A 224,707-nucleotide genomic window follows, 5' to 3' on the forward strand; every position below is an offset into this window, starting at 1 on the left:
TCAGGGCGCTGGTAGCGACCCTACCATTACCAAATCTTGGGGCGCTCGATCATGGAACTCGTACTTTGCGCCGAACAATAAAAAACCGCTGCTGGATTTCTCCGGAAGCGGCCTTGAAGTTTCGACCGGGTGACCAGGTCGGATATGTAGCGTCAGGTCAGGTGCGGGCAGCCCGCAGCTTCATCGAGAATTCGCGCAAGGCGGCGATACCGCTTTCCTCAGCACGGTGGCACCAGGCCTGCAGGTCCGCAGCCAGCTGCTCACGGGAAGCGGAAGTGGTCAGCCACATCTGGCGCAGTTCTTCCCGCATGGTGACCATCTTGTCCAGCACGGGGTGTTCGGCGCGGGCCTGCGCCAGCTGGGGTTTGGCGGCGGCCGGCACCTTGTCGTCATCGCGGTGCAGCCAGCGATTGGCTGCGCGCAACACGGACACGTCGGCTTTCTTGGCCTTCAGCACTTCGAGTTCGGCCCTGCCGGCGCGGCGCAGTTCGCGCGCGAAACCCGCCATGACTTCGTAGCGATGGGCGATCAGGGCTTCCAGGGTTTTTTCATCTGCCACAGGCTGGATGGAACCCAGCTGGAGCTTGGGGGGGACCTTCTTGACGGAGGCCAGGCCTACTTTTTCCATGGCACGGATATACACCCAGCCGATGTCGAATTCGTAGGGCTTGACCGAGAACTTGGCCGACGTCGGGTAGGTGTGATGGTTGTTGTGCAGCTCTTCGCCGCCAATCATGATGCCCCAGGGCGAAATGTTGGTGCTGGCATCAGGCGCCTCAAAATTGCGATAGCCCCAATAGTGACCAATGCCGTTGATGATACCGGCCGCCGTCACGGGGATCCAGGCCATTTGCACGGCCCAGACAGCCAGGCCTGCAGCACCGAAGAGCGCCAGGTCGATGATCATCATCAGGCCCACGCCCTGCCAGCTATAGCGGGTGTAGACGTTGCGCTCAATCCAGTCATTGGGCGTGCCGTGGCCGAACTTGGCCATAGTTTCCTTGTTTTTGCTTTCGGCACGGTACAGCTCGGCGCCTTCCCAGAAAACCTTCTTGATGCCGTAAGCCTGCGGGCTGTGCGGATCTTCAGAGGTTTCGCACTTGGCGTGGTGCTTGCGGTGAATGGACACCCATTCCTTGGTGACCTGGCCCGTACCCAGCCAGAGCCAGAGACGGAAAAAATGCGAAGGAATCGCGTGCAGGTCCATGGCGCGGTGCGCCTGGTGACGGTGCAGATAGATGGTGACGCTGGCAATGGTGATATGGGTGGTCACCAGCGTGTACAACACGATTTGCCACCAGCTGGCGGCAAGCAACCCATTGGCAAGCCAGTCGAGGGCCGCATCAAACAAGATCATAAAAATCCTTTAAACAATCTGAAGCAGTCGCCCATCCAGATGTGTCTCCAGGCGCTGCAAAAAATAACCGTTTATTGTAAGGCGATCCCCCACAAATACCAAGTCACTTTCAGTACAGGATCCAAGGTCAAAACAGTGCGAAAAATCACGAATGAATATGTAACTTCGGCCTATCTGTCGTCTTTTGTCGCCAAAAATATCACGACTTTTGCCATACTGCTGCGAAAAACCCGTCCGTCTGATGCAGGTAAGGCCAGAGCCGAAGGTAGGGTCCGCGGCAGAGTTTTTCCGCGTGTTCCACCCCCAGATGAGTCAACAAGGGCCCTGTTTCAAGGACGTTGAACTCTTTATTCGCCTCACTAAAGGCTTCAGCGATGGCTTCGTTTTCTTCACGCAAAACGCTGCAAGTCGCGTAAACCAGGCGTCCGCCGGGCTTTAAAAGCCGCGCAGCGCTCTGCAAAATGGCAGTTTGCTTGGCCCTGAGCTCTTCAATCGCCTTGGGCGTCTGCCGCCATTTGAGGTCAGGATTGCGCCGCAAGGTGCCCAAGCCCGAGCACGGGGCGTCCACCAGGACCCGGTCTATCTTGCCGGCCAGGCGCTTGATCCGGTCGTCACGCTCATGGGCAATAGCCACCGGATGAACATTGGAAAGGCCGCTGCGCGCCAGCCGCGGCTTGAGCGCATCCAGCCGGTGTCCCGACGTATCAAACGCGTAAAGGCGCCCGGTATTGCGCATGGAAGCCCCGAGGGCCAGGGTCTTGCCGCCCGCCCCTGCACAAAAGTCGACCACCATCTCACCTCGCTTGGCATCGACCAGCAGGGCCAACAGCTGCGAGCCTTCGTCCTGCACTTCAATGGCGCCACGCGTGAAAGCATCCAGTTTGCCCAGCTGGGGCTTGCCGTCGGCAATGCGCAGGCCCCAGGGCGAATACGGTGTTGCTACGGTTTTGATAGCCGCTTTCGCAAGCTCCTTCTGGACTTCAGCCCGTTTATCCTTGAGCGTGTTGACGCGCAAATCAAGCCCGGCCGGTGCGTTCAGGCTCTCGACCAGCGGCCAGAAATCATCACCAAGCTGCTCTTTCAACGGATCAACCAGCCACTGCGGGAGGTTGTGGCGATGCAGCTCCATCAGGTCCGATGGTTTGACCTGGTCGCAACGCGCCAGCCAGTCTTTTTCCTGGTCGGTCAGCGCACCCAAAAGAAAGTCGCGGTCCGCCGCAAAACCGAGAATCGCAAGACGCCGCTCCGGCGCGCCGCTGCCATGCTGGGCCAGATAGGTATAAAGATTTTTCTTGCGAAGAACACCGTAAATCGTTTCCGCCACGGTGGCACGTTCACGGGGGCCGAGGCGATAGTCGCGGAAATAGCGCGACACCACCATGTCGGCGGGATGATCAAATTTGAGGACCTGCTTGAGAAGCTCGGAACAACTGTCGAGTAAGGCTTTAGGATGCATAGCCTCCATTGTCCCACCGAGCCACCGCGCAATATTTTTAAATCCCTGATTCCTATGCCAGAAGCCACCGCCCACGCATTGCCTCCCCTGATCGAAACCCCACCCGGTCTGTACCGCCACTACAAAGGCATGCTGTATGAGGTGGTCGGCACCGTGCGCCACAGCGAAAGCCTGGAGCCGATGACGCTGTACCGCGCGCTGTATGGCGAAAAAGGCCTGTGGGTACGGCCCGCCGCCATGTTCAATGAAGAGGTCGTGATCGACGGGGTGAAACAACCGCGATTTGCCCGGCAACCTGGTTAAGCACCGCATCCCCAATAAGAGAAACGCCGGCGGCCGCGCCGGGCCGCCCCAAGCAAGGCCAGCCCCTGTCTCATAGGAAAGGGGCAGCGAACGCCGAAGGCACGTAGCGGCGGAGCGTGGGGGCCATCTCACCGATAATCGTGGGTTATGTCCGAATCCACTGAAATCGAAAAACAGGTCAAGCGCCGCCGCACGTTTGCCATCATCTCCCACCCCGACGCGGGTAAAACCACGCTGACCGAAAAGCTGTTGCTGTTCTCGGGCGCGATCCAGATCGCCGGCAGCGTCAAGGCCCGCAAGGCCGCACGCCATGCCACGTCCGACTGGATGGAAATTGAAAAGCAGCGCGGTATCTCTGTGGCCAGCTCGGTCATGCAGATGGAATACCGCGACTGCGTGATCAACCTGCTCGACACACCGGGCCACCAGGACTTCTCGGAAGACACCTACCGCGTGCTGACCGCCGTGGACGCCGCACTGATGGTGATCGACGCGGCCAACGGCGTTGAGCCGCAGACTCGCCGCCTGCTGCAGGTCTGCCGCGCACGCAACACGCCCATCCTGACTTTCGTCAACAAGATGGACCGCGAGGTGCAGGACCCGATGAGCGTGATGGACGAGATCGAGCGCGAGCTCGGCATGACGGTCATTCCCTTCACGTGGCCGGTCGGCATGGGCAAGCTTTTCCATGGTGTCTACGACAGGCGCGAAGACCGCATGCGCGTCTTCAGCCCCGGCGAAGAAAAAGCCGGTGGCGACGATGAAATCCTGGCCGGCCTGGACAACGCCGAAGCCGCCAAGCGTTTTGGCGCCGAATACGCGCAGGCCCAGGGCGAAATCGAACTCGTGGCCGGCGCCACGCCTGAATTCAACCGCGCCGAATTCCTGGCCGGCAAACAGACGCCCATGTTCTTCGGCTCGGCCATCAACAACTTCGGCGTGCAGGAAGTGCTGGACGCGCTGGTCGACCTGGCGCCCGCGCCTGCCGAGCGCGAAGCCATCCAGCGCGTGGTGCACCCCGAAGAGAAAAAATTCTCCGGCGTGGTGTTCAAGATCCAGGCCAACATGGACCCGGCCCACCGGGACCGCATTGCATTTTTACGTGTGGCCAGCGGCGAGTTCACCCGCGGCATGCGCCTGAAGGTGGTGCGCAGCGGCAAAGAGCTGCGGCCCAACACCGTGGTGAGCTTCATGAGCCAGCGCCGCGAACTGCTCGACACCGCCTTTGCCGGCGACATCATCGGCATTCCCAATCACGGCGTGCTGCAGCTCGGCGACACGCTGACCGAAGGCGAAGCGCTGCAGTTCACCGGCCTGCCCTTCTTTGCGCCTGAAATGTTTCGCGCCGTCGAGGTGGCCGATCCGCTGCGCAGCAAGCAGCTGCGCGCCGGCCTCACGCAGCTCGGTGAAGAAGGCGCGATCCAGGTGTTCCGCCCGATTGCCGGCTCATTGCTGCTGCTGGGCGCTGTCGGCCAGCTGCAGTTTGAAGTGGTGGCTCACCGCCTGGAACATGAGTACGGCGTCAAGGCCCGCATCATGGGCAGCAACTTCAACCTGGCCCGCTGGGTGACGTCCGAGGACCCGAACGAACTGAAGAAATTCATGGACGCCAACGCCCACCGCGTGGCGCTGGATGCGGTCGATGCACCCACCTTGCTGGTGGATCACAGCGCCACCCTGCGTGCCGTGGAGCAGCAGTGGCCCAAGATCAAGTTTCATGCGCTGCGCGAGCACGCCGGGCTGGTTTTTCAGTCAAAAATGTAAGTTATTTTTGGCCTGCAGGCCAATCAGGACGTGCGCTAGCAGCTATAAAAGTAATAGCAACTTCGCTCACGCCTGATGCGCGGGCTTACTGCGCCTTGAGGAAATCACCCACTTCCAGCAGGATCAGCTCGTTGTCGTCCGCCTTGTTGGGCTCGCGGCTGCTGGAAAACGGCAGGTTGTTGTCGTTGCCCACCACGATGTGTGTGGCGTCCACCACGTCCACGTTTTCAATCGTGAAGAACGGGAAGGTCAGCACGCCGTTGTTCAGGGGTTTGCGCGCCAGCTTCGCCGGGTCGGCAATGGCCATCAAATCGATGTAGCCGATCTTGCGCAACGCACCACCGGCATTGGCGTCGCTCAACTCCACCTTGTAGACACGCTTGAACTTTGCGATGTCGTGGAAGCAGTCCGTGCGCTTCTGGCCTTCCGGGCAAGCCTTGTCGGCCGTGCCTTCGCCGTTGTCGCGCTCGATGATCAGGCCGGTCGTGCCGTCGATCATGTTGAAGTCGCCGATCGCGTGGCTGTTGCTCTCCAGCATGTATTTCCAGTGGCGGCCGGTCCAGGATTCGCTCTTCACGTCAAACTCCAGCACGCGCAGGTAGTCCTTGCCGCCCACGTTTTCATTGCCTTTGGTGGCGGCGTCATACAGCGCGCCCTCCAGCAGCGCATACAGCTTGCTGCCGTCTTTCGAAGCAGCCATGCCTTCAAACCCCTTGGAGCGACGAACCTGGAAATCCACCGCACCGCCTGGCACGCCGGGAGTCGTCACAGCCGGATGGTCGGGCGAACGCACGGCCTTGCCGTCGACCAGCGTGTCAAACACCGCCAGCACTTTGCCCTTCATGTCGGCCTTGATCAGGAAAGGGCCGAACTCGTCGCCGATCCACAAGGCGCCACCGGCGAACTGGAAGCTTTCGGTGTCAAAGTCGCTGCCCGTGAGGTAGCGCTGCTTCGTGCCTTCATGAACGATGCGGAACGGCACTTTTTTATCGGGATCGTGCAGAAAAATCGTTTCCAGCCGCTTCATGGCGCCAGCCTTGAAATCGACCTTGTAGCGGTTCAGGTACAGCATGGCATCCGGTGAATTGGCTTTGGAGCCAAAGCCGTTGTCGGTCAGGATCCAGAAACTGCCGTCGGGCATTTTCTTGATGCCTGAATGGCCCTGCAAAGGCTGGCCCTTGAAAGGCAGGCTCACACCCGTGGGCCTGCCGGCAGACAGGCCCTCCACCGTGCCCAGCGCTTCCGTGCGCTTGCCATTGGTGAACTTGCCGCTGACCTGCAGGTCCTGCGGCGCATCTTTGGGCGCTGCAATAAACGACCGGGCGGGCGCCACCACATGGCCGGCCAGCGTGGCCGGAAAGGCGGTCTGGGCTTGCAGCGGCGCAGCCAGCGCAACGGTTGCCAGCGCAGGAAGGATGGCTTTGAAGAGAGATTTGAATGCAGGGCGCCGATTGGCGGCAAAACGGGAAGAAGGCATGGGCAATCCACTGTTGAAGAAAGCCGGATGGTGGCCAACGCATGTGACGCCCTGATTACACACAGCGCCCCCGGGTCCGCATCGGGTGTTTGCACGGCAGGGCTAAGGCCTTCCGGGCAGGCCGTTTTTTTGCAATAAGCTATACAGATGTATCGAACGGCAAGCCTGCGTGCTTTTTTCCTGATGTTGCTCTGCGCATTCTTCGGCGCAGCCCATGCACAGGTCTTTGACCGCCTGTACGAAGACAGTCCCACAATCACACTGGCCCAGCCGCTGCAATGGGTCGCGGTGCCCAAGGATTCCATCGAGTCACCTGATGCCTTGACAGCCGGCGATCCCGCAACCGGGTCGTGGACCTTCCAGCCCTATACAGACGACTCCATCCTGCCCACCTCGAACACTCAGGATGTCTGGGCCACTTTTTCACTGCCGGCCACCGAAGCCCTGCAGACCTGGTACATACGGATGCCGGGCCAGGCGATCTTCAAGGCGAGCCTTTTTTCGCGCAACCCGCAAGGCGGCTGGCTGGTCCAGTCAGCAGGCGAAGCGATTGCCCCGGCCGCGTGGGCGCTACGCACCCGTGTGCCGAGTTTTGAACTGCAAACGCGCGGCGACGGCATGCAGACCTACTACCTGCGCTTTGAGCACCGCAGGGCCATCACGGCGCGGCCCATGCTGCTGTCGCCCATTGAGTACATCGACGGCGCGTCCCGGGTTGGCGTGGTGATCGGACTGATGTGGGGCATGTTCAGCCTGCTGGCCTTTCTGTGCCTGGCCGCGTTCGTCATGGCGCGCAACAAGGTATTTTTGTGGTTCGGCGCCGTCGTGGTCACGCTCATGTTCACGCAACTGGTGCTGATCGGCTATGGCGGCTGGCGCATCTGGCCGCACAGCGCACACCTGAACCAGGTCATGGGCTGGGTGTCGGCCTCGGTGAGCATGGCCGCCGGTGCATGGTTTTGCACCCAGGCCAGCTATGCCAAGAGCGGCTACCCGCGCATACACCGGCTGCTGCTCACCGTGACGGCGGGCAGCCTGTTCATGGCCTGCCTGATGGCTGCGAGCCAGAACCTCGTGCCGCGAGATCTTCGCAACCTGTGGCTGGCGTTTTCCACCCTGGCCATCATGGGAAGCCTCTTGTGGATGTCTTTGCGGGGACAGACCTGGAACCTCCTCATCCTGCTGGGCGCCGCGCCCATCGGGCTGGCCGCGCTGGCCCGGCTTTCCTACAACGCGGGCTGGGTCTGGAATGTTGAAGCGGCACAGGCAGCCGGTGTCCTGTCGGCGATGATCGGCCTGCTCTGGGTTTTCCTCGTGCTGGCATGGCGCAGCCGGGCAGCACTGTTTGCCAACCACCGCAGCGCCGCACTGGCGACTTACGACCCGGCCAGCGGGCTGATGTTGCCGCGGGTCATCGACGACAGGCTGCCGCCCATGCTGCTGCGCGCGCGGAGGCAGAAGTCGGCATTCGGCGTATTGATGTTGCGCTGGCTCGACCAGGCTCCGAGCCATGACGAGGCCAGCGACCAGAAGCGCGCCGCCGCACTTTCCCGCATCGGCGAAATCCTGCGCGGGGCAGCACGCGACGTGGACACAGTGGTTCGCTATGGCGAAAACGACTTCATGATGCTGGTGGAAGGCCCGGTCAATCGCACCACCCTGTCCGAAGTTTCAACCAAAATCCTGGCCGACTGCATACGCGCATCTGAAAAGCTGGGCGATGCGAATGCCTTCAACCTGCACGTCGCCCTGTGGCATGACACGCCCAGCGCCCAGACAACCGCGCAGGAGGTGGTTGAAAGGCTCAAGTCCCGACTGCACCAGATGGCCGCCGGAACAAAGCGCTATGTACAATTTGTCGATTCACCGAGCGATACCGTGAGTGCCGCAGGGGAAGACATGAGCCGTCGGGAAGACCTGCTGGCCAAGATCAACGAAATTGAAATTTCGCACCCGGCATTGACCAGCGAACAGGCTTCAGCCCCGGGCCGCTGAGACCCTGGCGGCAGATTCAGGGCGCCCTTGTCACAGGCAAGGGCAAGGCCGTCTTGTACCTGACCTGCTTGAGCGCAAAGCTCGAGCGTATCTTCTCGATGCCCGGAATCGGCGACAGCTGCTCAAGGATGAATTTTTCCAGCGCACCGATGTCGGCCACCGCCACACGAATCAGGTAGTCGCTGTCGCCCGACATCAAATAACACTCCATCACGTCGTCGTGCTCGGCGATGCGCCGCTCGAAGTCGGCCAGCGACTCCTTGCTTTGCGTGCGCAGGCTGATGGAAATGAACACATTCAAGCCCAGACCCAGCGCCGCCGCGTTGGCAATGGCCACATAGCGATCAATAACGCCGGCGGCCTCCAGCGCCTTGACGCGCGCCAGGCACGGTGAAGGGCTCAGATGCACGCGGCGCGCCAGTTCCACGTTGGTCAGCGAGCCATCCCGCTGCAACTCATCCAGAATCTTAAAATCAAGGTTATCGAGCTGCATCATCTTCAAAATTCGTTATTTACAGCATTTTATGCTTTTAAATGGTGTCATACCCCGATATTGAAGCAACACCTTCCGGATGAATCTGCGTACAGTGATCAGTGCCATGAACGACTCCACACCCCACCATTTACTGATGCAGGCCGCTTCTTACACCGATCCTTCCGCTGACCCTGACCCGCAGGAAACCGCCGAATGGCGTGAGGCGTTTGAAGCCCTGGCCCTTACGCAGGGCCCGGCCCGTGCACGCGAAATGCTGCATGAGCTGAGCCGCGTCGCGCGCAAGCAGCGCATCGGCTGGCGGCCCGAACTGGCCACGCCTTACGTCAACACCATTGGCGTAGACGAGCAGCCCGTGTTTCCCGGCGACCTGGCGATGGAAGAGCGCCTGGCCTCGCTGATGCGCTGGAATGCGCTGGCGATGGTCGTGCGCGCCAACCAGGCCGAGACCGGCGGCTCGGCCGAGCTCGGCGGCCACATCGCGAGTTACGCCAGCGCGGCCGATCTGTTTGAAACCGGCTTCAACCATTTCTTTCGCGCACGCGAAGGCACAGGCCCCGGCCAACACCGCGGCGACCTGGTGTTCTTCCAGCCGCACAGCGCACCGGGCGTGTATGCGCGCGCCTACCTGGAAGGCCGGCTGGACGAAAAAGACCTGGGCTTTTACCGCCAGGAGCTGACCGCGCCCAGCCAGGGCGCGCAAGGCCTGTGCAGCTACCCGCACCCGTACCTGATGCCGGACTTCTGGCAGTTCCCGACCGGCTCCATGGGCATAGGCCCGATCAGCTCGATCTACCACGCACGCTTTATGCGCTACCTCACGCACCGGCGTCTGCTCGACTGCACGGGCCGCAAAGTCTGGGGCGTGTTCGGCGATGGCGAGATGGACGAGCCCGAATCGATGAGCGCGCTGACGCTGGCCGCCCGCGAGGGGCTGGACAACATGGTCTGGGTCGTCAACTGCAACCTGCAACGGCTCGACGGCCCGGTGCGCGGCAACGGCCGCATCATCGACGAGCTGGAAAAGCTTTTTGCCGGCGCCGGGTGGAATGTCATCAAGCTGGTCTGGGGCAGCGACTGGGACGGCCTGTTCGCACGTGACCTGACGGACGCGTTGGCCAAAACTTTTGCGCAGACGGTGGACGGCCAGATGCAAACCTTTGCCGCCAAAGACGGGCGCTTTAACCGCGACAACTTCTTCGGCCAGAACGCTGAACTCGCACGCCTGGCCCAGGGCATGACCGATGAGCAGATCGACCGCCTCAAACGCGGCGGCCACGACCTGGTGAAGATCCATGCCGCCTACGCCGCGGCGGCCAGCCACCAGGGCCAGCCCACGGTGATCCTGGCGCACACCAAAAAGGGCTACGGCATGGGAAGCGCCGGCCAGGGCAAAATGACCACGCATTCGCAGAAAAAATTCGACGGCGAAGAGCTGATCGAATTTCGCAACCGCTTCAATTTGCCGCTGTCTGACGAGCAAGCCAAAAACCTGGCCTTCTACAAGCCCGCCGCCGACAGCGCCGAGATGCAATACATGCACGCCAAACGCGCAGCACTGGGCGGCTATTTGCCGCGGCGTGAAACGGCGGCCGACATCGTGAACATCCCAGCCCTGCCCTCTTACGCGCAATTCGCGCTCGCTGCCGACGGCAAAGAGATGAGCACCACCATGGCCTTTGTGCGCATGCTGGGCGGCCTGCTGAAAGACGCGGCGCTGGGCCCGAAGATCGTGCCCATCGTGGCCGACGAGGCGCGCACCTTCGGCATGGCCAACCTGTTCAAGCAGGTGGGCATTTACTCCAGCGTGGGCCAGCGTTATGCGCCGGAAGACATCGGCTCGGTGCTGAGTTACCGCGAGGCGCTCGACGGCCAGATCCTGGAAGAAGGCATCAGCGAAGCCGGCGCCATGGCCAGCTGGACGGCCGCTGCCACCAGCTACAGCGTGCACGGCCTGGCGATGCTGCCCTTCTATATTTATTACTCGATGTTCGGCTTTCAGCGCGTGGGCGACCAGATCTGGGCTGCCGCCGACCAGCGCGCCCGCGGCTTCCTGCTGGGTGCCACCTCGGGCCGTACCACGCTGGGCGGTGAAGGCCTGCAGCACCAGGACGGCACCAGCCACCTGATCGCCGCGACCATCCCAAACTGCAAGGCCTACGACCCGGCCTTCGCGGGCGAGCTCGCCGTGATCCTGGACCGCGGCATGCAGGAGATGATGGTCGAGCAAAAGGACGTCTTCTACTACGTCACGCTGATGAACGAGAACTATGCCCAGCCTGATTTGCAAGCCGGCTCCGAAGCGGACATCATTCGCGGGTGCTATCAATTCAATAGCTGGTCGCGCTCGTCCTTATTGCCCCATAGCCCTAAAACATCTTCAAAAAAGGCTCAAAAAGTCGTTTTAATGGGCTCCGGAGCGATCCTGACCGAGGTAATCAAGGCTGCGCAGCAGCTGGCCACGCAGGGCATTGAGGCCACGGTCTTCAGCGTGACCAGCTGGAGTGAGCTGGCGCGTGATGGTGCAGCTTGCCAGCAAGAGGCGATCAATGACGGCGCTGTGACTGCGCCCTTCATCGCTCAGCAGTTGCAAGGCAGCACCGGCCCCATCGTTGCCGCCACCGACTATGTGCGCGCTGTGCCGGAAAGCATCCGCGCCTTTGTGCCCGAAGGCAGGCACTACCTGACCCTGGGCACCGACGGCTTTGGCCGCAGCGACACGCGCGCCGCGCTGCGTGAATTCTTCAGCGTCGATGCTCAAAGCATCGTGAAGGCGGCGCTGTATATGCTGAACCAGAAGTAGGCCAACGCACGAAAGCCCGCGCGCGGCAGGCCGCGCACGGGCTCGGGAAAGAAGTGCCGGCTTACTTGGGCAGCAGCACCTTATCGACCACGTGGATCACGCCGTTGGACTGGTACACGTCGGCGATGGTCACGGTGGCCCAGCCGCCTTTTTCATCGGTCACCGTGACCTTGCCGCCGGCCGATTTGGCCACCAGCGTGCCACCGGCCACCGTCTTGATGGTGGCCATGCCCTTGCCGTCGGCAATCATCTTGCTGATGGCTGCGGCGTCCCACTTGCCGGGTACGACGTGGTAGGTCAGGATGCCGGTGAGCATGCCCTTGTTTTCGGGCTTGAGCAGGGTGTCGACCGTGCCGGCGGGCAATGCGGCAAAGGCCGCATTGGTGGGCGCAAACACGGTGAACGGGCCCGGGCCCTTGAGCGTATCGACCAGACCCGCTGCCTTGACGGCGGCGACCAGCGTGGTGTGGTCTTTGGAATTGACTGCGTTGTCGATGATGTCCTTGCTGGCGAGCATGGGCGCACCGCCCACCATGACCTGGGCGAAGGAAGATGCGGCAGCCAATGACAGGGCGATGGCCACGCCGACGGATGCCAGTTTGTGTTTTGTCTGCATGTGAATACCTTTGAACTGATGTTGATGAAGTAGATACGCAAGCCGCAACCGGAAGGGTTTTCAAAGCGGCTGACATGAATACGGGGCCGAAGACCGGCTGGATTCAAATCAAACGTATCAATCAGGACGCATCAATGCTTTTCACCGCGCACGCGGGCAAAGCTCAGGCAGCAGGTTCAAAAAACGCGCGCACAGCCTGCGGGAAAATCAGGTGTTCCTGCGTCAGGATGCGGGCAGACAGCGTCCTGGCAGTGTCGCCCGGCAGCACAGGCACCACCGCCTGCGCCAGGATGGCCCCGTGGTCCAGTACTTCCGTGACCTGGTGCACCGTCGCGCCCGCCACCTTGCAGCCCGCATCAATGGCGCGCTGGTAGGTGTCCAGCCCCGTGAAGGCCGGCAGCAGCGAAGGATGAATGTTGATCAAGCGGCCGGCGTAGTGCTGCACAAAGCCCGGCGTCAAAATGCGCATGAAACCGGCCAGCACCACCAGCGCGGGCGAATGCCGGTCAATGCGGGCCATGAGTTCCGCATCAAAAGCCTCCCGGGAATCAAACGACTTGTGCGGCACAACTTCGGTAGCAATTCCCAGGCTTTGGGCCAGGGCCAGCCCCGGGGCATCCGCCTTGTTGCTGATGACAGCGGCTACCTGTACCCCCCATTTGTTGCGCCAGCCCTCTTTTTGAGCGGCGCGGGCGATGGCGGCCATGTTGGAGCCACCGCCCGAAATCAGGATGACGATGTTTTTCTGCGCAGTTGCCATAGCCCTCTAGTTTAGAACGCGGCAGATAACAGCTCACCGCCGCCCCGCCGCACGCATCAAACTCAATGGCACGAATGTCCCAACTGAGACATAAAATTGCGAACGACCGTGCTAAAAATAGAAAATCGACCGTAGACATACCCGCCAACCGGCCTGGAGACATTCGCCATGGATTTAGCTTTCACCCCTGAAGAACAGGCCTTTCGCGAAGAGATACGCGCCTGGGTTCACGCCAACCTGCCCAAGGACATCTCGCACAAGGTGCACAACGCCCTGCGCCTGTCGCGTGACGACATGCAGCGCTGGGCCAAGATCCTCGGCAAAAAAGGCTGGCTGGGCCACGGCTGGCCCAAGGAATTTGGCGGCCCGGGCTGGAATGCCGTGCAAAAGCACTTGTTTGAAGAAGAGTGCGCACTGGCTGGCGCGCCGCGCGTGGTGCCCTTCGGACCGGTGATGGTGGCGCCCGTCATCATGGCCTTTGGCAGCCCCGAGCAGCAAAAGCGCTTCCTGCCAGGCATTGCCAGCGGCGAAGTATGGTGGAGCCAGGGTTACAGCGAACCGGGTTCGGGTTCGGACCTCGCGTCCGTCAAATGCCGGGCCGAACGCCAGGGCGACAAATACATCGTCAACGGCCAGAAGACCTGGACCACGCTGGGCCAGTACGGCGAATGGATTTTCTGCCTGGTCCGCACCAGCAATGAAGGCAAGCCGCAAACCGGCATTTCGTTTTTGCTGATCGACATGAAGTCGCCCGGCGTGACGGTGCGCCCCATCGTGCTGCTGGACGGCGAGGCCGAGGTCAATGAAGTCTGGTTCGACAACGTCGAGGTGCCGGCCAACAACCTGATCGGTGAAGAAAACAAGGGCTGGACCTATGCCAAGCACCTGCTGAGCCACGAACGCACCAACATCGCCGACGTGAACCGCGCCAAACGCGAGCTCGAGCGCTTGAAGCGCATCGCCAAGGCCGAAGGCGTGTATGAAGACCAGCGCTTTCGCGACGAGATCGCCAAGCTCGAGGTCGACGTGGTGGCGCTTGAAATGCTGGTGCTGCGCGTGCTCTCGGCCGAAAAATCAGGCAAGAACTCGCTGGACATCGCCGGCCTGCTCAAGATTCGCGGCAGCGAGATCCAGCAGCGCTACAGCGAGCTCATGATGCTGGCCGCCGGCCCCTTCAGCCTGCCCTTTATTGAAGAAGCCATGGAAGCCGGCTGGCAAGGCGACTTCCCCGGCGGCCTGCCGGGCGACGCGCCGCTGGCATCCACTTACTTCAATATGCGCAAGACCACGATTTACGGCGGCTCCAACGAAGTGCAGCGCAACATCGTCTCGCAAGTCGTTCTCGGCTAAACCCTATCAGTTCATTCCGGTTTAAAGGAAAGCATCATGGATTTCGATTTCACCGACGACCAGGAACAGCTGCGCGACGCCGTGCGCAAATGGGTCGACAAGGGCTACGACTTTGAGCGCCGCCGTGGCATCGCAAAGGCTGGCGGCTTCTCGCGCGAGGCTTATGGGCAGATCGCCGAGCTGGGGCTTACCGGCCTCTACATCCCCGAGGCCGACGGCGGTCTTGGCATGGGCCCGGTCGAAGGCATGGTGGTGATGGAAGAGCTTGGGCGCGGCATTGTGCTGGAGCCTCTGGCGCAGACATTGATTGCCGGCGGCGTGCTGTCCAGCTATGCCCCCGAAGCCGTGAAGGCCAACTGGCTGCCGAAAATCGCCACGGGTGAAAGCCTCATGGTACTGGCCTACCAGGAACGGGCCGCGCGCTACGACTTCAAAAAATGCGAGGCAAATGCGGCTGCAGCCGGCGATGGATGGGCGCTAACAGCTACCAAAAGCATAGTGCCGGCCGGTGACAAAGCCGATGCCTTCATCGTCCCTGCCATGGCCAATGGCAAGCTGGCGCTGTTTCTGGTGGAGCGCAGCGCTGCCGGCGTGACAACCAAGGGCTACAGCACGCAGGACGGCGGCCGGGCTGCTGAACTCACACTTAAAAACGCGCCCGCCACGCTGGTCACGCTGGACGGCCTCACGGCCCTGGCCCACGCTATCGACATCGGCATTGCCGCCACCTGCGCCGAAGCCGTAGGCGTGATGGACAAAACGCTGGCCATCACCGTCGAATACATGAACACCCGCAAGCAGTTCGGCGTAGCCATCAGCAGCTTCCAGGCCCTGCGCCACCGCGTGGCCGACATGAAGATGCAGCTGGAGCTGGCGCGGTCAATGAGTTACTACGCTTCTCTCAAACTTAATGCCCCGGCCGACGAGCGCGCCCGGGCGCTGGCGCGCGCCAAGTACCAATTGGGTGTGTCGATGCGCTTTGTGGGCCAGCAGGCGGTACAACTGCATGGCGGCATCGGCGTGACCGACGAATACATCGTGAGCCATTACTTCAAGAAGCTGACCCAGCTCGAAATGACGTTTGGCGACACGCTGCATCAACTCGGCGAAGTATCGAGCCGGATGCAGGAGACGGCTGGCGTATTTGCCTAGAGCAACACTCACCCCCGATGCGGCCTGCGGCCGCCTCCCCCTCAAGGGGGCGCCACTGGCGGCCCGGCGAAGCCGGTTCCGCGGTGACACTGGACCTCGCACGTGACCGCGTCAGGACGCGTCAGGCGTGCAAGCGTGAGGTCTTGGGAATATGCGCCATCAAGAATTCCATCTGGTCCGCCAGGATGCGGCGGTTGCGCAGGATGAAGTCTTCCCAGAGGCTGGGCACATAAGGCGTGTAAAGAAGCGGCATGTGGGCCTGCTCAGGCGTGCGGCTGCTTTTGCGGTGGTTGCAGGCGCGGCAGGCGGTCACCACGTTCATCCAGGTGTCTATGCCTTTTTGCGCAAACGGAATGATGTGCTCGCGCGTCAGGTCTTCTTCATGGAAATGACCGCCGCAGTAGGCGCACACATTGCGGTCGCGGGCAAACAGCTTGCCGTTGGTCAGGCCCGGTTTCAGGTCAAACGGGTTGATGTTGGGAACGCCCTTGGTGCCGATGATGCTGTTGACGGTGATGATGGACTGCTCGCCCGTGATGGCGTTGTGGCCGCCATGGAAGGTAACGACCCGCGCGCCCATCTCCCAGCGCACCTCATCAGCCGCGTAATGCAACACGGCTTGTTCAAGGCTGATCCAGGATTGCGGCAATCCCTGGGCTGAGAGCTTCAAGACCTTCAAAACGAACCTCCATCATGGTGGATGACGCATGGAAACACGGCGTTCGGCCGACTGTGTATCAATATACAGTGAAATCATGGCAAACAGGTTCAAATCCCCCATAAACCACTTTGAAGCCCCGTTGAGACGGCCTCCAGCGCTATAAAAACGATAATTGCCCCATGAAAATTTTCCGCGGCTACCACCATCCCCAGCTGGCGGCGCAATGCGCCCTGACCATCGGCAATTTCGATGGTGTGCACCGCGGCCACCAGGCCATGCTGGCGCTGCTGAAAAATGAGGCACAGCACCGCGGGGTCCCCAGCTGCGTCATGAGCTTCGAGCCCCATCCGCGCGACTACTTTGCCGGCGTGGCTCGCAAGCCCGAACTGGCACCCGCGCGCATTGCTACCCTGCGCGACAAACTCACCGAGCTGGCGCGCTGCGGCATCGACCAGTGCGTGGTGCTGCCCTTCAACGCCGCGCTGGCTTCACAACCCGCCGAATCGTTTATTGAAGATGTGCTGATCAAAGGCCTGGGCGTGCAATACGTGCTGGTGGGCGACGACTTCCGCTTTGGCGCCAAACGGGTGGGCGACTACGCCATGCTGGACGCCGCTGGCGACCGCCTGGGCTTTGACGTAGCCCGCATGAACAGCTACGAGGTGCGCGGCCTTCGGGTGTCCAGCTCCGCAGTGCGGGAGGCGCTGGCCGAAGGCCGGATGGACCGCGTCGCCAGCCTGCTCGGGCGGCCTTACAGCATCTCCGGCCACGTGGTGCATGGCCGCAAACTGGGTCGCGACCTGGGTTTTCGCACGCTCAATTTACGGTTTTCGCACTGGAAACCAGCGGCCAGCGGGATTTTTGCGGTGCAGGTCTACGGCCTGGCCGATCAGCCCATTCCCGGCGTAGCCAACCTGGGGATCCGGCCCTCACTGGACCCGGCCGATATCAACGGCGGGCGCGTGCTGCTGGAGACGCATTGCCTCGAATGGCCGGCCAGCCTGGGCCCCGAGGGGGCATACGGTAAAATCATCCGAGTGGAACTGCTGCACAAACTGCACGACGAACTGAAGTACGACAGCCTGGACAGCCTGAAAACAGGCATTGCCAAAGACTGCGATGAGGCGCGGGCGTTTTTTGCCTCCATGCACACGGAAACCAGCCGCCAGACCACGCGCGACCGAATTTAGACGATCTCGTCGCCTCTGGCCTCGCCTTTCATTTTTTGGCGACCGGCTTCTTCCCCACCGTATTTCCGGCGGCCCGCCTTTTCAGGCCGCCCTAACAACAGCATTCCAAAAGCATCCCATGTCCGAGACCAAAACCGATTACCGCAGCACCCTGAACCTGCCCGACACACCCTTCCCGATGCGCGGCGACCTGCCCAAGCGCGAAGCCGGCTGGGTCAAGGAATGGGACGAAAAAGGCATCTACAAGAAGCTGCGTGACGTGCGCGCCGGCAAGCCCAGGTTCGTGCTGCACGACGGCCCGCCCTACGCCAACGGCAAGATCCATATCGGCCACGCCGTCAACAAAGTCCTGAAAGACATGATCGTCAAGGCGCGTCAGCTCAATGGGCTGGACGCCATCTACGTGCCAGGCTGGGATTGCCACGGCCTGCCGATCGAAAACGCGATTGAAAAGCTTCATGGGCGCAATCTTCCAAGGGACGAAGTGCAGGCCAAGAGCCGCGCTTTTGCCACCGAACAGATCGCCGGCCAGATGGCCGACTTCAAGCGCCTGGGTGTGCTCGGGGAGTGGGACAACCCCTACCGCACGATGGATTTTGCCAACGAGGCCAATGAAATCCGCGCGCTCAAACGCATCATGGAACGCGGCTTTGTCTACCGGGGCCTCAAGCCCGTGTACTGGTGTTTTGACTGCGGCTCCTCGCTGGCCGAGTTTGAAATCGAGTACGCCGACAAGAAATCGCAGACGCTGGACGTTGGCTTCAAATGCGCTGAGCCGCAAAAGCTTTTGAAAGCCTTTTTCGACACAACAGAACCAGCAGGGCAAGCCAAATATGCTGCTGAAGTGCTTAGGGGTGCGGATATCTTCGCCGTGATCTGGACGACCACCGCCTGGACCATCCCGGCCAATCAGGCCCTGACCGTCAATCCCGAACTCAGCTACGCCTTGGTTGACACTGAACGAGGTTTGTTAATCCTTGCCGAAGAGCTGGTACCGCGATGCCTTGAACGCTATGGCTTAACTGGAACCATCATCGCGACCAAAACGGGCCGAGCACTTACGGGAGGAGATGTCGCATCTTTCCATCATCCTCTCGCTCACGTTGACGAGTACTACAACCGAACGGCGCTGGTATTTGAAGGTGACTATGTCACTGCAGACGATGGAACCRGCATCGTGCACTCTTCACCAGCCTACGGGGTAGACGACTTCAATACCTGCGTAGCCCACGGCATGAAGACCGATCAGATTCTGAATCCTGTGCAAGGAAACGGCCGATATGTCGAAGACATGGCCCTTTTTGGTGGATTAAACATCTGGAAAGCCGCGCCCCTGGTCATAGAGACTTTGCGCGGTGCGGAACGCCTATTCGCAACCAAAGAGATTTCTCATAGCTACCCGCATTGCTGGCGCCACAAGACGCCGGTGATCTATCGCGCTGCCGCTCAGTGGTTTATACGCATGGACGAGGGCGTTGGAGTTTTTGATTCACGGCGTGAGACGGTCGGACGAGTTCCCATGCATGCCGATTCCAAGTGGTGGAAGGATAGGTATGCCGATCTAGGGTTCAAGACCCTGCGCGAACTCGCCTTGGCGGCAATCGAAGAAACCAGCTTCTACCCGGAAAACGGCAAAGTCCGCCTGCGCGACATGATTGCCGGGCGGCCCGACTGGTGCATCAGCCGCCAGCGCAACTGGGGCGTGCCCCTGCCCTTCTTCATCCACACCGCCACCGGCGAGCTGCATCCGCGCACCATGGAAATCATGGACCAGGCGGCAGCCATGGTGGAAGCCGGCGGCATCGAGGCCTGGAGCAAGGCCACGGCCGAATCCATCATCGGCGCCGATGCGCCGGATTACATCAAGAGCACAGACATCCTCGACGTCTGGTTTGACTCCGGCACCACGCACGACCACGTGCTGCGCCACAGCCATGCCGCGCAATCGACCTGGCCGGCTGACCTGTACCTGGAAGGCCACGACCAGCACCGCGGCTGGTTCCATTCGTCACTGCTCACTGCCTGCGCGATGTACGACCATGCGCCTTACAAGGGCCTGCTCACGCACGGCTTCACCGTCGACGGCAAAGGCCGCAAGATGAGCAAGAGCGAAGGCAATGTCGTGGTGCCGCAGGAAGTGAGCGACAAGCTGGGCGCCGAGATCATCCGCCTCTGGTGCGCCTCGACCGATTATTCGGGGGACCTGGGCATCGACGACAAGATCCTGGCCCGCGTGGTGGACGCTTACCGCCGTATCCGCAACACGCTGCGCTTCTTGATGGCCAACGTGAGCGACTTCGACCCGGCCAAAGACGCCGTGCCGTTTGAGCAGATGCTGGAAATCGACCGCTACGCGCTCAGCCGCGCATCGCAACTGCAGGCCGACATCCTGGCGCATTACGAGGTGTATGAATTCCACCCGGTGGTCTCCAAGCTGCAGATCTATTGCAGCGAAGACCTGGGCTCCTTCTACCTGGACATCCTGAAAGACCGGCTGTATACGACCGGCCCCAAATCGCTGGCCCGCCGCAGTGCGCAAACTGCGCTCTGGCAGATCACGCACGCCATGCTGCGCTGGATGGCGCCCTTCCTGAGCTTCACAGCCGAAGAAGCGTGGAAGGTGTTCGGGCAGTCCGAGTCCATCTTCATGGAAACCTATGCCGAGTTCCCCGCGCCCGACGCAGCGCTGCTGGCCAAGTGGTCACGCATCCGCGAAATCCGCGACACGGTCAACAAGGACATCGAAGCCCTGCGCACCGACGGCAAGGTAGGCTCTTCGCTGCAGGCCAATGTCGCGCTGGAAGTGGCCGCGGAAGACCATGCACTGTTGGCATCGCTCGGTGAAGACCTCAAATTTGTCTTCATCACATCCGCTATTGATTTAATAGCTGCTAGCGCAGTATCAACGCGGGTTTCAGCCAGTTCTGACATCAAATGCGAGCGCTGCTGGCACTACCGGAGTGACGTGGGACACGACCCGGCCCACCCGACGATTTGCGGCCGTTGCACCAGCAACCTGTACGGTGCCGGTGAAGACAGGAAGTTCGCCTGATGGCCAAGACGACCTTCATCAAATCAGAGGGCAGCATGCTCCCCTGGCTGGGCCTGGCACTGTTGATCCTGATCGCTGACCAGTTCACCAAGGTATTGATCCTCGGCTATTACCGCCTAGGCGACTCCACCTATGTCACCAGCTTCTTCAACGTCGTGCGCGTGCACAACACCGGTGCGGCGTTTTCCTTCCTGGCCGAAGCCTCTGGCTGGCAGCGCTGGTTCTTCACCGCCATCGGGGTTGCCGCGGCGCTCTTTATTGTGTGGATGCTGCGCTCGCATGCCGGGCAAAAGCTGTTTTCCTTCGCGCTGGCCTGCGTCCTGGGCGGCGCTGTCGGCAATGTCGTTGACCGCACCCTGCATGGCTATGTGGTGGATTTCCTGCAGTTCCACTGGCACGGCTGGTATTTTCCTTCGTTCAATATCGCCGACGCCGCCATCACCGTTGGCGCGGTTTGCCTCATCCTGGATGAGCTGCTTCGGGTTCGGCGTACCCGATAAACCGGGGCCAAACCGCTTGCAGCCACCCGGTTCAAGGGTATAGTGGTTCCGACCTTATGAAGCATTTGTTGAATCTTTTGGCAGCCATTGCGCTGCTCGTGTGGGGCACCCATCTCGTTCGTACCGGCATCCTGCGGGTGTTCGGTGCCAATCTGCGCCACGTGCTGGCGGTCAGCATCAGCAACCGGCTGGCTGCGGCCGTCTCGGGCATTGGGGTGACGGCCCTGGTGCAGTCCAGCACCGCCACCTCCCTCATCGTTTCGTCATTTGTCGGGCAAGGCCTGGTCACCCTGCCGCTGGCGCTGGCCGTCATGCTGGGCGCCGACATCGGCACCAGCCTGATGGCCGTGGTGTTCTCTTTTGACCTGTCCTGGCTGTCGCCGCTCTTTATCTTTGTCGGCGTCGTGCTGTTCATCTCGCGGCAGGACACCAACGTCGGCCGCTTTGGCCGCGTGCTGATCGGCCTGGGCCTGATGCTGCTGGCCCTGCGGCTGGTCACGGCCTCCACCGAAGTTTTGACCCAGGCACCGGCCGTGAAAGCCCTGCTCGGCTCCCTCAGCAGCGACCTGCTGCTCGAAATCACCGCGGGCGCCTTCCTGGCCGTGGTGTCGTATTCCAGCCTGGCGATCGTGCTGCTCACGGCCACGCTGGCCGCCTCGGCCGTCATCCCCATCGATGTGGCGCTAGGCCTGGTCTTGGGCGCCAACCTCGGCAGCGGGCTGCTGGCGGTGCTGACCACACTGCGCTCGGCGGTCGAGGTGCGGCAGGTGCCGCTGGGCAACCTGTTCTTCAAGCTGCTGGGTATCGTCGTCGCAGCGCCCTTCATCGGCCTGTGGCTGCGCCACGTGCGACCCTACCTCGGCGAAGCGGCCACCGTGGTGGTGCTGTTCCATCTCACTTTCAACATGGTGGTAGGCGCCATGTTCATCGGCTGGACACAGGTGATTGCGCGCTGGGTAGAAAAACTTCTGCCCAAACCCGACAAAAACCAGGCCGGCGGCCGTCCCCACCATCTCGACCCTTCGGCATTGGCCACGCCGTCCCTGGCCATCTCATGCGCAGCCCGCGAAGCGCTGCACCAGGCCGACGTGGTGGAAACCATGCTGCTGGGCGTGCTGGCGGTCATCCAGAAGAACGACCTCAAGCTGGCCGAAGACCTGCGCAAGATGGACGATGCCGTCGACGAGCTGTATTCGTCGATCAAGTACTACCTCACCAAGATTTCACGCGAAGCGCTGGCCGAAGAAGAAAGCCGCCGCTGGACCGACATCATCAGCTTCACCATCAACATGGAGCAGATCGGCGACATCATCGAGCGCGTGCTGATTGACATCGAAGACAAAAAGATCAAGCCGGGCCGCAACTTCTCGGACGCCGGCATGGCTGAAATCGTCGAACTGCACGAGCGCCTGGTGGCCAACCTGCGCCTGGGCATGAGCGTGTTCCTCAATGGCACGGTGCGCGACGCGCAAAAGCTGCTGGAAGAAAAAGCCCGCTTTCGCGACCTGGAGCGGGCTTATGCCACCACCCACCTGGGCCGCCTGTCGGCCAATACGGTGCAAAGCCTGGAAACCAGCTCACTGCACATTGACCTGATCAGCGAACTCAAGCGCATCAACTCGCACATCTGCTCGATCGCCTACCCGATCCTGGATTCGGCCGGCGCACTGGCCCCCAACCGCTTGCGCCAGCCAGCCCTGACCGACCAGGCCTGAGTACAAAGGCAAGGCCGGCGAAGCGTCGCCCTAAGGCAAGCCCAGCACGTCGGAAAGAATCAGCGCGGCTTCCGTCGTGAACTCGCCGCGTTGCATGCCATCCACCAGTTGGGCGGCGTCCATCAGCCGGAACTGGGCCACTTCGCCGTCCTGGTTGTCAGGCGTCATGCCTTCGGGCACGGTGCAGCAATACCAGTCAATGTCCTCGACCACATAACCCGCACCGTTACCGTCGGTGGCTGGTCGACGGGTCGTGAGCCGGCCGCCGTAGCGCATCGCCTGCAGCTCGGCCACATGCAGGCCGGCCTCCTCCCAGGTCTCACGCACCAGGGCGGTTTCCACCGTGTCGACGGCAGACACCATGCCGCCCATCAGGGTGTCCCACAGGCCGGGGTCGTTGGACTTGTCAAGGGCACGCTGCTGCACCCAGAAGCGGCCATCAGGCGACTGCCCCACCAGGTGTACCGCCAGTGTGGTGATGCCCAGCGGCCGCACGGCCGCGCGCTCGACCGTGCCTTTGCGGTGGCCAAACTGGTCGGGCACCGCGAGCTGCTCGTCGCGCCAGGCACCGGCGAGGCCCGCTTCATGCAGCGCCACCGCGATCTTGTTCAGGCTGGTCGTGACGTCACCCATCACGCGCCAGCCCAAGGTTGAGGGCCGCTCTTCCTTGAGCAGCGGATGGCCGCCATCGGTCATGGCGTGCAGGGCCAGCTTGTGGAAGAAGCCCGGCTCCACCGATCCGATCACCGATTCACCGGCCCACAGCGGCACGCGTGGGCGCAGCGGCGGCTGGATCGCTCCGGCGCGCAGGGCTTGCAGCCATTGGGCATCAAAAGCAGGCGGCATCATCATGCGTCCTTGGGGCCCGTGCTGGCAGGCCATTGATATGCGAAAAGACCGGGGCAGCGGGCCATCCCGGATTCTGCTGCGCAGTTTACTTCGCCCGTACCAACCGGACATTACAAACCTGCCGGCCAGGCGGGAAGCATCAGCTCCGGAAATTTATTTGCTATTAATTTAATAGCTTCTCGCGCTTACCCCTATTGGATAAAACGGCTAAAACCCTTGAATTCGGGCGCAAACCTGCGAAGCTAGGCTTTGACGAACAAACCGTCCAGTCGCTTGTCCCACCTGGCCCCTGGCAACACATCAGCCAGCTGCGTATCGCCAAACGCAAAAGTCCCCCGCAGCACCTGAGCCAGCACCGCGCGGTAATCGTGATGCGCCGGCAAGTCGCGTCCTTCGTTGAGTTGGGCCAGGCCCGTCCACTGGCCATGCCAGCGTCCGCCGGCGACACGGTTGCCCATGAGCCACATGGCGTTGCCAAAGCCGTGGTCGGTGCCGCGTGTGCCGTTTTCGGCGCTGGTGCGCCCGAATTCGCTCATCACCACGACGACATCGCCGGGTTCGGAAAAATCCTGGCGCAGCTGCGCGATGCCGCGCGCCAGGTTGCCGAGGTTGTTGGCCAGCTGGCCGGTGGCGGCGCCCTGGTTGGCATGCGTGTCCCAACCGCCTGCCGACAAAAAACCGAGGCGCAGTTTGCGGTCATTGCGCATCAGCGTGCCCAGGTGTTGGGCATCGAGTTGCAGGCCCACGGGGTCGGCCGCGCCATTGCTGGCTGCCTGCATTTGCGCGTTCAGCGCCTGCGGATTACCGGGCGTGCCGTCGCGGTCCAGGCGCTTGTCTGCCATGCGCCTGCTGTCTTCCGCCATTTTCTCGGTCCTGGCATTTTTCTGTTCCGTGAGCTCCTGCGCACTCTGCATGCGGCTACCCGCACCCTGGCGGAAGGCTTCGCTGATCTTGTCATCACCGGCATACAGATCCATGAGCGCCTGGCGGGTTCTGTCGTTGGCCAGCACCCCGGTGCGTTCAGCAGACTGGCCACGCGGAATCAACCTGACGGCCGCCTGCCCGCCCAGAATGGCGGGGTTGGCCTCACCCACGCCGAGAGCGGCGGCGCCCGGTGCAGCGGCTTTGCCCAGGCCCGCTGTGGTGTTGAGCCACCCGGGCGCGCTGCTGGTCTTGCCGCCCTGCGCAATCTCCATCTGGTACTGCGCGTCGAAATGCGAACGGTTGGGTGCGGGCAGGCCGGCCGCGGGCACAAAACCCAAAACACCTTGCTGCCACAGCGGCAGCAGCGGGGCCAGCGCGGGATGCAGGGCAAAAGTCCTGTCGAGCTTCAAGGCGGTTTGCGCCGTTCCGTCGGGCGTCGCAATCGCGATGTTCGGGCGCAAAGCGTAGTAGTCCTTGTCTGCGTAGGGCACAAAGGCCGACAGGCCGTCATACGCGCCGCGCAGGAAGACGACGATGAGGCGCCCGCCGTCCAGGCCTGATCGGCTTGCGGGCAAGGCTTGCGCCCACACGCCGGGCGCTGCCAGCGACAAGGCGGACAACGCGCCCAAGCCCACCAGCCGGCGGCGTTGCAGCAGATTCGCCGATGAAGAAAAATTGGAGTTCATAGGAGTCCTCGTTGCGGCATATTCCATGTCCAGATCAAGCGTGAACGCGAAGTCCCGCCGCAGACAGTGCTACAGCACGGCAAGGCGGGCCGACAAAATGCACGTTTGATTTGGACATGGAATTATTTGCGCATGAAGTCAGGGCTGGCGAGCATCAGGCCGGTGCGCATCTGCGCGGGTTCCTGTGCGATGCGCTCGCGCGTCGCGATGCTGAAAAAGGCGTTGAGGTAAGACGGCTCAGCTGTGCGCTGCGCCAGGCCCATGGCGTAATCGGCGCGTCGCGTCAAAGCCTCAGGCGCAAGCCAGGTACCGGCATCGGTTTTGTAGCCGTCGGGCGTTTGCCAGCCGTGCATGGGCTGGCCGGCCTGCGCCAGGAAGCCCAGGGTTTGCACGATATCGCGGCGCTCCTTGACACCCCCGGCCGCAGTGAGCGCCGAACAGGCAAAGTCCAGCGGGGTTTTAAACAACTGGTTGTCTTGCGCCCAGAATTCCGGTGATTCGATCAGGGCGCGCATCACCGCACGGATGTCGCCCTGGGTAGCCGTGAAGGCAGTCGCCAACCGGTTCACCAGCGCGGGCGAGGGTTTGTCGGCCACAAAAAAACTGGCCAGCCGGATGGACACACGCCGCGCCGTCTCGGGCCGGCGTGCCAGGTAGCGAATGGCTTCCTCGCCTTCCGCAACGCCCTCGCTGCCAAACGTACGGCCCAGCAGCACCTTGCCTTCCTTGTCGTGAAGGCGCTCGGCAAAACGAAAACCCTCGCCGTCCTTGAGGTTCACCGTCCAGCCGGTGAGGATGCGGGCCAGTTCGTGCACGTCTTTTTGCGTGTAGCCGCTGTTCACGCCCAGGGTGTGCAACTCCATCAACTCGCGCGCGTAGTTTTCGTTAAGGCCGCGGCTGTTGCTCTGCGCCTGGTCCAGGTAGAACAGCATGGCCGGGTGCCTGGCGCTGGCCAGCAGCAGGTCTTCAAAACGGCCCAGGGCGTTGGCGCGAATCACATTGATCTCGTAGTGGCCGACAAAGGGGCGCACCGGTCCCTTGCCGACGAACACATTGAGGTGGTTGAACCAGAACTCGGTCATGCGGGCCAGCAGCGGATTTTCCAGCGCCGGATCGCTGCAGGACATCAGCCGCCAGGCGGCCGCGCCCTGGGCCATCTCGCGGCTGAATTTTTCGCCACCTGTATCGGCCGCGGCGGCCATACCAGGCTTGGGCGTTTCGCGCGCGGCCTTTCGCGCCTCCCGCTCGGCCTGGAAGCTGCGCGCAATGTCACCGAGCGGTGCGTTGATGCCGGCAAGTTCGGCAGGAAGGTTGGGAGGACGCAGGCTTGCGGCATAGGCCACATCCAGCTGCTGCAACGCCCAGGCGCGGGGTGAGGCCGCAGCGGCCTGCGTCGAGGCCGGCGTGGGTGCATACCCCAGGCGCGAAGCGGCGCGCCATGTGGCGGCAAACTTGGCCGGCGGCGGCGCGGCATCGGCCTGCGCCTGCGCCGCCGGAGCGGCGAGGCAAGCCAGGAAGGCCGCGAGCATGCTGGCCTGGATAGTCACTGTGGGCATGGTGTTCTCCTGCAGCCCTTTGTAACGCATGCGGCACGCCTTGCGTTGAATACCCTCTCCAGCTTTACACAGGTTTACCGCACAAAGGCCTATGCCCTGGGGCAAATTCGCTCTTCTTTTACAGCGTCAGGATGGTGCAGCCCGTGGTCTTGCGGGCTTCAAGCGCACGGTGCGCCTCGGCAACGTCGGCCAGGGCAAAACGCTGGTCTATAGGAATATGGACTTTGCCGCTGATGACCATGGCAAACAATTCATCCGCCATTTCCTGTGTGGTCTCACGCGTCGCAATGTGGGTAAAGAGCGTCGGCCGTGAAACGTAGAGCGAGCCTTTGGCAGCCAGCAGGCCGATGTCCAGCGGCGGCGTCTTGCCCGAGGCATTGCCAAAGTTGGCCAGCAGGCCAAAGGGGCGCAGGCAATCCAGTGACTTGAGGAAGGTGTCCTTGCCGACCGAGTCGTACACCGCCTTCACGCCCTTGCCACCGGTGATCTCCTTGACGCGGGCCACGAAGTCTTCTTTCGCGTAGTTGACGGCAAAGGCCGCGCCCTGCGACAACGCCAACGCGCATTTCTCGTCAGAGCCGGCGGTGCCTATCAATTGCAGGCCCATGGCCCTGGCCCACTGGCAGGCGATCAGGCCCACGCCACCGGCGGCCGCGTGAAACAACACATGGTCGCCGGGCTGCAGGCCGCCTTGCGGCTGCGTGCGGCGCAGCAGGTACTGCGTGGTCAGCCCCTTGAGCATCATGGCCGCGCCGGTTTCAAACGAGATCGCATCGGGCAGCTTGCACACACACTTGGCCGGCATCACGCGCACTTCACAGTAGCTGCCGGGCGGCTGGCTGGCATAGGCCGCGCGGTCACCCGCTTTCAGGTGGGTCACGCCCTCACCAACAGCCTCGACGATGCCGGAAGCTTCCATCCCCAGTTGAAGCGGCATGGCAAGCGGGTAGACACCGCTGCGTTGGTACACGTCGATGTAGTTCAAGCCAACGGCCTTGTGACGGATGCGTATTTCGCCCGGGCCGGGGTCGCCTACCGTCACGTCTACCAGTGTGAGTTCTTCAGGTCCGCCGTGCTGGTTGATGCGTACGGCTTTGGAGGTGATGGAGGCCATGGATTTCCTTGCAAAGGTTGCAGATGGAGAAAGAAAAAGGGGTGGCCGCCATGGTGCCATGAATCGAAATGGGCCGCAGGCGCCGAGGGTTGAACCCCGTATGGCGAGAGGAAAACAGTCATGCTTGATAAAGTCCCCGTCATGACCCAACGCCTCACGCCCGCCACTGCCACGCTGCTGGTGGTCCCTCCCTTGCTCTGGGCCGGCAACGCCGTCGTCGGCCGCCTCGTCACTGGCCTGGTGCCGCCCATGACGCTCAACTTCCTGCGCTGGGCCCTGGCCTTCGTGATCCTGTTGCCGCTGGCCTGGCGCCTGCTCAAACCGCGCAGCAGCCTGTGGCCTCACTGGAAACGTTTCGCGGTGCTGGGCCTGCTGGGTGTGGGTTGCTACAACGCCTTGCAGTATCTGGCCCTGAAAACCTCCACACCGCTCAACGTGACGTTGGTGGCGTCCAGCGTGCCGATCTGGATGCTGATTGTGGGGGCGCTGTTTTTTGGCCAGGCTGTGTCGAAGCGACAGATCGCCGGTGCCGTGCTGTCGATTGCCGGCGTGCTGGTGGTGCTGTCGCGTGGCCAGTGGGAATTGCTCATGCAGGTGCAACCGGTGCCCGGTGACCTGTACGTGCTGCTTGCCACGCTGGCCTGGGCGTTTTACAGCTGGCTGCTGTCGCAACCCAAAGAGCCGGCGGAAATCCGCCGCGACTGGGCCGCCTTCCTGCTCGCGCAAATCGTGTTCGGACTGGCCTGGTCGGGCGCGTTTGCCGCCGGCGAATGGGCGTTGACCGACGCGCACATCCAATGGGGCTGGCCGCTGGCCGCAGCCCTGCTGTACGTGGCCGTGGGACCCGCGGTGATTGCCTATCGTTGCTGGGGCATGGGCGTGCAGCGTGTCGGGCCGGCGATTGCGGGCTTCTTTTCCAACCTCACGCCGCTGTTCGCTGCGCTGCTGTCGGCGGCCTTTCTCGGTGAGTTGCCGCACCTCTACCACGCGCTGGCTTTTGTGCTGATCGTGGGTGGCATCGTGGTGTCGTCGCGGCGCTGAAGCGCGCAGCAATCAGCGCAGCAGCGGTTTGATTTTCACAACACATTGTGAGAAATCGCTGCATAAAACTTGCCAAGCCCGCGCGGGCTCTTCAGAATCCGTTCCTTGCTTTGAGCCACTGCGCAACGAATAACCTTGTGTAGTAAACACCTTGAAGCCCTCAAGACCATGACTTTGTTCACTCACACCTGACGCACCCTCCACTGCCCCCGGCTGGATGTGGTGTCAACCATACCCAGCCCTGCGGGCAGTCGGTGCCGCGCCTTCACGTGTGAAGCGCGCTCCGCGAACCCCAGGCTGATTTTTCGCCGGGGTTTTGCTTTTTCGGAGCGTGCACATGAGTGCCAAAACTTTTTCCCGTGACTTTGCCGCAGGCAAGGTCAAGCATTTGCGGCGCATGAAGCAGCCGCTGGCTTTGACTTTGCCGCCACCCACACCGCGCAATCCCGTGGTGCGGGCCCTCGTCCAGCGTGCCATCACGTCGGGCGCGGGCAAACATATTCGCAGCGCCGGCGCTCACCGCCGGGCTGAAACCGTGGCTTTGCAAAAAGCCCTCAAAAATTTGACTGACTGACATGAAGAACGATATGACAACCGAGACGGCGGCCGCAGCCCGCGTGCCGCCCGAACTCATGCGCGAACGCAGTGCCCACCTGGCCCTCGTCGCCACCGAGCTGAAGACCGAGCTGTTCGGTATTGACGACATCATCGACCGGGTGATCGAGTCGATCCGCGCCTGGTACGTGCTGCCGCACATCATCCGCCGCCCGGTGATCGTGTGCCTGTGGGGCCTGACCGGCACCGGCAAGACCCAGCTCACGCGCCGCCTGGCGCAAAAGCTGGGTTTCTACGACCGCTTTGTCGAAGTACAGATGGACGGCTTCAGCAACGGCAGCAGCTGGCGCAGCGCCGACTCCATCAGCGGCATGCTGGCGGAGTCCGCCGTTGCCGAGAGCGAGCCTGGCATTCTGGTGCTGGATGAATTCCAGCGCTTTCGCACCATCAACGAAAAGGGCGATGAGGTCGCCGTCAAACGCTACCAGGACGTGTGGCAGCTGCTGTCCGACGGGCGCCTGCCGCCGTCGCTGTCTTTTCTGCAGGAGCTGGAATCGTCTCTGGCTTTCTCGCTGTATGACCACGAACGCGAGGAACAGGCTGATGAAAAGCCTGCCAAGGACGGCGTCCAGGCCAAAAAGCTGAAGTTCGCCCTTTCGCCCTACCAGGCTCAGGAATTCAAGCAAAGCCTCAAGCTCAAGGAACCACTACAGGAGGTGATGACCTGGACACCCCAGCAACTGCAGGAGCGCATGCTGGCGTTCAGGGCATCGACCGACTCGTGGGAAACGGATTACAGCCGCTTGCTCATCATCGTTTCGGGCAACCTCGACGAGATGTATGAGGGAACCGCCAAACGCGTGGAAGACTGCGACACCGATGCCGACATCTTTCATGCACTGACGAAAAAACTGTCGGTCATTGACGTCAAGAAGGCCCTGGGAGAGCGCTTCAAGCCCGAGCAGATCGCCCGGCTGGGGAACAACCATGTGATCTACCCCTCGCTGAGCCAGGCCACGTATGAGCGGCTGATCCGCAGCACCTGTGCCAGATACGTTGGTGAAATGCAGGCGAGTGCAGGACTGTCTTTTGATCTGCATGAATCGGTGTACCAGGGAATTTATGCCAATGCGGTCTTCCCGGCCCAGGGCACGCGCCCGCTGTTCTCGTCGATTCACGCCATCCTGAGTGCGCCGCTGGTGAATGCCGTGCTGTGGGCGTTTGAGCATGATGTGCCGGCGGACACCACGCTGCACGTGAGGCTGGACACCGCCACGCAATCCCTGCACGTCAGTCATGGCGATTGCGGGGGCGGGAACATTGCCTACCCCGTGCCGCTGGACCTCAACCAGCTCAAGCAGCGCGCCAGCCCCGACTTTCGGGCCTTGCTGGCCGTGCACGAAGCAGGCCACGGCCTGGCCTACGGCCGCCTGTTCGGCCATGCGCCGCAGGAAGTCAAGATCAACGTGGCATCCTTCGAGGGCGGCTACAACAGCTATGTACGCATGAAGGCCGAATCACGTCAAAGCTGCCTGGACCGCCTCTGCGTGGGCCTGGCCGGCCGCGCCGCCGAGGCGCTGGTGTTCGGCGACGATGCCTGCACCACGGGCAGCGAGAGCGACTTCAAGAACGCCACCGCCCTGGCCGCACGCTTTGTGCGCCACTTCGGTTTCGGCAACCGGCTGAGCCACACCGACGTGACCCACGACATGGACGACAACCTCAACACCGATGTTGAGCCGACCAACGCCGAGATCGAGGCCCTGCTCGCGCAGGCGTACGCGCGCGCACAGGAGATTCTCAAAACCGATTCGGCCTTGCTACTGAGCATCGTGGACGAACTGCTGGAAAACGGCCAGGTGAGCAAAGAGAAAATGGCCAGCCTCCTGGGGGTCGCCATCGCGAAGGAAGAACAGATGCTTGCGCCGTATGCGGAGCAGCTTCAGGTGTTCGGCCTGCAGCACGCGTTGATGCAGCGTGTCGGCGGCATGGCGCCATCGCTGGAGCCCTCACTGGAATGATCCGCGTGGGCAAAAAAAAGCACGGAGAGCAGCCCAGCTGCTTTCCGTGCCCAATTTCCACCAACGGAAATCTTTGCAGGCCCCGGTTCAGTTCATCAAGCCTTGCCCGGATGCTCCTTGACACGGCTGACCAGCTGCGTGGGGTTCACGAAACGCAGCGCAATCAGCAACCACAGCACCGTGATCGCCATGTAGATCATCGCCATCGCGTCGACCGATTGCCCTGCGCGCACGCCGGCGGCAAAGACCGCGTAGTACAGCGCCACCACCAGCGTCTGGGTGTCGGGGCCGGCCACCAGAAAGGTCAACTCGAACATCGCCACCGTCCGCACCAGCACCAGCAGGCCCGCCGCCAGCACACCGGGCGCCAGCAGCGGCACCAGGGTGTAGAGGAACATCTGCCGCGTGTTGGCGCCAAAGACGCGCGCCGCAGATTCGATGTTGGTGTCTATCTGCTCGACAAAAGGCGTCATCACGAGGATCACAAAAGGCAGAGCCGGAATCATGTTGGCGATGATCACGCCCGGCAAGGTTCCGGCCAGGTGCAGTTGGTACATCACGGTGGCCAGCGGAATGCCATAGGTAATCGGCGGCACCATCAGCGGAAGCAGAAACAGCAGCGTGAGCAACTTTTTGCCGCGAAAGTCCTTGCGTGCCAGTGTGTAGGCGGCGGGCACACCGATCAGCAGCGACAAAAAGACCACCGAGAACACCACCACCACCGTGACCACCAGCACATGGCCCAGCTGGAATTCCTTCCACGCCGATACATACCAGCTGAGGGTGTAGGCCTCGGGCAGCCAGGTTCCCAGCCAGCGTGTGGCCACCGAATTGGTGGCCACCGCGACGATCAGCAGGCCGACGTTGACCAGAAAGAAGGAGATGACACCCCAGATCAACGCACGCCAGGCACGATCGCGTAGCGGGCTGGAGTTGCGCGCCGCGGCACTCATCCCTTGCCTCCGGTAACAGGACCGCGGTAGAACAGACGGCGCAGGCCCAGCGCCGCAGCGACGATCGCCAGTTGAGCCAGGCCCATGATCATGGCGACAGCCGAGGCCAGCGAATAGTCGTACTGCTCAAAGGCAGCTTCGTAGGCCGCAATCGCAATCACCCGCGTGGTACCGGCCGGCGAGCCCAGAAGCACTGCAGATGGGAAGACCGAGAAAGCCTGAACAAAACTCAGGCAGAAGGCCATGACCAGCCCGGGCGTCAGCAGCGGCAGATAAATGTAGCGAAAGCGATTCCAGCCGTCTGCGCCCAGCGTCGCTGCCGCACGCGGCAGCGCCGGATCAATACCGGTGATGTAAGAGAGGATCAGCAGATAGGCAAACGGGAAACCGGTGATGACCAGCGAAATCAGCACGCCCCAATAGTTGTGCGTGAGCCGGATCGAACCTTCGTAAAGATGGAGCCAGCGCAGTGTCTGCGCCAGCCAGCCCTGCGGGCCGAAGTAGGTCAGCATGCCTTCGGCGATCAATACTGTGCCCAGCGTCAGCGGCACCACCAGCAAGGTAGACAACAGGCGCTGGTAAGGGCTTTTGGTCCGCGTGGCATAGGCGATCGCCAGTGCGAACCCGATATTGATCAACGTGGCCGGCAGGGCCAGCTGCAGGGTGTTGCCTATGGTCTGCCACAGGTCGCGCGTCTGGAAGAAATGAATGTAGTTCTGCAGCACCCCGCCCTGCGCCGGCTGAAAGGACAGCAGCAGGCCGTAGGCGAAGGGGTAGACAAAAAACATGATCATCACCGCGGCCGCCGGCGCGACCAGCATCACGGCCGGGTCCAGCGGCGGGCGCGAACGGTTACCCGGCGAGGGCGTGGCAAATGTGGCCATCAGGACTCCTCCGCATAAACCAGAACCCGTTCCGGCGCCGCAACCAGCATCACGGTGTCGCCAGGCGAGACCACGCGCGCGGAACGCACGTAGAGCAAATCGTCGAATGCCGTCCTGACCTGGAGAAGCCATTCACGGCCGCCGTACTCCGCGGTTTCCACTGTCCCTGGGAATGCATGCGCGCCCTCGCCGATCACGATCTCATCGGGCCGCACGGCCACCATCACACCGGCGCCGTCAGTCAATGCCTGCATGGCCGTCCCCGCCAGACGCACGCCGCCTACACCTTCGACCGTGACATGGTCACCGTCTGAACGCAGCACGCGGGCCGGCAGAACATTGCGGTAGCCCATGAAGCGCGCCACATCCAGCGTGGCCGGCCGCGCGAACACCTCTTGCGGCGTGCCGACCTGCTGCACCACACCCAGCTTCATCACCACCACACGGTCAGCCATGGCGAGCGCCTCGTCCTGGTCGTGCGTCACATACACCGTGGAGCAGCCCTGAGCGCGATGGATGCGGCGTATTTCAGAGCGCATTTCAATGCGCAGCTTGGCGTCCAGGTTGGACAGCGGCTCATCCATCAGGATCAGCGGCGGTTCGATGACGATGGCACGCGCGATAGCCACGCGCTGCTGCTGCCCGCCCGAGAGCTGCCCGGGCAGCTTGTCCGCGTGTCCCAGCAGTTGCACGGTGTCCAGCGCCGCCGCCACGCGCCTGTCGATTTCTGCCGCCGGCATGCCGCGCATCTTCAGGCCGAAGCCCACATTGCGGCTGACCGAAAGATGTGGGAACAGCGCGTAGTTCTGGAACACCATGCCAAAGCCGCGCCTCTCCGGTGGCAGCGTATCGATGCGTTGCTGGTCCAGCCAGATACTTCCGTCCGACAGCGGCAGCAGCCCCGCCATGCAATTGAGCGCGGTGGACTTGCCGCAGCCCGAAGGGCCCAGCAGCGCGATGAACTCGCCACGCTCTATGGTAAGCGAGAGTTTCTCGAGCGCGTGGGCGCCGCCGAAGCTGCGGCTCACGCCGTCCAGGCGCAGCTGCCTGAACTCGTTTTTTCCCGCGGGCCGTCCCGCGGTGTTGGGCATCACCATGTCAAAAACCTTCTTCACACCCGCAGCGGGCTTGCTTGTTATTCAAGGGCCGCGTTCAGAGCCGTGCACAAAACCCGGCGAAGCGATCCTGGCTAGGCGGCGCAACAACGCCAGGAGGGTTTTGTGTGCGGCTCTTACTTGCCTTTGCCGGAACCGATTTCCTGATCCCACTTCTTGAAGGCGGCGACCATGGCCTTGTCATCCAGCGGCTGGGTGTGCGGCTGCTTGGCGATCCAGTCGGCGTACTCGGGGCGGCCGTATTCCTTGATGATGTCCTGGCTCTTTTGCGGCGCAGCGGTCAGCGGAACGTTTTTCACGGCCGGGCCGGGGTAAAAGTAGCCGGAGTCATAGGTCAGCGCCTGCTGCTCGGGTTTGAGCAGGTAGGCCATCAGTTCCATCACCGCCGCCTGACGGGCGGCGGGCAAGCCCTTGGGCATCGCCATGTAGTGCGCGTCATTAACCCAGGTGAAGCCGTTGAGTGCCGCCACCTTGAACTGCTTGGGCACCACGCCCAGCGCGCGCGGATTGATATCCCAGCCGGTCACCGTGACGGTCATGTCGCGCGAGCCTTCTCCGAGCTCCTTCATCACGGCGCCAGTGCCTGTGGGGTAGTACTCGATGCAGCTGTTGAGCTCCTTCAGGTAAGCCCAGGTCTTGTCCCAGCCGGCCAGGGGTTCCTTGGGATCCTTGTCGCCGAGCAGGTAGGGCAAGCCCATCAGAAAGGTGCGGCCCGGGCCCGAGTTGGCGGGGCGAGCGTAAATCAGCTTGTTGGGGTTGGCCTTGCACCAGGCCAGCAACTCAGCCGGTGTTTTAGGCGGTGCCTTGACCTTGTCGGGGTTGTACTCGAGCAGCGGACCCGCAGGCATATAGGTCACCATGACGGCCTGGCCGTTGGCCAGGTCCTGCATCTTGCGCGCGCTGGGCAGGTAGTTGTCCATCAAATTGGGGAACTTCGCGGCATGCGCAGGCAGCATGGGCTCCCAGAGATTGAGCGCCATGCCGGCAGCCAGCGCATCGGTGCCGGTCAGTACCAGGTCAATGTCGGTGCGGCCAGCGGCCTGCATGGCCCTGATTTTCCCCGGAAGCTCGGGTGCCGGCGCCTTGGTGAAGGTAATGCGCGACACCAGGTTCGGATTTTTCGCGGCAAAACTTTCCAGCGCCTCCTGCGTCAGCGCCAGGTTGCCCGCCACGTCGACGACGTTGAGCGTCACGGGCTCCGCATGGGCCGCGCCGGCCATGAATGCAGACATGCCCGCGAGCGATGTCAGAAAGCCTGCGGCCCACAGGCCCCGGGCCAGGCGGGACTTCAAATACTTGAACTTGCTCATGATCTTGTCTCCTTCGTTGTTGGTGTGAACTGCAAACAGGAAATGGAAAAATGCGAGGCTCCTGCCGGCCTCTTAAAAACGCGGGCTGATGCCGGAAAACCCCGGCTGGTACTTGCGCATCTGCGCGAGGTCGTTGCGGTTGCGGATGCCGCAGTCCAGGTATTGCCGGTGCAGTTCGGCCAATCTGGCCGGATCGAGTTCCACGCCCAGGCCGGGCGCCGTCGGCACCTTGACGGCGCCTTGGTCGAATTGGATCCGCCCGCCCTTGATGACCTCTTCCTCTTGCCACGGGTAATGCGTGTCGCAGGCATAGGTGAGGTTGGGAATCGCGGCGGCAGCGTGCGTCATGGCCATCAGGCTTATGCCGAGGTGCGAGTTCGAATGCATGGACATGCCCATGCCGAAAACGCTGCACATGCGCGCCAGTGAGGCTGTGGCGCGCAGGCCACCCCAGTAATGATGGTCTGACAGCAGGATACTGACTGCATGCGTGGAGGCATTGCGCTTGAACTCCTCCATCGTGGTGACGCACATGTTGGTCGCCAGCGGCATGCGGCAGTGCCGGGCCAGCTCGGCCATGGCCTCCTGGCCGGGTGCCGGGTCTTCGTAGTATTCCAGCAAATTGTCGAGCTCTTTTGCGGCGGCGATGCTGGTCTCCAGCGTCCAGTTGGCGTTCGGGTCCAGCCGCAAGGGCACACCGGGGAAGGCCTTGGACAACGCCTTCATGGCGGCGATTTCTTCAGCCGGTGGGAACACGCCGCCCTTGAGCTTGATGCTCTTGAAGCCATAAAGGCTCACCATCCGCTGCGCCTGCTTCACAACCTGCTCAGGCGTAACGGCTTCGCCCCAGGCGTCGGGTGCATAAGGTTTGTCAGCGTGCTCTGCGTATTTGTAGAACAGATAGGCGCTGTAAGGCACCTCTGCGCGTACGGCACCGCCCAGCAAGTCGCACACGGGCATGCCCAGGATCTGCCCTTGCAGGTCGAGCATGGCGACTTCCATCGCACTGATGACCTTGTCGGCATTTTTGGCAGTGTGCGAGCCCGGTGCAAGCTCGAACTGCACGCTGCCGTCAGTGGCGTGTCCGGGCTTGATGGCTGCGCGTACGCGCTCTTCCATGACGTTCAGCCCAAACGGAGACAAGCCGAGGACCAGGGCACGGGCCTGCTCCAGCACTTTCACCATGGGCTCGTCACCATAGGTTTCAGAGATGCCAACGCGCCCGTCCGAAGTTTCCATCTCGACAATGCTGCGCAGCGCCCAAGGCTCGTGGATACCGCTGGCGTTGAGCAGCGGCGCATCACGAAACGCGATGGGCGTGATTCGGACTGCGCTGATTTTGATACTTTTCATCCGCCCAACCATCATTCAGCCTTGATGCCGGCGACCTTGATGACCCGCGTCCAGCGGTCCAGCTCCCGTGCCACGAACTGTGTGTATTCCGTACTGCCCTGGGCCGGCACCACAAAACCGTTGGCCTCCATCCGCGCGCGGATGGCGGGGGACTGCATCGCGTTGACAGCGGCAGCTTCTATTTTGTCCACAATGGGCTTGGGCGTGCCTTTGGGGAGCGACAGGCCGGACCACGACAGAGCGGAGAAACCGGGGTAACCCGATTCGTGAATGGTGGGCACGTCCGGGTACAGCGGATTGCGCGCCAGGCTGGTCACAGCCAGGGCCCGGAGCTTGCCCGCCTTGATATGCGGCAACGCCACATCCTGGTTGATGAACATCAAGGGTATCTGTCCGCCGAGAATATCCGTCAGCATGGGGCCGCCGCCCCGGTAGGGAATGCCGACCATGAACAGGGGCTTGCAGTTTTCTTTTTTGACGCCCGAGCAGGTGCCGACGGTTTGCTTGAGCAGCTCCATCGCCATGTGCCCCGAGGCCGCAGGCACATAGCCATAGCTCAGTTTGCCGGGATTGGCTTTCCCGTAAGCAATCAGCTCCTGGAAGGTGTTAAAGGGCGCAGAAGGATGGACCACCAGCACGTTCGGTCCTGAATGGACCTGCGTGACGTGGATGAAATCCTTGACAGAGTCGTAGCCGAGCTTGGGGTTGAGACCGTGCGCAACCGCATTCTGGCCAACACCTGTTTGTATCAGCGTATAGCCATCGGGCGCGGCTTTGGCGCCCTTCTCTGTGCCGATGACCCCGCCCGCGCCGCCGAGGTTCTCCACAATCACGGGCTGCTTCAGGGCTTTTGTCAACTCTTCCGCAATCATGCGTCCCATCACATCGCTGGTGCCGCCTGCCGGGAACGGAACAATCAGCTTGATCGCCCTCGACGGGTAGTCGGTCTGGGCCTGAACTGGAAGGGCCAGCAGGCCCACGGCCGCAGCCGCGCACACGAAAGCGGCCCTCGCAGCCTTGGCGCCAATAGCGGTTTTGAGAAACCCGCGCCGCGCACGCATAGTGTTCTGACTCATGTTTGTCTCCTTTTTATTTGCCGGCGGCAAGGTCGGTGGCCTGCATCGCATTAGCAAAACAAGGGGCTGGGGCCGCCTGACAACAGAAAATTAATTGACTATTGCCTCAACCAATTTGTTAGCGCTAACAAATGAATATTAGGATAAAGGCCCGCCGTGCGTCAAGTCAGGCGCTGGCTCTTTTTACTATGAGAAACCCTAGGTCTCGCACCCGCGCGCCGACGTCGCGGTTTTCAGCGACGTCGAGGATGAATCGGGCCGCCTGACGACCTATGGATGTGCCGTCGATACGCACCGTGCTCAGGGAGGGATGGGTAAAAGCAGCAAACGGGAGATCACCAAAACCCATGACCGCCACATCACCCGGAATAGACAGACCCAATGCCTGGGCCTCGGTGATGACGCCGTGGGCAATGACGTCGGAACCACAAAAAACCACATCAATATCAGGATGACGCGCGCGCAGGTCGGCGAAACCGGCCCTGCCGTTGGCCAGCGATGAAGGCGCAGGCACGGTACAGACCGGGATGCCGTGCACGCCCAGCTCGGCCAGCCGCGCCTCGAATCCGGTGCGGCGGCGCATGGCGCGCTGGTCTTCCGCGATGACCACACCGGGCCGGCGAAAGCCCTGGTCGTACAGGTAGTCTGCTACCGCCGCGCCGACTTTCTCGTGGGAGAAACCCACAATCATGTCTATGGGCGTGGGCGTGATGTCCCAGGTCTCGACGATGGGAATACCCGAGGCCAGCAGGCGGCGCCGCCCTTCCGGCGAATGCATGATGCCGGTCAGCACGATGCCGTCGGGCCGTCGGCCCACGATGGCATCGATCAACGCGTCTTCGCGCGCGCCGCCGTAGCCGCTTTGCCCAAGGATCAGCTGGCAGCCGGCCTCGGCCAGTGCGTCGGTCAGCGCCTGTATGGTTTCCAGGAACACCGGGCCGGCGATGGTGGGCACCAGGGCCGCCACCAGGCGGCTGCGATTGGACGCCAGGCCGCCGGCGATGAGGTTAGGCACATAGCCGCTGCGCGAAATCGCACTGCGCACGCGCTCCAGGGTTTCGGGGGACACGGCCGCCGGTGTGTTGAGCGCGCGCGACACCGTGATGGCCGAAACACCGGCCAGGCTGGCCACGTCGCTGAGGGTGATGCCGCCGGTTCCGGGGCGCGGGGCGCGCTTGGCTTTTCGCAGCGTCTCTGTGGGTGACTTCATGCCCGAATGTTAACGCTAACTTGAGTGCCTTCGGCACTCAATCCTGGTCCAGGCCGAAGTGCCGCCTGAACGCATCGCAAAACTCCGCCGTCCCGCTGAACGACAGGGTCAGCGTGTGCCGCGGCTTGCCGGGCGTGCCGGCTTCCACCTTCAGGCGATGCGCTGCCTCGTCATAGCGCAAGGCCTCGGGTGCCGTCATCTCCTGCATGCCATGGAAGTCGTAGTCCCAATCGAAACCATCCTCGAGCGGGCCGCGCCGCCCGGGGAATTCCGCATGCGCCCACGCCAGCACCTGGACGACCTCGGCGTGCGCGGCCTGCACCTGCTCGGGCCAGGTTGACGCTACAGCCTCCAGCGTGCCCGTGCCGTCACCGTCTTCCGCGTAATCGAAGTGGAGGTAGTCCAGGCTCAAGGGCGGGCGCTTAATGCTCAATAGGTGCCCGGATAGGCCCCGCCGTCGGCCAGCACGTTCTGCCCTGTCATGTAGGCGGCATGCATGCTGCACAGGAAAGCGCAGATGGCGCCGAACTCTTCGGGCGTGCCGAAGCGCTGGGCCGGGATGTTCTTGCGGCGCGCGTCCATGATGGCCTCAAGAGGTTGACCGGTTTTTTGCGCCGCGCCGCTCATGGTGCCGCGCAGGCGGTCGGTGTCGAAGGCGCCCGGCAACAGGTTGTTGATGGTGACGCCCTGCGCCGCGAGTTTGGTGCGTGCCACGCCGGCCACGAAGCCGGTCAGCCCGCTGCGCGCGCCGTTGGACAGGCCCAGGATGTCGATGGGCGACTTGACCGAACTGGAAGTGATGTTGACGATGCGCCCGAAGCCGCGTGCCGCCATGCCGTCGACCGTGGCCTTGATCAGTTCAATGGGGGTCAGCATGTTGGCATCCACCGCCTTGAGCCAGGCATCACGGTCCCAGTCGCGGAAGTCGCCGGGCGGGGGACCGCCGGCATTGGTCACCACGATGTCGAAGTCCTTGCGCAGCGCAAAAACCGAGGCGCGGCCTTCGGGCGTGGTGATGTCGGCGGCAACATACTGAACGCTGGTGCCCGCGGGTTTGGCCTTGTCCGCCTTCAGTTTTTCAGCCGCGGCCTTCAGCGTTTCTTCGCCGCGGGCCACGATCTGCACATGCACGCCTTCGCGCACCAGCGCCTCGGCGCAACCCAGACCCAAACCCTTGCTAGCGCCGCAGACCAGCGCCCATTTGCCTGCAATACCCAAATCCATAATAATTCCTCATTACAACCACGGGGGAGAGCGGCTCATGATACTGAGTAAATACAAAATGCAGGCGGGAATGGTTATCGCTCCCCTGCTCACATCCATGCTGGTTTTCAGTGCGGCGGCACAGGCCCAGCCGCAAGGCGAGGCCGTACTGATCAAGCGCGCAGCCCAACTGCGCGAAGGTCCGGGCGAATCGGCCCGCAGCCTGGCCCCGCTGCCGGTTCAAACCTCGGTGACCCGGCTGGGCGAGCGCAACGGCGCGTGGATCAAGGTCCGCACTGCCGACGGCACCAGCGGCTGGGTGCACATGTTTGACATCACGGCCCCCAGCTCGCAGGCCGGTGCCGGCACCGGTGCACTGCGCAGCCTCTCGAGCTTTTTCAACAAGGGCAGCGCACAGGCGCCGGGCGGCGCAGTTGCCACATCCACCGTCGGCATTCGCGGCCTGGGTGCGGAAGACCTGGCCAATGCCGTTCCCAACCTGGCGGCCGTGGCGCAAGCCGACGCCAACCGTGCGAACGCTGCGCAAGCCAGGCAGTTCGCGGGCGGTGCCTCGCTGAACGTCCGGCAGGTCGATCCCCTGCCCACACCCACACCGCCGGCTGCCACACCCAGCACCAGAACCGAACAATACGGCGGCTAAAAACAAGACAAGAGGCAGCGCAATGAATCTTCACACCCTCCAAACACTGGCAACGCCCGCACGCCATGCGGTTTTTGCATTGGCCCTGCTGGCCGGCCTGCTCCCTCTGGGCGCTCATGCCCAGGATGCGGGCAAGGCGCTGGGCGGCCTGTTCCAGTCACTGATACGCCCGAACCAGCCGGCGCAGCCCGCCCCCGCGCAACCCAACTCAGCGGCCGGTCTGGCCGGCGCGTTGCTGGGCGCCAGCCTTACACCGGGCGGACAGCAGGCGGCCCAAGGTGGTGACCTGTTCCAGCTGTTGTCACAGTCGCTGGATCAGATTGACGAACCACGTGAAATCCAGATCGGCCAGCAACTGGCCGCCGTGCTACTGGGCAGCAAACCGCTCTACCCTGACGTGGCCGCGCAGCGCTATATCAACCAGCTGGGCCGCTGGATCAGCCTGCAGTCATCGCGGCCCGACCTGCCCTGGACCTTCGCCATCCTCGACGACCCCGGCTTCAACGCATTTGCCACGCCAGGCGGTTATGTCTTCGTCACCAAGGGCCTGATGGACCGCGTGGCGGACGAAAGCGAACTGGCCGGCATCCTGGCCCATGAAATCACCCATGTCACAGCCAAGCACCACCTGATCGCCATGAACAAGGCGGCACGCGCCGGCCTTCTGACGCAGGTGATCAGCTCTCAGCTGAAGAACGACCTGGGCGGCCTGGTGTCGTCGCAGTTGCTGGCGCTGGGCAAGAACATGTACACCAAGGGGCTGGACCAGCAGGACGAGTTTGACGCCGACCGTACCGGCGTGGCTCTCGCCGCGCGCGCAGGGTTCGATCCCTACGGTCTGGTGGCGGTGCTGCAGCAACTGCGCAGCGCAGCGCCTGACGATGCGCTATTCGCCCTGTCGCTCAGCACCCATCCACCGGCACAGGTTCGCCTGAACCAGCTTGAGCAGGCCATGGGTAACCGGCTCGATGCTTACGCGGGCCAGCCGTCCGTCACGGTAGCGCAGCGAATGAGCGCTTCGAACCGCCGGCCTACCGCGCAGGCACCCGCACCCACGCGCACTACCGGCAAGAAAACGAACTAGGACGTAACGGGCCTACGACGGCGGCACTTCTTCACCAACCGGGGCCGCGGGACTGGCTTTGCCAGACCGCAGGCGCAGCGGCCCCTGGGTAATGAAAAGGGGCAGGGAGAAGCCGCAGGCTACACGAAGTGAGCGACCGTGGGGGCTATCTGGTTCTGGTAAAGACGAATATTCCGGCGATGACTAAAACCGTCCCCGCCGCCACCCAGGCCGTGAACGGCTCACCCAGAATCAGCACACCCATCAGGATGGTGGACATCGGGCCCACCATGCCGGTTTGCGCGGCCATGCTGGCGCCGATGCGCTCGATCGCCATCATCACCATCAGCACGGGTGCAGCCGTGCACAGCGTGGCATTGAGCAGTGACAGCCAGATTACCTCCGGCGCCACGGCTGCCGCGCTCATGGGACGCAGCAACACAAACTGCAGCAGGCAACACAGGCAGGCCACGGTGGTAGCCAGCCCCACCAGGCGCAATGAGCCGAGCCGCCGGACCATCTCACCGCTGTAAACCAGATAAAGCGCGTAGCTCACCGCGCTCAGGAACACCAGCAGCGCACCCCAGGCAGCGTCCGCACCCTGCAGCGTGATCTCGTGACCGAACACCAGCACCACACCGCAATAGCTGATGGCCATGCCGACAATTTGCAGCGCGCCAACTCGGCGCTTGTACAACACCAGACCCAGCAGCAACACCAGCGTGGGATTGAGATAGAGGATCAGCCGCTCCAGCGAGGCACTGATAAATGCCAGGCCAGCGAAGTCCAGGAAGCTGGCGAGGTAGTAGCCGGTAAAACCGAGCCAGAGCACGCCCAGCCAGTCGTTGCGCGTCAGCGGCGCCTTGCCCCGGCTGGCCCACCACGCCATCACCGCAAAGATGGGCAGCGCAAACAGCATGCGGTACATGATCAGCGTGACGGCGTCGACGCCGTAGCGATAGGCCAGCTTGACGATGATGGCTTTACCGCTGAAGGCAATCGCTCCGAAAGTGGCGAGCAGCAAGCCGGGCGCTATGCTTTTGGTAGCTGCTTGCGCATGACCTGCTTGGTCTGCAGGCATTTTTATATCGGATGTGTCGGGCGTATCGGTCAAGGTGGTTGCTTAGAAACCCACGGCCTGGCCGTCACGGCGTGGATCGCTTGCCGCGACATAACCCTCGACCTTGGGATTGCCGGCACGCCAGATGAACTGACCAGCGCCGAAGTCCTGGTAGGAGTCGTTGATGACTTCCATACGGTGGCCACGGTCGGCAAGGCCCTGCACGGTACTCGGGTCCATCGTGGCCTCCACATTGATCTCCAGGCCGGCGTTGTAGCGCCAGCGCGGCGCATCGCAAGCCACCTGTGGGCTCTGGCCGTAGTCCAGCATGCGCACCAGTGTCTGCATGTGGCCCTGCGGCTGCATGTTCGCGCCCATCACGCCATAGCTCATCACGGGTTTGCCGTCCTTGCTGAGGAAGGCCGGAATGATGGTGTGGAAAGGCCGCTTGCCAGGCGCGACCTGGTTGGCGCCCGTCTGCAGGCTGAAGGCGTGTCCGCGGTTCTGCAGGCTGATGCCGAACTCCGGCTCGACGCAGCCCGAACCAAAACCCATGTAGTTGCTCTGGATGAAGCTCACCATCATGCCGTTCTCGTCGGCCGCCGTCAGGTAGATCGTTCCACCCTTGACGGGGTTGCCCGCGCCAAAGTCCTGTGCCTTTTTCATGTCGATGAGTTTGGCACGGGATGCAAGGTACGCGTCATCGAGCATTTGCTCGGCCGTCACCTCCATTGACGAGGGCTCGGCCACGTACCGGTAAATATCGGCAAATGCCAGCTTCATGGCTTCGATCTGCAGGTGCTGCGAATCCACGCCGTCAACCGGCAGCCCGGCCACATCGAACTTATCAAGGATGCCCAGCGCAATCAGCGCCGCAATGCCCTGCCCGTTCGGCGGAATTTCGTGCAGGGTATAGCCCCGGTACTCCTTGCCGATGGGTTTGACCCATTCCGGCTTGTAGCTTTCAAAATCTTTGGCGGTGATGCTGCCGCCGTTTTGTGCGGAGAATTTTTCGATGGCCTGGGCAATGGCGCCACCGTAATACGCCGTGCCCCTGGTTTGCGCAATCGAACGCAGCGCTTTGGCCGCGGCCTTGAACTGGAACAGCTCACCAACATTCGGCGCCCGGCCCCAGGGAAGGAAAGATTGGGAAAAACCTGGCTGCGACTTCAACTCCTCCGTAGCAGCCGCCCACTTCTGCTGCACCACGGGCGGCAACAAATAGCCGCGCTCGGCGATTTCAATCGCAGGCTCCATCAGGTCGGCGAAGGGCAGCTTGCCGAAACGCTCGCTCAAGGCTACCCAGCCGGCCACCGCGCCCGGTACGCTCACGGAATCCATGCCGCGCTTGGGAGGCGTCTGCGCATCGCTGCCGTATTTGCGCTTGAAGTAATCCGGCGTCCAGCTTTGCGGCGCGCGGCCCGATGCATTCAGTCCATGCAGTTCCTTGCCGTCCCAGAGGATGCAGAAAGCATCGCTGCCCAGGCCGTTGCTGACAGGCTCGACGATGGTCATGGCGGCTGCAGCAGCGATCGCGGCATCTACTGCATTGCCGCCCTTGAGCATCATGCGCAAACCGGCCTGTGCGCCCAATGGGTGCGAAGTCGAAACAACGTTGCGGGCAAACAGCGGCAGGCGGGTGGAGGTGTAGGGGTTGCTGTAGTTGAAATTCATGGGTCACCTGTTGAAGGCAAGGCAAAGAAAAAATGGGTGCCGGCGGTCACGGTGTGCAACCGCAGGCGGGAAGTCAAACTGACCGGCATCGTCACGACCAGGCGGCGGGATGCGGTGAGAGGCATCAATCGGCGCTGATTTTCCGCTCGACAATGATTTTCTTCCACCTGGCCGTGTCCGTCTTCACCATGGCCGCAAAGGCCTGCGGCGTGCCACCCGTGGGTTCCGCGCCCAGCCTGGCAAAGCGGTCTTTCACATCGGCATCGGCCAGGGCTGCGTTCACGGCCTGGTTGACCTTGCCTGCCAGGTCTGGCGCCATGCCTTTGGGGCCGTAAACCCCGAACCAGGTGACCGACTCAAAGCCCGGCAGGGTTTCCGCCACCGCTGGCAGATCGGGAGCGAGCGCCGTGCGTTTGAGGCTGGTGACCGCAAGAACCCGCAGCTTTCCATCTTTCACATGCGGCATGCCGGTGACGAAGGAGTCGAACAGCACGTCGATCTTGCCGCTGATCAGGTCCGGCATGGCCAGCGCAGTACCGCGGTAAGGGATGTGCAGGATGAAGGTCCCCGATTGCGCCTTGAAGTACTCGCTCATCAAGTGGATGATGGTGCCGTTGCCACTGGACGCGTAGTTCAAACGCCCGGGGTTCTTGCGCGCATGATCGATGAATTCACCCATGGTCTTTGCCGGCGACGTGTTGGGCACCAGCACCACGTTGGGTGAACTTGCCACATAGGCAATCGGCGTGAAGTCGGTTTCCGCGTTGTAGGGAATCCGGGGGTTGACGGCCGGCCCGATGCTGTGGGTGCTTGAAGTCGCCAGCAGCAGCGTGTAGCCGTCAGCAGGCGATTTGGACGCCGCATCGGCGCCTATCGTGCCGCCGGCGCCCGGCCGGTTTTCGACCACGACCGTCTGGCCGATTTTCTCGCCCAGCTTTTGCGACAGGGCCCGTGCCAGGATGTCCGTCGCACCGCCTGCCGGAAACGGCACAATCATGCGAATGGGTTTGGACGGGTAGTTCTGGGCCATGGCGGGGCCCGCGAGAGTCACGGCGGAAGCCGCAGCCAGGGAAATAATATGTCTACGTTTCATCTGGCCATTGTGCAACGATTTTGAGCGCCGACTATGTGGCAAACAGGCAAAACAAAAGGCACCCGAAGGTGCCTTTTTTCGCATGCGCTTTCGCGCCGGCTCCTGTCGATTATTCCTCGACGAAAGCTTCTTCCCGTTTGTTTTTGATGCTCGGCAGCAACACGATGACCAGCAGCAGCAAGGCAGCTCCCAGCAGCCCGGCCGACAGCGGACGCGTCACAAACACGCTCCAGTCGCCGCGCGAAAGCAGCAGGGCCCGGCGCAGGTTCTCTTCCATCATGGGGCCCAGGATGAAGCCCAGCAGCAAGGGAGCTGGTTCGCAGCCGAGCTTGACGAACATGTAGCCGATCACACCAAAGATGCCCACCATCCAGATGTCGAAGGTGTTGTTGTTGGTGGAATACACGCCAATCGCGCAGAAAAGCACGATGGCCGGGAACAGGTAGCGGTAAGGCACGGTCAGCAGCTTGATCCACATGCCGATCAGCGGCAGGTTCAGGATCACGAGCATCGCGTTGCCGATCCACATTGAGGCGATCAGGCCCCAGAACAGTTCGGGGTTGCTGGTCATGACCTGGGGGCCGGGCTGGATGTTGTGGATCGTCATGGCGCCCACCATCAAGGCCATCACGGCATTGGGTGGAATACCCAAAGTGAGCAACGGAATGAAGGACGTCTGCGCGCCGGCGTTGTTCGCCGACTCGGGTGCGGCCACGCCGCGGATGTTGCCCTGGCCGAAAGGCACCTCGCCCGGCTTCGACTTGATCTTCTTTTCCAGTGCATAGGCAGCGAAGGCCGCGAGCAGCGCGCCACCTCCCGGCAAAATGCCCAGTGCAGAACCCAGGAAGGTACCGCGCAGCACGGCCGGCAACATGTTCTTGAAGTCCTCCTTGGTCGGGAACAGGCCCGACACCTTGGCGGTGAACACCTCGCGCTCATGCTCAGGCTGCGCCAGGTTGCTGATGATTTCGCCGTAACCGAACACACCCATGGCGATGGTCACGAAGCCGATGCCGTCGGTCAGTTCGGGAATGTCAAAACTGAAGCGGGCCACGCCGGAATTCACGTCAGTGCCGACAAGGCCCAGCAGCAGGCCCAGCACGATCATGGCAATCGCCTTGAGCAGCGAGCCGGAAGCCAGCACCACGGCGCCGATCAGGCCCAGAACCATCAGGGCAAAATATTCAGCAGGGCCGAATTTGAAGGCCAATTCGGTCAGCGGCGGCGCAAATGCGGCCAGTATCAAGGTGCCTACGCAACCGGCAAAGAAAGATCCCAGGCCTGCCGCGGCAAGCGCGGGCCCGGCCCGGCCTTTTCTTGCCATCTGGTACCCGTCAATACAGGTCACCACTGAAGAGGATTCCCCCGGCAGGTTCACCAGAATGGCGGTGGTGGAGCCACCGTACTGGGCGCCGTAATAAATACCGGCCAGCATGATCAGCGCCGACACGGGTGGCAGCGCATAGGTGGCCGGCAACAGCATGGCGATCGTAGCCACGGGGCCAATGCCCGGCAGAACCCCAATCAGGGTGCCCAAAATACAGCCGATCAGGCAGTACAACAAATTGATGGGCGTGAATGCCACGCCAAAGCCTATCGACAGGTGAGACAGCAATTCCATTTTTTATTCTCCTTAGCCGATAAAGAATGGCCAGACCGGGAACTGCAACTTGAGCAGAACGACAAAAGCGAGGTAGCTGCCGATGGCCAGCACCGTCGCAAGAATGAAAGTGTTTTTGACCTTCCAGCCTTCTTCAGCCATGCTGGAAATGAAGGTCAACGCATAAATCGCCACGATCATGCCCATGGCTGGAATCTTGATGCTCGGCAAACCGGCCAGCAAAATGCCGAATAGCAGATTGGCCAGGATGATGAAGGAGAGGGGCTTCCAGGCCCATTTGCCGATCTTGTCGCCGCCCACGGTTTCCACGACCAGTGCCTTGAAAGTGATCGCGGCCCCCAGAACAGTCATCAAAATACCCAGCATGAGGGGGAAGTAACCCGGTCCCATACGGGCACCCTCACCCACGTTGTAGGTGGTTGCCCCCCATGCGAACGCCACACCGACGCCCATGAACATGAGGCCGGAGAAAAAGTCTTTCTGACTCTTGATATTCACGGCTGTCTCCTCAATACATATATAAAAGAAAGAATCGGTGGATTGTGCATTCAATCACCCGGCCCCCGCCATGTGGCTTTCACTTACCTTTCGTAATCTTTTGGCTTACCTCTTGCTTACAACGGGCCGGCCGTTGTAAAAGGCCCAAGGACTCAGGCCAAAGGCGGGGTGGAGGCCAAAATTTCCTCGATGGTTGTCAGGCCCTCTGCCACTTTCAACGCGCCGGCCAACCGAAGCGGGCGCATACCTTCACTGACCGCCTGGCGGCGCAGCGCATCGATATTGGGCTCTTTCGAGACTTTTTCCTTGAAGCCTTCCGTGACGGTCAGCAGCTCATAAAGACCCATACGCCCACGGAAACCGGTCATCCGGCAATCCACACAGCCCACCGGCTTGTACGGCCGGTAGCCGCCGCTGATTTGCCAGGGTTTGACCAGGTCGGCGAGCGTTTCGCGTGAGGCGGCCTCATCAGGCTGGCGGCAATTGCTGCACAAGGTGCGTACCAGCCGCTGGGCCAGCACACCCAGCAAGGTGGCGTTGATCAGGTAAGAAGGAACCCCGAGTTCCATCAGGCGGGACACCGCCGACGGGGCGTCATTGGTATGCAGCGTGCTGAAAACCAGGTGGCCGGTCAGCGCGGCTTGCACCGCCATCTCGGCCGTCTGCAGGTCGCGGATTTCGCCCACCATGATGATGTCCGGATCCTGCCGCATCAGCGCGCGCAGCCCCTCGGGGAAATCGAAATCCAGGTGCGGCTGCACCTGCGTCTGGTTAAAAGAGGCCTCGATCATTTCGATCGGGTCTTCAATCGTGCTGACGTTGACTTCTTCAGTCGCAAGCCGCTTGAGCGTGGAATAAAGCGTGGTGGTCTTGCCGGAACCGGTAGGCCCGGTGACCAGCACAATGCCATAGGGCCGCTTGACCAGTTGTTCCCAGCGTTCGGCGTCGTGCTGCGAAAAACCCAGGGCATCCAGGTCCTTGACCGTGGTGTCCGGATCAAAAATACGCATGACCATCTTCTCGCCGAAGGCTGTGGGCAAGGTGGACAGGCGCATCTCAACTTCGTCGCCGCGCGGGTTGCGGGTCTTGATGCGGCCATCCTGCGGTCGGCGCTTTTCCACCACATCCATGCGGCCCAGCAGCTTGATGCGGGCGGTCATGGCGTTGTGCACGCCCATGGGCAGTTGATAAACGGGATGCAGCACGCCGTCGATGCGAAAGCGGATCACGCCCTGCTCGCGCCGCGGCTCGAGGTGGATGTCGCTGGCGCGCTGGTCAAAGGCGTACTGCCAGAGCCAATCCACCACCTGCACCACGCCCTGGTCATTGGCGTCCAGCTGCTTGTTGCTTTTGTTCAGCTCAACCAGTTGTTCAAAGCTCGCCGATGTCGACCCGCCGCCGGCCTTGATCGCTGCCTTGACGGATTTGGCCAGGGCAAAAAATTCGGCGGTGAACTTGGTGATTTCGAGGGGGCTGGCAACCACAAGGCGCACGCTGCGCTTGGCCTGACGTTCGACCTCCTGCACCCAGTCAGTCACGAAAGGCTCCGAAGTGGCAATCACCACCTCGCTGGGGGTCACCTGCACCGGCAGCACCTTGTGCCGCTCGGCATACATGGCCGACATGGTGTCCGCCACCTTGCCCACGTCCACCTTGAGCGGGTCAATCCGCAGGTAAGCAAGGCCGGCCCGTCCGGCCAGCCATTGCGTGATCGTTTCCATGTCCAGGGGTTTGCCGTCGGCCAGGCGTGTCATGCCGACACTGGCAAGCCGCGTCAACGGCGGCTGCGCGCTTTGCACCTGGGAGCAGCGTGCAATCGTGCGCTGGGCTTCAGCGGCACTGATGACGCCGTCTTCGCTGAGCCACTCAACCAGCATGCGCCAGCCCAGCGGCCCGGCAGGGGGCTTTTTCACATGCAGGTCTTTGGGGTGTTTGGGGTGCGTCACGGCGCTCATGGGTCGCACTGTACCCCATCCACCTGGGTCTTTACCATCCGTGCGGCCGCATCATCACGCCGCCGGTGCAAAGAGCCGCAGCCATTTTTTGGCGGGTAGCTTCCAGCACGACTCAATGACACCGGCTTGCTGCAACAGGTCGGACCGCTCGGGACGCGTCGGATCGCGTTGGGCCAGCACCACAGTGTTGCCTTCGCGCGTCGGCCGGAACGCCCAGACCGCTTCGGGCCCGAACGCTTCCGCGATTTTTGTCAGCGACTGCACGTAACTGGAATCGCGGCCAAAAAGATTCACCGTCATCACGCCGTCTTCCGCCAGAAGCCCGCGGCAGTCCTCGTAAAAATCCGCGCTGTCCAGCACCGGTGCCGCCGCCTCGTGGTCATACAGGTCGACATGCAGAAAGTCCACCGTTCCCCGGTGCACAGGTTTTTTGATTTCCAGCGCCGCATCAGCTTCAATGACATGCAGCCTCAGGTCGTCCCGCGGCAGCTTGAACCAGAGCCGGCAGGCCGTGATCACCTGCGGATTGATTTCAATCGCCGTGGTTTTCATGCGCAGCTTTTTGTAGCAAAACTTGGTCAGCGCGGCAGAGCCCAAGCCCAGCTGCATTGCGTGCTTTTTGGACACAGCCGCCGCGTCGGTGAACAGCAGCCCCGCCATCATGCGCTGCACGTATTCCAGCTCGATGTCATACGGTGCATCGCGCAGCATGGAGCCTTGCACCCATTCGGTGCCCAGGTGCAAAAAGCGCACCTCGCCGTAGTCGGAGAAATTGACTTCGGGCAACTCAGCCACCGTTTTTTCTGTTTCTTTTTTCGACATCAAACCAATCCATGCTTTTCAAAAACTTCACGCCAGGCTGCGAGTTTGCGCTCAAAGCTCCATGATGCGTTCGCCGGGCTGGTAGAAGGCAGTTTGTAGACCGGCAGGCCCAGCTGCAAGGTGTGCTTCGAATGCTTGAAACTTTCGCCGCCATTGTGGGCAATCGCTTCCAGCGCCGGACACAGTCGCCGCAGGCTGGCGAGGTCATTGACCTGCGCATTGCGGATCGCGCTGTCCAGGCTGCCCTCGCGTTCACAGGCAGCGTACACGTCCCACAGGCCAAGCCCTTTTGACAAAAGCCATTCGCTACGAATTTGATAGCTGCTACCGCCCGTCCCCATTGGCCCATCGGGCCAAATGGTTTGCAAAATCTTCCAGAAATGGTTTTGCGGGTGGCCGTAATACTGCTGCGCAGCCAGCGAGGCGGCGCCCGGAAAGCTCCCCAGTACCAGCAGGCGGGTGCCGGGAGAAACCAGCGGCGCCAGGCCCGCCAACACAGGTTTCGCGGTGCCCTTTTTCACGCCAGAAGGGCTCCCAGTTTCGGCAGCGCCCGCAATGCGTTGGCAGTCGTTGCGGCCGCCAGCGACGCGAGCGGAATTCCCCGCAAATCCGCCACCTGCTGCGCAATGCGCGGCAACTCGCCCGGCTCATTGCGGCCCTGGGCCTGGCCCGTTTCGCGCTCTGCCGCTGTTTTGTAGATCCAGTGCGGCGGAATGTCGGGCGAATCCGTTTCCATCACCAGCGCCTCCAGGGGCAGTTCCGCCGCCAGGCGCCTGAGTTGCAAGGCAGGCTCAAACGTGACGGCGCCGCCAAAGCCCAGCTTCAGGCCCAGCTTGATAAATTCTCCCGCCTRCTGTTCGCTGCCATTGAATGCGTGGCCGATGCCGTGCCAGCCGCCCTCGGGCGCCAGGTCGCGCAGGTGCTTGAGCAACTTGTCAGCCGATCGCCGCACGTGCAGGATGACCGGCAGGCCGTGCTTGCGCGCCAGCTTGAGTTGTTCACGGTAGAAGTGCTCCTGGCGTTCACGCATAGGGCTTTGCGTCAGGGCAGGCACAAAATAATCAAGGCCGATTTCGCCCACCGCCACCAATCGCGGATCAGACCGCCTCAACGCAAGTTCGTTATCCAGTGTCTGCAGGTCGGCGTCTTGCGCCTGGGGCACACACAGCGGATGGATGCCCAGCGCATAGCTGTCGGAAAACCGGTGCGCCAGCACACGGACTGCCTCGAAATTGAACACGCCCACGGCCGGCAGCACGCAGTGTGCAACGCCTGCAGCGGCCGCCCGCGCACGAACTTCAGCGACATCGGCGGCCAGTTCACCGGCGTCAAGATGGCAGTGTGTGTCTATCCAGAAAGTCATTCAGTCAATGCGGTAGGGTACCCGGGATGCAAAAAGAAAAGGTGCAGGAAAAGGAACAACCTGGCGCAGGCCTTGCTTGCAGAAGATGTTGACACAGAAATGAAATCGGGACACGCTATGCTTTTTTTGAGGAAATGCACGCGCAATTCGTTACCGTTTTTTTGCCGCTGATCTCTTTTCGTCAACCACTGTCTACCACCGTCGACTGATAACACAAGGAAAAGCCAACATGAAATTATCCCGTCTGATGAGCCACATTCTCGGAGCCGGCCTCGTTGTTTCAAGTATGGCCAGCCCCGCCTGGGCACAAGACCAGAAGTTGCGGCTGATTACCTGGGCCGACTATGTGCCGGCTGATGTCGTGGCGCAGTTCAAGAAAGAGACCGGAATCGACGTTGAACTCACGCTGTCCAATAACGAAGAAATGATTTCCAAGCTGCGCGCCACCGGCGGCGCCGGCTTTGACCTGGCCCAGCCCTCGCAGGACCGCATCACCGGCCCGCAGCAGGAGTTCGGCATCTACAAGCCCATGGACCTCAGCAAGATCAAATCCGATCTGTTCATCCCGTCCATGCTGGAAGCCACCAAGAAAAACACCACACTCGATGGCAAGGTTTATGGCCTGCCGCACATCTGGGGCACCGACGGCCTGGTCGTCAACACCAAGCTGGCCAAGATGACCGACTACCCCGACTTGTGCAAAGCCGACGTCAAGGGCAAGACCGCCGTGCGCCTGAAGCGCCCCACCCTGCTGGCCTTCGCCTTTGCGTCCGGCAAAGACCCGTTTGCGCTCTACAAGGACCCGAAAGCCTACGGCGCGCTGATGGATGAAGTCGGCAAGACCATGATTGCCTGCAAGAGCAACATCAAGTTCTACTGGGACAACAAGGACCAGCTGCTCAACGGCATGCGTGCCGGCGAAGTGGTGGGAGCCATGATGTGGGATACCGGCGGCTGGAAGCTCAATGCCGAAAAACCTGAAATCCAATACATCGCACCGAAGTCGGGCGCACTCGGCTGGATCGACACCTTCGCCATCCCGGCCAAAGGCCGCAACGATGCCGCCGCCTACGCCTGGATCAACTTCAATATGCGCCCCGAGATTGCCGCAAAAGTGGCAGGCTCTGCCGGCAACTTCACCGCCTCCAAGGGAGCCGACCAGCTGGCCGATCCCAAGCTGAAAGCCCAGTTCGCCGCCAGCTTCCCTGAAGCCGCGTTGAAAAACGTGAAGTGGTATCCCGCAGTGCCTGCCGGCATCGAGGACATCGAAGGCCGCGTATTAGACCGCGTGAAAGCAGCCCAATAACCGGCCTATCACCGGTGCACGCAGACCTTCAAGCCGAACACGTCGGTAAAACCTACGCCGGCCAGCCCGCAGTCAAGGACTTGTCCTTTTCCGTGGAGCGCGGCAGCTTCTTTTCCATCCTCGGCCCATCGGGCTGCGGAAAGACGACGCTGCTGCGCATGATCGCCGGCTTTCTGTCGCCCGATGCGGGCCAGATCCACATCGGCGGTAAACCCATGAACGGCGTGCCGCCCAACCAGCGGCCCGTCAACATGGTGTTCCAGCACCTGGCACTGTTCCCCATGATGTCGGTCGGTGAAAACGTTGGCTACGGCCTGGCACGGCGCGGCCTCTCGCGCGCCGACATCAGCGCCAAGGTCGGCGCCATGCTCGAACGCGTGAGCCTGCCTGGCATGCAGGACAAGCGCGTCGATCAGCTGTCAGGCGGGCAGCGGCAGCGCGTGGCGATTGCGCGCAGCCTGGTGCTTGAACCCACACTGCTGTTGCTCGACGAACCCCTGGGAGCGCTGGATTTGAAGCTGCGCGAGCATATGAAAGTCGAGCTCAAGCAGCTGCAAGCGGCCTTCGGCACCACCTTTGTCTACATCACGCACGACCAGTCCGAGGCATTGGTACTGTCCGACCATGTCGCGGTCATGAATGCCGGCAGCTTTGAGCAGGTGGGTACACCGCAAGAGCTGTACTACCAGCCGCAAACACCTTTCGTCGCGGGCTTTGTGGGCGCCAACAACAAGCTGCAAGGCAATGCTGCTGCGGGCGCAGAGCCCGGCAACGTGGTGGCGCTGACAACCGGCCAGGGCCTGGCCATGCGGGCCCGCGCAGTCGGGAAAATCCTGACCGGCCAGGCCGTGCAGGCGTTTGTGCGGCCCGAAGCGATTAGCCTGGCCCGCGACGCCGCTGAGCTGCCCGCTGACCACACAGCCTACGCGGGCCAGGTTGAGAGCCTGCTCTTTGATGGCGCCAATTCGGCCGTATTGCTGCGCGAAACCACCAGCCGTACGGAATTTCGTATCGCGCTACCGCAGACCGGCCGCTTTGCCGACTTGCGTGTCGGTGAAACGGTAGCCTTCAGCTTCGACCCCGCGCAAGCCACCTGTTTCGGGACAGCCGGCGCCTAGCGCCTGCAGATCATGCAAGCCGCAGCCGCCATGCCCGCAGCAAATGCCGGACCCGCATCGGCGCAGGCCAAACTTATCCTGCTGCTGTTGCTGGCGCCGGCGCTGATCTGGCTGGTGGGCCTCATCGTGTTGCCGCACATCGACCTGGCCATCCTGTCGCTGCGCGAACGCATCGCACCGCGGCAATATGCACCCAGCATCGCGCAGTACCGCACCTTCATCGACGAACCGCTGTACTGGCACACCTTTGTGCGCACCGCCGTCATGTCCATCCTGGCCACGCTGATCACACTGCTGCTGGCGTTTCCCATCGCCTGGACGATTGCCAAGCTGGTGCGCGGCCGTGCCAAGTCGCTGCTGCTGGTGATGTGCCTGATCCCCTTCTGGGTCAGCGAAACCGTGCGCACCCTGGGCTGGATGATTCTGCTGCGCGAATCGGGCGTGCTGCCCGCCGTGCTGGTGCAGCTGGGCCTCACTGATGCACCTGTAGAGCTGCTCTACCGCGACGCCACCATCCTGGTCGGCCTGGTCTATACCTCCATGCTCTTCATGGTGGTGCCGCTAATCAGCGCCCTTGAAAGCCTGGACGACACGCTGATCGAAGCGGCGTATGACCTGGGCGGCAACGGCCCTTCCATCCTGCGGCAAATCGTCATTCCGCATGCCGCGCCCGGCATCCTCGCCGGCTGCATCGTGGTCTTCATGCTGACCTTGGGCAACTACCTCACGCCCACCTTGCTGGGCGGTAAAAATTCGCTGTGGTTTACCGAGCAGATTTACACCCAGTTCATCACGCGCTTTAACTGGGAGCAAGGCGCGGCGTTTGGATTTTTGCTGCTGGGTTTGTCAACAGCGATCGTCTGGCTTGGCCTTAAATTAACCGGCCAGAAATTCGGCGAAGTCATGCGCCGGTCATGATGAAGGGCACTGCATGATCGCCTCCCTGCCCCGCCCCGCCTGGCTGCGCGCCGGCACCGTGGCTTATGCCCTGGCGTTTTTTGCTTTCCTGTTCCTGCCGCTGGTGGTGGTCGCGGTGTTTGCCTTCAACGACGCACCCTATCCGGCGCCGCCCTGGCGCGGCTTCACGCTCGACTGGTTTTTTGGCAGCAAGTCCGGACGCACAGGCCTTTTTGCCGATCGCCCCATGCTCGCCAGCCTCTGGACCAGCGTGGTGGTGGCCGGCTGGGTCACGCTGCTGGCGGTGCTGGTGGGCACGACCAACGCTTTTTTGATTGAGCGCAGCCGCTTTCCGGGCAAACAAGCGCTGTCGATGCTGATGCTGGCGCCGCTGGTGATTCCCGGCGTCATCCTGGGTATTTCGATCCTGGCCTTTGCCAGCCGCCTGGCGCAGTTTGCCGACGACTGGTGGGGGCTGGAGCTGGATTTCCTGCGACCAGGGCTTCCGCTGGTGGTGCTGGGCCAGTTTTCCTACATCGTGTCCATCGCCACGCTCATCATTTCGGCCCGCCTGAAACGTTTTGACATCACCCTGGAAGAAGCCGCCTACAACCTGGGCGCCTCCCGCGCCGCGGTCTTCGCCACCATCACCCTGCCTTACCTGAAACCCGCGCTGATCGGCGCTGCAGCGATCTCGTTTTTGATGTCCTTCGAGAACTTCAACACCACGCTGATGCTGGTCGGCTCGGACGCGCCGTTGACCGTCATGATGTACGGCCGCATGCGTGAGGGCGCCACGCCGGTGCTCAATGCCGTCAGCCTGTTCCTGATGCTGGCCTCGGCGGCCCTGGCGCTGACCCTGCTGCGCAAGCCCGCCGACAGCCCTGGCGCCTGAAGCGCCTGAAACAGTCCAGGCCGCCCCAAAATCGGGCTCGAATCGAGCCCAGACTGCGCAGTAACAGGCGCTTTACAAAGCCCCCTACGCCTATACCCAAATCACGTGCACGGATGCACAAATCGTGATACGGTGCAACTGTAAATACGGGGCCTGAAGCAGGTTTTCACGCCCGGTGGTATCAGCCCGGTTTTGACATTGACCTCACAGGTGAACGGATGCGCAGGCCAGCCCTTTACAGCAGTTCAAACCGTCCGGCGCAGGGCGCGGGTGATGCCCAGACGCAACCGCCCGAGCAGGCTGCCGGCCCAGACGACGCCATTCCAGCCCCCGCACCTTCCCGCTTCCCCCGCGCCTCCCGCCTGGCCAAACGGCTTGCCCAAAACCAGCTTTACCTGCTCTGGTCGGTCGTCGGCCTGCTGGCCCTGCTGCTGGCCATCAGCTTTGCCTCCCCGCTGCGGCCTGCGGCCCGCAAGCTGACGCAGGAAGACATCAACGCGGCCGTCCTCAAAACGCTGGAGACCACAGTCCTGCCCTCCCCCGGCACCCGGGCTTATGACACCATCATCCCCTCCGTCGTGCGCATCGTGGGGCTGGGTAAAGACAAGGACGGCAAGGAAGATGGCGAGCGCAGCGTGGGCACCGGCGTGGTCATCGTCGACAAGGGCATCATCCTGACCAACCTGCACGTGGTGCAGGGCGCAACAACCATCAAGGTCACATTCGCAGACGGCCTCGAATCCACCGCCAGCATCACCGGCGTGCAGCCCGAGAACGACCTGGCCGTGCTGCAGGCCCACAAGATCCCCGACGACCTGATTGCCGCCACCATGCGCTCCACCGCCGACCTGGCCCCCGGCGACCAGGTCATGGCCGTGGGCTACCCCTTCGGCATAGGCCCCTCGGCCTCGCAGGGCGTGATCTCCGGCCTCAAGCGCAACTTCCGCTCGCCCGAAGGCAAACAGATGATGAGCAACCTGATCCAGTTCGACGCCGCCGCCAACCCCGGCAACTCCGGCGGGCCGCTGGTCACCATGGACGGCGAAGTGGTCGGCATCGTGACCGCCATCTTCAACCCCAACCAGCAACGCACGTTTGTCGGCATCGGTTTTGCGGTGCCGATTGAAAACGCGGCCTCGGCCGCCGGCATGCCCCCCTTCTGAAGACTTTAAGGACATCGACGCATGGAACAGCACACGCCCGAACATTCCGCCACCGGCCATGACGCCACCGCGCTGCTGATGGAGCAGATCCTGTATGAAGTCAAACGCGTGGTGGTGGGGCAAGACCGCTTTCTTGAACGCGTCATGGTCGCCATCCTGGCGCAGGGCCATTTGCTGGTGGAAGGCGTTCCCGGCCTGGCCAAGACGCTGACCATCAAGACGCTGGCCAACACTGTGCAGGGCAACTTCAAGCGCATCCAGTTCACACCCGACCTGGTACCGGCCGATCTGGTGGGCACACGCATCTACAACCAGAAAACCGGCGAGTTCACCACCTCGCTCGGGCCGGTGTTTACCAACCTGTTGCTGGCCGACGAAATCAACCGCGCGCCTGCCAAGGTGCAGAGCGCGCTGCTGGAAGTGATGCAGGAGCGCCAGGTCACGATTGCCGGCATCACCCACAAGGTGCCCGAACCCTTCCTCGTCATGGCCACGCAAAACCCGATTGAAACCGAAGGCACCTACCCGCTACCCGAAGCGCAGGTCGACCGCTTCATGATGAAGGTGCTGGTGGACTACCCGACCGACGAAGAAGAATTCGTCATCGTCCAGCGCGTCACCGGCCCGGCCGTCGCCGTAAGCGCTGTCGCCACCACCGAACAGCTGGCCGCGCTGCAGGCCGAATGCCGCCGCATCTACGTCGACCCCTCGCTGGTGCAGTACGCCGTGCGCCTGGTCTCGGCCACACGTAACCCGACCAAGCATGGCCTCAAGGATTTGCAGCGCTTCATCACCTTCGGTGCCAGCCCGCGCGCCACCATCAACCTGACTGAAGGCGCCCGCGCGCTGGCCATGTTGCGCGGACGCAGCTACGCCCTGCCCGAAGACATGACCGACCTGGTGCCCGACGTGCTGCGCCACCGGCTGGTGCTGTCCTACGAGGCGCTGTCTGAAGGGTTGTCGGCCGACGGCCTCGTCGCGAAGATCATGGCCAAAATCCCGCCTCCAGCAAAACCACTAGAGCATGAAAAACTCGCCGCCTAGAAATGTGAGCCCCCACGCTCCGCCGCTTCGCGGGTCGCTGCCCCCCGAGGGGGCCGCCCGCCTGCGGCCCGGCAAAGCCGGTTCCGCGGCTCATGCTGGTTTCGGAGGATCGCCATGAGCGCACCTTCATCCAACGCAGAGCAGTTGCTGCGCCGGCTGGAGTGGACCGTGCTGCGCCGGCTCGACGGCCTGCTGCAGGGCGACTACCGCACCTTGCTGCGCGGCACCGGCATGGACCTGGCCGACCTGCGTGAATACCAGCACCACGACGACGTGCGTCACATCGACTGGAACGTCACTGCCCGGCTCGAGCAACCCCATGTGCGCGTGTTTACCGAAGACCGCGAAATGAGCGCCTGGTTCCTGCTGGACCTGAGCCCCTCGATGGACTTTGGCTCCAGCGAACTGCGCAAGCGCAATGTGTCCGCTGAATTTGTCGCCGTGCTGGCCCGCATGCTGACGCGCCACGGCAATCGCGTGGGCGCCATGCTCTATGGCTCCGGTGTTGATGCCGTGATTCCCGCGCGCGGCGGCCGCCACCACGTGCTGCATTTGCTGCACACCCTGCAGGCCCGCCCTGAAACCACAGACCTCGGCCCCACACGCCTGCACGAGTTGCTCGAGTCCGCGGCCAGCTTCATACGCAGGCGCTCCACCGTGTTTGTGGTGTCCGACTTCATCAGCGAACCTGGCTGGGAAAAGCCGCTGGGCCAACTCGCCCGCCGGCATGAAGTGGTCGCCGTGCGCCTGCTCGACCCGCTGGAGCTGGACTTGCCCGACCTGGGCCTGATTCCCATCCGTGATGTCGAAACCGGCGAGCAACTGCTGGTCGATACCCACGACGCGGGCTTTCGAAAACGCTTTGCACGCATCGCCGCCCAGCGCGAGGCCGAGCTGCGGCAATCGCTGGCGCGTGCCGGCGTGGACACGCTGGAGCTTTCCACCGACGACAACCTGGTTGACGCCATCCTGCGGTTTACCGAGCTCCGCAAACGGCGCAGCCGTACATCAGGCGCCAACGCAGCAGGCGGCAAGCTGCCCGCCCACCTGAAACACGCCGCCTGAAGAAGCCGCCAAGGAACATCCATGAACTTCAGCTGGTTAACCTCATTCATGTCAAAGCTTCCCCTGCCGACTTTCCTCTGGCCGGAGTTTTTATGGCTGCTGCTGGCCATCCCGTTGCTGGTGGCCGTGTATGTGTGGCTGCTGCGCCGCAAGAAAAAAATGGCGCTGCGCTACGCCAGCCTCTCCATCGTGCGCGAAGCCATGGGCCGCGGCCAAAGCTTTCGCCGGCATGTTCCGCCCCTGCTATTTTTGCTGTCCATCGCCGCCATGCTGGTGGCGGCGTCACGCCCCTTTGCCGTGATCAGCCTGCCGTCGCAGCGCGAGACCATCATCCTCGCGATGGACGTGTCGGGCAGCATGCGCGCCACCGACGTGCAGCCCAACCGCCTGGTCGCCGCCCAGAACGCTGCCAAGGCTTTTCTGGCCGACTTGCCGCGCAATGTGCGCGTCGGCATCGTCGCGTTTGCCGGCACCGCAGCCGTCGTGCAGCAGCCCACCCTCAGCCGTGAAGACCTGACGGCAGCCATTGACAAATTCCAGCTACAGCGCGGCACCGCCATCGGCAACGGCATTGTCGTGTCGCTGGCCGAACTGTTCCCCGACGCAGGCATCGACATCGCCTCCATGCAGTACGGAAGGGAAAAGCCCCGCGGCACATCGCTGGACCAGGCCCTGAACCCCGACAAGAACGCGAAGAAAGAATTCACCCCCGTCGCTCCCGGCTCCTATACCTCGGCCGCCATCATCTTGCTAACCGACGGCCAGCGCACCACGGGGGTGGATTCGATCGATGCCGCCAAGCTCGCAGCAGACCGCGGTGTCCGCATCTACACCGTCGGGGTGGGCACGGTGGATGGCGAAACGATTGGTTTTGAAGGCTGGTCCATGCGCGTCAAGCTCGACGAGGAAACCCTCAAAGGCATTGCCCGCGCAACACAGGCCGAGTACTTCTACGCAGGTACGGCGGCCGACCTGAAGAAGGTATATGAAACCCTCAGTTCACGTCTGGCGATTGAGAAAAAAGAAACCGAGGTCTCGGGGTTGCTGGCGCTTCTTGCCGCCGTGCTGGCGCTGGTGTCGGCGAGTTTGTCGCTGCTTTGGTTTAACCGGATTCTTTAAAGGCTTCGAGCGTTCCCTCAGAGAGGAGAACAGGGAAGCGGCGCCACTTGCATTTGACGTGCAAGCAAGCCACCGCATCCAGGACTTAACTTACCTCTTCGGTTTGGTGACCTCATGCCCGATCACACCGCCGACCGCGGCGCCGCCTACAGTCCCCAAGGCACTGCCACCCGTAAGAGCCGCGCCGGCCACACCGCCTACACCGGCGCCGATGGCGGTATTTTTCTCCTGAGTCGTCATGCCGCTACAGCCCGCCAGACCGGCAAGCACCACCGCACAAAGCGCAGTTTGTTTGATTCCAATCATTTCAGTCTCCTTGAGAACGTTAATGAAAGTGAAGAGAAAATGCCGCTTGATCACGCCGCCAGACCCTCTTCACGTGAATGAATCGCACACGGTTACCGGCTGCACGCCGGGGTGGCTTTTCATTGCTGGTGTCTTCATGCTAGGAGGCTGCGGGTTCGGTGGTGTAGGACGAACTCCCGATATCGGTACGTACTACGCCCGGTACCTCCGGAGGAAATTTCGCATGCAAATCACGTCCGGACCACTTCTCAAGCCTGAACGGGAGCGCACCGCGCAGCGGGACACAAACGCGTCATTCCATCAAGCGTCTCAACCCCGGCGCGCCGCCTCTATCGCGGCGACGTCAATCTTTTTCATGGTCATCATCGCGTCGAACACGCGCTTGGCCACCTTGGGATCGGGGTCGGCTATACCGTCAGTGAGCGCGCGCGGAGTGATCTGCCATGACAGGCCCCACTTGTCCTTGCACCAGCCGCATTCGCTTTCCTGCCCCCCATTGCTGACGATCGCATTCCACAAGCGGTCGGTTTCGGCCTGGTCATCGGTGGCAATCTGAAAAGAGAATGACTCGTTATGCTTGAAGAGCGGGCCACCGTTCAGCCCGATGCAGGGAATGCCGGCGACGGTGAACTCGACCGTTAGCACGTCACCCTGCTTGCCGTCGGGGTAGTCACCCGGCGCATAAAAGAGTTTGCCCACAGTGCTGTCGGGGAAGGTTTTTGCATAAAAGTTTGCGGCCTCAACGGCACCGCCGTCGTACCACAGGCAGATCGTGTTCTTGCTGGTCTTTTTGCTGGCCATGTCGTGTCTCCTGAAGGGTTGGGTATTCGGCACCCGGCGCCCGCCACGGTGCAAACAACCCCCATGGTATCCATCCTGCATACCTGATTTGTCGGATGGGACTGATGCCCTTGTAGGGATACGCCGACGCCCCAATGACAGCTGCGTGTTTGCCTATGCTCGTTCATATTGAGGAGGCGGTTGGCAGACTGGCCGCCTAGAATCAGTTTGCAGGCTCAGGCCCTTCCTTTCTTATCAAACTGAAACCCAAAGAATTCTTCATGCGTTACGCAGTCATCCTGTCAACATTGCTTCTTTGCTCCGCTTGCAGCGAGACATCGTCTCCACCTGCCGCTGTCATCCCGCCCAGGGTGCCCGCCACCACACCCGCCGCTACCACTGCTAATGCCACTGCGCTCGTATTACCCGACGCAAAAGAGGCGACGCAAGCATTCCTTCTGATGATGGAGATGCAAGAGTACAAAACCGCTGAACTCAAGCTCGGCACCTGCATCCCGGCTGTTGATGCCAAGTACTCAGGTCAAATCGCCTGCACGGTGTCACTAAAAATTGGGGCTGGAAGTTCTGAAACCCAGGCAGATTTTTACCGTCGTGGTAATAAATGGGTGGCCCAACCGAGCAGCTCGCAAGATAGGTTGCCGTTTCCGGATCCCAAGCTTTGAACGTGATGACTAACAGTGTCGCTCTGCGGCCGAGTCTGGCCGCCGGCCATCTTCAACGCCACGCCTCAAGATGAAAATTTGCGCCGAATGTCAGTCGCCTGCCCCAGATGCACTTCTGGCGTGTTCCGCCTGTGGCTGCGGCATCTTCGTTGAACCAGATGCCCCGAACACCGAGAAGCGTGCTGATTCAGATTTCGTCGTGTTGCTTAAATGGTCGCTCGGCTACTTCCTATCTGCGGTACTGCTGGGCGTGGTCACATCCATTTTGGCGAACATGCTGTTACGCAGCGGTTTCAGAACGGCCGCGGAGGGAATGGTCACATCGCCCATCATGTTGATTCCTGTTCTCACGATACTGTTCTTTGCGTTCTATTCAAGTCGCTATCACAACCCCATCGCCCGGGCTGGCGCGTTGTACCTGGCAATTTCGGCTCTTGGACTCGCTGTGCACTTGCTAAGCTCCGGGCGCCCGGCCGAGTACATTGCCGCCGCGGCAAGCACCCTTTTCTTTGGACTGATTGGCACTGCCATCGCCTTCTTCTTCAGGCGGAAGGAGCCATAAGGCAAAACCCGCGCTCCCACCACCCCAGGCACAAACCGCCTATTGCACGTGGCATTCCCGCCGCAGTAAGGCCAGCGCGTCGTGTAGCGCATGAGCGGCATCGCTTTGCAGCGTGGCCTGCGCCTCTTCTACAAAGTCATCCCACAAGCTGGCGTAGGCGTCCTGGTGCTGCACCGGCGCGTGGTCCACGATGTACTCGTGGGCCAGCGCGGGCTTGAACCCGGATTTGCGGATCTTGCGCAGCAGGGTCGCGGCGCTTTTCTCGGTCAGCAGGGTCTTGGGCGCGGAGCCGGCGGCCACGCACAGGAACAGGGTCAACAGCGAACCATCGTCCGCATTGCCGCCGGTCACCTTGCTCCACACAGCGGATGCCTGACGGTCATGGTGATCGACCTCGTTCAGGCCGTCTTCAACCCAGAAATACCGGCCCATGAAGGCCGGGCTGCGGTCAAACAGCTGGCGCGGCGGCAAGGTCGCGTCGAGTATTTTTGGCGCGTCGGCCATCACGGACTGACGCACTGCCTCCACCACATCCCGCAGGTGGGCAGGCAGCTTTTTCGGAACGGCGAGCGGTAGCGCCGCCGGATCAGCCTCGTGTTTTTTGCGCAAGGCGGCAATCATCTTCTCGAACGCGACCCAGTCGGGCATCTCGGTGCGGCCCGTCGCCAGCACCAGCAAGGCGGTGCGAATCACCGCTTCGGCATCCTTGCCCGCGTCTTCGAGTTCGGCGGCGTCCATGCCCAGCTCTCCGGCAAGCCAGATGGCCGAATCCACAACCTGCGCCACATGGCTGCGCCTGGCAAGTTCGGCCTGGTAGTCGGCCAGGTTGCGCAGCGACCATTTGGCCAGCAGCGGAATGTGCCCGTCGGTGAAGCCGCCGCGTTCATTCATGCCGAAGTGGCTGTTTTGCGGCATGGCGATCAGGGCTTTGAGCATGTCCGAGCCACCCTTGGAGCGCGACAGCAGCGAGAAATCGCGCAGCGATTCAGCCGCTTGGTGGAGGTCCCCCTGGCAGGAATGTTCGAGGTACAGGCTGATCAGGTTCACCATGCGGTCACGGGCTTTTTCAAGGTCCGGGCGCAGGAACTCATTGCCGAAATAACGCGCAATCTGCACCATGCCCTTGGGGCCTTCGACCCGCATGGCTTCGATTTTTTCGGCACCGATGATGCCGTGCTGCACGCCGTATTGCAGTGCCTTTTCAAAAAAGGCGCGCGTATCGTAGAGCGAGATGACGGAAGGCGACGACATGGGCGTTTGCAAATTCAGATCGCCGATTCCTCGTCGGACTCACGCGCCGTCGGCGTGGCCTTGCCGCGATCGGTGTCGCCGGTCTCAACCTTGCCGTCGTCGTCCTGCACATCGTCCTCATTCTCTTCATTCTCCTCATCGGAAGCCGCCTTGTGCGCACTGCCCTTGGCGCGCAGCACCATCAGCGTTTCAATGAACAGGTCAGGTAGTTCGTAACGCAGCAGCCAGGCGAGCTGCATCCAGTCCTGGTCGGCGATCTCATCCAGCTGGACACGTGGCCTTTCGTAGGCCGAGGCCAGCAGCGCGGACTGGGACAGCATCTTGCCGTACTCGTCGGCCAGCTCAAAGCTGCCGCTGCGCGCAAAGGCCTCGACACGGCTCCACTGGTCCGAAAAATAATCGGCGAGGGCTTCGCTGCCACCGTCTAGGTCACCAATCGCGTTAAGAAATTCCAGCGGGTCCGCGTCCTCCCGGAAGATCACCGCATTGACCATGCCGCGCAGGTGCGTGCGGGTCAGGTCCTTGTAGAGCTTTTCAATCACCACCGCGCGGGCAAACTGCGCGGGCGTGACCAGCAGGCTGACCACCGACTCCCGGGAGTTGTCGTACTCGCGAATGACGGCCAGGACGTCCTTGGGCGGCAACTGCTCCAGCACCACCATCAACGCTGCGTCACCCTCGTCGTCGGCCAGCGCGACCAGCGCAGCCTCGGCGCCGACGATGTCGCCGGCCGCAATCAGGCTTTGGGTTTTTTCAATCAGTGCGAGACGCTTCGTCATCAGGGTTTTACCTTCCAGGGCATGCTTGCTTGCGTCAGTCTTTGGCGTCAAAGCCCTGCTGGACCAGCCAGTCAGAACCTGCCTCGTGGCGTGCCCGGGCATCGGCGCTTTGTTCACGATCGTCATCGCCCTCAAACATCACCAGGGCGCCGTCACCGTTCTCATCACTGTCTTCGTCGTCGTCGCCTTCTTCGGTGCTCACGATGGACGCGGCCACCGGCAGGCCCGCCATGTATTCCAGCCCCGCCGTCAGCGTCAGGAATTTCTCCCCGCCGGGCGCCCGCAGAACGATGTGCGCCAGGTCCTGGGCCCAGGGCGCCAGCACAAAACCACCTGCCAGGCTGCTCCAGGCCGGAAAACCATCGACATCGTGGCTGAGCAGGTGTTCCATCACGGTTTTTCCCGTGAAATCAAACCCCTGGTGAAACACCACCGCCACCATCTCGGGGCTGGTGTCCATCATCTGGACCAGAAAGGCCATCTCCTGGCGTTTGCCAGCCAGGCGCTGGTGAAGCACGTCGCGCCCCTCGGAGTCGAATCGCAGGTCGTCCATCTCGGACTGGTAGGCCGAACGCAGGTCGAGGAAATAGGGGGAGACACTCATGCTGCCGGGTTTTTCATGGGGTGTTCTTCTTTCGGTCAGCGAGGGTCACAGCAGTGGGTTGAAATAATCGGCCCAGATCACACGCGCCGTGTCTATCGGGCTGTCGAGCAGGTTGCGACGGCGGTTGTCGTCATAGGCCTGGCGCTTGTCCGCATCCGACAGCACCTCATAGGCCTGCTGCACCGCCCTGAAACGCTCAGGCGCCTCGGGGTTGGCATTTTTGTCCGGGTGCCAGAAGGAGGCTTTCTGGCGAAAGGCTTTTTTGACATCGGCCAGCGTTGCTGCGCTGTCCAGGCCGAGGGCGGTGTAGTGATCAGTCATGCAAAGGTGGCTGTGTCCTGGACCGCAGACAGGGAGCTGCACGGCATGTTGAAGACTCACGAAGTGAGAGGGAGTCGCCGGCGCGCGCGGCGGAGGGATCAAGGATTATGCCTGTCTGGCGGCGTGCAGGCTGGCGGCGGGAAAATGGCCTTGGTTCGCACTTGCCGCCAGCCCGATCAACATCTATTGCTTATCAATGCAGCCAGCCTCACCTTGGACGCGGCGATGCGGGCCCCGAGCTGCGTCGGATCGGGTATTCTCTGACGGCGTCGAGTCCAGCAACTAGTGTTCTTGTCGAGCGCTGGAATAACGACCACGCAATCCCCACCCGCAAGATGCCCCATACGCAGAAAAATTTTGTGAGGGAAGCTCTTTGAGCGACTATAGACCTGACATTGACGGGCTTCGCGCCATTGCAGTCCTGTCAGTCATCAGCTTTCACGCCTTCCCGACGTGGCTTGAAGGAGGCTTTGTAGGCGTTGACGTTTTTTTCGTCATCTCGGGATACCTGATCTCCCGCATCATCCTCACCTCCCTCCATACGGGGCAATTCAGCATCCTTGGTTTTTATCAACGGCGAGTGCTGCGAATTGTGCCGGCGCTGACGGTCGTCCTGATCGCCGTATTTGCCGTTGGCATAGCCCTGCTGTTGCCCTCCGACCTTCGAGACCTAGGCGCGCACACCCTTGGAGGAGCGGGATTCTTCTCAAACCTCCTGCTCTGGCGGGAGACAGGTTACTTTGACACCTCGTCATCGGCTAAGCCGCTCCTTCACCTTTGGTCGCTCGGCGTGGAAGAACAGTTCTATTTGCTGTGGCCCGTGTTACTTTGGACCGCTTACAAGCGCCGGGGCGGTGTTGTGGCACTCCTGGCCGCAGTCGGACTTGGGTCGTTTGTGCTCAGCGTCATGACGCTTGAATCTAATCCTGCGGCCGCGTTTTATTCGCCTGCAGCCCGGTTCTGGGAGTTGCTTGCCGGAGCAGCTCTCGCGCAATCCAGCTCAAAATCGAATGCTGGTCGCATTCAACGGTGGCAACGCATCGTCAGCGCAGATATGCTATCAACTCTTGGAGGGTTGACCCTTGCGCTGAGCATATTCTTTACTTCGGAGCTCCATGGATTTCCAGGTTGGTGGGCTATTCCTCCGGTTGTCGCGGCCTTTTTACTCATCGCGGCCGGGCCCGTAGCCTGGCTCAACCGACTGGTGCTTTCACAGCCACTATTAGTATGGATCGGCCGGATCAGCTTTCCGCTTTACCTCTGGCACTGGCCGCTCCTCGCATTTCCGCATATTCTTGGTGGCGCCAGCGCATCTATGACAACGCGCGTTGCGGCGGTTGCAGCTAGCTTTGTTCTTGCCTGGCTAACTTTTGCCTTTATTGAGCGCCCAGTCCGCTCGGCCAGAAGGCTTTCTCAACCACGTCTCGCCGGTTTTCTCCTTGCTCCGCTGATCCTGGCCGGCATGGGCGGCTTCCTTGCATTGCAAACGGAAGGCTTGGGCCAGCGTCCCTGGATTCAGTACTGGGCTCGTTTCGATAAGAGCATCGCGATGAGTCCGCAGGCTAAGGACTGCTTCGACCTTCCTTCAGCGCACACGGCAGAAACGTGGATGTGTACCTGGGGCAAATCCGGGCCAGTCTCGACATTCGTCATAGGCGACAGCCACGCGCTCAGCGTGCTGCCCGCGCTTGAGGCGCTATCGACAGAAAATCGTGAGCGGATCGCCTTTGCTGGCGCATCCGGTTGCCCACATTTGCTTGGCATCCAGTCGGTACGCGACAAGGAAGGTGCGGTAGATTGCTTGCTCTTGAACGAGCGCGCTTTCGACTATGTAGTGAAGAATGGCATCCCGGCCGTTTTTCTCTTTGCCAGATGGACTTACTACACCGGGGGCAAGACCCGGCCTTGGGACCTCAACTTTCTATCGACGAACATGCGCTTGCCGAACTCGAAAGCCATGTCACGCGAATCATTTGTCGTCGGGCTTAGTCAAACCGTGGAGCGCTACAAGCGTGCGGGTGTCAAGATTTTCATCTTCAAGGACGTACCACAACAGCTGGTCGATCCAAAGAAAGTGCTACGGCGATTACGCTACAACACTGATTCCATCAATGACGCGGCAGTTCCAACCGATACACATCTTGCAGATCAGCAGTGGGTAAACGCACAGATTGATCGAGAGGCGATGAATGGTGCTGAAGTTTTGTCATTCAACGACCTGCTATGCAATGCTGCTGTCTGCCCTCTGGTCGACCGCGAGATGTTCCGGTATTTTGACGACGACCACCTCAGCGTTCACGGTGCAATGCTTGTGCTGCCGCGTATCCGGCAAGCCTTGCAAGCTGACAGCTTAACGGCTCACCACGCGAAACTGAAGCCCGTCAAAGACTCGCTCGCCATACGAAGCCTACCAGCACCATCGCAGATTGATGCTGCAAATTCCCCCGTCAGATCGGGCAGACCCCGAAGCATCATGGAGTCCGTGGACCAACTACCCAACTAGCCTCGCAATCGACGCGGTCACTTGGCATCGATGCTGTCGCTCAACCCCACTCCGACAAACGCCCCGAGACCAACCTGAAACGCCGCCCGCAACGCGAAGCCAGCGTTTCATCATGCGTGACCAGCACAAAGGCTGTGCCGAAGTCGCGCGCGAGTTGCAGCATCAGTTCAAACACGCCGTCAGCGGTAGAACGATCCAAATTACCGGTGGGCTCATCGGCCAGCACGCAAGCCGGTTGTGTGACGAGGGCACGGGCAATCGCGACGCGCTGGCGCTCACCACCTGAGAGCTCCGCGGGCCGGTGGTGAATGCGGTCTTTCAGTCCCACGGCCGCAAGCATCTTGGTCGCGACCCGCACGCACTCCGCAGGAGACTCGCGGCGAATCCACAGCGGCATGGCGACGTTGTCTAGTGCGCTGAATTCGGGCAACAGGTGGTGGAACTGGTAGACAAAGCCCAGGTGCTTGTTGCGCAGGTCGCCTTGTTGTTGGGGTGACAACGACGACAGCGTTTTGCCTTTGAGTTCGACCTGTCCGCTGGTGGGGGCGTCGAGGCCGCCCATCAAATGCAGCAGTGTGCTTTTGCCGGAGCCTGAGGCGCCGACGATGGCCAGCGTCTCGCCGGCGTGGACCTGCAGGTCTACGCCGTGGAGTACGGTCAGGTCGATCAGGCCTTCGTGGAAGCGTTTGGTGAGGCCGTTGGCTTTGAGCACTACTTCGCCGTTCGCGTTGGTGCTTTGCAGCGTATTCGTCATGTCGTTCTTGAGTTCACTCATAACGGAGGGCCTCCGCGGGGTTCACGCGGCTGGCGCGCCAGCTAGGGTAGATGGTGGCCAGGAAAGACAGCACCAGGGAGATGACGACGATCGGCATGATGTCGGCGTATTGCGGTTCACTCGGCATGCGGCTGATGAGATAAATGTCTTTGGGCAAAAAGCTGGCGTTGAGCGCGCGTTCAATGGCCGGCACGATGACGTCGATGTTGAAGGCAATGCCCAGGCCCAGAACGAGGCCCGAGAGCGTGCCGATGACGCCGACCAGTGCGCCCTGCACCATAAAAATTTTCATGATGCTTTTGGGGCTGGCGCCCAGCGTGCGCAGGATGGCGATGTCGGCGCGCTTGTCGGTCACCGTCATCACCAGCGTGCTGACGAGGTTGAAGGCCGCGACTGCCACGATGAGCGTGAGGATGATGAACATCATGCGTTTTTCAAGCTGCACGGCGGCAAACCAGGTTTTGTTCTGGCGGGTCCAGTCGCGAATCAGCAAATCACCGCTCAGGCTTCTTGACAGCTCAAACGCGACTTCGCGCGCCTGGTGCAGGTCTTTGAGCTTGATGCGGATGCCGGTGGGGCCTTCGAGGCGGAATATCCGCGCGGCGTCGTCCTGGTGCATCATGACCAGCGCCGAGTCGTATTCGAAATGGCCGGAGTCAAAGGTGCCGACCACTGTCATCTGCTTCAGGCGCGGCACCACGCCCGCCGGGGTGACCTGGCCGCTGGGCGCGATCAACGTGACGCTATCGCCCTCACGCACGCCCATGGCGCGGGCCAGCTCGCCGCCCAGCACCACGCCGAAATTGCCGGGCACCAGCTTGGCTAGCGTGGGGCCGGACGTCACGGCGAGGTCGGTGACCTGGCCTTCGAGTGCCGGGTCTATGCCGCGTACGACGGTGCCCTTCATGTCTTCGCCGCGCGCCAGCAGGGCTTGCGCGGCGATGAAGGTGGCGGCGCCGGTGACCTGCGGGTTGGCCTTGATTTCAGCCAGGGTTTTTTCCGGATTGGGCAAGGCAGCGCCGTTGGGGGCGAATACCTCGATGTGCGAGATCACACCCAGCATGCGGTCTCGCACTTCCTTCTGGAAGCCGTTCATCACGCTGAGCACGATGATGAGCGCGGCCACACCGAGCGCAATGCCCAGCATGGACACGCCTGAAATAAAAGAAATAAAGCCGTTGCGCCGGGTGGCGCGGCCGGCGCGGGTGTAGCGCCAGCCCACTATCAGCTCATAAGGAATTTGCATACTCAACCTGGTAGTCGTTGCGGGCCACGGGTGGCCAGCTCGAACGGATTCTTATAGGGTGCGATTTGAGCGCCCAAATTTGAACGCCAATTGTGGCATCCCGGACAATAGCCCCATGTCAGCCAATTCCCCCACTCATTTCACAGGTCCGCACCTGCTGCTTCCCTTTGCGGCCTGCGGTGCGGAAGCCTGGCTGCCGACGATGAAGGCGCTGCCGGCCGACAGCACGCGCAACCTCAAGCAATTGCTCAAGGGCATGAAGTCAGTGCGCACTGATGTGGCGGACGCCCACACGCTGTCGCCGCCGCACGAGCGGGCCTTGAGCCAGGCACTGGGCCTTGCCACTGCGGATACGCCTGACGGGCTGATTCCGTGGGCGGCGCAGGATGCGGCGCAGCACCTGCAGGCCGGCACTGGCAAGGCTTGGGCCTGGGTAACGCCCTGCCACTGGGCCATGGGCCGCGAGCACGCCACGTTGACGGACCCGGCTGCATTGGGACTGACTGAAGCCGAATCCCGCACCTTGCTGGCGGCCATGCAGCCTTACTTTGATGACGACGGCATCACGATTCACTATGTGCCGGCGCTGGGGCCGGCGCGCTGGCTGGCTGAGGGCGAGGTGGTTCGGAACCTGCCCACGGCCTCACTGGATCGCGTGCTGGGCCGCAATGTGGACCCTTGGCTGCCCGGCGGAAAAACGGAGGCCAAGGGCAGCATCGCCCGCAAGATGAAGCTCTTGCAAAACGAAATGCAGATGCTGCTGTACACCCATGCGCTGAACGACGAGCGCGCGGCGCGGCGGCAGTTGCCGGTCAACTCCTTCTGGCTGAGCGGCAGCGGCGCCCTGCCCGCTGGGTATGAACCTGCCAGCCAGGCGCCGACCGCACCACGCAGCCTGGCGCAAGCGGTTTTTGCTGACGACTGGCAAGCCTATGCCCAGGCCTGGGCTGCGCTGGATGCCGGCGAGATTGCACAGCTGCTGGCCCGCCAGCGCGCAGGCGAGGCCGTGCGGCTGACGCTGTGCGGCGAGCGCGGCTGGCAGACGTTTGAGACACAAAAAACCGGTTTTTTGGCCAAAATTTCAAGCCTTTTGATGCCGCAGCCCTTATGGCACTTGCGCGACCAGCTATAAAAAAGATAGTAGACACACATGAAAATACAGGTACGCGATGTGCCCCCGCGCAGCGTCTGGGCGCTGCAGCAGGCCGGCATTCACCCGCTGCTGGCGCAGCTGTATGCCGCGCGCGGCGTGAACGCGGCAGACGAGCTGGACGACGGGCTGGCCCGGCTGCTGCCGCCCGCGTCATTGCACGGCGCCGCTGAGGCGGCACGCCTGCTGGCCGATGCGATGGCCGCCGGCAAAAAGATTTGCGTGGTGGCCGACTACGACTGTGACGGCGCCACCGCCTGCGCCGTGGCGTTGCGGGGCCTCAGGCTGCTGGGCGCGCAGCAAGTCAGCTACCTGGTGCCCGACCGCGTCACCGACGGCTACGGCCTGACGCCGCCCATTGCCGAGCGCGTGAAGGCCGCTGGCGCTGACGTGCTGGTGACGGTGGACAACGGCATCGCCAGCATCGACGGTGTGGCGCGTGCGCGCGCCCTGGGCATGCAGGTGCTGGTGACAGACCACCACCTGCCTGCGCTGAAAGACGGCGAAGTGGTGCTGCCCGAGGCCGACGTGATCGTCAACCCGAACCAGCCCGGCTGCACGTTTGAAAGCAAATCGATTGCCGGCGTGGGCGTGATGTTTTATGTGCTGCTGGCGCTGCGGGCCGAGCTGCGCGAACGTGGTGCCTTTAATGCAGCCACACAACCGAAGCTTGATACGCTGCTGCCGCTCGTCGCGCTGGGCACCGTCGCCGACGTGGTGAAGCTGGACGCCAACAACCGCCGGCTGGTGGCGCAGGGCCTCAAGCGCATACGCACGGGTCATTTGCCCGCAGGCCTGGCGAGTTTGTTCAAGGCCGCGGGCCGGCAGGCGCCGGTCGCCACCACGTTTGACTTTGCCTTTGCGCTGGGCCCGCGCATCAATGCGGCAGGCCGGCTCAGCGACATGACGCTGGGCATTGAATGCCTGCTGACCGACGACCCGGCGCGCGGCGATGAGCTGGCGCAAATGCTGGACGGCATCAACCGCGAACGCCGCGACATTGAAGCCGGCATGCGCGAGCAGGCGCAGCTGGCGGCCGACGCGATGATTGATGAAGACGAGGAGCCGCCGCCAGCGATTGCCATCTTCGACCCTGAGTTCCACGAAGGCGTGGTCGGCATCGTGGCTTCACGCGTCAAAGACAAGCTGCACCGCCCGACGTTCGTGTTTGCCGCCAGCCAGGCCGACGGCAAGGAGCACGAGCTCAAAGGCTCGGGCCGCTCGATTCCCGGCTTTCATCTGCGCGACGCGCTCGATTTGGTGGCCAAGCGCCACCCCGGCGTACTGCTGCGCTTTGGCGGCCACGCCATGGCGGCCGGCTGCACCATTGCCGAAGAGCACTTTGAAGTGTTTGAAAGCGCGCTGCAGCAGGTGGCGCACGAATGGCTGGACGCCGCCACGCTGACGCGCCGCATGGATACCGACGGCCCGCTGCCGGCCGAATACCGCCGCACCGACGTGGTCGACACGCTGCACAAGGAGGTCTGGGGCCAGGGGTTTGCAGCGCCGACTTTCAGCGAAGTGGTGGAAGTCGTGTCGCAGCGGCTGGTGGGTGAAAAACACCTGGCGCTCAAGCTCAAGCATCAGGGCCAGCCGGTCGACGGCATCTGGTTTGGCCACACCGAATCGCTGCCCGCGCGGGTCAAGCTGGCTTTTCGACTGGATGCGGACGAGTGGCAGGGCGTGAAGCGGGTGCGGTTTCTGGTGGAAGCGGCTGAACTCTGACGGCCCACGACCCAAAAGCCCTGCGTTTTTTAAGCGAAAATCGGGGCTTTAACCAATAGGGACGGGCGCAAGCAGCTCCTGAATTAATAGCAAAAAGGATTGCTTCGGGGTTTCATCTGTTTACCCAAAGCGGCATAAATCTTTGCTCCAATTGAGATCAATTCTCATTTAAGATGGGTTTTGCCCTCTCTTTCAGTTACGTATCGGCTGGCTGACGGGGGCGCCTTCATCTTATGGAGCCCCGACATGCAAGGACCCTGTAACGCCCTGCCCGGCCTTGACCGCGAACACCGCGCCCTGCTCGCCCAATACGGCGAAATCCAGAAGCGCTGCAGCACCGTGATTGCCGCACAGGCCGCAGAAATCGCGCGCCTGCAATCCCTGGCGGTGCGCCTGCGTGCGGCGGCGATGGTGCGGGAGACAGCGCTGGCCTGGGAGCGCGAAGACCGCCAGGCCGTGGAAGATGCCATCCCAGGCCTGCCCAAACGGCTGACGCTGGCGCGCCGGGTGGAATGGCTGATGGGCCGCGTGCATGATTTGCAGGGCTTGGTGCGGGAACGCCTGGGCCGGCAAAAGGGCGCGGTGGCCCCGCAGGCCACCGCAGCGCTGGCGGCGGCTTTGACGAATTCGGACGCCACAGCCGCCCTGCATGAAAAGTCGGTGCTGTGCGTGGGCGAGCAAGGCGCCGGCACCACCGCGGCCCGGCGCGTCATTGAAATGGCCGGCGGGCACTTTTTGCACCATGCGGGCGACGACCTGCAGGGCGCGGCCGCACTGGAGGCCAGCCTGGTCGCCGCCGACCTGGTGATCTGCCAGACCGGCTGCGTCAGCCATGACGCCTACTGGCGTGTGCAGGACCACTGCCGGCGCACCGGCAAGCAGTGCGTGCTGGTCGGCCAGCCGCAGGCCCTGCAGTTTGTGCGCAGCAAACAGGCGCCGGGCCTGCCAATCACGCCAGAAACTGGAAACAGCAGGCCAAATAGCAAGCCAAAAACGGCTCCAGCCCTTTAGGAACAGGCGCAAGCAGCTATTGATTTAATAGCGTGCTCGGCAAGTACGGCCAACAATCACTGCAGCTCAAACTCCCCGCCACGCACAATCGCACGCTGGTAAGCGGGCCGGGCATGGATGCGCGCCAGGAAATCCATCAGCTTTGGCCGGCTCTCATTGAGCCCGCCGCGCGCGGCGGCCGCCTCCAGCGGAAAGCTCATCTGGATGTCTGCGCCGCTGAACTCGGCGCCGGCAAACCACTCACTCTGGCCCAGCGACATTTCGAGGAAGTCCAGGTGCTGCCGCAGCTGCGGCTCGATAAACGTCTTCTTGACCTTGCCGGCGATGGCGCGGGCAATCGGCTTGGCAAAAAAAGGCATGGGCGAGTTTTCCACCTTGTCGAACACCAGCTTGAGCAAGAGCGGCGGCATGGCCGAGCCCTCCGCGTAATGCAGCCAGTAGGTGTAGCGCAGATGCTCTGGCGTGCCGGCCTCGGGCGCCAGCCGGCCGGCGCCGTAGCGGGCCACCAGGTATTCAATGATGGCGCCCGACTCAGCCAGCGTGAACTCGCCGTCGGTGATCACCGGCGACTTGCCCAGCGGATGCACCGCGCGCAGTGAAGGCGGCGCCAGCATGGTTTTAGGGTCGCGCTGGTAGCGCTGGATTTCATAAGGCAGGCCCATCTCTTCCATCAGCCAGAGGATGCGTTGCGAGCGGGAATTGTTGAGGTGGTGCAGGGTGATCAAGGACGGCTCCATAAGACGGAAGCGCTGATGGTAGGCCATGGACTGCTGGCTTCAAGCCCCGGCGGCGACAGGAAGAAAACCTGAAAAGAGGACACGGGGCACACCCAAACCTGACAGCCGGAAGTTGCAGGAACTTCTGGTTACAGCATGCACCAGCATGGCAGGCAGGCACGGCTTGCTCGGCACCAGAACCATGCATTTTGTACACAATCTGATCATAAATCGCATACAAAGCTGGCACAGGCCTTGCACAGAGGTTGGCATGAACGCCCTTGCCAGCCCGCCTCCCACCGCCATTGAAGCCATTGCGCTGACCAAACGGTACGCGCAGCAAGACAAGCCGGCCGTCGACGGCATTAACCTGCGCATTGCCAGCGGCAGCTACTGCTGCCTGCTCGGGCCTTCGGGCTGCGGCAAAAGCACCACGCTGCGCATGATGGCGGGTCACGAATCCGTCACCAGCGGCGACATCCTGCTGGAAAACCGCAACATCACCGACCTGCCGGCCGCCGGCCGCGGCACGGCGATGATGTTCCAGAGCTTTGCGCTGTTTCCGCATCTCTCGGCACTCGACAACGTGGCCTTCAGCCTGAAGATGAAAGGCGTGGACAAGGCGGCGCGCCGCCAGCAGGCCAAAGACTTGCTGGAGCGGGTGGCGATGGGCCACCTGGCCGAGCGCAAGCCGGCCGAGCTTTCGGGCGGGCAGCAGCAGCGCGTGGCGCTGGCACGCGCACTGATCACGCAGCCGCGGGTGTTGCTGCTCGATGAGCCGCTGTCGGCGCTGGATCCTTTCCTGCGCATCCAGATGCGCGCCGAGCTGCGGCGCTGGCAAAAAGAGCTGGGGCTCACCTTCATCCACGTCACACACTCGCAGGAAGAGGCCATGGCCCTGGCCGACACCATGGTGGTGATGAACCACGGGCTGATCGAGCAGGTGGGCTCGCCGCACGAAATCTACAACCGTCCCGCGAGTGAGTTTGTGGCGCGCTTCATGGGTGGGCACAACGTGCTCGACACGCCCACCGGCAAGATAGGCGTGCGCACCGACCACATGCAGATCACCCCGGCCGGCGATGCCGCGCCTGACGCGCCGCACAACCGGCGCGCCGTGGTGACCGACGTCGAATACCAGGGCCCGTATGTGCTGTTGGGCCTGCAGAACCCGGGCGTTTCACCGACGGCCCACAGCACCGCCGAGTTGTCGGTGATGGTGCCGGAGGCGGCGTTTGCGGCCCGGCCTTATGCGCCGGGCGACAGCGTGCAACTGTCATGGGCGCCCGAAGCGGCGCACACGCTGCAGGCCGCCCCTCCTGCCGTCATTAGTGCCTGATCCGTAAGGCTCACAGAAATACAGATTTTTCAACCGTCCCTTCGCAAGAAGATTTCCACCCAAGCCACCAGGAGTTTTTCACCATGTCCGACGCTCTTCCTGATCAAAAAGACACCGCCACCGACACCACCGTGGGCGGCGTGCCGCGCCGCGCTTTGCTCAAGGGCACGGCCGGCATTCTGGCCACGGGCCTGTTCCCTGCCGTGCACGCGCAGGAAAAAATCGTGCTGCGCTACCTGGGCACCGCCGTCAACCAGGACAAGGCCATCGCCGAGAAGTTCAAGGCCGACACCGGCATCACGATTCAGTACGTGGCCGTGACCACCGACGACGTGACCAAGCGCGCCGTGACCGCGCCCAACAGCTTTGACCTGATCGACACCGAGTACTTCTCGCTCAAGAAAATCGTGCCCACGGGCAACCTGAAGGGCATTGACACCAAGCGCATCAAGAACGCCGACAAGATCACCACGCTCTTCACCACCGGCACCGTGGCCGGCAAGGCCGTGGGCGACCAGGGCACAGCGCCCAAGAAAGTGATTTACCTGGAAGGCGAAAAGAGCAAGGTCTTCGCCAAGAGCCCGACGCAGTTCATGTCGCTCATTCCCACGGTCTACAACGCCGACACGCTGGGCATTCGCCCCGATTTGATCAAGCGCCCCATCAGCTCCTGGGCCGAGCTGCTGAACCCCGAGTTCAAGGGCAAGGCCGCCATCCTGAACATTCCGTCGATCGGCATCATGGACGCCGCCATGGTGGTAGAGGCCAAGGGCATCTACAAGTACCCGGACAAGGGCAACATGACGAAGAAAGAGATCGACCTGACGATCGCCACGTTGATTGAAGCCAAGAAGGCCGGGCAGTTCCGCGCGCTGTGGAAAGACTTCAATGAGTCGGTCAACCTGATGGCCTCGGGCGAAGTGGTGATCCAGTCGATGTGGAGCCCCGCCGTGACGGCCGTGCGCACCAAGGGCATCGCCTGCAACTTCCAGCCGCTGAAAGAAGGCTACCGCGCCTGGGCCGCCGGCTTTGGCCTGCCCGCTACGCTGTCGGGCAAGAAGCTGGACGGTGCCTATGAGTTCATCAACTGGTTCCTCGACGGCTGGGCCGGCGCGTATCTGAACCGCCAGGGCTATTACAGCGCCGTGCTGGAAACCGCCAAGGCCAAGATGGAAGCGTATGAGTGGGCCTACTGGATGGAAGGCAAGCCGGCTTCGCAGGACATCAAGAGCCCGAATGGCGATGTGCTGGCCAAGACCGGCGCGGTGCGCGACGGCGGCAGCTATGAAGCCCGCATGGGCGGCATCGCCTGCTGGAATGCGGTCATGGACGAGAACAATTACATGGTGCAGAAATGGAATGAGTTCGTCGCTGCATAGGCACACCCCCGTTGACGCTCACTTCGTGTAGCGTCCTCCCCCCTTGCAGGGGGCGCCCGCTGCGGCCCGGCGAAGCCGGTTCCGCGCGGACACTGGGTTGATTCGGCTCCCTTCGCTTGCCCTTGGTAGCTCATTTTTTACTTTTGGATATTTATGAGTGCTCCTGCTGTTGCTGCGCATTCCGCTCCGGCCAAGGCGCCGGGGCGCAGCCTTGCGGCCTGGTGGCAGGCTACGCCGTTGACGGCGGTGTTTGTGGTGTTCTTTCTGGTGCCACTGGCGCTGGTGTTGATGGTGAGCTTTTGGGACTTCAATGAGTATGAGTTGCTGCCCGGCTTTACGCTGAAGAATTACTTCGCCGTCTTTGAAGGTTGCGGCAACACGTCGGAGATGTGTGTCACCTTCAAGACCTATTTGTCGACCTTCAAGTTCAGTTTCCTGGTCTGGCTGATCACGCTGGTGACGGGGTTTTCGGTGTCGTACTTTCTGGCTTTTTATGTGCGCTCGCAAAGCGTGCAAACGCTGCTGTTCGTGCTGTGCACGATTCCGTTCTGGACGTCCAACGTGATCCGCATGATCTCGTGGGTGCCGCTGCTAGGCCGCAATGGCCTGGTGAACCAGAGCCTGACGGGCCTGGGCATCGTGAACCAGCCCGTGGAGTGGCTGCTGTTTTCTGATTTTTCGGTGGTGCTGGCGTTTGTGCACCTCTACACCATGTTCATGATCGTGCCGATCTTCAATTCGATGATGCGCATAGACCGCAGCCTGATCGAAGCGGCGAATGACAGCGGCGCCTCGGCCTGGCAAACGCTGTGGAACGTCATCGTGCCGCTGTCGCGCACGGGCATCATCATCGGCTCGATTTTTGTCATCACCATCGTGATGGGCGACTTCGTGACCATCGGCGTCATGGGCGGCCAGCAGATTGCCTCCATCGGCAAGATCATCCAGGTGCAGACCTCTTACCTGCAATTTCCGCTGGCGGCGGCCAATGCGGTGATCCTGCTGGCCATCGTGCTGATGATCATCTGGGCTTTAACGCGGCTGGTCGACATTCGAAAAGAGCTATGACCCCCACGCTTGTCACTTCGTGTACTGCGCTGCCCCCCGAGGGGGCTGGCCTTGCTTGGGGCGGCCCGGCGCTGCGGCCCCTTCTGCGAAGGTTCTAACTATGTCCGAAAAACGCTCCGCCGGCTTCTGGTTCCTGGCCGCATTCTTTGCGCTGTTTGTGCTGTTCCTGTATGGCCCGATGTTTGTCATCGTGGTGCTGAGTTTTCAGGGGCCTGAAGGCGGGCTGACGTTTCCGCTGCGCGGCGTGTCGCTGCACTGGTTTTACAAGCTGGCCGAAGGGCTGGGCGTGGTCGACATCGGCGCGGCGCTCAAGCGCTCGCTGGGCCTGGGCCTGGCCGTGATGGCTTTCACGGTGCTGCTGTCGGTGCTGGCCGGCCTGGCTTTTCGCAAGAAGCTCGCGGGCGGCAACACGCTGTTTTTTGTGGTGGTGGCCAGCCTGATCATGCCGTCCATCATCGTTTCGCTGGGCATTGGCCTGGAGTTCCGCCTGCTCGACACCGGCGTCAAGAAAGCGCTGGAGGCTTTCGGCATGGCCGATGCACTGGAAGGCTACGGCACGTCGCTGGGGCTGTTCACGTCGGCGCTGGGTGCGCACCTGACCTGGACGCTGCCCTTTGGCCTTTTGATCATGTTCGCGATTTTCAACCGCTTCAACCCGGCCTACGAAGAAGCCGCGCGCGACCTGGGCGCCACGCCGTGGCAGGGCTTCCGGCATGTGGTGCTGCCGCTGATTGCGCCTTCGGTGGTGGGCATCGGCATGTTTGGTTTTACCCTGAGCTGGGACGAAATCGCCCGCACCTCGCAGGCCATCGGCGACGTGAACACCCTGCCGCTGGAGCTGCAGGGACTGACGACCACCGTCACCACGCCGTCCATTTATGCTCTGGGTACCGTCACCACTGTGGTGTCGTTGCTGGTCATGGCGCTGGCCCTGGGCCTGGCCTGGTGGCTGGGCCGCCGGCAAAAGAAAGGCACCCGATGAGCGAGGCAACGACAGCCACTCCCCTGACCGATAGCGAAATGTATGAGCGCGTGATCTCGGCCATCCTGGACCACCGCCTGCCGCCGGGCACCAAGCTGGTCGAAGACAAGCTGGCCGGTGCCTTCGGCGTGTCGCGCACGCGCATACGCCCGGTGCTGGTGCGCCTGGCCAATGAGCAGGTCGTCACCCTCATTCCCAACCGCGGCGCTACTGTGGCCCAGCCTACCGAGCAGGAGGCGCGCGAAGTCTTTGAGGTGCGCCGGCTGATTGAACCCACGCTGGTGGAGCTGTTCATTGCCAAGGCGAGCGAGGCCGACATGCAACAGCTCAAACGCTGCATCGACGACGAAGAAGCCGCGCGCCTGGCCGGCGACATGCACCGCGCCATCCGCCTGTCAGGCGACTTTCACCTGCAGATCGCCGAGCGCGCCGGCCACCAGACGCTGGGCCGCATCCTGCGCGAGCTGACCTCGCGCACGTCGCTGATCCTGATGACCTACAGCACGTCCCACAAGGACAGCCGCGACGAAGCCGCCGCCTGCGGCTGCCGCGAGCACCGCAAGCTGCTGGACGCAATTCGCCTGCGCGACGTCCAGGAAGCCGCGCGCCACATGCGCGAACACCTGACGCGGCTGGAGTCGCAGCTGCAGTTCACGCCGCCGGCCGACGATGCGCCCGACTTGTCCACGCTGTTTAGTTGATGGCCCCCACGCTTTTCACTTCGTGTAATGCGCTGCCCCCCGAGGGGGCCGCCCGCCTGCGGCCCGGCAAAGCCGGTTCCGCGGCTCATGCTGGGTTGAAGATTCAGGGCGTGTGCAATGCGTAAGCTGTTGGTCATCAACCCGAATACGTCGGCTTCGGTCAGTGCGCTGCTGCAGACCCACGTACAGGCCGCCGCCGGGCTGCACGTGCAGGTGCGCACCGTCACTGCGCGTTTCGGTGCGCCCTATATTTCGGACGAAGCCAGCTATGCCGTCGCGTCTCACGCCACGCTGGACGCTTGGGCCGCTGCGCTGGCCAGCACAGGTGAAACAGGTGGCGCACCTGAAACGCCTGATGCGGTGCTGATCGGCTGCTTTGGCGACCCTGGCCTGCTGGCGCTGCGCGAAAGCAGCCCGGTGCCGGTGACCGGCCTGGCCGAGGCGGCCTTCATCGAGGCGGCGCGCCATGGACGCTTTGCCATCGTCACCGGGGGCGAGCGCTGGGGGCCAATGCTGCAGCGGCTGGCCCAGGCGCTGGGCCATGCGCCTTCGCTGGCCGGCATCCACACCGTTGCGCCGACCGGGGCGCAGCTTGCGGCCGACCCTGCCGCCGCGCGCACCCTGCTCGCCCAGGCCTGCCGCGACGCGGTGCGCCAGCTGGGCGCGCAGGCCGTCATTCTGGGTGGTGCAGGCCTGGCAGGCATGGCCGCGACCCTGCAACCCGGGGTGAGCGTGCCGCTGATCGACAGCGTGCTGGCCGGCGCCCACTGGGCCCTGCGCAGCCATGCACCGCCACCGCAGCGCAGCCAGCCAGGCTTTGATGTGCCGTGGGAGAAACTCTCGCCGGAACTCACTGCCTTGGGGCTTTAAGGCTGCAGCCCAACAGGAACGGGCGCAAGTAGCTATATATTTCATAGCAACCGGTCATTTCAAGCGTAGTGACGCATATCCGGCGAGGCAGAGAACGCTATTAAATTTATAGCTGATCGCGCTTGCCTATATTGGGCTGGCGGCCTGAAACATCTCAAAACCGCCTTCAGTGCAAGGGCATCGCGCGCACGCGCAAAGCGAGCCTTCTGGGGTCAGGGAGATTGCAGCCGGCCTGCACCAATACCCTGCAAAGCCTAAAATGGCTCAGTGACTCCCAAAAACATCCTGAATGCCGACCTGCACTGCCACTCTGTGGTGTCAGACGGCACGCTGACACCGGAGGCACTGGCTGAACGGGCCAAGGCCAACGGGGTCGAACTCTGGGCCCTGACAGACCACGACGAAATAGGCGGCCAGCACCGTGCCGCCGCCGCTGCCAAAGCGCAGGGCATGCACTACCTCACGGGCACCGAGGTGTCTGTGACCTTCGCGGGGCAAACGGTCCACATTGTTGGCCTGGGCTTCGACGCCAACGACCCTGCGATGCAACAAGGCCTGCGCAATACGCGCGGCGGCCGTGAACAGCGCGCCATGGAGATGTCGGACTCGCTGGCCAAGGTCGGCATCATGGGCGCTTACGAAGGCGCGCTGAAGTTTGTGGGTAACCCCGAGCTCATTTCACGCACGCACTTTGCCCGCTTCCTGGTGGAATCCGGCGTGTGCCGCGAAACGCCTGAAGTCTTTCGCAAATACCTGACCGAAGGCAAGCCCGGCTATGTGCCGCACCGCTGGGCCAACCTGCGCGACGCCGTCACCTGGATCACCCAGGCCAAGGGCATTGCCGTGATTGCGCACCCGGGCCGCTACAAGTTCACCCCCAACGAGGAATACGCCTTGTTCACCGAGTTCAAGTCCCATGGCGGGCGTGGCGTGGAGGTTGTCACTGGCAGCCACACGCCGCAGGAATACCTCAAATACGCCGAAACGGCCAAAGAGTTCGGCCTGGCCGCTTCGCGCGGCAGCGACTTCCACAGCCCCGACGAAAGCCACACCGACCTGGGTACCCTGCCATTCCTGCCGGGCGAACTGACACCGGTGTGGGAGCTGCTGGTGGACCGCATCCAGTGATGGCCGGCCCCGCGAGAAAAACCTCTCCTGCCCTGACCGGCATTGCGCTTCTGGTAGCCGCCATGGCCTGCTTCGCCGCGCTGGACACCACCACCAAACGGATATCCCTGAGCGTGCCCATCCTGATGGCGCTGTGGTTTCGCTATGCGTTCCAGGCCGTGGCCACGACCGTGGTGATGCTTCCTGCGCGCGGGCGAACGCTGTTTCGAACGGCGCATCCCAGGTTCCAGCTTTTACGCGGCGTACTGCTGCTGACCAGCAGCGGGTTGGCGTTTTTCAGCCTCAAATACATGCCCGTGGGCGAGTTCACGGCCATCATCATGATCACGCCGCTGGTCATCACCCTGCTGGCATCGCTACAGCTGGGTGAGCGCGTACCGGCGTTGCGCTGGGGGCTGGTCCTGGGAGGCTTTGCCGGTGCGCTGATCATCATCCGGCCGGGAAGCTCCGGCTTTGACTGGACGCTGCTGCTACCGTTGAGCCTGGTGGTGTCCAATGCCTGGTTCCAGATTTTGACCAGCCGCCTGGCCCGTACCGAAGACCCGGCAACCATGCACTTCTACACCGGCTGGGTGGGCACGCTCATCGCCTCGCTGGCCCTTCCCTTTGTCTGGACTTCGCTGGATTCCTGGGTGCTTTGGGCCTGCCTTTGCCTGATGGGCTTCCTCGGAGCCGTCGGGCACTTCATGATGATTCTTGCCTATGCGCGAACCACTGCATCAACCCTGACGCCGTTCCTTTACGCCCAAATCGGTTTTGCCATGCTGGGCGGATGGCTGATCTTTTCCCATGTTCCGGATCAGTGGTCGCTGCTCGGCATTGCCATGATTACCGTGTGTGGTGCCACTGGCGCCTGGCTTGCGGTACGCGAGAGCCGGATCATCATTGAACCCACCGAATCCTGAAACCCAAGCCGGCGACAAACCTGTATGTCACAGTTTTTTGAAGTTCACCCCGAGAACCCGCACACCCGCCTGCTCAAACAGGCGGTGGCACTGCTTGAACGCGGCGGCATTGCGGCCGTGCCAACCGACTCCAGCTATGCCCTGGTATGCCACCTCGACGACAAGGCCGCGGCCGACAGCCTGCGCCGTATTCGCGGCGTCGACGACAAGCACCACCTCACCCTGCTGTGCCGCGACCTGAGCGAGCTGGCGAACTACGCGCGGGTGGACAACAAACAATTCCGGCTGCTCAAGGCCGCCACGCCAGGGCCCTACACCTTCATCCTCGAAGCCAGCAAGGAAGTGCCGCGCCGCGTGAGCCACCCGTCGCGCAAGACCATCGGCCTGCGCGTGCCGGAGCACAAGGTTTTGCAGGCGCTGCTGGAGCTGCATGGCGCGCCGCTGCTGGCCACCACGCTGATTCCGCGGGACGGCACCGAGCCGCTGAACGATGCGCACGAGATCCGCGAGCTGCTGGAGCATGAGCTGGCCGCCGTGATCGACGCAGGCGCCTGCCACCAGGAGCCGACCACCGTGATCGACCTGACGGCCATGGGCGACGGCGGCGAGCCTGTCGTGGTGCGACAGGGCCGGGGCGAGCTGGCTGCATTAGGCCTTTAGCGAGCGGACTCCCCTTCAAGCAGGGGCCGCGGAACCGGCTTTGCCGGGCCGCAGGCGCAGCAGCCCCCTTCGGGGGGCAGGGAGCTACACGAAGTGAGCGACCGTGGGGGTCATAATTCGGCATGGATATCGCCAACCTGATTCAAACCGTCGCCATCTACGCGCTGCCAGTGCTCTTCGCCATTACCGTGCACGAAGCTGCGCATGGGTATGTGGCTCGCTATTTCGGTGACAACACCGCCTGGATGCTGGGCCGTGTCACGCTGAACCCCGTAAAGCACATCGACCCCCTCGGCACCATCGTCATGCCGCTGCTACTGTATTTCGCCACCTCAGGCACCTTTCTGTTCGGCTACGCAAAACCGGTACCCGTCAATTTCGGAAATTTGCGCAAACCCAAACGCGACATGATCTGGGTGGCACTTGCGGGCCCCGCCGCCAACTTCATACAGGTCGTACTTTGGGCCGTGTTGTATGCGGTGCTGATCAACGCCGGTGTCCAGGAGCCGTTTTTCCTGGTCATGTGCCAGGCTGGCGTACTGGTCAATCTCGTGATGTGGGCCTTCAATCTTTTTCCTTTGCCTCCGCTTGATGGCGGCCGCATCCTGGTGGGCCTGCTGCCGTGGAAGCAGGCTCAGTTTGTCGCCCGCCTCGAACCATGGGGGTTTTTCATCGTCATGGGGCTCGTTCTCCTTGGCATCGTCAGCGCTTACTGGCTCTGGCCACTGGTGGTGCTGGGATACAGCTTGCTGGATCTGATCAACCTCCCCATTTCATTGCCCCCAAGATTGTCATGAATACACCGTCCCCCACCCGTTTCCTCACCGGCATCACGACCACCGGTACGCCCCACCTGGGCAACTATGTCGGCTCGATCCGGCCGTCGGTTCAGGCCAGCTTTCGCGACGATGTCCGCAGCTTTTACTTCCTGGCCGACTACCACGCACTGATCAAATGCGATGAACCCGCGCGCATCCAGCAGTCCACACTCGAGATCGCGGCGAGCTGGCTGGCCGCCGGGCTGGACCCGGAGCGCGTGACGTTCTATCGCCAGTCCGACATCCCGGAAATCCCTGAACTCACCTGGCTGCTGACCTGCGTCACAGGCAAGGGCGTACTCAACCGTGCCCATGCCTACAAGGCCTCTGTCGACAAGAACGAGGCAGCCGGCGACGACCCGGATGCCGACGTCACCGCCGGCCTCTTCATGTACCCGGTGCTGATGGGCGCAGACATCCTGCTGTTCAAGACGCACAAGGTGCCGGTGGGGCGCGACCAGATCCAGCACATCGAAATGGCGCGCGACATGGCGCAGCGCTACAACCACCTGTACGGTGAGCACCTGGTGCTGCCCGAAGCGGTGATTGAAGAGTCCGTCGCGCTGCTGCCCGGACTGGACGGTCGCAAGATGAGCAAGAGCTACGACAACACGATTCCGCTTTTCACCCCACGCGAGCAGATGCGCAAGCTGATCGCCGGCATCCTCACCGATTCACGCGCACCGGGCGAACCCAAGGAAGTCGAGGGCTCGGCGCTGTTCCAGATTTACCAGGCCTTTGCGAGCGCGGACGAAACCCAGGCCCTGCGCAAGGCCTATGCCGAAGGCATTGCCTGGGGCGATGCCAAACAGTTGCTGTTCGAGCGCATTGACCGTGAAGTAGTGCCCATGCGCGAGCGATACCACGACCTCATCAGCGACCCGGCAAAGATCGAGGCGACCTTGCAGGCGGGTGCGCAGAAGGCGCGCGCGGAGGCCACGCCTTTCATGGGCGAGTTGCGTCGCGCCGTTGGTTTGCGCAACCTCGCGATAAAGCCGGCTGGCACGTCGAAAGGGAAGTCAGTCAAAAGTGTTGCTCCGGCCTTCAAGCAATACCGTGAGAAGGACGGCCAGTTCTATTTCAAGCTGCAGGATGCCGACGCCAAGGTGCTGCTGCAGAGCCATGGCTTTGAATCTCCCCGTGAAGCCGCGCTGATAATTTCCACCCTGCAGAACGAAGGGACCGGTGCGCTTGCTGCACTGCAAGATAAGCTTCAAATCTTGCCCGGTATCGAGGCAGCCGAGGTCGAAACAGCGCTACGTTTTTTTGCACCTGTAACTCCCTGAGTTGCGGGATTAAGCAATTTGGGCCAGGGGCTTTGGCCGTGCGCGGTGGCCTTCGACAGAATCACATTGGTACGAAAGACTTATTCATTGTTGTTTTAGGGTATTACCACCCTGAAAAAATACCGCAATTTCAAGTTTATTAGTGCCCCAAAGTTGACATTCACCAGTTATGCTCGATAGCTGACAGGAACGATACTTCAGACGTGAACTAATGAGTATTTTTGTAATAGATGACCATCCGCTGATGCGCGAAGCGGTTGTCATGTTGATTCGCCGCCTTAGCAGCAAGGCCACTGTGACCGAGCTGGACCGGCTCGCCGCGGTAATGCCTGCCGTGCAGCAACACGGTGTCCCCGAACTCATCTGCCTCGACTTGAGGTTGCCTGACACCAATGGTGTTTCGGGCGTGCGTGAGCTCAAACACCAATTCCCCAACGTGCCCCTGGTGGTGCTGTCGGCCGCGCCGGCCCAGGACTACGAGGACCTGTCCATTGAGGCAGGTGCCGATGCCTACATCCAGAAGTCTGCGGGGGCCACCGAGATATCGAACGTCCTGCGCGTCTTCCTGAGTGAAGAACTCGACCCGGAGCCATCCACCCCAACGGAAAAACTGTCCAAGCGGCAAAAGCAGTTGCTGGTCATGCTCGACAAAGGCATGAGCAACCGCGACATCGCCGAAGAGCTGCAGATCAGCGAGCACACAGTGAAAGTGCATTTGTGGCGGCTGTTCCGGCGCCTGAATGTCAAGAGCCGCTCACAGGCCAGCCACCTGGCGCGCACCCAGGGCTTGCTCTAGCAAGACCGGGCAACACCGGGCCGGGTCACTGGCCTGGCGTGCGCAACTCCACCCAGAAGACACTGCCACGCCCGCTCCTGGAGGCAAGCCTCACAGGATGCCCAAGCGCCTCGCTCAGGCGCGAAACGATGGCCAGGCCCAACCCAAAGCCTTCTTCGGTACCCTGCAGGGGAATCCGGTAGAACTCCTGAAAGATCGCCTTCTGGTGTTCTTTCGCGATGCCCACACCGGTGTCCCATATCTCGATGCATGGCACTCCGCGCCGCCGGCGCACAGCCAGCAGCACACCGCCTCGATGCGTGTTGCGCAGCGCGTTCGACAGCAGGTTGCCGACCAGCCGCTGAAGCAGCACTGGGTCAGACCTTACCTGTCCCACTGCAGGGCGAATCCTGAGGCGCAGGTTGCGCTCCCGCGCGAAGGGTGCGTATTGCGCCTCCAGATCCTGCACCAGCCCCGCCAGGTCTACGGCCTGCAGGTTGACCCGCAGCGGACTGGACTCCAGCCCCGCCAGGTCGAAGAGGGAGTTGAACAGGTCGTTGACCGCCTTGGTGGACCGGACGATCTTGGGCGCTATCTGCGCCACGAATTCTGGCTCGGCAGCCAGCCAGCCGGCGTACAGGTCCAGGGCATGCACCGGCTGACGCAGGTCATGCGCGGCGCTGGCGATAAAACGGTTCTTGATCTCGATGGCCTCAAGGGCGGCACGGCTTTTTTCAGTCAATGATCTGATCAGTTCGGAGTTGTCGTACTGCAGTTCGAGGTTGGCACGCTGCACCTGGTGAAAGCGCTGGCCCGACACGCGAATGACCACCCAGTAAATGACGATCAGCACCACCATGCCCCAGGTATTGAACGTGGAAGAAATTCCTCTTTCCAGCATCAGCTGGTAGAAAAATACCGTCAGGGTGGAAATGCCCAGGCCGTTCACATAGCCTTTGAAGCAGGGAAGCCAGGAGGAAAAGGTGCCCACCGCAAACCCGGCCATTCCGACCAGGACGATCATGCCGAGGAACTGGTCATACACGGGCGCTTTGAGGAAGTACACAAACATCGACGCACCCCAGACCATGGCACTCATGGGCCACGTCCACGTGTAGCGCGCCATGAATGCGCGCAACGCAGGGCCGCTGACGCCCAGCAGCGAACGCTGGTAAATGCCGATGACGCGATACCGCACCAGGGTCACCAGCGTCGCCGCCGTTGCCCAGATGCCCAGACTGAGCAGGTCTACATGGCGGTAGAGAATCACCACCATGGACACGATCAGGACCAGTGCAGAATGCAGGGCCGGGCGGGCATACCGCATGAAGATGTGGATCAACCGCATTTCCACCCAATCCTCGCGCGAGATATCTGGCGCGCCCTGGATAGGCCGGATCGCTGTGGGGTGGTCCATGGAATGCGAGTTTACGTTGCATCCGGGGCCGCAATGCCATCCGCGGCGCACGCCTGTTGCGTTGCGGTCTAGGGACTTACGCTCAGTTAAAAGTCACGCCGGCCCAGCGCACGCGGCCAAGCACGGCAAAATCCCGGTCTGTACTTTCGTAGCCCTGGATGTCAAACGGTTCATACGCCGGGTTGTAGCTGCTGACGCGCAATATCTTGCCGGGCAGGCGCTGCAGTTTTTTGACCAGCAAGGCGCCGTCAAGCCGTACCATGTGCACGCCCTCCGTCAGGGCATCGCGATCCCGCAAGTCAGTCAGCACTGCGTCCCTGGAATGCAGCCACGGCTCCATCGAGGCGCCCGCCACCGTGGACATGACAATGTCGTTATGGTCAATGCCCAGGTCATACCGGATGAACTGCACATCAAAGGGTCGCATCGCCACGACCGACCCAAGGTCGTTGAATACATCCCGGCCCGGCGAAGCGCGGAGGTCAAACAGGGGCGCATAGACAAACGTGCCGGTCTCGACCGCGCGCACGTCGCGCGCCACTGCCGCAGCAGCCCGGGTTTCGTCTGGAGCTTCCCGGCCCAGTAGTTGCCCAGGCGTCAACCGGTATTCCCTGGCGAGTACTTCCAGCTCGAACGCATCCGGCAGGCTGTCGCCACGCTCTATGTTCCAGATGGTGTTGCGGTGAACCCCGACCGTGGCCGCAACCTCATTGATTTCCCTTGTACCCCGGGCCATGCGGCAGCGCTGGCCAAACTGGCGCATGAAAACCGACCTGGCTTCGGTTCGCACAGACCTGGCACCCGCCTTGTCGACGGCTGCTGCGGCCTCATGCAGGTACCACGCAATGGGCTCTTCCGCCTTGACCGGCGTTACGGCGGTAAAGGAATAGTGCTGGAGCTTGCCAGATGAGCCAGATCCCCCCGCCCCTGATGCTGCTTCTTTTGTGTTCATGAACACTATTTTGTTCCCCCCAGCACAAAATGAGCAAACATAACACTCATTTAATTGGTAAAAAATACAATAAAAGTAGCACAAATTGAAACAGGCAGAAAAAAATGTTTGACTTGGCCTGTTTTGTGCTCAAAATATTAGATATGAGCACAATTAAATCGACACCCGCACAGGAAGATATGCACCCCGCCGATGTCATTGCTGCCCTCCGCAAACGCGGTACCAGTCTTCGAAAAATTGCCATGGAAAACGGTTACAGCCACATACAACGCGTGCTGACCAGCCCCTGGCTGGCGGCCGAGCAGCTCGTGGCACGCGCCCTCGACAAAAGGCCCGAGGATCTCTGGCCGTCGCGTTACCTCAATCCCGCCAGCCGGGCGCTGGCCTTTCAGCAGACGCGCAAGATCACGGTCACCATGCCGCATCAGCGCAATCAGGCCCAGCGCAAACTGGCACACGAGCTGACCGCCAACAACGCCCTCACGGATGGGCCTCCGTACTCCCAACCGTAAACGTCGTCAGAGCGCCTGAGCGAGATCGCGACCAATCATGGGCGACCTTATCACCCACGATGTACGTGCCCTGTGGTTGCGGTTGCGCGCCACCGGCGGCTGGTGGACGCTGGCCTCGCTTCACCCTCACTGGAAACCCACGTATGAACCCAACGATGTCCAGCAAGCCATGGACATGCTGGAAGCAGGCGGCTTTGTGGAAAGCCGTCACCAGACGAGCCGGCTGAGCTACGGCGTCACCCCCAATTGCCAAATTCCGCCCGGACTTGAGCCTGTCAACGACCAGGAGCCCGCCAACCAGGCGGTGGCGAAATGGTCCGATTGGCCCATTCGCCGATGGGTTGACTGGCAGGCAGCCAGAAATGAATTCATCGAAAGACGGACGGCCGGCGTCGTGCTATGGCGGCCACCTCCACACCGACACGACATCCAGTCAACCCGATCACAAAGGAATCACATGCTGCTATCCAGCACCGGAATCAAGTTACGCGTTCATCTACGTACCCACGACGGTGAAAACGTCTTCGTAGAACTCGAAAACGAAGACATCGAGAAAGCGGCAATGGCCAAAGCCAGCGTGACCGAAGCCGAAGTTCATCCCATCAGGATGATGTGCGTTGAATTCGTGCAGGCGATGACCAGCCCACTAAACAGCGGTGACCGCCTGAAAGCGTAACCGTAGCCCGGAAAGCCTTCCATCCTTCGCCGGTGCTGTCCTGAGGGAGCGGCCACCGGCGCCGCTGCGGCAGCCGCCTTCCTGGGCGCAGCGGCAGTGCCAGTGACCAGCACTGCGCATCCGTGCCGCCGGCGTGAGCAGCAGCAAACCCAAAATCCACAGCAGCATGAGCGCATGGAACGGTTTCATGGCATCGGCCTTGTCACATATCGTGACATGTGTTCCTGCAAACATCTCCTCTAATTGAAGGATGTGATATTCATCGAAATATAGGAAAGTGCACAGGTAAAGCGTGGTCGGTGCAATATGGCGTGATTTTTTGCACCAATTACTTACGACAAGTCCGCACTGCCACGCTTCAGTAGGGCTCCATGAAATGTCCCATTTGAAGGGGGTACATCATGTCACAAAAATTTCCTGACGCAGACAGCACGACCAACCGCATCAGCCTGACTAATCCGCGCGTCGTGGAGTCGTGGTGCTCCGAGTTGAAATGCACAGAGTATGAATTGCGTGTGGCGGTCTATGCGGTAGGCAGCGAACCCGACGAGATCCGCAGTTATTTTCATCGCAGCAGAGACACCTGCCAGCAATGATTGCGAGCTGAGGCATAGCCGTCAGTATCGGGAGCCGTCCCAGGCTTCAGCCAGCTGGTCAGGTATCCCGGTCTTCATTCTGCGAAACGCAAGGCGATGCTCAACATCTTCGCACCACCGCTGAAATGCCTCGGGAGTCGGCGCAGGTCCAACTCCCTTTTGAAAGGCCGCCATCTTTTGCATAAACGCCATACAACGCCGCGTGCGCTCGAGCTCTTCATGCTGCTCAACTCTTACAGCGGCGCGTAGCGTTTCCATCATTCTGGAGTTAGCCATACGCCCTCCTGGGCAGTTAAGAAAGCGGATCAATACCTCTCCTGGCTCTCTGAGCCCCGCCGAATACCGAGAGAGTATTGAATTTACGACATAAACCAGTCCAAGTATTTATCCGCACCCCAGTGGGTCAGATCTGGACGGAATTCAACAGCTAGGCGTCAGCCTAAGAGTAAAAGCGTGCCCTACACACCTGGGCTATGGATAGACTTTGACGCTCGGCTTGCGGGCGTGCTTACTGCTGGGATCGTCGTCTTCTCTCCAAAGCTCCATCCGCTCTCCGTAGAACCTCAATCGCCAATTTGCAATCTGGTCACTACTCGAAAGCTTTCCCTTCAGTGGAATGATCACTTCTTGAGGCTTTCCCGTTGCTATCCAGGTCACAACCATCTGCTCTGGAATTGGCATTGGTGCATTCCAAAGACTTCCGCTGCCCGGCACTGAAACTCCCGAGAACGGCACCACCACTTTTCCATAAGTAATTTTGAGATCGTCAATCGGAGTTTCATATACCCGAAACGATAGGCCGTGCTCGACAAAGCCGCGGTGTGCACAGGCGGCAACAAGCAGTACCGCCAGGAGAGCAGTGAACAAGATGACGATGCGTTTGACGATGAATTTCATCATTGGAGTTTAGCCATGGGGTCTTCATGATGATTGACGTGCTCAGCCCAACAGAGGCGGATTTCTTTCGCGGCTTATTCCTCAGAGACCACAGAAATGAGGGGTTAGCCACCGACACTTGCCGGCTGCGCCGGTACGCAACAGAGCGGCGGTTTCGCGGGGCTGGGACTAGGTTGATTTTCCCATGTCAAATATATTGCGACGAAAACCGCGGCTTGCGCAAAGAGATGAAACGCTATTACCCCGCAGACAGGCGCTGATTTAACTGTGATGCCCTGCTTTGGTTCGTCCTGCTCGCCAGCCACAGAATTCAAGAGCTTTGCGAATTGCTCACACTCCCGCTGAGTGAGTTGGAGTACCCAAAGATTGGATAAGGAGAACACAAGATAGCTCCCTCCAATAACGAGAAACATTTCTGGTGCCCACGACACCTTATCTTTTCCAATCGTGTACCCAAGCACTGCGAGGCTCACTGCGGAAAAGTACGTCCATAACTTGTGGGCTGAGTCGGTGTGCTTGCTATACAAATCGTAGGCTTCTTTAAGGCCGAGTTTTGTAGGAACTGTGGTCATATGCATGCTCCACGCAGATAGACTGAGGCGAAGCTCCGCGGTCGTTCGTACTTAAGGGTTCACCGGCAGACGTATTGGCCAGAGCTCGTGTAGCCACAGTGTTGCTGCGGGCGGATGGGCGCTGGTGCCGGCGCATAGTTGGGCTGCACTGTGCCGGCCTGGCCAGTGTAGGGATTCGTGTTGCCCTTAGTGCTGTAATTGTCAAGGTTCGTGCTATTCGGCGCGGTGCGAACGTGCCCCTCAACATAGGTGCCGTTCTTAGTGACGTGCGGTTGAACGTAGGTTTGAGCAAAGGCAGTGCCCACTGCAATGGTGGCCACGATAAAAACAATAGCTGATTTCATGTTGTCCCCTTAGAAGTCCCACGGGCCGCGTGGGCGCGGTATCCAACACCAAGCTATTCAGTCGGGGCCCTTTGAGGCGCCGGCGATCCCGAACCAATGCCAACAGGAGCGACCCAGGGTGTTCCCACGGGCGCAGCGTCATTCTTGAGCGAACGTATGGCATCTAGTAATGCTGCTGCATCTTTGATACTCCTAGCTCGGTCGGCGCTGATCTGCAAGCATCGCGAAAACACGTACGGAATGACCGCCAGAGCAATTGCCAGCGCCGTGGCAGCAGCCTCTTGTGGAGCGCTCTGCGCACCACTAAAGCCAAAGATCAAGACAAGAAGCCCGAAGCAGGCACTGATTAAAGTAATGATGTAGCTAATCTGAACCATGGATTCCTCGCTTCGTTGACTTCAACAGCCGGTGTAGTTCTTCCGGCCGCTCTTGGTAATCGTGTACGTCCCACCGCGCGGGCCGACATAGCAGGTAGGTCCACCGCCCTTCGCTGAGGCTACTGGAGCTGCGGCCGGAGCCGTCGGAGCCGCCGCAGCCGTTTTCTTGCCACCGTGACAGTGATGGCCACCGGTCTTGCGGTTCGTGTGGCAGCCCTGCGCATCCGTACCACCCGGGTGAGCGATAGCCAACTCGCATGCCAGTAGCAGCGCGGGGACACAGAACGATTTCATGATGTTCCTTCAGCCCCGTGGCCTAGCCGACCTACTTGCTTATGTTGGGATATCCCTTGCCACCTTTTCCGTCATAAATATGTATCTCCGTCTTTGAGGGTGGAGGTACTTTCTTTGCCGCTTCCGCTGCCCTTTGAGCTGCGACCGCCTGGTCGTTGGCCGCTTTGGCTTTTGCCGCCTTTGCCCAGGCGTCCTCCTGGGCCTCTTTGGTCGTCATTTGGGCATGCGCCAAGGAGACGGTCAAAACCAGAATCATGGTCAGCGCGGTTTTCATGTGGCCTCTTTGGTGTAGTAGAACTTGTAAGAAGCACGTTACATGAGGGAATCAGACTTCACCTCCTCTAAGTGGGGGAGGCAATGCCGCGAAACCGTGGCCCGTCATACAGCCCATGTAGCCCATCCGGTACAAAGCGCCCAGAATGGCGTTGTTACTCACCGGCTTCTCTGGGTCCTGCTCACCGGGCCAGGCCGCGTAACGCCTATATGTCGCCAATACCACTTGAGCCGGCTTGGAAAGCTGCAGGATATGCGGCGTTCGTACCTTCATGCACGCAGCCAGAATGCACCACTCTGTCAAAGACCAATCTGGACGACCAGAAACAAAAAAGCCCCGATTTACGGGGCTTTCAGGGCATTTCTCAGATCAATCTGGATTTCTCTGGATGCAATTTTGGCGGAGAGGGTGGGATTCGAACCCACGGTACCTTGCGGTACGCCTGATTTCGAGTCAGGTACATTCGGCCACTCTGCCACCTCTCCAGTGTGGACTGGCGATTCTAGCAGGCTTGAAAAGGGCCCCCACGGTCGCTCACTTCGTGTAGCTTCCTGCCCCCCCGAGGGGGCCGCCCGCCTGCGGCCTGGCAAAGCCAGTTCCGCGGCTCGGACTGTGCTGAAGATTTATTTCCCCGCCGCCGGGGCCAGCACCTTGATGCCGCCCATGTACGGTTGCAGCACTTCCGGCACGGTGACGCTGCCGTCGGCGAGCTGGTAATTTTCCAACACGGCGACCAGGGTGCGGCCTACGGCCAGGCCGGAGCCATTGAGGGTGTGCACAAACTCGTTCTTGCCTTGCGCGTTCTTGAAGCGGGCCTGCAGGCGGCGGGCCTGGAAGGCTTCGCAGTTGGAGACCGAGCTGATTTCGCGGTAGGTGTTTTGCGCGGGCAGCCACACTTCCAGGTCGTAGGTCTTGGCGGCGCCGAAGCCCATGTCGCCGGTGCACAGCAGCATGACGCGGTACGGCAGGCCGAGCTTTTGCAAAATGGCTTCGGCGTGGCCCGTCATGGCTTCCAGCGCTTCGTAGCTTTTGTCGGGGTGCGTGATCTGCACCATCTCGACCTTGTCGAACTGGTGCTGGCGGATCATGCCTCGGGTGTCGCGGCCGTAGCTGCCGGCTTCTGAGCGAAAGCACGGCGTATGGGCGGTGTACTGAAGCGGCAAGTCAGCCTCGGCGACGATTTCATCGCGCACGAAGTTGGTCAGCGGCACCTCCGACGTGGGGATCAGGTACAGCGCAGTGCTTTCGGCTTCGGCTGCACCCTCTTGCCCGCCCTTTTTGGCGGCAAACAAATCTTCTTCAAACTTGGGCAACTGGCCGGTGCCGCGCAGTGAATCGCCATTGACGATGTAGGGCGTGTAGCACTCGGTGTAACCGTGCTCGGCGGTTTGCACATCAAGCATGAACTGCGCAAGCGCGCGATGCAGGCGCGCCAGCGGGCCTTTCATCACGGTAAAACGCGAACCGGTCAGCTTGGTGCCGAGTTCAAAGTCCAGCCCCAAAGGCTGGCCCACGTCGACGTGGTCTTTCACTTCGAAGGAGAACGCGGCCGGCTCGCCGCCCAGGCCTTCGATCGGGCTCCATTTGCGTACTTCGACATTGCCGGCTTCGCCCGCGCCTTGAGGCACGCTTTCATGCGGCAGGTTGGGCACAGCCAGCAGCAGGGTTTGCATGTCGGTCTGGATCTGATCCAGCCGCGCAGCGGAAGATTCGAGTTCGGCCTTGGAAGCGCTCACCTGCGCCATGATGGCGCTGGCGTCTTCGCCCTTGGACTTGAGCTGACCGATCTGCTTGGACAGCGTGTTGCGCTGGTTCTGCAGCTCTTCGGTGCGGATCTGCAGGGCCTTGCGTTCGGCCTCCAGCGCCTGGAAGGCTTCCACATTGAGGAAGGCTTGCGGGGTTTTACGGGTTTCCAGCCGGGCAATAGCCGAAGGCAGGTCTTTGCGAAGCAGGTTGATATCTAGCATGGGGCCATTGTATTTTGTAGGGCTGCGGTGGACAGGGCCCGTTCAGCTCAGTTCAGGCTGGCCGGGTCCAGGTTGGCACCGCAGATGATGAGGCAGACTTTTTCGTCGGCGCGCGGACGGTAGCGGCCGCTTTGCAGCGCGGCCAGCGGCAGGGCCGCCGCGGGCTCCACCGCCAGTTTCAATTCTTTCCAGAGCCATAGCTGCGCGGCGCGTATCGATTCGTCAGTCAACAGCAATGCATCGCGCACATGTGCCTGGGTGGCGTCCCAGGCCAGGCTGCCGATGCGTTTGGCACCCAGTGAGTCGGCGGCTATACCGCTGACGGCCACGTCCACCGGCTCACCAGCCTCGCGGGCTTTGTACAAGGTGGGCGCCAGCTCAGGCTCCAGCGCCACCACACGGCTGCGCTGCTCAAACCAGCTGGCCACGCCGCCAATCAGGCCGCCGCCGCCCACGCTGACGAGCACGGAATCAGGCACGCCACCCTGCTGCTCAATCTCTGCCGCCATGGTGCCGGCGCCGGCCAGCACTTCTGGCTGGTCATAAGCGTGTGTCAGCAGCGCGCCGGTTTCCTGCTGGCGCGCCAGGCAGGCTTTCAGCGCGTCGGAGTACGCCGCTCCCGTCACCACCACATCGGCACCCAGCGCGGCCAGCTTGGCGCGTTTGGCGGGCGTCGACACTTCAGGCACAAAGACTTCGCAGCGCACACCCAGCTCGCGGGCCGCGGCGGCTGTGGCAATGCCCGCGTTGCCGCCGGAAGCCACGATCACTCCGCTGGCCGGGATGGGATTGGACAGCAGGCGGTTGAGCATGCCGCGCGCCTTGAAGCTGCCGCCGGTTTGCAGGTGTTCGAGCTTGAGCCAGACCTCAGCGCATTCCACGCCCAGCGCCTTGCCAGGCAGCTTCCACAGCGGTGTTTTATGAATAAAGTGGCTGTAGCCCGCTTCGAACGTGCGCAAGCAGCTCTCAATTTGATAGCGATTAGTCATATTGGAAAAAAGAAAAATCAGGTCAGAGTTGATGCAGCTGGCTGTCATTGACTTCCAGCATCTGGCCCTGCGCATCGAGCTTCAGGCCCTTGGGCAGCGGGAACTTGATGGTTTCCTCAATGCCTTCCATCTTGCGCACCGACACGGCGCCCAGCGCCTTGATGCGGTCGATCACCTGCTTGACGAGGATTTCCGGCGCCGAAGCACCGGCCGTCAGGCCGACCCGGCCCTTGCCCTCAAACCAAGACTCCTTTAACTCGCTGGCGTCGTCCACCATGTAGGCCTCGGTGCCCAGCTTGGCGGCCAGCTCGCGCAGGCGGTTGCTGTTGGAGCTGGTCGGGCTGCCGACCACGATGAGGATGTCAACCTGTGGGCTCAACACCTTGACAGCGTCCTGCCGGTTCTGCGTGGCGTAGCAAATATCCTGGTGTTTGGGTTCGCGCACCTGCGGAAAGCGCGCCTTCACGGCTGCGCTGATCTCGGCCGCGTCGTCCACGCTCAGCGTGGTCTGCGTGACGACTGCCAGGCGTTCGGTCTGGGCCGGGCTGATGCGCCAGACGTCGGCCACGTCTTCCACCAGGTGGATGCCGCTGTCGAGTTGGCCCATGGTGCCTTCGACCTCGGGGTGGCCCTTGTGGCCGATCATGATGAACTCGTAGCCTTCTTTGTGCAGCTTGGCCACTTCCACATGCACCTTGGTCACCAGTGGGCAGGTCGCGTCGAAAATCTGGAAGCCGCGGCGCTCGGCCTCTTTCTGGATGGCCTGGCTCACGCCGTGCGCGCTGAACACCAGCGTAGCGCCCGGGGGCACGTCATCGAGCTCTTCAATAAAGATCGCGCCTTTTTGCTTGAGGTCGTTGACGACATAGGTGTTGTGCACGATCTCGTGGCGCACGTAAATCGGCCTGCCGAATTTGGTCAGGGCACGCTCGACGATTTCGATGGCGCGGTCCACACCTGCGCAAAAACCGCGCGGCTCAGCGAGCAGGATTTCCTGAGGAAGCACTTTGGATTCAGTCATAGAACGCCTATTACTTGCACTTCAAACACCACTGGCTGGCCTGCCAGCGGGTGGTTGAAATCAAACTGCACCGCGTCGCCGCCCTCTTTGACCTGCTGAACCGCGCCCGCGTATTGCCCCGCGCCATCCGGCGTGGGGAACTGCACCACATCGCCCACCTTGTACTGTTCATCCGGGTCGCCCAGCTCGTTGAGCAGCTTGCGCGCCACCCACTGCACCAGCTCCGGATTGCGGTCGCCAAAGGCAACGCCTGCGGGCAACTCAAACGTTGTGCGCGTGCCTTCGGGCAGGCCGATCAGCCGCTGCTCAATGGCCGGCGAGAGCTCGCCCGCGCCCAGACTCAGGGTGGCGGGCTTGCCGTCAAAGGTGTTGATGATGTCCGCGCCCGGTTTGCCGTCCACGGAGGGCCCGGCCATGCGGTAATGCAAGGTCAGGAACGAGCCTTGCTGGACGAGGGTAGTGTCGGGGGATTCCACGGTGGACATAAGACTTTCTGCGGCCGGGCTGGCGCCGGGCAAGTGTTTGTAAACTGCCTCTATTGTAGAAAGTACGGCTTGACCGGGCCAAATCAGGCTTAATCCGGTTTTTTAGCCTCACCGGCACCGGCTTTCCTCCCAACACAGACTATCCATGCTCCTGAAAGACCTCCCAGAAGACGCCCGCCCCCGCGAAAAACTGCTGGCCCGCGGCCCCGGCGCGCTCAGCGATGCCGAGCTGCTGGCCCTGCTGCTGCGCACCGGCCTGCCCGGCAAGAATGCGCTGCAGATGGGGCAGGAGCTGGTCGACACCTTTGGCGGCGTGGCCGGGCTGCTGCACACCGGCCCCGAGGCGCTTAAAAGCATCAAGGGCCTGGGCCCGGCCAAACGCGCCGAACTGGTCGCGGTGCTGGAACTTTCCCGGCGGGCGCTTGCCGAAAAGCTCCGTGAAAAAACGCTCTTTGACACGCCGCAGGCCGTGCGCGACTATTTGCAGCTGCAGCTGGGCAGCCGGCCGCACGAGATTTTTGCGGTGCTGTTCCTCGACAGCCAGCACCGGCTGATCGTTCTCGAAGAGCTGTTTCGCGGAACGCTGACACAAACGTCCGTCTACCCGCGCGAGGTGGTGGTGCGCGCCCTTGCGCTCAATGCCGCCAGTGTGGTGCTGGCCCACAACCACCCCAGCGGCACCGCCAAACCCTCACGCGCCGACGAGGCGCTGACGCAAACGCTGAAGTCCGCGCTCGCGCTGGTCGACGTGCGCGTGCTGGACCATTTTGTGGTGACGAGCTCCCAGGCGGTGTCGATGGCCGAGCTGGGCTTGCTGTAGAAGTCGAAACTCTTTCTAGATTGCCTCTTTTTTTACAATTTCCGGATTGATGGAGAGAAAGGGGTTGGACTTCCCGAATGCCTTCACAGCGGCATCGATTTCGGGTTGCCCGAACGCGGACAGGCCCTCCGATTTGGGGTCGAGATAAAACAGCATCGCCAAGGCCCGCCTGCGCTCGGCAGGGTTCCTCGTCAACCTGGCTTCCAGTGCATAAGCCCAGGATTGCCAGGGTTCGAACTTCTGACTCTTCTGGGCCCACTCCAGCGCCAAGGCCCTGATCTTGCTGCTGCCGGTCATTTCCGCCACCAGTTCGGAGATCTCTCCAAAGGTGTACTGCGTCAGCAAGGCCCTTTTCTCAGTGTGCGGACGCAGGTGCCGCGCGCGTTGAAGAAATTGCAACGCTTCCTCGTTWTTGCCGGATGCTGCGGCAAGAATCGCCATGGTCAGCTGATAGTCAAAGTCCTGTCTGGAGACCTCGGTGCCGCTTACCATCTTCTCAATCATTGAGGTGTCTCCCGCCTTGACAGCCGCATAAGCGTAGTAAGGCAAATAGCAGGTCAACGTTGAATTGACCTGGTAATCGGTCAGGTCGTAAAACTTTGCAGACTCGGAGAAAATTGCCTTCGCACCGGCAAAGTCCTTGAGTTTGATGGCCCGGTAAGCCTCCACAAAATACGCGTGCATGGATTTCACGCGCTCTTTCACTGGCGCTTTCAGCAGGATCGAATGCCCTTCATAAACCGGCTTGGGGTATTCGGGTAATTTCCATCGCGGCAAATCCAGTGCGTCTACTGCCTGAGACAAGCCGCTGGAAGGCGTGCGGTCCGTGGTTGCAAAGCGCACAAGGTGAATGGCTGCGGCGATCTTGTCCTCTGTTGTGCCCCCGAATTTCCCCTGTTGCGCCCAACTCACGACCTCCGCTTCAGGCTGTCCGGAAATGTGATGCCCGACCAGCGCGGACTCCCAAATGTGAGGAGCGCGGCTTTGTTTCGCCAGCATTTCAAAGCCGGCCCAGGCCTCTTTGGAATGGCCGCTTGCATGAAGAAGCCCCAGATAGTCCCGGTAAGCATACGACTCCTGGTAACGTTGCGCACGCCGCAAGGTGCCGGCCATCGCGCCCTGAATATCGCCGGCAAGAAGCTTCAGACGCGCATCGCTCGTGATTTCACCGGACGACCCCGACCTCTGAGACGCGGCGATTTGATAAAACGGCCTGGCAAGGTCGAAATAACCCGCCCAGTAAAAATACGACCCGGCCTCATAAGCAAGGTTTGCAGTGGCAACCCGGCCGTCTTCGGACCCCTTCCTGAAGCCCTCGTAAGAATGGAACATCTTGGCGGCGGCCTTGACGTCACCCGCCGCGAACAGCATCCATGCCACATCGCTATAGGAAGTCCACCGCGTGGGTGCCAGCTTGAGGTTGTCCCGATAGTAAGCCTGCGCTTTCCCGGTGTCTCCCTGCCTCGTAGCCTCGGCGCCGAGGATGCTATTGAGTTCCGGGGAGCCCACGAAACGCCCGGCGATTGACGCCAAAAGATCGGTGTCCCGCCCCTGGTCGGGGAAAAACTGACGGTATAGCCCGTGCAGCTGCGAGAAGGTTCCGATTTCCGAAGTGGCATTCTTCAAAGCGGCAATTTCGTTTTCAACATGCGTCTGCAAGTTGCCGCCGTCTGCCCAGGTCCAGTAATAAGGACGGAACGGAACATCGGCATAGTAAAGATTGTCGTAGTGTCCATAGTACTGACCGCCGTCAGCATTGAAATGATTCAGGGCCCTTACTGCGACGAGCGACTGGCCTTGCTCCCAGTAGGCTGCGTCGAACGCGTTTTGGTGCGCGGCCTTGAGCAATTGCTCTTTTTCGGCTCCGGCGGACTTTGCAGCGAGCCTTGCCTCCACTCTTGAGCGCTCATACGCGTAGTACGGGTAACCCTTGTAGGTTGCGTCAATAGTGTTCGCAAAAACCAAGGCCTGATTCGGAATGCCCTGGACGTCGGACAGGAAATTGATGCGGCTCATCAGGTTGTCATGGCCAATAGCCTGGAGCAAGTCCAGATAGTCAAACGGGCCCGGCTTGCCAGGTGTGAGCCCACAGCACAAAATGGCCGTGTTGGCCTCGATGAACATGCGGCCGTGATGAAACACCGACAGATTCACCATGGCCTGAACCTTGTCGGGGTCGGCAAGGGGCAATGCCGCGCGTGCCATGTCCGCCATCGCGTAACCTTTGACCGGCAGTTCATAGTCAAGAAGCATTTTCAGGGAAGCATTATCGTTCTGAACCCACGGGTCTGTTTCTACAAAAACCCGCGTCACGATGAACGGCCATATGGTTCCGGGCAGCTTCAACGCCGCCACTTCGGCGACTGCCTTTTTGGTTGTCATCGTGCCGTAGGCTGTAGCAATCCTGTTCTCATCGATCTTTTGCAACAAGCGTTTTAAGGGATTCTTTTCAAGCGCCGCCATTGCACGCACTTCCAGGATATTTCCGTTCAGCGCGCCAAGCAGTTCTTTTTCCTCGACAGTTTGCGCGTCGCCCAGTGCCTTGATGGCAGCCATACGCAAACCCAATGCCATGTAGGTCCGCGCCCGAAGCGCCCGGTAGTCTGGGGACTGCGGTGACAAGTCCAAAAGCGCCAGATACGCCTTTTCGGCAAATATCTCTTTCGTTCTTTCGACGGTTGTGGGCGCCAGTGCGCTGTACAGCAGAAAAGCATATGCATCCTGCGCCGGGTTGCCGGCCGGTGCCACCAAGCCGAGCGGAGATGACGGCAGCGCTTCCAGCTCCAGCCGGCTGGCTGTCTTTTCGTCAAGCGGCGACGGGGGATAGGCGCCTACGGACTTGAGGATTTCCGGCAACACGGACTCATAGGCCTCGATGGCCGGGACTTCATCGCCAAATGGAATATTCTCAAATTTCTTCGTCTGAACAGGGCCGGTCCAGGCAGCGCCATTGCGCGTGGCGCCTGCGTGGTCCTGGGTCAGGATGGCGATCGCCATTTTTCCTTTCCGGTCATGCCCCGCGTAGCCCCGGACAATGCGTTTTGCACCAATGGCGTCGGCAAGTTTGTAGATTTCTTCCTGCTTGAGCTGGCGCTGTCCCTCACCAAGCGCTTTTGCCACCAGGTAAGGGTCAGGAATTTTCACTTTCTGTGATTTGGCGACGCCTGCGGCGAGCTCCGCTGTCATGATGGACCGGCTTGCCCTGTCGACAGCCCAGCCCCCAACCTGGAACGGCACAACGAGCACATCAAACTTTCCGCCCGACAGCAGCTGGCTGTAGAAGAGCTTTTCCTTGCCCTGCCAATCGGAAGCCTGCGGTGAATAGCGCTGCGGCAGGAACCGGGCCATTGCAATATCCGCAGACCACGGATTCATCTCGATCCTGTTGAACATGTCCACTCGAGCCTTTTCCGGAGAGGCTTCCCATCGAGCCTTTTCCGGAGAGGCTTCCCATTTCGCCCTCGCCTCTTTCTCGGCGACCGCGATGCGAAATTCCTGGATCTTGTTGACAGCCAATACACCCATGCAGAGCAACAGGACTCCGCAAAGCACGGCGGTGGACCGTTTCATTTTTTCTCTCCCTCAATTCAAAATCCGGATCTGGCAGAACGCGCGTCGATGACCTGATACCGCCCAGCAAGTTAGCGGAACATCGTAACGTAGCCATCGCCAGATCCGCCGCTGAATGACCCGACGCGTGGTTTATCTACATCGGTGAGTACTGAAGCACTACGATAAAGTAAGCATCATGAAAGCGCCCGCACTCAAAAGCCTGCAGGACCTCAAGGCCGTCAAGCGGGACATTGAAGCCCGCGCGAAGCTTGAAAAAGAACAGGAAGCCGCGCGCGTGGCAGCAGCCGCCAGGGCCAAGGCCGAGAAAGAACTCTTCTCGCGCGCGGTCGGCCCCGTCAAGGCCCTGCCGGCCAAACACCTGCCGGGCCACAAGGCGGCGTTGCCGGCGACGCAAGCAGCACCCATCCCCGTACAGCAGCAGCGCGATGAACTCGCGGTGATGCGTGAAGCCATCTCGGACGAGTTCGACGTGGAAACGCTGCTGGACACCGATGAAGCACTGAGCTTCAGGCGGCCCGGCATGGGGCCTGACGTGGTGCGCAAGCTGCGCCGCGGCGGCTGGAGCATCCAGGGCCAGCTGGACCTGCATGGCTTGCGCCGCGAGGATGCGCGTGAAGCGCTGGCTCACTTCATCAAGGATGCGCACAAGGTGGGCTGGCGCTGCGTGCGCGTGGTGCATGGCAAAGGCCTGGGATCGCCGGGCAAGACACCGGTGCTCAAGGGCAAGGTGCAGAGCTGGCTGATCCAGAAGCAGGAGGTGCTGGCCTTTGTGCAAGCGCGGCCCGCCGAAGGCGGCGCCGGGGCGCTGGTGGTGTTGTTGGCACAGGGCTAAGGCATGGCGTCGAACACATGGAAAGACTAAAAATGCTTCGGTTAAGAATTTGCATCACCTTGAGCTTGCTTGTGTCCTTTCACATGGGGGCGTTGGCAGCTCCCGCTGACGAGGTATGCGCCGGGCTTTCCGGCTTGCTTAACGCCAAGGCTGCGGGCCGCTTCGTCGACCCTGCCCGGCCGCTGACGAAGGCTGAGACCGCCGCCCTTGACGAGGCAAAACTGGAAATTCTTGGCTTTAATGACTATTCGCAGGGAAGCCAAATTGTTGATGCTGATAACGACGGCGTTGATGATCTCCTTGTCTGGAATATTCAAGGCTCGGGGCGGTTTACCTATGCCGAGGTCTACGACATCAACATGGCGGCCAGTCGACCGTCAGACAAGCTGCGGCTGAAAGCGAACCTGGGCAATATTGGCACCTTGAGCGACCCGCGTTTTGTCAAATACGCAGGCGTGAATTACCTGATCACTGACGATGGTGACCTGGAAAGCCTTGCGGTCCATCGCCTGGAGAAATCCACTTCAGACGGCCATAACTTGCGGACGGCCTGCCGCGCAACGGTTCGTCTGGACCCGATCACCAAATGCCGCCACCCTGCCTGCAAGGCCTTGGCGGGCGACATCGCCAACCCCAGCACGAACGCCCCGTTTGTTCAGGTTGAATGGCCGCACAAATACTTCTTCCCGGCAGGCCTTTCCGTTTTCTTTGGACCCAACGGCGAAGCGAGCGATTTTGACAACACCGGGCTGCCGGCGCGTATCTGGAAATTCGGCCGGGAAGGCTACGCGAACCAGCACATCTACTGGAGCCTGCTGGGGCTGGGAGAAGAAGCGCCTGTTGTCCCGGCCGCGCAAAGAGCCGCGTTTGACGACAGGAAAAACCCCCAAGTGCTTCAAGGGCAGCAGCACGACCGCTTAAGGCGCGCGCTGGGGCAGCAAAGCCAGATGCTGGGCAAGCAACTCAATAAAAACTTATCGCTGCCAGGCGCGGGCCAGTTCTTTTTGCTCCATGCCAACGACAGGACCTACTGGGTCTGGGATTTCGGCGGACCGCCCTACGGTGAAGAAATGCATATCACCTACACAAGAGGACTCAAGTCGGACTACATCGGCGCGGTGGGAATCAGGCGAACCTTGGGTTTGGCCCCCTGCGCATCCCAATGCTCCAGGATCGCCGAGAAATAGTGCTGACGCTGCTCGCACAGGACGGAGGCGCGGGAATTCACATCAGTTGCTATTAATTTAGTAGCTGCTTGCGCTCATCCTGATTGGGCTACAGGCCTATTTAATGCCTGAAATTGGCCCAAAATACCCCCAGCGTGAGCCGTTTTTTTTTCCTGGGACGCGCAAAAAAACCAATTTGATGCTGCAAAGATCCATTTTTTTACGCAAAAAAATGCCTGTAGCCCAATCAGGGATGGCGCCAGCAGCTATATTTTTAATAGCAAGTTGCACATCGAAATTCGCCCCGAAAGCAGCCGCCAAATCGATTTAAAGCCCGAACCCCGCTCGCCCGGCAGCGGCGCATTCATAACCGTGCCTGAACACAAGCTCGTACATCGGCAGCGGCACTTTCTTCAGTGAGGTCGGGTAGGCAGCGGCCGCCCTGACGCTGTTTGCGTCCAGCCATTCGCCGGCCGGGCAGTCGGCGCCGGCGCGTTGGGCGACCTCTTGGGCGGTGGCGCCTATGCGCAGGTAAGCTGCGCGGCCGGGCTGGCGCGCAGCGTAGGCCATGAGCCCCCTGGCGCGCAGCGCGCGGACCTGGTCGGACATGATGTCGGCCACGTGCTTGAGACGAAAGATGCTGAGGGGGCCCATCGCAAAACCCACCGGCAAGGGCGCGCCGGCATCCGACGCGATGATCACGCCGTCGATTTTCGGCTTGGGACCAAAGCCGGCGTCAAAGAACGGCTCCAGCCCGAGGTTGTCGTACACACCGCCATCGTAGAGGTGGATGCGGGCAAAGCGGTCTTCGGCCGGCCGGGCGTCTTCACCGGAGGCAAACATCGGCAGGTTCCAGTCAAAGCTGTCGGTCGGCAGGACATAAGGGCCGATCAGGCCCGGAAACGCCGCCGACACGGCCATTGCGTCACGCAGCGGCAGTTGCTTCAGGCGTGTGGAGCCCAGCATCCAGTCCCGCAGCGCGTCGCCTTCGAGGCTGGCGCGCTTGCCGGTTTCGGCCGTAGTGGCGTTGACCAGCCAGACGGGTGTCGCCGGAACATCCTCCATCAGCGCATCGACACCCCAGGCGCTGCCGATGGCCGATGCCAGCACGTTGGCACGCGACAGCGCAAAGCGCCAGTTGCGCGGGTGCAGCATGGCGCGCATGGCGGCGTTCTGCAGGTCTGTGGTGGTCAGCAGTGTTTTCACGCGCGGCAGCAGCACCTCCAGGCATTCGTTGCTGCCGGGCCAGCGCATCCCATTGAGCTGCAGCAAGAGGCCCACCAGCAGGCTGCCGCCCGAAACAGTAGACACCTTGCTGACCCGCTCCAGCGCCTGGTGTTCCGCCAGGAAGCTCAGCACGCCGCAGTGAAACACCATGGCGCGCGTGCCGCCGCCCGAAAGGGCCAGGTACACCGGCTTCATGCCGCAGCCTTGCAGCGCACATATAGAGGAAGCAGGCGATGCGCAGTGATCGCTGTGGAGAAGCCGTGTTGCATGTTATTTGCCGTGGATGGGTAGCAGGCCCGATTCTCCTATGCTTGCCGACTCGAGTCCTGCGGCGAGTCCGGGCCGGCCGCTGGTGCCAGCGTTTGCAGTCGTTACCCCAGAGCCGAAGTCACCAAGATATCAGAGGGGACCGGTGCAGCCAGGCATCCGCCTGCACCTGATCCAGGACGAAGTCCGCGACGTCCTGTCTCGCAATGGTTCCTCCGTGAAAACCGGACAAGTCCGTCAAGGCGCGGATCTTGCGCCGCGCTGGCTTGTCGTTCAGCACGGAAGGGCGCACCAGAACCCAGTCCAGCCCGCTGGCGCGGACGGCAGCCTCCTGCCGGTTCTTGTCGGCGTAGACCTTGCGCAACAGCACGGGATGGATCAGCCGGTCGAACAGGAACCCGCCATGGCCGGCGCTGTCGCCTGCGCCCATGCCCGTGATGCACACAAGGCGCGAGACCTTCTCCGCTTTCATGGCGCTCACGAGTGCCCGTGTGGCCGAGGAGAGCACAGTCACCTCGCGCAGCGGGCTGACCGGTGTGCCCAGGGCGCTCACGACGGCATCCCGGCCTCGCAGGGCCTCACGCAGCGCACTTTCGTCGAGGGCATCTCCGATGATGATCTCGGCGCCCTCCAGGCCGCTTGCCTTCCCCGGGGAGCGCACGAGCGCGCGAACGTCGAACCCCCGTGCAAGCGCTTGCCTGACGATCAGCCGGCCCGTGCCGCCGGTGGCGCCAAGAACCAGAATCTTCGGGCGAGCCGGCGAGATGCCGTCAGTGTTCAATGTGTTCATGGTCTGGCCTTTAAAGTTCGCCCTGCGCGAGCAGTTCCCGGGTGCGTTTGAGCGTCGAGACGAGTGCGCTTTTGTAGCCTTGCTCGCCGTCCATCCAGGCTTGCTCGGCCCGCTCTTCCGGGCCGCCCGGCGTCTTGCCGCGAAGGCCGAGATAACCGTAGAAGCGCAGCTGGAGCTCTCCGGATTCGTCTTCGAACAACTCGTTGACGACCGCGCCTTCGCGCGGGCCGGTGGCCTGGAAGAAGGTCACCTTGCTCTCGGGCTCGAACGCGATGATCTCGCGCAGGTCGGCGCCGGCGATGGTGGCTTCGCGCACGATATGCGTCGCGCTTTCCTCGACGACTTCGCAGCGCGTGCATAGCGCTGGCGGCAGGAAGCGGCGCGCGTCACGCGCCTTGAGAACCAGGCCGGCCCATGCCTGGGCGCGTGTGAGCCTCACCTCGCCCGCTGGATTGACGGGCACTGTAGCGGTCGAATACATCATGATGAGTTCCTTTTTTGGTGGATTGCTGTACGTGTAGTTCTTATGCCGATGCCGACGCGGCGATCTCGGTAGCGAACTCGCGGTAGGACCGCAGCGGGCGACCGAGCAGCGTCGTCAGGCGCTTGACGTCACCCGATTCGGGAACCATTCCCACCGTGAGGAAACGCTCACTCATGAGGCGCATGTCGTACGCCATCCACGGCGGCATAAAATTCAGCAGGTTCTTCTCAAAGCCAGCGGTGTCGTCTCCGCCATAGGTGATTGGGCGGTCCAGCACGGCCGACCAGATGGCGGCGACATCGTCGCCTGTCAGCGTGTCGGGGCCGACGAGGTTGATGCGCTCCAGCGGCAGCGGCTTCGAAGCCTGCTCGCGGCGCAGCAGTTCGATGGCCGCGATCTCGCCGATGTCGCGCGCGTCGATCATGGCCAGGCCCTTGCTGCCGATGGGCATGGGATAGACGCCGTAACCGGTGACCACGTCCCTGATGGTGAGATCGTTGTTCATGAAATAGGCGGGACGCAGGATGGTGGCGGCAAAACCCATCTCTTCGAGCATCCGCTCGACACCGAATTTGCCCGCGAAATGGGGAACGTTCAGGTAGCGGTCGCTGTGGATCACGGAGAGATAGACGACGCGCTCGACGCCGGCTTCACGCGCCAGATTGAGCGTGAGCAGGGCCTGGGTGAACTCGTCGGGAACCACGGCGTTGAGCAGGAACAGGGTGGACACGCCTGTGAACGCGCTCCGCAGGGCTGGTACGTCGAGCAGGTCGCCTGGAACGACTTCGACGCCGGCCGGGAAGTTCGCCTTTGCCGGGTCACGGACCAGTGCGCGTACTTTGGCGCCACGCTGGACGAGCTGCTGGATAACCTGGCGGCCGACGTTGCCAGTTGCGCCAGTAATGAGGATGGTCATGAAATTACTCCGTTGTGTGTTGAAGGAGCCTCAATCTTGATCGATCCACCCAGTATCCGATAGACGTTATATTTAGACACTTCGTCTCACTGGTGGAACATATGGACTTACTTGCCCTTGCAGACTTCAATCTCGTGGCCCGGTATGGGGGCTTTGGGCGGGCCGCCCGCGAATCAGGGCGCCCCAAGGCGACCCTGTCACGGCGGGTGGCCGACCTGGAGAGCGGCCTCAACCTGCGTCTCTTCGAGCGGGGAGCGCGGATCCTCAAGCTCACCGAGGAGGGACGCTCGCTGTACGAAAAGACCTCTGTTTTGCTGGCCGAACTCGACGAGACGGTCGCCACGATTACCTCTGGCGGTGAGACGCCGCGAGGCACATTGAGGGTGAGTGCGCCACTGCTCTTCTCGCAAGCCGCCATGGGCAAGCTCGCCGCCCGGTTCGCGCTGAAGCACCGCGAGGTCCGGCTTGAGGTCATCCCCGAAGACCGTGCAGTCGATATGGTGGAAGAGGGGTACGACCTGGTGATCCGCGTCAACCCCGACCCGGACGAAAACCTGGTGGGGCGGATCTTCCTGAGAGATCGCCTGGTGGTGGTGGCAAGCCCCCAACTCAGCCCACCCACAGGCAAGGCGCCTGTTCCGGTCGTGATGCGGGCAGGCGGGGCAGGAAACCCGAATGAACCCTGGGAAATGACGGGACCAGGCGGTGAACAACGGTTTGCGGTGGACCCCGTCCTGCGCCTGTCATCGCTGTTCATGGTCCGTGATGCAGTCCGGGCAAATGTCGGGGCGGCGCGCATTCCCCTTTCGCTGATCTCCCACGATCTCACAGCCGGAACCCTGGTCCATTGGGGTGACGTGAAGGGGCCGGAGATTGCCCTCTGGGCGCTCTATCCGTCACGCCGCCTGCTGAGCGCCCGCGTATCCGCTTTCCTGGACTGCCTGAAGGAAGCCTTTCCCAACGGGTCACCGGAGGAGTTGGCGGACTACATCGGGAGATGAGGTCTGCACAAACGCCCGACTCTCTCGATGCAGAGACGAGTCCGACACCGCTCTCGAGCCTGGCAAATCCGGAACGAGCCGCCATGGATGTGAACGAATGCTCATTTCCGTTGGCCTCAGACCACTGGCCTGTGGAATAAACCGCCGACCCCTTCTTTAGTTGTCAGGCGCATCCGCGCAATGCGTCTCATCTCGTTAGAGTCGCCTTACTAAAAACAAAGAGGAGTTGTCTGGATGAATGCGCTGCACAGGAAAAAACTTGGCATTGAAGATGGCCACCGGATCGTCCAGAGGGACATCAAGGTGGAAGCCAGTGAAACCCACGTGACGTCGGTGTACTGGTATGACGAAATTGACGGGCAGGGAGATTTTGTGCGCGGCCATGTGCTCAGGGAAACCAACTTCATCCAGAAAGACAGGCAACCCGAACCCGCCAAGGCAGCAGAAGCCGCGCGCAATCGCGGTGAGGATCACCCGGATGATTTGTCGGCCAACTCGCTACGGGCACACATCCGTGAGCGCATGTGGCTTCACAACGTGCTGCCTCACGGCCGGCGCCGATACGCCATCTAGCGAGTATCAATACCGGCCGCAGCCCTTTGCAGTCGGGCGCGAACAGCTATATTTTTCATAGCATTCGGCGACCCGGCATTGCACCGGGACGCTGCATCATCACTCGCCCCTGTTTCGCATCCAGTCGGCCGTCTGGAAAAACGACGCATTGAGCCGCATGCGCAGCGCTTCATCGACACCGGTTTCACGCATGGCCTGGTCCATGCACGCCAGCCACTGGTCACGCTCGGCAATGCCGATCGAGCCGCCGCCGGTTTGTTGCGGCATGTGGCGCATGCGCAGGCGCGGATGGCCGAAGCGGTCGGTGTAGTACTGCGGCCCGCCCAGCCAGCCGCATAAAAACCAGAAGAGGCGCTGGCGGGCGTTGTCCAGGGTGCTGCCGTGCGCGGCGCGCAGGGCTGTGTAGCCGGACTCCAGGTCCATCAGGTCGTAGAAGCGCTCGACCAATGCCTTGACGCGCTCTTCGCCGCCTATCCAGGCGTAGGGAGTTTCGAAGGGAGGGTTTCCTGGGGGCTTTTCTTCTATCTGCATTTTGGGATTATCGAATGTTGGGGTTTGGGGTTGGTTGAGAGGGGCTTTTTTGGGTTGCTGCTGATTCGATGGGGTGTGGTCGTTGATGAGTTCTGCTGGCCGGGGGTTGCCCGGCATGCAAGTAACTTTCTTTTGCTTCGCCAAAAGAAAGTCACCAAAGAAAAGGCGACCCTGGTTCCTGCGTCCCTACGCTTCGCTGCGGGCAACCTGCGGTGCTCGGTCCAGCCGGGGTCAAAAACAACTCGCTTCGCTCAAACAAGTTTTTGCCCTGGTCCGTCTGGACCTCCGCTCCTCGGCGCATCCACAAGGGCCAATCGGGAACGGGGACCGAATACCAAAGACAAATACCAACCAAGACTCGCCAGGGCGAGTCCTGGTTTCTTCTGGTATTCCGGGTTCTGTCTTCGGCTGTTGGGTATTTCTTCTCCCCACCCCTTCTGTCTGCGCCGAGGAGCGCAGGGTCAGGCGGATCAGGGATCGCGATTGTCTGAGCCGAAGGCGAGTTCGAGCGAGACCCCGCCTGGACCGAGCACCGCAGGTTGCCCGTAGCGAAGCGTAGGGTCGCAGACAGCAGGGTCGCCTTTTCTTTTGCTTACTTTTCTTTTGGCGAAGCAAAAGAAAAGTGAGTAGCTGCCGGGCTACCCCCGGCCAGCAACCCTCAGCAAAAAACACGTCCTGAAAATCAACCCAGCCTCAGCAAAGAGGGGAATTGGAAGAGCCGTTATTGCGCCTTCCGCAAAGTCTCCACCACTGGCGTATTCAAAACCGACCTCAACCCCCACCACCCCGCCGCCAGTGCCAGCAAAGCCCCCGCCAGGCTGCCCACCAAAGGCACCGTCCACGAACCAGTCCAGCTGAAGTCAAACACAAAGCGAGCCAAACCCCAGCCCACCGCCAGCGCAACGATGGAAGCCAGAAAGCCAGCCAGCAAACCAACGCCCGCCAATTCAGCCCGCTGCACCTGCCGCAGCAGCGAAGCACGCGCACCCACGGCCCGCATGATGGCGAATTCACGGGCGCGCTCTTCACGCGTGGCAGTGATGGCGGCGAAGAGCACGACCAGGCCCGCGGCCAGCGTGAAGCCGAACAAAAATTCCACCGCGCGTATCACCTGGTCGAGCACGCGCTGCACCTGCGCCAGGGTGCTGCTCATGTCGACATTGGTAATGTTGGGAAATGCCCTGACCAGCGTGTTGTCAAAACTCTGGGCATGCGGCTGGCCAGGCACGGCGGCTGGCGGCTCGGGTGCGCGAAAAGCGCTGATGAAGGACACAGGCACATCGGCCGGGAGCTGCGCCACCGGGTACATCACAAAGAAATTGACGCGCATGGAGCCCCAGTCGACCTTGCGCAGGCTGGTGATCTTCGCTTCACTGAGCTGGCCGCCGATGTCAAACCGCAGTGAGTCGCCTAGCTTGAGGCCCAGTGTTTTGGCCAGGCCTTCTTCCACGCTCACGGCGTCTTTTTCGCCGCCCGTCCAGCGCCCGCCGGTGACCTGGTTGTGACCGGGCATCTCGGCACTGTTGGACAAATTGAATTCGCGGTCCACCAGGCGCTTGGCGCGGTCGTCTTCAAAGTCGTCGGGCGTGACGGCCTTGCCGTTCACCGCCACCAGGCGGCCGCGGATCATGGGGTACCAGTCGAACTTCTTCACGCCGCCGTCGCGCAGCGCTTTCTGGAAAGCCTCGCCCTGCTCCGGCTGCACGTTGATGACAAAACGGTTGGGCGCATCGGGCGGCGTCGCCTTGCGCCAGCTGCTGATGAGGTCTGTGCGCAGCAGCACCAGCAGCATCAGGGCCAGCAGGCCGACCGCAAGGGCGCTGGTCTGCACCACGGCATACATGGGCCGGGCGGACAGCTGCCGCGTGGCCAGCACCAGCCAGCGCGGGGCGGTAACTTCGTTGACGCTGGTGCGCAGCAGCTTGACGGCGGCAAAACTGGCCGCGGCAAACACCAGCACCGCGCCGGCAAAACCGCCGACGGCAATCAGGCCCAGCTTCAAATCACTGCTGGCGGCGACCAGCAGGGCCGCAAAGCCGGCCACACCCACGCCCAGCACCGCCATTGACGCGGGTTTGAGGTTGCCGACGTCGCGGCGGATGACGCGCAGCGGTGGCACCTGCGCCAGCTGCAGCACCGGCGGCAGGCCAAAGGCCAGCAGCAGCGTCAGGCCCATGCCCATGCCGAACACGACGGGCCACCAGGTGGCCGCCGGCAACGCGGTTTCAACCAGCCCGGCCAGCAGCAGCACAAAGGCGTAATGCACGGCGAAACCCAGCGCCACGCCAAGGGCGCTGGCCAGCATGCCGGCCACGACAAACTCAAAGGTGTAGGCCAGGGCAATAGTGCGCTGGGGCTGGCCCAGCACGCGCAGCATGGCGCAGTCGTCCAGGTGCTTGGTGGCGAAACCGCGCGCGACGATGGCCACCGCCACCGCGCTCAGCAAGGCCGCCAGCAAGGCCACCAGGTTGAGGAATTTTTCCGCGCGGTCCAGCGTCTGCCGCATCTCGGGGCTGCCCGATTCGAGCGACTCCAATCGCACGCCGCGGATGCCCGACTCCGCGCCGGGTTTCTTGATCTCGTCGGCGGCCCACTTCACATAGGCCTTGACGGCCTTGTCGTCGCCGGCCACGGCAAAGCGGTAATTGGTGCGGCTGGCGGGCTGGATCAGGTTGGTGGCGGCCACGTCGGCCTGGTTGATCATCACGCGGGGAGAAAAGCTGATGAACCCGGCGCCGCGGTCGGGCTCCTGCACGATGACGCGGGTGACCTTGAAGCTGGCGTCGCCCATCAACAGGGCCTGGCCGAGCTTGAGGCCCAGCGCATCGAGCAGCGAGGCGTCGGCCCAGGCCGTGCCGGGAGCCGGCACTTCCCGCGTGTCCTCGCCGGGGCCTTCCAGGCTGTCGGCGATTTTCATGCTGCCGCGCAGCGGATAACCTTCCGGCACCCCCTTGAAAGCCACCAGCTTGCTGGCGCCGCCGTCCGCGTCGGTGGCGCGGCCCATGGTGGGAAAGGTGACGGTGGAGATCGCCTTCAGGCCCAGCGCCTGCGCCTTGGCTATGAAGGCTTCCGGTGTGATGCCGTCACTGCGGATCACGGCGTCGCCGCCCAGCAGCTGACGGGCATCGCGTTGCAGGCCGCCCTTGAGGCGATCGGCAAAAAAACCGACCGCGGTGAGCGCAGCAACCGCCAGGGTCACCGCGACGATCAGGAGGCGCAGCTCGCCGGCGCGCAGGTCACGCAACAGGGTTTTCCAGCCGAGCTTGAGGAAAAGGGTGTTCATGCGCAGACCATAACGCAAAGTCCGCATCCCGGCATCATGGCCGGGTTTTGCAAAGGATTTAGTGCAGGGTTACGGAGACGTCTTGAAGCCGGGTCCCGCCACCACCGGGGCTGGAGCTGGAGCCGAAACCGGAGCGCCCGGCAAGGCATCCAGCCGCTGCTCCAGCGCGCGCAGCACGGGCCCGATGCCGGTTCCCGCCCTGATCTGCGGGTTGGAAAAGCCGTCGTCCTTGCCGGCGTCGATTTCGCGCTGCTTGATCACCGGAACGGCACGGGAAAAAGCCTGCTCAAAAGAATGTGTCTTGCGCAGCTGCTCGTCAAACATGGCACGGCCGAAGAACGTGAGTTCGGACAGGCGCCCACAACCGTAAGAGGTATGGGTGGCGTCGGCCGCCGTCATGACCAGGGTGGTATCGCTGGCCAGGGTGTCGATCCAGCCGCCGGAATAGCAGGCCGATATCGCGATCACGCGGTGGCGGATGCCGGCGTTGTCGAGCGCCTCGCGCAGCTCGCCGGGACTGAGCGGCGGTACCTGCAGCGGCCAGTGGGAGGCGGCCAGCTTGAAGTCGCTGGCGCCGTGCGAAGTCATGTAGACCACCAGCACGTCGTTGTCGCGATCCATGCGCTGGGCCAGCGCGTCGATGGCGCGCTGCAAATTCAGCGTGGTGGCCCAGGGATGGGTTTGCACGGTGCTGGCATGGTTGACCAGGTGCATCACGCGGCCTTCGGCATCGAAGCGCTCGGCAAGCACACGGCTGACCATGGTGCTTTCCCGCAGGAACACATCTTCTGCGGCATAAGGGGCAAACACCAGGCCGTAGACGTCGGTGATACCGCGGCGCTGCGGCTCGATGGCGGCCATCGTCTTTTCCATCAGCGCCTGCTGCTCTTCAAAAACCTGCTGGCTCAGCTGCAGGCGGGGCCGGCTGTCTTCAGGGGCCTGGCTCGCGTAGTCCGCCCCCCAGGTACGCACCTCGAATTGCCAGGCGGACACGCCTGTGGTTGCCAGCAGGACCAGCGCAAATACGGCAGTCCGCCAGGTCCATCCGGCGAAACGCACGAAGAGGAAAAGGCTCACGCCAAGCGCCCAGGCTGTCACCGCCGCATACAACGCCCAGTAAAACCAGGGAGCGGAAAACACCGCCGCCTTGATCCAGCCGTGCGCAATCGCAGCAACCACGCCCTGGGCGAGCAGCACATTGGGCAGCCCCGCTGCCAGCCACAGCGCGAAAAAGGCCGCCACACCGCGAGGCGGTTGGTCACCGGGAACCGGCTCGTCCGCTTCAGGGGCAGGCACAACTGCCGAAGCAGGAAAAGCCCACCACGCCAGGCCAACGCCCAACCCGATCGTCCACCATGTCGACAACCAGGCCTGCAGGTTAAACACCGCGGGGCCTGCAATTTCCAGCCGCATCAACGCAACTTCCATGGTTGCGGCCAGCATCACAATGCCCATCACCTGCAATGGCGTCGGCGTTTTCCCCGCCACGCGGACAGATAGGAAAAACGCAGCACGAACTCCCTCCAGTATCCAGCGCAGTGTGCTCAGCCGGCCAGAGGTATCAGGACGGCCGCAGTCCACCGGGCTCAGCAAGGGTTCCGGGATGCCAGGCGAGGTGTGTTGGACGTGGGCGTCGTGCATGGCGGCATCATGCCACGGCAGATTCAGGGCTCAGCGCCCACATTGCGAGGGCGGGGGCCAGCCAGTTCTGGCTGCAGCTTGAGCCGCTGCGGGTTGGCATAACAGACAAAACGCTTGTTGGTGGCGCGGCCAATCGCGCACAGGCCGACTGACTGCGCGACCTGATGGCCCATCTGCGTGATGCCGCTGCGCGAGACCACAATGGGCACCCCCATCTGCGCGGACTTGATGACCATTTCGCTGGTGAGGCGGCCTGTGGTGTAGAAAACTTTGTTCGCCTCATTCACCGATGGGCTGTCTTGCATGGACATCCAGCCAGCGATGGTGTCTATGGCGTTGTGGCGGCCCACGTCTTCCACGAAGAGCAGCATTTCAGGGTCGCCCGCCGTCATCGCAAACAATGCACACGCATGCACCGAGCCGGCGGATTTGTACGTCGTTTCCTTGAGTCGTATGGTGTTGACGAGGGAATACAACTGGGCCTGGGTAATACGTGCATCAGCGGGCAGCACGATGCTGTCGACTTCGTCCATCAGGCCGCCAAACACACTGCCCTGCCCGCAACCCGTGGTGACCACACGGCGCGAGGTTTTCTCTTCAATGTCTTCAATGCCGTGGTGTGTCTTGACGGCAGCCGCGCCCACGTCCCAGTCGACGGTGATGGACTCGATATCGGTCACATCCTTGACCAGCCGCTGGTTGCGCAGGTAGCCGAGCACCAGCAACTCGGGGTGAGCGCCCAATGTCATGAGCGTCACAAGCTCGCGCTTGTCGACATACACCGTGAGGGCGCGCTCGGCGGGGATGGCGACCTTGTGCGCCTCGCCATATTCATTGACGGCATCAACCTCGCAGGTCAGGGGCGCCTGGGCGTTGGTCAGCCGGGGCAGGCTTTGCGGACGTGAAAGAGGGGGTGTCGAGGCGGGCATGAGGGAAGACTACAACAAAAAAGCCGGCCCCTCGCGGGGTCGGCTTTTTGGGAAACGAAACGACTCAGCAGGATGGCTCAAGACTTCTTGGCGGGGTTTCCAACCGCATCGGGCTGCTTGGTACTGGGCGGGCTGGTAGCGTTGCCTGCGGGTGAATGCGCGCCGGCCGCTTCGATCGGCTTTGCTGCAGGCGGGGTGTAGGCGAAGGGGCCGGGGTCCGCGCAAGCAGGTGCAGGCGTCGGCGGTTTGGTCTCTTTGCCGGTGGCCTTGGCCGTTTTGTAATAGCTGGCGGCGACCTTGTCTTGCGATTTGCACAGCTGGTAGGCCTCCAGCTTGCCGGTCCAGGCGGTCTTGGCGGCCGCTTCTGCGGCCTTGGCCTTGGCTTCGTCGCTCAGGGCGGGCAGTTTGGCCAGCGACGCGGCCGATGCGGCGGCCAGCAAGCTCATGATCAGAATTTTTTTCATGGGATTCCTCACTACAACTCTTCGGGGCTTATGCCTGCGCCGTCTGGCCGGGCGGGTCAACAGGCTTGCTGCGTTGGGCCGGAATGTTCCCGGCTTTGACATCGTCATACCAGTATTCGTGGTGCTCACGGGCCCAGGTCTCATCGACGTAACCTGTACGCATGGCCTTGTAGGCGCCCTGCATGCCGATGGTGCCGAGGTAGATATGGCCGAGGAACAAACACATCATGAGCACGGTGGCCACGGCGTGCACCATGTGTGCGACCTGCATCGTCGAGCGCTCATAGATCAGGCCGGGCAGCAGCTTGTCGAGCACAAAGCCCGACGACACCACCACGATGCCCAGGAAGAACACGCCGCCCCAGAAGATGAGTTTTTCGCCGGCGTTGAAACGGTTCGAAGGCGGTTCTTCGCCGCCCGTGATCAGGCCACCGCCTTTGGCCAGCCAGTGCAGATCGCCCTTTTGCGGCCAGTTGTCGCGCAGGAAGGTCAGGAACACGATCACCAGCGACACCGCGAACAGCGGGCCGGCAAAGTTGTGCATGGTCTTGAGGGTCCAGGTCAGCCAGCCGAAGAGCGCGCCACCGATCACGGGCAGCAGAAAGAATTTGCCAAACGCCATGACCAGACCTGAGATGGCCAGGATGCAGAACGCGATCGCGTTGGACCAATGCGCGGCACGCTCAAACGGCGTGAATCGTTCGATCTTGCGGCCGGTGTCGACGCCGTGGATTTTGATCGAACCCTTGCTGAAGTAAAAAATCGCGATGGCCAACAGCACGATCAGGAACAGCGAGCCCCCATAGGGAATGATCCAGTTGTTGCGCACCTGTCGCCAGGCTTCGCCGGCGTTGGTCAGGCGTGAGCCGGGGTACTGCACAAAGGGCTGAATCAGGTTGCCGGCTTCGGGCGCTTCGCTCTTGGGCAGGCTGCTGTAGCCGGTGACGCCCTCGCCCACCTGGCGCCACATGGGCGCGTTGTTGCCCGGTTGCACTTTTGCGCGTTCACCATTGGTCTGCTTGGCGTAGTTGGGGTCGGCGCTGGCCTCGGGCTTGACCTCAAAGATGTTCTGGCCCTGGATGCCGCCGGTGGCGGCGGGAGCGGTAGCAGGCGCGGCGGTGGCCGGCGGAGCCGCAGGCGCCTGCGCGCAGGCAAGTCCCGCCAGGCTGGCCGCTATGAAAAATATAGCTGTTCGCGCACGATACATAAGGCCTCCGGTCACTATTTCGAGCTACCGATCTTGTTGTACTCGTTCTGGCTGTTCTGCGCGCGGGCCTTCAGGCCTTGCTCCCAGCTGGTCTTGTCGCCGGCCTTCCAGCCTGGCGCCGCAAACTGGGTTTGCACGCCCTGGTAGGCGGCGCCGTCGCTTTTCACACCGCTGCCCAGGGTTTGCGGTTTTTCGCCGCAGGCCGACAAAGCCGACAAGGAGAGGGTCCAGACAAGAAGGCGCATCATGATTTGGCTCCTGCGGGCGGCTGACCGGCCTGTTTGGATCCGTAGGCCGTGCCCCAGCCCCAGACTTCGGCGCCCTTGCCGCGTTGCACCACACGGTTGCGGAAGATGTCGGCGACCACATCACCGTCGCCGGCGAGCAGGGCCTTGGTTGAGCACATTTCGGCGCAGGCCGGCAGCTTGCCTTCGGCCAGGCGGTTGCGGCCGTACTTTTCAAACTCGGCCTGGCTGCCGTTGACTTCAGGGCCGCCGGCGCAGAAGGTGCACTTGTCCATCTTGCCGCGCACGCCAAAGGTGCCGGCAGCCGGGAACTGCGGTGCGCCGAACGGGCAGGCGTAGGAGCAGTAGCCACAGCCAATGCAGACGTCCTTGTCATGCAGGACCACGCCTTCGTCGGTGCGGTAAAAGCAGTTGACAGGGCAGACGGCCATGCAGGGGGCGTCGCTACAGTGCATGCAGGCCACCGAGATGGATTTCTCGCCGGGAACACCGTCGTTGAGTGTGACCACGCGGCGGCGGTTCACACCCCACGGGACTTCGTTTTCGTTTTTGCAGGCGGTGACGCAGCCGTTGCATTCGATGCAGCGCTCCGCATCACAAACAAATTTCATGCGTGCCATGACGTCTCCAGAGAAAACCGTTTGATCGGAAGCTTGCGCGGGGCTCTGCCCAAGCAGGGGCCGCGGAACCGGCTTTGCCGGGCCGCAGGCGCAGCGGCCCCCTCGGGGGGCAGCGCATTACACGAAGTGAAAAGCGTGGGGGTCATGTTTATGCCCTTTCGACGTTGCAGACCGTCGTTTTTGTTTCTTGCATCATCGTGACGCTGTCGTAGCCGTATGTTGTTGCCGTGTTGATTGCCTCGCCGCGCACAACCGGTGCCGCGCCATTCGGGTAGTACGCCAGCATGTCGGCGCCTTGCCAGCGGCCCGAGAAGTGGAAAGGCATGAACACGGTGTCAGGCCCCACGCGCTCGGTCACCAGGGCCTGCACATTGAGGCGTGCGCCGGTGGGGGTGCTGACCCAGGCGCGTTCGCCGTTGCGTATGCCTTTTTCGGCTGCGACCTTGGGGTTGATCTCGATGAACATCTCCTGCTGCAGTTCGGCCAGCCAGGGGTTGGAGCGGGTTTCTTCGCCGCCGCCTTCATATTCCACCAGCCGACCGGAGGTCATGACCAACGGGAATTTCTCATGCACCTTGTCGGCGATGTTCTTTTGCTGGATGGTTTTGTACAGCGTGGGCAGGCGCCAGAAGGCTTTCTTGTCGTCGTGCGTCGGGTACTTGGCCATGAGGTCGGCCCGGTTGCCGTAAAGCGGCTCGCGGTGCTGCGGAATGGCGTCGGGGAAGTTCCAGACCACGGCGCGCGCCTTGGCATTGCCGAAGGGATGGCAGCCATGGTTCTTCATGACAACGCGGATGATGCCGCCCGATGAGTCGGTCTTCCAGTTCTTGCCTTCGGCGGCGGTTTTCTCGGCATCGGTCAGCTCGTCCCACCAGCCGAGTTTTTTGACCAGCAGGTGGTCGAACTCGGGGTAGCCGGTCTGGATGTCGGCACCCTTGGAATGGGATCCGTCTTCTGCCAGCAGGTTTTTGCCTTCGCGTTCCACGCCGAAGTTGGCGCGGAAGTTACCGCCGCCTTCCATCACATGTTTGGAGGTGTCATACAGGTTGGGCGAGCCCGGGTGTTTCATCTCGGGCGTGCCGTAGCAGGGCCATGGCAGGCCGAAGTAATCGCCCGTGGTGTCGTAGCCGGTTGCCTTGTCAACGCCGCCTTTGGACTTGAGGGTCTTGACGTCGAACAGGTGCATGTTGCGCATGTGCGCCTTGAGGCGCTCCGGGCTCTGGCCGGTGTAGCCGATGGTCCAGCAGGTCTTGTTGATCTCGCGCAGGATGTCTTCGGGCACGGGCTCGTCCATGCCCTTGACCTTTTGCATCTTGTAGTTCTTGGAAAGCTCTCTGGCAAAGCCGAGCTTTTCGGCGAACTGGTGCATGATCATGTGGTCGGTACGGCTCTCCCAGAGCGGCTCGATCACTTTTTCGCGCCACTGGATGGAACGGTTGGAAGCCGTCACCGAGCCGCTGGTTTCAAACTGCGTGGCGGCCGGCAGCAAATACACCGCGCGGTTGGGGTTGAGGTCTTCGGCCTTGCCGGGCATGGCCGCCATGGCGGCGGTGGCCGATGGATACGGATCCACCACCACCAGCAGGTCCAGCTTGTCCATCGCGCGTTTCATTTCCAGGCCGCGCGTCTGTGAGTTGGGCGCGTGGCCCCAGAAGAAGACGCCGCGCAGGTTGGAGTCCTGGTCGATGAATTCGTTTTTCTCCATCACGCCGTCGATCCAGCGCGAGACCGTGATGCCGGGTTTTCCCATCATGGCGGCGGAGGCATAACGCCCCTTGATCCAGTCGAACTCGACGCCCCAGATCTTTGCGAAGTGCTTCCAGGAGCCCTCGGCCAGGCCGTAGTAGCCGGGCAGCGAATCGGGGTTGGGGCCGACGTCGGTGGCGCCCTGCACGTTGTCGTGACCGCGGAAGATGTTGGTACCGCCGCCGGAAACACCGACATTGCCCAGCGCCAGCTGCAGGATGCACGAAGCACGAACCATGGCGTTGCCGATGGTGTGCTGGGTCTGGCCCATGCACCAGACGATGGTGGACGGCCGGTTCTTGGCCATCATCTCAGCAGCCATGTAGACACGCGCCTCGGGCACGCCACAGGCTTCTTCCACCTTGTCGGGCGTCCATTTGGCCAGCACGTCTTCCTTGACCTTGTCCATGCCGTAGACACGGTCGTTGATGTACTTCTTGTCTTCCCAGCCGTTCTTGAAGATGTGATACAGCATGCCGAACAGGAAGGGGATGTCGGAGCCGGAGCGGATGCGGATGTATTCGTCGGCCTTGGCGGCAGTGCGGGTAAAGCGCGGATCGACCACGATCATCTTGCAGCCGGTTTCCTTGGCGTGCAGCATGTGCAGCAGGCTGACGGGGTGGGCCTCGGCCGCGTTGGAGCCGATGTACAGGGCGACCTTGCTGTTTTGCATGTCGTTGTACGAATTGGTCATGGCGCCGTAGCCCCAGGTGTTGGCGACGCCGGCCACCGTGGTGGAGTGGCAGATGCGGGCCTGGTGGTCGCAGTTGTTGCTGCCCCACAGGCTCATCCACTTGCGCAGCAGGTAGGCCTGCTCGTTGTTGTGTTTGGACGACCCCACCACATACACCGAGTCAGGGCCGCTGGCCTTGCGCAGCTCCAGCATGCGGTCGGTGATTTCCTTCAGGGCGACGTCCCAGCTGATGCGCTCGTATTTTCCGTTCACCAGCTTCATCGGATAGCGCAGGCGGTATTCGCCGTGGCCGTGCTCGCGCAGGGCAGCGCCCTTGGCGCAATGGGCCCCAAGGTTGATGGGCGAATCAAACACCGGCTCCTGGCGGACCCAGACGCCGTTCTCTACTACGGCGTCGACCGCACAGCCGACAGAGCAATGGCTGCAGACGGTGCGCTTGACTTCGATCTTTCCCGTGCCGTCGCCAGCGCCCGGTGTGGCGGCCTTGGCCTTTTTGACCAGGGTTAATTGCGTAGCGGCCAGGCCGACGCCGACACCCAGGCCGGAGCGGCGCAGGAAGGCGCGGCGGTCCATGGTGGGCAGCGCATTGGACAGGCCCCGCGACAGGCTTTGCACAAAGCGCGCGGAACCCGCGCGATGCACGGGATGGACATCAGAAGATTTTTTCGTGAGCAGCATGAAGCTCTCCGTAGAAGGTGAAATCGGGGGGGCCGGTCGGGCGGAACTGGAAGCCAGGGCTATCTAGATGCGGGTGGTCTTGTAGTAGCGCTTGACGTGTTCCGAGAGGCTGTAGCCGCCGCCTTTTTCAGGGGCCGGCTTGGGCTCTGGAAGCTCGGCTTGAAGCGCAGGTGCGCCGGGCAACGCGACGATGGCCGCGGCTGCCGCGCCTGTGGCGGCTGCGCCGAAAAAGAATCCCCTGCGTGAGGGTTTTGGCTGGCTGTCCTGCATGGTGATCTCCAGGGGAAGGCTTGCTGGCTATGTAACCGTTTGCATAGTACTGTAAGGCAGAGCGCTGCGCACCACAATGGTTAGCGCCGCTCAACGTCCAAGTCTAGGGAAAACGATAGGCGATCTTATTGTCAGACTCGGCGGCTCTGGCCGGCTGGCCATTCAAAAGCTGTCTCATTTTGAGAAAAAAAAAGTTCATGCATCCCTCAGGCCAGCATGTCGAAGCCCTGCGCCTCAACGCTGATGAAGGTCTGGGTAAAGGCCGCGAGCGCGGCATAAAAACGCGCCTTGGGATGCGCCGTGATGGCATCGCACATCAGCGGCACCCAGGGCTGGACATGACGCGCGAAAAATTCTCGCTGGCGTGTCAAATTGGCTACCTCGACATCGTCGCCGGCGATCAGGTAGCGCATGACTTCGCACAGGTAGGCCACATGGTCTTCGGTCTCGGGCATGGTCTCGTCACGTGCCAGGCCTAACGCGGCGATGTCGGTGCGCAAGGCCGCCAACGGCTTCTCATTGAGGAAACCGCTGAGGTAGTGCGAACCAAAGAGGTACACCTCGGGTTTGCCGACGCCGCCGAACAGGGCGTCGTGTTCGCGAGTGATGTCGGCCAGGCTGTGTGCGCGGGCGGCTGCGACGAGTTCGCCCCACGAACTTTCGAGCAAGCCTCCTGCGGCGGGTGCCTCAGTCACGGCAACGCGGAGGTTTTCATGCAACTCTGCGGAGGGTGCCGAATAGTAAAGCGCGGCCAGCAAGCCATAGACTTCGGCCCGCGCGGTTTCTTCGTCCAGGGTAGAGGCGGTAAGTTGGGCTTGCGTCATGGTGGCGTCTGGTTCTTTGGGCTCACCGGATGTCGGTGATCTTGAGCTCGTTGTCGGCGGAATAAATGTCGATGACGCGGCAGTCACTGCACATCTTGAGGCGGTCGGCGGCCGCACCCTGGAACATCGCGTGCCCCGCGAGCTTGCCGAGCATGGACTCGATGGCCTTGAGCGTGCCGAAGGGTTTGCTGCAGCGTATGCACTGGTAGGGCTGGCTCTCGTTGAGCACGCGCGCCTCTTTGCGTAGCGGTGTGAGCAACAGGCGCGGCTGCAGCGTGATGGCATCCTCAGGGCATGTGGTGGCGCACAGGCCGCACTGCACGCAGTTTTTTTCGATGAACTTGAGCTGGGGGCGGTCCGGGTTGTCTTGCAGTGCGCTGGCGGGGCAGGCGCTCACGCAGCTCAGGCACAGCGTGCAGGTGTCGGCGTTGACGGTCAGGCTGCCGAAGGGCGAGCCTTTGGCGGGCAGCGCGATCGCCTCGGGCAAGGCGGCGGGCGCCTGGCCCATGAGGTGGTCCAGCGCCATGTCGAGCGTGCTGCGCTTTTCCTGCGCCACAGCAAAACGCGCCGCAGTGGCGGGCACTGTGGGACGGCCTCGCGCCAGCGCCTGAAGGCTGGCATCGAGCCCGGCCACGGCGTCAGCGCCTTCGCCGGCGTGCATCAGATGAAAGTGAACGCCCGCATAGCCCAGGCCATTGAGCAGAGTTTGCGCGACCCGCATTTGATCCGCCAGGCCTTCGAGGTAAGCAGGCGCCTCTTCGCGCGTCACCAGCACGGCGACCTGGGACGCACCAAAGGCAATGGCGCTGAGCCACAAATCCAGGCCCACGCTGGCCGTGTGCCACAACGCCTGCGGGATCACATTGGCCGGAACGCCCCGCACGGTTTTTTGCAGCCGCGCAGTGCGGCCCAGAGCCTCGACCGCCTGCTGGCCGCTGTCCTGGCTGTGAAACAGCAGCACCGGTTGCGTGCCGCCGGCTTTGGCATATGCCGACAGCAGGGTCTTGATGCGCACGCCCTGCTCACTGGCACGCGGGTAGGCGTAAGTGAGCGCCCCCGTCGGGCACACGGTGGTGCAGGCGCCGCAGCCCACGCAGAGATTGGGGTTGACGACGATCTGCTGCCTGCTTTTCTCGCTGCTAACGGCACCTGCCGAGCAAATGTCGATGCAGGCATTGCAGCCCACGGTTTCATTGCGGCTGTGGGCGCAGAGCTTTTGCTTGTAGGCGAAGAATTTGGGCTTTTCAAACTCGCCGACCATGTCGCGCAGCTTGACCACCGTGGCCAGCAGGCCGGGTGAGGCCAGGCCGGCGGATACATTCAGGGCAAAGTAGCCTTGGGGTGGCGCGTGCAGCGCGACCAGGGGTTTAGCAGCAAGGTCGAGCACCAGGTCAAACGCTTCCGTGAGTGTTTGCGATGCGCGGTTGAAGTCAATGGCACCGGCCACCTTGCATACGGCTACGCAATCACGGTGGGATGTGCATTTGGCTGCATCGACCTGGTAGCTCAGGTCGATGGCGCCTTCGGGGCACACGGCGACGCAGGCATTGCATCGTGTGCAAAGGTCCAGGTCGATAGCGTTGGTCTTGTCCCAGCTGGCCTCAAACGCACCCAGCCAGCCTTTGAGCGCGAGCCGCTCACCGCTGATCACAGGATATTTGCGTTCTTGCGAGGGAAACCCGGCCTGCGCCTGGGACGAAACGCCCTGGGCGAAGATGGTCACGTCCAGCGTGTCGGCCACAAGCGCCGCCACCTGCTCTGCCTGGTCGAGTGCGCCCACGATGAGCAGGCGCCCGGCGCTTTTGTAGGTGACGGTGGACACCGGTTCGGCGTCCGGCAGGTGGGCCGCGGCCAGCAGGGCCGCGATTTTCGGCGTGGCGCCGGCGGCGTCTTTGCTCCAGCCGCCGGTCTCGCGGATATTGACGAACTTCACCACCGAGGTGACGCCCTGGGTCTGCTCGCCCACTTCGGCAAACAGCCGCTTCTCCTGGGTACAGGCCACGACGACATCGTCGCCGGACTGCGCGGCCTTCTGGAAGGCGCCCACCTCGCGGCGGCACAGCGCCGAATGCAGCGTCAGGGTCTCGTTAAGTGCCGCGCCCAGCGCCTGGGGCTGGAGCGGCATGGTCTGGTTGCAGTCGCAAATCAGTGTGGGCATGGTCTTCTTGGCTGGCACCGGCCGGGTCGGGCTGGGATTGGCTGGTTGATAAAGCGCCTGGCGCTTGCGACGGGGCTATGTCCGGATTTTCATAGGACTGTGCCACGGTTTCGCCCGTGGGGTTATTGGCGCTTTCCCGTGGCAGGTTGACGGGGTCGTCTTGCGGGTCGGCAGCCTTCGCTTGGTCTTCGCCTGCCGCGTCCTCTGCGCTGCTTTTGTTTTTCTCTTTCTCCTTGTCCTCATCGTCATCAAAGAGATTGAGAAACTTCGCACTCGTCATCTGCCGCAGCATGCCCTCGGGGATGGGGTCGGACTTGGAGTAGTCATCGATGTAGATGTCCAGGCCGTCCATCACATTGAAATGCGGGTCGGCAAAGAGTTGCTTCATGGCCGCGTTGCGCACGTCGGGCGTCACATCGCCGGCCATAAAGGGCTTGAAGTCGGAATCCTTGGTGAGCAGCCTGGCGTCGGCCAGCGTGAGCGCTTTCTTTTCCGGCGGATTTTCCGGTGATTTTTGCGCCGGTTCCTGGGGTGTCTGGACTTGCAGGGCGGGCGCGTTGGCATCCGTTGCCGGTGGTGCAGCCACAACCGGTTCTTCCAGTGGTTTGCCCATCACAGCGTCGGCCTTGCGGCGGGACCATCGCCCCAAAAAGCCCTTCGGTTCGTCAGCCATGCTGGCCTCCGCCGGTTTTCTTTTCCGTGCTGACCCGCGCCGGATTACCGAAGCGGTCCGTCAGCGGCTTAAAGCTCTGCGGGCGCTGCCGGCGCTTGGCCTCCAGCACGTAATGCTGGTCCACAAACTGCTGCAGCCACTGCACGACCTGCGGCGGCGCGGGCACCTGCTCCACCGTTTCCTGCGCATCCAGCCACCGCCCGGCATCGTGGTAACTCAAGGTGACGATCTGCGGAATCGCGATGGGTTCATCGGCCAGCAGGGCCTCTTCTTCCATGCGCCAGACCACCCAGAAGCAGGGCTGCCCGGTGCTGGCATTGAGGTAGTAGCCTTCGGCGTCGTCGGTGAAAAGCTCGACCTTGAAGCCGGGGTGCAGCCAGCGCTCTTCGCGCTCGTCTTTCAGCAAGAGGCGCGGCGCGGCGCCAAAGGCGTCTTCGTGGGGGACGATGTCGGCCAGTTCCCAGCGCCAGGGCTGCCAGCGGTTGTCGATGCGCTCGCGGCGCATGACAACGGCGACCGCGGTGCACGGGCGGTGCAGCATGGCATCTGTTTCAGGGGACTGCAGCAGGAAATCCGACATGCCCGCAGTGTACGGCGGACAAATAAGGCGCTTGTAATAACCTCAATAACCTTCTAAATTAGTAGGGAGCGGTGCTCCAGCGCGGCACGGCGCACCACGTCGCTGATCCCTTCGCCGCCATGGCTCTCGATCAGCTCCAGCAGCGCCTTGCGCATCCGCGGGTCCCAGAATTTCTTGAGGTGCATGGCCAGTTCCTGCAGGGCTTCCGTGCGGTCAGGCATGGTTTCAAAGAATGCGCCGATCTGGTTGACCATGCGGATCAGGTTGTCGTTGTTCACAGGATGTACTCCAGGTTGACACGCTCCTTGTGGCTGTACACGGAAAGATCCTCCCCGCGCACAAAACCCAGAAGCGCCACGCCGGCGGTTTGCGCCACATCAATCGCCAGACCCGTCACGCCCGACACGGCCGCCAGCAACGTCACGCCGGCCATGGCTGTTTTGTGCACCATCTCGTAGCTGGCGCGGCTGGTGACGACGATAAAACCCGCATCGGCCCCTACGCCGTTCATGCGGCGGCGCTGCAGCGCGCCAATCAGCTTGTCCAGCGCGTTGTGCCTGCCGACGTCTTCGCGCAGCACCACGATATCGCCTTCGGCATTGCACCAGGCGGCCGCGTGGGTGGCACCGGTGGCGCTGAGCAGCAATTGCTGCTCGCGCAGGTTGATCAGGGCGCGGGTGATGGCGCCCGCTTCAAACTCCCCGCCGCCCTGCACGCGCGGCGGCAGGCGCACCGCATGCTCGAGGCTTTCCGTACCGCACAGGCCGCAGCCGGTGCGGCCGGTCATGCTGCGGCGACGGTCTTTCAAACGCGCAAAGCACGATGCCGCAATGGTCAGGTGCAGCGTCTCCCCTTGCTCACTGCTGGTCTGTTCAATGTCGTGAATCTGCGTGTAGTCGTCCACGATGCCTTCGGTGACGGAAAAGCCGAAGGCAAAGTCTTCGAGGTCGGAGGGGCTGGCCAGCATCACGGCGTGCGAGATGCCGTTGTACTCCAGCGCCACAGGCACCTCTTCGGCTACCCAGTCCGACCGGTCAAACGGGCGATGTGCCCGCACCCCCGTCACAGGGGCTTCACGGCAACCTTCAACCACCTGCATGAGCTGCCTCCGCTGCACCGGCAAGCGGACCGCCCGCCGGTTGTGACGCCGCATCCAGCAACTGCAGTTGCTGCTTGTTGAAGCGCGAGTAGGATTTTTGCCATTCCGACGGCTGCGCCACCGGCATAACCTGCACCGCAGTGACCTTGTATTCCGGGCAGTTGGTGGCCCAGTCGGAGCTGTCGGTGGTGATGACGTTGGCGCCCGATTCGGGGAAGTGGAAGGTGGTGTAGACCACGCCCGGCTGCATGCGTTCGGTGATCACTGCACGCAATACCGTTTGCCCGGCACGGCTTTCAATGCCCACCCAGTCGTCAGGCTTGATGCCCCGGTCTTCCGCGTCGTGCGGATGAATCTCCAGCCGGTCTTCGCTGTGCCACTGGTTGTTGTCGGTGCGGCGCGTCTGGGCGCCGACGTTGTACTGCGACAGGATGCGGCCGGTGGTGAGCAGCAGCGGGAATTTGCGCGTGACCTTTTCATCCGTGGCGACGTACTGCGTGATGATGAAGCGGCCTTTGCCGCGCACAAACTTGTCCTTATGCATGAACTCGGTGCCGAGCTCTGCCGTGTCTTCGTTGCAAGGCCACTGCACGCTGCCGTGCTTTTCGATCTTGGCAAAGGTCACGCCGCGAAAAGTCGGCGTCAGCGCCGCGATCTCGGCCATGATGTCGCGCGGATGCACGTACTTCATCGGATAGCCCAGCGCATTGGACAGCTTGACGGTGACTTCCCAGTCGGCCAGCCCCGCCTTGGGCGGCATGACCTTGCGCACGCGCGAGATGCGCCGCTCGGCATTGGTGAAGGTGCCGTCTTTTTCCAGGAAGGAAGAACCAGGCAAAAACACATGCGCGTACTTGGCGGTTTCGTTCAGGAAGATGTCCTGCACCACGATGCATTCCATCGAGGTGAGGGCCTTGGCCACGTGCTGGGTGTCGGGGTCGGACTGCACGATGTCTTCGCCCTGGCAATACAGGCCCAGGAAGCTGCCGGCCACGGCCGCGTCAAACATGTTCGGGATGCGCAGGCCGGGCTCTTCGTTCAGCGTCACGCCCCAGGCTGTTTCGAATTCGGCGCGCACCGTGCTGTCGGACACATGGCGGTAGCCCGGCAGTTCATGCGGGAAAGAACCCATGTCGCAGGCGCCCTGCACATTGTTCTGGCCGCGCAGCGGGTTCACACCCACACCTTCGCGGCCCACATTGCCGGTGGCCATGGCCAGGTTGGCAATGCCCATGACCATGGTCGATCCCTGTGCGTGCTCCGTCACGCCCAGGCCGTAGTAAATGGCAGCATTGCCGCCTGTGGCGTAGAGGCGGGCGGCTGCGCGAACGTCTGCCGCGGGCACGCCGGTGACGGCTTCCATGGCTTCAGGAGAATTGTCGGGGCGGGCCACAAACTCGCGCCATTCGCGGAATGACTTTTCGTCGCAGCGCTCGGCAATATAGTCGCCGGCCAGCAGGCCTTCCGTCACCACCACATGGGCCAGCGACGAGATCATGGCCACGTTGGTGCCGGGTCGCAACTGCAGGTGAAACTCAGCCTCCACGTGCGGGGAACGCACGATGTCGATCTGGCGCGGATCCACCACGATCAGCCGTGCGCCTTCTCGCAGGCGCTTTTTCATGCGCGAGGCAAACACCGGGTGGCCGTCGGTCGGGTTGGCGCCGATGATCAGGATCACGTCGGCCTTTTCAACCGACTTGAAGGTCTGTGTGCCGGCGGAGGTGCCATAGGTCTGGCTCAGTCCGTAACCGGTGGGCGAGTGGCAGACGCGGGCGCAGGTGTCGACATTGTTGTTGCCGAAAGCGGCGCGCACCAGCTTTTGCACCAGGTAGGTTTCTTCGTTGGTGCAGCGCGACGAGGTGATGCCGCCAATCGAATCCTTGCCGTGCTCGGCCTGGATGCGGCGGAACTCGCTCGCGGCGTAGTTGATGGCCTCGTCCCAGCTCACTTCCTGCCACGGGTCGCTGATGTTTTTGCGGATCATGGGCTTGGTGATGCGGTCCTTGTGGGTGGCGTAGCCCCAGGCAAAACGGCCCTTGACGCAGGCATGGCCTTCGTTGGCTTTGCCGTCTTTCCACGGCACCATGCGCACCACTTCATTGCCCTTCATCTCGGCCTTGAAGGCACAACCCACGCCGCAGTAAGCGCAGGTGGTGATCTTGTTGTGCTCGGGCTGGCCCAGCATGATGACGGTTTTTTCTTGCAGCGTGGCGGTGGGGCAGGCCTCGACGCAGGCGCCGCAGCTCACGCATTCGGATTCCATGAAGGGCTGGTCTTGTCCCGGCGACACGCGCGACTCAAAGCCGCGGCCGCTGATGGTCAGTGCAAACGTACCCTGGGTTTCTTCGCAGGCGCGCACGCAACGGTTGCACACAATGCATTTGGAGGCGTCGTAGCTGAAGTAGGGGTTGGAATTGTCGATTGCCGGCTTGCTCTCGTTGCGGAAATGGTTGGCGCCCTCCATGCCGTAACGTACTTCGCGCAGCCCGGTCACGCCGGCCATGTCCTGCAGCTCACAGTTGCCGTTGGCCGAACAGGTCAGGCAGTCCAAGGGGTGATCAGAGATGTAGAGCTCCATCACGCCCTTGCGCAGCTCTTGCAGGCGCGGCGACTGGGTACGCACCTTCATGCCGGCTTCTGCCGGTGTGGTGCAAGAGGCCGGAAAGCCCTTGCGTCCATCAATTTCAACCATGCACAAGCGGCAGGAGCCAAAAGGCTCCAGACTGTCGGTGGCGCACAGCTTGGGCACCTGGATGCCTGCATCGACCGCGGCGCGCATGAGCGAAGTGCCAGCGGGAACCGTGACGCTTTCGCCGTCGATCTCCAGCGTGACTTCCTGGGTGGACTCGCGTTTGGGGGTGCCGTAATCGGTTTCTTTGAGGTGTTCGAGCATGGGGGTCTCCTGTGCGTCTTGTTGGGGTGCTGCCGTTGCTGTCGGTTCAGGCGGCTTTGCGATCCGGCACGGTCATGCCGAAGTCCTGCGGGTAATGGTCGAGTGCCGAAAGCACCGGGAAAGGCGTCATGCCGCCCATGGCGCACAGCGAGCCGTGAACCATGGTGTCGCACAGATCGCGCAGCAGCTTGATTTGCTGCGGACGCTGCTCCCCTGGGCCGTTGGCGATGCGGTCTATCACTTCCACGCCGCGGGTGGAGCCGATGCGGCACGGCGTGCACTTGCCGCAGGATTCGATCGCGCAAAACTCCATCGCGTAGCGCGCCAGGCTGGCCATGTCGGCCGTGTCGTCGTGCACCACGATGCCGCCATGGCCCACCACTGCGCCCACGGCCGCATAGGCTTCGTAGTCAAGCGGCGTGTCCCATTGCGATTCAGGCACATAGGCGCCCAGCGGGCCGCCGACCTGCACCGCCTTGATGGGCCGGCCTGAGGCCGAACCGCCACCGTAGTCGTACATCAGCTCGCGCAAGGTCACGCCGAAGGCTTTTTCGACCAGCCCGCCGAATCTGATGTTGCCGGCCAGCTGGATGGGCAGGGTGCCCCTGGAGCGGCCCACACCATAGTCTTTGTAAAACGTGGCGCCGCGCGACAGGATGATGGGCACCGAAGCAAAGGTAATGACGTTGTTGATCACGCTCGGCTTGCCGAACAGGCCCTGGATGGCAGGAATCGGCGGCTTGGCACGCACGATGCCGCGTTTGCCTTCCAGGCTTTCCAGCATGGCGGTTTCTTCGCCGCAGACATACGCGCCCGCAGCCTTGCGCACATGCAGGTGAAAGCTGTGGCCCGAGCCGAGGATGTTGTCGCCCAGAAAGCCGCCCGCCTCGGCGATGGTGATGGCCTCGCGCATGGTCGCCACCGCGTGGGGATATTCAGAGCGGATGTAGACATAACCCTGCGTGGCGCCGGTGGCCACCGCGGCAATCGTCATGCCTTCGATCAGCACGAAGGGGTCACCCTCCATTGTCATGCGGTCGGAATACGTGCCTGAGTCGCCTTCGTCGGCGTTGCAAACCACATATTTCTGGCTGGCTTTCAGGCCCGCCACGGTTTTCCATTTGATGCCAGCCGGAAACGCCGCACCGCCGCGTCCGCGCAGGCCGGCGTCCAGCACCTGCTGCACGATCTCTGTGGCGGGAAGCCCCAGGGCATGGCGCAAGCCGGCATAGCCTTCGTGCGCCTGGTAGTCGGCCAGCGACAGCGGGTCCGTCACGCCCATGCGTGCGAAAGTCAGGCGCTCCTGCCTTTTCAGGTACGGAATCTCTTCGGTCAGGCCCAGCTGCAACACATGCATGCCGCCCAACTGAAAGCCAGCGTCAAAAAGGCCGGCCACGTCCTCAACCTCCACGGGCCCGTAGGCGATGCGGCCTGCACCGGTCTGCACCTCGACCATGGGCTCCAGCCAGAACAGGCCGCGGGAGCCATTGCGCACCAGCTCAATGCCGACACCGCGTTTTGCAGCCTCGGCAGAGATAGCTGCAGCCACCTCATCAGCACCCGCAGCCAGTGCGGCGGAGTCGCGGGGCACGTAAATCTTGATGCTCATGCGGCGCTCCCTGCTTGCGCCACCAGGCGATCGAACTTTTCAATCCCGACGCGAGCATGGACCTTGTCGTCCAGCGTCATCGCGGGGGACTGCGCGCACAAGCCGAGGCAATACACCGGCTCAACCGTGAAGGCGCCATCTTGGGTGGGCCCATGGCCGTCGCTGCCCAGGTGGGAGCAGGCATGCGACCAGAGGGCGTCTGAGCCCATGGCTTTACAGCTCTCGGCGCGGCAGATCCGCACCACATGCCGTCCGGGCGGCTCGGAGCGAAAGTAGTGGTAGTACGTCACCACGCCATGAACCTCAGCACGTGACAGGTTCAAGGCTTCGGCGATGGGCGGGACTGCTTCTGCCGGGATATAACCCAGCGCGTCCTGAATGCCGTGCAGTATGGGCATCAAGGCGCCGGGCACATGCTTGGCCGACGCAATGGCGCGATCGACGGCCTGGCTTGCAACTTCATTCATCGTGTGGGACCCCTATCTCTGTCTATGCACAAAGTATGTGCAAGGGACAGGGGCTACGTCCAATTGAATCGGGACACTGCCCTATTCACGGATTGAATGTATGCAAACGCTTGCCTAGGTTGGCTTGTTTCCCATGCTCTCTGGGTGTGCGCTGTAGTCAGCCGCGTGGCGCAGCCAGGCGGGCTCGGCTGCCAGAGCCATGGCCGCCTCCAGCGTGCGGGAGGGCCGGTCGCTGGCCTGCATCATGAAGCCGACAGGCGTCTCCACATCCGGCGTCAGGGGCAGGGCTTCGAGTTCGCGGTAACCCTGAACGGCGCACACCAGCGCGCCTGCCAGCACGCTGCAAACCTCGCCAACGACGACGGTCAGGGCCAGCGTCAGCATGGAATTGGTTTCCATCACGGGCTTGACGGTGACTCCCGCAGCGGCAAACGCGGCATCCACCCGGGTGCGGCTGTGCATGTCGGGTGTCAGCAGGCACAGCGGCAACTTCGCGGCATCGGCCCAGGTCATGGGCGAGCCGAAGCGTAATACATCCGGGCTGGGTTTGGCAGCACGGCGCACCAGGAAATAGCGCTCGATGTACTGCGGCAAGGTGGTCAGCCGCGTATTGCGCGCGCTCAGACGCTCGGTGTAGCCCAGCGCCATGTCCAGCGACAGGTTTTCCAGCCGGGTTTCGATGTCGTGTGAATTGAGGGACAGCACCACCGGTGTGATGCCCGGATGCCGGACGTGCAGCATGGCGGCAAAACGCGCGGCGATGGAGACCGCCGTGGGAACGACGCCAATCGTCAAATGCCCGCGTGGGCTGTCCACTGAGCTGTCGAGCTGTTGCTTGAGGATTTCGCGCTCATGCAGCATGCGCCGGGCGCTGGCGAGGACGCGTTCACCCTCCTCTGTGAACCCAACAAACGCACGCCCGCGGACCACGATGGCAGCGCCGAACTCGTCTTCCAGCGCGCGCAGGGCGTTGGACAAGGCGGGCTGCGTGATGTTGCAGGCCTGCGCCGCGCGGCCGAAGTGCTTGTGCTCGTCAAGCGCGGCCAGGTAACGCAGGGAGGCCAGCAGGTTCATGGCAAGAACGCCTTAAGTGTTCTTGGAGATCGTGATGGTCGGAAACTTGGCGGAGAAATCCTTAGCCTTCGCGGCCACGGTAATGGCCATCTTGCGCGCCACGGCCTTGTAGATGCCGGCGACCTCGCCGTCGGGATCGGCCACCACGGTGGGACGGCCGTTGTCGGCCTGCAGGCGGATCTGGATGTCCAGCGGCAAAGCGCCCAGGTAGTCCATCTTGTAGTCGGCCGCCATTTTCTTGCCGCCGCCTTCGCCAAAGATATGCTCGGCATGGCCGCAGTTGCTGCAGATGTGCACCGCCATGTTTTCGACGATGCCCAGGATGGGCACGCCGACTTTCTCAAACATCTTGATGCCCTTCTTGGCGTCCAGCAGCGCGATGTCTTGCGGCGTGGTGACGATGACGGCGCCCGTCATGGGCACCCGCTGCGAGAGCGTGAGCTGGATGTCACCGGTGCCGGGCGGCATGTCGACGATCAAATAGTCCAGGTCTTTCCAGTTGGTCTGGCGCAGCAGCTGCTCCAGCGCCTGGGTGGCCATGGGGCCGCGCCAGATCATGGCTTCGTCCTGCGCGACCAGGAAGCCGATGGACATGACCTGGATGCCGTAGTTCTCCATCGGCTCCATGTTCTTGCCGTCCACGCTTTCGGGCCGGCCTTCGATGCCCATCATCATGGGCTGGCTGGGGCCGTAGATGTCGGCGTCGAGCAGGCCGACGGTGGCGCCTTCAGCCGCCAGGGCCAGGGCCAGGTTGACGGCGGTGGTGCTTTTTCCGACGCCGCCCTTGCCCGAGGCCACGGCGATGATGTTCTTGACGTTGGGCAGCAGCTGCACGCCGCGCTGCACGCTGTGGCTGGCGATCTTGAAGGTGACGTTGACCGAGACATTGCCGACACCCGGCACCCCCTTGACGGCGGCGATCAGGCTTTTGCGCAGGCCGGCGATCTGGCTTTTGGCGGGGTAGCCCAGCTCGACATCAAACGAAACGTCGCTGCCGCTGAGCTGCAGGTTTTTCAGGGCCTTGGTGCTGACGAAATCTTTGCCCGTATTCGGGTCCAGCACGGTTTGCACGGCGTTCAAGACGGCCTGTTGGTCCAGGGACATGGGGAAATACTCCGTTGAAACTCGTTGAATCTGGGGGCGGCGGTTGGCATGAAGTCTAACGCCGCGCCGCCAGCCCTGGGGTCATGGGGACTTGCCGGGGCAGCCCCAAGGCTGGGCGACTTAAAATCGCGGGTTACCTCTCCCCTAGCCAAAAAGCACCCTTATGTCCCAGCGCCGCCTGTTTGTCACCACCGCCCTGCCGTATGCCAATGGCAATTTCCATATCGGCCACATCATGGAATACATCCAGGCCGACATCTGGGTGCGGTTCCAGCGCATGCAGGGCCACGCGGTGAACTTTGTGGGCGCGGACGACGCCCACGGTGCACCCATCATGATCGCGGCTGAAAAAGCCGGCAAGACCCCCCAGCAGTTTGTGGCCGACATCGCGGCGGGCCGCAAGCCCTACCTGGACGGTTTTCACATCAGCTTTGACAACTGGCATTCGACCGACGGCCCGGAAAACCACCAGCTGGCGCAGCAGATCTACCTGGACCTCAAAAAGGCCGGGCTGATTGAGACCAAAACGATTGAGCAGTTCTTTGACCCTGAAAAAAACATGTTCCTGCCGGACCGCTACATCAAGGGCACCTGTCCCAAGTGCGGGACCAAAGACCAGTACGGCGACAACTGCGAAAACTGCGGCGCGGTGTATGCGCCCACGGATTTGATCAACCCGTATTCAGCTTTGTCGGGCGCGACGCCCGTCCTCAAAAGCTCCGATCACTTTTTCTTCAAGCTGTCCGACCAGCGCTGTGTGGACTTTCTGGAGAAATGGACGCAAGACGGCAAGCTGCAGCCCGAAGTCGCCAACAAGGTCAAGGAGTGGTTCAGCGTTCGTACCAACCCCGACGGCACCCAAAGCGAAGGCCTGGGCGACTGGGACATCAGCCGTGACGCGCCCTACTTCGGCATTGAAATCCCGGACGCGCCGGGCAAGTATTTTTATGTCTGGCTGGACGCGCCGGTCGGCTACCTCGCGTCGCTGAAAAATCTGCTCGAAAAACGCGGCGAAAACTACGACGCCTACATGGCGACGCCGGGGCTGGAGCAGTACCACTTCATCGGCAAGGACATCGTCACCTTCCACACGCTGTTCTGGCCGGCGATGCTGCACTTCAGCGGCCGCAAGACGCCTGACAACGTGTTTGTGCACGGGTTCCTCACGGTGAACAACGGCGAGAAGATGAGCAAGAGCCGCGGCACCGGGCTGGACCCGCTCAAGTACCTGAGCCTGGGCATGAACCCCGAATGGCTGCGCTACTACCTGGCCGCCAAGCTCAATGCGAAGAATGAAGACATCGACTTCCATGCCGATGATTTCATGGCACGGGTCAACAGCGATTTGGTGGGCAAGTACATCAACATCGCCAGCCGCGCCGCGGGCTTTGTCGCCAAGCGCTTTGCCGGCAAGCTGGGCGAAGTGTCTGCCGACGGCACGGCGCTGCTGGACGCCCTGCGTGCCGCAAAGGAAACGATCGAGCCGCTGTATGAAAGCCGCGAGTTTGCCAAGGCCCTGCGCGAAACCATGCTGCTGACGGACCGCGTGAACGCGTATGTGGACCAGAACAAACCGTGGGAGCTGGCCAAGCAGCAAGGCATGGACACGCGCCTGCAGGATGTCTGCACGGTATGCATCGAAGCCTTCCGCCTGCTCACGATCTACCTGAAGCCGGTGTTGCCTGCGCTGGCGACGCAGGTCGAGGAATTCCTGAAAGTCAAGCCGTTGACGTTCGCGGATGCCGCCTCCAGCCTGGGTGATGGCCATGTGATCGGCGACTACAAACATCTCATGCAGCGCGTCGACATCAAACAACTTGAAGCGCTGTTTGAGCCTCCAGCACAGGCAGAACCAGCGCAAGCAGCTACTGATTTGATAGCAGAAGCAACTGTGCCCGGCGGCGAGGCGATTGCGCCCCTGATCACCATCGACGACTTCGCCAAGGTCGATTTACGCATTGCCAAAATCGTCAATTGCGAACCCGTGGAAGGCTCAACCAAGCTGCTGCGCCTGACGCTGGACGCCGGCGAAGGCCGCATGCGCAACGTGTTCAGCGGTATCGCTTCAGCCTATAAGCCCGAAGACCTGGTCGGCAAACTCACGGTGCTGGTGGCCAACCTGGCGCCGCGAAAAATGAAGTTCGGCATCAGCGAAGGCATGGTGCTGGCCGCCAGCCACGCGGATGAAAAAGCCCAACCCGGTATCTATGTGCTGGAACCCTTGCCGGGCGCTACACCGGGCATGCGCATTCACTGAGTTTGCTGCGCAACGCCGCCTGCGTCAGGCCGGTGCCGAATTCCTGGCATCCGCCGCCCCGGCCGCAAAGCGCAGGCCGGTCCCCGAACGGCTGGAAAGCTCGCCAAGCACAAGGCCCAGCGAGTGCAGCAATTGCGTTGCATCGCCTTCCCTGAAGGGCGCTTCGGCCACCGCGACCTTGAACTGCAGCACAGTGTTGGGCGGCAGGCTGGGGCTGTCGGCCAGTCCGCGGGCAATCAGCCGCTGGCCGATGTCGGTAAGCGCCCCGCGCGTCAGGTGCCCCTGCAGGATCAGCACAAAGTCTCCATCACGATGACGGGCAACCGTATCACCCTCTTGCGCAACACTTGTGACACAGGCGCCGGCCTGGACTACCGCGCTTTGTGCCGTCTCCATGCCGTAGTCCTGCCGGATATCCAGGGCGTTGCCCAGCCGGATGCGCACCACCGCGCCCGCACCGGGGTCGCGCTGCTGGCGGATCAGCAGCGCGTCCAGCCGCTGCAGCAGCACGCGGTGGTTGCCCAGGCCGGTCAGCGGGTCGACGCGTGTCAGCGCACCGACGCGCGCCTGGTTGTCGCGCTTTTCCCGGCTGCGCAGGTACAGGGCCATCAGCAGGAAAAGGATTTCCAGGGCGGCACCGATTTGCGCACCGAACTGCGTGGCCGTGCCCAAGGGCATCATGCCCTGCGTGCGCAGGATGGGGAAGATGGAGCCCACGGTGAGGCACACCATCGCAGCCATGATCCAGATACCCACCGCCGGCCGGCGCCACGTGTACCAGGCCGAAACAAAAAGGTAAACGGCGATGCTTCCGATGTAGTAAGGCGTGGCCAGGTTGAAAGACGACTTGTTCCCCAGAGCCAGGAAGGCCAGCACGATCGCAAAGCCCAGAACGGTCATCGCCAGCAGCCCGCGGGAAAGCCAGGGCACATCGCGGTCAACCACCATCTGGCGCAGCACAAGATGCAGCAATGCGGCAGTGGCCAGCGACAGCCCCACGGGCGCGCAGTCGTTCCACCAGGCATTGCGGGGCCAGAAAAATTCCCCTGCCAGGCCGGTCAGCGACAACTGGCCAAGCGCCACGACCAGCACATAACCGGCATACAACAGGTGGATGGAATCACGCCATGAGACCGCGTGGAAAGCGCTCATCAGCGCCATCAACAGCACCAGGCCGATGTACACCCCCAGCAGGAGGTGCCATTGCTTGGACTGTTCGTGAAAACTGCCCGGATCGGACAGGACCCAGTGCATGCTGATCGGGTAGTTGTGGGTGACCCGAAGGTAAGTGGGCCGCGTCTCACCGGGGCGCAGCAGCATCTCGAACGCTGGTGTCAGGTGGCGCACCGGCCACTCTGCTACGGGGATGGAATCACCTGAGCGCCTGATTTGCCATTGCCCCGCAGCGAGGGGGTCTTGCGAAGGGCGGTACAGCGAGACACTGTCCATGTTGGGATGCGGTGTCGTGAGCATGACCCGGGTGGGCTGGCTCACCGCAGGCAGCGTCAACCGGTACCACAAGGCACGCCCGTCGCCGGTCGGCATGATCTGTTCCGGCCTGGCCGGCTCGCCTTCACCGGCTTCAAAACGGCTGTGGACCTGCTCAAAGGTCAGCGAGCCGGTACTGTCGACCAGCACCAGCCCCTGGCCAACCACGTCGTAGCCCGCGGACGGCACGCTTTGTGCAACAACAGCCGCGACGGGGGAAGGCGGGGCGGCCGTTTCCTGTGCGACAGCCGCAGCGTGGGCCAACAGCAAGGCCGCCAGGCAGGCAGAAAGGCGCGGCGGCATTGCAGACAAAAAACTTAAAAGGCCAAACAATCACTTCCCCAAAAAACCATACGCAGATGATCAAAACGGGACGACACTGATGATTCGGCCCTGAAATCACACGAAAAGTAACTATTTCTACCTAACAAAACCTTCTAATGTACCGAATGTTGAGGCTTCGAACAATGGAAAAAAGTCATACGGGACATTCAATGCCTATGTCGTTGCCCGCACCACCAGCCGCGCAAATCCCACGACCCACGCCCGCCGCATGATGCATTTACCGGCCTATCTCGCCCCATTTCGCCCGCGCCTGTTTTCAGCGCTTGCCGGCTACACCCGCGAGCGTTTTTTCAAGGATGCCGGGGCCGGCGTCACGGTGGGTATTGTGGCTTTGCCCCTGGCCATGGCTTTTGCCATCGCTTCCGGCCTCAAGCCCGAGGCCGGCATCTGGACGGCGATCATCGCAGGCGCATTGATCTCTGCGCTGGGCGGCTCGGCAGTGCAGATAGGCGGCCCGGCCGGCGCCTTCATCGTCATCGTCTACGGCATTCTTGAACGCTACGGCCTGGCCAACCTGCTGATCTCCACCGCCTGCGCCGGTGTGCTGCTCTTTCTGCTGGGTTTTTTCAGAATGGGCACGCTGGTGCGTTACGTGCCGGTGAGCATCGTGGTGGGTTTTACCAACGGCATCGCAGTGCTGATCGTGCTGTCGCAGGTCAGGGACCTGCTGGGGCTGGTGGTGCCCAAGATGCCGGCCGATTTTTTCTCGCAGCTGCGTGTGATCGGCGAACACCTGGACAGCTTCAACCCTTACGCGCTGGGGCTGGGGTTGGCCTGCCTGCTCGGCCTCTTTGTGTGGCCCAAGCTGTTTGCCGTGCACACGCGAAGCGCCGGCGGTTTCACCACGCGGCTGATCAGGCTGATGCAGGCCGTCGAGGGCGTGCAACTCAAGCGGGCCACGCGCATGGCGTCGCGCATGCCGGGGCCGATTGTGGCGCTGGTGACGCTTACCGCGTTTGCCTATTTGCTGAGCCTGCCGGTTGAAACCATCGGCACGCGTTTTGGCGGCATACCCCGTGCCCTGCCTTCCTTTGCGCTGCCTGACTTTTCATGGGAGACGGTGCGGCTGCTGGTGGCACCCACCATCACCATTGCACTGCTGGGTGCGGTGGAATCGCTGCTCTGCGCCCGCGTGTCCGACCAGATTTCCGGCCTGCCGCGTCATGACCCCAACCAGGAGCTGATGGCCCAGGGCGTGGCCAACTTTGTGGTGCCGTTCTTTGGCGGCATGCCCGCCACCGGCACCATTGCCCGCACGGTGACCAACGTGCGCTCGGGCGCCACCTCTCCCGTCTCGGGCGTGGTGCATGCCCTCACGCTAGTGGTGGTGGTGCTGGTAGCCGCCCCGCTGGCCGTCCATGTGCCGCTGGCGGTGCTGGCGGGCATCCTGCTGTATGTGGCCTGGAACATGGGGGAATGGCGCGAATTCGCCCACCTGCGCCAGGCCAGCAGCCATTACCGGCTCATCATGCTCGGCACGTTTTTGCTGACCGTAGTTTTTGACCTGACGGTCGCCCTGCAGGTCGGCCTGATCCTGGCCTGCGTGCTGTTTGTACGACGCATGAGCACCCTGTTCCAGGTGGTGGAGGTCTCACGCAGCGCCGACGGCGCCAGCTTCCAGCTGTACGGCTCGCTGTTTTTTGGCGCCGTCGCCAAGCTCGACCCCATCCTGAACGTGGTGGAAAGCGCGCCCAAAGGCCTGGTGGTGCGGCTGGACGTGCAATCGCTGCAATCGCTGGACACCTCCGGGCTCGATGTGCTGGAGCAGCTGCACAAGGCCATCGTGCTGCGCGGCGGCCGGCTGGTGCTGGCGGGGCTCAATGCCCAGCCGCTGGCCGTGATGGAACGCTCAGGATTTCTTGAAAAGATCGAGCGAGTTTAGGCTGTATAACCTTCTGCGGTCACTATTCCGCGCCATGCGTACTTCGACGACGCTCAGCTACCTGCACCCAGTCCAGGAAGACCATCGACGGATAGTAAAACAGCCCTGCCAGAACAACCAGAAACGCCAAAAAATAAAGATGGGACCGGCGCTCGGCGGCGATTTTTTCCTGTGCGTCCTGTTCAGAAAAAAGGACTTCGCCCGCCACAGCTTCTATCCGCGACGGCCTTTTCACAGAACCCGAAAGATAACCGGAAGGCTGCTCGCTCCAATAAACCTTGACCAACTTTCCGTGATGGGACGACTGACCGGGGAAACAAGCCGTAATGCGGGATGTCAGACTTGGTGAAGCGCAACTAAACGCCAGCGCAATGCCGTCGGCCCGCCTCACTACCATTGGAGCGGTCAATTGAGGACGTAAACACCATCGGCAAGACAAAAAGTCTGTCTTTAACGGCAGGGGCTCGATGGTTCCGACAAAAACACTGGCCTGTCCTCGACCTGGCACCTGCATACCGTGCAATCCCAGCAGGGGAACTCCGACAAAAAGCACGCCCATCGTCAAGATGACCGCGATATACCAAAAGCGATGAGACTTCAGATAATCGACCAATTTACCGCGGCTGACAGCCACCATCACCGCATCCCACCCGCAGGATTGGCGCTTTCATCGTCCACCGAACCCGTGCTGACCACCTTCAGGTCCCGGTCAAACACCACGGTAAAAATACGCGCCGCCGACGGTGGCTCCACATAACGCCAGTCGTAGTGGGTTTCCTGTTTCAGCGCATAGGGTGTGACCTTCATTGGCTTGCCCAGCATTTTGCGCACCTGCTCCATGCGCATACCGGGCTGCACCTTGGCAAAATTTTGCGGTGTCAGCACCTGCCGCAGCGCGCTCATCCTGCCGTCTGCACCTATCGTGATCATGTAGTTGACCTTGCCCTCCGGCTGGCGGTTGTATTCGAAGGTGCGGGCGCCCGGCGCCGCCGCAGCGCCGGGCTGCGGCGTTTCGGCCATGTCGGCCGCTTCCCACACCTTCTCGGGCTCGCCAAAGCGGGCGCGTACATCGGCTTCCGTGGCCACGCCTTCTTCCAGTTCGGCAATGCGCTGCGCGTCGCACGCCACCAGGCCCAGGACAAATGAGAGCAGACCCATACAGATGAACGTCCTGACGGAAAAAAGTGCTGAAAAGCCCGTTCGGGCCGGTGCGAAGGAGGGTGGGAAAGGTGGTAACAAGGAACGCAAGGCAGACCCCGGTAAAATCAGCCAACTATACGATTCAGGCAGTTTAGACCCATGTCCCTCCTCAACTTCTTCCGCCGCTCCGACTACACCTCCGATACCACGCAGTTCATCGACCAGCTGAAGGCCAACAAGCCCACGCTGGAAGCCGAGCAACGCGCCGGGCGCGCGCTGTTGTGGGACAAGAACCTGAACCGCACCGAGCAGGCGGAATACGGCGAGGCCAAGGTTCCCCAGCAGCCTTACGTGTACGGCACCAGCAACCACCCGAACGGAAAATAAGGGCCGAACAGGCTTTCAGCCCTTGCAGGACGAGCGCAAGCAGCTATCTTTTTCATAGCAAATCTTTAACGCGCACCGCTTCGGCCTCTTTCATGTCCCAAACCCCTTTTTCACCGTCCCCCCAGGAGCTGCCGCCGGCCGCCGGGCAGGAGCTGTCCGCAACCCTGAGCCCGGACATGCCCGCCGTGATCGACCAGGTGGCGCTGGCGCGCCTCTATGGCGAGCCGCTGTTTGCCATGCCGCACGACCTGTACATCCCGCCGGATGCGCTGCAGGTCTTCCTGGAGGCGTTTGAAGGACCGCTGGACTTGCTGCTGTACCTGATCCGCAAGCAGAACTTCAACATCCTCGACATCCCGATGGCAGCGGTCACGCGCCAGTACCTCACCTACGTCGACGAAATCCGCAGCACCAACCTGGAACTGGCGGCCGAATACCTGCTGATGGCGGCCATGCTGATTGAAATCAAGTCGCGCATGCTGCTGCCGCCCAAGAAGGTGGCGGAAGGCCAGGAGCCGGAAGACCCGCGCGCCGAGCTGGTGCGTCGCCTGCTCGAGTACGAGCAGATCAAGCTGGCCGCCCACAAGCTCAACGAAGTGCCGCAGTTCGGCCGGGATTTCCTGCGCGCGCAGGTGTATGTCGAGCAATCACTGCAGCCGCGCTTTCCCGATGTGCACATCGTGGACCTGCAGGACGCCTGGCGCGACATTGTCAAACGCGCCCGCCTGGTGCAGCACCACGTCATCTCCAGAGAAGAACTCTCGGTGCGCGAGCACATGAGCATCGTGCTGCGCAAGCTGCAGGGCCGCAAGTTCCTCGAGTTCGAAGACCTGTTCGACGCCACGCGCGGCATGCCGGTGCTGGTGGTGACCTTTATCGCGCTGCTGGAGCTCTCCAAGGAAGGCCTGCTGGAAGTCACGCAGGCCGAGGCTTTCGCACCCATCTATGTGCGGCTGGCTTACACCCCAGCCTAAATATTGCCCCCACGGTTCAATGGAGCCCCACGGTCGCTCACTGCGTGTAGCTCCCTGCCCCCGAGGGGCCGCTCCGCCTGCGGTCTGGCAAAGCCAGTCCCGCGGCTCCTGCTTGGCTGGATAGTCCACTCCGCCAGGACCTGATTTCATTTCAACGATGAATGAGTTTCCATGACCGCTGAGAGCCTGGGTTCACACAACTTCGACGTCCTCATCATCGGCAGTGGCCTGGCGGGCCTGTCTGCCGCGCTGCTGCTGGCACCTGGCCGGCGCGTGGCGGTGGTGACCAAACGTGCGCTTGGCGACGGGGCCAGCGGCTGGGCACAGGGCGGCATGGCTGCCGTGCTGGCCGAAGGTGACACGCTGGAGCAGCATGTGAGCGACACGCTGGTCGCAGGTGCGGGCCTTTGCGACCTGCCCGCCACGCGCGCTGTGGTCGAAGGTGCGCCCGAAGCCATTGCCTGGCTGCGTGCGCTGGGCGTGGCTTTTTCGGAAGACGCCGGCCACCCCGGCGAGCTGCACCTGACCCGCGAGGGCGGCCACAGCCAGCGCCGCATCGTGCATGCGGCCGACGCCACCGGCGCTGCCGTGCAGCGCACGCTGATGGAACAGGTCCGCAAGACGCCCGGCATCACGCTCTATGAGCACCACATGCTGGTCGACGTCATCACCGACCGGCATCTCAAACAACCCGGTAACCGCTGCTACGGCGCCTATGTGCTCGACACCGCCAGCGGCGAGGTGCTGACCTTCAGCGCCGGCCACACGATCCTGGCCACCGGCGGCGCGGGCAAGGTGTATCTCTATTCCACCAACCCCGACACCGCCACCGGCGACGGCATTGCCGCGGCCTGGCGCGCGGGCTGCCGCGTGGGCAACATGGAATTCATCCAGTTCCACCCGACCTGCCTCTACCACCCCGACGCCAAATCGTTTTTGATCACGGAAGCCGTGCGCGGCGAAGGCGGCAAGCTGCTGCTGCCGCCCTCAGCCGGCGGGGGGCGTTTCATGCCCGCGCACGATGCGCGTGCCGAACTCGCACCGCGCGACGTGGTGGCGCGCGCCATCGACTTTGAAATGAAAAAGCACGGCCTCGACTGTGTCTACCTGGACATCTCGCACCAGAGCCCGGCCTTTTTGCAGGAGCACTTCCCCAACATCCTCAAGCGCTGCCTTGAGCTCGGCATCGACATCACGCGCCAGCCCATCCCGGTGGTGCCGGCCGCGCACTACACCTGCGGCGGCGTGGTGACCGACCTGGCCGGACGCACCGATGTGGCGGGCCTCTATGCGGTTGGCGAAACCGCCTGCACCGGCCTGCACGGCGCCAATCGCCTGGCGAGCAATTCACTGGTGGAGTGCGTGGTGCTGGCGCGCGCCACGGCCCACGCCATCGAATCCCTGGCACCCGCCGAAGTCCCCGCCCTGCCCGCCTGGGACGAAAGCCAGGTCACCGATGCCGACGAGGCCGTGGTGATCTCGCACAACTGGGACGAGCTGCGCCGCTTCATGTGGAACTACGTGGGCATCGTGCGCACCACCAAGCGGCTCGAGCGTGCGGCGCACCGCATCGCCCTGCTCAACGCGGAGATCCAGGAGTTCTATGCCAACTTTCGCGTCACACGCGACTTGCTGGAGCTGCGCAACCTGGTGCAGGTGGCGGATCTGATCGTCCGCTCGGCGCACGGCCGGCACGAAAGCCGCGGCCTGCATTTCAGCCGCGACTTCCCAGGCACCGCTGAACAGGCCATTCCTACCGTGCTGGTACCGCCCGGAAGTTAATCTTTCCCGAATCCTCTTTATCCGTTTCTTGCCACTTTTTATTCAGAACCCACATGCCTCACCTGATCGTTGAATACTCCAGCAACCTGGCCGGCTTTCCCAGGGCCGAAGCGCTTCAGGCGCTGAACCAGGCCGTCGCCGGCAGCCCTGAAATACAGGATGAATCCGACCTGAAGACCCGGCTGGTCGCGCTGGACGATTTTGAAATCGGCACGGCACCGGCCTCACGCGCTTTTGTTCATGCCCAGCTACGATTGCTGTCGGGCCGCACGCCGGAAGCCAAGAAGGACCTGGGCGCGCGCATCGCTGACGTGCTGCGCCGCCTGACCCCGCGGCCAGCGGGCGTGATGGTGCAGCTGAGCGTGGAGATGGTGGACATGGACCGCGCTTCCTACGTCAAGGAAAAGCTTTAACGGTTTTATACGAGCCGGGCTCAGACAAGGGTCGCGCCTATCCAGCCCCTGAGGCTGTTCACAAAAGCCCAGGCCTCCACCGTTGCCAAGGCGTCGATCCGCACGACAGCTTCGCTGAGTCGGCCTTCCTGCAAGGCCAGCGCGCGCCCCACGCCCGGCAGCAGCCCGCAGGCCAGCGGCGGCGTGACCCAGCGGCCCGCCACCCGCATCGCGATGTTGCCGCGTGTGCATTCGGTGATCTCGCCCTCAGCATTCCAAAGCACGCTGTCAAACACGTCAGGTGCTGCGGGCGTGAAGGCGTCGTAATGCGCGCGGCGTGTTGTTTTAAAGCGCACAAATTCGCCGTGAGCCACCTCCAGCGGGCGGCGGGCCAGTTGCAGGCGCACCTGGGGCGGCGACGGCTCCATGGCATAAGCCTGGCCAGTGAAATTTCCACTGGCACCGAGCAGTAGCCGCACGCGCCAGAGGCCCTGCGGGTGCGCCTCGGCCAAGGCCTGCAGGCACGCATGGGCTTGCGTCGCATCCCATCGGTGGCCAAAGTGGGCAGCAGAAGCGGCCATGCGCGCCAGGTGCACATCCCTGTGGCGTAACTGGCCCACCTCCAGCGCCAGGGTTTCCAGAATGTCGAAGGGCAAGCTGGCGCGCTCCAGGAAAGCCTGCTTGTGGCGCCACTCCTGCCATTCTCCTTCAGCCACGGAGCCCGAGGTGATGCCGCTTCCGATGCCGCAGCGGGCCTGGGCGCCGCGCAGGCTGACGGTGCGGATCGGCACGTTGAAAGTCGCCGCGCCGCCGGGCTGCACCACGCCGATGGCCCCGCAATACACACCGCGCGGCCCGGCTTCCAGCTCACGAATCGCTTGCATGGCCCGTACCTTCGGTGCGCCGGTGATGGACCCGCAGGGGAACAGCGCAGCGAACACCTCGGCCAGGCTACAGCCGGGCCGCGTGCGCGCCTCGACGTCGGAGGTCATCTGCCATACCGCAGGCAGCGCCTCGGTGTGAAACAGGCGCGGAACGCGTACGCTGAAGGGTTCGGCGATGCGCGACAGGTCATTGCGCAGCAGGTCCACGATCATCACGTTCTCGGCACGCTCCTTGACTGAGGCGCGCAGCGTTTCGGCCTGGGCCGCATCGCTTTCGGGCGTCGTGCCGCGCGGCGCCGTACCCTTCATCGGCCGGGTCAGAAGCTGGCCGCCGCGCCAATCAAAAAACAGCTCGGGCGACACCGACAAAAACTGCTCATCACCAGTATCCAGAAAGGCCGCGTAACCACCGGGCTGCGCGCGCTGCAGGGCGCCAAACAGGGCGTGGGCCGGTGCGGCTTCCTGGCCCGGCAGCAACCGGCCGGTCATCTGGGCCGTGAAGTTAACCTGGTAGTACGCGCCGTTGGCAATCGCCCGATGCAACGAGCCGAGCGCCTCGTCAAAAGCCGGGCGATCCAGCCCCGGCTGCCACTGCACCTGCACATCGGCACCTGGTACGGTTCGCGGCCAGGGCAAGGCTTCGTCGTGCACCGCAAACCAGGCCAGCGGCCCATCCGCATCGTGCACAGCCAGCGCGGCATCAAAAGCCGGTGCGGCTTCATAGCGCAGGTAACCCACACACCAGGCGCCCTGTGCGGCAGCGGCCTGCACGGCATCCAGCACCGTCCATACTTCATCGAGCGTGCGCGCCACCAGCACCGCACGCGGCGCACCAAAGGCACGGCGCAGGCGCGGCGCTGTATTGTCATGCGGGTCTGAAAAATCAATGCATGCGGCAATAGGGGTCATTCAGGCCTCTAACGCATACCTGGCGGGCGCAAGCAGCTATCAAAACAGTAGCATCTAGGTGCCGGAACCCGGCGTCAGGCCGCACCGATATGCGGCACCAGGCCTGCGGTGGGCTGGCCGTTTTTCAGGGCGGCGGTGAAAGCCAGCATGCGGTCTATCGGCAACCGGGCACGCAGGCCCAGCGCGGGGTCTATCGTCACTTCATGCGCACCGGTTTCCAGCACATGGGCCAGCCCGGCCAGGCCGTTCATGGCCATCCACGGGCAGTGCGCGCAGCTTTTGCAGGTAGCGCTGTTGCCGGCGGTGGGGGCTTCAATAAACACTTTGCCGGGGTTAAGCGTGCGCAGCTTGTGCAGCATGCCGTTGTCGGTCGCCACAATGAATTCGCGCGCGTCCATCTCATGCGCCGCCTTCAAAATTCCCGAAGTTGAGCCCACCGCATCGGCCAGCGCCACCACATCCGCAGGGGACTCGGGGTGCACCAGCACTTTTGCGCCGGGGTGCTCTTTTTTCAGGGCCTGCAGTTCAAAGGCCTTGAATTCGTCGTGCACGATGCAGGCGCCATTCCAGAACACCATGTCGGCACCGGTTTCGCGCTGGATGTAGCTGCCCAAGTGCCGGTCGGGTGCCCAGAGGATTTTCTGGCCCTGGTCTTTGAGCGCACGCACGATGTCGAGCGCGCAGCTGGATGTCACCACCCAGTCTGCCCGCGCCTTCACAGCGGCACTGGTGTTGGCATACACCACCACCGCGCGGTCCGGGTGGGCATCGCAAAACGCGCTGAATTCATCCACCGGGCAGCCCAAATCAAGCGAACAGGTCGCGTCGGGGTCAGGCATCAGCACGCGTTTTTCAGGTGAAAGTATTTTCGCCGTCTCGCCCATAAAGCGCACACCCGATACCACCAGCGTCTGTGCCGCATGGTCACGACCAAAGCGCGCCATCTCCAGCGAGTCCGACACCAGGCCGCCGGTTTCTTCGGCCAGGTCCTGCAGGTCGGGGTGTACGTAGTAGTGCGATACCATGACGGCGTTGCGGGCCTTGAGCAGTTCGCGGATGCGGGCCTTCAGCACGGTGCGCTCGGCCTGCGTGGGCTCGGCCGGCACACGGGCCCAAGCCTGGTGCGTGCTGCAAGCCGCGCCCTCGGGCTGCTCGTAGTCCACACGGATGACGGGCAAAACCACGCTCATGCCGCCACCGTGCTCTCGGCGTCAAAGCGCATGGAAAAATCAATCGCCCGCACATCCTTGGTCAGGGTGCCGATGGAAATCCGGTCTACACCGGTTTCGGCCAGGGTGCGCAGGCCCTCCAGGGTGACACCGCCCGAAATTTCCAGAATCGCTCGCCCGTTGTTGATGCGCACGGCTTCTTTCAGGTCGGGCAGGCTCATGTTGTCGAGCAGCACCATGCGCGCACCGGCATTCAGCGCCTGCGCCAGCTCGTCCAGGTTCTCGACCTCAATCTCCACAAAATCGGCCTGCGCGGCGACATCAGCGGCGCGTGCCAGCACCTGCGCAATGCCGCCCGCGGCCGCGATGTGGTTTTCCTTGATGAGCACGGCGTCGTACAAACCCACCCGGTGGTTGGTTCCGCCGCCCGCGGCAACCGCGTACTTCTGCGCCAGCCGCAGGCCGGGAAGAGTTTTGCGCGTGTCCACGATAGCGGCCCGCGTGCCTTTCACGATGTCAACATAAACAGCCGTTTTACTCGCAACGGCGCTTAACAGCTGTAAAAAATTGAGGGCTGTGCGTTCAGCCGACAGCAGGGCACGGGCCAGCCCGCGCACCTCAAACACCACCTGGCCGGCTTCGCAGCGCTCGCCGTCCTTGACGTGCCAGATCAGTTGGGCCTGTGGGTCCAGTTGCAGCATCGTCGCCTCAACCCAGGCGCTGCCACACACCACCGCGCTTTCACGCGCCACCACCTGCGCCCGTGCCTGGCGGGCCGGGTCAATTAGTGCGGCGGTCAGGTCGCCGCTGCCGATGTCCTCGGCCAGCGCGCGTGCCGCATCCGCCCGGGCCAGGGCGCCCAGCGCTTCAGTCGTGAAATCAAATGACTTTTTCATAAGTAATCTAAGAAAGAAACCGCGCAGTACCCTGCACTAAACTATTGAGTAGACCTCAAAACTGCCGCGAATGTTACAGCGCCACCTGCCGCTGCCCGCCGCCGGCCCCCTTTCGCCCACCCCGGCGTTTTCCTTTTGCCTGAGTACACCCTCCACACACCATGTTCAGAACACTGCTCAAGTCCAAGATTCACCGCGCTGCGGTGACCCACTGCGAACTCAACTACGAAGGCTCCTGCGCCATCGACGAAGACCTGCTGGATGCCGCCAACATCGCCGAGAACGAACAGGTGCACATCTGGAACATCAACAACGGTGAACGCTTTATCACCTACGCCATCCGCGCTGAGCGCGGCAGCCGCATCATCTCGGTCAATGGTTCCGCCGCGCGGCGGGCTGCCGTGGGCGACCTGGTCATCATTGCGGCGTTTGCGCAGGTGCATGAAGAGCATGTCGCGGGCTTCAGCCCCAAGCTGGTGTTCGTCAATCCGGACAACCGCATCAAGGAGGAGCGCTCGACCATTCCGGTCCAGAAGCCCTGACCCGCACCCGACTCGCGCTTTAGCACCGGCTTGCAGCGCACGCCTGAGCTTTCGCCCTCCACTCTTCACCACGGGTCTTCATGGACAACCTCTCAATGATCCAGCGCAGCCTGCGCCATGTGTGGCACCCCTGCACGCAGATGAAGCTGCACGAGTCGCATCCCCCGGTACCCATCGCCAGGGCCGAAGGGGTCTGGCTGTACGACTTTGAAGGCCGGCGCTACCTGGACGGCATCAGTTCCTGGTGGGTCAACCTGTTCGGCCACGGCCATCCGCACATCAAGGCGGCGCTGCGCGACCAGCTGGACCGGCTTGACCACGTCATGCTGGCCGGTTTCACGCACCAGCCGGTGGTGGAGCTGTCTGAGCGGCTGGGCGCATTGACCGGGCTGGGCCATGCTTTTTACGGCAGCGACGGCGCCAGCGCCACAGAGATCGCGCTGAAGATGAGTGCGCATTACTGGCGCAACACCGGAAAGCCTGAAAAGTGCCGCTTCATCGGGCTGGCAGGCGGTTACCACGGCGAAACCGTGGGCGCACTGGCCGTGACGGACATTGCCATTTTTCGTGAAGCCTATGCGCCGCTGGTGCGGCTGGCAGCCACCGTGCCCAGCCCCGACGCACGCGGCGCGCAGCCCAGTGAAAGCGCTGCAGACGTAGCACGTCACGCAGCCGCAGACCTGCAAAGCTGGCTGGAGCAGCATCATGCACAAACCGCCGCGCTCATCCTGGAGCCCATGGTGCAATGCGCGGCCGGCATGGCCATGCACGATGCCGCCTACCTGCGCGAAGCGCGCGCACTGTGCGACCGCTATGAAGTGCATTTGATTGCCGATGAAATTGCCACCGGATTTGGCCGCACCGGCACCATGTTCGCGCATCAGCACGCAGGCATACGGCCTGACTTCATCTGTCTATCGAAAGGCCTCACGGGCGGCACGCTACCACTGTCGGCCGTGCTGACCACCGATACCGTCTACGAAGCGTTTTACGACGACGACGTGGCGCGCGGCTTTTTGCATTCGCATTCCTACACCGGCAACCCGCTGGCCTGCCGCGCCGCGCTGGCCACGCTGGAGCTGTTCGGGCAAACCGATGTACTGGCAGACAACGCAGTCCTGGCCAACACCCTGGACCTGGCCTTCACACCGCTGACTCAGCACTCTGCTGTACGGAACGCGCGCAGGCTGGGCATGATCTGGGCTTGGGACATCGAGCCCACGACGGCGCCCCACTTCGCACGCCGCTACACGCAGCACGCCATGGCCAACGGTGTCTTGCTGCGCCCAATCGGCCACACGGTCTACGCCATGCCTCCGTATGTGATGGACGAAGAGGCGATGGATCACCTGGCGCGCGGCGCCCTGGCAGCGCTTGATGCGACCCTCGCCGAAGAAGAGGGTGCCCATGGCTGAAGCGGCGCACAGGACGGTTTCGATGTTTGTGACCGGCACCGACACCGGCGTAGGCAAAACGCTGGCCAGCACTGCACTGTTGCATGCGCTGGCCCGCCGGCATCTGCGTGTGGTGGGCATGAAACCCGTGGCGGCAGGTACGATGCAGATTGACGGTGTCGACGCCAATGAAGACGTGCTGGCCCTGCGCGCCGCCTCCACCTGCCGCGTACCGCCCGAACTCGACAACCCGGTTCTGCTGGCCGACCCGATGTCACCGCACATCGCCGCGGCGCGCGTCGGTGCACACATTGACATTGCCCACCTGGCGGGCTGCCACCGCCGGCTCGCACAATTGGCCGACGCCGTGGTGGTGGAGGGTGCGGGAGGTTTTCATGTGCCGCTCTCGCCGACCGAAACCGGTGCAGACCTGGCCGAAGCACTGGGCCTGCCCGTGGTGCTGGTGGTGGGATTGCGGCTGGGATGCCTGAACCACGCACTGCTCACTGCGGATGCCATACGCGCACGCTGCCTTACGCTGGCCGGCTGGGTGGCCAACCACATTGATCCCGCCATGCTGGCGCAGGATGACAACATTGCTTTTTTACAGCGGCAATTGCAGGCGCCCCTGCTGGCCACCATCGGCTGGCAGCCCGGCATAGACGCGCGCACAGTCGCCATCAACCTTCCCGACGAATGGCAATAAACATCACTACCACCTTGTCTTCCGCCTCCTGGCTCGACGAATTTCCGGCACGTGTGGCTGAACTCGACCGCGCCCACCTGCGCCGCCAGCGCCGCGTCGTCATGCCTGAAAGCGGCGCACACCTCTCGATTGACGGGCAAAGCATGCTGGCCTTTTGCAGCAACGACTACCTGGGTCTGGCCACACACCCGGCCCTGGTGCAGGCGGCTTGCACCGGCGCACAAGCCTACGGTGTCGGGTCGGGCGCGTCGCCACTGGTCAGCGGCCACAGCGCCGCCAACGAGGCGCTGGAACGCGAACTCGCGGCCTTCGTCGGCCTGCCGCGCGCGTTGTATTTTTACGCGGGCTACGCCACCAACATCGGCATCGTGCCGGCGCTGGTGGGCGCAAGCGACGCGATCTTTTCGGATGCGCTGAATCACGCCTGCCTGATTGACGGCGCAAGGCTGTCGCGCGCAAAAATCCACCGCTACGCACACACCGACCTGGACGCGCTGGATCGCGAACTTGCGCAAAGCGACGCGCCGCGCAAGCTGGTGATCAGCGACGCGGTGTTCAGCATGGACGGAGATAGCGCCGACATTCCCGCCCTGCTGGTGCTGTGTGAGCGCCATGACGCCCTGCTGCTGCTGGACGATGCACATGGCTTTGGCGTGCTGGGCCCGCAAGGGCGCGGCAGCCTGGCCGCCGCGGGGTTGTATGGCGCCAAGGCCTCGCGCCGCGTGCTCTACATGGCCACGCTGGGCAAGGCGGCTGGTGTGGCGGGCGCGTTTGTGGCGGGCGACGAGGCCCTGGTTGAATGGCTGCTGCAAAAAACCCGAAGTTATATTTTTGCGACTGCCGCGCCGGCGCTGCTGGCCAGCGCGCTGCGTGCCAGCCTTGCGCTGATTGAACAGGATGACTGGCGCCGCACGCATTTGCAGCAACTCATTGTGCGGTTGCGCAGCGGCTTGCTGGCGGGCCTGAAAGGCAGCCACTGGCAACTGCCGCCCTCGCAGACGGCCATCCAGCCGCTGCTGATCGGCCGCAACGACGAAGCCCTGGCCGTGATGGAGGGCCTGCGCGCACGCGGCATCTGGGTGCCGGCGATTCGCCCGCCTACCGTGCCCGAAGGCACGGCACGCCTTCGCATTGCGCTGTCGGCCGCGCACACCGAAGCCGATATCGACCTGCTGGTCGAAGCCCTGACGGCCCTGGCAAAGCATCCGCTGCCAGGCTGAAGCAGGCTTCAGAAAAACGCATCAGATAGACTCAAAAACCATTCCCCGAAAGGAAAGAGAACCATGTCCCACGTTGCAGAACAAACCATCACGCTCCACCGCCCGCGCCCTCAGCCATCGCCAGCTGAAAAGGCCGGCGCCGAACGCTGGAGCGTAGACGCCATCGAAGCGCTGTTCAATCTGCCTTTTCCGGAACTGATGCACCGCGCCCAAACGGTGCACCGCGAAAACTTCGACCCCACGCACATCGAATTCGCCACGCTGCTGTCCGTGAAAACCGGCGGCTGCGCCGAAGACTGCGGCTACTGCCCGCAGGCCGCGCGCTACGACACCGGCGTGGAAGCCAGCAAGCTGATGGAGCCGGCCGAGGTGCTGGCCGCCGCCCAACGTGCGCAGGCCGCGGGCGCCACACGTTTTTGCATGGGCGCCGCGTGGCGCTCGCCCAAAGACCGCGACATTGAAAAAGTCGCCGAGCTGGTGCGCACCGTGAAAGCGCTGGGCCTGGAGACCTGCGCCACGCTGGGCATGCTGGAAGACGGCCACGCGCAAACACTGCAAAGCGCGGGCCTGGACTACTACAACCACAACCTCGACAGCGCGCCTGATTTTTACGGCGACATCATCACCACGCGCGACTACCAGGACCGCCTGGACACACTGGCGCGCGTGCGCAGCGCCGGCGTCAAGGTCTGCTGCGGCGGCATCGTCGGCATGGGTGAGACGCGCCGCCAGCGCGCCGGCCTGGTGGCCGAACTCGCCAACCTCACGCCCTACCCCGAGTCAGTGCCCATCAACAATCTGGTGAAAATTGAAGGCACGCCGCTGGCCAACCAGGCCGACCTGGACCCGTTTGAATTCGTGCGCACGATTGCCGTGGCCCGCATCACCATGCCGACCGCACGTGTGCGCCTGTCGGCCGGCCGCCAGCAGATGGGTGACGGCGTGCAGGCGCTGTGCTTCCTGGCCGGCGCCAATTCAATTTTTTACGGCGACAAGCTGCTGACCACCGGCAACCCCGATACCGACGCCGATGTAAAGCTGCTGGAACGCCTGGGCATGAGCCGGTCTGCGCCCGAAGTGCGCTAATTCGTTCGCGAAACCATCCGTTTCCCGGCCTTTGTCCGGCCTCTCTAAACCGCCGGCAAAAAAGCACGGCGAAGCTGGTTAGACTCTCGCTAAATTCCGGACCTGCCCCATGACGACACCTGCCAATACTTCCGTCACGCCCTACGGCACGCTGCCGCCTTCGTCTACGCCTGCCACGCCGCCTGCGCGCAAGCCGGTCAGCCTGCCGCGCCTGCGCGAAATGCAGGCGCATGGCGAAAAGATCACCATGCTGACCGCCTACGACGCCACCTTTGCCGCCGTGGCCGATGCGGCGGGCGTGGAATGCATCCTGGTGGGCGACTCGCTGGGCATGGTCTGCCAGGGCCTGACCAGCACCGTCGGCGTGACCCTGGAGACCATGCGCCACCACACCGAATGCGTGGCCAACGGCCTGCGCCGCTCGCAGGCCACGGCCTGGCTGATCGGCGATTTGCCGTTTGGCAGTTACCACGAGTCCAAAGAGCAGGCGCTGCGCAGTGCCGCGGTGCTGATGCAGGCCGGCGCCCACATGGTCAAGCTCGAAGGCGGCGGCTGGACGGCCGAGACGACGCGTTTTCTGGTCGAGCGCGGCATCCCGGTCTGCGCCCACCTGGGGCTGACACCGCAAACCGTGCACGCGCTGGGCGGCTACCGCGTGCAGGGCAAGGGAGACGAAGCCGCTGCCGCGATGACGCGCCACGCGCGCGAGCTGCAGGACGCAGGCGCCGCCATGATGGTGCTGGAAATGGTGCCCGCAGCCCTGTCGGCCACGCTCACTCAGGAGCTCACGCATTGCGCCACCATCGGCATTGGTGCGGGCAACGGCACTGCCGGCCAGGTGCTGGTGCTTCACGACATGCTGGGCATGAACCTGGGCAAGATGCCGAAGTTTGTACGCAACTTCATGGAAGGCCCGGACAACAAGACCGCCAGTGTGCGCGGCGCCATGGAAGCCTATGTACGCGCCGTGAAAGACGGCAGCTTTCCGGTGAACGCCACCCACGCCTGGTAGCCCCACGCGCCCCTTTCAGGAGACAAGATGCAGATCGTCCACACCATCCCGGAGCTGCGCGAGGCCCTCAGCCCGTTCAAACGCCCTTCCTTCGTGCCCACCATGGGCAATCTGCACGACGGCCACATCGCGCTCGTCAAGCAGGCCAAGCCGCTGGGCGACGTGAGCGTCTCCAGCATCTTCGTGAACCGCCTGCAGTTCGCGCCGCATGAAGACTTCGACAGCTACCCACGCACGCTGGACGCCGATGCCGAGCGCCTGAAAGAGGCCGGCTGCAACGTGCTGTTTGCCCCGCTGGAAAAACACCTTTACCCCGAGCCGCAAAGCTACAAGGTGCATCCGGCCACCGACTTGAGCGACATCCTTGAAGGCCACTTCAGGCCCGGTTTTTTCATCGGTGTGAGCACCGTGGTGCTCAAGCTGTTTTCCTGCGTGTTTGCCGGCATGCCCACGGGCGTGGCGGCTTTCGGCAAGAAGGATTACCAGCAGGTGATGGTGGTGCGGCGCATGGTGCAGCAGTTTGCGTTGCCGATCGAGATCCTGGCCGGTGAAACCCAGCGCGCCGAAGACGGCCTGGCGCTGTCGTCACGCAACGGCTACCTGAACGCCACCCAGCGCGCCGAAGCGGTGGAGCTGTCCAAAGCGATACGCGCATTGGGCGAGGCCGCCCGCGCCAGCGGCACGCCTGACCTGCCAGCCCTGGAAGCGCAGGCCATGCAGGCGCTGGCCCGGCGCGGCTGGAAGCCCGACTACCTCACCGTGCGCCGCCGCGCCGACCTGCTGGCACCGCAAGGCCCGCTGGCCGATGTGCCGCTGGTGGTGCTGGGTGCGGCCAAGCTGGGCAGCACCCGGTTGATTGACAACCTGGAAATCTAGGCACGGGCCAAACCCCGGCCAACCCCGGCCACCGCCGGAGGCAACCCGGCGGGCTGCCACGTTGCTCCATTTTTGATAGCTGCTTGCGCTCGCCCCGCCTGAGCTGCAGCCATTTTTCTCTAACAAAACCGGTTCGCCACCTGACGGCGGATCTTTTGGCTTTTTTAACAGCTCAACATGAACACCCCTTCCGTACGCCTTGCCACTTTGGACGACCAGCCTGCCGTGGCTGCGCTGTTTGACGCCTACCGCCAGTTTTACGAACAGCCCGCCGATGCCGCGCTGGCGCTGGACTTCATCGGCAACCGGATGCGAAACCGCGAATCGGTCATCCTGGTGGCCGAGCCGGAAGGTGCGCCCGGCACCGGCGCGCTCGCCGGCTTCTGCCAGCTGTATCCCGGTTTCTGCTCAGTGATCGCCCAGCCCATCTACACGCTGTATGACCTGTATGTTGCGCCCGCATCACGCAAGAGCGGCGCCGGCCGCGCGCTGATGCAGGCCGCCCACGTGCACGCAAAACAGCACGGCTTTGCGCGGCTGGACCTCACCACCGCCAGGACCAACCACACCGCGCAGGCGCTGTATGAGTCCCTGGGTTGGGTTCGCGACGACATCTTCCTGGCGTACAACAAGGTGGTCTAGGGCCCAGGCGGGCCTTGGGGTATAACGCTTTCAGCTGGTTCAGGCACATGCCGCCACCTTTGCAGGAGTTTCACCATGGCCATTCCCCACGCCGCCTCCGGGCAACTCATCGACGTCCAGCCGCTTGCGGGCAAGCTCCTGGAGGCCCGAACCGTCGCGCTGTTCAAAAGCGATGAGCTGGAAGTCATGCGCCTCATCGTGCCGGCCGGCAAGCTGGTGCCCTCGCACCGGGTCAAGGGCGAAATCACCGTGCAATGCCTGGAAGGTGAAGTGGCCTTCACGGCAGAGGGGCAAACCCAGCGCATGAAGGCAGGCCAGCTGCTGTGGCTTGCGGGCGGCGTGGAACACGGCCTGACTGCCGTGCAGGATGCATCGCTGCTGGTGACGCTGCATTTGCGAAAGTAGGTCGGCCCCTGCTTCGCGGATTAATGATGCTTTAGGGATTTAGACCAATAGGGACCAGCGCAAGCAGCTATTAATTCGATAGCAAAAACGGGAACTGGAAAAATTGATCGCGTGGTCAGGCCAGTTCAGCAGTCGGATCGCGCCCCATCAGCGCCGCCACAGCCTCAGCCGGCCTGAGCTTGCCGTCCAGCAAGGCCACCACGCTTTGTGCAATCGGCATCTCGATGCCCAAACCGGCCGCGCGCTGCACCACGGTGCGGGCGCAATACACGCCCTCGGCCACGTGCCCCAGCGAGTCCACCGCTTGCGCCAGCGTCTTGCCCTCGGCCAGCAACAGGCCCACCTTGCGGTTGCGGCTCAGGTCGCCGGTGGCCGTCAATACCAGATCGCCCAGGCCCGAAAGACCTGTGAAGGTTTCGGCCCGCGCGCCCAGCGCGACACCCAGCCGGGTCATTTCGGCCAGGCCGCGGGTGATCAGCGCAGCGCGGGCGTTCAGCCCCAGCTGCAATCCGTCGCAAAGCCCCGTGGCGATGGCCAGCACGTTCTTGACGGCGCCGCCCACCTCTACCCCCACGACATCGTCATTGGCGTAAACACGCAGGGTGGCGCTGTGAAAGGCGGCCACCAGCGCTTCGCGTACTTCGGGATGTTCACTGGCGGCCACCAGCGCGGTCGGCTGGCCGCGGGCGACTTCGAGGGCGAAGCTGGGCCCGCTGAGCACGCCCGCTCTTAAATTGATAGCAGCTTGCGCCCGTATTTCATGGACCATCAGGCCAAATGATGCTGAAGGAGGGGCAGAGTCGAGCGGCGCCTCAAAACCTTTGCTCAGCCAGGCCACTGGAACGCTGGCGTGCTGCAGGGACTGCAGCATGCTGCGCGCCGCCGAGACGGGCGTTGCAAGGATGATGAGGTCCTGCCCTTGAATCGCCTCTGCCAGAGGTACATCGCCGCCTTGCAGCTGCAGGCCGGCAGGCAGGGGAACGCCAGGCAGGTAGCGGGTATTGACGCGGCTGGCCTGCAAGGCTTTGGCCAGCGCAGCATCGCGCGCCCACAGGGTGACATCGTGCCGGGAGGCGCTGCTCACGGCTACAGCCGTGCCCCAGGCGCCGGCTCCGATGACCAGGATTTTCATGCGTGGATGAGCGAGAAAACAGACGCCGGGAAGCCCCGGCAGCCCATCAAACGATGATCTGGGGAGCGGCCGATTCGGCAGCGGCCTGGACTTGCTGCTGTTCGTACATGGCCTGGAAGTTGATTTCAGCCATGTGCACAGGCGGGAAGCCGCCGCGCTGGATCACGTCAGCGACATTGCCGCGCAGGTAGGGGTAGACGATTTGCGGGCAGGCAATGCCCAGGATGGCGCCCATCTGGTCTTCGGGCACATTGCGGATTTCAAAAATGCCGGCCTGCTTGGCTTCCACCAGAAACACGGTTTTGTCGCCGATTTTCGTCTGCACGGTGGCCGTCACGGAAACCTCAAAAAGGCCGTCTGCCACGGGGGTGGCGCCCACGCCCAGCTGGATGTCCACCGCAGGCTGCTCCGGGCTCAGCAGGATTTCGGGCGAATTGGGCTGCTCCAGTGACACGTCCTTGAGGTAAACGCGCTGGATCTGGAATACGGGGTCAAGATTGGCTTCAGCCATGGTGCTCTTTCGGGTGCTTGGAGGGAAATCGGATGATTATAGGGAGCCGTGGACGTGGCCCCCACGGTCGCTCACTTCGTGTAGCTCCCTGCCCCCGAGGGGGCCGCCCGCCTGCGGTCTGGCAAAGCCAGTCCCGCGGCTCATGCTGGCTTGAAGAGTTCTGTGGGTGCGACCAGTGATGGAAGTATTTCACCAGTGGGGGCCGCGGGTCCGGCTTTGCCGGCCCCAGGCGCCGCCCCCTGGAAGGGGGGAGCAGGCTACACGAAGTGAGCCTGAACGGGGGTTAGCGGTCCAGCAACGGCATCAGGCCGCCACGGCTGTCCAGGGCCATGAGGTCATCACAGCCACCAACATGGGTATCGCCGATAAAAATCTGCGGCACGGTGCGCCGGCCAGTGATGTCCATCATTTTCTGGCGTTCACCAGGCACCATGTCCACACGGATTTCGTCAAGCTCGGTGACGCCGCGCTGCTTCAATATCTGCTTGGCCTGGATGCAATAAGGGCAGGTACCTGTGGTGTAAATTTTGACGGTTTGCATGGTTCCTCCGGAAGAGCTGGTCTACGCGCAGCGCAGGAAAAATGGATGGCCAGGGCGAAAGCCGGGCCAAAGCCCGGTAGCCTCGGCGTTGCAGCTTTCGTGCCTGCCAAAAACCGGATCGGGAAACTGGTCAGAACTGAACTGATCAGGCCTTCTCAAGTGGCAGGTTAGCTTCTTTCCACGCTTTCAGCCCGCCGCCCAGTGATTGGGCCTGCTCGTAGCCGAGCTTTTTGGCGACGGCGACGGCGCGGCCGGCGCGGGCACCCGTGGCGCACACCAAAATCAGCGGCAAAGCCTTGTTTTTGACGGTGGCGGGGAGTTTTCCTTCCAGCTCGCTGAAGGGCACGTTTTTGGCGCCGGTGACATGGCCGGCAGCGAATTCTTCGGCCTCGCTGACGTCCACCACCACCGCTTTTTCGCGGTTGATCAGCTGTACGGCGCCGCTCGCCGTGAGCGCGCCAGCGTTCATGGCGCCGGAAATCATGGGCCAAACCAGCATGCCGCCCGAGGCGACCGCTATCGAAATCAGCATCCAGTTATCGATCAGAAATTTCACGTTGTACCCTTTGTGTGTCTTGGAGCGCTTTTTCAGCGAACCCATGATTTTAGAGCCTGTCTACGATCTAAACGGGTCGCGTTGGGGTGCAATCGGGATGAGTGAGCCGACCGGGCACGCCGCATGGGCTAATGCCCATGCAAGGGGCTGGGGGGCTCAATCGCCCGATTTCACCCCCAACCCGGAGGGCAAGCACCTTCTCGGGCGGTCTGCGGCGTTGCGGCGCTAACCCATAGCTAAGCTATGGGCAGCACACCGCGCCTTGCATCCCATCCCGAGAAGATGCTTGCGCGGCCCTTTTAGATCGTAGACAGGCTCTTAAAATAGAGGGAGAAAACGCCCTGCCGGCGGCCCTCCTTATTCCCTTTTTTCCACTCCTCACCCTTCCCACCATGTACAAACTCGTGCTCATCCGCCACGGCGAATCGATCTGGAACCTTGAAAACCGCTTCACCGGCTGGGCCGACGTTGACCTCACCGAAACCGGCATCGAACAGGCCAAAAACGCCGGCAAACTGCTCAAAACCGAAGGTTATGACTTTGACGTGGCCTATACCAGCGTGCTCAAGCGCGCGACCCGCACGCTCTGGCACACGCTGGACGAAATGGACCGTACCTGGCTGCCCGTAGTGCACAGCTGGCGTCTCAACGAACGGCATTACGGTGCCCTGCAGGGGTTGAACAAGGCCGAAACAGCGAAAAAATTCGGCGACGAGCAGGTGCTGATCTGGCGCCGCAGCTATGACACGCCGCCCCCGGCGCTTGATGCCGCCGACGAGCGCTGCGAACGCAACGACCCGCGCTACGCCAGGCTGCAGCCCGGTCAGGTGCCGCTGACTGAATGCCTCAAAGACACGGTGAACCGCGTCCTGCCATTCTGGAATGAGTCCATGGCGCCGGCCATCAAGGCAGGCAAGCGTATTGTGGTGGCGGCCCACGGCAATTCCATCCGCGCCCTGGTGAAGTATCTGGACAACATCTCCGACAGTGACATCGTGGGACTCAACATTCCCAATGGCATCCCGCTGGTCTATGAGCTGGACGCCGAATTGCGGCCCTTGCGCCATTACTACCTCGGTGATAGTGAGGCCGCTGCCAAGGCGGCAGCGGCCGTGGGTGCGCAAGGCAAGGCTTGAGGGGCAATTCAGTGACTCCCGGCAGTCCTGCGGGAGCCATTCTTGTAAAAGTCCTGTAAAAGCTGGCTGATTTGGCTCTTTTGCGGCGCCAGGCCGCACGAATGGCGGAACTGTGGCGACCGGCCTTTCTCCAAGGTGTATATTGCTTCACATAGGGGGAGCAGGGGCTCTTCAACAGGTTTACGAAGGTATTTTCTATGGGTCAGAAGCTCAAGATAGCAGGCTGGATTTCAATTGGTGCCGTGGCTGGAGCCCTCACCACCGTACAGCTGCAAGCCGTGGCCCGTGGCGGCCTGGCACCCCTTCCGCTGGAAGAACTGCAGCAACTCGCAGCCGTTTTTGGCATGGTCAAGACGGACTACGTGGAACCGGTGGACGAGAAAAAACTCATCACCGACGCCATTTCCGGCATGGTGGCCAGTCTTGATCCGCACTCGGTTTACTTCGACAAAAAGTCGTTCAAGGAATTCCGGGAAGGCACCACAGGCCGTTTTGTCGGTGTCGGCATCGAAATCAGCCAGGAAGACGGCCTTGTCAAGGTGGTGTCTCCCATCGAAGGCTCCCCTGCGGACCGCGCCGGCCTCAAGCCGAACGACCTGATCACACGTATCGATGACACGGCAGTCAAGGGCCTGAGCCTCAACGACGCGGTCAAGAAAATGCGCGGCGAACCCAAGACCAAGGTGCTGTTAACCATTTTTCGCAAGGACGAAAACCGCACCTTCCCGGTCACCATCACGCGCGAAGAAATCCGTACCCAGTCGGTTCGCAGCAAAGTGGTGGAGCCCGGCTATGCGTGGATTCGCCTGAGCCAGTTCCAGGAACGCACGGTCGACGACTTCGTGACCAAGCTTGAGCAGATTTACAAGCAGGAGCCCAACCTCAAGGGCCTGGTGCTGGACCTGCGCAATGACCCGGGTGGCCTGCTGGATGCGGCAGTCGCTGTCTCGTCAGCTTTCCTGCCTGAAAACGTCACTGTGGTGTCCACCAACGGCCAGCTGGCCGAAAGCAAATTCACCTACAAGGCTGCGCCGGAGTTCTACCAGCGACGCAACGGCGCCGACCCGCTCAAGCGCCTGCCGGCTGCCCTCAAGAACGTGCCGCTGGTGGTGCTGGTCAATGAAGGCTCGGCCTCTGCCAGCGAAATCGTCGCGGGTGCTTTGCAGGACCACAAGCGTGCCACCATCATGGGCAACCAGACTTTCGGCAAGGGATCGGTGCAAACCGTCCGCCCCCTGGGGCCGGATACGGGTCTGAAGCTCACCACGGCACGTTACTTTACGCCCAGCGGGAAATCCATCCAGGCGCGCGGCATCGTGCCTGACGTCATGGTCGATGAAACCGCTGAAGGCAGTCCTTTTGCCGCATTGCGCACCCGCGAAGCCGATCTTGAGAAACACCTCAACAGTGGCCAGGGCGCTGAAGTGAAAGACGCCGGCCGCGAGAAGGCTCGCGAAGAGGCCCTGAAGCGCCTTGAAGAAGAAGCCAAGAAGACACCTGAGCAGCGTCGCCCGCCTGAACTGGGTAGCGACAAGGACTTCCAGCTGGCCCAGGCGATCAACAAGCTCAAGGGACGTCCCGTGCTGGTCAGCAAGACAGCCGTGGTCGAACCGAAAAACGAGAAAAAAGACAACTAGGCCGATGCGCAGAGCGGAGCCGGCTTGCGCCGGATCCCGCCCTGCCCCTTCCGGGCCAGCCCGTCCTGCAGCTTGAACGGTTTCCCATCATGAACGACGAACAGCTGCTTCGTTACTCGCGGCACATCCTGCTCGACGAGATCGGCATCGAAGGTCAGGAAAAAATCCTCCAGTCGCATGTGCTGATCGTCGGTGCGGGCGGACTGGGCTCGCCCGTCGCGCTTTATCTGGGCAGCGCCGGTGTCGGCCACATCACCATCGCCGACCATGACCGGGTGGATGCCACCAACCTGCAACGGCAAATCGCCCACAACCTGTCTCGCATCGGAACGTTCAAGGCAGAATCCGTTGCCCAGTCCATCGCGGCCATCAACCCCGACGTCGTGGTCACCCCGGTTACCCGGCGCGCAGAAGGCGCGCTGCTCGATCAGCTGGTCCGGGACGCCGATGTTGTGCTGGACTGCACGGACAACTTCTCCACGCGCCATGCCATCAACCGCGCTTGCGTCAAACACCGCAAGCCATTGGTATCGGGTGCAGCCATCCGCTTTGACGGCCAGATCGCCGTCTACGATTCGCGACGCGAAGATTCACCGTGCTATGCCTGCGTGTTTCCCGAATCAGACCAGCTGGAAGAAGCCCTTTGCGCGACGATGGGCGTTTTCGCGCCGATGGTCGGCATCATGGGCAGCACGCAGGCTGCCGAAGCCCTGAAGCTGATCTGCGGCATCAGCGGGTCGTTGACCGGGCGGCTGTTGATGCTGGACGGCAAACACATGGAATGGAGCGAAATGAAAATTGCGCCCCATGCGGCATGCGCAGTGTGCGGCGGCGGGGCCAAAAAAATTCCCTGAAAGAATCCGGCTGAAAGGCCGCGGGAAAACCTTATCTGGTGGCCGATGCCGGCATCCGCGAGCCGGCAGCAGACGCTGCGGCCTTCGCAAGAATCGCTGCACAGTTTTCATCCTGGCCCGGTCCGGTTTCAATGGTAGCGGCCAATGCCAGCAAGGGATTGATCACACCCAGTCCGATAGCAACGGCTGCACGTCCCGCGAGGGCTCCCTTGTCAGGGCCGGCCGATAGGGAGGCGAAGGTACCGCCAATCTTCAGGGGAGACCGCAAGCTCAGTATGCTGCGGTCTTTGGGCGCCGGATCCAGAACAAGGTCCAATGTCTCATCGGCAAGGTTGATCGTGCCGCGACCGTTGATGACCGTATCTGCCGTATCCAGCACAATCGTTTTGGTGGTCATCAGGCCTTTGTTCACTTCAAAAGCCGCAGCAGCACAGCGCAACTGCACATTGCGGTCACCACGAACCAGGAACTTGATCACCTCTCCGCCGTCCAGGCCCATGAACTCGAGCAGGATATTGCTGATCTCGCCCTTACCCATCAGCACGGCGACGTCGCCGGATGCCGATCCCAGCATTTGCGCCAGTGAATTTCCGCGCCCTTTCAGGTCCAGCTGGCCGCTAACCTTGCCCAGGCTGCTCCTGGTCGTTTCAACGGCAGGAAAGAGCTGGTTGAGCTGCACGGCCCGCAGGTCCAACCGTGTCGTGAAAACCGCGGGCACAGGGTTGGAGTCGATGCGGATACTCCCTGCCACCGTACCGCCTGCAATGCCCAGCGAGATCGGGTCGAGTTGCAAAACACCGGATTTCAGCTGGACATGAACGCTGCCCTTGTCGAGCGGCAGTACTTTCACATGCCGTATATCAGCCGCAGAATAAATCACGTCGGCGTTCATCGCCTGCAGCCGCGTCACATCAAGCGCTGCGACAGGCAGAACCTTGCGCGCAGTGGGCACCGTTTTTCTGCCTGGCGCCGCCGCCGCCGAATCGCTGTCAGTCCTGGCAACAGGTGTGTCGGCACTGGCAGGCGTGGCTTTCCCTGATGGAGCCAGGCCGATCACGGGGGCGAGGTCGGCGAAATCAAGCAGCCTGGACTGGACCTTGCCGGTCAGAAGCGGCACGGCAGCAGACTGGTCAAAACTGAGCGCCCCATTGATATCCGAACCTCCAAGAACGCCCTGCATCTGGGTGGCCGCCCACACCTTGCCGTGCCTGGCCAGCTTGCCCCGGACTTTGTAGGGTGGTGTTGAAGGCAGCACAACGCCCACCAGCTTGTAGAGTTCTTCCAGGTTGCGTCCCTGCAGGTCAAAGGTCGCGTTGATGCCGGCCAGCTCTGCGAGATTGGAGACCGAGCCTTTGGCCTTGAGGCTGGTCTTGCCGGCTACGGCGTTCACTTCTACCGGAAACGGCGCTTCGAGGTCTTTACTCAGCTGGAGTACGCCGCCGGTGCGGCCAGTCGCATTGAAGGACTCGTTTTTCCATTTGCCGGTGGCCTTGTAGCTCAGGGGCAACTGCTCATTTGCTTCTTGTGCCAGTGAGAACTGAACATGGATATTGGCGCCTTGCGCTGCAGCCTGGTAGTCAACCGTGCCGCGGTCAATGACCAGCGCGTCGATCCGTGGAACGGATCCTTCGTCGGACGTATCCCGCGACAAGGCCCAGGTCCGGCGGCCATCGGGCTCTATTTGGAGCCCTATCTGCGGCTCGGTCAGCACAATCCGGGGCAACTCTACCCGGCCAAAAAGAAGCGGCAACAGCCGGATATCAAATTCTGCGGCGGTTGCCGTCACCAGATAGGGTTTGCTGGCCCATTCGGGGTTGGCTATTTCCACCCCGTCGGCCTTGACCGTGGCAGTACGTCCGAGCTGCACCGACAGGTGCCGGGTAATTTCAAAACGCCTTCCGAGTTGCTCGGATACGTGACGATTGATCGGGCCACGAAGCACGTCCCAAGGGAAAAACACCGCAACCAGCACCAGAATCACCGCCAATACGGCAATGCCGATGAGTGTTCTACGCAGAAGAGGCGATGAGGACAAGACGTTGTTCATGTGCTGGAGAGGAATCGTTCAAACCATTGCAAGGGCAGTCTGTAATGGCCAACAATGCGCGGCTGCCAGCAATGTCCATCACCCTTACAAGCGCGTTGAACTACAGTGAATCAAATGTGCGTCAGCTCACCCCACAGGACAGTCGGCAAGCGCCATAAGACGCTGTGGGCATGTGCCTACAGTTTTTTCGAGCGGGTCGTAGGAAACCTCCTACAGGCACTGCCCTTGGTCACTGGCAGAATGGGCCACAATAAAAAGATACATTAGGAAACAAGGACACCGCGTTCTTGAGCCTTTTGTAATATTTCCGAGAAGCACGTAGCCTTCCCACCTGGACCCGAGCAGTGAGACTGAAAACGTACATCGTAGAAGACAATCCCACCATTCGAGAGAATCTGATCGGGACGCTTGAGGAATTGGCAGGCATTGACGCGGTAGGCACCGCCGAAACTGAAAACGAAGGCAAGGCCTGGCTTGTCGAGAACAGCGGCGATTGGGATTTGGCGATTGTTGACCTGTTTCTGAAACAGGGAAGCGGTTTGGGTGTGCTGGCTGCCTGCCGTGACCGCCCCGCCACGCAAAAAGTCGTCGTCCTCAGCAATTACGCCACTGCAGACATCCGCCAGAGATGTGCCCAGCTCGGTGTCGATGCCGTTTTTGACAAGTCCAACGAAATCGATGCCCTGGTGGACTATTGCATCCAGCAGAGCACCATTTCAGATTGAACTCAATCGATCAGCTTGTTCTTGAGCGCGTAGTAGGTCAGGTCGCTGTTGGAGGACAGGCTCATTTTTTCCATGACACGCGTCCTGTAGGTGCTCACGGTTTTCACGCTCAGCGAAAGCGCCTTGGCAATGTCGCCTGCGGTTTCACCCTTGGCCAGCTTGAGAAAAACCTGGAACTCCCGCTCGGACAATTGTTCGTGGGAAGCCACGTCGTTGGGCCGGTTCAGCTGCTGCGCAAGGAGCTCTGCCACCGCCGGGGTAATGTAGCGTTTGCCAAGAGAAATCACACGAATCGCATCCACAATCTCGGATGGATCGCATTCCTTGTTCAGGTAGCCGCTGGCGCCCTGGCGAATCAGGTTGACCGCATAGTGCTCTTCAGGATAGCCGCTCAGAATGAGGATGCCGACATCAGGCGCCTTGGCGCGAATCATGGCCAGCGCATCGATGCCGCTTTGCCCAGGCATGGACAAGTCCATGACCAGAATATCCAGCTCAACGTTACGCACCAGATCAATTGCCTCACGGCCACTGCCGGCTTCTCCCACGACACGCAGGTCCACCTGGTCGGAAAAAAACTGTTTGAGTCCAGAACGCACAATGGCATGGTCGTCCACAATTCCAATTTTGATCATGTCGCTGTCTTTCTATAAGGTCTGCGCAAGCGGGCAACGCAATGAAAAAGATGGCCTGCAGGACATCCGCATTGATTTTCAGTGTTCATTATTGACGAAATTTTCACCAAATGACTGAACGGAGTTTGCCGTGAAACGATTTGCGATCCCAAAAATGGCCATCAGCCTGCCCCTGGCGGTGCTGGCTGCCGCCATTCTCATCTTCATTAACGAGGCAAGCTTCCAGAAATCCACAGAGGCGGCCGCCAGTATTGAAGAGGCCCAGCAAACCCGCGGCGCCATCAACCGGTTGATGCAGCACATGCTGGATGCGGAAACCGGGCAGCGCGGCTACCTGCTGACCGGCGACGTTCGATATCTCGAGCCCTACAACTCCGCCCTGGCCGATATCGACCAGAACCTGGATGCCTTGCGCCGGCTGTTCACCCCTTACCAGGATCAACTTTCAGAGTTCGGCGTCATGTCCAGGCATGTTTCGCGCAAGCTGGCCGAAATGGACCTGAGCGTGCGCATGCGCAAGGAAGGCAACGAGGACGCCTGGAAATTTGTCCTGACCACGGACGTAGGGAAAGAGCATATGGAGGCGATTCGCGCGCAGTCCGCGAAACTGGCCTCCAACAGCGTCAGCAAAATGGAGCAGGGGCAGGTTCAGATCAAGAAGGCGCTGGAGCTCTCCCGAATCGGCATTGCGGCCATGGCTTTGGCGGGCTTGCTGGCTTTTTACATGTACCTCCTTCAAACCAAGGCGCTGCTTGCTTCCGGCCGGCGCGAGCAGGAATCCCTGCAACGCGAGCGCGACTTCCTCGAAATACAGGTACGTGAAAGAACCGCCAACCTGGCCGAGCTGGCTACCCACCTGCAAAATGTGCGCGAGGACGAACGCGGCCACCTCGCGCGTGAACTGCATGACGAACTGGGCGCGCTTTTGACCGCCGCGAAACTGGATGTGGCCCGATTGAAATCCCGCCTGGCAGGCAATCTGCCGGAAGCGGCTGAGCGGCTGACGCACCTGACCAACACGCTGAACAGCGGCATTGCGCTGAAACGCCGCATTGTCGAAGACCTCCGGCCGTCCTCGCTGTCGCATCTGGGCCTGGTCGCCTCTCTCGAGATCCTCGCACGCGAGTTTGAAGAACGCTCCGGACTCTCCATCACCACCGATCTGGAGCCTGTGGAACTCGGCGGCTCGGCGCAGCTGACCATCTACCGGCTGGTGCAGGAGTCACTGACAAACATCGGCAAATACGCAGAAGCCAGGCAAGCCGAGATCAGCCTTCACAACTTCGACAGCTACATCACGGTAGAAGTCAAAGATAACGGCAAAGGCTTCAAGCTTGAGAGCGTGGGCCCGGGAAGCCATGGCCTTGCCGGCATGCGCCATCGCGTCGAAGCCGCAGGCGGACGGCTGACGGTGTCCAGCACCGAAGGCGATGGCACGCGCATTTCAGCGGTGCTGCCCAAAACACTTTGACCGGTCTCTGAACGTGGCGCGGGGCAGGTCACCTGCTGCTGCGCCCTGCCCGCCAAAGGGCTCAACACCCCTCAGCTTTTCGAGGCATGCGCTGCGCTGCCAGCGTAACAAAATGTCGGCCACCTCCTACAGGGCATGGCCGCTCGAACTGACAGGGGCACACGCTGGCAGCCGATGAAGGAAATTGAAGGCACTCATTAACCTTGCTGAAGGCGTTTCAAAAAGAAGCACCACCCCTTTTAGCCAAGCAAGGAGCCCGAGATGCTGCACTACTCCGTCGTTTTCCTGATCATCGCGTTGATCGCTGCCGTGTTCGGTTTTGGTGGCATCGCCGCAGGTGCCGTCGAGATCGCCAAGATCCTCTTTTTCATCTTCGCCGTCATGGCCATCGTGAGCTTTGTCATCAGCTTGCTCCGAAAGAATTGATCCAGCCATTCCGAGAGTGCCGAACGCTTTTTACGAGCGAGCGGCACTCTCTCCTCGCATCTCCATCGTCATTCACTCAACTCACCAAGGACCTGACATGAATACCCAAACCGCCACCAAGACTGCCCGCCAAAGCTCGGATGAGTTGCTGCAGAACGCAGAAAAAGCCGTTGACTCCACCCGCAGCTATGCCAACGAGGCATTCGACAAAGCCGAAACCAAAGTGCGCGAACTGCGCGGCAGCGTGGATCCCGTCGTTGACATGCTGGCGTCCAAGGCCCAGCACCTTGCCCGTCAGAGCCTCGATATCGCCTCTGAAGCCAAGCATCGCGCACAGCAGTCGCTGTCCAATGCCGCAGGTGCAACCACCCGTTATGTTGCCGAGCAACCCCTGCGTTCGGTGCTGATTGCCGCCGCCGTCGGCGCCGGCATCGCGCTGCTGGTGTCGTCTGCACGCCATCGCAACCAAAACCGTTACTGATCGCCAGGCTCCCGCCCGCTTTTCCCCGGTACCGACCACTGCACGCAGATTCGCCCCATCCAATGCTTCACCCCCTGTTCTCCACCATCGTGCAACGGCCTGACCTCGTCATGGACCATGTCTCTGCTTACGCGGCGCTCTTTCATGAAGAGGCTTCCGATGCGGGTGCCGAGCTGGTTGCACGGGCTGTGGCGTGGGTGATTGCGGTACTGGCGGCCGCCGTATTTTTGGGGCTCGCAGGAACGGCCGTCATGCTGGGGGCGCTTCAAAACCAGTTTCACTGGGCACTGGTGGCGGTTCCGGGCATTGCACTGGCCATCGCCATCGGGGCCGCATTGCGCGCGAGAAAACCTTTCGCGAATGAACGCTTTCCCGAGTTGAAAGCCCAGATTGACAGCGACGCGCGCGCATTGCGCATGGCCGCCTGAACCGATGTCCACCCTCACCGCCCCAACGCCGCAGGAAAGGCTGGCCAGCAGCCGCAAGGCCATTGTCCGGCACATGAGCCGGGAAAAGCTGGACCATGAAGAAAACCCGGGCAATCCAGAGGCCGGCCCGGAGAATGATCCGGCGCACTTTCTCGACCGCGGAACCTGGGGCGTTCTCAAACATGCTTTGGGGAGCTGGTGGCGGCATCACCCCGTGAGCGTGGCAGTTGACATTGCCCGGCCGATGATTGACAGGTACGCCGAAGAAAAGCCGTTGCAGCTATTGGGTATTGCAGCCGCGGCAGGCGCTGCGGCGGTCGTACTACGGCCCTGGCGACTGGTATCACTTGGCGGCTTGCTGCTGGCCGCCCTCAAGACGTCCGAACTCCCAGGCACCTTGCTGTCCATGCTGTCTGGCGCACCGCACAAGCCTGAAAAAACACCCTACACACGATGAACACCTCCACGCTTTCCCGCACCGCCCCCGACGAGCTGGTGCTAGATGAAACAGCGCTGAATGCAGCCCGCAACAGTCTCAATGACGGCGCGATCACGCCGGCCTACGGGCCGCACCGCGATGCGATCGTCAAGCTGCTGAATGACGCACTGGCAACAGAACTGGTTTGCGTATTGCGCTACAAGCGGCACTACTTCATGGCCAGCGGTGTGTCGTCGCCGCCCATTGCCGACGAGTTCCTGGTCCACGCCAATGAAGAATCCGGACATGCGGACCGCATTGCCCGGCGCATTGTGCAGCTGGGCGGCGAGCCGGACTTTTCGCCGGCCACACTGTTGCAGCGCAGCCATGCGGATTACGACGAATCGAACGACCTCAAAACCATGGTGCGGGTCAACCTGATCGCCGAACGCATCGCGGTTGAAACCTATCGCCAGATGATTGCGCTGATTGGCGACAAGGATCCCACGACACGCCGCCTGCTCGAAGATGTTCTTGCCGATGAGGAAGAGCATGCCGACGAGCTCAAGGACTGGCTGGAGAAATAACGATTACCGCAGGTCGGCCGGCGTGGTGCCGCCAGTCGACAGGCCTTTTTAACCATGCACCAGACGATTAAACCAACTTAGAGGAAAACAATATGAAATACGCTCGCGCAATTGCATTCGCCGCACTGGCAGGCATCACCATCATCGGCAGCGGCTGCGCCGTTGGGCGTGGTCAGGAAACTGCTGGCGCTTATGTTGACGATGCTGCCATCACCACATCAGTCAAGGCCAAGTTCGTCGAGGACAAAACCGTTGCCGCGTCCTCCATCAAGGTGGAAACGCTCAATGGCACGGTTCAGCTGTCCGGTTTTGCCAAGTCCAGCGCTGAAAAAGCCCAGGCCGAAAACATTGCCCGCAATGTGAAGAACGTCAAGGGTGTGCGTAACGACATCGTCGTTCGTCCTTGAGCGTAAGCGGCTGAACAAGCCGGGCCACCGCGCAGGTGGCTAAAAAAAGCAGGCTACAGATAATCTGTGCCTGCTTTTTTCGTTGTGACCGGGCGGCGATGCAGCCACCGCGGCGCCTGGATCCTGCAGCAGTCTTTGCAGACCCCCACGGATCCTTTCAGTGGCAGCTTCCATGCTGCTTGCGGAACAGCGCCGGATACACAGGCGGCGCGCCTTTTGTCGATGCAAACAGTCCCAGCTTTGCGGCCTGGGCACGTTTTTCCGCCCGGGCATAGGGACCTGCATTGCCGCGGCTGCGGTAGGACCAGGCCATACCGTTTGCGACCATCCATTTGCCGGCATCTTCTCCGCTGAACCCCACCCTGGCCAGGAGGCGGCCGTAGTCGTCGTGGTATTGGCCATGCACCGCCGCACGCTTGCCCAGAAGCCGGCGCATCAGCGCATCACGCGCGAGGGCCCCGCCCGGCTGGCAGATTTCCGGCGCATCAATACCCTGGATACGAATGCTGACCGGTTTACCCCCCGCTATCGGACGCACCCGGACGGTGTCGCCATCAACCACATAGGTGACGATTCCGGGCCAGGCCGCGATGGGAGGCGAGGCCGTGCGCGCCGACACACCCCCATGCATGAGTGCCACCAGAAAGAACACGCCCACGGACTTGACTGCGGAATTTTTCGTCACGTTAATTTGCTACTAAATTAATAGCTGCTTGCGCCCGCCAATATTGACCTGGAGGCAGAAATCTTGATAAACATTGAAGATCGTCAGCTTCGTTTTTTCTGCTGTCGTCGCCAGCGCGCATTAAAGAGGAGCAGAGAAGCTCTGAATATACTGTACAAATAAACAGCCTCGTTCCTGCCCTGATCACGCTGTAACGATCCATCCTTCCAGCGTGTCCATGTCCACCGGCAAGCCGTAGCGGGGAGCGCCCTGCTGGGCCGCCCAGGCCGCCTGCATCAGGCACAGCACGGCATCGAGGCTGTCGCCGCTGGCGTCGTCGGCCAGCAGGTCGCGCTGCGCGTGGCTGACCTTGAGGCGCAGCCCCAGACGCGTTTGGCCGTTCTCCAGCGCGGTGATCAGGTCCTTGCGTGCAATCAGCCGCTCGGGCGTCTGCCTGGCTTTGTCGTCGCTTTTGTAAGAGCGGCTGCCCAGCACCTCGCGCGCGAGCAGGCCCGGGTAAGCTTCGAGCGCCACACGTTGGGTGTCGCCGTCATGCAGGCCGGGCAAGTGCACGCCCGCCGCGAGCAAACGCGGCACACCGGCGTGCAGCATGTAGGCCACGGGTGGGTTGACCCATTTCATCGAGGGGCTGGAGCCGGCCGGGCCGTCGGCGGCACGATGGGCGAACTTGCCGCCCACTGGCCGCGCGTCGCAGAAGGCGGCAAAGGTGCTCCGGATGTCTTCGCGGCTCAAGGCCGCATAGTGGCGCATGCAGGCTTCCCACTGCAGCGGCCAGCCCAGGTGCGCCACCAGTTCACGCGGCAGGCCAAATGGAAAATCAAACGCGCCCAGCCAGGGCTGGGGCTGTTGCAGCCAGTGCCCGAACGCCGCCAGGGACTCCAGCCGCTCTATTTTTGATAGCACGCAGCGCCCATGAAACATAGACCCGAGGGCTAAAACAATGGGTTTTTTCTTGGTCGGGCTGCTGGAGAAATCGCAGCCAAGCAACAAGGGCACTGTCATCGCTGCCTCAATCACGGTCTCAGCCCAGCGCCAGCGCCATCACGCCCGCCGCAATGCAGGCGGCGCCGATCAGACGTAAGGCACGGTCGCCCTCACCCAGCAGATGGCCGCCTATCAGCGCGGCAAACAACATGGACACCTCGCGCGCAGGCGCCACATGCGAAAGCGGCGCTGTCTGCATGGCGTACAGCACCAGCACATAGGACACGGGGCTGACGACGCCGACAAACACCGCGTACTTCCATTGCTGCTTCCACAACACCCTGGCCGCAGCGGGGTCGCGCAGCAAGGCGGGTGCCAGCACCACCATGCGCAGCAGGCAGCCCATGTAATCCACCAGGATCGGCGACATCAGCAGGATCTTGACCGCATAGCCATCGACGACGGTATAGCTGGCGATAAAGGCGCCGCTCAGCAAGCCATAGACCATGCCCTTGCGCACCCGCTGGCGCTGCGCCGGGTCGTGCGAGGCGCGCCATAGGCCCGGCCCACCGGCGACCAGAAACACGCCGCCCACGACACCCGCGATACCGGCAACACCGAGCGCGGAAATCTGCTCGCCCAGCAGCAAGATGGCGGCCAGCGACGACAGCAGCGGCCCCGAGCCCCGCGCCAGCGGATAGACCACGGTGAGGTCCGCCTTGCGGTAGCCACGCAACAGGACGATGTAATAGACGGTGTGCAGCACGGCGCTGGCACACAGCAGCAGCCATTGCGCCCAACCCCAGCGCGGCAGCTCGGCAATGCCGAACCAGATGCCCAGCGGCGCCCACGCCACCAGCAGCACCAGGCCGGTAAAAGCGGCAAAGCGGGCATCACCGCCCGCCTTCTTGGCGGCGATGTTCCAGCTGGCGTGAATCAGTCCGGCGAGGAGTACGAGGGCCAAGGCGCCTAAAGACACGCGTCAGGCCTGGCGGTACGCAGGCCTCAAACCCTGCCGCAGATGGAGGCGGTGGCCATCAGGTCTTCGAGCAGCGCGAACGACACCTTGCCCGACACCGAGTAAGGATCCAGCTCGGCTTTTTCGGAGTATTTAAGCAGGATGGAATGGTTGAGCTTGGACAGGTTGACCTGGCCCATGGTCCAGCCGCCAAAACGGCGCTCGGAAATTTCCTCGAAGTGCAGGAGGATCACATCCTTGTGGCGGGCGTCCTGCTGGATGTGGCCGAACAGTTCGCTGACCGCCATGCGGCCGCCTTCGATGGCCTGCAGGAAGATGCCACCGCCGTAGCAGAGGATGCCGGTGATGCCTGACGAGGGGTTGTGCTGGCGCGATTGCGAGAGGATGCCTTCGATGGCCTCGGGGCTCGTGTCGACCGCGCGGCTTGCGTAAAGTAAACGTACCAACATGGTTAGCCTTTCTGCGGGATCAATGCGAGGAACTCGCGGCGCAATGTCGAATCTTTCAGGAAGACGCCGCGCATCACCGAATTGATCATCTTGCTGTCCATGTCTTTGACGCCGCGCCAGGCCATGCAGTAGTGGCTGGCCTCCATCACGATGGCCAGGCCGTCGGGCTGGGTTTTTTCCATGATGAGGTCGGCCAGTTGCACCACCGCCTCTTCCTGGATCTGCGGGCGGCCCATGACCCATTCGGCCAGGCGCGCGTACTTTGAGAGGCCGATCACATTGGTGTGCTCATTGGGCAGCACGCCGATCCATATCTTGCCGATGACGGGGCAGAAATGGTGGGAGCAGGCGCTGCGAACCGTGATCGGCCCGACGATCATCAGCTCGTTGAGGTGCTCGGCGTTAGGGAATTCGGTGATGGTGGGAGGCGCTACATAGCGGCCCTTGAACACCTCGTTGAGGTACATCTTGGCCACGCGGCGCGCGGTGTTGTTGGTGTTGTGATCGCCGTCAGTGTCGATCACCAGGCTGTCAAGCACGCCCTGCATCTTGCCGGTCACTTCATCGAGCAGCTTTTCCAGCTCGCCCGGTTCAATGAACTTGGCGATGTTGTCGTTGGCGTGAAAGCGCTTGCGAGCCTGGGCCAGGCGTTCGCGGATCTTGACGGAGACGGGTGTGCCCTCGTCGGTCGCGTCCTGGGGGGGCGTATCGGATTTCATAAGCATGCCAGATATTACCAGTCCGCCCTTAAACCGTCTTGTCCGGAATTTGATAAGGTTTTTGGCCTCCAGCCCTTTCCTCATGAGCGCAAGCAGCTATCAAATTAATAGCTAACGACATGAAGGCCGGGCTGGCGCAGGACGCCTCAATAGCGCTGGCCTGCCACCAGCAGCGCCAGCCGCACCAGGGCATAGGCTATCCAGCCTCGCAGCCGCAGGCCAAAGGGGCGATGGCTGTGGTCGGCCGGCTCCATGCGCCGCCCCTGTTTCACCATGGCCTCGCGCACAATACCCGCCAGGCTTTCGGCAAAGGCCTTGTCCTCAACCACCACATTGGCCTCGCGGGCCAGCAGCAGGCTCAGGGGATCCAGGTTGGAGGAGCCCACGGTGGCCCAATGCCCGTCCACCACAGCCACCTTGGCGTGCAGGAAACCGGCCTCGTATTCATGGATTTCCACGCCGGCCTCCAGCAAGGCGCCATAGAAGGGCCGGGCCGCATGGTATTGCATGAAGTACTCGTAGCGCCCCTGCAGCAGCAAGGTGACACGCACACCGCGCCTGGCCGCCCCGATGAGGGCGCGCCGCAGCTTGCCGCCCGGCAGAAAATAGGCGTTGGCAATGATGATTTCCCGGTGTGCCTTGCCAATGGCCCTGCGATAGGCGCGCTCGATGCTGCTACGGTTACGCAAGTTGTCGCGCAGGATCAGCGCCGCCTTGGGGCCGGCAACGCCAGACCCGTTACCCACCACGAGCGATGTGGTGCCAGTGCGCCCGCCGTACCCCGCCGCCCTGAACTTTTCCCATGCGGCAGCCATGTGGCGCTGCCGCGCGCTGTAACCGGCCTGCACACGCCACCACAGCAGCGCCATGGCATCGGCGGCCTCCTCCGCCAGCGGGCCGGTGGCAGCCACGGCGAAATCGACGCGCGGAGTCTGGAGCTCCCCGTGGTTGGGATCGTAGAAATCATCGAGCACATTGATGCCGCCGCAAAACACCGTGTGCTGGTCCACCACGCAGAGCTTGCGGTGCAGCCGGCGCCAGCGCTCGGGCAGCAGCAGGCCCAGACGGCTCAGGCCCGTCCCCAAGGGCGAGTACACGCACCAGTCGACTTTCGACGCCGCGAATTTTTCGCGCCACTCGGCAGGAAGAGGACCGGTGCCTATGCCGTCGACCAGCACCTGCACTGTGACGCCGCGCAGGGCCGCGCGAACCAGGGCTTCAGCGACATCCGCGCCGGCGCCGTTGAAATCAAAAATATAGGTTTCCAGCTGAATCCAGGTCTGCGCCGCGTCCAGGGCCTTGACGAGTGCGGGGAAAAAATCCCGGCCGCCCTGGAGCAACTGCAACGCACCGGACTTGTGGAGTGGAAACATGGCCAGCGGCTTTTTTTCCTGGAAGTATGGAGAGTTGACGGGAAGGTCCATTCCATTTGAACCGACTGGCCGGTGTTTGCCAATCCAGTGAGACGCCAAACTCACAAAGTGTTGCGCCTGCGCGCTGCGCGGCTCAAGCCATGAATTTCGGCAGGAGGAGCACCGCTTCCGCATTCGAAGGGGAAAAACACAGGTCGGCAGCGGCGTAGTGCGGCAGCCATTGCCAGGCGGTGTGCTCCCTGGGGCTGAGCTTTACATCGCAGGCCTGGGGCAAACACAGGCTGAGGACATGTTCGGTGTTGTGGGTGATGCCGGGCGCATACCTGGCTCGCCAAACTGGATAAATCTCGTAGACGTTGGACAGGCCCCAGTCGCGAAACTGGCCGGGCGCGGCTGCGATGCCGGTCTCTTCCAGCACCTCGCGCACCGCGGTCTGCAGCAAGGGTTCGCCCGCCGTGTCTTTGGAGCCCGTGACGCTCTGCCAGAACCCAGGGTTGTCGGTGCGCTCGATCAGCAGCACGTCCAGCTGCGGTGTGTGAATAACGACCAGCACAGACTCGGGGATCTTGAAAGGTTTCAAGGTGTCCCCCTTCCGGCTGGCGGGCATAGCGCGCCGTTTTAGACGGGCTGTGGATTACGCAGGCGGATGTGCAGTTCGCGCAACTGCTTTTCGTCCACCGGGCTCGGGGCATGCGTGAGCAAATCCTGGGCGCGCTGGGTTTTCGGAAAAGCGATCACGTCGCGGATCGAGTCGGCGCCTGTCATCATGGTGACGATGCGATCCAGGCCGAAGGCCAGGCCGCCGTGGGGCGGTGCGCCGTACTGCAATGCGTCCAGCAGGAAGCCGAACTTCTGCTGCGCTTCCTCCGGTCCGATCTTCAGGGCATTGAAGACCTTGCTCTGCACGACCGCCTGGTGGATACGGACCGAGCCACCACCCAGCTCCCAGCCATTGAGAACCATGTCGTATGCCTTGGCAATACAACGGCCCGGGTCGGTGTCCATCCAGTCTTCGTGCCCGTCTTTGGGTGCGGTAAACGGATGATGCACGGCGCTCCAGCGCTGGCCTTCCTCGTCAAATTCAAACATCGGGAAATCCACCACCCACAGCGGCTTCCAGCCCTTGGTGAATAGACCCGTTTTCTTGCCGAATTCGCTGTGGCCGACTTTGAGGCGCAACGCGCCGATGCTGTCGTTGACGACCTTGGCCTTGTCGGCGCCGAAGAAAAGGATGTCGCCGTTCTGGGCCCCGGTGCGCTTGAGGATTTCCGCAATCGCCGCGTCATGGATGTTCTTGACGATGGGGCTTTGCAAGCCGTCGCGGCCCTTGGTGATGTCATTGACCTTGATCCAGGCCAGGCCCTTGGCACCGTAGATCTTGACGAACTCGGTGTAGCCGTCGATCTCGCCGCGGCTCATTTCGGACCCGCCGGGAACGCGCAGGGCAACCACACGGCCGCCGACAGTGGTGGCAGGCGTGCTGAAAACCTTGAAGTCCACGGTCGCCATGACTTCGGTGAGTTCCGTGAACTCCAGGTTCACGCGCAAATCGGGTTTGTCGGAACCGAAGCGGTGCATGGCTTCGCCATAGGCCATCACCGGAAATTCGCCCAGGTCGGTGTTGAGCACGGTCTTGAAAATGTTGCTGATCATGCCCTGGAACAGGTCACGGATGTCCTGCTCGCCCATGAAGGACGTCTCGATATCGATCTGTGTGAATTCGGGCTGGCGATCGGCACGCAGGTCTTCGTCACGGAAGCACTTGGTGATCTGGTAGTAGCGGTCGAAGCCTGCGACCATGAGCAACTGCTTGAACAGCTGCGGGCTTTGCGGCAGCGCGAAAAACATGCCTTCGTTGACGCGGCTGGGCACCAGGTAGTCGCGCGCGCCTTCGGGCGTGCTCTTGGTCAGCATCGGGGTTTCGATGTCGATGAAGCCGTTGGCGTCGAGGAACTTGCGCGTTTCCATGGCCACGCGGTAGCGCAGCATCAGGTTGTTCTGCATGTAGGGACGGCGCAAATCCAGCACGCGGTGCGTGAGGCGCGTCGTCTCAGACAGGTTGTCGTCGTCAAGCTGGAACGGCGGCGTCACGCTCGGGTTCAGCACGATCAGTTCGTGGCACAGCACCTCGACCTTGCCGCTTTTGAGGTTGTCGTTGGTCGTGCCTTCAGGGCGGGCCCGCACTACGCCTTTGACCTGCACGCAGAATTCGTTGCGCACGCCCTCGGCGGTTTTGAACATGTCGGCGCGGTCCGGGTCGCAGACCACCTGGACATAGCCTTCGCGGTCGCGTAAGTCGATGAAGATCACACCGCCATGGTCGCGGCGACGATTGACCCAGCCGCACAGGCTCACGGTTTGGCCCAGCAAGGCCTCGGTCACCAGACCGCAATAGTTCGAACGCATTTGGGAAACGATAGCCATAAAAATCTCGGACTTTCAGCGCCTCGCGCGCAGTGTTGCAATTTTCGCCGTTTACAGGGGAGGGGTCAGCGGCCGCGGTACAGGTTTGGAGGGCACCACGACGCCCATGGAAATCACGTAGGTCAAAGCCTCATCGACGCTCATCTGGAGCTCAATGCAGTCGCTTCTTTTCAGCATCACAAAATAGCCACCGGTGGGATTGGGCGTGGTGGGTACATAAACACTCAGGTAGTCGCCCTGCAGGTGATTGACCACATCGCCGCCGGGCAGCCCCGTCAGAAAGCCGATGGTCCAGACACCTTCACGCGGCCACTGCACCAGCAAGGCCTTGCGAAAGGCATTGCCATTTTCCGAGAACACCGTATCGGAGACCTGCTTTACGCTGGAATAAATGGAGCGGACGATGGGAATGCGGCTCAGGAATGAGTTGCCCCAGCGCACCAGTTTCTTGCCGAAGAAATTGCTGGCAACCGCGCCCATCAGCAGCACGATCAGCAGCGTCAGCAGCACGCCGAAACCGGGGATATGGAAACCCAGCAGCTTGTCGGGGTGCCAGGCGCCAGGAAGAATCAGCAGCGTCTGGTCCAGCGTGCCGACGATCCAGTCGAGCACCCACAGCGTGATGGCCAGGGGCACCAGCACCAACAGTCCGGCCAGAAGCCATCGGCGGATCGAAGCCATCACGAGGAAGTCTTGGAAGAGGAGTCGGTGGCCGAAGCCTTGGCGGGCGCGGCCGGCGCGGGAGCTGCTGCCGTGCTTGCCGGCGCGGCTGCGCCGGAATCGGCCGGCTTGCTGTCCGCACCGTTGCTGCTGGAAGCGCCGGCTTCGCCGCCGTCAGTCTTGGGCGCGGGCACGCCTGTGCTGTTGCCGCCGCGGAAGTCCGTCACGTACCAGCCCGAGCCCTTGAGCTGGAAACCCGCAGCCGTGACCTGCTTTTTGAATGCGGGTTCGCCGCATTGCGGACACACTGAGAGGGGCGCATCGGAGATTTTTTGCAGAACGTCCTTGGCATGCCCACAGGACTCGCATTTATAGGCGTAGATTGGCATAGTGCTTAAGGCTTTGAGGGGCTGTCCCCGGGGTATTCCCGGGAATATCCCGGGGAATTTGCCTGGAAAAGGCTCCCAGATGCAAAGCCTTCAATTATAGGCCGTTGAGACCTTCCCCGGCCGGCCCTAAAACACCCGCACCCGCAGGACAAACTGCATGGCAATCAACCCCAATACAAAGCCCAGACCGCCATAAATCAGGCTTTGCAGCAGTTTGTTGGTGCGCTTTTGCTCATACAGCAGTTCCTCAAGCTCCCGCCGGTTGATTCCAGGGGGTGATTTCAGGTACTGGGACAGCAGGCGCGGCAAACCGGGTAGCAGCTTGGCATAAGCAGGCGCCTCCGCCTTGAGCTGCGCCAGCAATTTTTCCGGGCCCACCTGCTCGAGCATCCATTTCTCGAGAAAAGGCTTGGCGGTGCTCCAGAGGTCCAGGTCGGGGTCCAGCTCACGCCCCAGTCCCTCGATGTTCAACAGGGTTTTTTGCAGCAGCACCAGCTGGGGCTGGATTTCGACATGGAAACGGCGCGAGGTCTGAAACAGACGCATCAGCACCAGCCCCAACGAAATTTCCCTGAGCGGCCGATCAAAGTAGGGTTCGCAGCACGCACGAATGGCGGCTTCCAGTTCGTCCACCCGAGTCTCGGGCGGAACCCAGCCGGATTCCAGGTGCAACTCGGCCACCCGTTTGTAGTCGCGCTGGAAAAACGCGCTGAAATTCTGTGCGAGGTATTCCTTGTCAACCTCGGTCAGGGTGCCCACGATTCCGAAGTCCAGCGAGATGTAGCGGCCGAATGTTTCCGGCGCCAGACTGACCTGGATATTGCCGGGATGCATGTCGGCATGGAAGAAACCGTCGCGGAATACCTGGGTGAAGAAGATGGTGACGCCGTCGCGCGCCAGTTTTTTCATGTCGACACCGGCATCGCGCAGGCGCTGGGCCTGGCTGATGGGAACGCCTTTCATGCGCTCCATCACCATGACGTCGGGCATGCAGAAGTCCCAGACCATTTCAGGGATCATCACCAGGTCAAGGTTTTGCATGTTGCGGCGCAGCTGGGCCGCATTGGCCGCCTCACGCAGAAGGTCCAGCTCGTCGTGCAGGTATTTGTCGAATTCGGCCACTACCTCGCGGGGCTTGAGGCGTTTGCCATCAGCCGACGCGCCTTCCACCCAGCCGGCCATCATGTGCATCAGCGCCAGGTCTTTCTCGATCGCCGGCAGCATATTGGGCCGCAGCACCTTGACGGCCACTTCGCGGCCACTTGGCAAGATGGCGAAGTGCACCTGGGCAATCGAGGCGCTAGCTACGGGGATTTGTTCGAAGCTGGCAAAGATGCGGTCCAGCGGCCGGCCAAAGGCTTTTTCGATGATGGCGACGGCGACGGCGGACTCAAAAGGCGGCACCCGGTCCTGCAGGCGCGCAAGCTCGTCGGCGATGTCGGGCGGAAGCAGGTCGCGCCGTGTCGACATCACCTGGCCGAACTTGACAAAGATGGGCCCCAGGCTTTCAAGCGCTTCGCGCAGGCGCTCGCCGCGCGGTGCCTTCAGGTTGCGGCCCAGCGAAACGATGCGGGTCAGCAAACGGATCCAGGGACGCTCGAAACTGGAGAGCACCAGCTCATCCAGGCCAAACCGGAGCACGGTCCAGACGATAAAAACACCTCGGAAGAGGCGACTCATGCAGCAGGTGCTTTCACTGGCTCGGCATCGCCGCCTGTCGCAGAAGGACCCGCCTTGGGCGCCGTTTCAGGGGGTTGGGCACCGGTGGTTGCTGCCGCAGAGGAAGGAGGAACCGACGCAAGAGGTGTACTTGCCAAAAACTGCTTGAGCCCCGCAAAAATTCGCCGCCCGGCGTCGGCCACTGCATGTGCAGGAGCGTCACCGATCAGCCGCGAAAGGTCCTCTTCGGCATCCCAGCGCAGGTTTTCAGCCAGCCAGCCCAGTTCGGCGGCCAACTGCACGTCACCCTCGATTTTCACCGGCGGCGGCTTGCCGGCCAGCACAGACTGCATCACGGTCAGCGGCGATTCAGTAGCCACAGCCAGCAGCAGGTCCGGCTTGGCAGCAGGCTGGGCCCGGTCCACCAGGCCCGCCGGTGTAACCACCAGGTCAATCGCAAACAGGCCCCAGCGCAGATGCACCACGCGCCCCTTTTGCCGCAGCAGACGGTCCTGCGCCTGCTTTTCCTGCATCAGGACATGGTTCAGGAAGAGCACCAGCCGTTGCTGCCCCTCATCCACCACCCAGGCGGGCGGCTGAAAGCGGGTGGCAATGGATTCCAGAAATGAAAAAGGGGACGTGGTATTCATACGTCCCCCGATTCTGACATGGCCCCCACGGTCACGCACTTCGTGGCGTAACCCAGTGGAAAGAGTATTTCACCAGCAGGCGCCGCGGAACCGGCTTTGCCGGGCCGCAGGCGCCGCCCCCTGAAAGGGGGGAACAGGCTACATGAAGTGAGCCTGGACGGGGGTTATTGGAGAGCCTGTACACCGGCGACCAGCCAGCCGCTGCCGCCGCTGCGTGGCTTGGTCATGTTCCAGACTTCGCGGAAGGGGCTGGCGCCTGCGGAGGCGTCTTCGCGGATCATGCCGGAAAACTCCACGCTGGCCATGTAGACATCGCTCAGTTCCTCGATGCCCAGCAATTGCGCATCCAGCATCACGACCTCGGTCTTGTTGACCTGGCCGCCGGTATGCGATTCGCGGTCGGCAAGCTGGGTCTTGATCTGCTCGAGCATGTCGTCCGTCATCATGGCGCGCAGGTTCTGGATGTCGGAGCGGTCCCAGGCATCCTGCAGCGTGACGAAGTTGGCCTTGCTGGCCTTGAGGAAGCCTTCGGCGTCAAAACCGGCCGGAACGCCCCAGGACTGCACACCCAGCAAGGCCGAGCCGATCATGGAACCGCCTGCGGGCGCTGCCGCATCGTATTTGTTGGCATCAAAAGCCATGCTACTGCGTTCCCAAGGGCGCGCGGATGCATCGTTGCCGACGTTCTCAGGGCTGTAGTTCTTGGGGGTGGTGGCGTTGCCCGCACCCTGGAAGGCAAAAGGCGCCTGCCCGGGCGCAGAGCCTTGCGCGCCAGCCGCTCCGCCCTTGAATTTGCGCATGATGAAGCCGATCACCAGCATGACCACCAGCGCCAGCAAGGCAAACATGATGATCTGGCCGAAGGCGCCGCCCAGGCCCAGCGATGAAGCCAGCCAGGCCAGGCCCAGACCTGCGGCCAGGCCGCCCAGCATGGCGCCCCAGGGTTTTTTGGGCGCAACAGGCGCCGGCGTTGCCGCAGGGGCTGCCGGTTTGGCGGCATTGGCACCACCAGGCGCCGCCTCACGCTTGGTCACGTTGGACGACTGCTTGCCAAATGACGAACCACCGCCCAGTCGTTTGGCGTCAGCAACCGTTCCCCCCAAAGTCAGGGTTAACGCAAGCGCTGCGGAAAAAATTGCCGACCAGATTTTCATATCGTCTCCTTGATCACGGTTTTGAGGCCGTTTGACTTTTCAACACTTGATTCCAACATGCAATGCCACAACTCCGCCTGTCATGTTGTGATAGTCCACATGGCCGAAACCACTTTTATGCATAAGGGCTTTCAGTTCGTCCTGGCCGGGGTGCATGCGAATTGATTCGGCGAGGTACTGGTAGCTTGAATCGTCATTGGCCACCAGCTTGCCCAACCGCGGCAACACCTTGAAGGAATACCAGTCGTAAATCTTTTCCAGCGGCTTGGCGACTTTGGAGAACTCCAGCACCAGCAGCTTGCCACCGGGCTTGAGCACGCGGTTCATCTCGCGCAACGCATCTTCCTTGTGCGTCATGTTGCGCAGCCCGAAGGCGACCGTCACCACGTCGAAGCTCGCATCGGGAAATGGTAGATGTTCGGCGTCGCACACCAGGGTGGGCAAGCTGACACCAGCATCCAGCAGGCGGTTCCGGCCTTCGCGGAGCATCGCCTCGTTGATATCGGTATGCACCACGCGGCCGGTGCTGCCCACCTTGGGGGCAAAGGCCAGCGCCAGGTCGCCCGTGCCGCCGGCGATGTCCAGCACCTGGTAGCCCTCTTTGACGTTGGCCACCAGCACTGTGTAGGCCTTCCACGCCCGATGCAGCCCCATCGACATCAGGTCGTTCATCACGTCGTATTTGGGCGCCACGGAGTCAAACACCCCGCGCACGCGGCGTGCCTTGTCTTGCTCGTCAACGGATTCAAAACCGAAATGGGTACTGCTCATACCATCAATGCTAGAGGGCAAAGGAGTAATTGCTCTCGACAACCCTGAGCTGACATGGGGCATTGCGGCTTATTGCCCGCTTTTATGCTGGAAAAACAACAGTGGCGCGAAATGCCCATTCGCCGCCGCGCCGCGGCGCGCACCGCTCGCGCGGAATCAGTGGCTTGCACAGCCGTGGCCGCCGGGCGCGGCCATGGGTGCATCGCGCTCAACACCGGCCGCCTGCAGGCGCCTCCGGTACTCGTCCCATAACTGGGCCTGATCGGCGCCCAGTTTGTAGAGATAGTCCCACGAGAATATTCCGCTCTCATGGCCATCGGAAAACACGGGCTTGACCGCGTAATTGCCAATAGGCTCGAGCTCCACCACATTCACTTCGCGTTTGCCGGTTTGCAAAATTTCCTGGCCAGGGCCATGGCCCTGCACCTCTGCCGAGGGCGAATAGACGCGCATGAGTTCAAACGGAATCCTGAACTCGGCGCCGTCGGAGAACGCGATTTCAAGAATGCGCGACTGGCTGTGAACCGTCAATGCGGTGGGCGTGGGTGAACCGGGTTGAAGGCCTGCCATGGGAAATCGCTTTCTGAAAAGAAAAGGCCGGACGCATCAGGCCTTCGTGAGGATTCGGCATTCTGGCAATAAGCCCGTTGACATCAAAGCCAGAAATTGCCCTAGACCAGCACCCGTTCGATGCCGCCGTGGTTGGCCGCCTCCACATACGTGGGCAGCCACTCCTTGCCCAGGATCTGATTGGCCATTTCCACCACGATGTAGTCCGCCTCGAGCAGGCCGTTTTGCAGGTCATTGCCGTAGCGCGAGAGCCCTTGCAGGCAACTCGGGCAGCTGGTGAGTATTTTGACGTTTCCCGCCTCGGCAACGGCACCCGCCTCGCGAAGCTGGGCTTCGCCCTTGCGCAGCTCTTCTTCCTTGCGAAAACGGATCTGCGTGGAAATGTCCGGCCGGGTAACGCCCAGCGTGCCCGACTCACCGCAGCAACGGTCATTCTTGAGCACGTTGTCACCCAGCAGCGCCTTGACGGTCTTCATTGGCTCCTGCAGCTTCATCGGGCTGTGGCAGGGGTCGTGATAGAGGTAGCCAGCGCCGGGCTGGTCGGTGCGCAGGGTGATGCCTTTTTCAAGCAGGTATTCGTGGATGTCGATGATGCGGCAGCCCGGGAATATCTTGTCGAATTCGTAACCCTGCAGCTGGTCATAGCAGGTGCCGCAGCTCACCACCACCGTCTTGATATCCAGGTAGTTCAGCGTGTTGGCGACGCGGTGGAACAGCACCCGGTTGTCGGTGATGATTTTCTCGGCTTTGTCGAACTGGCCGCTGCCGCGCTGCGGATAACCGCAGCAGAGGTAACCCGGCGGCAGCACAGTTTGCACCCCCGCATGCCAGAGCATGGCCTGCGTCGCCAGGCCCACCTGGCTGAAAAGGCGCTCGGAGCCGCAGCCGGGAAAATAAAACACCGCCTCGGTTTCCGACGTGGTGCTCTTGGGGTTGCGAATGATCGGGACGTAGTCCTTGTCTTCGATGTCCAGCAACGCACGTGCGGTCTTCTTGGGCAGGCCGCCCGGCATCTTCTTGTTGATGAAGTGGATCACCTGCTCTTTCACAGGCGCCTTGCCGACCGTGGCCGGCGGCAGCGCCGTCTGCTTGCGTGCCAGCCGGCGCATCAGGTCGTTGGCCAGGCGCTGGGCCTTGAAGCCCACGTCCACCATGGCGCTGCGCATGAACTTGATGGTCTGCGGGCTGGTGGCGTTCAGGAAGATCATGGCGGCAGCGTTGCCGGGCCGGAAAGACTTCTGCCCCATCTTGCGCAGCAGGTTGCGCATGTTCATGGAGACTTCGCCGAAATCGATGTCCACCGGGCAAGGCGTCAGGCACTTGTGGCACACGGTGCAGTGGTCGGCCACGTCTTCGAACTCTTCCCAGTGCTTGATGCTCACGCCGCGCCGGGTCTGCTCTTCATACAGAAAAGCTTCCACCAGCAGCGAGGTGGCCAGAATCTTGTTGCGCGGGCTGTACAGCAGGTTGGCGCGCGGCACATGGGTGGCGCACACCGGTTTGCATTTGCCGCAACGCAGGCAATCCTTCACGCTGTCGGCAATGGCGCCAATGTCCGACTGCTGCATGATCAGCGACTCATGCCCCATCAAGCCGAAGCTGGGGGTATAGGCATTGGTCAAGTCGGCATGCAATATCGGTTTAGCATCGTTTTTGGCCTGAAGACCGCTCCCATCTTGCGCGAGCAGCTCCTGATTTCGTAGCAGCTTGCCTTTGTTGAAGCGCCCTTCCGGATCGACTTTTTGCTTGTATTCGGTAAAGGGCCGCAGCTCTTCGTCGGTCAGGAACTCCAGCTTGGTGATGCCAATGCCGTGTTCGCCCGAGATCACGCCGTCCAGCGAACGAGCCAGCACCATGATGCGCGCCACCGCCACATGCGCGGTCTGCAGCATCTCGTAGTCGTCGCTGTTGACGGGCAGGTTGGTGTGCACGTTACCGTCGCCGGCGTGCATGTGCAGCGCCGCCCAGACACGGCCCTTGAGCACACGCTTGTGGATGGCATTGCATTCTTCGATGATCGGCAAAAACGCGCCGCCCGAGAAAATCGCCTGAAGCTGGGCCCGGATATCGGTTTTCCAGCTGGCGCGCAGCGAATGGTCTTGCAACTGCGGGAACAAGGTCGCTACACCCGCCAGCCAGCCGGACCATAGCGCGCGTACCTCAGCTATCAGCGCCAGCGCCTGGCCCACACGGTCTTCCAGCAGTTCTGCCGAAGGAATATCGTTGGCATCGTCCGATTTGCCCAAAGGCAGGTTGCCCTTGAGGAAAAAAGCCTCCAGCTCGTCGCACAGCCGTATCTTGTTGGCCAGGCTGAGCTCGATATTGATCTGCTCGATGCCGTCGGTATATTCGGCCATGCGGGGCAGCGGAATCACCACGTCTTCATTGATCTTGAAGGCATTGGTGTGCTTGGAGATCGCGGCGGTGCGCTTGCGGTCCAGCCAGAATTTCTTGCGGGCGTCGGGGCTGATGGCGATAAAACCTTCGCCGTGGCGCGAGTTGGCAATGCGCACAACTTCCGAGGTGGCACGCGCCACCACATCGGCGTCGTCGCCGGCAATGTCGCCAAAGAGCACCATCTTCGGCAGGCCGCCGTGCTTTTTCGATTTGGTCGCATAGCCGACCGCCTTCAGGTAGCGATCGTCCAGGTGTTCCAGCCCCGCCAGGATGGCGCCGCCGCGCTTTTGCTCGGCGAACATGAAATCCTTGATCTCGACGATGCTGGGCACCGCGTCCTTGGCATTGCCGAAAAATTCGAGGCAAACCGTGCGGGTATGTGCCGGCATGCGGTGCACGATCCAGCGCGCGCTGGTGATGAGGCCGTCGCAACCCTCTTTCTGGATGCCGGGCAAGCCGCTGAGGAATTTGTCGGTAACGTCTTTGCCCAGGCCCTCCTTGCGGAAAGTCTTGCCGGGAATATCCAGCCGCTCGGTGCGAATGGGGGTTTTGCCGTCGGCTTGGAAATACTGGAGGTCGAAGCTGGCCATTTCGGCGTCGTGGATCTTGCCGAGGTTGTGACCCACGCGCGTGACTTCCAGCCACTCGGCCTGCGGCGTGACCATGCGCCACGAAGCCAGGTTGTCCAGCGCCGTGCCCCACAGCACGGCCTTCTTGCCGCCCGCGTTCATCGCGATGTTGCCGCCTATGCAGGAGGCTTCGGCAGAGGTCGGGTCGACCGCGAAGACGAAGCCGCCGCGCTCGGCCGCGTCGGCCACACGCTGGGTGACCACGCCGGCTTCAGTCCATACGGTAGCCACTGGCTTGTCAACGCCGGGCAACGAAACCATTTCGACCTCGGTCATGGCTTCGAGTTTTTCGGTATTGATGACAGCCGACTTCCAGGTCAACGGAATCGCCCCGCCGGTGTAGCCGGTGCCGCCACCACGCGGCACGATTGTCAGGCCAAGCTCGATACAGGCCTTGACCAGGCCGGCCATTTCGACTTCAGTGTCGGGCGTGAGCACCACAAAGGGGTATTCGACACGCCAGTCAGTCGCATCGGTGACATGCGACACCCGCGAAAGGCCGTCGAACTTGATGTTGTCCTTGAGGGTCAGCTTGCGCAGCTTGCGTTCCGTCAGGCGGCGAAGGTCGTACATCTCGCTGAAGGAGGTGTAGAAGCGGGCGACGGCGCCGCGAGCGGCGTCCAGCAGTTCGCCCACGATGGCGTCGCGCTGTTGATCTGCATCCGGGGTGCGGCGTTTTTCGACTTCGGTCAGCCGGTGCTGCAAGGCGTCGACCAGCAGCTTGCGCCGCTTGGGGTTGTCCAGCAGGTCGTCCTGCAAATAGGGGTTGCGCTGCACGACCCAGACATCGCCCAGCACTTCATACAGCATGCGCGCGGAGCGGCCGGTGCGGCGCTCGTCGCGCAGACGGTTCAGCAAGTCCCAGGCACGCTCGCCGAGCAGGCGGATGACTACCTCCCGATCGGAAAATGAGGTGTAGTTATAGGGAATCTCGCGGATGCGGGCTTCGCCAGCCTTTGCGTCATCGGCAAAGACGTTCAATTCTTGGAGGGTAGTAGGGGCGTTCATCGTGAAAAGCCAGCGGCTTCGGACCCGTGTCCAGCGCTGTTGCCCTATATTACCGCAGCGCAACATTTACCCGTGGCGCCATGGAAGTCGTATGTGTCCTTATGGAAATCCCGCTTGTCGGGAAGCCCGCAAATCGATTAAATCGCGTGTCACAAACAGTTTTTACACTGTCCCGTTTAACGTGGCGCGCCCCGGTGCGCGTCCAATCCCAGGAGTTTTAATGAAAAACCGTCTCTCAGCATTCGCCTTCGCGGCCCTCGGCCTGTGCGCGCCGCTGGCCAGCCAGGCCCAGACCGAGATCCAGTGGTGGCATTCAATGACGGCCGTCAACGGCGAATGGGTCAATGACCTGGCCAAGCAATTCAATGAGAGCCAGAAGGAATACAAGGTAGTGCCCACCTTCAAGGGCACGTACGATGAGTCCATGACGGCCTCCATCGCGGCCTTCCGCGCCGGCAATGCGCCGCATATCCTTCAGGTTTTTGAAGTGGGCACCGCCACGATGCAGGCCAGCAAAGGAGCCATCGTCCCGGTCGGCAAGATCATGCAGGACGCCGGAGAAAAATTCGATCCGAAAGCCTACATCCCCGCTGTTGCCGGCTACTACACCGCGCCAAACGGCCAGATGTTGAGCTTCCCGTTCAACAGCTCCACCACCATCTTCTATTTCAACAAGGACGCATTCAAGGCTGCGGGCCTGCCGACCGACAAGGCCCCCGTCACTTGGCCTGAAGTCGTCAACGCCGCCGCCAAACTGAAGGCCTCCGGTCACAAATGTCCCTTCACGACCGCCTGGCAGAACTGGACACAGGTGGAAAGTTTCTCGGCCTGGCACAACGTCGAGTTCGCCACCAAAGCCAACGGCCTGCAAGGCATGGATGCGCGCCTGAAGGTGGATTCGCCGCTGCACGTGCGCCACATCGAGAACCTGGCCAACATGGCCAAACAGGGCCTCTTTATCTACAAGGGCCGCGGTAACGTGCCGGAAGCCAGTTTCGTGTCGGGCGAGTGCGCCATGATCAACACGTCTTCGGGCTTTTACGGCAATGTGGCCAAAAACGCCAAGTTCGCCTACGGCCTGGCTCCGCTGCCTTACTACCAGGACGTTCCCGGCGCGCCGCAAAACACCGTCATCGGCGGCGCCAGTCTGTGGGTCATGTCGGGCAAAAAGCCGGCCGAATACAAGGGCGTCGCCAAGTTCTTCAGCTTCATATCCACGCCTGAAGTGCAGTCGGCCAGCCACAAGCGCACCGGTTACCTGCCCGTGACGATGGCATCGTACGACCTGACCGAAAAGTCCGGCTTCTACAAACAGAACCCGGGCACCGACGTCGCGGTGACGCAAATGATCCGCAAGGTCACGGACAAGAGCCGCGGCATCCGTCTGGGCAACTATGTGCAGATTCGCGCGATCGAGGACGAAGAACTCGAGCAGGTCTGGAACGGCAAGAAGACGGCCAAAGAAGCGTTGGGCTCCATCGTCAAGCGCGGCAATGAGCAGCTTGAGCGCTTCCAGAAGGCCAACAAGGGCTGATCGCCCAAGAGACAGAGCAGGCCCGCACGGCGGGCTAAACTCGGCCCGCTGCGCCCTCTCCCCCTCATCGGGGAAGGCCAGGCGGGTTTTTATGTTTTAGCACTCACAGGTTTTTGCCCACCGAAGGCCCTATGGAAAAACGCGTTGTCTTCCGATCCAGCTGGCTGCCCTGGTTGCTGCTGCTGCCGCAAATGGCGGTCATTTTGGTGTTCTTCTTCTGGCCAGCGGCGCAGGCGCTTCTGCAGTCGCTGCAACAGCAAGACCCTTTCGGCACCTCCATCGAATTCGTCGGCCTGGCCAATTTTCGGCAATTGCTGGACGACCCGAGCTATGTGGAGTCGTTCAAGACGACCGCGTTTTTCTCAGTGATGGTGGCCGGCATCGGCATCAGCCTGTCACTGTTGCTGGCGGTGTTTGCCGACCGCATCGTGCGCGGCGGCATGTTCTACAAAACCATGCTCGTGTTGCCCTACGCGGTTGCCCCGGMTGTGGCGGCCGTGCTGTGGGTGTTCATGTTTTCTCCCTCGCTGGGCGTGGTCGCCTACGCGCTGGGCAAGATAGGCATCAACTGGAATCATCTGCTCGACTCCGGCCATGCCATGACGCTGATCGTGATGGCCTCGGTGTGGAAGCAGATTTCTTATAACTTCCTGTTTTTTCTGGCGGGCCTGCAGTCCATACCGAAATCGCTGATCGAGGCCGCTGCGATTGACGGTGCCCGACCCTGGCGCCGCTTCTGGACCATCCAGTTCCCGCTGCTGTCGCCCACCACCTTCTTCCTGCTGGTGATCAACGTGGTCTATGCCTTCTTCGACACGTTTGCCATCGTCGACGCCGCCACGCAGGGCGGGCCAGGCAAGGACACAGCCATCCTGGTCTACAAGGTGTATTACGACGGCTTCAAGGCCATGGACCTGGGCGGCTCGGCTGCGCAGTCGGTCGTGCTGATGGTGATCGTGGTGGCGCTCACCGTCATCCAGTTCCGCTACGTCGAGAAAAAGGTTCAATACTGATGAAAACGATAACAAAAAATACGACGGGAGCCCATCATGGTTGAAAAACGCGGCACGCATGGCATCCTCGCGCATGTGATCGTGATATTGGGCGTCTTCATCGTCGCCTTCCCCCTCTACCTGGCCTTTGTGGCCTCGACCCACACGGCGCAGGAAATCGTGCAGGCGCCCATGCCGATGCTGCCGGGCACCAACATGCTCGACAGCTACAAGGCCGCGCTGTTCGGGCGTGAATCCGCAGCCGGCTCCAACGCACCCGTGGCGCACATGATGTGGGTCAGCTTCGTCACGGCGATGGTGATCGCCATCGGCAAGATCACCATCTCGCTGCTGTCGGCATTTGCCATCGTGTACTTCCGCTTTCCGTTCAAGAAGACCTGCTTCTGGGCCATCTTCGTGACGCTGATGCTGCCGGTGGAGGTGCGCATTCTGCCCACCTACAAGGTGCTGTCGGACTTGAACATGCTCAACACGTATGCAGGCCTCACGGTGCCGCTGATTGCCTCGGCCACGGCAACCTTTTTGTTCCGCCAGTTTTTCCTGACGGTGCCAGAAGAACTGACCGAAGCATCGCGCATGGACGGCGCCAGCCCCATGCGTTTTTTCTTTGACGTGCTGCTTCCGCTGTCGAAGACCTCCATCGCGGCGCTCTTTGTCATCCAGTTCATCTACGGCTGGAACCAGTACCTCTGGCCGCTGCTGGCCACGACCAGTGAAGACATGTACCCGGTGGTCGTTGGCATCAAGCGCATGATCGCCGGCGGCGACGGCCAGAACGAATGGAATGTGGTCATGGCCACCGCGATTCTGGCGATGCTGCCGCCCGCCCTGGTGGTGGTGCTGATGCAGAAATGGTTCGTCAAGGGCCTGGTCGACACCGAGAAATAACAGCTGCAGCCCAGAGCGGCCCAGACTGCCAAGAACAACCAAGACACAACGGAAATACAGACATGGCATCCCTCTCATTCAACAACATCATCAAGCGCTACGGCTCCGGCAAAGACATGCTGCAGGTTTTGCACGGCGTGAACGCCGAGATCAATGACCACGAGTTCATCGTCATCGTCGGGCCCTCTGGCTGCGGCAAGTCCACCCTGCTGCGCATGGTGGCCGGGCTGGAAGAAGTCAGCGACGGGCAAATCTCCATCGGCGGCAAGGTCGTCAACGAGCTGGAGCCTTCGGAGCGGGACATCGCCATGGTGTTCCAGAACTACGCGCTTTACCCGCACATGAGCGTGTTCGACAACATGGCTTACGGCCTGAAGATCGCCAAAGTGCCCAAGGACGAAATCAAGACGCGCGTCGACAAGGCCGCCAAGATCCTCGAGCTGGGCCACCTGCTGGACCGCAAGCCCCGCGCGCTCTCGGGCGGGCAGCGCCAGCGCGTGGCCATGGGCCGCGCCATCGTGCGCCAGCCACAGGTGTTTTTGTTTGACGAGCCGCTGTCCAATCTGGACGCCAAGCTGCGCGTGCAGACCCGCCTGGAGATCCAGAAGTTGCACCGCGAACTCGGCATCACCTCGCTTTTCGTCACCCACGACCAGGTCGAGGCCATGACACTGGCCCAGCGCATGATGGTGATGAACGCCGGCCGCATGGAGCAGTTCGGCACGCCCGAAGAGGTTTACAACCGGCCGGCTACCACCTTTGTGGCCAGCTTCATGGGCTCGCCGCCCATGAATTTGCTCAAGCAGGCGCCGAACACCGATTTCGGCGGCAAGCCCGGCGCCATTCTGGGCATACGGCCTGAACACTTGACGGTGGGCACCACGGGTTGGCCCGTGCAGGTCGACACGATTGAAATGCTGGGCGCCGAGCGCCTGCTGTACTGCCGCATGGGCAGCGAAGCCATCATCGTGCGCACCGACGAAAGCCTGTCAATCGCGCCCGAGATCGGCGCGACCATCCATGTCACGCCGCGCGCAGATCGCCTGCACTGGTTTGACTCGGAAACGGGCAAACGGATCTAATTTCCGGCTTTCGTCTCGTCTCCACAGGTCCTGAGCACACCCATGACAAACCCCGTATCAGCTGCCAACTGGCCCTACCCGCGCTGGGTAGCGCATCGCGGCGCCGGCAAGCTGGCGCCCGAAAACACCCTGGCCTCCTTCATGCTGGGCGCCAGCCATGGCTACCGCATGTTCGAGTGCGACGTGAAACTGAGCGCCGACGACGTTCCCTTTTTGCTGCACGACGCCACGCTGGAGCGCACCAGCAACGGCAAAGGTGTGGCTGGCGAGTTGAGCTGGGAGGCGCTGGCCAAGCTTGACGCCGGCGGCTGGCATTCCCCGGCGTTTGCCGCGGAGGGCCTCGCCAGCTTTGAGCGCATCGCCCGCTTTTGCCTGGACAAGGGCTACTTCCTCAATATCGAGATCAAGCCCACACCGGGCATCGAGAGTCACACCGGCACTGTGGTGGCCAACGAAGCGGCCCGGCTGTGGCAGGACCAAGCCATTCCCCCACTGCTGACGTCCTTCCAGCCGCTGTCCCTTGAGGCGGCCAGGCGCGCCCAGCCGCAGTTGCCACGCGGCCTGCTGCTCGACCAACTCCCGGCCAACTGGCTGGAAACGGCGACCGGCCTGGACTGCGTGGCCATCGTCTGCAACCACAAGCTCTGGAACGCCGATACGGTGGCCCAGGCCAAAAAAGCCGGGTTCAAGTTGCTGAGCTATACGGTGAATGACGAAGCGAACGTGCAGCGGCTGCTGGCCCTGGGCACCGACGGCATCATCACGGACGCAGTGAACGTCTTCAAGCCCGATTTGTAGTCGGTATTCGAAGGGACTTTAGAAATTCAATTACCGGATGCAGGGCAAGGCGCACGGAGCGCAGGACACCGGAATGCACTTGGGTGCATGAGGATTCCGAGCACCGCGCAACGCAGCCATGCGCCCGGCCATTGGATTTACAAGCCCCTTCAGGCCCGCCAGGCGCCCAGCAAAACCCACTGGCAGACGGCCGCGCCGACCACCATGGCGGCATACGTCAGCATCTTCCCGTCATGGCCGAAGAACACCAGCCCGGCCACCAGCACCACCACGTTTACTACAAAAACAATAGCTGCTTGCGCATACCAGGTCTGGGCTAAAGGCATTTTTGATCTAAATAATCCACCCATAAGCTGAGTTGCCAACACCAGCAGCAGGGCCACCGCGGCGGCCGGCAGGACAAGATTGAGCAGGTGATTGGCCAGCAGGTAAAAGGTCATGCGCGTAGGGGTAGTTAAAAACTCGCCTGGCTTCAGAGCAGATCCAGAACAAGCTTCAAAACGGCCAAAAAAAGGACTATCAGGGCGATTGTCCGGCCTTTGTACCGGCCTGACCGCTTCAATTTTATAATCGAAGGATGTCAGTCTGGGCCCTTGGGCTAAACCACAACACCGCACCGCTCGATTTGCGCGGCCGGTTCGCCTACGCCCTGGACCAGGTCGAGCCCACTTTGCGCGGTTTGCGCGAGTCCCTGGCCCGCCAGCCCGAGGCCACGCTGCTCTCTACCTGCAATCGCACTGAAATCTACTGCGCTGGCGAAAAGAACGACCTGGACCACACGCTGGACTGGCTGGCACACAACGGCGGCGTCTCGCCCGCCCTGCTGCGCTCACATGCCTATACCCTGCACGACGATGCAGCGGCCCGTCATGCGTTTCGCGTGGCCAGCGGGCTCGATTCCATGGTGCTGGGCGAACCGCAAATTCTGGGCCAGATGAAAGACGCCGTGCGCGCCGCCGAAGACGCAGGCGCCATGGGCACCACCCTGCACCAGCTCTTTCAGCGCTCCTTTGCCGTGGCCAAGGAAGTGCGCAGCAGCACCGAAATCGGCGCGCACAGCATCAGCATGGCAGCGGCCAGCGTGCGGCTGGCCGGCCAGCTGTTTGAAGATTTGAGCGACATCAAAGTGCTGTTTGTCGGCGCCGGCGAGATGATCGACCTGGCGGCCACCCACTTTGCCGCCAAAAACCCCAAAGCCATGGCAATCGCCAACCGCACGCTGGAGCGCGGCGAGAAGCTGGCCGGCCGCTTCGGCGCCGAGGTGATGCGCCTGGCCGATTTGCCCAGCCGCCTGCATGAGTTTGACGCCGTGATCAGCTGCACCGCCAGCACGCTGCCCATCATCGGCCTGGGCGCGGTCGAGCGCGCCGTCAAGCTGCGCAAACATCGCCCGATGTTCATGGTCGACCTGGCCGTGCCGCGCGACATCGAACCCGAAGTCAAGGCGCTGCCCGACATCTACCTCTACACGGTGGACGACCTGGCCCACGTGGTGCAGACCGGCAAGGACAACCGCAAGGCCGCCGTGGCGCAGGCCGAGGTCATCATCGACGCCGGTGTGCAGAACTTCATGCACTGGCTGGGCCAGCGCCGCAGCGTGCCGCTGATCCAGCAGCTCAATGCGCAGACCGACGAGTGGCGCGCTGCCGAAATCGTGCGAGCAAAAAAGCTGCTGGCCCGGGGCGAGCCCATCGACACGGTGCTGGACGCACTGACCCGCGGCCTCACCCAGAAAATGCTGCACGGCGCGCTGGCCGAGCTGCATGCGGGCGACGCCAACAGCCGCGAAGCCACGGCACAGACCGTATCCAGGCTGTTTTTGCGCGGCCAGCTGCCCAAAATCCAGTCCGACGACAAAGAGCGTTAGCGGCCGCCAACGCACTGACTTCCTGTGCCGGCGCAAGCCGGTGGCTCCGCTGGCGGAGCGTCGTTGTTGACGGCCTTCTGGCCCCCTTTTTCCAGTCCTCCATTTCCATGAAACCTTTTCTTCGCCAAACCCTGGACCGCCAGCTGCTGCGGCTGCACGAGCTGGACGCATTGCTGTCTGCCAGCGACGTGGTCAGCGACCTGGACCGCTTCCGTTCGCTGACCCGGGAGCACGCCGAAGCCAGCGTGATCGCCGACCAGTACTTGCGGCTCACCAGTCGCGAGGCCGACCTCAGCAGTGCTGAAGGCATGCTGGCTGAAGCCAAAGATGACCCGGAAATGGCTGCGATGGCGGAGGAAGAAATCGCCGCGGCCAAAGCCGATATCGCGCAGATCGACGAGGCCCTGCAGCTGATGCTGATTCCGAAGGACCCGGACGACGCGCGCGCGGCTTTCATCGAAATCCGGGCCGGCACCGGGGGGGATGAATCGGCGCTGTTTGCAGGTGACCTGTTCCGCATGTACACCCGCTTTGCCGAACGCAACCGCTGGCAAGTGGAAATCATCAGTGAATCCTCCAGCGAACTGGGTGGCTACAAGGAAGTCGTGCTGCGCATTGACGGCGCCACGGATTCCCTGGGCGTCGGCGTGTATGGCAAGCTGCGCTTTGAGTCGGGCGGTCACCGTGTGCAGCGCGTTCCCGCCACTGAAACGCAAGGCCGCATCCATACCAGCGCCTGCACGGTGGCCGTGATGCCGGAGCCCGACGAAGCCGTGGCCATCCAGATCAACCCAGCCGACCTGCGCATCGATACCTACCGCGCCAGCGGCGCCGGCGGCCAGCACATCAACAAGACGGATTCGGCCGTGCGCATCACGCACATCCCGACCGGTATCGTCGCGGAATGCCAGGAAGGGCGAAGCCAGCACAGCAATAAGGCCCAGGCGCTCAAGGTACTCACCGCACGCATCCACGAAAAAGACCGCTCCGAGCGCGCCGCCAAGGACGCAGCCCTGCGCAAGGGGCTGGTGGGCACGGGCGACCGCAGCGACCGCATCCGCACCTACAACTTCCCGCAGGGGCGGCTGACCGACCACCGCATCAACCTGACGCTGTACAAGCTCCTGGCCATCATGGAAGGCGACCTGGGCGATGTGGTCACGGCCCTGCAGGTGGCGCGCGGCGCCGAGCTGCTGGCGGAGCTCGAGACCGCCAACAATGGCGCCTGAACATCAGAAGTTGAATAACAAAAAAGGCCTCTAGCCCAATCAGGATGTGCGCAAGCAGCTACTATTTTCATAGCACTTCAAGGAGGTTCAGTTGAGCGGACTTACCTGCGCGCAAGCCCTGGCTGCCGCTCAGGCATTGGGGCTGGACCGCCTGGATGCCCAGTTGTTATTGCTGCATGCGCTGGGCAAACCGGAGCATGCCCGCGCCTGGCTGCTGGCCCACGATACGGACGAACTGGCAGAAGATGTCGCGCAGCGTTTCCAGGCGCTGTGCCTGCGCCGCGCCAGCGGAGAACCGCTGGCTTACATCGTAGGCAGCAAGGAGTTTTTCGGCCTGACGCTTCAGGTGGATGCCCGTGTGCTGGTGCCGCGCCCCGACACCGAAACGCTGGTGAGCTGGGCGCTTGAGCTGCTGCAGGCCCCCGGCACGCCGCCAGAGCCGGGAATTCTGGACCTTGGCACCGGCAGCGGGGCCATTGCCCTGGCCATTGCCCACAGCCTGCAGACAACCGGCCGTCAGGGCCGCGTGACAGCCGTAGATGTGAGTGCATACTCACTCGATGTCGCCAGAGACAATGCGGCCCGCCTGAACCTGGATATCGATTTCATTCAAAGTCACTGGCTGCGGGAAGTCAGCGGGCACCTTCACCTGATCGTGAGCAACCCGCCCTACATTGCCAGCGCTGACCCACATCTGGCTGCCCTGGTTCACGAGCCCCTGGCAGCCTTGACCGCCGGCCCGGACGGGCTGGAGGACATCCGGGAGATCACCCGGGAGGCGCCCGCCAGCCTGCTGCCAGGCGGCTGGCTGCTGCTGGAGCATGGCTACGACCAGGCTGAAGCCGCGCGGTCACTGCTGGCGCAGGAGGGCTTTGTACAGGTTCAGAGCCGGCGGGACCTGGCGGGCATTGAACGCTGCTCTGGCGGGCTGTGGCCGGGCGAACGATGAATCCACACGGGAAATCAAACGGCAGGATAATCGGCGGGTTGAATTCTGGTTTCCAGATTCCATGTATTTGAAACAGCCTCGCCGAAGCGCATTTTTCGGCCCGGCACGGGCGCTTCGGCCCACACCCCAAAAGGATTCACCATGAGCACTACAGACCCTACCCAGCAACGCATCGCCGAAATCGTCAAATCGAGCGATGTGGTCCTTTTCATGAAAGGCACGGCCCAATTCCCGATGTGCGGTTTTTCCGGCCGTGCCATCCAGGTGCTGAAGGCCTGCGGCGTGAACAAGCCCGCCACCGTGAACGTGCTGGAAGATGAGGAAATCCGCCACGGCATCAAGGAGTTCAGCAACTGGCCAACTATTCCACAGCTCTACGTGAAAGGCGAATTCATCGGCGGCTCGGACATCATGATGGAGATGTACCAGAACGGCGAGCTGCAACAGGTGCTGGGAACCCCCACCACCAACTGAGCATTGCAGGCGTTGTGCCGGCTTCGCACCGGCGCCATCGATGGATCAGCGCGTGTAGCCCGCGCAGGCGCCTGCATCTACCGCGCCCTTGCATTCGCGTTTGAGCCGGGCATCGCGCTGGCCGGCTGTCTCGCCGGACCCTGAGATGAATTTGACTTTGCCGCCTGAATTTACCGCACCGGATTGAGCGGCGGTCTTCCTGGTTTTTTTGGCCTTGGCGGGCTTTACCCCATCCTGGGCCGATTGAGCCTGCACATTACCGCCCAGCAGCGCCATGGCCAAAACGGCAGCCAGCGCATTGCAAAAATTCCTGTTCATACTTTTTCCTCCCTTTTTATTCTTTCGCAAACGCAGGTGACACCGCGTTTCGCCTCAAGCTTTATTGCAGCTTGGGGTCTCCAAATTGTTCATCATCCGGTGGCACATCCGCCGGCAGGCGGAACCCTTCGCTGGCCCAGGCGCCCAAGTCTATGTTCTTGCAACGCTCGCTGCAAAATGGGCGAAAAGGGTTGCTGGGTGCGTAAATGCTTTCACCGCCGCAGCCAGGACATATGACCCGTTTGAGAGGCGGAGAATCTTTCTTCATCGCAGGCATGTTTGTAGACAGGTCTGGGGATCAATCGGGTGTGATGGCGATGAGGCAGCAAGTCCTGAAATCAGGAGCAAAGCGTCAGCTCAAACGCAGAATCTTCGGTGCTGGCGTGCAGCCGGTCGTCACTGCCGTGGCGCATGAGGCGCACCGACACAATCAGCCGGTTACCGCTGATTTCGGGAATCAACCCCAGAGCCGGGTCTATCCGCAGGCGCAACAGCTGAAAGGTGCGCCCCTGCGGCAACGTCTGCTGGTATTGCCCGCCGGGCGCCACCACTTTTTGAGGCGCCCCGGAGTCACGCAACAGCGTTAGCAGTACACGTATGGATTCGGCCAGCGGCACCAGCGGCGTGATCCAGCGCTGCAGGTCTTGCTGGCGTGTTTCGGTGTCAAGGTGCTGCCACGCATAGTAGGCCGGCAAATCAAACTCACAGGTCCCGCCCGGGATGCCGACACGGCTGCGAATGCTCATCAGCCAGTCGTTCTCCGTCAGGGAATGACCGGCTTTGCCCGGCAGGTTGTTCAAGGCGGAAAAACAGCCCTCAAGCTGGCCGGTCACCTCGTCCAGAACGGCTTCGGAAATGGCCGGGTTGCCGCGGTAGCCGTTGAGGACATGTTTTTGTTTCTCAAGGTCCTTGAGCACATCGGTCTTCAGGTCGGCACGCGCGCCGACATCCATGATTTCAAAAATGGTCGTGATCGCGTAATGATGATCCGTCGGGCTCTCACGCTCCACCAATTCACCGAGACGGCGAAACAGGTGTTCAAGTCGCAGATAAGTGCGTATGCGTTCGTGAAAAGGATACTCGTAAAGGATCACAGCGCTAGATTTCGTCGGCTTTAAATGAGGAGGTTTGTTTGCGCATCATAGCCCGAAGCGCCAGGCAAGCTGTCGGACCAGGGCTTCCAGGCTCGCCAGAGACAAGCCATCGTTATAGAGGCATATGTCAGCCGCAGACAGGCGCTGCGCGCGGCTTGCTTGGCCAGCCATGATTTTCTCCACCACCTCCCGTGGCCAGCCGTTTCGGGCCATCACGCGGTCAATCTGGGTCTTTTCACTGCAATCCACAATCAGAACCTGGTCAAGCTGCTGCCGCCATCGCCCCGACTCCACCAGCAACGGGACGTCAAAAATGACACAAGCACTGCCGCCCGCGACCGCCTGCTCATATTGATGCAGGGTTTCCCGGCTTACCCAGGGGTGCACGATGGACTCAAGCCTGCGCCGTGCAGATGGGTCGTCAAAGACCAGCTGCCGCATCCGTTCCCTGTGCATGGCTCCTTCGGGGGTGATCAGTTCTCCGCCGAACAGCGCTGCAATTTCCGGCACAGCCGCCCCACCGGCTGCCGTGACCGCACGGGAAATGGCATCAGCATCCACCAACGCCGCGCCGTGGGCAACCAGAATACCGGCAATCGTGCTTTTACCGCTGCCTATGCCACCGGTCAGTCCAATACGCAGGGCTGCACGGGACATGGCATCACAGGCCCACAAATCGCAAAATGGATTGCGGCCCAAAAATCATGGCCGTGAAACCCGCACCGGCCAGGAAAGGCCCAAAGGGCACATAACCGCCCTCGCGCAAGCCGGTGGAGAACTTCAACGCAATACCTATGACAGCACCAATCACCGAAGCCATCAGGATCATGGGAACCAGCGCAGGCCAGCCGAACCAGGCACCGAGTGCGGCGAAAAGCTTGAAGTCGCCATAGCCCATGCCTTCCTTGCCGGTGGCCAGCTTGAAGGCCCAGTACACCAGCCACAGAGACAGGTAGCCAGCGACGGCACCCCATAAGGCCGTTGGCAGGCTAACCGAAGGGTTCCACTGCAGGGCGGCGACGATCAGGCCGGCCCACAGCAAAGGCAAGGTGATATCGTCCGGCAGAAGCGTGGTATCCCAGTCGATCATCGCCAGGGCCAGCAGTGCGGCGGAAAAGCCGCACCAGCCCAGCGCAGTCAGCGACCAGCCCCAACGCCACACACAAAAGAAGAACAAGGCGCCCGTCACTGCCTCCACGACGGGGTAGCGCATACCGTAGGGCGAGCCGCATACCGAACACTTGCCTCGCAGGAACACGTAACTGACTACCGGAATGTTCTCGTACCAGCGGATGGCATGGCCGCAACTGGAGCAGCGTGAGCGCGGCACCACCAGATTGAACTTGTCGGAAGGCTCTGCTGGCTGCCCGGCCAGCTCCGCGCATTCCTGCGCCCATTGCCGCTCCATCATTTTGGGGAGGCGGTAAATCACAACATTCAGGAAACTGCCAATCAGCAGGCCCAGGATGCCGGCCAGCGACGCATCAAACGCCGGGCCCATACCCGTCCCCATCAAACGACTTGACCCAGCTTGAAAATGGGCAGGTACATCGATACCACGATGCCGCCAATAAGGGTACCCAAAAACACGATGATGATGGGCTCCATCAGACTCGAAAGGCCGGCCACCATCTCGTCGACTTCCGCTTCATAAAAGTCGGCGGCCTTACCGAGCATGTGATCGACGGAGCCGGATTCCTCACCGATGGCGCACATCTGCAACACCATGGTCGGGAACAGATTCGCATTGCCCATCGCAGCCGTCAGGCTGGTGCCCGTGGAGACCTCCTGCTGGATTTTCTCGGTGGCATCGGCATAGAGGGAATTGCCCGACGCTCCGCCCACGGAATCCAGTGCTTCAACCAATGGAACGCCGGCGGCAAACATGGTGGACAAGGTACGGGTCCATCGGGCAATGCACGACTTTTCAATCAGGGAACCAAAGACGGGTACCTTGAGCAACAGCCGGTCCATGAACTTTTGCATCTTTTCATTTCGCTTCCAGGCCTGGAAGAAGAAATAAAGGCCTCCACCAATTCCGCCAAAAATAAGCCACCAATAGGCCACAAAAAACTCGCTGATGGCGATCACGAACAGCGTCGGTGCTGGCAAGTCAGCGCCAAAGGATTTAAACACCTCCTTGAAAGCCGGGATCACAAAAATCATGATCACCGCGACCACCACAAAGGCCACAATCACCACCGAAATGGGATACATCAGGGCCGATTTGATTTTCGACTTGATGGCCTCTGTTTTTTCCATGTAAACCGCGAGGCGATCCAACAGGGACTCGAGAATACCTGCAGCTTCACCGGCCTCGACCAGATTGCAATACAGCGCATTGAAATACATCGGGTATTTGCGAAAAGCCGCACTCAAGGAAGTACCGGTTTCCACGTCCGTGCGCACATCGTTGAGAAGCTTGGTGACGCTGGCATTCGCATTGCCGCGACCCACAATATCAAACGACTGCAAAAGTGGAACGCCCGCCTTCATCATGGTAGCCAGCTGGCGGGTAAAAATGGCGATGTCCCTCGGCTTGATCTTCTTGCCGGAGCGCATGCTGCGCTTTTTGATCTTGGTGGGCAAAACGCCTTGGCGGCGCAGGGAAGCCTTGACCTGGTTTTCTCCGGCGGCCCGGGTTTCGCCCCGAACCTGTTTGCCGCCGCGGTCCTTGCCCTCCCACTCAAAAACAAATTCCTTGACGCCTTTGACAGATGCTGCAGTTGCCATGATGGTTTTCTCGTTTTATCGATGGCCCAAGCCACCTTTCGCTACAGACGCCGATTAATCAGCACTTTGCGTGAGCAAATTTAAACATTCGTGCAACCCAAAACCTCTTCCAGTGAGGTCATTCCGAGTTTAACTTTTTGCAATCCGGACTGGCGCAGGCTTCGGACCCCTTCGAGTTCAGCCTGCGCAGCGATTTCAAGCGCACTTCCGTCGCGAAGGACAATACGCTGGATTTCCTCGGAAATCGGCATCACCTGATAAATACCGACACGCCCCTTGTAACCATTTGTGCACATGGAGCAACCCACAGGCCGATACGGCGTCCACGAGCCGTCGACATCATCCTCTTTGAAACCGGCCTCCAGCAATGTCTCGCGAGGGATATCAGCAGGAGACTTGCAGTTAGGGCAAAGCCGGCGAGCAAGGCGCTGGGCCGTGATCAGAATCACGCTTGAAGCAATATTAAAAGGAGCAATGCCCATGTTGCGCATACGCGTCAACGTGGTGGGTGCGTCGTTCGTATGCAGCGTGGACATGACCATGTGGCCGGTCTGCGCGGCCTTGATGGCGATATCAGCCGTTTCAAGATCGCGAATCTCACCGACCATGATAATGTCCGGATCCTGCCGCAAAAAAGCTTTGAGCGCGACAGAAAAAGTCATGCCAGCCTTGTCATTCATGCTGACCTGGTTGACACCGGGCAATGTGATTTCGGCGGGATCCTCAGCGGTGGCAATGTTGACACCCGGCTTGTTCAGAATATTCAGGCAGGTGTACAGCGACACGGTTTTACCGGAACCCGTGGGCCCCGTCACCAGCACCATGCCGTAGGGTCGCTGAATCGCGGCCATCAGGCGCTCTTTTTCAATCGTTTCATACCCCAGTGCATCAATGCCCAGTTTGGCGCTACTCGGATCCAGAATACGGATAACGATTTTTTCGCCATACATGGTCGGCAAGGTGCTCACCCGGAAATCGATGACCCGATCGGGGCCGATCTTGAGCTTCATTTTGCCGTCTTGCGGTACGCGTTTTTCCGAGATATCCAGCTTGGAGATAACCTTGATGCGCGCGGCAAGCTTTTCCTTGATGGCGACCGGTGGTGACGCGATTTCGCGCAATTCGCCGTCCACCCGGAAGCGCACCCTGTAGGTATGTTCAAACGGCTCGAAATGCAGGTCGGAAGCGCGCATGCTGAAAGCATCAAGCAGCATCTTCTGGAGAAATTTGACGACCGGAGCGTCCTCAACTTCGGAGACACCCGCTTCATCTTCGGTTGCGCCAGTATCCACACTGGTTTCATCAAACTCAAAGTCATCGCCGATGATGCTTTCCATCGCCTCAGAGGCGCTGGTGTTGGACACTTCCGACAGCTTGGACAGCTTGTCGTATTCGGCGATGACCCAGTCGACCCCCATCTGGGTGGAAAACTTGATTTTTTCAGCCGCCTCCTGGTCAGATGGATCTGCCGTTGCAACAATCAGCCGGTTATTGCGTTTGCTCAGAACAACGATACGGTACGTTGCACAGATTTTGGAATCGAGCAGTCCCTTGGGCAGGCGCTGTATGTCTATGGCGTCCAGGTCAAGCAAAGGCGCCGCAAAGGCGGTCGACATGGTGTGCGCCAAGTCAGACGCGGAAACCGCTCCGGAGCCTGTCAGTTCGGCGATGAAGCTGGTGCGCCCCGTTTGGGCTTTGCGAAAGATGTCTTCAGCAGCCTTTTGACCCAGCTTCCCCGCAACCACCAAGGCCCGACCCAGACCTGGCAATGCCATGGATGGTGGTTGGTTAATAGCGGTGTCAACAGCGGCCATGGATTCTCTGGATAGGCTTAAATAGGTATCATCGCTTATAGATTACAAGGTGTAAATCGAAAACGCGCCAGAGGCCTGCCCGGCGTTGGAAGTATGCGAAGAAACGCACACATACGGCCAAGGCCAGGATATTTTTGGTCGGGGTGAGAGGATTCGAACCTCCGGCCTCTACGTCCCGAACGTAGCGCTCTACCAGGCTAAGCTACACCCCGATCCGGCAGCCGTCAGAAACGCCTTTCCAGCAATTGGGAGGCCAGCTGCATCAGGGCATTACTGTAAATGTTTTGGGGCAGGGCCTGCAAGGCATTCAGCGCGCGCTGTGCTTCTACAGCCGCAGCATCCCGGGTGGCCTGCAGCGCTCCGGTCTGTTGCACGATGGCGATGATCTGTGTCATCTGGTCCGTGCCACCCGTCTCAATTGCCTGCCGGATGGTCGTACGCTCAGCCTCGGTACCTCGCTGCATGGCGATGATCAGCGGAAGTGTCGCCTTGCCTTCGCGTAAATCGTCGCCCAGGTTCTTCCCCATTTCAGACACATCCCCGTCGTAGTCCAGCACGTCGTCGATCACCTGGAATGCGGTGCCCAGTGCCTGGCCGTAGTCTGCGCAGCTTTGCTCAATGGCTGGCGGCGACTGGGCCAGCAAGGCCGCCAGGCGGGCGCTGGCTTCGAACAGCTTGGCCGTCTTGGAACGAATCACCCGGAGGTAGCCCTCCTCCGACAGTGTCGCGTCGTGCATGTTCATAAGTTGAAGCACCTCGCCCTCGGCGATCACGTTGGTCGCCTCGGCAAGTGTCTGCATGACACGCATATCGCCGGCTTCGACCATCATCTGGAACGCCCGGGAATAGAGGAAGTCACCCACCAGAACGCTGGCAGGGTTGCCGAAGGCCTCGTTGGCGGTCGTGCGGCCCCGGCGCAAGGTGGATTCGTCCACCACGTCGTCATGCAGCAAAGTTGCCGTATGGATAAATTCCACCACGGCCGCGAGGTTGTGGCGTTGTTCCCCCCGGTACCCCAGCACACCGCACAGCAGCAGCAGCAGGGCGGGACGAAGTCGCTTGCCGCCAGCTGCCACGATGTACTGCGACACCTGGCTGACCAGCGGCACCTCGGATTTGAGCCGCCGCTCGATGACCGCGTCCATTCCACGCATGTCGTCGGCAATCAGGGCTAGGGCTGCGGCAGTGCTTGAAGAGTTGACGGACAAAGGGGATCCAGATGTTGAGAGATGGTAAGTTTGGGCAGATTATAGGAAGCCCCCTCTGTCCGGAGGCGCTGCCGCAGCCCGCAACCACCACCTGAAAGCGCTAAAACGGCACTTCTGGCCAATTTGGCCCCGTCATGCTAGAATATTGGGCTCTGCGGAAATCCGTCTGCAGAACTCAATAAAGAGGTCTTACATGTACGCGGTCATAAAAACCGGTGGCAAACAATACAAGGTTGCTACTGGAGAAAAAATTAAAGTAGAACAGATTGCTGCGGACGTAGGCCAAGAGATCGTTATTGACCAGGTATTGGCTGTCGGCACCGGCAGCACAATCACGGTTGGTACGCCCTTGGTGTCCGGCGCCACTGTTACAGTCACTGTCCTTTCCCAGGGTAGGCACGACAAGGTTCGCATTTTCAAAATGCGCCGTCGCAAGCACTACCAAAAGCGTCAGGGCCACCGGCAAAACTACACGGAACTGCAAATCGGCGCCATCGCCGGTTAAGCAGGGACGTACCAGGAGTAACGAAAAATGGCACAGAAAAAAGGCGGCGGCTCTACGCGAAACGGGCGTGATTCACAGCCCAAAATGCTCGGCGTCAAGAAATTTGGCGGTGAAGTCATTAACGCAGGCAGCATCATTGTGCGCCAGCGTGGCACCAAGTTCCACCCAGGCGTCAATGTCGGCATCGGCAAAGACCACACGCTGTTCGCGCTGGTTGACGGCTCGGTCTCGTTTTCCATCAAGGGTGCGCTGAACAAGCACACCGTGAATGTGACCCCGGCGTAAGCTGATCACTTCGATAAGTCACTTCGACTGAAACGAAGCCCCGACCTGTCGGGGCTTTTTTGTTTGTAAACTTGATCTCCGGCCCCTGACGCCCCCTGTTTTAACCGCAGCACTCCATCATGAAATTTGTTGACGAAGCCTTTATTGACATTGCCGCAGGCGATGGCGGGAGTGGCTGCGTCTCCTTCAGCCACGAAAAGTACAAGGAGTTCGGCGGCCCAAACGGTGGCGACGGCGGACGCGGCGGTCATGTGTACGCGGTGGCCGACATCAACCTGAACACGCTGGTGGACTTCCGGTTTTCACGCCGCCACGAGGCCCGTAACGGCCAGCATGGCATGGGTTCCGACATGTTCGGCGCCAAGGGCGACGACATCATCCTGAAGATGCCGGTAGGAACCATCCTGACCGACGGCGAAACCGGGGAAGTACTTTACGAATTGCTGGTTCCCGGTGAACAGGTGCTGATCGCCAAGGGCGGCGACGGCGGCTTCGGCAACCTGCGCTTCAAAAGCTCGACCAACCGCGCGCCACGCAGCAAGACACCCGGCTGGCCCGGCGAGCGAAAAAGCCTCAAGCTCGAACTCAAGGTACTGGCCGACGTCGGCTTGCTGGGCATGCCCAATGCCGGCAAGTCCACCTTCATTTCGGCCGTGTCGAACGCGCGCCCGCGCATTGCAGACTACCCTTTCACCACCCTGCATCCCAACCTCGGCGTGGTACGCGTGGGCCCGGAACAAAGCTTCGTGGTGGCAGATCTTCCCGGCCTGATCGAGGGTGCTTCGGAAGGCGCCGGCCTGGGCCACCTGTTCCTCCGGCATCTGCAGCGCACCCGCCTGCTGTTGCATATTGTCGACATGGCGCCTTTCGATGAAGGCGTGGACCCGGTGGCGCAAGCCAAGGCGATTGTGGGCGAACTCAAGAAATACGACGAAGCCCTTTACGACAAACCACGCTGGCTCGTCCTCAACAAGCTCGACATGGTGGACAAGGACAAACGTGCCGCGCTCGTGAAGGACTTCGTCAAACGCTTCAAGTTCAAGGGCCCCGTCTTCGAAATCTCGGCCTTGACGCGCGAGGGTTGCGAGCAGCTGGTCAAAACCATTTACCAGCATGTGAAGAGCGTCCAGAAAAGCGAGCAGCCGGTGGAAGAGGTTGATCCGCGATTTGCCGAACTGCCGCCGGAATCCCCGTAACGGCCTTTCCCCGCTGATTTTCGGGCAAACGCCGCCGGCATTTGCTATATAAACGATAGCTGCTTGCGCCCGCCCTGATTGGGCTAGAGCCCTAAAATACACTTAAATGCAAGAACAAACCGGCTCCTTGGTCCTGCGCAACGCCAAACGCATCGTGGTGAAGGTGGGCTCCAGCCTGGTCACCAACGAAGGGCGCGGGCTGGATTCCGTGGCCATCGGCCAGTGGTGCGAGCAGCTGGCAGCCCTCGTGAAGGACGGCCGGGAGGTCATCATGGTCAGCAGCGGCGCCATTGCCGAGGGCATGAAACGCCTGGGCTGGGCAACGCGGCCCAAGGCCATCCATGAGCTGCAGGCAGCCGCCGCCGTGGGCCAGATGGGTCTGGTACAGGTTTATGAAACCAAGCTGCGCGAAAACGGCATCGGCAGCGCCCAGGTCCTGCTGACGCACGCCGACCTGGCTGACCGCGAACGCTACCTCAATGCGCGCTCCACCCTGCTGGCGCTGTTGCAGCTTGGCGTAGTACCCGTCATCAACGAAAACGACACCGTCGTCAATGACGAGATCAAGTTTGGCGACAACGACACACTGGGCGCACTGGTCGCCAACCTGGTGGAAGCCGACGCGCTGGTCATCCTCACAGACCAGCGCGGCCTCTACACCGCCGATCCGCGCAAGGACCCGGCCGCACAGTTTGTGCATGAGGCCAAGGCCGGCGACGCAGCGCTGGAGACCATGGCGGGAGGCGCAGGTTCCAGCATTGGCAAGGGCGGCATGATCACCAAGATCCTGGCCGCCAAACGCGCCGCGGGCTCAGGCGCATCGACAGTTATCGCCTGGGGCCGCGAGCCGCAAGCGCTGGTCCGGCTCACCCGGGGCGAGCCCATCGGCACGCTGCTGGTGGCGCAAACCCAGAAGATGCAGGCCCGCAAGCAATGGATGGCCGATCACCTGCAAATGCGGGGCTCAGTCACCGTGGACGCAGGCGCCGTGGGCAAGGTGCGCGATGAGGGAAAAAGCCTGCTGCCCATCGGCATGACGGCCGTTCAGGGGGAGTTTTCACGCGGCGATGTCATCGCCATCAGGGATCCCGGAGGCGCCGAGATCGCGCGCGGCCTGGCCAATTACTCAAGCGCCGAAGCCCGCATGATCTGCCGCAAGGCATCGTCAGAGTTCGAAAAACTGCTGGGCTACACGGGCGAACCCGAAATGGTTCACCGCACCAACCTGGTATTGAGCCGCTAGGTTTGCCGGGCGCCACGCTGCGGCGTCGCAGCCGCGAGCCCTCGCCTATTCCCGGGTCCTGAAATTCGGGTTCTTCAGCCGCGACACCATCAGGTCCACTGTTTGCACAGGTGCCGCGCTGTCGCAGGCGCCGGCCCTGGCCAAACGGAAAGCATGCTTGGACGGCATATTGCCGAACACCGACTTCCACTCCGGATTGCTGACGTTGGTCCATTTGCCGTCTGAATAGCGGGCATAGGTCTTGAATTCGCCGGTGCTGCAGCGTATGCCTTCGTACATCACATTGCGTGCGCCGCTGGCATTCGAGGCCACGATCACGTAGCGCACGACGCTGTCCTTGTTCGAAATCTGGATGGTCGCAGGGTCCACGCCGTACACCAGCTGGGAATTGGGCGACACCTCAAACGTGACGAGTTTGGTGAGGTCGAAGGCCGGCGGCGCCGAAACGCTGTCTTCTTTCCACTCTTCGGGATCATCCGCCGGGGCCACGGCCCATGATGTACAGCTGATCCCCAGCAAAAGCGCGGCGGCCACAAGGGCGGGTTTGAGATTCATGGTTTGGTTGGTTGGCTGTTCGCATCCAGGCTGGTCTGCGGATCGGGTTCAAAAGTGGCGCCGGGCGGCAATTCAAAAGACGCCCCCAGCCGTGTCAGTGGTGCATGAAAGGGCTCGCCAGCGGGCGGAAAACCGCCCTCGCCGGCCTGGCCCGCGTGGTCACGCTGATGCAAGCCCCCGCGCAAATAACGGTTGCGGTGGTCGGGGCGCTGCTCGAAACGCGCGTCCGTGCGCGGAACGAACCGCGACAGCTCGGTCAGGGCCATTTCGTACACGCCGCGCTTGAACTCAACCACCACGTCCAGCGGCACCCAGTAGTCGTTCCAGCGCCAGGCATCGAACTCCGGATGGTCTGTGGCGCGCAGGTTCAAGTCCCAGTCGTGGCCGACCAGTTGCAGCAGGAACCAGATTTGTTTCTGGCCTTTGTAATGTCCGCGCGCATCGCGGCGGATGAACCGGTCAGGCACCTCATAGCGCAACCAGTCTCGGGTTCGGGCCAGCACATTCACATGCTGCGGCATCAGCCCCACTTCTTCATGCAACTCGCGGTACATGGCCTGCTCGGGATTTTCGCCCCGGTCAATGCCACCCTGCGGAAACTGCCACGAGTGGGTACGGATACGTTTGCCCCAAAATACCTGACTTCTCTGGTTGAGCAAGATGATGCCGACGTTGGGCCTAAAGCCGTCCCGGTCAAGCATAATCAAACCTCAATTTTTTAAACTGAGTCCATTATGCACAGCGAAGGCCCCAGCGCCAAGCGCACGGCGGGCTGCAGCACCCCTTTCCCGTTCCCTTTTCGTTCCTTTTTCGACTCTTTTCCATCCTTTTTTCCAACCCCGGAATTCCCGAAAACCGCCCATGAAAGCCTCCCAGTTCTTTATTTCCACCCTCAAGGAAGCGCCTGCCGACGCGGAAGTCGTCAGCCACCAGCTCATGATGCGGGCCGGCATGATCAAGAAACTGGGCGCCGGCGTGTACAACTACATGCCGATGGGCCTGCGCGTGATCCGCAAGGTCGAGGCCATCGTGCGCGAGGAAATGAACCGCGCCGGCGCGATCGAAATGACCATGCCGGTGATCCAGCCGGCCGAGCTCTGGCAGGAAACCGGCCGCTTTGAAAAAATGGGCCCCGAACTGCTGCGCATCAAGGACCGCCACGGCCGCGACTTTGTCGTCCAGCCGACCAGCGAGGAAGTCGTCACCGACGTGATGCGCCAGGACATCAAGAGCTACAAGCAGCTGCCCAAAAACCTGTACCAGATCCAGACGAAATTTCGCGACGAAYGCCGGCCGCGCTTCGGCCTGATGCGCGGGCGCGAGTTCATCATGAAGGACGCTTACAGCTTTGACCGCGACCAGGCGAGCGCCAAGGCCAGCTACCAGGTCATGGCCGCGGCTTACCGCAAGATTTTTGACCGCTTCGGCCTGACCTACCGCGCCGTCGCGGCGGACAGCGGCGCCATTGGCGGCGACCTCAGCGAAGAGTTCCAGGTGATCGCCGCCACCGGCGAAGACGCCATCGTGTATTGCCCCGGCAGCGACTACGCCGCCAACATGGAAAAAGCCGAAGCGCTGGCGCCCCAGGGCGCACGCAAGGCCGCTTCCCAGGCGCTGACCAAAACCGCCACGCCCGGCAAGGCCACCTGCGCCGACGTGGCCGAGCTGCTGGGCATCCCGCTCGCTTCCACCGTCAAGTCGCTGGTACTGGCCACCGACCAGGTTGATGAGACCGGCAAGATCGTCAAGACACAGGTCTGGCTGCTGCTGCTGCGCGGCGACCACGACATGAACGAGGTCAAGGTTGGCAAGGTGCCGGGCCTGGCGGACTTCCGCTTTGCCACCCTGCCGGAGATTGAAGACCATTTCGGCTGCAAGCCCGGCTACCTCGGCCCGCTCAACCTGAAGAAGCCCGTCAAGCTGGTGGTTGACCGCGAAGTCGCGGCCATGGCCGACTGGGTGTGCGGCGCCAACGAAGTGGACTTCCACGTTACCGGCGTCAACTGGGGCCGCGACCTGCCCGAGCCCGAACTGGTGGCCGACATCCGCAACGTGGTCGCGGGCGACCCTTCGCCCGACGGCAAGGGCGCGCTGGTGATCGAGCGCGGCATCGAGGTCGGCCACGTGTTCTACCTCGGCACCAAATACAGCCAGGCCATGAACGCCACCTTCCTCGGCGAAAACGGCAAGCCACAGTTCCTAGAAATGGGTTGCTATGGCATCGGCATCACGCGCCTGCCGGCCGCCGCCATTGAGCAGAACCACGACGAACGCGGCATCATCTGGCCCGACGCGATTGCGCCCTTCACCGTGGTGCTGTGCCCCATCAGCCCTGACCGCTTTCCCGAAGTTGAAGCAGCCGCCAACAAGCTTTACGCCGAACTGCTTGCTGCCGGCGTGGACGTGATCCTGGACGACCGCGGCGAGCGGCCCGGCGCCATGTTTGCCGACTGGGAACTGATTGGCGTGCCGCACCGCGTCACCATCGGCGACCGCGGCCTGAAAGACGGCCAGCTCGAATACCAGCACCGGCGCGATGCGGCTTCCAGCAAGATCGACGTTGCCGGCGCCTTTGATTTCCTCAAGGGAAAGCTGGCGCTTTGACGCTCCAATGGTTTCCGTGCGCTCATTGACCCTGTCCGCATCCGAAGCTGCCGCCCAGGCCGGGGCACAGGGGATTTCCAGGCGAAGCTGCCTGCAGGCCCTGCCCATCGCCCTCAGCCCGCTGCTGCTGGCGCAGCAGGCGCATGCCGGTGCGCAGGTGGAAGAGCCGCTGATCGACTCGGTGCGGACCGCGCTGAGCTCTGCCATCGCCAACCAGGCGCCGCCCGTGCCCGAGTTCAAGGACACCGAAAGCCGGCTCGCCTACCTGCGCTGGCTGGGCGCCATGAGCGAGCGGCTGAAGAAGAAAAAACCCGAGTGGCAAATCCGCAAGGAGTTTTTGCAGACCGTCTGGTACGAAAGCCGCCGCGCCGGACTGGACACCACGCTGGTGCTGGGCCTGATCCAGGTCGAGAGCAACTTCCGCAAGTTCGCCGTGAGCAACGTCGGCGCGCGCGGCTACATGCAGGTCATGCCCTTCTGGACACGCGTGATCGGCGACGGGGATCCGTCCAAGCTCTTTCACATGCAGACCAACCTGCGCTTTGGCTGCGTGATCCTGCGCCACTACCTGGACCGCGAACGCGGCGACCTCTTCATGGGCCTGGGCCGCTACAACGGATCGCGGGGCAAGTCGCCCTATCCCAATGCCGTGATGGGTGCCAGCAAAGCCTGGGAATATTAGGCACACCCCCGTTCAGGCTCACTGCGTGTAGCCTGCTCCCCCCTTGCAGGGGGCGGCGCCTGCGGCCTGGCAAAGCCAGTTCCGCAGCCCCAGCTTGATACAGCATGGCGCTATCAATTCAATAGCTACTCGCGCACGCCAATATTGGGCTGAGGCCCTATTTGATGCCTGAAAATCGGGTTTTGACGCTGTTTTTCGGCCGAGACAACAGATTTTGAAGGTGTTTTGGCGCCCAAAAAGGGCTTTTGAGCCTCTTTTTACCCATGAATAGTGCCTCTAGACCAATACTGGCGAGCGCAAGCAGCTATAAATTTAATAGCGGTCGGCTGCCTTGCCAGCAGGGGCCGCGGAACTGGCTCTGCCAGTCCGCAGGCGCCGCCCCCTGCAAGGGGGGAGCAGGCTACACGCAGTGAGCCTGAACGGGGGTGTTCTATTTTTCTGCAGCAAACCAGTCAAGTACAGGCACCGTGCCCGGCAGCACCGGCTGCACTGTCACCGGCAGGTTTTGCCAGGCATACGACTGGCCTTCGTGCATATGCAGCTCGCCGGTCCAGTCGAAGACCTTGCAGAAATTGAGGCGGACCAAGGCGTGCGGGTAGTCGACCATTTCGACTTTCCAGGGCTGGGCGGCGCCTATGGTGACGCCGATTTCTTCCTGCAGTTCGCGTCGCAGGGCCTGCTCGACGGTTTCACCGGCTTCGAGCTTGCCGCCAGGGAATTCCCAGTAACCTTCGTACACCTTGCCTGGGGGGCGTGAGGTCAGAAGGAAATCGCCATCCGGCCGTATCAGCACGCCGACGGCTACGTCGACTACCTTGCGGTCCACACCGCCCTCGCGCGGGCGCTCGCCGTCGGCGACCAGCACGCTCATGTGGAGTGGTCTGGGGCTTGGTCAGATGGAGCCGCAGCAGCCGCACCCGGCCGCTCATACGCCGCGATGGGCGCAGCCGCCACGGGCCGGCTGGCGCTGTCGCGTCCGGCGTAGTCGCGGGCGAACTGGTAGGCCACGCGGCCGCTGCGCGAGCCACGCTCCAGCGCCCAGACCAGTGATGCGGGCCTCGCGGCCGCGATCGCATCGGGGCCCACGCCGAAGGACGACAGCCACTGCGCGACGATGGTCAGGTATTCGTCCTGGGTGAACGGGTAAAAACTGACCCACAAGCCGAAGCGCTCAGACAGCGAAATCTTTTCTTCAACCACTTCACCGGGATGCACCTCGCCATCGTCGCCGTGTGTGTAGGTGAGGTTTTCGGTCATGTACTCGGGCAGCAGGTGGCGCCGGTTGCTGGTCGCGTAGATCAGCACGTTGGGCGTAGCCGCTGCGACAGAGCCATCGAGGATGGACTTGAGCGCCTTGTAGCCGGGCTCGCCTTCCTCAAAACTCAGGTCGTCGCAAAAGACGATGAATTTTTCAGGCAGCCCGGACACCACGTCGACGATGTCCGGCAGGTCGGTCAGGTCGGCCTTGTCGACCTCGATCAGCCGCAGGCCGCGCGCCGCATACTCATTGAGGCAGGCTTTGATCAGCGAGGACTTGCCGGTGCCGCGGGCGCCGGTGAGCAGCACGTTGTTGGCGGGCTTGCCGCTGACAAACTGCTCGGTGTTGCGCCGGATTTTTTCCTTCTGGTCCTCGATTTCCTTGAGATCGCCCAGGCTCATGTTGCCGATGTGGCGCACCGGCTCCAGCGAGCCGTGGCCGGAGCTGCGCTTGCGGTAGCGGTAGGCAATCGAAGCGCTCCAGTCGGGCGCGGTGAGCGGTTGCGGCAACACGGATTCAATCCGCGCCATCAGGGACTCGACGCGGGTGATCAGGCGTTCAAACTGCTCGTTCATGCTCGGCCGGACTAGCTGCGGTAATCCGCGTTGATTTTGACGTAGTCGTAGGAGAGGTCGCAGGTCCAGACGGTGTCGGCTGCATCGCCCCGGCCCAGCACCACGCGCACGGTGATCTCGCTTTGTTTCATCACGCGCTGGCCGTCGGCCTCCACATAGGCAGGGTGGCGGCCGCCGTTTTTGGCGACCAGCACATCGTCCAGGTACAGATCGATCTTTGTCTGGTCCAGGTCATCGATGCCGGCATAACCGACGGCCGCCAGGATGCGGCCGAGGTTGGGGTCGCTGGCGAAGAAAGCGGTTTTCACCAGCGGCGAATGCGCAATCGCATAGGCGACCTTGCGGCACTCTTCGCCGGTCTTGCCGCCTTCGACGGCGATGGTGATGAACTTGGTCGCGCCTTCGCCATCACGAACAATGGCTTGTGCCAGCTTCTTCGCGATGCCCAGCATGGCAGCGCGCAGGGCCTTGCCTTCCGCGCTGTCCAGCGAGGTGATGGGCGGGTGTTTCGCCTTGTTGGTGGCCATCACAACGAACGAGTCGTTGGTCGAGGTGTCGCCGTCGACCGTCACGCGGTTGAAGGAGCCTTCGGCAAGCTCCGTGGCCAGCTGCGCCATGAGCGGCTGGGCAACGCAGGCATCCGTCGCCATGAAGCCGAGCATGGTGGCCATGTTGGGCCGGATCATGCCGGCGCCCTTGCTGATGCCCGTGATGGTGACGTCGGCGCCTGCGATCTTCACGCGCGCGGAGAAAGCCTTGGCGACGGTATCCGTCGTCATGATGGCTTCGGCGGCGTTGCCCCAGTTGTCGGCCTTGGCGGCTTCCAGCGCGGCCGGCAGGCCCGCCGCGATGCGGTCGTTGGGCAGCGGCTCCATGATGACGCCGGTGGAAAACGGCAGGATCTGCTCGGGCGCAATATCCAGCAGGCGGGCCAGCGCAATGCAGCTGGCATGCGCGCGGTTCAGGCCGTCGTCACCGGTGCCGGCGTTCGCATTGCCGGTGTTGATGAGCATGGCGCGTATGCCCGCCGTCTTGCCGTCATTTTTGGCCAGGTGCTCGCGGCAGATCTGCACGGGCGCCGCACAAAAGCGGTTTTGCGTGAAGACGGCACCTACGGACGCGCCTTCGTCGAGCAGCAGCACCGACAGGTCTTTGCGATTGGCCTTGCGGATGCCCGCCTCGGTAATGCCCCAGCGCACGCCGGGTACAGGGTAAAGATCCGCAGCGGGCGTAGCAACCAGATTGACGGGCATGTTCCAGGACTCCGGAAAATCAGGGTTAAGTCGGGCAGTGTTCAGCGCAGCGCGGTGCTCAGTTCAGTCGGCCGTGGCAGTTTTTGTACTTCTTGCCCGAGCCGCAAGGGCAAGGGTCGTTGCGGCCCACACGCGGCACTTCGTCGGCCGGTATGGACGACGCACGGCGCTGCGATTCGCTGTCCAGCGTCGTTTCCACCTCACCGGTTTCAGTGGGCGCGGTGTAGGTGACGTTGGTGATGTTCTCGGCCCGGTTTTCCAGTTCCTCGGCGGCCTGCTCCAGCTGTTCGCCCGACTGGACCTTGACCGTCATCAGCACCTTGGTGACCTCGTTCTTCACGCTGTCCAGCAACTGGCCGAAGAGTTCAAAGGCTTCGCGCTTGTATTCCTGCTTGGGCTGCTTCTGCGCATAGCCGCGCAGGTGAATGCCCTGGCGCAGGTAGTCAAGGGCGCTCAGGTGTTCACGCCAGTGGCTGTCGATGCTTTGCAGCAGGACGATGCGTTCGAACTGCGTGAAGTTTTCTTCGCCGATCTTTTCGACCTTGTCGGCGAATGCGACGTTGGCCGCGGCGATGACTTTTTCCACGACTTCGTCGTCGGTGATGGCGGTCGCTGCCTCCAGCTCCTGGCGCAGGGGCAACTCGATCTGCCACTCGTCGCGCAGCACATTCTCGAGGCCGGCGATGTCCCACTGCTCTTCAACGCTTTCAACCGGCACGTACTGCCGCGCCAGGTCGGTGAAACAGCCCTCGCGCAGTGAAGCGATTTGCGCCTGCAGGTTGGCCGCATCCATGATGTCGTTGCGCTGCTGGTAAATCACCTTGCGCTGGTCATTGGCCACGTCGTCATATTCCAGCAACTGCTTGCGGATGTCGAAGTTGCGCGCCTCGACCTTGCGCTGGGCCGACTCGATGCTGCGGGTCACGATGCCCGCCTCAATCGCCTCGCCGTCGGGCATCTTGAGCCGCTCCATGATGGCCTTGACGCGGTCGCCCGCGAAGATGCGCATCAGCGGGTCGTCCAGGCTCAGGTAAAAGCGCGATGAACCGGGGTCGCCCTGGCGGCCCGAACGGCCGCGCAGCTGGTTGTCGATACGGCGCGATTCATGACGTTCGGTCGCGATGATGCGCAAGCCGCCCAGGGAGGTAACCTGCTCGTGCTCTTCTTTCCAGACCGTGCGCAGACGGGTGATTTCCGCCTCCCTGGCCGCTACATCGAGCGACTCGTCCGTTTCAACCGCTTCAATCAATTTTTCAACATTACCGCCCAGCACGATGTCGGTGCCGCGGCCCGCCATGTTGGTGGCAATGGTGATCATTTTCGGCCGCCCGGCCTGGGCAATGATGTCGGCTTCGCGGGCATGCTGCTTGGCGTTGAGCACCTGGTGCGGCAGGTTTTCCTTGATCAGCAACTGGTCGATGATTTCGGAGTTCTCAATCGACGTCGTGCCGACCAGCACGGGCTGGCCGCGCTCATAGCATTCACGGATGTCCTTGATCGCAGCTTCGTACTTCTCGCGGGTAGTCTTGTAGACGCGGTCCAGCTGGTCGTCGCGGCGGCTGACGCGGTTGGGCGGGATGACAGTGGTTTCGAGGCCGTAGATTTCCTGGAATTCGTAGGCTTCGGTGTCGGCCGTTCCGGTCATGCCGGCCAGCTTGCTGTACAGGCGGAAATAGTTCTGGAAGGTGATGGAGGCCAGCGTCTGGTTCTCAGCCTGGATCTGCACGCCTTCCTTGGCTTCGACAGCCTGGTGCAGGCCGTCGCTCCAGCGGCGGCCCGACATCAGGCGGCCGGTGAATTCGTCAACGATCACGACCTCGCCGTCCTGCACCACATAGTGCTGGTCGCGGTGGTAGAGCAGGTTGGCGCGCAGCGCTGCATACAGGTGATGCATCAGCGAAATATTGGCCGGATCGTACAGCGTGGCGCCTTCCGGAATCAGGCCCAGGTTGAACAGCAGGCGTTCGGCGTTCTCATGACCCTGCTCGGTCAGGAAGACCTGATGGGTTTTCTCGTCGATGGTGTAGTCACCGGGCTTGGTCACGCCTTCGCCGGTGCGCGGATCGGCTTCGCCTTCCTGGCGCGTCAGCAAGGGCACGACCTTGTTCATCGCCAGGTACATCTCGGTGTGGTCTTCAGCCTGGCCGCTGATGATGAGCGGCGTGCGGGCTTCGTCGATCAGGATCGAATCGACCTCGTCAACGATGGCGTAATTCAGGCCGCGCTGCACGCGGTCTGCCACCTCGTAGACCATGTTGTCGCGCAGGTAGTCAAAGCCGTATTCGTTGTTGGTGCCGTAGGTGATGTCGGAGCCGTAGGCCGCCTGCTTTTCCTCGCGCGACATGTTGGGCAGGTTGATGCCGACGGTGAGGCCCAGAAAGTTGTAGAGCTTGCCCATCCAGCGCGCGTCGCGGCTGGCCAGGTAGTCATTGACTGTCACCACATGCACGCCTTTTCCGGTCAGCGCGTTGAGGTAGACCGGCAGCGTGGCGGTGAGGGTCTTGCCCTCGCCGGTGCGCATTTCGGAAATCTTGCCGTTGTGCAGCGACATGCCGCCCAGCAGTTGCACATCAAAGTGACGCATCTTCATGACGCGTTTGCTGCCCTCCCGGACCACGGCAAAAGCTTCAGGAAGAATGGCATCGAGTTCTTCGCCTGCGGTCACCCGGTCTTTGAATTCCTGGGTTTTGGTGCGCAGCTGGTCGTCGCTCAGCTTCTCATACTCGAGTTCCAGCGCATTGATGCGTTCTACGGTTTTGCGGTAGGTTTTGAGCAGGCGGTCGTTGCGGCTGCCGAAAATTTTGGTCAGGATGTTGGAAGCCATAAATGCGAGGCCGCCTTTGACCGCTCCCGCGAGCTAGGCAATGCGGCCGAAATCCCTTTTTGTGTACGGAACCTAGGTGTGGGCGCCAACAGTTACTTCAACTGGGCCCAAACCCCTGATTTTAACTCTGCCAAGGGAGTCGCATGGCCCGCCGCCGTAAAACCGCAGCGGCAAGCCAAAAGCCGTGCACGTGGCACGGCAGCGGCAAGCGCCTAGTGGGGGCGCGGCAGCTGGGGAGCCGGCACAGCCGGCCGCGGAGAAACCGCTGCCACCGTGGGCCCGGGCAGTTTTTGCCCTGCGGTCAGGAATTTTTGCGGGTCCTGAAAGACGCCCTGGACCAGCACCTCGAAATGCAGGTGCGGACCGGTGGAACGGCCCGTGGTGCCCACTTCTGCAATCTTCTGGCCGCGCTTGATCAGGTCGCCTTTTTTGACCAGCACGCGGGACGCATGGGCGTAGCGTGTGACGAGTTCGTTGCCGTGGTCGATTTCCACCATGTTGCCGTAGGCGGGGTGGTATTCCTGCGTGACGACCACACCGCCTGCGGCGGCAAGAATCGCGGTACCCGGCTCGGACGGGAAATCCAGGCCGGTGTGCAAGGCGGAGCGTCCGTTCATCGGGTCAATGCGCCAGCCGAAAGGTGAGCCCAGATTGCCACCGGCCACCGGCTCCTGGGTGGGAACCATCATTTTCTTGATCTTCTGGTCGAAGAGGCGCGACTCCATCACGGTCATGAGATCCACGCGCTGGTCGGTCAGTTTGTCCAGGTCAGCCAGGGTAGCTTGCAGCTCTTCCATGGTCAGCGAAGGACCCGCCACCAGCACGCCGCCGCGGCCAGGCGTCACCTTGATGTCATTCGGGCTGACCCCTGCCAGGCCCGACACCCGCTCGCCGAGCGCTTCGAGCTGCATCATCTTGGCCTGCATTTCACCGACCCGCCTGGCCATGACATCGAGGTTTTCACGCATAAAGCGGTCACGCTGGTCGAATTCGTCCTTGACCATGAGCTTGACCAGCGAGCCGACGACCGGCCAGCCTTCCCGCGCTCCCTTGAGGAACACCCAGTGATAGAGACCCGCAGCCACGAGCATGAGCGCCAGGGCGGCGACAAAGCCGGCCAGCACCAGTTTGGTACCGCTTAAATAAATGGCCCGGCTTTTCGCCAGCCACGCATCCGTGATAATCAAATGCACTTGTCTACCTCTTTTTTTTCAGCTTGCGCTTGCCAGGCTGCTATCTGCCCATCATGACCACTGACCGGCGCCTTCCCCAGGCGCTTTCCGTTTACCAGGCGGCCGGGAATTCACCTTCCCTGGCACGGCTGACGGAACTCGTTCAGGAGTCCGGCGAAAGGCTCAAGGCCATTGAATCGCTGCTTCCTGAAGCCCTGCGGCCCGCCGTTCAGGCCGGACCGATTGACGGTGAAACCTGGTGCCTGCTGGTGAATGGCAATGCGGCTGCTGCAAAAATCCGGCAGTTGCTCCCCCTGATCCAGGCGCGCCTTCTCGGCAAAGGTTGGAAGGTTACATCAATTCGGCTCAAGATACTAATAGCCAAAAAGTAGTCGTCCAGACCGGCTCACAGAAGCCTCAATACGTCGTGGCCCGCATGTTGATCACATTGCCTGCTACCAATTTCGTAGCGTATGGTACCCATATGGCATGGGGAAGGCAACAGGAAAGGGAAAATGGTGCCGCTTGTCGGAATCGAACTGACGACCTACCGCTTACAAGGCGGTTGCTCTACCAACTGAGCTAAAGCGGCACAAAGCTATTTTACTTGACCCGTTTCAGTGAAGGCCGTGTGCGCGGCGACTTGGGCGGATCCGGCGGCTCGGAACCGTCATCGGCTTGCGAATCTGCGCTGCTTTCGGGCACCAGCTGCATGATCTTTTCCGGGCCTTCCGCCGGATTGTGCGGATGCGCAGCCGGCGCGGCAGCCACCGGAGGTGCGCCATGAGGGTCTTCGGCGCCCGCCTCAGCGCCGGAAACCGGACCGGCGGAAGCCGCAACCATGGGAAAGGCCATGCCTTGCCCGTTTTCGCGGGCATAGATCGCAATCACGTGGCTGATGGGCACCATGATTTCCCGGGCACTGCCGGCAAACCGCGCCTTGAACTCGATGAAATCGTTGCCGAGCTTGAGTGACGAGGTCGCGTCAAAACTGATGTTGAGCACGATCTCGTTGTTCTTGACGTACTCGCGCGGCACCTGCACGGTGTCGTCCACCGACACGGCCACATAAGGCGTGAAGCCGTTGTCAGTGCACCACTCGTACAAAGCCCGTATCAGATACGGTCGCGTTGACGTGGAGTCCAGGGCGTTCATGAATTCAGCCAAGTTAAACCCGAACCATCATATGGGCACCCTCTTCACCGGCCGTGAGAGATCTCTCTTCGCCAGCCAGGGCCGCGGATCCGGCTTCGCCGGGCCGCAGGCGCAGCGCCCCTCTTCTTCTTGCAAGGGGCAGCGCACAGCCGAAGGTACACGCAGTGGCAAGCGTGGGGGCCATTATTTCCGCATGACCTTTTCGGAAGGCGTCAGCGCTTCGATATAGGCGGGGCGCGAAAAGATGCGTTCCGCATACTTGAGCAGCGGTGCGGCATTTTTCGACAGGTCAATGTCGTAGTAGTCCAGGCGCCACAGCAGCGGGGCAATCGCCACGTCCAGCATGGAAAAGTTATCGCCGAGCATGAACTTGTTTTTCAGGAAGATCGGTGCGAGCTGCGTCAGGCGGTCGCGGATATGCGAACGGGCTTTTTCAAGCGCCTTTTCGTTGCCTTTGGAGGCGCGCGATTCCAGCGTGCTGACGTGGACGAACAGTTCTTTTTCGAAGTTCAGCAGGAAGAGGCGAACGCGCGCGCGGTCAACCGGGTCGCCGGGCATGAGTTGCGGGTGCGGAAAGCGCTCGTCGATGTACTCGTTGATGATGTTCGATTCGTACAGGATCAGGTCGCGCTCGACCAGGATAGGTACCTGTCCGTATGGGTTCATCACATTGATGTCTTCCGGCTTGTTGTACAGGTCAACATCGCGAATTTCGAAGTCCATGCCCTTTTCAAACAGCACAAAACGGCAGCGGTGCGAGAAGGGGCAGGTCGTGCCTGAATAAAGGACCATCATGGTGCGGAACTCCTAAATGCAAAGGAGTGGATACATTGAAAGCATCCACTCCAGAAGGTGCCGGGAGCTTAGCCCCGGCGAAAAATTACTTGACGTCTTTCCAGAACGCCGCATTCAGGCGCCAGGCAACAAAGGTCAAGCCGAGAAGGAAAATCAGCACCCAGACGCCGACGCGAATACGGGTGTTCTGGGCCGGCTCGCCCATCCATTGCAGGTAGCCCACGAGGTCGCCCATCGCCTGGTCATACTGCAACTGCGTCATGGTGCCGGGGGTGAGCTGCTTCCAACCCTTAAAAATCTCCACTTTATGGCCGTGCTCTTCCTTGTAGTCGTACTGCGGCTCGCGCGTGCCCTGCAGTTCCCACAACACATGCGGCATGGCCACACTCGGGAAAGCGCGGTTGTTCCAGCCCGTGGCTTTGGTGTTGTCGGGGTAGTAGCTGCGCAGGTAAGTGTAAAGATAGTCGGCACCCGTGCCGCCGGCACCCGATCGCGAACGTGCAATCACGGTCAGGTCGGGCGGATTGCCGCCGAACCAGTCCTTCGCCTGCTTGGGATCAATCGCAGCCTTCATGGTGTCGCCGACCTTTTCGGTCGTGAACAGCAGGTTGTCCTTGATTTGTTGCTCGGTCAGGCCGATGTCTTTCAGGCGGTTGAAGCGCATGAAAGCAGCGGAGTGGCAGTTCAGGCAGTAATTGACGAACAGCTTGGCACCGTTTTGCAGCGAGCCCAGGTCATTCGTGTTGTTCGGTGCCTTGTCCCAGGCAATACCGCCTTCGGAAGCGTGTGCACCGGCAACCAGGCCGAGGGCCGCGATCAGGGAAAAAATCAGTTTTTTCATTGTTGTTATCTCCTGCTTAGTGACCGTGGAAAATAATACGGTCAGGCGGCGTTTTAGGCGTACCCAGGCGGCTCCACCACGGCATCAAAAGGAAGAAACCAAAATAGAACAGGGTGCCGAGCTGGGACACGCGCTCACCGATGGCCGATGGCGGTTGAACACCCAGGTAACCGAGTACCAGGAAATTCACGACAAAAATGCCGTAGAGGTATTTGTGCCAGTCAGGGCGGTAGCGGATGGACTTGACCGGGCTGTGGTCCAGCCATGGCAGGAAGAACAGGATGATGACCGCACCACCCATCACGACCACGCCCCAGAACTTGGCGTCGATACCCTTGATCATCATGCCCCAGAGCTCGCCCAGGAAAGGCACGCCGGCCAGCGGTTTGGCCAGCGCATCCAGGCCTTGCGCGATGCCTGCGCCGGCGGAAGGAATGACCAGGCCGATCCAGTTGGCGATGGAAGGCAGCAAGCCCAGCAGCAAGGCCGCGCCGACGGCAATCACCAGCACGGCTGGCTTGAAGATGCCGGAGAGTTTGCGGGCGGCAAGCACTGCGGCGACGATCGCGATGATGCCCAGTGCACCGGCCATTTCACCGGTGATGGCGCGCAGCATCGAGTAGTAAGGCGTGAAGTACCAGACCGGTGCGATGTGCGCAGGCGTCTTCAGCGGGTCGGCCGGGATGAAGTTGTTGTACTCCAGGAAGTAGCCGCCGAACTCGGGCGCGAAAAAGATGATCGCCGTGAAGATCATCAGGAAGACGCTCACACCGAAGATGTCGTGCACCGTGTAGTAAGGGTGGAAGGGTATGCCGTCCAGCGGGTGGCCTGCGGCGTCCTTCGGCGCATTCGGGCCCTTGATTTCAACGCCGTCGGGATTGTTGGAGCCGACTTCATGCAGCGCGATGATGTGCGCGGCCACCAGGCCCAGCAGCACCAGCGGCACGGCAATGACGTGGAAAGCAAAGAAGCGGTTCAGCGTCGCGTCACCGACCACATAGTCGCCGCGGATCAGCAGCGCGAGGTCAGGGCCGATGAAAGGGATGGCGGCAAACAGGTTGACGATCACCTGGGCGCCCCAGTAGCTCATCTGGCCCCATGGCAGCAGGTAGCCCATGAAGGCCTCGGCCATCAGGCACAGGAAAATCGCGCAGCCGAAGATCCAGACCAGCTCGCGCGGCTTGCGGTAGCTGCCGTAGAGCAGGCCGCGGAACATGTGCAGGTAAACCACCACGAAGAAAGCGGAAGCGCCGGTGGAGTGCATGTAACGGATCAGCCAGCCCCAGGGGACGTCGCGCATGATGTATTCGACAGAGCCGAAAGCCAGTGCGGCGTCGGGCTTGTAATTCATCGTGAGGAAGATGCCGGTGACGATCTGGATGACCAGCACCAGCATGGCCAGCGAGCCGAAGATGTACCAGAAGTTGAAGTTCTTCGGTGCGTAGTACTCGCTCATGTGCTCTTTGTAGAGCTTGCTGGCGGGAAACCGGTTGTCGACCCAGTTCATCGCCTTGACGGCGAGCGGGGCATCGGGGGAAATTTCTTTGAATTCAGCCATAACTGATCCTGGTTCGGTGGGATTCTTTGGCAAGCACCTGGTACGCGGCAGAAAGGTCGGCGGGTATCAGGTGCTGGCTACAGGGTCTTGTGAAGGAGCTTGGTTAACGCGGGTTAAGGCAAGCGCCTCAGGCCTTCTTGTCTTCACCAATCAGCAGACGGGTGTCCGAAAGGTACATGTGCGGCGGCACTTCCAGGTTGTCCGGCGCCGGCTTGTTCTTGTACACACGGCCGGCCATGTCGAAGGTCGAGCCATGGCAGGGGCACAGGAAGCCGCCGGCCCAGTCGTTGGGCAGCGAAGGCTGTGCGCCGGGCTGGAACTTGTCAGAGGGCGAGCA

General features: G+C 61.9%; 218 protein-coding genes and 3 tRNA genes (1 of these 221 only partly in view). 91 read left to right on the top strand and 130 right to left on the bottom strand.

Annotated features, from left to right (window positions below):
* Positions 1–157: 157 nt before the first annotated feature.
* On the bottom strand, positions 158–1,357 hold the full coding sequence (locus AC1DZE_RS09560; protein ID WP_457279495.1) for a DesA family fatty acid desaturase: 1,200 nt from the start codon (positions 1,355–1,357) through the stop codon (positions 158–160).
* A 199-nt stretch (positions 1,358–1,556) separates the two neighbouring features.
* Positions 1,557–2,813, bottom strand: coding sequence for an RsmB/NOP family class I SAM-dependent RNA methyltransferase (locus AC1DZE_RS09565; protein WP_477669674.1), 1,257 nt, complete (start codon positions 2,811–2,813; stop codon positions 1,557–1,559).
* Between the two features lie 54 nt (positions 2,814–2,867).
* Here AC1DZE_RS09565 and AC1DZE_RS09570 point away from each other — a divergent pair, with 54 nt between their 5' ends.
* The gene (locus AC1DZE_RS09570; protein ID WP_477669675.1) at positions 2,868–3,116 is read left to right on the top strand and encodes a DUF1653 domain-containing protein; all 249 of its coding nucleotides are present in this window, start codon (positions 2,868–2,870) and stop codon (positions 3,114–3,116) included.
* A gap of 147 nt (positions 3,117–3,263) precedes the next feature.
* Complete coding sequence (locus AC1DZE_RS09575) at positions 3,264–4,880, top strand: peptide chain release factor 3 (protein WP_477669676.1); 1,617 nt, start codon at positions 3,264–3,266, stop codon at positions 4,878–4,880.
* An 85-nt stretch (positions 4,881–4,965) separates the two neighbouring features.
* On the opposite strand, the gene AC1DZE_RS09580 is transcribed toward AC1DZE_RS09575, so the two are convergent.
* Complete coding sequence (locus tag AC1DZE_RS09580) at positions 4,966–6,357, bottom strand: esterase-like activity of phytase family protein (RefSeq protein ID WP_477699977.1); 1,392 nt, start codon at positions 6,355–6,357, stop codon at positions 4,966–4,968.
* 147 nt (positions 6,358–6,504) lie between these two features.
* On the opposite strand from AC1DZE_RS09580, the gene AC1DZE_RS09585 reads away from it, so the two are divergent.
* A complete protein-coding gene (locus AC1DZE_RS09585; protein ID WP_477669678.1) occupies positions 6,505–8,352 on the top strand; it encodes a sensor domain-containing diguanylate cyclase in 1,848 nt (615 codons plus the stop codon).
* A gap of 16 nt (positions 8,353–8,368) precedes the next feature.
* On the opposite strand, the gene AC1DZE_RS09590 is transcribed toward AC1DZE_RS09585, so the two are convergent.
* Positions 8,369–8,845, bottom strand: a complete 477-nt coding sequence (locus tag AC1DZE_RS09590) for an Lrp/AsnC family transcriptional regulator (protein WP_477670201.1) — start codon at positions 8,843–8,845, stop codon at positions 8,369–8,371.
* A 106-nt stretch (positions 8,846–8,951) separates the two neighbouring features.
* Here AC1DZE_RS09590 and mdeB point away from each other — a divergent pair, with 106 nt between their 5' ends.
* Positions 8,952–11,648, top strand: a complete 2,697-nt coding sequence (gene mdeB, locus AC1DZE_RS09595) for an alpha-ketoglutarate dehydrogenase (RefSeq protein ID WP_477700095.1) — start codon at positions 8,952–8,954, stop codon at positions 11,646–11,648.
* Between the two features lie 61 nt (positions 11,649–11,709).
* Here the strand turns inward: mdeB and AC1DZE_RS09600 are convergent, their stop codons facing one another.
* Entirely contained in the window at positions 11,710–12,264 is a 555-nt protein-coding gene (locus tag AC1DZE_RS09600; RefSeq protein ID WP_477674094.1) for a fasciclin domain-containing protein, read from the bottom strand.
* A 163-nt stretch (positions 12,265–12,427) separates the two neighbouring features.
* A complete protein-coding gene (gene purN, locus AC1DZE_RS09605) occupies positions 12,428–13,024 on the bottom strand; it encodes a phosphoribosylglycinamide formyltransferase (protein ID WP_477699978.1) in 597 nt (198 codons plus the stop codon).
* Between the two features lie 168 nt (positions 13,025–13,192).
* On the opposite strand from purN, the gene AC1DZE_RS09610 reads away from it, so the two are divergent.
* A complete protein-coding gene (locus AC1DZE_RS09610; protein WP_477669682.1) occupies positions 13,193–14,374 on the top strand; it encodes an acyl-CoA dehydrogenase family protein in 1,182 nt (393 codons plus the stop codon).
* 36 nt (positions 14,375–14,410) lie between these two features.
* Positions 14,411–15,526 (top strand): acyl-CoA dehydrogenase family protein, encoded by a 1,116-nt coding sequence (locus tag AC1DZE_RS09615; RefSeq protein WP_477699979.1) that lies wholly within the window; start codon positions 14,411–14,413, stop codon positions 15,524–15,526.
* 121 nt (positions 15,527–15,647) lie between these two features.
* Here AC1DZE_RS09615 and AC1DZE_RS09620 read toward each other — a convergent pair whose 3' ends face one another.
* Positions 15,648–16,205: an HNH endonuclease gene (locus AC1DZE_RS09620; RefSeq protein ID WP_092128654.1), complete on the bottom strand. Its 558-nt coding sequence runs from the start codon at positions 16,203–16,205 to the stop codon at positions 15,648–15,650.
* A 161-nt stretch (positions 16,206–16,366) separates the two neighbouring features.
* Here AC1DZE_RS09620 and AC1DZE_RS09625 point away from each other — a divergent pair, with 161 nt between their 5' ends.
* The 4 genes from AC1DZE_RS09625 (at position 16,367) to AC1DZE_RS09640 (ending at position 22,644) form a co-directional block, all read left to right on the top strand.
* Complete coding sequence (locus AC1DZE_RS09625; protein WP_477673309.1) at positions 16,367–17,377, top strand: bifunctional riboflavin kinase/FAD synthetase; 1,011 nt, start codon at positions 16,367–16,369, stop codon at positions 17,375–17,377.
* 118 nt (positions 17,378–17,495) lie between these two features.
* Positions 17,496–20,429: an isoleucine--tRNA ligase gene (ileS, locus tag AC1DZE_RS09630; protein ID WP_477699980.1), complete on the top strand. Its 2,934-nt coding sequence runs from the start codon at positions 17,496–17,498 to the stop codon at positions 20,427–20,429.
* Positions 20,429–20,929, top strand: a complete 501-nt coding sequence (gene lspA / locus AC1DZE_RS09635) for a signal peptidase II (protein WP_477669686.1) — start codon at positions 20,429–20,431, stop codon at positions 20,927–20,929. The genes ileS and lspA overlap by 1 nt, the downstream gene beginning before the upstream one ends.
* Positions 20,930–20,985: 56 nt before the next feature.
* Positions 20,986–22,644, top strand: a complete 1,659-nt coding sequence (locus tag AC1DZE_RS09640; RefSeq protein ID WP_477669687.1) for a Na/Pi cotransporter family protein — start codon at positions 20,986–20,988, stop codon at positions 22,642–22,644.
* A 30-nt stretch (positions 22,645–22,674) separates the two neighbouring features.
* Here the strand turns inward: AC1DZE_RS09640 and AC1DZE_RS09645 are convergent, their stop codons facing one another.
* From AC1DZE_RS09645 to AC1DZE_RS09660, 4 genes are all read right to left on the bottom strand, one after another.
* The gene (locus tag AC1DZE_RS09645) at positions 22,675–23,496 is read right to left on the bottom strand and encodes an NUDIX hydrolase (RefSeq protein ID WP_477673136.1); all 822 of its coding nucleotides are present in this window, start codon (positions 23,494–23,496) and stop codon (positions 22,675–22,677) included.
* A gap of 239 nt (positions 23,497–23,735) precedes the next feature.
* Positions 23,736–25,103: a DUF1501 domain-containing protein gene (locus tag AC1DZE_RS09650; protein WP_477699981.1), complete on the bottom strand. Its 1,368-nt coding sequence runs from the start codon at positions 25,101–25,103 to the stop codon at positions 23,736–23,738.
* A gap of 122 nt (positions 25,104–25,225) precedes the next feature.
* Complete coding sequence (locus AC1DZE_RS09655; protein ID WP_477699982.1) at positions 25,226–26,659, bottom strand: DUF1800 domain-containing protein; 1,434 nt, start codon at positions 26,657–26,659, stop codon at positions 25,226–25,228.
* A gap of 118 nt (positions 26,660–26,777) precedes the next feature.
* Complete coding sequence (locus AC1DZE_RS09660; RefSeq protein ID WP_477669691.1) at positions 26,778–27,773, bottom strand: quinone oxidoreductase family protein; 996 nt, start codon at positions 27,771–27,773, stop codon at positions 26,778–26,780.
* 141 nt (positions 27,774–27,914) lie between these two features.
* Here AC1DZE_RS09660 and AC1DZE_RS09665 point away from each other — a divergent pair, with 141 nt between their 5' ends.
* From AC1DZE_RS09665 to AC1DZE_RS09675, 3 genes are all read left to right on the top strand, one after another.
* Positions 27,915–28,814: a DMT family transporter gene (locus AC1DZE_RS09665; protein WP_477700096.1), complete on the top strand. Its 900-nt coding sequence runs from the start codon at positions 27,915–27,917 to the stop codon at positions 28,812–28,814.
* Positions 28,815–29,151: 337 nt separating this feature from the next.
* The gene (locus AC1DZE_RS09670; protein WP_477669692.1) at positions 29,152–29,388 is read left to right on the top strand and encodes a hypothetical protein; all 237 of its coding nucleotides are present in this window, start codon (positions 29,152–29,154) and stop codon (positions 29,386–29,388) included.
* Between the two features lie 13 nt (positions 29,389–29,401).
* Complete coding sequence (locus AC1DZE_RS09675; RefSeq protein ID WP_477699983.1) at positions 29,402–31,390, top strand: AAA family ATPase; 1,989 nt, start codon at positions 29,402–29,404, stop codon at positions 31,388–31,390.
* 95 nt (positions 31,391–31,485) lie between these two features.
* Here AC1DZE_RS09675 and AC1DZE_RS09680 read toward each other — a convergent pair whose 3' ends face one another.
* From AC1DZE_RS09680 to AC1DZE_RS09720, 9 genes are all read right to left on the bottom strand, one after another.
* On the bottom strand, positions 31,486–32,343 hold the full coding sequence (locus AC1DZE_RS09680) for an ABC transporter permease (protein WP_477699984.1): 858 nt from the start codon (positions 32,341–32,343) through the stop codon (positions 31,486–31,488).
* Positions 32,340–33,227 (bottom strand): ABC transporter permease, encoded by an 888-nt coding sequence (locus AC1DZE_RS09685; protein ID WP_477673154.1) that lies wholly within the window; start codon positions 33,225–33,227, stop codon positions 32,340–32,342. The genes AC1DZE_RS09680 and AC1DZE_RS09685 overlap by 4 nt, the downstream gene beginning before the upstream one ends.
* Complete coding sequence (locus AC1DZE_RS09690) at positions 33,227–34,324, bottom strand: ABC transporter ATP-binding protein (protein ID WP_477700097.1); 1,098 nt, start codon at positions 34,322–34,324, stop codon at positions 33,227–33,229. The genes AC1DZE_RS09685 and AC1DZE_RS09690 overlap by 1 nt, the downstream gene beginning before the upstream one ends.
* Before the next feature lie 134 nt (positions 34,325–34,458).
* On the bottom strand, positions 34,459–35,574 hold the full coding sequence (locus AC1DZE_RS09695) for an ABC transporter substrate-binding protein (protein ID WP_477700098.1): 1,116 nt from the start codon (positions 35,572–35,574) through the stop codon (positions 34,459–34,461).
* A 150-nt stretch (positions 35,575–35,724) separates the two neighbouring features.
* Positions 35,725–37,005 (bottom strand): glucarate dehydratase family protein, encoded by a 1,281-nt coding sequence (locus AC1DZE_RS09700; RefSeq protein WP_477699985.1) that lies wholly within the window; start codon positions 37,003–37,005, stop codon positions 35,725–35,727.
* Between the two features lie 11 nt (positions 37,006–37,016).
* Positions 37,017–38,081, bottom strand: a complete 1,065-nt coding sequence (locus AC1DZE_RS09705) for a Bug family tripartite tricarboxylate transporter substrate binding protein (protein ID WP_477669699.1) — start codon at positions 38,079–38,081, stop codon at positions 37,017–37,019.
* Between the two features lie 166 nt (positions 38,082–38,247).
* Positions 38,248–39,291: a LacI family DNA-binding transcriptional regulator gene (locus tag AC1DZE_RS09710; RefSeq protein WP_477669700.1), complete on the bottom strand. Its 1,044-nt coding sequence runs from the start codon at positions 39,289–39,291 to the stop codon at positions 38,248–38,250.
* Between the two features lie 37 nt (positions 39,292–39,328).
* Positions 39,329–39,724 (bottom strand): hypothetical protein, encoded by a 396-nt coding sequence (locus AC1DZE_RS09715; protein WP_477673267.1) that lies wholly within the window; start codon positions 39,722–39,724, stop codon positions 39,329–39,331.
* Positions 39,721–40,515: an SDR family oxidoreductase gene (locus tag AC1DZE_RS09720; RefSeq protein ID WP_477669702.1), complete on the bottom strand. Its 795-nt coding sequence runs from the start codon at positions 40,513–40,515 to the stop codon at positions 39,721–39,723. The genes AC1DZE_RS09715 and AC1DZE_RS09720 overlap by 4 nt, the downstream gene beginning before the upstream one ends.
* Before the next feature lie 70 nt (positions 40,516–40,585).
* Between AC1DZE_RS09720 and AC1DZE_RS09725 the strand changes: the two genes are divergently transcribed.
* Both AC1DZE_RS09725 and AC1DZE_RS09730 read left to right on the top strand, forming a co-directional pair.
* On the top strand, positions 40,586–41,155 hold the full coding sequence (locus tag AC1DZE_RS09725; protein WP_477669703.1) for an SH3 domain-containing protein: 570 nt from the start codon (positions 40,586–40,588) through the stop codon (positions 41,153–41,155).
* A gap of 22 nt (positions 41,156–41,177) precedes the next feature.
* Positions 41,178–42,239 (top strand): M48 family metalloprotease, encoded by a 1,062-nt coding sequence (locus AC1DZE_RS09730; RefSeq protein WP_477669704.1) that lies wholly within the window; start codon positions 41,178–41,180, stop codon positions 42,237–42,239.
* Positions 42,240–42,384: 145 nt separating this feature from the next.
* Here the strand turns inward: AC1DZE_RS09730 and AC1DZE_RS09735 are convergent, their stop codons facing one another.
* The 9 genes from AC1DZE_RS09735 to AC1DZE_RS09775 all read right to left on the bottom strand — a co-directional run bounded on the left by AC1DZE_RS09735 (position 42,385) and on the right by AC1DZE_RS09775 (position 52,304).
* Positions 42,385–43,299, bottom strand: a complete 915-nt coding sequence (locus AC1DZE_RS09735) for a DMT family transporter (RefSeq protein ID WP_477673269.1) — start codon at positions 43,297–43,299, stop codon at positions 42,385–42,387.
* A 42-nt stretch (positions 43,300–43,341) separates the two neighbouring features.
* Entirely contained in the window at positions 43,342–44,952 is a 1,611-nt protein-coding gene (locus tag AC1DZE_RS09740) for a gamma-glutamyltransferase family protein (RefSeq protein WP_477669706.1), read from the bottom strand.
* 124 nt (positions 44,953–45,076) lie between these two features.
* Positions 45,077–46,045, bottom strand: a complete 969-nt coding sequence (locus tag AC1DZE_RS09745) for a Bug family tripartite tricarboxylate transporter substrate binding protein (RefSeq protein WP_477674407.1) — start codon at positions 46,043–46,045, stop codon at positions 45,077–45,079.
* A 109-nt stretch (positions 46,046–46,154) separates the two neighbouring features.
* A complete protein-coding gene (locus AC1DZE_RS09750) occupies positions 46,155–47,666 on the bottom strand; it encodes a tripartite tricarboxylate transporter permease (protein WP_477669708.1) in 1,512 nt (503 codons plus the stop codon).
* Between the two features lie 12 nt (positions 47,667–47,678).
* A complete protein-coding gene (locus AC1DZE_RS09755) occupies positions 47,679–48,164 on the bottom strand; it encodes a tripartite tricarboxylate transporter TctB family protein (protein WP_477669709.1) in 486 nt (161 codons plus the stop codon).
* A gap of 152 nt (positions 48,165–48,316) precedes the next feature.
* Positions 48,317–50,119, bottom strand: coding sequence for a type IV pilus assembly ATPase TfpB (gene tfpB, locus AC1DZE_RS09760; RefSeq protein ID WP_477669710.1), 1,803 nt, complete (start codon positions 50,117–50,119; stop codon positions 48,317–48,319).
* A 54-nt stretch (positions 50,120–50,173) separates the two neighbouring features.
* Positions 50,174–50,941, bottom strand: a complete 768-nt coding sequence (locus AC1DZE_RS09765; RefSeq protein WP_477669711.1) for a class I SAM-dependent methyltransferase — start codon at positions 50,939–50,941, stop codon at positions 50,174–50,176.
* Positions 50,941–51,462 carry a DNA-deoxyinosine glycosylase gene (locus AC1DZE_RS09770; protein ID WP_477669712.1) on the bottom strand — a complete coding sequence of 174 codons (522 nt, stop codon included), beginning with the start codon at positions 51,460–51,462 and terminating at the stop codon, positions 50,941–50,943. Before AC1DZE_RS09770 ends, AC1DZE_RS09765 begins: the two co-directional genes overlap by 1 nt.
* Positions 51,459–52,304, bottom strand: a complete 846-nt coding sequence (locus AC1DZE_RS09775) for a TatD family hydrolase (RefSeq protein WP_477699986.1) — start codon at positions 52,302–52,304, stop codon at positions 51,459–51,461. Before AC1DZE_RS09775 ends, AC1DZE_RS09770 begins: the two co-directional genes overlap by 4 nt.
* Positions 52,305–52,533: 229 nt before the next feature.
* On the opposite strand from AC1DZE_RS09775, the gene AC1DZE_RS09780 reads away from it, so the two are divergent.
* The 8 genes from AC1DZE_RS09780 to AC1DZE_RS09815 all read left to right on the top strand — a co-directional run bounded on the left by AC1DZE_RS09780 (position 52,534) and on the right by AC1DZE_RS09815 (position 60,911).
* Positions 52,534–53,610: an extracellular solute-binding protein gene (locus AC1DZE_RS09780; protein WP_457279531.1), complete on the top strand. Its 1,077-nt coding sequence runs from the start codon at positions 52,534–52,536 to the stop codon at positions 53,608–53,610.
* 14 nt (positions 53,611–53,624) lie between these two features.
* Positions 53,625–54,728 carry an ABC transporter ATP-binding protein gene (locus tag AC1DZE_RS09785; protein WP_477672542.1) on the top strand — a complete coding sequence of 368 codons (1,104 nt, stop codon included), beginning with the start codon at positions 53,625–53,627 and terminating at the stop codon, positions 54,726–54,728.
* 12 nt (positions 54,729–54,740) lie between these two features.
* Positions 54,741–55,646 carry an ABC transporter permease gene (locus tag AC1DZE_RS09790; protein ID WP_477672541.1) on the top strand — a complete coding sequence of 302 codons (906 nt, stop codon included), beginning with the start codon at positions 54,741–54,743 and terminating at the stop codon, positions 55,644–55,646.
* A gap of 13 nt (positions 55,647–55,659) precedes the next feature.
* Positions 55,660–56,520, top strand: coding sequence for an ABC transporter permease (locus tag AC1DZE_RS09795; protein ID WP_477669716.1), 861 nt, complete (start codon positions 55,660–55,662; stop codon positions 56,518–56,520).
* Positions 56,521–56,738: 218 nt separating this feature from the next.
* A complete protein-coding gene (locus tag AC1DZE_RS09800; RefSeq protein ID WP_477672540.1) occupies positions 56,739–57,683 on the top strand; it encodes a S1C family serine protease in 945 nt (314 codons plus the stop codon).
* Between the two features lie 21 nt (positions 57,684–57,704).
* Positions 57,705–58,727 (top strand): AAA family ATPase, encoded by a 1,023-nt coding sequence (locus AC1DZE_RS09805; RefSeq protein ID WP_477669718.1) that lies wholly within the window; start codon positions 57,705–57,707, stop codon positions 58,725–58,727.
* A gap of 114 nt (positions 58,728–58,841) precedes the next feature.
* A complete protein-coding gene (locus tag AC1DZE_RS09810) occupies positions 58,842–59,792 on the top strand; it encodes a DUF58 domain-containing protein (RefSeq protein WP_477669719.1) in 951 nt (316 codons plus the stop codon).
* A gap of 48 nt (positions 59,793–59,840) precedes the next feature.
* A complete protein-coding gene (locus AC1DZE_RS09815) occupies positions 59,841–60,911 on the top strand; it encodes a VWA domain-containing protein (RefSeq protein ID WP_477672539.1) in 1,071 nt (356 codons plus the stop codon).
* A gap of 90 nt (positions 60,912–61,001) precedes the next feature.
* Here the strand turns inward: AC1DZE_RS09815 and AC1DZE_RS09820 are convergent, their stop codons facing one another.
* Complete coding sequence (locus AC1DZE_RS09820; protein ID WP_477669721.1) at positions 61,002–61,217, bottom strand: glycine zipper 2TM domain-containing protein; 216 nt, start codon at positions 61,215–61,217, stop codon at positions 61,002–61,004.
* A 309-nt stretch (positions 61,218–61,526) separates the two neighbouring features.
* Positions 61,527–62,018 (bottom strand): VOC family protein, encoded by a 492-nt coding sequence (locus AC1DZE_RS09825; protein ID WP_477666150.1) that lies wholly within the window; start codon positions 62,016–62,018, stop codon positions 61,527–61,529.
* A gap of 260 nt (positions 62,019–62,278) precedes the next feature.
* Between AC1DZE_RS09825 and AC1DZE_RS09830 the strand changes: the two genes are divergently transcribed.
* Together AC1DZE_RS09830 and AC1DZE_RS09835 are read left to right on the top strand one after the other, a co-directional pair.
* Positions 62,279–62,680: a hypothetical protein gene (locus AC1DZE_RS09830; protein WP_477699987.1), complete on the top strand. Its 402-nt coding sequence runs from the start codon at positions 62,279–62,281 to the stop codon at positions 62,678–62,680.
* Positions 62,681–62,750: 70 nt separating this feature from the next.
* The gene (locus tag AC1DZE_RS09835; protein WP_477673481.1) at positions 62,751–63,242 is read left to right on the top strand and encodes a hypothetical protein; all 492 of its coding nucleotides are present in this window, start codon (positions 62,751–62,753) and stop codon (positions 63,240–63,242) included.
* A 39-nt stretch (positions 63,243–63,281) separates the two neighbouring features.
* Here the strand turns inward: AC1DZE_RS09835 and AC1DZE_RS09840 are convergent, their stop codons facing one another.
* Genes AC1DZE_RS09840 through AC1DZE_RS09855 form a run of 4 tightly spaced genes read right to left on the bottom strand, consistent with a single transcriptional unit; the run spans position 63,282 to position 66,197 of the window.
* Positions 63,282–64,493 (bottom strand): hypothetical protein, encoded by a 1,212-nt coding sequence (locus tag AC1DZE_RS09840; protein WP_477673482.1) that lies wholly within the window; start codon positions 64,491–64,493, stop codon positions 63,282–63,284.
* Positions 64,494–64,507: 14 nt separating this feature from the next.
* Entirely contained in the window at positions 64,508–65,272 is a 765-nt protein-coding gene (locus AC1DZE_RS09845) for a hypothetical protein (RefSeq protein ID WP_477673483.1), read from the bottom strand.
* A 34-nt stretch (positions 65,273–65,306) separates the two neighbouring features.
* Positions 65,307–65,876 (bottom strand): hypothetical protein, encoded by a 570-nt coding sequence (locus tag AC1DZE_RS09850; protein WP_477673484.1) that lies wholly within the window; start codon positions 65,874–65,876, stop codon positions 65,307–65,309.
* Between the two features lie 45 nt (positions 65,877–65,921).
* Positions 65,922–66,197 carry a DnaJ domain-containing protein gene (locus tag AC1DZE_RS09855; protein ID WP_477669727.1) on the bottom strand — a complete coding sequence of 92 codons (276 nt, stop codon included), beginning with the start codon at positions 66,195–66,197 and terminating at the stop codon, positions 65,922–65,924.
* 373 nt (positions 66,198–66,570) lie between these two features.
* Between AC1DZE_RS09855 and AC1DZE_RS09860 the strand changes: the two genes are divergently transcribed.
* A complete protein-coding gene (locus AC1DZE_RS09860; RefSeq protein ID WP_477699988.1) occupies positions 66,571–68,700 on the top strand; it encodes an acyltransferase family protein in 2,130 nt (709 codons plus the stop codon).
* 40 nt (positions 68,701–68,740) lie between these two features.
* Here the strand turns inward: AC1DZE_RS09860 and lolD are convergent, their stop codons facing one another.
* Both lolD and AC1DZE_RS09870 read right to left on the bottom strand, forming a co-directional pair.
* Positions 68,741–69,475 (bottom strand): lipoprotein-releasing ABC transporter ATP-binding protein LolD, encoded by a 735-nt coding sequence (gene lolD / locus AC1DZE_RS09865; RefSeq protein WP_477673943.1) that lies wholly within the window; start codon positions 69,473–69,475, stop codon positions 68,741–68,743.
* The gene (locus AC1DZE_RS09870) at positions 69,468–70,721 is read right to left on the bottom strand and encodes a lipoprotein-releasing ABC transporter permease subunit (RefSeq protein ID WP_477669730.1); all 1,254 of its coding nucleotides are present in this window, start codon (positions 70,719–70,721) and stop codon (positions 69,468–69,470) included. The genes lolD and AC1DZE_RS09870 overlap by 8 nt, the downstream gene beginning before the upstream one ends.
* 115 nt (positions 70,722–70,836) lie before the next feature.
* Here AC1DZE_RS09870 and AC1DZE_RS09875 point away from each other — a divergent pair, with 115 nt between their 5' ends.
* The 3 genes from AC1DZE_RS09875 to AC1DZE_RS09885 all read left to right on the top strand — a co-directional run bounded on the left by AC1DZE_RS09875 (position 70,837) and on the right by AC1DZE_RS09885 (position 74,607).
* Positions 70,837–71,853 carry a hypothetical protein gene (locus AC1DZE_RS09875; RefSeq protein WP_477699989.1) on the top strand — a complete coding sequence of 339 codons (1,017 nt, stop codon included), beginning with the start codon at positions 70,837–70,839 and terminating at the stop codon, positions 71,851–71,853.
* Positions 71,854–71,871: 18 nt separating this feature from the next.
* Positions 71,872–73,596 (top strand): single-stranded-DNA-specific exonuclease RecJ, encoded by a 1,725-nt coding sequence (recJ, locus tag AC1DZE_RS09880; RefSeq protein WP_477672794.1) that lies wholly within the window; start codon positions 71,872–71,874, stop codon positions 73,594–73,596.
* A 387-nt stretch (positions 73,597–73,983) separates the two neighbouring features.
* Entirely contained in the window at positions 73,984–74,607 is a 624-nt protein-coding gene (locus tag AC1DZE_RS09885) for a DUF2325 domain-containing protein (RefSeq protein WP_477700099.1), read from the top strand.
* A 56-nt stretch (positions 74,608–74,663) separates the two neighbouring features.
* Here the strand turns inward: AC1DZE_RS09885 and AC1DZE_RS09890 are convergent, their stop codons facing one another.
* Positions 74,664–75,332, bottom strand: a complete 669-nt coding sequence (locus AC1DZE_RS09890) for a glutathione S-transferase (RefSeq protein ID WP_477672793.1) — start codon at positions 75,330–75,332, stop codon at positions 74,664–74,666.
* Positions 75,333–75,594: 262 nt separating this feature from the next.
* Between AC1DZE_RS09890 and AC1DZE_RS09895 the strand changes: the two genes are divergently transcribed.
* From AC1DZE_RS09895 to AC1DZE_RS09950, 12 genes are all read left to right on the top strand, one after another.
* A complete protein-coding gene (locus AC1DZE_RS09895; RefSeq protein WP_477699990.1) occupies positions 75,595–76,662 on the top strand; it encodes an ABC transporter ATP-binding protein in 1,068 nt (355 codons plus the stop codon).
* 83 nt (positions 76,663–76,745) lie between these two features.
* Positions 76,746–78,041 (top strand): ABC transporter substrate-binding protein, encoded by a 1,296-nt coding sequence (locus tag AC1DZE_RS09900; protein ID WP_457279554.1) that lies wholly within the window; start codon positions 76,746–76,748, stop codon positions 78,039–78,041.
* 153 nt (positions 78,042–78,194) lie between these two features.
* The gene (locus AC1DZE_RS09905; RefSeq protein WP_477699991.1) at positions 78,195–79,109 is read left to right on the top strand and encodes an ABC transporter permease; all 915 of its coding nucleotides are present in this window, start codon (positions 78,195–78,197) and stop codon (positions 79,107–79,109) included.
* Between the two features lie 100 nt (positions 79,110–79,209).
* Entirely contained in the window at positions 79,210–80,091 is an 882-nt protein-coding gene (locus AC1DZE_RS09910) for an ABC transporter permease (protein ID WP_477673876.1), read from the top strand.
* Positions 80,088–80,792 carry a GntR family transcriptional regulator gene (locus AC1DZE_RS09915; protein ID WP_477673875.1) on the top strand — a complete coding sequence of 235 codons (705 nt, stop codon included), beginning with the start codon at positions 80,088–80,090 and terminating at the stop codon, positions 80,790–80,792. The genes AC1DZE_RS09910 and AC1DZE_RS09915 overlap by 4 nt, the downstream gene beginning before the upstream one ends.
* Positions 80,793–80,909: 117 nt before the next feature.
* Entirely contained in the window at positions 80,910–81,662 is a 753-nt protein-coding gene (locus tag AC1DZE_RS09920) for an aspartate/glutamate racemase family protein (RefSeq protein WP_477673874.1), read from the top strand.
* Positions 81,663–81,929: 267 nt separating this feature from the next.
* Positions 81,930–82,790 (top strand): 3',5'-nucleoside bisphosphate phosphatase, encoded by an 861-nt coding sequence (locus tag AC1DZE_RS09925; RefSeq protein WP_477699992.1) that lies wholly within the window; start codon positions 81,930–81,932, stop codon positions 82,788–82,790.
* Positions 82,790–83,695, top strand: a complete 906-nt coding sequence (locus AC1DZE_RS09930; protein ID WP_457279560.1) for a DMT family transporter — start codon at positions 82,790–82,792, stop codon at positions 83,693–83,695. Before AC1DZE_RS09925 ends, AC1DZE_RS09930 begins: the two co-directional genes overlap by 1 nt.
* Positions 83,696–83,719: 24 nt before the next feature.
* Complete coding sequence (locus AC1DZE_RS09935) at positions 83,720–84,355, top strand: L-threonylcarbamoyladenylate synthase (protein WP_477648056.1); 636 nt, start codon at positions 83,720–83,722, stop codon at positions 84,353–84,355.
* A 122-nt stretch (positions 84,356–84,477) separates the two neighbouring features.
* Complete coding sequence (locus AC1DZE_RS09940; RefSeq protein WP_477669742.1) at positions 84,478–85,152, top strand: site-2 protease family protein; 675 nt, start codon at positions 84,478–84,480, stop codon at positions 85,150–85,152.
* Positions 85,149–86,459 carry a tryptophan--tRNA ligase gene (locus tag AC1DZE_RS09945; protein ID WP_477673494.1) on the top strand — a complete coding sequence of 437 codons (1,311 nt, stop codon included), beginning with the start codon at positions 85,149–85,151 and terminating at the stop codon, positions 86,457–86,459. Before AC1DZE_RS09940 ends, AC1DZE_RS09945 begins: the two co-directional genes overlap by 4 nt.
* A 211-nt stretch (positions 86,460–86,670) precedes the next feature.
* Complete coding sequence (locus AC1DZE_RS09950) at positions 86,671–87,255, top strand: response regulator transcription factor (protein ID WP_457279564.1); 585 nt, start codon at positions 86,671–86,673, stop codon at positions 87,253–87,255.
* Between the two features lie 25 nt (positions 87,256–87,280).
* Here AC1DZE_RS09950 and AC1DZE_RS09955 read toward each other — a convergent pair whose 3' ends face one another.
* Together AC1DZE_RS09955 and AC1DZE_RS09960 are read right to left on the bottom strand one after the other, a co-directional pair.
* The gene (locus AC1DZE_RS09955; RefSeq protein WP_477669744.1) at positions 87,281–88,651 is read right to left on the bottom strand and encodes a sensor histidine kinase; all 1,371 of its coding nucleotides are present in this window, start codon (positions 88,649–88,651) and stop codon (positions 87,281–87,283) included.
* A gap of 82 nt (positions 88,652–88,733) precedes the next feature.
* Positions 88,734–89,603, bottom strand: coding sequence for an XRE family transcriptional regulator (locus AC1DZE_RS09960; RefSeq protein WP_477699993.1), 870 nt, complete (start codon positions 89,601–89,603; stop codon positions 88,734–88,736).
* A 143-nt stretch (positions 89,604–89,746) separates the two neighbouring features.
* Between AC1DZE_RS09960 and AC1DZE_RS09965 the strand changes: the two genes are divergently transcribed.
* Both AC1DZE_RS09965 and AC1DZE_RS09970 read left to right on the top strand, forming a co-directional pair.
* Positions 89,747–90,115 carry a helix-turn-helix domain-containing protein gene (locus tag AC1DZE_RS09965; protein WP_457279567.1) on the top strand — a complete coding sequence of 123 codons (369 nt, stop codon included), beginning with the start codon at positions 89,747–89,749 and terminating at the stop codon, positions 90,113–90,115.
* Positions 90,116–90,152: 37 nt separating this feature from the next.
* The gene (locus AC1DZE_RS09970; protein ID WP_477699994.1) at positions 90,153–90,791 is read left to right on the top strand and encodes a hypothetical protein; all 639 of its coding nucleotides are present in this window, start codon (positions 90,153–90,155) and stop codon (positions 90,789–90,791) included.
* Here the strand turns inward: AC1DZE_RS09970 and AC1DZE_RS09975 are convergent.
* Positions 90,762–91,025, bottom strand: coding sequence for a hypothetical protein (locus AC1DZE_RS09975; protein WP_477699995.1), 264 nt, complete (start codon positions 91,023–91,025; stop codon positions 90,762–90,764). The two genes, AC1DZE_RS09970 and AC1DZE_RS09975, sit on opposite strands and share 30 nt — an antisense overlap.
* A 167-nt stretch (positions 91,026–91,192) precedes the next feature.
* Here AC1DZE_RS09975 and AC1DZE_RS09980 point away from each other — a divergent pair, with 167 nt between their 5' ends.
* A complete protein-coding gene (locus AC1DZE_RS09980) occupies positions 91,193–91,387 on the top strand; it encodes a DUF3606 domain-containing protein (RefSeq protein WP_477669747.1) in 195 nt (64 codons plus the stop codon).
* Positions 91,388–91,408: 21 nt separating this feature from the next.
* On the opposite strand, the gene AC1DZE_RS09985 is transcribed toward AC1DZE_RS09980, so the two are convergent.
* The 11 genes from AC1DZE_RS09985 to AC1DZE_RS10035 all read right to left on the bottom strand — a co-directional run bounded on the left by AC1DZE_RS09985 (position 91,409) and on the right by AC1DZE_RS10035 (position 98,607).
* Complete coding sequence (locus AC1DZE_RS09985) at positions 91,409–91,663, bottom strand: hypothetical protein (protein ID WP_477699996.1); 255 nt, start codon at positions 91,661–91,663, stop codon at positions 91,409–91,411.
* A 195-nt stretch (positions 91,664–91,858) separates the two neighbouring features.
* The gene (locus AC1DZE_RS09990) at positions 91,859–92,287 is read right to left on the bottom strand and encodes a hypothetical protein (protein ID WP_477699997.1); all 429 of its coding nucleotides are present in this window, start codon (positions 92,285–92,287) and stop codon (positions 91,859–91,861) included.
* A 101-nt stretch (positions 92,288–92,388) separates the two neighbouring features.
* Positions 92,389–92,856, bottom strand: a complete 468-nt coding sequence (locus AC1DZE_RS09995) for a hypothetical protein (protein ID WP_477669749.1) — start codon at positions 92,854–92,856, stop codon at positions 92,389–92,391.
* 59 nt (positions 92,857–92,915) lie between these two features.
* Positions 92,916–93,200, bottom strand: coding sequence for a hypothetical protein (locus AC1DZE_RS10000; protein WP_477669750.1), 285 nt, complete (start codon positions 93,198–93,200; stop codon positions 92,916–92,918).
* A gap of 398 nt (positions 93,201–93,598) precedes the next feature.
* On the bottom strand, positions 93,599–93,871 hold the full coding sequence (locus tag AC1DZE_RS10005) for a YHYH domain-containing protein (protein ID WP_477669751.1): 273 nt from the start codon (positions 93,869–93,871) through the stop codon (positions 93,599–93,601).
* A 31-nt stretch (positions 93,872–93,902) separates the two neighbouring features.
* A complete protein-coding gene (locus AC1DZE_RS10010) occupies positions 93,903–94,145 on the bottom strand; it encodes a hypothetical protein (RefSeq protein ID WP_477669752.1) in 243 nt (80 codons plus the stop codon).
* Between the two features lie 397 nt (positions 94,146–94,542).
* A tRNA-Ser gene (locus AC1DZE_RS10015) sits at positions 94,543–94,630 on the bottom strand.
* A 138-nt stretch (positions 94,631–94,768) separates the two neighbouring features.
* Positions 94,769–96,112 carry a serine--tRNA ligase gene (gene serS, locus AC1DZE_RS10020; RefSeq protein WP_477669753.1) on the bottom strand — a complete coding sequence of 448 codons (1,344 nt, stop codon included), beginning with the start codon at positions 96,110–96,112 and terminating at the stop codon, positions 94,769–94,771.
* A gap of 47 nt (positions 96,113–96,159) precedes the next feature.
* The gene (locus tag AC1DZE_RS10025) at positions 96,160–97,101 is read right to left on the bottom strand and encodes a threonine/serine dehydratase (RefSeq protein ID WP_477669754.1); all 942 of its coding nucleotides are present in this window, start codon (positions 97,099–97,101) and stop codon (positions 96,160–96,162) included.
* A gap of 22 nt (positions 97,102–97,123) precedes the next feature.
* The gene (gene ispH, locus AC1DZE_RS10030; protein ID WP_477669755.1) at positions 97,124–98,122 is read right to left on the bottom strand and encodes a 4-hydroxy-3-methylbut-2-enyl diphosphate reductase; all 999 of its coding nucleotides are present in this window, start codon (positions 98,120–98,122) and stop codon (positions 97,124–97,126) included.
* Positions 98,119–98,607 carry an FKBP-type peptidyl-prolyl cis-trans isomerase gene (locus AC1DZE_RS10035; RefSeq protein WP_477673173.1) on the bottom strand — a complete coding sequence of 163 codons (489 nt, stop codon included), beginning with the start codon at positions 98,605–98,607 and terminating at the stop codon, positions 98,119–98,121. Before AC1DZE_RS10035 ends, ispH begins: the two co-directional genes overlap by 4 nt.
* 145 nt (positions 98,608–98,752) lie before the next feature.
* On the opposite strand from AC1DZE_RS10035, the gene radC reads away from it, so the two are divergent.
* Positions 98,753–99,427, top strand: a complete 675-nt coding sequence (gene radC / locus AC1DZE_RS10040; protein WP_477673174.1) for a RadC family protein — start codon at positions 98,753–98,755, stop codon at positions 99,425–99,427.
* Between the two features lie 15 nt (positions 99,428–99,442).
* Here the strand turns inward: radC and AC1DZE_RS10045 are convergent, their stop codons facing one another.
* The gene (locus AC1DZE_RS10045; protein WP_477699998.1) at positions 99,443–102,997 is read right to left on the bottom strand and encodes a tetratricopeptide repeat protein; all 3,555 of its coding nucleotides are present in this window, start codon (positions 102,995–102,997) and stop codon (positions 99,443–99,445) included.
* Between the two features lie 178 nt (positions 102,998–103,175).
* Here AC1DZE_RS10045 and AC1DZE_RS10050 point away from each other — a divergent pair, with 178 nt between their 5' ends.
* Positions 103,176–103,832 carry a Smr/MutS family protein gene (locus AC1DZE_RS10050; protein ID WP_477669759.1) on the top strand — a complete coding sequence of 219 codons (657 nt, stop codon included), beginning with the start codon at positions 103,176–103,178 and terminating at the stop codon, positions 103,830–103,832.
* A gap of 59 nt (positions 103,833–103,891) precedes the next feature.
* Positions 103,892–105,019, top strand: a complete 1,128-nt coding sequence (locus AC1DZE_RS10055; RefSeq protein ID WP_477673020.1) for a hypothetical protein — start codon at positions 103,892–103,894, stop codon at positions 105,017–105,019.
* A 96-nt stretch (positions 105,020–105,115) separates the two neighbouring features.
* On the opposite strand, the gene AC1DZE_RS10060 is transcribed toward AC1DZE_RS10055, so the two are convergent.
* The 5 genes from AC1DZE_RS10060 to AC1DZE_RS10080 all read right to left on the bottom strand — a co-directional run bounded on the left by AC1DZE_RS10060 (position 105,116) and on the right by AC1DZE_RS10080 (position 108,682).
* Entirely contained in the window at positions 105,116–105,289 is a 174-nt protein-coding gene (locus AC1DZE_RS10060) for a hypothetical protein (RefSeq protein ID WP_477673021.1), read from the bottom strand.
* Between the two features lie 36 nt (positions 105,290–105,325).
* On the bottom strand, positions 105,326–106,420 hold the full coding sequence (locus AC1DZE_RS10065) for a patatin-like phospholipase family protein (RefSeq protein ID WP_477673022.1): 1,095 nt from the start codon (positions 106,418–106,420) through the stop codon (positions 105,326–105,328).
* A gap of 193 nt (positions 106,421–106,613) precedes the next feature.
* Positions 106,614–107,282, bottom strand: a complete 669-nt coding sequence (locus AC1DZE_RS10070) for an NAD(P)-dependent oxidoreductase (protein WP_477669763.1) — start codon at positions 107,280–107,282, stop codon at positions 106,614–106,616.
* Between the two features lie 10 nt (positions 107,283–107,292).
* The gene (locus tag AC1DZE_RS10075; protein WP_477669764.1) at positions 107,293–107,766 is read right to left on the bottom strand and encodes an AtaL-like protein; all 474 of its coding nucleotides are present in this window, start codon (positions 107,764–107,766) and stop codon (positions 107,293–107,295) included.
* A gap of 40 nt (positions 107,767–107,806) precedes the next feature.
* Positions 107,807–108,682 (bottom strand): SDR family oxidoreductase, encoded by an 876-nt coding sequence (locus AC1DZE_RS10080; protein ID WP_477673023.1) that lies wholly within the window; start codon positions 108,680–108,682, stop codon positions 107,807–107,809.
* Between the two features lie 101 nt (positions 108,683–108,783).
* Here AC1DZE_RS10080 and AC1DZE_RS10085 point away from each other — a divergent pair, with 101 nt between their 5' ends.
* Together AC1DZE_RS10085 and AC1DZE_RS10090 are read left to right on the top strand one after the other, a co-directional pair.
* A complete protein-coding gene (locus AC1DZE_RS10085) occupies positions 108,784–109,683 on the top strand; it encodes a LysR family transcriptional regulator (protein ID WP_477669766.1) in 900 nt (299 codons plus the stop codon).
* Positions 109,684–109,917: 234 nt separating this feature from the next.
* Positions 109,918–110,256 (top strand): hypothetical protein, encoded by a 339-nt coding sequence (locus AC1DZE_RS10090; protein ID WP_477674713.1) that lies wholly within the window; start codon positions 109,918–109,920, stop codon positions 110,254–110,256.
* A 99-nt stretch (positions 110,257–110,355) separates the two neighbouring features.
* Here AC1DZE_RS10090 and AC1DZE_RS10095 read toward each other — a convergent pair whose 3' ends face one another.
* The 21 genes from AC1DZE_RS10095 to apbC all read right to left on the bottom strand — a co-directional run bounded on the left by AC1DZE_RS10095 (position 110,356) and on the right by apbC (position 135,048).
* A complete protein-coding gene (locus AC1DZE_RS10095; RefSeq protein ID WP_477699999.1) occupies positions 110,356–110,787 on the bottom strand; it encodes a group II truncated hemoglobin in 432 nt (143 codons plus the stop codon).
* A gap of 721 nt (positions 110,788–111,508) precedes the next feature.
* Positions 111,509–114,070: an ABC transporter permease gene (locus tag AC1DZE_RS10100; RefSeq protein ID WP_477700000.1), complete on the bottom strand. Its 2,562-nt coding sequence runs from the start codon at positions 114,068–114,070 to the stop codon at positions 111,509–111,511.
* 69 nt (positions 114,071–114,139) lie between these two features.
* Entirely contained in the window at positions 114,140–115,711 is a 1,572-nt protein-coding gene (locus tag AC1DZE_RS10105; protein WP_477700001.1) for a C13 family peptidase, read from the bottom strand.
* A gap of 23 nt (positions 115,712–115,734) precedes the next feature.
* On the bottom strand, positions 115,735–116,640 hold the full coding sequence (locus tag AC1DZE_RS10110; RefSeq protein ID WP_477669770.1) for a formate dehydrogenase accessory sulfurtransferase FdhD: 906 nt from the start codon (positions 116,638–116,640) through the stop codon (positions 115,735–115,737).
* Positions 116,641–116,717: 77 nt separating this feature from the next.
* On the bottom strand, positions 116,718–117,104 hold the full coding sequence (locus tag AC1DZE_RS10115) for a hypothetical protein (RefSeq protein ID WP_457279595.1): 387 nt from the start codon (positions 117,102–117,104) through the stop codon (positions 116,718–116,720).
* Between the two features lie 28 nt (positions 117,105–117,132).
* The gene (locus AC1DZE_RS10120) at positions 117,133–118,311 is read right to left on the bottom strand and encodes a formate dehydrogenase subunit gamma (RefSeq protein WP_477669771.1); all 1,179 of its coding nucleotides are present in this window, start codon (positions 118,309–118,311) and stop codon (positions 117,133–117,135) included.
* Positions 118,312–118,325: 14 nt separating this feature from the next.
* The gene (locus AC1DZE_RS10125) at positions 118,326–118,559 is read right to left on the bottom strand and encodes a hypothetical protein (protein ID WP_477669772.1); all 234 of its coding nucleotides are present in this window, start codon (positions 118,557–118,559) and stop codon (positions 118,326–118,328) included.
* Positions 118,556–119,176, bottom strand: a complete 621-nt coding sequence (gene fdh3B, locus AC1DZE_RS10130; protein ID WP_477648455.1) for a formate dehydrogenase FDH3 subunit beta — start codon at positions 119,174–119,176, stop codon at positions 118,556–118,558. The genes AC1DZE_RS10125 and fdh3B overlap by 4 nt, the downstream gene beginning before the upstream one ends.
* Positions 119,177–119,324: 148 nt before the next feature.
* Complete coding sequence (locus tag AC1DZE_RS10135; RefSeq protein WP_477669773.1) at positions 119,325–122,294, bottom strand: formate dehydrogenase subunit alpha; 2,970 nt, start codon at positions 122,292–122,294, stop codon at positions 119,325–119,327.
* Positions 122,295–122,357: 63 nt separating this feature from the next.
* Entirely contained in the window at positions 122,358–122,564 is a 207-nt protein-coding gene (locus AC1DZE_RS10140; RefSeq protein WP_457279600.1) for a formate dehydrogenase, read from the bottom strand.
* Between the two features lie 206 nt (positions 122,565–122,770).
* Positions 122,771–123,388 carry a TorD/DmsD family molecular chaperone gene (locus tag AC1DZE_RS10145; RefSeq protein ID WP_477669774.1) on the bottom strand — a complete coding sequence of 206 codons (618 nt, stop codon included), beginning with the start codon at positions 123,386–123,388 and terminating at the stop codon, positions 122,771–122,773.
* 22 nt (positions 123,389–123,410) lie between these two features.
* Positions 123,411–125,546, bottom strand: coding sequence for a 4Fe-4S binding protein (locus AC1DZE_RS10150; protein ID WP_477700002.1), 2,136 nt, complete (start codon positions 125,544–125,546; stop codon positions 123,411–123,413).
* The gene (locus tag AC1DZE_RS10155) at positions 125,476–126,219 is read right to left on the bottom strand and encodes a DUF3306 domain-containing protein (protein WP_477672650.1); all 744 of its coding nucleotides are present in this window, start codon (positions 126,217–126,219) and stop codon (positions 125,476–125,478) included. Before AC1DZE_RS10155 ends, AC1DZE_RS10150 begins: the two co-directional genes overlap by 71 nt.
* Positions 126,212–126,760, bottom strand: coding sequence for a DUF3305 domain-containing protein (locus AC1DZE_RS10160; protein ID WP_477672651.1), 549 nt, complete (start codon positions 126,758–126,760; stop codon positions 126,212–126,214). Before AC1DZE_RS10160 ends, AC1DZE_RS10155 begins: the two co-directional genes overlap by 8 nt.
* A gap of 92 nt (positions 126,761–126,852) precedes the next feature.
* Positions 126,853–127,077: a formate dehydrogenase subunit delta gene (locus AC1DZE_RS10165; RefSeq protein WP_477669778.1), complete on the bottom strand. Its 225-nt coding sequence runs from the start codon at positions 127,075–127,077 to the stop codon at positions 126,853–126,855.
* Positions 127,074–127,898, bottom strand: coding sequence for a formate dehydrogenase accessory sulfurtransferase FdhD (gene fdhD, locus AC1DZE_RS10170; RefSeq protein WP_477669779.1), 825 nt, complete (start codon positions 127,896–127,898; stop codon positions 127,074–127,076). Before fdhD ends, AC1DZE_RS10165 begins: the two co-directional genes overlap by 4 nt.
* Positions 127,885–130,794, bottom strand: coding sequence for a formate dehydrogenase subunit alpha (gene fdhF, locus AC1DZE_RS10175; RefSeq protein ID WP_477669780.1), 2,910 nt, complete (start codon positions 130,792–130,794; stop codon positions 127,885–127,887). Before fdhF ends, fdhD begins: the two co-directional genes overlap by 14 nt.
* Positions 130,795–130,840: 46 nt before the next feature.
* Complete coding sequence (locus tag AC1DZE_RS10180; RefSeq protein ID WP_477673491.1) at positions 130,841–132,403, bottom strand: formate dehydrogenase beta subunit; 1,563 nt, start codon at positions 132,401–132,403, stop codon at positions 130,841–130,843.
* Positions 132,400–132,870, bottom strand: a complete 471-nt coding sequence (locus tag AC1DZE_RS10185) for a formate dehydrogenase subunit gamma (protein ID WP_477700003.1) — start codon at positions 132,868–132,870, stop codon at positions 132,400–132,402. Before AC1DZE_RS10185 ends, AC1DZE_RS10180 begins: the two co-directional genes overlap by 4 nt.
* Before the next feature lie 114 nt (positions 132,871–132,984).
* Positions 132,985–133,944, bottom strand: a complete 960-nt coding sequence (locus tag AC1DZE_RS10190) for a LysR substrate-binding domain-containing protein (RefSeq protein WP_477669783.1) — start codon at positions 133,942–133,944, stop codon at positions 132,985–132,987.
* A 12-nt stretch (positions 133,945–133,956) separates the two neighbouring features.
* Positions 133,957–135,048: an iron-sulfur cluster carrier protein ApbC gene (apbC, locus tag AC1DZE_RS10195; RefSeq protein ID WP_477673258.1), complete on the bottom strand. Its 1,092-nt coding sequence runs from the start codon at positions 135,046–135,048 to the stop codon at positions 133,957–133,959.
* A 163-nt stretch (positions 135,049–135,211) separates the two neighbouring features.
* Here apbC and metG point away from each other — a divergent pair, with 163 nt between their 5' ends.
* Positions 135,212–137,305, top strand: coding sequence for a methionine--tRNA ligase (gene metG, locus AC1DZE_RS10200; protein WP_477700004.1), 2,094 nt, complete (start codon positions 135,212–135,214; stop codon positions 137,303–137,305).
* A 24-nt stretch (positions 137,306–137,329) separates the two neighbouring features.
* Here the strand turns inward: metG and AC1DZE_RS10205 are convergent, their stop codons facing one another.
* On the bottom strand, positions 137,330–139,096 hold the full coding sequence (locus AC1DZE_RS10205) for a sensor domain-containing diguanylate cyclase (RefSeq protein ID WP_477700005.1): 1,767 nt from the start codon (positions 139,094–139,096) through the stop codon (positions 137,330–137,332).
* A gap of 253 nt (positions 139,097–139,349) precedes the next feature.
* Between AC1DZE_RS10205 and AC1DZE_RS10210 the strand changes: the two genes are divergently transcribed.
* A complete protein-coding gene (locus AC1DZE_RS10210) occupies positions 139,350–141,020 on the top strand; it encodes a SulP family inorganic anion transporter (RefSeq protein ID WP_477670205.1) in 1,671 nt (556 codons plus the stop codon).
* 22 nt (positions 141,021–141,042) lie between these two features.
* Here AC1DZE_RS10210 and AC1DZE_RS10215 read toward each other — a convergent pair whose 3' ends face one another.
* Together AC1DZE_RS10215 and bamE are read right to left on the bottom strand one after the other, a co-directional pair.
* Complete coding sequence (locus tag AC1DZE_RS10215; RefSeq protein WP_477669786.1) at positions 141,043–141,657, bottom strand: hypothetical protein; 615 nt, start codon at positions 141,655–141,657, stop codon at positions 141,043–141,045.
* On the bottom strand, positions 141,657–142,178 hold the full coding sequence (gene bamE, locus AC1DZE_RS10220; protein ID WP_477700006.1) for an outer membrane protein assembly factor BamE domain-containing protein: 522 nt from the start codon (positions 142,176–142,178) through the stop codon (positions 141,657–141,659). The genes AC1DZE_RS10215 and bamE overlap by 1 nt, the downstream gene beginning before the upstream one ends.
* Positions 142,179–142,319: 141 nt before the next feature.
* On the opposite strand from bamE, the gene AC1DZE_RS10225 reads away from it, so the two are divergent.
* The 4 genes from AC1DZE_RS10225 to AC1DZE_RS10240 all read left to right on the top strand — a co-directional run bounded on the left by AC1DZE_RS10225 (position 142,320) and on the right by AC1DZE_RS10240 (position 145,716).
* Positions 142,320–142,547 carry a DUF3460 family protein gene (locus AC1DZE_RS10225; protein WP_477674245.1) on the top strand — a complete coding sequence of 76 codons (228 nt, stop codon included), beginning with the start codon at positions 142,320–142,322 and terminating at the stop codon, positions 142,545–142,547.
* A gap of 92 nt (positions 142,548–142,639) precedes the next feature.
* Positions 142,640–143,521: a segregation and condensation protein A gene (locus AC1DZE_RS10230; RefSeq protein ID WP_477669787.1), complete on the top strand. Its 882-nt coding sequence runs from the start codon at positions 142,640–142,642 to the stop codon at positions 143,519–143,521.
* Positions 143,522–143,692: 171 nt separating this feature from the next.
* A complete protein-coding gene (gene nadB, locus AC1DZE_RS10235) occupies positions 143,693–145,303 on the top strand; it encodes an L-aspartate oxidase (RefSeq protein ID WP_477700007.1) in 1,611 nt (536 codons plus the stop codon).
* A 53-nt stretch (positions 145,304–145,356) separates the two neighbouring features.
* Positions 145,357–145,716: a 5-carboxymethyl-2-hydroxymuconate Delta-isomerase gene (locus AC1DZE_RS10240; protein WP_477669789.1), complete on the top strand. Its 360-nt coding sequence runs from the start codon at positions 145,357–145,359 to the stop codon at positions 145,714–145,716.
* 20 nt (positions 145,717–145,736) lie between these two features.
* Here AC1DZE_RS10240 and pabB read toward each other — a convergent pair whose 3' ends face one another.
* From pabB to nadC, 3 genes are all read right to left on the bottom strand, one after another.
* Positions 145,737–147,488, bottom strand: a complete 1,752-nt coding sequence (gene pabB, locus AC1DZE_RS10245; RefSeq protein ID WP_477700008.1) for an aminodeoxychorismate synthase component I — start codon at positions 147,486–147,488, stop codon at positions 145,737–145,739.
* Between the two features lie 74 nt (positions 147,489–147,562).
* Positions 147,563–148,678 (bottom strand): quinolinate synthase NadA, encoded by a 1,116-nt coding sequence (gene nadA, locus AC1DZE_RS10250; RefSeq protein WP_477673342.1) that lies wholly within the window; start codon positions 148,676–148,678, stop codon positions 147,563–147,565.
* Positions 148,675–149,553, bottom strand: a complete 879-nt coding sequence (gene nadC, locus AC1DZE_RS10255; protein WP_477673341.1) for a carboxylating nicotinate-nucleotide diphosphorylase — start codon at positions 149,551–149,553, stop codon at positions 148,675–148,677. The genes nadA and nadC overlap by 4 nt, the downstream gene beginning before the upstream one ends.
* Positions 149,554–149,714: 161 nt before the next feature.
* On the opposite strand from nadC, the gene panD reads away from it, so the two are divergent.
* The 9 genes from panD to AC1DZE_RS10300 all read left to right on the top strand — a co-directional run bounded on the left by panD (position 149,715) and on the right by AC1DZE_RS10300 (position 157,436).
* Positions 149,715–150,095 (top strand): aspartate 1-decarboxylase, encoded by a 381-nt coding sequence (gene panD / locus AC1DZE_RS10260; protein ID WP_477648477.1) that lies wholly within the window; start codon positions 149,715–149,717, stop codon positions 150,093–150,095.
* Between the two features lie 80 nt (positions 150,096–150,175).
* The gene (bioA, locus tag AC1DZE_RS10265) at positions 150,176–151,510 is read left to right on the top strand and encodes an adenosylmethionine--8-amino-7-oxononanoate transaminase (RefSeq protein ID WP_477669793.1); all 1,335 of its coding nucleotides are present in this window, start codon (positions 150,176–150,178) and stop codon (positions 151,508–151,510) included.
* Complete coding sequence (bioD, locus tag AC1DZE_RS10270; RefSeq protein ID WP_477669794.1) at positions 151,503–152,195, top strand: dethiobiotin synthase; 693 nt, start codon at positions 151,503–151,505, stop codon at positions 152,193–152,195. Before bioA ends, bioD begins: the two co-directional genes overlap by 8 nt.
* Positions 152,186–153,415, top strand: a complete 1,230-nt coding sequence (bioF, locus tag AC1DZE_RS10275) for an 8-amino-7-oxononanoate synthase (RefSeq protein ID WP_477669795.1) — start codon at positions 152,186–152,188, stop codon at positions 153,413–153,415. Before bioD ends, bioF begins: the two co-directional genes overlap by 10 nt.
* Positions 153,416–153,478: 63 nt before the next feature.
* Positions 153,479–154,501 (top strand): biotin synthase BioB, encoded by a 1,023-nt coding sequence (gene bioB, locus AC1DZE_RS10280; RefSeq protein WP_477700009.1) that lies wholly within the window; start codon positions 153,479–153,481, stop codon positions 154,499–154,501.
* A 109-nt stretch (positions 154,502–154,610) separates the two neighbouring features.
* A complete protein-coding gene (gene panB, locus AC1DZE_RS10285; protein WP_477673507.1) occupies positions 154,611–155,513 on the top strand; it encodes a 3-methyl-2-oxobutanoate hydroxymethyltransferase in 903 nt (300 codons plus the stop codon).
* 27 nt (positions 155,514–155,540) lie between these two features.
* Entirely contained in the window at positions 155,541–156,389 is an 849-nt protein-coding gene (gene panC, locus AC1DZE_RS10290) for a pantoate--beta-alanine ligase (protein WP_477669798.1), read from the top strand.
* Between the two features lie 177 nt (positions 156,390–156,566).
* Complete coding sequence (locus AC1DZE_RS10295; RefSeq protein ID WP_477666091.1) at positions 156,567–157,031, top strand: N-acetyltransferase family protein; 465 nt, start codon at positions 156,567–156,569, stop codon at positions 157,029–157,031.
* A gap of 75 nt (positions 157,032–157,106) precedes the next feature.
* On the top strand, positions 157,107–157,436 hold the full coding sequence (locus tag AC1DZE_RS10300; protein ID WP_457279628.1) for a cupin domain-containing protein: 330 nt from the start codon (positions 157,107–157,109) through the stop codon (positions 157,434–157,436).
* Between the two features lie 115 nt (positions 157,437–157,551).
* On the opposite strand, the gene AC1DZE_RS10305 is transcribed toward AC1DZE_RS10300, so the two are convergent.
* The 4 genes from AC1DZE_RS10305 to AC1DZE_RS10320 all read right to left on the bottom strand — a co-directional run bounded on the left by AC1DZE_RS10305 (position 157,552) and on the right by AC1DZE_RS10320 (position 160,176).
* Positions 157,552–158,568 carry an NAD(P)H-dependent glycerol-3-phosphate dehydrogenase gene (locus AC1DZE_RS10305; protein ID WP_477673509.1) on the bottom strand — a complete coding sequence of 339 codons (1,017 nt, stop codon included), beginning with the start codon at positions 158,566–158,568 and terminating at the stop codon, positions 157,552–157,554.
* A 46-nt stretch (positions 158,569–158,614) separates the two neighbouring features.
* Positions 158,615–159,079 (bottom strand): protein-export chaperone SecB, encoded by a 465-nt coding sequence (gene secB / locus AC1DZE_RS10310; protein ID WP_477669801.1) that lies wholly within the window; start codon positions 159,077–159,079, stop codon positions 158,615–158,617.
* A gap of 283 nt (positions 159,080–159,362) precedes the next feature.
* Complete coding sequence (gene grxC, locus AC1DZE_RS10315) at positions 159,363–159,620, bottom strand: glutaredoxin 3 (protein ID WP_477669802.1); 258 nt, start codon at positions 159,618–159,620, stop codon at positions 159,363–159,365.
* Between the two features lie 145 nt (positions 159,621–159,765).
* Entirely contained in the window at positions 159,766–160,176 is a 411-nt protein-coding gene (locus tag AC1DZE_RS10320; RefSeq protein WP_477648489.1) for a rhodanese-like domain-containing protein, read from the bottom strand.
* Between the two features lie 392 nt (positions 160,177–160,568).
* On the opposite strand from AC1DZE_RS10320, the gene gpmA reads away from it, so the two are divergent.
* The 3 genes from gpmA (at position 160,569) to AC1DZE_RS10335 (ending at position 163,803) form a co-directional block, all read left to right on the top strand.
* On the top strand, positions 160,569–161,312 hold the full coding sequence (gene gpmA, locus AC1DZE_RS10325; RefSeq protein WP_477674495.1) for a 2,3-diphosphoglycerate-dependent phosphoglycerate mutase: 744 nt from the start codon (positions 160,569–160,571) through the stop codon (positions 161,310–161,312).
* A 197-nt stretch (positions 161,313–161,509) separates the two neighbouring features.
* Positions 161,510–162,949 carry a S41 family peptidase gene (locus AC1DZE_RS10330; RefSeq protein WP_477669804.1) on the top strand — a complete coding sequence of 480 codons (1,440 nt, stop codon included), beginning with the start codon at positions 161,510–161,512 and terminating at the stop codon, positions 162,947–162,949.
* A gap of 89 nt (positions 162,950–163,038) precedes the next feature.
* Positions 163,039–163,803, top strand: coding sequence for a HesA/MoeB/ThiF family protein (locus AC1DZE_RS10335; RefSeq protein WP_477669805.1), 765 nt, complete (start codon positions 163,039–163,041; stop codon positions 163,801–163,803).
* Positions 163,804–163,834: 31 nt separating this feature from the next.
* Here AC1DZE_RS10335 and AC1DZE_RS10340 read toward each other — a convergent pair whose 3' ends face one another.
* Complete coding sequence (locus tag AC1DZE_RS10340) at positions 163,835–165,850, bottom strand: AsmA family protein (protein WP_477672496.1); 2,016 nt, start codon at positions 165,848–165,850, stop codon at positions 163,835–163,837.
* A 344-nt stretch (positions 165,851–166,194) separates the two neighbouring features.
* On the opposite strand from AC1DZE_RS10340, the gene AC1DZE_RS10345 reads away from it, so the two are divergent.
* The gene (locus AC1DZE_RS10345; protein ID WP_477669807.1) at positions 166,195–166,575 is read left to right on the top strand and encodes a response regulator; all 381 of its coding nucleotides are present in this window, start codon (positions 166,195–166,197) and stop codon (positions 166,573–166,575) included.
* 2 nt (positions 166,576–166,577) lie between these two features.
* Here AC1DZE_RS10345 and AC1DZE_RS10350 read toward each other — a convergent pair whose 3' ends face one another.
* Positions 166,578–167,210 carry a response regulator gene (locus AC1DZE_RS10350; protein WP_007867910.1) on the bottom strand — a complete coding sequence of 211 codons (633 nt, stop codon included), beginning with the start codon at positions 167,208–167,210 and terminating at the stop codon, positions 166,578–166,580.
* A 130-nt stretch (positions 167,211–167,340) separates the two neighbouring features.
* On the opposite strand from AC1DZE_RS10350, the gene AC1DZE_RS10355 reads away from it, so the two are divergent.
* From AC1DZE_RS10355 to AC1DZE_RS10385, 7 genes are all read left to right on the top strand, one after another.
* A complete protein-coding gene (locus tag AC1DZE_RS10355; RefSeq protein WP_477669808.1) occupies positions 167,341–168,681 on the top strand; it encodes a sensor histidine kinase in 1,341 nt (446 codons plus the stop codon).
* A 261-nt stretch (positions 168,682–168,942) separates the two neighbouring features.
* Positions 168,943–169,107: a DUF1328 domain-containing protein gene (locus AC1DZE_RS10360; RefSeq protein ID WP_457279639.1), complete on the top strand. Its 165-nt coding sequence runs from the start codon at positions 168,943–168,945 to the stop codon at positions 169,105–169,107.
* Positions 169,108–169,204: 97 nt separating this feature from the next.
* Complete coding sequence (locus tag AC1DZE_RS10365) at positions 169,205–169,588, top strand: glycine zipper domain-containing protein (protein WP_457279640.1); 384 nt, start codon at positions 169,205–169,207, stop codon at positions 169,586–169,588.
* 62 nt (positions 169,589–169,650) lie between these two features.
* Positions 169,651–170,016: a hypothetical protein gene (locus AC1DZE_RS10370; RefSeq protein WP_477672495.1), complete on the top strand. Its 366-nt coding sequence runs from the start codon at positions 169,651–169,653 to the stop codon at positions 170,014–170,016.
* A 4-nt stretch (positions 170,017–170,020) separates the two neighbouring features.
* A complete protein-coding gene (locus AC1DZE_RS10375) occupies positions 170,021–170,473 on the top strand; it encodes a hypothetical protein (RefSeq protein ID WP_477672494.1) in 453 nt (150 codons plus the stop codon).
* Positions 170,470–171,021: a ferritin-like domain-containing protein gene (locus tag AC1DZE_RS10380; protein WP_477669810.1), complete on the top strand. Its 552-nt coding sequence runs from the start codon at positions 170,470–170,472 to the stop codon at positions 171,019–171,021. Before AC1DZE_RS10375 ends, AC1DZE_RS10380 begins: the two co-directional genes overlap by 4 nt.
* A 92-nt stretch (positions 171,022–171,113) precedes the next feature.
* A complete protein-coding gene (locus AC1DZE_RS10385) occupies positions 171,114–171,428 on the top strand; it encodes a BON domain-containing protein (protein ID WP_477648500.1) in 315 nt (104 codons plus the stop codon).
* Positions 171,429–171,585: 157 nt separating this feature from the next.
* Here AC1DZE_RS10385 and AC1DZE_RS10390 read toward each other — a convergent pair whose 3' ends face one another.
* From AC1DZE_RS10390 to AC1DZE_RS10465, 16 genes are all read right to left on the bottom strand, one after another.
* Positions 171,586–172,113 carry a thermonuclease family protein gene (locus AC1DZE_RS10390; RefSeq protein WP_477672493.1) on the bottom strand — a complete coding sequence of 176 codons (528 nt, stop codon included), beginning with the start codon at positions 172,111–172,113 and terminating at the stop codon, positions 171,586–171,588.
* A 183-nt stretch (positions 172,114–172,296) separates the two neighbouring features.
* Positions 172,297–173,115, bottom strand: coding sequence for a DUF429 domain-containing protein (locus tag AC1DZE_RS10395; protein WP_477669812.1), 819 nt, complete (start codon positions 173,113–173,115; stop codon positions 172,297–172,299).
* A gap of 19 nt (positions 173,116–173,134) precedes the next feature.
* Positions 173,135–174,016, bottom strand: a complete 882-nt coding sequence (locus tag AC1DZE_RS10400; RefSeq protein ID WP_477669813.1) for an EamA family transporter — start codon at positions 174,014–174,016, stop codon at positions 173,135–173,137.
* Positions 174,017–174,042: 26 nt separating this feature from the next.
* Positions 174,043–174,465 (bottom strand): BLUF domain-containing protein, encoded by a 423-nt coding sequence (locus tag AC1DZE_RS10405; RefSeq protein ID WP_348045618.1) that lies wholly within the window; start codon positions 174,463–174,465, stop codon positions 174,043–174,045.
* A 2-nt stretch (positions 174,466–174,467) separates the two neighbouring features.
* Positions 174,468–175,190, bottom strand: a complete 723-nt coding sequence (folE, locus tag AC1DZE_RS10410; RefSeq protein WP_477669814.1) for a GTP cyclohydrolase I — start codon at positions 175,188–175,190, stop codon at positions 174,468–174,470.
* 140 nt (positions 175,191–175,330) lie between these two features.
* Positions 175,331–176,557: a cardiolipin synthase ClsB gene (clsB, locus tag AC1DZE_RS10415; RefSeq protein WP_477669815.1), complete on the bottom strand. Its 1,227-nt coding sequence runs from the start codon at positions 176,555–176,557 to the stop codon at positions 175,331–175,333.
* Between the two features lie 133 nt (positions 176,558–176,690).
* Positions 176,691–177,137, bottom strand: coding sequence for a dihydroneopterin triphosphate diphosphatase (gene nudB / locus AC1DZE_RS10420; protein WP_477700010.1), 447 nt, complete (start codon positions 177,135–177,137; stop codon positions 176,691–176,693).
* Between the two features lie 38 nt (positions 177,138–177,175).
* Complete coding sequence (gene aspS / locus AC1DZE_RS10425) at positions 177,176–178,981, bottom strand: aspartate--tRNA ligase (RefSeq protein ID WP_477700011.1); 1,806 nt, start codon at positions 178,979–178,981, stop codon at positions 177,176–177,178.
* 51 nt (positions 178,982–179,032) lie between these two features.
* Positions 179,033–179,662: a DUF502 domain-containing protein gene (locus AC1DZE_RS10430; RefSeq protein WP_457279653.1), complete on the bottom strand. Its 630-nt coding sequence runs from the start codon at positions 179,660–179,662 to the stop codon at positions 179,033–179,035.
* On the bottom strand, positions 179,662–180,030 hold the full coding sequence (locus AC1DZE_RS10435) for an FmdB family zinc ribbon protein (protein ID WP_477669818.1): 369 nt from the start codon (positions 180,028–180,030) through the stop codon (positions 179,662–179,664). The genes AC1DZE_RS10430 and AC1DZE_RS10435 overlap by 1 nt, the downstream gene beginning before the upstream one ends.
* 126 nt (positions 180,031–180,156) lie before the next feature.
* On the bottom strand, positions 180,157–181,710 hold the full coding sequence (ubiB, locus tag AC1DZE_RS10440) for a ubiquinone biosynthesis regulatory protein kinase UbiB (protein WP_477669819.1): 1,554 nt from the start codon (positions 181,708–181,710) through the stop codon (positions 180,157–180,159).
* Complete coding sequence (locus AC1DZE_RS10445) at positions 181,707–182,339, bottom strand: hypothetical protein (RefSeq protein WP_477669820.1); 633 nt, start codon at positions 182,337–182,339, stop codon at positions 181,707–181,709. Before AC1DZE_RS10445 ends, ubiB begins: the two co-directional genes overlap by 4 nt.
* A gap of 164 nt (positions 182,340–182,503) precedes the next feature.
* Positions 182,504–183,493, bottom strand: a complete 990-nt coding sequence (locus tag AC1DZE_RS10450) for a Tim44 domain-containing protein (RefSeq protein ID WP_477669821.1) — start codon at positions 183,491–183,493, stop codon at positions 182,504–182,506.
* Positions 183,494–183,532: 39 nt separating this feature from the next.
* Positions 183,533–184,264, bottom strand: a complete 732-nt coding sequence (gene ubiE / locus AC1DZE_RS10455) for a bifunctional demethylmenaquinone methyltransferase/2-methoxy-6-polyprenyl-1,4-benzoquinol methylase UbiE (protein WP_477666074.1) — start codon at positions 184,262–184,264, stop codon at positions 183,533–183,535.
* A 156-nt stretch (positions 184,265–184,420) separates the two neighbouring features.
* On the bottom strand, positions 184,421–184,834 hold the full coding sequence (locus AC1DZE_RS10460; RefSeq protein ID WP_477669822.1) for a gamma-butyrobetaine hydroxylase family protein: 414 nt from the start codon (positions 184,832–184,834) through the stop codon (positions 184,421–184,423).
* 101 nt (positions 184,835–184,935) lie between these two features.
* Positions 184,936–188,868 (bottom strand): DUF3683 domain-containing protein, encoded by a 3,933-nt coding sequence (locus AC1DZE_RS10465; RefSeq protein WP_477669823.1) that lies wholly within the window; start codon positions 188,866–188,868, stop codon positions 184,936–184,938.
* Positions 188,869–189,088: 220 nt separating this feature from the next.
* On the opposite strand from AC1DZE_RS10465, the gene ugpB reads away from it, so the two are divergent.
* From ugpB to ugpQ, 5 genes are all read left to right on the top strand, one after another.
* Complete coding sequence (gene ugpB / locus AC1DZE_RS10470; RefSeq protein WP_457279661.1) at positions 189,089–190,402, top strand: sn-glycerol-3-phosphate ABC transporter substrate-binding protein UgpB; 1,314 nt, start codon at positions 189,089–189,091, stop codon at positions 190,400–190,402.
* 131 nt (positions 190,403–190,533) lie between these two features.
* The gene (ugpA, locus tag AC1DZE_RS10475) at positions 190,534–191,415 is read left to right on the top strand and encodes a sn-glycerol-3-phosphate ABC transporter permease UgpA (protein ID WP_477700012.1); all 882 of its coding nucleotides are present in this window, start codon (positions 190,534–190,536) and stop codon (positions 191,413–191,415) included.
* A gap of 36 nt (positions 191,416–191,451) precedes the next feature.
* The gene (gene ugpE / locus AC1DZE_RS10480; RefSeq protein ID WP_477669825.1) at positions 191,452–192,303 is read left to right on the top strand and encodes a sn-glycerol-3-phosphate ABC transporter permease UgpE; all 852 of its coding nucleotides are present in this window, start codon (positions 191,452–191,454) and stop codon (positions 192,301–192,303) included.
* A 62-nt stretch (positions 192,304–192,365) separates the two neighbouring features.
* Entirely contained in the window at positions 192,366–193,385 is a 1,020-nt protein-coding gene (locus tag AC1DZE_RS10485; protein WP_477669826.1) for a sn-glycerol-3-phosphate import ATP-binding protein UgpC, read from the top strand.
* Between the two features lie 42 nt (positions 193,386–193,427).
* Positions 193,428–194,183, top strand: coding sequence for a glycerophosphodiester phosphodiesterase (gene ugpQ / locus AC1DZE_RS10490; RefSeq protein WP_477669827.1), 756 nt, complete (start codon positions 193,428–193,430; stop codon positions 194,181–194,183).
* Positions 194,184–194,332: 149 nt separating this feature from the next.
* On the opposite strand, the gene AC1DZE_RS10495 is transcribed toward ugpQ, so the two are convergent.
* Complete coding sequence (locus AC1DZE_RS10495; protein WP_477669828.1) at positions 194,333–194,623, bottom strand: hypothetical protein; 291 nt, start codon at positions 194,621–194,623, stop codon at positions 194,333–194,335.
* A 137-nt stretch (positions 194,624–194,760) separates the two neighbouring features.
* Between AC1DZE_RS10495 and hemA the strand changes: the two genes are divergently transcribed.
* The 4 genes from hemA (at position 194,761) to grxD (ending at position 198,702) form a co-directional block, all read left to right on the top strand.
* A complete protein-coding gene (hemA, locus tag AC1DZE_RS10500) occupies positions 194,761–196,050 on the top strand; it encodes a glutamyl-tRNA reductase (protein WP_477669829.1) in 1,290 nt (429 codons plus the stop codon).
* 107 nt (positions 196,051–196,157) lie between these two features.
* On the top strand, positions 196,158–197,279 hold the full coding sequence (gene prfA / locus AC1DZE_RS10505) for a peptide chain release factor 1 (protein WP_477669830.1): 1,122 nt from the start codon (positions 196,158–196,160) through the stop codon (positions 197,277–197,279).
* A 91-nt stretch (positions 197,280–197,370) separates the two neighbouring features.
* Positions 197,371–198,228 carry a peptide chain release factor N(5)-glutamine methyltransferase gene (prmC, locus tag AC1DZE_RS10510; protein ID WP_477700013.1) on the top strand — a complete coding sequence of 286 codons (858 nt, stop codon included), beginning with the start codon at positions 197,371–197,373 and terminating at the stop codon, positions 198,226–198,228.
* Between the two features lie 141 nt (positions 198,229–198,369).
* Complete coding sequence (gene grxD / locus AC1DZE_RS10515) at positions 198,370–198,702, top strand: Grx4 family monothiol glutaredoxin (protein WP_457279670.1); 333 nt, start codon at positions 198,370–198,372, stop codon at positions 198,700–198,702.
* 45 nt (positions 198,703–198,747) lie between these two features.
* On the opposite strand, the gene AC1DZE_RS10520 is transcribed toward grxD, so the two are convergent.
* The 9 genes from AC1DZE_RS10520 to AC1DZE_RS10560 all read right to left on the bottom strand — a co-directional run bounded on the left by AC1DZE_RS10520 (position 198,748) and on the right by AC1DZE_RS10560 (position 205,869).
* Positions 198,748–199,020, bottom strand: a complete 273-nt coding sequence (locus tag AC1DZE_RS10520; protein WP_477700014.1) for a hypothetical protein — start codon at positions 199,018–199,020, stop codon at positions 198,748–198,750.
* Positions 199,021–199,081: 61 nt separating this feature from the next.
* Positions 199,082–199,288: a DNA gyrase inhibitor YacG gene (locus tag AC1DZE_RS10525; RefSeq protein ID WP_477670207.1), complete on the bottom strand. Its 207-nt coding sequence runs from the start codon at positions 199,286–199,288 to the stop codon at positions 199,082–199,084.
* 70 nt (positions 199,289–199,358) lie between these two features.
* On the bottom strand, positions 199,359–200,114 hold the full coding sequence (gene zapD / locus AC1DZE_RS10530) for a cell division protein ZapD (RefSeq protein WP_457279673.1): 756 nt from the start codon (positions 200,112–200,114) through the stop codon (positions 199,359–199,361).
* A 45-nt stretch (positions 200,115–200,159) separates the two neighbouring features.
* Complete coding sequence (gene coaE / locus AC1DZE_RS10535; protein ID WP_477669833.1) at positions 200,160–200,771, bottom strand: dephospho-CoA kinase; 612 nt, start codon at positions 200,769–200,771, stop codon at positions 200,160–200,162.
* Positions 200,772–200,775: 4 nt separating this feature from the next.
* The gene (locus AC1DZE_RS10540) at positions 200,776–201,615 is read right to left on the bottom strand and encodes a prepilin peptidase (RefSeq protein WP_477669834.1); all 840 of its coding nucleotides are present in this window, start codon (positions 201,613–201,615) and stop codon (positions 200,776–200,778) included.
* Between the two features lie 11 nt (positions 201,616–201,626).
* A complete protein-coding gene (locus AC1DZE_RS10545; RefSeq protein WP_477669835.1) occupies positions 201,627–202,847 on the bottom strand; it encodes a type II secretion system F family protein in 1,221 nt (406 codons plus the stop codon).
* Between the two features lie 80 nt (positions 202,848–202,927).
* Positions 202,928–204,661, bottom strand: a complete 1,734-nt coding sequence (pilB, locus tag AC1DZE_RS10550) for a type IV-A pilus assembly ATPase PilB (protein WP_477669836.1) — start codon at positions 204,659–204,661, stop codon at positions 202,928–202,930.
* Positions 204,662–204,796: 135 nt separating this feature from the next.
* A tRNA-Pro gene (locus AC1DZE_RS10555) sits at positions 204,797–204,873 on the bottom strand.
* Positions 204,874–204,885: 12 nt separating this feature from the next.
* The gene (locus tag AC1DZE_RS10560) at positions 204,886–205,869 is read right to left on the bottom strand and encodes a polyprenyl synthetase family protein (protein ID WP_477669837.1); all 984 of its coding nucleotides are present in this window, start codon (positions 205,867–205,869) and stop codon (positions 204,886–204,888) included.
* A 193-nt stretch (positions 205,870–206,062) separates the two neighbouring features.
* On the opposite strand from AC1DZE_RS10560, the gene rplU reads away from it, so the two are divergent.
* The 4 genes from rplU to proB all read left to right on the top strand — a co-directional run bounded on the left by rplU (position 206,063) and on the right by proB (position 209,098).
* Positions 206,063–206,374, top strand: coding sequence for a 50S ribosomal protein L21 (rplU, locus tag AC1DZE_RS10565; RefSeq protein ID WP_122955355.1), 312 nt, complete (start codon positions 206,063–206,065; stop codon positions 206,372–206,374).
* Positions 206,375–206,401: 27 nt separating this feature from the next.
* Complete coding sequence (gene rpmA, locus AC1DZE_RS10570; RefSeq protein ID WP_457279679.1) at positions 206,402–206,659, top strand: 50S ribosomal protein L27; 258 nt, start codon at positions 206,402–206,404, stop codon at positions 206,657–206,659.
* Between the two features lie 119 nt (positions 206,660–206,778).
* The gene (gene cgtA / locus AC1DZE_RS10575; protein ID WP_477649123.1) at positions 206,779–207,855 is read left to right on the top strand and encodes an Obg family GTPase CgtA; all 1,077 of its coding nucleotides are present in this window, start codon (positions 206,779–206,781) and stop codon (positions 207,853–207,855) included.
* A 106-nt stretch (positions 207,856–207,961) separates the two neighbouring features.
* Positions 207,962–209,098, top strand: coding sequence for a glutamate 5-kinase (proB, locus tag AC1DZE_RS10580; protein ID WP_477669838.1), 1,137 nt, complete (start codon positions 207,962–207,964; stop codon positions 209,096–209,098).
* A gap of 45 nt (positions 209,099–209,143) precedes the next feature.
* Here the strand turns inward: proB and AC1DZE_RS10585 are convergent, their stop codons facing one another.
* On the bottom strand, positions 209,144–209,653 hold the full coding sequence (locus AC1DZE_RS10585; protein WP_477673801.1) for a CNP1-like family protein: 510 nt from the start codon (positions 209,651–209,653) through the stop codon (positions 209,144–209,146).
* Positions 209,650–210,354 carry an RNA pyrophosphohydrolase gene (locus tag AC1DZE_RS10590; RefSeq protein ID WP_477670208.1) on the bottom strand — a complete coding sequence of 235 codons (705 nt, stop codon included), beginning with the start codon at positions 210,352–210,354 and terminating at the stop codon, positions 209,650–209,652. The genes AC1DZE_RS10585 and AC1DZE_RS10590 overlap by 4 nt, the downstream gene beginning before the upstream one ends.
* A gap of 160 nt (positions 210,355–210,514) precedes the next feature.
* On the opposite strand from AC1DZE_RS10590, the gene AC1DZE_RS10595 reads away from it, so the two are divergent.
* Together AC1DZE_RS10595 and AC1DZE_RS10600 are read left to right on the top strand one after the other, a co-directional pair.
* Positions 210,515–212,257: a proline--tRNA ligase gene (locus AC1DZE_RS10595; protein ID WP_477700015.1), complete on the top strand. Its 1,743-nt coding sequence runs from the start codon at positions 210,515–210,517 to the stop codon at positions 212,255–212,257.
* A gap of 7 nt (positions 212,258–212,264) precedes the next feature.
* Complete coding sequence (locus AC1DZE_RS10600) at positions 212,265–212,939, top strand: lytic transglycosylase domain-containing protein (protein WP_477674012.1); 675 nt, start codon at positions 212,265–212,267, stop codon at positions 212,937–212,939.
* A 430-nt stretch (positions 212,940–213,369) separates the two neighbouring features.
* On the opposite strand, the gene AC1DZE_RS10605 is transcribed toward AC1DZE_RS10600, so the two are convergent.
* The 5 genes from AC1DZE_RS10605 to AC1DZE_RS10625 form a co-directional block, all read right to left on the bottom strand.
* Positions 213,370–213,810 carry an NUDIX domain-containing protein gene (locus tag AC1DZE_RS10605; RefSeq protein ID WP_477674011.1) on the bottom strand — a complete coding sequence of 147 codons (441 nt, stop codon included), beginning with the start codon at positions 213,808–213,810 and terminating at the stop codon, positions 213,370–213,372.
* Positions 213,807–214,772 carry an ATP-binding protein gene (locus AC1DZE_RS10610; RefSeq protein WP_477694559.1) on the bottom strand — a complete coding sequence of 322 codons (966 nt, stop codon included), beginning with the start codon at positions 214,770–214,772 and terminating at the stop codon, positions 213,807–213,809. Before AC1DZE_RS10610 ends, AC1DZE_RS10605 begins: the two co-directional genes overlap by 4 nt.
* 11 nt (positions 214,773–214,783) lie before the next feature.
* Positions 214,784–216,025, bottom strand: coding sequence for a bifunctional glutamate N-acetyltransferase/amino-acid acetyltransferase ArgJ (gene argJ / locus AC1DZE_RS10615; protein ID WP_477674525.1), 1,242 nt, complete (start codon positions 216,023–216,025; stop codon positions 214,784–214,786).
* Between the two features lie 58 nt (positions 216,026–216,083).
* On the bottom strand, positions 216,084–218,849 hold the full coding sequence (gene secA / locus AC1DZE_RS10620; RefSeq protein ID WP_477700016.1) for a preprotein translocase subunit SecA: 2,766 nt from the start codon (positions 218,847–218,849) through the stop codon (positions 216,084–216,086).
* Positions 218,850–219,061: 212 nt separating this feature from the next.
* Entirely contained in the window at positions 219,062–220,042 is a 981-nt protein-coding gene (locus AC1DZE_RS10625) for a M23 family metallopeptidase (protein WP_457279690.1), read from the bottom strand.
* A gap of 53 nt (positions 220,043–220,095) precedes the next feature.
* On the opposite strand from AC1DZE_RS10625, the gene AC1DZE_RS10630 reads away from it, so the two are divergent.
* Positions 220,096–220,413: a hypothetical protein gene (locus tag AC1DZE_RS10630; protein ID WP_477649133.1), complete on the top strand. Its 318-nt coding sequence runs from the start codon at positions 220,096–220,098 to the stop codon at positions 220,411–220,413.
* Positions 220,414–220,537: 124 nt separating this feature from the next.
* On the opposite strand, the gene AC1DZE_RS10635 is transcribed toward AC1DZE_RS10630, so the two are convergent.
* The 6 genes from AC1DZE_RS10635 to petA all read right to left on the bottom strand — a co-directional run.
* A tRNA-Thr gene (locus tag AC1DZE_RS10635) sits at positions 220,538–220,613 on the bottom strand.
* A gap of 11 nt (positions 220,614–220,624) precedes the next feature.
* A complete protein-coding gene (locus tag AC1DZE_RS10640) occupies positions 220,625–221,176 on the bottom strand; it encodes a ClpXP protease specificity-enhancing factor (protein WP_477669848.1) in 552 nt (183 codons plus the stop codon).
* Between the two features lie 183 nt (positions 221,177–221,359).
* A complete protein-coding gene (locus AC1DZE_RS10645) occupies positions 221,360–221,971 on the bottom strand; it encodes a glutathione S-transferase N-terminal domain-containing protein (RefSeq protein WP_007868077.1) in 612 nt (203 codons plus the stop codon).
* Positions 221,972–222,056: 85 nt separating this feature from the next.
* Positions 222,057–222,812 carry a cytochrome c1 gene (locus AC1DZE_RS10650; RefSeq protein ID WP_477669849.1) on the bottom strand — a complete coding sequence of 252 codons (756 nt, stop codon included), beginning with the start codon at positions 222,810–222,812 and terminating at the stop codon, positions 222,057–222,059.
* 16 nt (positions 222,813–222,828) lie between these two features.
* On the bottom strand, positions 222,829–224,370 hold the full coding sequence (locus AC1DZE_RS10655; RefSeq protein ID WP_477669850.1) for a cytochrome b: 1,542 nt from the start codon (positions 224,368–224,370) through the stop codon (positions 222,829–222,831).
* A 127-nt stretch (positions 224,371–224,497) separates the two neighbouring features.
* On the bottom strand, positions 224,498–224,707 hold the final stretch of the coding sequence (gene petA, locus AC1DZE_RS10660; RefSeq protein ID WP_457279695.1) for a ubiquinol-cytochrome c reductase iron-sulfur subunit. It continues 426 nt past the right edge of the window; 210 of the gene's 636 nt are visible here — the last part of the coding sequence; its start codon lies off the right edge, out of view; the stop codon is at positions 224,498–224,500.

The sequence above is a fragment of the Polaromonas sp. P1_F1 genome, from assembly GCF_056405795.1.

Coding starts and splice junctions, on each gene's coding strand:
- AC1DZE_RS09560 (WP_457279495.1), bottom strand. CDS start 1,357: ATGATCTTGTTTGATGCGGCCCTCGACTGGCTTGCCAATGGGTTGCTT.
- AC1DZE_RS09565 (WP_477669674.1), bottom strand. CDS start 2,813: ATGCATCCTAAAGCCTTACTCGACAGTTGTTCCGAGCTTCTCAAGCAG.
- AC1DZE_RS09570 (WP_477669675.1), top strand. CDS start 2,868: ATGCCAGAAGCCACCGCCCACGCATTGCCTCCCCTGATCGAAACCCCA.
- AC1DZE_RS09575 (WP_477669676.1), top strand. CDS start 3,264: ATGTCCGAATCCACTGAAATCGAAAAACAGGTCAAGCGCCGCCGCACG.
- AC1DZE_RS09580 (WP_477699977.1), bottom strand. CDS start 6,357: ATGCCTTCTTCCCGTTTTGCCGCCAATCGGCGCCCTGCATTCAAATCT.
- AC1DZE_RS09585 (WP_477669678.1), top strand. CDS start 6,505: ATGTATCGAACGGCAAGCCTGCGTGCTTTTTTCCTGATGTTGCTCTGC.
- AC1DZE_RS09590 (WP_477670201.1), bottom strand. CDS start 8,845: ATGCAGCTCGATAACCTTGATTTTAAGATTCTGGATGAGTTGCAGCGG.
- mdeB (WP_477700095.1), top strand. CDS start 8,952: ATGAACGACTCCACACCCCACCATTTACTGATGCAGGCCGCTTCTTAC.
- AC1DZE_RS09600 (WP_477674094.1), bottom strand. CDS start 12,264: ATGCAGACAAAACACAAACTGGCATCCGTCGGCGTGGCCATCGCCCTG.
- purN (WP_477699978.1), bottom strand. CDS start 13,024: ATGGCAACTGCGCAGAAAAACATCGTCATCCTGATTTCGGGCGGTGGC.
- AC1DZE_RS09610 (WP_477669682.1), top strand. CDS start 13,193: ATGGATTTAGCTTTCACCCCTGAAGAACAGGCCTTTCGCGAAGAGATA.
- AC1DZE_RS09615 (WP_477699979.1), top strand. CDS start 14,411: ATGGATTTCGATTTCACCGACGACCAGGAACAGCTGCGCGACGCCGTG.
- AC1DZE_RS09625 (WP_477673309.1), top strand. CDS start 16,367: ATGAAAATTTTCCGCGGCTACCACCATCCCCAGCTGGCGGCGCAATGC.
- lspA (WP_477669686.1), top strand. CDS start 20,429: ATGGCCAAGACGACCTTCATCAAATCAGAGGGCAGCATGCTCCCCTGG.
- AC1DZE_RS09640 (WP_477669687.1), top strand. CDS start 20,986: ATGAAGCATTTGTTGAATCTTTTGGCAGCCATTGCGCTGCTCGTGTGG.
- AC1DZE_RS09645 (WP_477673136.1), bottom strand. CDS start 23,496: ATGATGATGCCGCCTGCTTTTGATGCCCAATGGCTGCAAGCCCTGCGC.
- AC1DZE_RS09650 (WP_477699981.1), bottom strand. CDS start 25,103: ATGAACTCCAATTTTTCTTCATCGGCGAATCTGCTGCAACGCCGCCGG.
- AC1DZE_RS09655 (WP_477699982.1), bottom strand. CDS start 26,659: ATGCCCACAGTGACTATCCAGGCCAGCATGCTCGCGGCCTTCCTGGCT.
- AC1DZE_RS09660 (WP_477669691.1), bottom strand. CDS start 27,773: ATGGCCTCCATCACCTCCAAAGCCGTACGCATCAACCAGCACGGCGGA.
- AC1DZE_RS09665 (WP_477700096.1), top strand. CDS start 27,915: ATGACCCAACGCCTCACGCCCGCCACTGCCACGCTGCTGGTGGTCCCT.
- AC1DZE_RS09670 (WP_477669692.1), top strand. CDS start 29,152: ATGAGTGCCAAAACTTTTTCCCGTGACTTTGCCGCAGGCAAGGTCAAG.
- AC1DZE_RS09675 (WP_477699983.1), top strand. CDS start 29,402: ATGACAACCGAGACGGCGGCCGCAGCCCGCGTGCCGCCCGAACTCATG.
- AC1DZE_RS09680 (WP_477699984.1), bottom strand. CDS start 32,343: ATGAGTGCCGCGGCGCGCAACTCCAGCCCGCTACGCGATCGTGCCTGG.
- AC1DZE_RS09685 (WP_477673154.1), bottom strand. CDS start 33,227: ATGGCCACATTTGCCACGCCCTCGCCGGGTAACCGTTCGCGCCCGCCG.
- AC1DZE_RS09690 (WP_477700097.1), bottom strand. CDS start 34,324: ATGGTGATGCCCAACACCGCGGGACGGCCCGCGGGAAAAAACGAGTTC.
- AC1DZE_RS09695 (WP_477700098.1), bottom strand. CDS start 35,574: ATGTCTGCATTCATGGCCGGCGCGGCCCATGCGGAGCCCGTGACGCTC.
- AC1DZE_RS09700 (WP_477699985.1), bottom strand. CDS start 37,005: ATGAAAAGTATCAAAATCAGCGCAGTCCGAATCACGCCCATCGCGTTT.
- AC1DZE_RS09705 (WP_477669699.1), bottom strand. CDS start 38,081: ATGAGTCAGAACACTATGCGTGCGCGGCGCGGGTTTCTCAAAACCGCT.
- AC1DZE_RS09710 (WP_477669700.1), bottom strand. CDS start 39,291: ATGAAGTCACCCACAGAGACGCTGCGAAAAGCCAAGCGCGCCCCGCGC.
- AC1DZE_RS09720 (WP_477669702.1), bottom strand. CDS start 40,515: ATGGATTTGGGTATTGCAGGCAAATGGGCGCTGGTCTGCGGCGCTAGC.
- AC1DZE_RS09725 (WP_477669703.1), top strand. CDS start 40,586: ATGGTTATCGCTCCCCTGCTCACATCCATGCTGGTTTTCAGTGCGGCG.
- AC1DZE_RS09730 (WP_477669704.1), top strand. CDS start 41,178: ATGAATCTTCACACCCTCCAAACACTGGCAACGCCCGCACGCCATGCG.
- AC1DZE_RS09735 (WP_477673269.1), bottom strand. CDS start 43,299: ATGCCTGCAGACCAAGCAGGTCATGCGCAAGCAGCTACCAAAAGCATA.
- AC1DZE_RS09740 (WP_477669706.1), bottom strand. CDS start 44,952: ATGAATTTCAACTACAGCAACCCCTACACCTCCACCCGCCTGCCGCTG.
- AC1DZE_RS09745 (WP_477674407.1), bottom strand. CDS start 46,045: ATGAAACGTAGACATATTATTTCCCTGGCTGCGGCTTCCGCCGTGACT.
- AC1DZE_RS09750 (WP_477669708.1), bottom strand. CDS start 47,666: ATGGAATTGCTGTCTCACCTGTCGATAGGCTTTGGCGTGGCATTCACG.
- tfpB (WP_477669710.1), bottom strand. CDS start 50,119: ATGAGCGCCGTGACGCACCCCAAACACCCCAAAGACCTGCATGTGAAA.
- AC1DZE_RS09765 (WP_477669711.1), bottom strand. CDS start 50,941: ATGTCGAAAAAAGAAACAGAAAAAACGGTGGCTGAGTTGCCCGAAGTC.
- AC1DZE_RS09780 (WP_457279531.1), top strand. CDS start 52,534: ATGAAATTATCCCGTCTGATGAGCCACATTCTCGGAGCCGGCCTCGTT.
- AC1DZE_RS09790 (WP_477672541.1), top strand. CDS start 54,741: ATGCAAGCCGCAGCCGCCATGCCCGCAGCAAATGCCGGACCCGCATCG.
- AC1DZE_RS09795 (WP_477669716.1), top strand. CDS start 55,660: ATGATCGCCTCCCTGCCCCGCCCCGCCTGGCTGCGCGCCGGCACCGTG.
- AC1DZE_RS09800 (WP_477672540.1), top strand. CDS start 56,739: ATGCGCAGGCCAGCCCTTTACAGCAGTTCAAACCGTCCGGCGCAGGGC.
- AC1DZE_RS09805 (WP_477669718.1), top strand. CDS start 57,705: ATGGAACAGCACACGCCCGAACATTCCGCCACCGGCCATGACGCCACC.
- AC1DZE_RS09810 (WP_477669719.1), top strand. CDS start 58,842: ATGAGCGCACCTTCATCCAACGCAGAGCAGTTGCTGCGCCGGCTGGAG.
- AC1DZE_RS09815 (WP_477672539.1), top strand. CDS start 59,841: ATGTCAAAGCTTCCCCTGCCGACTTTCCTCTGGCCGGAGTTTTTATGG.
- AC1DZE_RS09820 (WP_477669721.1), bottom strand. CDS start 61,217: ATGATTGGAATCAAACAAACTGCGCTTTGTGCGGTGGTGCTTGCCGGT.
- AC1DZE_RS09825 (WP_477666150.1), bottom strand. CDS start 62,018: ATGGCCAGCAAAAAGACCAGCAAGAACACGATCTGCCTGTGGTACGAC.
- AC1DZE_RS09830 (WP_477699987.1), top strand. CDS start 62,279: ATGCGTTACGCAGTCATCCTGTCAACATTGCTTCTTTGCTCCGCTTGC.
- AC1DZE_RS09835 (WP_477673481.1), top strand. CDS start 62,751: ATGAAAATTTGCGCCGAATGTCAGTCGCCTGCCCCAGATGCACTTCTG.
- AC1DZE_RS09840 (WP_477673482.1), bottom strand. CDS start 64,493: ATGTCGTCGCCTTCCGTCATCTCGCTCTACGATACGCGCGCCTTTTTT.
- AC1DZE_RS09845 (WP_477673483.1), bottom strand. CDS start 65,272: ATGACGAAGCGTCTCGCACTGATTGAAAAAACCCAAAGCCTGATTGCG.
- AC1DZE_RS09850 (WP_477673484.1), bottom strand. CDS start 65,876: ATGAGTGTCTCCCCCTATTTCCTCGACCTGCGTTCGGCCTACCAGTCC.
- AC1DZE_RS09855 (WP_477669727.1), bottom strand. CDS start 66,197: ATGACTGATCACTACACCGCCCTCGGCCTGGACAGCGCAGCAACGCTG.
- lolD (WP_477673943.1), bottom strand. CDS start 69,475: ATGAGTGAACTCAAGAACGACATGACGAATACGCTGCAAAGCACCAAC.
- AC1DZE_RS09870 (WP_477669730.1), bottom strand. CDS start 70,721: ATGCAAATTCCTTATGAGCTGATAGTGGGCTGGCGCTACACCCGCGCC.
- AC1DZE_RS09875 (WP_477699989.1), top strand. CDS start 70,837: ATGTCAGCCAATTCCCCCACTCATTTCACAGGTCCGCACCTGCTGCTT.
- recJ (WP_477672794.1), top strand. CDS start 71,872: ATGAAAATACAGGTACGCGATGTGCCCCCGCGCAGCGTCTGGGCGCTG.
- AC1DZE_RS09895 (WP_477699990.1), top strand. CDS start 75,595: ATGAACGCCCTTGCCAGCCCGCCTCCCACCGCCATTGAAGCCATTGCG.
- AC1DZE_RS09900 (WP_457279554.1), top strand. CDS start 76,746: ATGTCCGACGCTCTTCCTGATCAAAAAGACACCGCCACCGACACCACC.
- AC1DZE_RS09905 (WP_477699991.1), top strand. CDS start 78,195: ATGAGTGCTCCTGCTGTTGCTGCGCATTCCGCTCCGGCCAAGGCGCCG.
- AC1DZE_RS09910 (WP_477673876.1), top strand. CDS start 79,210: ATGTCCGAAAAACGCTCCGCCGGCTTCTGGTTCCTGGCCGCATTCTTT.
- AC1DZE_RS09915 (WP_477673875.1), top strand. CDS start 80,088: ATGAGCGAGGCAACGACAGCCACTCCCCTGACCGATAGCGAAATGTAT.
- AC1DZE_RS09920 (WP_477673874.1), top strand. CDS start 80,910: ATGCGTAAGCTGTTGGTCATCAACCCGAATACGTCGGCTTCGGTCAGT.
- AC1DZE_RS09930 (WP_457279560.1), top strand. CDS start 82,790: ATGGCCGGCCCCGCGAGAAAAACCTCTCCTGCCCTGACCGGCATTGCG.
- AC1DZE_RS09935 (WP_477648056.1), top strand. CDS start 83,720: ATGTCACAGTTTTTTGAAGTTCACCCCGAGAACCCGCACACCCGCCTG.
- AC1DZE_RS09940 (WP_477669742.1), top strand. CDS start 84,478: ATGGATATCGCCAACCTGATTCAAACCGTCGCCATCTACGCGCTGCCA.
- AC1DZE_RS09945 (WP_477673494.1), top strand. CDS start 85,149: ATGAATACACCGTCCCCCACCCGTTTCCTCACCGGCATCACGACCACC.
- AC1DZE_RS09950 (WP_457279564.1), top strand. CDS start 86,671: ATGAGTATTTTTGTAATAGATGACCATCCGCTGATGCGCGAAGCGGTT.
- AC1DZE_RS09955 (WP_477669744.1), bottom strand. CDS start 88,651: ATGGACCACCCCACAGCGATCCGGCCTATCCAGGGCGCGCCAGATATC.
- AC1DZE_RS09960 (WP_477699993.1), bottom strand. CDS start 89,603: ATGAACACAAAAGAAGCAGCATCAGGGGCGGGGGGATCTGGCTCATCT.
- AC1DZE_RS09965 (WP_457279567.1), top strand. CDS start 89,747: ATGAGCACAATTAAATCGACACCCGCACAGGAAGATATGCACCCCGCC.
- AC1DZE_RS09970 (WP_477699994.1), top strand. CDS start 90,153: ATGGGCGACCTTATCACCCACGATGTACGTGCCCTGTGGTTGCGGTTG.
- AC1DZE_RS09975 (WP_477699995.1), bottom strand. CDS start 91,025: ATGTTTGCAGGAACACATGTCACGATATGTGACAAGGCCGATGCCATG.
- AC1DZE_RS09980 (WP_477669747.1), top strand. CDS start 91,193: ATGTCACAAAAATTTCCTGACGCAGACAGCACGACCAACCGCATCAGC.
- AC1DZE_RS09985 (WP_477699996.1), bottom strand. CDS start 91,663: ATGGCTAACTCCAGAATGATGGAAACGCTACGCGCCGCTGTAAGAGTT.
- AC1DZE_RS09990 (WP_477699997.1), bottom strand. CDS start 92,287: ATGATGAAATTCATCGTCAAACGCATCGTCATCTTGTTCACTGCTCTC.
- AC1DZE_RS09995 (WP_477669749.1), bottom strand. CDS start 92,856: ATGACCACAGTTCCTACAAAACTCGGCCTTAAAGAAGCCTACGATTTG.
- AC1DZE_RS10000 (WP_477669750.1), bottom strand. CDS start 93,200: ATGAAATCAGCTATTGTTTTTATCGTGGCCACCATTGCAGTGGGCACT.
- AC1DZE_RS10005 (WP_477669751.1), bottom strand. CDS start 93,871: ATGAAATCGTTCTGTGTCCCCGCGCTGCTACTGGCATGCGAGTTGGCT.
- AC1DZE_RS10010 (WP_477669752.1), bottom strand. CDS start 94,145: ATGAAAACCGCGCTGACCATGATTCTGGTTTTGACCGTCTCCTTGGCG.
- serS (WP_477669753.1), bottom strand. CDS start 96,112: ATGCTAGATATCAACCTGCTTCGCAAAGACCTGCCTTCGGCTATTGCC.
- AC1DZE_RS10025 (WP_477669754.1), bottom strand. CDS start 97,101: ATGACTAATCGCTATCAAATTGAGAGCTGCTTGCGCACGTTCGAAGCG.
- ispH (WP_477669755.1), bottom strand. CDS start 98,122: ATGACTGAATCCAAAGTGCTTCCTCAGGAAATCCTGCTCGCTGAGCCG.
- AC1DZE_RS10035 (WP_477673173.1), bottom strand. CDS start 98,607: ATGTCCACCGTGGAATCCCCCGACACTACCCTCGTCCAGCAAGGCTCG.
- radC (WP_477673174.1), top strand. CDS start 98,753: ATGCTCCTGAAAGACCTCCCAGAAGACGCCCGCCCCCGCGAAAAACTG.
- AC1DZE_RS10050 (WP_477669759.1), top strand. CDS start 103,176: ATGAAAGCGCCCGCACTCAAAAGCCTGCAGGACCTCAAGGCCGTCAAG.
- AC1DZE_RS10065 (WP_477673022.1), bottom strand. CDS start 106,420: ATGAAGCCGGTGTACCTGGCCCTTTCGGGCGGCGGCACGCGCGCCATG.
- AC1DZE_RS10070 (WP_477669763.1), bottom strand. CDS start 107,282: ATGAACACATTGAACACTGACGGCATCTCGCCGGCTCGCCCGAAGATT.
- AC1DZE_RS10075 (WP_477669764.1), bottom strand. CDS start 107,766: ATGATGTATTCGACCGCTACAGTGCCCGTCAATCCAGCGGGCGAGGTG.
- AC1DZE_RS10080 (WP_477673023.1), bottom strand. CDS start 108,682: ATGACCATCCTCATTACTGGCGCAACTGGCAACGTCGGCCGCCAGGTT.
- AC1DZE_RS10085 (WP_477669766.1), top strand. CDS start 108,784: ATGGACTTACTTGCCCTTGCAGACTTCAATCTCGTGGCCCGGTATGGG.
- AC1DZE_RS10090 (WP_477674713.1), top strand. CDS start 109,918: ATGAATGCGCTGCACAGGAAAAAACTTGGCATTGAAGATGGCCACCGG.
- AC1DZE_RS10095 (WP_477699999.1), bottom strand. CDS start 110,787: ATGCAGATAGAAGAAAAGCCCCCAGGAAACCCTCCCTTCGAAACTCCC.
- AC1DZE_RS10100 (WP_477700000.1), bottom strand. CDS start 114,070: ATGAACACCCTTTTCCTCAAGCTCGGCTGGAAAACCCTGTTGCGTGAC.
- AC1DZE_RS10105 (WP_477700001.1), bottom strand. CDS start 115,711: ATGCACGACGCCCACGTCCAACACACCTCGCCTGGCATCCCGGAACCC.
- AC1DZE_RS10110 (WP_477669770.1), bottom strand. CDS start 116,640: ATGCCCGCCTCGACACCCCCTCTTTCACGTCCGCAAAGCCTGCCCCGG.
- AC1DZE_RS10115 (WP_457279595.1), bottom strand. CDS start 117,104: ATGAAAAAAATTCTGATCATGAGCTTGCTGGCCGCCGCATCGGCCGCG.
- AC1DZE_RS10120 (WP_477669771.1), bottom strand. CDS start 118,311: ATGTATCGTGCGCGAACAGCTATATTTTTCATAGCGGCCAGCCTGGCG.
- AC1DZE_RS10125 (WP_477669772.1), bottom strand. CDS start 118,559: ATGATGCGCCTTCTTGTCTGGACCCTCTCCTTGTCGGCTTTGTCGGCC.
- fdh3B (WP_477648455.1), bottom strand. CDS start 119,176: ATGGCACGCATGAAATTTGTTTGTGATGCGGAGCGCTGCATCGAATGC.
- AC1DZE_RS10135 (WP_477669773.1), bottom strand. CDS start 122,294: ATGCTGCTCACGAAAAAATCTTCTGATGTCCATCCCGTGCATCGCGCG.
- AC1DZE_RS10140 (WP_457279600.1), bottom strand. CDS start 122,564: ATGCAGGACAGCCAGCCAAAACCCTCACGCAGGGGATTCTTTTTCGGC.
- AC1DZE_RS10145 (WP_477669774.1), bottom strand. CDS start 123,388: ATGACGCAAGCCCAACTTACCGCCTCTACCCTGGACGAAGAAACCGCG.
- AC1DZE_RS10150 (WP_477700002.1), bottom strand. CDS start 125,546: ATGCCCACACTGATTTGCGACTGCAACCAGACCATGCCGCTCCAGCCC.
- AC1DZE_RS10155 (WP_477672650.1), bottom strand. CDS start 126,219: ATGGCTGACGAACCGAAGGGCTTTTTGGGGCGATGGTCCCGCCGCAAG.
- AC1DZE_RS10160 (WP_477672651.1), bottom strand. CDS start 126,760: ATGCTGCACCGCCCGTGCACCGCGGTCGCCGTTGTCATGCGCCGCGAG.
- fdhD (WP_477669779.1), bottom strand. CDS start 127,898: ATGCAGGTGGTTGAAGGTTGCCGTGAAGCCCCTGTGACGGGGGTGCGG.
- fdhF (WP_477669780.1), bottom strand. CDS start 130,794: ATGCTCGAACACCTCAAAGAAACCGATTACGGCACCCCCAAACGCGAG.
- AC1DZE_RS10180 (WP_477673491.1), bottom strand. CDS start 132,403: ATGAGCATCAAGATTTACGTGCCCCGCGACTCCGCCGCACTGGCTGCG.
- AC1DZE_RS10185 (WP_477700003.1), bottom strand. CDS start 132,870: ATGAATGAAGTTGCAAGCCAGGCCGTCGATCGCGCCATTGCGTCGGCC.
- AC1DZE_RS10190 (WP_477669783.1), bottom strand. CDS start 133,944: ATGAACCTGCTGGCCTCCCTGCGTTACCTGGCCGCGCTTGACGAGCAC.
- apbC (WP_477673258.1), bottom strand. CDS start 135,048: ATGTCCCTGGACCAACAGGCCGTCTTGAACGCCGTGCAAACCGTGCTG.
- metG (WP_477700004.1), top strand. CDS start 135,212: ATGTCCCAGCGCCGCCTGTTTGTCACCACCGCCCTGCCGTATGCCAAT.
- AC1DZE_RS10205 (WP_477700005.1), bottom strand. CDS start 139,096: ATGCCGCCGCGCCTTTCTGCCTGCCTGGCGGCCTTGCTGTTGGCCCAC.
- AC1DZE_RS10210 (WP_477670205.1), top strand. CDS start 139,350: ATGCATTTACCGGCCTATCTCGCCCCATTTCGCCCGCGCCTGTTTTCA.
- AC1DZE_RS10215 (WP_477669786.1), bottom strand. CDS start 141,657: ATGGTGGCTGTCAGCCGCGGTAAATTGGTCGATTATCTGAAGTCTCAT.
- bamE (WP_477700006.1), bottom strand. CDS start 142,178: ATGGGTCTGCTCTCATTTGTCCTGGGCCTGGTGGCGTGCGACGCGCAG.
- AC1DZE_RS10225 (WP_477674245.1), top strand. CDS start 142,320: ATGTCCCTCCTCAACTTCTTCCGCCGCTCCGACTACACCTCCGATACC.
- AC1DZE_RS10230 (WP_477669787.1), top strand. CDS start 142,640: ATGTCCCAAACCCCTTTTTCACCGTCCCCCCAGGAGCTGCCGCCGGCC.
- nadB (WP_477700007.1), top strand. CDS start 143,693: ATGACCGCTGAGAGCCTGGGTTCACACAACTTCGACGTCCTCATCATC.
- AC1DZE_RS10240 (WP_477669789.1), top strand. CDS start 145,357: ATGCCTCACCTGATCGTTGAATACTCCAGCAACCTGGCCGGCTTTCCC.
- pabB (WP_477700008.1), bottom strand. CDS start 147,488: ATGACCCCTATTGCCGCATGCATTGATTTTTCAGACCCGCATGACAAT.
- nadA (WP_477673342.1), bottom strand. CDS start 148,678: ATGAGCGTGGTTTTGCCCGTCATCCGTGTGGACTACGAGCAGCCCGAG.
- nadC (WP_477673341.1), bottom strand. CDS start 149,553: ATGAAAAAGTCATTTGATTTCACGACTGAAGCGCTGGGCGCCCTGGCC.
- panD (WP_477648477.1), top strand. CDS start 149,715: ATGTTCAGAACACTGCTCAAGTCCAAGATTCACCGCGCTGCGGTGACC.
- bioA (WP_477669793.1), top strand. CDS start 150,176: ATGGACAACCTCTCAATGATCCAGCGCAGCCTGCGCCATGTGTGGCAC.
- bioD (WP_477669794.1), top strand. CDS start 151,503: ATGGCTGAAGCGGCGCACAGGACGGTTTCGATGTTTGTGACCGGCACC.
- bioF (WP_477669795.1), top strand. CDS start 152,186: ATGGCAATAAACATCACTACCACCTTGTCTTCCGCCTCCTGGCTCGAC.
- bioB (WP_477700009.1), top strand. CDS start 153,479: ATGTCCCACGTTGCAGAACAAACCATCACGCTCCACCGCCCGCGCCCT.
- panB (WP_477673507.1), top strand. CDS start 154,611: ATGACGACACCTGCCAATACTTCCGTCACGCCCTACGGCACGCTGCCG.
- panC (WP_477669798.1), top strand. CDS start 155,541: ATGCAGATCGTCCACACCATCCCGGAGCTGCGCGAGGCCCTCAGCCCG.
- AC1DZE_RS10295 (WP_477666091.1), top strand. CDS start 156,567: ATGAACACCCCTTCCGTACGCCTTGCCACTTTGGACGACCAGCCTGCC.
- AC1DZE_RS10300 (WP_457279628.1), top strand. CDS start 157,107: ATGGCCATTCCCCACGCCGCCTCCGGGCAACTCATCGACGTCCAGCCG.
- AC1DZE_RS10305 (WP_477673509.1), bottom strand. CDS start 158,568: ATGAAAATCCTGGTCATCGGAGCCGGCGCCTGGGGCACGGCTGTAGCC.
- secB (WP_477669801.1), bottom strand. CDS start 159,079: ATGGCTGAAGCCAATCTTGACCCCGTATTCCAGATCCAGCGCGTTTAC.
- grxC (WP_477669802.1), bottom strand. CDS start 159,620: ATGCAAACCGTCAAAATTTACACCACAGGTACCTGCCCTTATTGCATC.
- gpmA (WP_477674495.1), top strand. CDS start 160,569: ATGTACAAACTCGTGCTCATCCGCCACGGCGAATCGATCTGGAACCTT.
- AC1DZE_RS10330 (WP_477669804.1), top strand. CDS start 161,510: ATGGGTCAGAAGCTCAAGATAGCAGGCTGGATTTCAATTGGTGCCGTG.
- AC1DZE_RS10335 (WP_477669805.1), top strand. CDS start 163,039: ATGAACGACGAACAGCTGCTTCGTTACTCGCGGCACATCCTGCTCGAC.
- AC1DZE_RS10340 (WP_477672496.1), bottom strand. CDS start 165,850: ATGAACAACGTCTTGTCCTCATCGCCTCTTCTGCGTAGAACACTCATC.
- AC1DZE_RS10350 (WP_007867910.1), bottom strand. CDS start 167,210: ATGATCAAAATTGGAATTGTGGACGACCATGCCATTGTGCGTTCTGGA.
- AC1DZE_RS10360 (WP_457279639.1), top strand. CDS start 168,943: ATGCTGCACTACTCCGTCGTTTTCCTGATCATCGCGTTGATCGCTGCC.
- AC1DZE_RS10365 (WP_457279640.1), top strand. CDS start 169,205: ATGAATACCCAAACCGCCACCAAGACTGCCCGCCAAAGCTCGGATGAG.
- AC1DZE_RS10370 (WP_477672495.1), top strand. CDS start 169,651: ATGCTTCACCCCCTGTTCTCCACCATCGTGCAACGGCCTGACCTCGTC.
- AC1DZE_RS10375 (WP_477672494.1), top strand. CDS start 170,021: ATGTCCACCCTCACCGCCCCAACGCCGCAGGAAAGGCTGGCCAGCAGC.
- AC1DZE_RS10380 (WP_477669810.1), top strand. CDS start 170,470: ATGAACACCTCCACGCTTTCCCGCACCGCCCCCGACGAGCTGGTGCTA.
- AC1DZE_RS10385 (WP_477648500.1), top strand. CDS start 171,114: ATGAAATACGCTCGCGCAATTGCATTCGCCGCACTGGCAGGCATCACC.
- AC1DZE_RS10395 (WP_477669812.1), bottom strand. CDS start 173,115: ATGACAGTGCCCTTGTTGCTTGGCTGCGATTTCTCCAGCAGCCCGACC.
- AC1DZE_RS10405 (WP_348045618.1), bottom strand. CDS start 174,465: ATGTTGGTACGTTTACTTTACGCAAGCCGCGCGGTCGACACGAGCCCC.
- folE (WP_477669814.1), bottom strand. CDS start 175,190: ATGCTTATGAAATCCGATACGCCCCCCCAGGACGCGACCGACGAGGGC.
- clsB (WP_477669815.1), bottom strand. CDS start 176,557: ATGTTTCCACTCCACAAGTCCGGTGCGTTGCAGTTGCTCCAGGGCGGC.
- aspS (WP_477700011.1), bottom strand. CDS start 178,981: ATGGCTATCGTTTCCCAAATGCGTTCGAACTATTGCGGTCTGGTGACC.
- AC1DZE_RS10430 (WP_457279653.1), bottom strand. CDS start 179,662: ATGGCTTCGATCCGCCGATGGCTTCTGGCCGGACTGTTGGTGCTGGTG.
- AC1DZE_RS10435 (WP_477669818.1), bottom strand. CDS start 180,030: ATGCCAATCTACGCCTATAAATGCGAGTCCTGTGGGCATGCCAAGGAC.
- ubiB (WP_477669819.1), bottom strand. CDS start 181,710: ATGAGTCGCCTCTTCCGAGGTGTTTTTATCGTCTGGACCGTGCTCCGG.
- AC1DZE_RS10445 (WP_477669820.1), bottom strand. CDS start 182,339: ATGAATACCACGTCCCCTTTTTCATTTCTGGAATCCATTGCCACCCGC.
- AC1DZE_RS10450 (WP_477669821.1), bottom strand. CDS start 183,493: ATGAAAATCTGGTCGGCAATTTTTTCCGCAGCGCTTGCGTTAACCCTG.
- ubiE (WP_477666074.1), bottom strand. CDS start 184,264: ATGAGCAGTACCCATTTCGGTTTTGAATCCGTTGACGAGCAAGACAAG.
- AC1DZE_RS10460 (WP_477669822.1), bottom strand. CDS start 184,834: ATGGCAGGCCTTCAACCCGGTTCACCCACGCCCACCGCATTGACGGTT.
- AC1DZE_RS10465 (WP_477669823.1), bottom strand. CDS start 188,868: ATGAACGCCCCTACTACCCTCCAAGAATTGAACGTCTTTGCCGATGAC.
- ugpB (WP_457279661.1), top strand. CDS start 189,089: ATGAAAAACCGTCTCTCAGCATTCGCCTTCGCGGCCCTCGGCCTGTGC.
- ugpE (WP_477669825.1), top strand. CDS start 191,452: ATGGTTGAAAAACGCGGCACGCATGGCATCCTCGCGCATGTGATCGTG.
- AC1DZE_RS10485 (WP_477669826.1), top strand. CDS start 192,366: ATGGCATCCCTCTCATTCAACAACATCATCAAGCGCTACGGCTCCGGC.
- ugpQ (WP_477669827.1), top strand. CDS start 193,428: ATGACAAACCCCGTATCAGCTGCCAACTGGCCCTACCCGCGCTGGGTA.
- AC1DZE_RS10495 (WP_477669828.1), bottom strand. CDS start 194,623: ATGACCTTTTACCTGCTGGCCAATCACCTGCTCAATCTTGTCCTGCCG.
- hemA (WP_477669829.1), top strand. CDS start 194,761: ATGTCAGTCTGGGCCCTTGGGCTAAACCACAACACCGCACCGCTCGAT.
- prfA (WP_477669830.1), top strand. CDS start 196,158: ATGAAACCTTTTCTTCGCCAAACCCTGGACCGCCAGCTGCTGCGGCTG.
- grxD (WP_457279670.1), top strand. CDS start 198,370: ATGAGCACTACAGACCCTACCCAGCAACGCATCGCCGAAATCGTCAAA.
- AC1DZE_RS10520 (WP_477700014.1), bottom strand. CDS start 199,020: ATGAACAGGAATTTTTGCAATGCGCTGGCTGCCGTTTTGGCCATGGCG.
- AC1DZE_RS10525 (WP_477670207.1), bottom strand. CDS start 199,288: ATGAAGAAAGATTCTCCGCCTCTCAAACGGGTCATATGTCCTGGCTGC.
- coaE (WP_477669833.1), bottom strand. CDS start 200,771: ATGTCCCGTGCAGCCCTGCGTATTGGACTGACCGGTGGCATAGGCAGC.
- AC1DZE_RS10540 (WP_477669834.1), bottom strand. CDS start 201,615: ATGGGCCCGGCGTTTGATGCGTCGCTGGCCGGCATCCTGGGCCTGCTG.
- AC1DZE_RS10545 (WP_477669835.1), bottom strand. CDS start 202,847: ATGGCAACTGCAGCATCTGTCAAAGGCGTCAAGGAATTTGTTTTTGAG.
- pilB (WP_477669836.1), bottom strand. CDS start 204,661: ATGGCCGCTGTTGACACCGCTATTAACCAACCACCATCCATGGCATTG.
- rplU (WP_122955355.1), top strand. CDS start 206,063: ATGTACGCGGTCATAAAAACCGGTGGCAAACAATACAAGGTTGCTACT.
- rpmA (WP_457279679.1), top strand. CDS start 206,402: ATGGCACAGAAAAAAGGCGGCGGCTCTACGCGAAACGGGCGTGATTCA.
- cgtA (WP_477649123.1), top strand. CDS start 206,779: ATGAAATTTGTTGACGAAGCCTTTATTGACATTGCCGCAGGCGATGGC.
- proB (WP_477669838.1), top strand. CDS start 207,962: ATGCAAGAACAAACCGGCTCCTTGGTCCTGCGCAACGCCAAACGCATC.
- AC1DZE_RS10585 (WP_477673801.1), bottom strand. CDS start 209,653: ATGAATCTCAAACCCGCCCTTGTGGCCGCCGCGCTTTTGCTGGGGATC.
- AC1DZE_RS10590 (WP_477670208.1), bottom strand. CDS start 210,354: ATGCTTGACCGGGACGGCTTTAGGCCCAACGTCGGCATCATCTTGCTC.
- AC1DZE_RS10600 (WP_477674012.1), top strand. CDS start 212,265: ATGGTTTCCGTGCGCTCATTGACCCTGTCCGCATCCGAAGCTGCCGCC.
- AC1DZE_RS10605 (WP_477674011.1), bottom strand. CDS start 213,810: ATGAGCGTGCTGGTCGCCGACGGCGAGCGCCCGCGCGAGGGCGGTGTG.
- AC1DZE_RS10610 (WP_477694559.1), bottom strand. CDS start 214,772: ATGAACGAGCAGTTTGAACGCCTGATCACCCGCGTCGAGTCCCTGATG.
- argJ (WP_477674525.1), bottom strand. CDS start 216,025: ATGCCCGTCAATCTGGTTGCTACGCCCGCTGCGGATCTTTACCCTGTA.
- secA (WP_477700016.1), bottom strand. CDS start 218,849: ATGGCTTCCAACATCCTGACCAAAATTTTCGGCAGCCGCAACGACCGC.
- AC1DZE_RS10630 (WP_477649133.1), top strand. CDS start 220,096: ATGACCACTGACCGGCGCCTTCCCCAGGCGCTTTCCGTTTACCAGGCG.
- AC1DZE_RS10640 (WP_477669848.1), bottom strand. CDS start 221,176: ATGAACGCCCTGGACTCCACGTCAACGCGACCGTATCTGATACGGGCT.
- AC1DZE_RS10645 (WP_007868077.1), bottom strand. CDS start 221,971: ATGATGGTCCTTTATTCAGGCACGACCTGCCCCTTCTCGCACCGCTGC.
- AC1DZE_RS10650 (WP_477669849.1), bottom strand. CDS start 222,812: ATGAAAAAACTGATTTTTTCCCTGATCGCGGCCCTCGGCCTGGTTGCC.
- AC1DZE_RS10655 (WP_477669850.1), bottom strand. CDS start 224,370: ATGGCTGAATTCAAAGAAATTTCCCCCGATGCCCCGCTCGCCGTCAAG.